The sequence below is a fragment of the Pseudochelatococcus sp. genome (assembly GCF_050946405.1).
Lineage (GTDB): Bacteria > Pseudomonadota > Alphaproteobacteria > Rhizobiales > Beijerinckiaceae > Pseudochelatococcus.
In genome coordinates, this window is record NZ_JBMNUS010000001.1 from 57053 (window position 1) to 287738 (window position 230686).

At 67.4% G+C, this 230686-nt stretch carries 184 protein-coding genes, 3 tRNA genes and 1 riboswitch (2 of these 188 cut by a window edge); of the genes, 87 read left to right on the plus strand and 100 right to left on the minus strand.

Annotation, left to right across the window (positions count from 1 at the left end; translation table 11 throughout):
- Positions 1-66: the 3' end of a histidinol-phosphatase gene (gene hisN / locus ACOYJQ_RS00265; protein WP_433455373.1), read on the plus strand. It extends 744 nt beyond the left edge of the window; 66 of the gene's 810 nt are visible here — the last part of the coding sequence; its start codon lies off the left edge, out of view; the stop codon is at positions 64-66.
- Here hisN and ACOYJQ_RS00270 read toward each other — a convergent pair.
- Complete coding sequence (locus tag ACOYJQ_RS00270) at positions 33-1094, minus strand: alpha/beta fold hydrolase (RefSeq protein ID WP_433455375.1); 1062 nt, start codon at positions 1092-1094, stop codon at positions 33-35. The genes hisN and ACOYJQ_RS00270 overlap by 34 nt on opposite strands.
- A gap of 200 nt (positions 1095-1294) precedes the next feature.
- On the opposite strand from ACOYJQ_RS00270, the gene ACOYJQ_RS00275 reads away from it, so the two are divergent.
- The 15 genes from ACOYJQ_RS00275 (at position 1295) to sctU (ending at position 18802) form a co-directional block, all read left to right on the plus strand.
- A complete protein-coding gene (locus tag ACOYJQ_RS00275; RefSeq protein WP_433455377.1) occupies positions 1295-1816 on the plus strand; it encodes an Hsp20 family protein in 522 nt (173 codons plus the stop codon).
- A 718-nt stretch (positions 1817-2534) separates the two neighbouring features.
- A complete protein-coding gene (gene gltB / locus ACOYJQ_RS00280) occupies positions 2535-7301 on the plus strand; it encodes a glutamate synthase large subunit (RefSeq protein ID WP_433455379.1) in 4767 nt (1588 codons plus the stop codon).
- Between the two features lie 11 nt (positions 7302-7312).
- Positions 7313-8740 (plus strand): glutamate synthase subunit beta, encoded by a 1428-nt coding sequence (locus ACOYJQ_RS00285; protein ID WP_433455381.1) that lies wholly within the window; start codon positions 7313-7315, stop codon positions 8738-8740.
- Between the two features lie 386 nt (positions 8741-9126).
- The gene (locus ACOYJQ_RS00290; RefSeq protein ID WP_433455383.1) at positions 9127-9567 is read left to right on the plus strand and encodes an EscI/YscI/HrpB family type III secretion system inner rod protein; all 441 of its coding nucleotides are present in this window, start codon (positions 9127-9129) and stop codon (positions 9565-9567) included.
- A 42-nt stretch (positions 9568-9609) separates the two neighbouring features.
- Positions 9610-10431 (plus strand): type III secretion system inner membrane ring lipoprotein SctJ, encoded by an 822-nt coding sequence (gene sctJ, locus ACOYJQ_RS00295; RefSeq protein ID WP_433455385.1) that lies wholly within the window; start codon positions 9610-9612, stop codon positions 10429-10431.
- Complete coding sequence (locus ACOYJQ_RS00300; RefSeq protein WP_433455387.1) at positions 10428-11306, plus strand: hypothetical protein; 879 nt, start codon at positions 10428-10430, stop codon at positions 11304-11306. Before sctJ ends, ACOYJQ_RS00300 begins: the two co-directional genes overlap by 4 nt.
- Positions 11285-11977, plus strand: a complete 693-nt coding sequence (gene sctL, locus ACOYJQ_RS00305; RefSeq protein ID WP_433455389.1) for a type III secretion system stator protein SctL — start codon at positions 11285-11287, stop codon at positions 11975-11977. The genes ACOYJQ_RS00300 and sctL overlap by 22 nt, the downstream gene beginning before the upstream one ends.
- Entirely contained in the window at positions 11967-13367 is a 1401-nt protein-coding gene (gene sctN / locus ACOYJQ_RS00310) for a type III secretion system ATPase SctN (RefSeq protein ID WP_433455391.1), read from the plus strand. Before sctL ends, sctN begins: the two co-directional genes overlap by 11 nt.
- Positions 13364-13843, plus strand: coding sequence for a type III secretion system stalk subunit SctO (gene sctO, locus ACOYJQ_RS00315; RefSeq protein WP_433455393.1), 480 nt, complete (start codon positions 13364-13366; stop codon positions 13841-13843). Before sctN ends, sctO begins: the two co-directional genes overlap by 4 nt.
- On the plus strand, positions 13840-14634 hold the full coding sequence (locus ACOYJQ_RS00320) for a hypothetical protein (protein WP_433455394.1): 795 nt from the start codon (positions 13840-13842) through the stop codon (positions 14632-14634). The genes sctO and ACOYJQ_RS00320 overlap by 4 nt, the downstream gene beginning before the upstream one ends.
- Positions 14631-15734, plus strand: a complete 1104-nt coding sequence (locus ACOYJQ_RS00325; protein ID WP_433455396.1) for a FliM/FliN family flagellar motor switch protein — start codon at positions 14631-14633, stop codon at positions 15732-15734. Before ACOYJQ_RS00320 ends, ACOYJQ_RS00325 begins: the two co-directional genes overlap by 4 nt.
- Positions 15735-15780: 46 nt before the next feature.
- Positions 15781-16428 carry a type III secretion system export apparatus subunit SctR gene (gene sctR / locus ACOYJQ_RS00330; RefSeq protein ID WP_433455398.1) on the plus strand — a complete coding sequence of 216 codons (648 nt, stop codon included), beginning with the start codon at positions 15781-15783 and terminating at the stop codon, positions 16426-16428.
- 78 nt (positions 16429-16506) lie between these two features.
- Positions 16507-16773, plus strand: a complete 267-nt coding sequence (gene sctS / locus ACOYJQ_RS00335; RefSeq protein ID WP_433455400.1) for a type III secretion system export apparatus subunit SctS — start codon at positions 16507-16509, stop codon at positions 16771-16773.
- Positions 16770-17603, plus strand: coding sequence for a type III secretion system export apparatus subunit SctT (gene sctT / locus ACOYJQ_RS00340; RefSeq protein WP_433455402.1), 834 nt, complete (start codon positions 16770-16772; stop codon positions 17601-17603). The genes sctS and sctT overlap by 4 nt, the downstream gene beginning before the upstream one ends.
- Positions 17604-17620: 17 nt before the next feature.
- Positions 17621-18802 (plus strand): type III secretion system export apparatus subunit SctU, encoded by a 1182-nt coding sequence (gene sctU, locus ACOYJQ_RS00345; RefSeq protein WP_433455404.1) that lies wholly within the window; start codon positions 17621-17623, stop codon positions 18800-18802.
- On the opposite strand, the gene ACOYJQ_RS00350 is transcribed toward sctU, so the two are convergent.
- Entirely contained in the window at positions 18769-21906 is a 3138-nt protein-coding gene (locus tag ACOYJQ_RS00350) for an FHA domain-containing protein (protein ID WP_433455406.1), read from the minus strand. The genes sctU and ACOYJQ_RS00350 overlap by 34 nt on opposite strands.
- 289 nt (positions 21907-22195) lie before the next feature.
- Here ACOYJQ_RS00350 and ACOYJQ_RS00355 point away from each other — a divergent pair, with 289 nt between their 5' ends.
- From ACOYJQ_RS00355 to ACOYJQ_RS00375, 5 genes are read left to right on the plus strand one after another with little or no spacing between them, the layout of a single operon-like run.
- On the plus strand, positions 22196-23023 hold the full coding sequence (locus tag ACOYJQ_RS00355) for a Crp/Fnr family transcriptional regulator (protein WP_433455408.1): 828 nt from the start codon (positions 22196-22198) through the stop codon (positions 23021-23023).
- The gene (locus ACOYJQ_RS00360; RefSeq protein ID WP_433455410.1) at positions 23023-23298 is read left to right on the plus strand and encodes a hypothetical protein; all 276 of its coding nucleotides are present in this window, start codon (positions 23023-23025) and stop codon (positions 23296-23298) included. The genes ACOYJQ_RS00355 and ACOYJQ_RS00360 overlap by 1 nt, the downstream gene beginning before the upstream one ends.
- Positions 23299-23317: 19 nt before the next feature.
- Positions 23318-23644: an EscF/YscF/HrpA family type III secretion system needle major subunit gene (locus ACOYJQ_RS00365; protein ID WP_433455412.1), complete on the plus strand. Its 327-nt coding sequence runs from the start codon at positions 23318-23320 to the stop codon at positions 23642-23644.
- Between the two features lie 46 nt (positions 23645-23690).
- Positions 23691-25217 (plus strand): hypothetical protein, encoded by a 1527-nt coding sequence (locus tag ACOYJQ_RS00370; RefSeq protein ID WP_433455414.1) that lies wholly within the window; start codon positions 23691-23693, stop codon positions 25215-25217.
- Positions 25214-25597 (plus strand): hypothetical protein, encoded by a 384-nt coding sequence (locus ACOYJQ_RS00375; protein ID WP_433455416.1) that lies wholly within the window; start codon positions 25214-25216, stop codon positions 25595-25597. Before ACOYJQ_RS00370 ends, ACOYJQ_RS00375 begins: the two co-directional genes overlap by 4 nt.
- A gap of 102 nt (positions 25598-25699) precedes the next feature.
- Here the strand turns inward: ACOYJQ_RS00375 and ACOYJQ_RS00380 are convergent, their stop codons facing one another.
- Together ACOYJQ_RS00380 and ACOYJQ_RS00385 are read right to left on the minus strand one after the other, a co-directional pair.
- Complete coding sequence (locus tag ACOYJQ_RS00380; RefSeq protein WP_433455418.1) at positions 25700-26086, minus strand: hypothetical protein; 387 nt, start codon at positions 26084-26086, stop codon at positions 25700-25702.
- A 45-nt stretch (positions 26087-26131) separates the two neighbouring features.
- A complete protein-coding gene (locus tag ACOYJQ_RS00385; RefSeq protein ID WP_433455420.1) occupies positions 26132-26842 on the minus strand; it encodes a hypothetical protein in 711 nt (236 codons plus the stop codon).
- A 535-nt stretch (positions 26843-27377) separates the two neighbouring features.
- Here ACOYJQ_RS00385 and gspD point away from each other — a divergent pair.
- Entirely contained in the window at positions 27378-29678 is a 2301-nt protein-coding gene (gene gspD, locus ACOYJQ_RS00390; RefSeq protein ID WP_433455422.1) for a type II secretion system secretin GspD, read from the plus strand.
- A gap of 244 nt (positions 29679-29922) precedes the next feature.
- On the opposite strand, the gene ACOYJQ_RS00395 is transcribed toward gspD, so the two are convergent.
- Complete coding sequence (locus ACOYJQ_RS00395) at positions 29923-31992, minus strand: hypothetical protein (protein ID WP_433455424.1); 2070 nt, start codon at positions 31990-31992, stop codon at positions 29923-29925.
- Between the two features lie 91 nt (positions 31993-32083).
- Positions 32084-32716 (minus strand): hypothetical protein, encoded by a 633-nt coding sequence (locus ACOYJQ_RS00400; RefSeq protein WP_433455426.1) that lies wholly within the window; start codon positions 32714-32716, stop codon positions 32084-32086.
- Positions 32717-32845: 129 nt separating this feature from the next.
- Here ACOYJQ_RS00400 and sctV point away from each other — a divergent pair, with 129 nt between their 5' ends.
- Genes sctV through ACOYJQ_RS00420 form a run of 4 tightly spaced genes read left to right on the plus strand, consistent with a single transcriptional unit; the run spans position 32846 to position 37350 of the window.
- The gene (sctV, locus tag ACOYJQ_RS00405; RefSeq protein ID WP_433455427.1) at positions 32846-34978 is read left to right on the plus strand and encodes a type III secretion system export apparatus subunit SctV; all 2133 of its coding nucleotides are present in this window, start codon (positions 32846-32848) and stop codon (positions 34976-34978) included.
- Entirely contained in the window at positions 34975-36096 is a 1122-nt protein-coding gene (locus ACOYJQ_RS00410; RefSeq protein WP_433455429.1) for a MotA/TolQ/ExbB proton channel family protein, read from the plus strand. Before sctV ends, ACOYJQ_RS00410 begins: the two co-directional genes overlap by 4 nt.
- Entirely contained in the window at positions 36089-36538 is a 450-nt protein-coding gene (locus ACOYJQ_RS00415) for a hypothetical protein (RefSeq protein ID WP_433455431.1), read from the plus strand. Before ACOYJQ_RS00410 ends, ACOYJQ_RS00415 begins: the two co-directional genes overlap by 8 nt.
- Positions 36535-37350, plus strand: coding sequence for a hypothetical protein (locus tag ACOYJQ_RS00420; RefSeq protein WP_433455433.1), 816 nt, complete (start codon positions 36535-36537; stop codon positions 37348-37350). Before ACOYJQ_RS00415 ends, ACOYJQ_RS00420 begins: the two co-directional genes overlap by 4 nt.
- Here the strand turns inward: ACOYJQ_RS00420 and ACOYJQ_RS00425 are convergent.
- Positions 37341-37892, minus strand: a complete 552-nt coding sequence (locus tag ACOYJQ_RS00425) for a flavin reductase family protein (RefSeq protein ID WP_433455435.1) — start codon at positions 37890-37892, stop codon at positions 37341-37343. The two genes, ACOYJQ_RS00420 and ACOYJQ_RS00425, sit on opposite strands and share 10 nt — an antisense overlap.
- A gap of 514 nt (positions 37893-38406) precedes the next feature.
- On the opposite strand from ACOYJQ_RS00425, the gene ACOYJQ_RS00430 reads away from it, so the two are divergent.
- On the plus strand, positions 38407-40155 hold the full coding sequence (locus tag ACOYJQ_RS00430; protein WP_433455437.1) for a methyl-accepting chemotaxis protein: 1749 nt from the start codon (positions 38407-38409) through the stop codon (positions 40153-40155).
- A gap of 25 nt (positions 40156-40180) precedes the next feature.
- On the opposite strand, the gene ACOYJQ_RS00435 is transcribed toward ACOYJQ_RS00430, so the two are convergent.
- Genes ACOYJQ_RS00435 through ACOYJQ_RS00445 form a run of 3 tightly spaced genes read right to left on the minus strand, consistent with a single transcriptional unit; the run spans position 40181 to position 45136 of the window.
- Positions 40181-43291 (minus strand): efflux RND transporter permease subunit, encoded by a 3111-nt coding sequence (locus ACOYJQ_RS00435; protein ID WP_433455439.1) that lies wholly within the window; start codon positions 43289-43291, stop codon positions 40181-40183.
- Positions 43292-43295: 4 nt separating this feature from the next.
- On the minus strand, positions 43296-44375 hold the full coding sequence (locus tag ACOYJQ_RS00440) for an efflux RND transporter periplasmic adaptor subunit (protein WP_433455441.1): 1080 nt from the start codon (positions 44373-44375) through the stop codon (positions 43296-43298).
- Positions 44372-45136, minus strand: coding sequence for a TetR/AcrR family transcriptional regulator (locus ACOYJQ_RS00445; protein WP_433455443.1), 765 nt, complete (start codon positions 45134-45136; stop codon positions 44372-44374). Before ACOYJQ_RS00445 ends, ACOYJQ_RS00440 begins: the two co-directional genes overlap by 4 nt.
- A gap of 296 nt (positions 45137-45432) precedes the next feature.
- Here ACOYJQ_RS00445 and ACOYJQ_RS00450 point away from each other — a divergent pair, with 296 nt between their 5' ends.
- From ACOYJQ_RS00450 to ACOYJQ_RS00480, 7 genes are read left to right on the plus strand one after another with little or no spacing between them, the layout of a single operon-like run.
- Positions 45433-45918 (plus strand): Na+/H+ antiporter subunit E, encoded by a 486-nt coding sequence (locus ACOYJQ_RS00450; RefSeq protein ID WP_433455445.1) that lies wholly within the window; start codon positions 45433-45435, stop codon positions 45916-45918.
- Positions 45911-46171, plus strand: coding sequence for a monovalent cation/H+ antiporter complex subunit F (locus ACOYJQ_RS00455; RefSeq protein WP_433455447.1), 261 nt, complete (start codon positions 45911-45913; stop codon positions 46169-46171). Before ACOYJQ_RS00450 ends, ACOYJQ_RS00455 begins: the two co-directional genes overlap by 8 nt.
- A 1-nt stretch (position 46172) precedes the next feature.
- Positions 46173-46415 (plus strand): hydrogenase subunit MbhD domain-containing protein, encoded by a 243-nt coding sequence (locus ACOYJQ_RS00460; RefSeq protein ID WP_433455449.1) that lies wholly within the window; start codon positions 46173-46175, stop codon positions 46413-46415.
- 3 nt (positions 46416-46418) lie between these two features.
- On the plus strand, positions 46419-46751 hold the full coding sequence (gene mnhG, locus ACOYJQ_RS00465; protein ID WP_433455451.1) for a monovalent cation/H(+) antiporter subunit G: 333 nt from the start codon (positions 46419-46421) through the stop codon (positions 46749-46751).
- Between the two features lie 16 nt (positions 46752-46767).
- A complete protein-coding gene (locus ACOYJQ_RS00470) occupies positions 46768-47454 on the plus strand; it encodes an MnhB domain-containing protein (RefSeq protein ID WP_433455453.1) in 687 nt (228 codons plus the stop codon).
- A 12-nt stretch (positions 47455-47466) separates the two neighbouring features.
- Complete coding sequence (locus ACOYJQ_RS00475) at positions 47467-47835, plus strand: cation:proton antiporter subunit C (protein WP_433455455.1); 369 nt, start codon at positions 47467-47469, stop codon at positions 47833-47835.
- Entirely contained in the window at positions 47832-50885 is a 3054-nt protein-coding gene (locus ACOYJQ_RS00480) for a proton-conducting transporter transmembrane domain-containing protein (protein WP_433455457.1), read from the plus strand. The genes ACOYJQ_RS00475 and ACOYJQ_RS00480 overlap by 4 nt, the downstream gene beginning before the upstream one ends.
- Positions 50886-50949: 64 nt before the next feature.
- Here ACOYJQ_RS00480 and ACOYJQ_RS00485 read toward each other — a convergent pair whose 3' ends face one another.
- The 6 genes from ACOYJQ_RS00485 to def form a co-directional block, all read right to left on the minus strand.
- Positions 50950-51666 (minus strand): endonuclease V, encoded by a 717-nt coding sequence (locus tag ACOYJQ_RS00485; RefSeq protein ID WP_433455459.1) that lies wholly within the window; start codon positions 51664-51666, stop codon positions 50950-50952.
- Positions 51667-51682: 16 nt separating this feature from the next.
- Complete coding sequence (ychF, locus tag ACOYJQ_RS00490) at positions 51683-52780, minus strand: redox-regulated ATPase YchF (RefSeq protein ID WP_433455461.1); 1098 nt, start codon at positions 52778-52780, stop codon at positions 51683-51685.
- Positions 52781-52912: 132 nt separating this feature from the next.
- Positions 52913-53527 carry an aminoacyl-tRNA hydrolase gene (gene pth / locus ACOYJQ_RS00495; protein WP_433455463.1) on the minus strand — a complete coding sequence of 205 codons (615 nt, stop codon included), beginning with the start codon at positions 53525-53527 and terminating at the stop codon, positions 52913-52915.
- A 186-nt stretch (positions 53528-53713) separates the two neighbouring features.
- Complete coding sequence (locus tag ACOYJQ_RS00500) at positions 53714-54328, minus strand: 50S ribosomal protein L25/general stress protein Ctc (RefSeq protein ID WP_433455465.1); 615 nt, start codon at positions 54326-54328, stop codon at positions 53714-53716.
- A 173-nt stretch (positions 54329-54501) separates the two neighbouring features.
- Positions 54502-55068, minus strand: a complete 567-nt coding sequence (locus ACOYJQ_RS00505) for a GNAT family N-acetyltransferase (RefSeq protein ID WP_433455467.1) — start codon at positions 55066-55068, stop codon at positions 54502-54504.
- Positions 55069-55126: 58 nt separating this feature from the next.
- On the minus strand, positions 55127-55657 hold the full coding sequence (gene def / locus ACOYJQ_RS00510) for a peptide deformylase (RefSeq protein WP_433455469.1): 531 nt from the start codon (positions 55655-55657) through the stop codon (positions 55127-55129).
- Positions 55658-55759: 102 nt separating this feature from the next.
- On the opposite strand from def, the gene ACOYJQ_RS00515 reads away from it, so the two are divergent.
- Positions 55760-56911 (plus strand): DNA recombination protein RmuC, encoded by a 1152-nt coding sequence (locus ACOYJQ_RS00515; protein WP_433455471.1) that lies wholly within the window; start codon positions 55760-55762, stop codon positions 56909-56911.
- Here the strand turns inward: ACOYJQ_RS00515 and ACOYJQ_RS00520 are convergent.
- Positions 56896-58296: a short-chain fatty acyl-CoA regulator family protein gene (locus ACOYJQ_RS00520; protein WP_433456383.1), complete on the minus strand. Its 1401-nt coding sequence runs from the start codon at positions 58294-58296 to the stop codon at positions 56896-56898. The genes ACOYJQ_RS00515 and ACOYJQ_RS00520 overlap by 16 nt on opposite strands.
- 400 nt (positions 58297-58696) lie before the next feature.
- Here ACOYJQ_RS00520 and ACOYJQ_RS00525 point away from each other — a divergent pair, with 400 nt between their 5' ends.
- From ACOYJQ_RS00525 to prpB, 3 genes are all read left to right on the plus strand, one after another.
- Complete coding sequence (locus tag ACOYJQ_RS00525; protein WP_433455473.1) at positions 58697-60217, plus strand: MmgE/PrpD family protein; 1521 nt, start codon at positions 58697-58699, stop codon at positions 60215-60217.
- A gap of 3 nt (positions 60218-60220) precedes the next feature.
- Positions 60221-61402, plus strand: coding sequence for a bifunctional 2-methylcitrate synthase/citrate synthase (gene prpC, locus ACOYJQ_RS00530; protein WP_433455475.1), 1182 nt, complete (start codon positions 60221-60223; stop codon positions 61400-61402).
- A 65-nt stretch (positions 61403-61467) separates the two neighbouring features.
- Positions 61468-62385, plus strand: a complete 918-nt coding sequence (gene prpB, locus ACOYJQ_RS00535; RefSeq protein ID WP_433455477.1) for a methylisocitrate lyase — start codon at positions 61468-61470, stop codon at positions 62383-62385.
- A gap of 5 nt (positions 62386-62390) precedes the next feature.
- On the opposite strand, the gene ACOYJQ_RS00540 is transcribed toward prpB, so the two are convergent.
- Positions 62391-63488 (minus strand): AbrB family transcriptional regulator, encoded by a 1098-nt coding sequence (locus ACOYJQ_RS00540; protein WP_433455479.1) that lies wholly within the window; start codon positions 63486-63488, stop codon positions 62391-62393.
- A gap of 263 nt (positions 63489-63751) precedes the next feature.
- On the opposite strand from ACOYJQ_RS00540, the gene trxA reads away from it, so the two are divergent.
- Positions 63752-64069, plus strand: coding sequence for a thioredoxin (gene trxA, locus ACOYJQ_RS00545; protein ID WP_433455481.1), 318 nt, complete (start codon positions 63752-63754; stop codon positions 64067-64069).
- Between the two features lie 120 nt (positions 64070-64189).
- Here the strand turns inward: trxA and ACOYJQ_RS00550 are convergent, their stop codons facing one another.
- From ACOYJQ_RS00550 to ACOYJQ_RS00610, 13 genes are all read right to left on the minus strand, one after another.
- Positions 64190-65509 carry a bifunctional folylpolyglutamate synthase/dihydrofolate synthase gene (locus ACOYJQ_RS00550; protein WP_433455483.1) on the minus strand — a complete coding sequence of 440 codons (1320 nt, stop codon included), beginning with the start codon at positions 65507-65509 and terminating at the stop codon, positions 64190-64192.
- A 67-nt stretch (positions 65510-65576) separates the two neighbouring features.
- Positions 65577-66524, minus strand: coding sequence for an acetyl-CoA carboxylase, carboxyltransferase subunit beta (accD, locus tag ACOYJQ_RS00555; protein WP_433455485.1), 948 nt, complete (start codon positions 66522-66524; stop codon positions 65577-65579).
- 35 nt (positions 66525-66559) lie between these two features.
- A complete protein-coding gene (gene trpA / locus ACOYJQ_RS00560; RefSeq protein ID WP_433455487.1) occupies positions 66560-67393 on the minus strand; it encodes a tryptophan synthase subunit alpha in 834 nt (277 codons plus the stop codon).
- Positions 67390-68643, minus strand: a complete 1254-nt coding sequence (trpB, locus tag ACOYJQ_RS00565) for a tryptophan synthase subunit beta (protein ID WP_433455489.1) — start codon at positions 68641-68643, stop codon at positions 67390-67392. Before trpB ends, trpA begins: the two co-directional genes overlap by 4 nt.
- 85 nt (positions 68644-68728) lie before the next feature.
- On the minus strand, positions 68729-69514 hold the full coding sequence (locus ACOYJQ_RS00570; RefSeq protein ID WP_433455491.1) for a phosphoribosylanthranilate isomerase: 786 nt from the start codon (positions 69512-69514) through the stop codon (positions 68729-68731).
- The gene (locus ACOYJQ_RS00575; protein WP_433455493.1) at positions 69504-69863 is read right to left on the minus strand and encodes a lipopolysaccharide assembly protein LapA domain-containing protein; all 360 of its coding nucleotides are present in this window, start codon (positions 69861-69863) and stop codon (positions 69504-69506) included. Before ACOYJQ_RS00575 ends, ACOYJQ_RS00570 begins: the two co-directional genes overlap by 11 nt.
- 78 nt (positions 69864-69941) lie before the next feature.
- The gene (gene ihfB, locus ACOYJQ_RS00580) at positions 69942-70295 is read right to left on the minus strand and encodes an integration host factor subunit beta (protein ID WP_433455495.1); all 354 of its coding nucleotides are present in this window, start codon (positions 70293-70295) and stop codon (positions 69942-69944) included.
- A gap of 57 nt (positions 70296-70352) precedes the next feature.
- Complete coding sequence (gene sppA, locus ACOYJQ_RS00585) at positions 70353-71318, minus strand: signal peptide peptidase SppA (protein WP_433455497.1); 966 nt, start codon at positions 71316-71318, stop codon at positions 70353-70355.
- 321 nt (positions 71319-71639) lie between these two features.
- Positions 71640-73343: a 30S ribosomal protein S1 gene (gene rpsA, locus ACOYJQ_RS00590; RefSeq protein WP_433455499.1), complete on the minus strand. Its 1704-nt coding sequence runs from the start codon at positions 73341-73343 to the stop codon at positions 71640-71642.
- Positions 73344-73689: 346 nt separating this feature from the next.
- On the minus strand, positions 73690-74100 hold the full coding sequence (locus ACOYJQ_RS00595) for a DUF4332 domain-containing protein (protein WP_433455501.1): 411 nt from the start codon (positions 74098-74100) through the stop codon (positions 73690-73692).
- A gap of 293 nt (positions 74101-74393) precedes the next feature.
- A tRNA-Met gene (locus ACOYJQ_RS00600) sits at positions 74394-74470 on the minus strand.
- Between the two features lie 152 nt (positions 74471-74622).
- Positions 74623-75804 (minus strand): PQQ-dependent sugar dehydrogenase, encoded by a 1182-nt coding sequence (locus tag ACOYJQ_RS00605; protein ID WP_433455503.1) that lies wholly within the window; start codon positions 75802-75804, stop codon positions 74623-74625.
- A gap of 97 nt (positions 75805-75901) precedes the next feature.
- Entirely contained in the window at positions 75902-76114 is a 213-nt protein-coding gene (locus tag ACOYJQ_RS00610; RefSeq protein WP_433455505.1) for a hypothetical protein, read from the minus strand.
- Between the two features lie 282 nt (positions 76115-76396).
- Here ACOYJQ_RS00610 and ACOYJQ_RS00615 point away from each other — a divergent pair, with 282 nt between their 5' ends.
- A complete protein-coding gene (locus ACOYJQ_RS00615; RefSeq protein WP_433456385.1) occupies positions 76397-77599 on the plus strand; it encodes a pyridoxal phosphate-dependent aminotransferase in 1203 nt (400 codons plus the stop codon).
- 121 nt (positions 77600-77720) lie between these two features.
- On the opposite strand, the gene ACOYJQ_RS00620 is transcribed toward ACOYJQ_RS00615, so the two are convergent.
- Positions 77721-78536 (minus strand): MBL fold metallo-hydrolase, encoded by an 816-nt coding sequence (locus tag ACOYJQ_RS00620; protein WP_433455507.1) that lies wholly within the window; start codon positions 78534-78536, stop codon positions 77721-77723.
- Between the two features lie 473 nt (positions 78537-79009).
- Complete coding sequence (locus ACOYJQ_RS00625) at positions 79010-79795, minus strand: pyrimidine 5'-nucleotidase (protein WP_433455509.1); 786 nt, start codon at positions 79793-79795, stop codon at positions 79010-79012.
- A 571-nt stretch (positions 79796-80366) separates the two neighbouring features.
- Between ACOYJQ_RS00625 and fabA the strand changes: the two genes are divergently transcribed.
- From fabA to ACOYJQ_RS00645, 4 genes are all read left to right on the plus strand, one after another.
- Positions 80367-80891 (plus strand): 3-hydroxyacyl-[acyl-carrier-protein] dehydratase FabA, encoded by a 525-nt coding sequence (gene fabA / locus ACOYJQ_RS00630; protein WP_433455511.1) that lies wholly within the window; start codon positions 80367-80369, stop codon positions 80889-80891.
- A gap of 141 nt (positions 80892-81032) precedes the next feature.
- A complete protein-coding gene (gene fabB, locus ACOYJQ_RS00635) occupies positions 81033-82256 on the plus strand; it encodes a beta-ketoacyl-ACP synthase I (RefSeq protein WP_433455513.1) in 1224 nt (407 codons plus the stop codon).
- Positions 82257-82285: 29 nt separating this feature from the next.
- Positions 82286-83110: an enoyl-ACP reductase FabI gene (gene fabI, locus ACOYJQ_RS00640; RefSeq protein ID WP_433456387.1), complete on the plus strand. Its 825-nt coding sequence runs from the start codon at positions 82286-82288 to the stop codon at positions 83108-83110.
- Positions 83111-83293: 183 nt separating this feature from the next.
- Positions 83294-84247, plus strand: a complete 954-nt coding sequence (locus tag ACOYJQ_RS00645) for a YihY/virulence factor BrkB family protein (RefSeq protein WP_433455515.1) — start codon at positions 83294-83296, stop codon at positions 84245-84247.
- On the opposite strand, the gene ubiG is transcribed toward ACOYJQ_RS00645, so the two are convergent.
- A complete protein-coding gene (gene ubiG, locus ACOYJQ_RS00650; RefSeq protein ID WP_433455517.1) occupies positions 84220-85008 on the minus strand; it encodes a bifunctional 2-polyprenyl-6-hydroxyphenol methylase/3-demethylubiquinol 3-O-methyltransferase UbiG in 789 nt (262 codons plus the stop codon). The genes ACOYJQ_RS00645 and ubiG overlap by 28 nt on opposite strands.
- Before the next feature lie 363 nt (positions 85009-85371).
- On the opposite strand from ubiG, the gene ACOYJQ_RS00655 reads away from it, so the two are divergent.
- From ACOYJQ_RS00655 to dapE, 8 genes are all read left to right on the plus strand, one after another.
- Positions 85372-86637, plus strand: coding sequence for an aspartate kinase (locus ACOYJQ_RS00655; protein ID WP_433455519.1), 1266 nt, complete (start codon positions 85372-85374; stop codon positions 86635-86637).
- Between the two features lie 353 nt (positions 86638-86990).
- On the plus strand, positions 86991-89258 hold the full coding sequence (ptsP, locus tag ACOYJQ_RS00660) for a phosphoenolpyruvate--protein phosphotransferase (RefSeq protein WP_433455521.1): 2268 nt from the start codon (positions 86991-86993) through the stop codon (positions 89256-89258).
- Positions 89259-89321: 63 nt separating this feature from the next.
- On the plus strand, positions 89322-90410 hold the full coding sequence (gene prfA, locus ACOYJQ_RS00665; RefSeq protein WP_433455522.1) for a peptide chain release factor 1: 1089 nt from the start codon (positions 89322-89324) through the stop codon (positions 90408-90410).
- Positions 90407-91300 carry a peptide chain release factor N(5)-glutamine methyltransferase gene (gene prmC / locus ACOYJQ_RS00670; RefSeq protein WP_433455524.1) on the plus strand — a complete coding sequence of 298 codons (894 nt, stop codon included), beginning with the start codon at positions 90407-90409 and terminating at the stop codon, positions 91298-91300. Before prfA ends, prmC begins: the two co-directional genes overlap by 4 nt.
- Positions 91301-92132: 832 nt before the next feature.
- Positions 92133-93152: a DUF4167 domain-containing protein gene (locus ACOYJQ_RS00675; RefSeq protein ID WP_433455526.1), complete on the plus strand. Its 1020-nt coding sequence runs from the start codon at positions 92133-92135 to the stop codon at positions 93150-93152.
- A 170-nt stretch (positions 93153-93322) separates the two neighbouring features.
- Positions 93323-93462, plus strand: a riboswitch (TPP riboswitch).
- 186 nt (positions 93463-93648) lie between these two features.
- Positions 93649-95421 carry a phosphomethylpyrimidine synthase ThiC gene (thiC, locus tag ACOYJQ_RS00680; RefSeq protein WP_433456389.1) on the plus strand — a complete coding sequence of 591 codons (1773 nt, stop codon included), beginning with the start codon at positions 93649-93651 and terminating at the stop codon, positions 95419-95421.
- Positions 95422-95575: 154 nt separating this feature from the next.
- Positions 95576-96418 carry a 2,3,4,5-tetrahydropyridine-2,6-dicarboxylate N-succinyltransferase gene (gene dapD, locus ACOYJQ_RS00685; RefSeq protein WP_433455528.1) on the plus strand — a complete coding sequence of 281 codons (843 nt, stop codon included), beginning with the start codon at positions 95576-95578 and terminating at the stop codon, positions 96416-96418.
- A 10-nt stretch (positions 96419-96428) separates the two neighbouring features.
- On the plus strand, positions 96429-97583 hold the full coding sequence (gene dapE, locus ACOYJQ_RS00690) for a succinyl-diaminopimelate desuccinylase (protein ID WP_433455529.1): 1155 nt from the start codon (positions 96429-96431) through the stop codon (positions 97581-97583).
- Positions 97584-97788: 205 nt separating this feature from the next.
- Here the strand turns inward: dapE and truA are convergent, their stop codons facing one another.
- Both truA and fmt read right to left on the minus strand, forming a co-directional pair.
- A complete protein-coding gene (gene truA, locus ACOYJQ_RS00695; RefSeq protein ID WP_433455531.1) occupies positions 97789-98544 on the minus strand; it encodes a tRNA pseudouridine(38-40) synthase TruA in 756 nt (251 codons plus the stop codon).
- Positions 98545-99516 carry a methionyl-tRNA formyltransferase gene (fmt, locus tag ACOYJQ_RS00700; protein ID WP_433456391.1) on the minus strand — a complete coding sequence of 324 codons (972 nt, stop codon included), beginning with the start codon at positions 99514-99516 and terminating at the stop codon, positions 98545-98547.
- A gap of 256 nt (positions 99517-99772) precedes the next feature.
- Here fmt and ACOYJQ_RS00705 point away from each other — a divergent pair, with 256 nt between their 5' ends.
- Positions 99773-102526: an HAD-IC family P-type ATPase gene (locus ACOYJQ_RS00705; protein WP_433455533.1), complete on the plus strand. Its 2754-nt coding sequence runs from the start codon at positions 99773-99775 to the stop codon at positions 102524-102526.
- A gap of 219 nt (positions 102527-102745) precedes the next feature.
- Here ACOYJQ_RS00705 and ACOYJQ_RS00710 read toward each other — a convergent pair whose 3' ends face one another.
- On the minus strand, positions 102746-103924 hold the full coding sequence (locus tag ACOYJQ_RS00710; RefSeq protein WP_433455535.1) for a helix-turn-helix transcriptional regulator: 1179 nt from the start codon (positions 103922-103924) through the stop codon (positions 102746-102748).
- Between the two features lie 537 nt (positions 103925-104461).
- Here ACOYJQ_RS00710 and ACOYJQ_RS00715 point away from each other — a divergent pair.
- Positions 104462-105364, plus strand: a complete 903-nt coding sequence (locus ACOYJQ_RS00715) for an MBL fold metallo-hydrolase (RefSeq protein ID WP_433455537.1) — start codon at positions 104462-104464, stop codon at positions 105362-105364.
- Positions 105365-105385: 21 nt separating this feature from the next.
- Here the strand turns inward: ACOYJQ_RS00715 and ACOYJQ_RS00720 are convergent, their stop codons facing one another.
- Positions 105386-106216, minus strand: a complete 831-nt coding sequence (locus ACOYJQ_RS00720; RefSeq protein WP_433455539.1) for a DUF1499 domain-containing protein — start codon at positions 106214-106216, stop codon at positions 105386-105388.
- 240 nt (positions 106217-106456) lie between these two features.
- Between ACOYJQ_RS00720 and ACOYJQ_RS00725 the strand changes: the two genes are divergently transcribed.
- Positions 106457-106684, plus strand: a complete 228-nt coding sequence (locus ACOYJQ_RS00725; RefSeq protein ID WP_433455541.1) for a hypothetical protein — start codon at positions 106457-106459, stop codon at positions 106682-106684.
- A 115-nt stretch (positions 106685-106799) separates the two neighbouring features.
- Here ACOYJQ_RS00725 and ACOYJQ_RS00730 read toward each other — a convergent pair whose 3' ends face one another.
- Positions 106800-107378: a L,D-transpeptidase gene (locus ACOYJQ_RS00730; protein WP_433455543.1), complete on the minus strand. Its 579-nt coding sequence runs from the start codon at positions 107376-107378 to the stop codon at positions 106800-106802.
- 357 nt (positions 107379-107735) lie between these two features.
- Between ACOYJQ_RS00730 and ACOYJQ_RS00735 the strand changes: the two genes are divergently transcribed.
- Positions 107736-108665 (plus strand): histone deacetylase family protein, encoded by a 930-nt coding sequence (locus tag ACOYJQ_RS00735; RefSeq protein WP_433455545.1) that lies wholly within the window; start codon positions 107736-107738, stop codon positions 108663-108665.
- Positions 108666-108692: 27 nt separating this feature from the next.
- Here the strand turns inward: ACOYJQ_RS00735 and ribB are convergent, their stop codons facing one another.
- From ribB to acpS, 3 genes are all read right to left on the minus strand, one after another.
- On the minus strand, positions 108693-109979 hold the full coding sequence (gene ribB, locus ACOYJQ_RS00740) for a 3,4-dihydroxy-2-butanone-4-phosphate synthase (protein ID WP_433455547.1): 1287 nt from the start codon (positions 109977-109979) through the stop codon (positions 108693-108695).
- Positions 109980-110058: 79 nt separating this feature from the next.
- Positions 110059-111177 (minus strand): chorismate synthase, encoded by a 1119-nt coding sequence (gene aroC, locus ACOYJQ_RS00745; protein ID WP_433455549.1) that lies wholly within the window; start codon positions 111175-111177, stop codon positions 110059-110061.
- A gap of 478 nt (positions 111178-111655) precedes the next feature.
- Positions 111656-112054: a holo-ACP synthase gene (acpS, locus tag ACOYJQ_RS00750; protein WP_433455551.1), complete on the minus strand. Its 399-nt coding sequence runs from the start codon at positions 112052-112054 to the stop codon at positions 111656-111658.
- Between the two features lie 315 nt (positions 112055-112369).
- Between acpS and rpsF the strand changes: the two genes are divergently transcribed.
- The 11 genes from rpsF to guaA all read left to right on the plus strand — a co-directional run bounded on the left by rpsF (position 112370) and on the right by guaA (position 124327).
- On the plus strand, positions 112370-112840 hold the full coding sequence (gene rpsF, locus ACOYJQ_RS00755) for a 30S ribosomal protein S6 (protein ID WP_433455553.1): 471 nt from the start codon (positions 112370-112372) through the stop codon (positions 112838-112840).
- Between the two features lie 2 nt (positions 112841-112842).
- Positions 112843-113085: a 30S ribosomal protein S18 gene (gene rpsR, locus ACOYJQ_RS00760; RefSeq protein WP_166954542.1), complete on the plus strand. Its 243-nt coding sequence runs from the start codon at positions 112843-112845 to the stop codon at positions 113083-113085.
- 201 nt (positions 113086-113286) lie between these two features.
- Positions 113287-114234, plus strand: a complete 948-nt coding sequence (locus ACOYJQ_RS00765; RefSeq protein WP_433455555.1) for a DUF2232 domain-containing protein — start codon at positions 113287-113289, stop codon at positions 114232-114234.
- 57 nt (positions 114235-114291) lie between these two features.
- Complete coding sequence (gene rplI / locus ACOYJQ_RS00770) at positions 114292-114861, plus strand: 50S ribosomal protein L9 (protein ID WP_433455557.1); 570 nt, start codon at positions 114292-114294, stop codon at positions 114859-114861.
- A 254-nt stretch (positions 114862-115115) separates the two neighbouring features.
- Positions 115116-116423 carry a class I SAM-dependent methyltransferase gene (locus ACOYJQ_RS00775; protein WP_433455559.1) on the plus strand — a complete coding sequence of 436 codons (1308 nt, stop codon included), beginning with the start codon at positions 115116-115118 and terminating at the stop codon, positions 116421-116423.
- 242 nt (positions 116424-116665) lie between these two features.
- On the plus strand, positions 116666-118156 hold the full coding sequence (locus ACOYJQ_RS00780; protein WP_433455561.1) for a replicative DNA helicase: 1491 nt from the start codon (positions 116666-116668) through the stop codon (positions 118154-118156).
- A gap of 31 nt (positions 118157-118187) precedes the next feature.
- On the plus strand, positions 118188-119603 hold the full coding sequence (gene radA, locus ACOYJQ_RS00785; protein WP_433455563.1) for a DNA repair protein RadA: 1416 nt from the start codon (positions 118188-118190) through the stop codon (positions 119601-119603).
- A 108-nt stretch (positions 119604-119711) separates the two neighbouring features.
- Positions 119712-120314 carry a CvpA family protein gene (locus ACOYJQ_RS00790; protein WP_433455565.1) on the plus strand — a complete coding sequence of 201 codons (603 nt, stop codon included), beginning with the start codon at positions 119712-119714 and terminating at the stop codon, positions 120312-120314.
- 144 nt (positions 120315-120458) lie between these two features.
- Positions 120459-121940, plus strand: coding sequence for an amidophosphoribosyltransferase (gene purF / locus ACOYJQ_RS00795; protein WP_433455567.1), 1482 nt, complete (start codon positions 120459-120461; stop codon positions 121938-121940).
- A 5-nt stretch (positions 121941-121945) separates the two neighbouring features.
- Positions 121946-122728 carry an SDR family NAD(P)-dependent oxidoreductase gene (locus tag ACOYJQ_RS00800; protein WP_433455569.1) on the plus strand — a complete coding sequence of 261 codons (783 nt, stop codon included), beginning with the start codon at positions 121946-121948 and terminating at the stop codon, positions 122726-122728.
- A gap of 24 nt (positions 122729-122752) precedes the next feature.
- Positions 122753-124327 carry a glutamine-hydrolyzing GMP synthase gene (gene guaA, locus ACOYJQ_RS00805; protein ID WP_433455571.1) on the plus strand — a complete coding sequence of 525 codons (1575 nt, stop codon included), beginning with the start codon at positions 122753-122755 and terminating at the stop codon, positions 124325-124327.
- 44 nt (positions 124328-124371) lie between these two features.
- Here the strand turns inward: guaA and ACOYJQ_RS00810 are convergent, their stop codons facing one another.
- Positions 124372-125220: a sulfite exporter TauE/SafE family protein gene (locus ACOYJQ_RS00810; RefSeq protein ID WP_433455573.1), complete on the minus strand. Its 849-nt coding sequence runs from the start codon at positions 125218-125220 to the stop codon at positions 124372-124374.
- A gap of 390 nt (positions 125221-125610) precedes the next feature.
- Positions 125611-127572 carry a sigma-54-dependent Fis family transcriptional regulator gene (locus ACOYJQ_RS00815; protein WP_433455575.1) on the minus strand — a complete coding sequence of 654 codons (1962 nt, stop codon included), beginning with the start codon at positions 127570-127572 and terminating at the stop codon, positions 125611-125613.
- A gap of 553 nt (positions 127573-128125) precedes the next feature.
- On the opposite strand from ACOYJQ_RS00815, the gene ACOYJQ_RS00820 reads away from it, so the two are divergent.
- The 3 genes from ACOYJQ_RS00820 (at position 128126) to ACOYJQ_RS00830 (ending at position 133227) form a co-directional block, all read left to right on the plus strand.
- Positions 128126-130285 (plus strand): hydantoinase/oxoprolinase family protein, encoded by a 2160-nt coding sequence (locus ACOYJQ_RS00820; protein ID WP_433455577.1) that lies wholly within the window; start codon positions 128126-128128, stop codon positions 130283-130285.
- Positions 130286-130322: 37 nt separating this feature from the next.
- A complete protein-coding gene (locus ACOYJQ_RS00825; RefSeq protein WP_433455579.1) occupies positions 130323-132650 on the plus strand; it encodes a hydantoinase B/oxoprolinase family protein in 2328 nt (775 codons plus the stop codon).
- 67 nt (positions 132651-132717) lie between these two features.
- Positions 132718-133227, plus strand: coding sequence for an acetone carboxylase subunit gamma (locus ACOYJQ_RS00830; protein ID WP_433455581.1), 510 nt, complete (start codon positions 132718-132720; stop codon positions 133225-133227).
- Between the two features lie 142 nt (positions 133228-133369).
- Here the strand turns inward: ACOYJQ_RS00830 and ACOYJQ_RS00835 are convergent, their stop codons facing one another.
- The 12 genes from ACOYJQ_RS00835 to ACOYJQ_RS00890 form a co-directional block, all read right to left on the minus strand.
- A complete protein-coding gene (locus tag ACOYJQ_RS00835) occupies positions 133370-133936 on the minus strand; it encodes an NADPH-dependent FMN reductase (protein ID WP_433455583.1) in 567 nt (188 codons plus the stop codon).
- 48 nt (positions 133937-133984) lie between these two features.
- Entirely contained in the window at positions 133985-137524 is a 3540-nt protein-coding gene (gene addA, locus ACOYJQ_RS00840; RefSeq protein ID WP_433455585.1) for a double-strand break repair helicase AddA, read from the minus strand.
- Positions 137521-140700 carry a double-strand break repair protein AddB gene (addB, locus tag ACOYJQ_RS00845; RefSeq protein WP_433455587.1) on the minus strand — a complete coding sequence of 1060 codons (3180 nt, stop codon included), beginning with the start codon at positions 140698-140700 and terminating at the stop codon, positions 137521-137523. Before addB ends, addA begins: the two co-directional genes overlap by 4 nt.
- Positions 140697-141431 (minus strand): nucleotidyltransferase family protein, encoded by a 735-nt coding sequence (locus ACOYJQ_RS00850; RefSeq protein ID WP_433455589.1) that lies wholly within the window; start codon positions 141429-141431, stop codon positions 140697-140699. Before ACOYJQ_RS00850 ends, addB begins: the two co-directional genes overlap by 4 nt.
- A gap of 178 nt (positions 141432-141609) precedes the next feature.
- Positions 141610-143175 carry a tRNA (adenosine(37)-N6)-threonylcarbamoyltransferase complex ATPase subunit type 1 TsaE gene (tsaE, locus tag ACOYJQ_RS00855; RefSeq protein ID WP_433455591.1) on the minus strand — a complete coding sequence of 522 codons (1566 nt, stop codon included), beginning with the start codon at positions 143173-143175 and terminating at the stop codon, positions 141610-141612.
- A complete protein-coding gene (locus tag ACOYJQ_RS00860; protein ID WP_433455593.1) occupies positions 143172-145661 on the minus strand; it encodes a PAS-domain containing protein in 2490 nt (829 codons plus the stop codon). Before ACOYJQ_RS00860 ends, tsaE begins: the two co-directional genes overlap by 4 nt.
- Positions 145662-145887: 226 nt before the next feature.
- Complete coding sequence (ahcY, locus tag ACOYJQ_RS00865; protein ID WP_433455595.1) at positions 145888-147285, minus strand: adenosylhomocysteinase; 1398 nt, start codon at positions 147283-147285, stop codon at positions 145888-145890.
- A gap of 285 nt (positions 147286-147570) precedes the next feature.
- Positions 147571-147885 carry an HPr family phosphocarrier protein gene (locus ACOYJQ_RS00870; protein WP_433455597.1) on the minus strand — a complete coding sequence of 105 codons (315 nt, stop codon included), beginning with the start codon at positions 147883-147885 and terminating at the stop codon, positions 147571-147573.
- Between the two features lie 165 nt (positions 147886-148050).
- Complete coding sequence (locus ACOYJQ_RS00875; RefSeq protein WP_433455599.1) at positions 148051-148452, minus strand: PTS sugar transporter subunit IIA; 402 nt, start codon at positions 148450-148452, stop codon at positions 148051-148053.
- A gap of 110 nt (positions 148453-148562) precedes the next feature.
- Positions 148563-149021 carry an HPr kinase/phosphorylase gene (locus ACOYJQ_RS00880; RefSeq protein WP_433455601.1) on the minus strand — a complete coding sequence of 153 codons (459 nt, stop codon included), beginning with the start codon at positions 149019-149021 and terminating at the stop codon, positions 148563-148565.
- 5 nt (positions 149022-149026) lie between these two features.
- A complete protein-coding gene (locus ACOYJQ_RS00885; protein WP_433455602.1) occupies positions 149027-150832 on the minus strand; it encodes a stimulus-sensing domain-containing protein in 1806 nt (601 codons plus the stop codon).
- Positions 150833-150864: 32 nt separating this feature from the next.
- The gene (locus tag ACOYJQ_RS00890; RefSeq protein ID WP_433455604.1) at positions 150865-151566 is read right to left on the minus strand and encodes a response regulator; all 702 of its coding nucleotides are present in this window, start codon (positions 151564-151566) and stop codon (positions 150865-150867) included.
- A gap of 240 nt (positions 151567-151806) precedes the next feature.
- On the opposite strand from ACOYJQ_RS00890, the gene ACOYJQ_RS00895 reads away from it, so the two are divergent.
- Positions 151807-153411 carry a phosphoenolpyruvate carboxykinase gene (locus tag ACOYJQ_RS00895; RefSeq protein ID WP_433455606.1) on the plus strand — a complete coding sequence of 535 codons (1605 nt, stop codon included), beginning with the start codon at positions 151807-151809 and terminating at the stop codon, positions 153409-153411.
- A gap of 10 nt (positions 153412-153421) precedes the next feature.
- On the opposite strand, the gene ACOYJQ_RS00900 is transcribed toward ACOYJQ_RS00895, so the two are convergent.
- Complete coding sequence (locus ACOYJQ_RS00900; protein WP_433455608.1) at positions 153422-154657, minus strand: FAD-dependent monooxygenase; 1236 nt, start codon at positions 154655-154657, stop codon at positions 153422-153424.
- Between the two features lie 342 nt (positions 154658-154999).
- On the opposite strand from ACOYJQ_RS00900, the gene tesB reads away from it, so the two are divergent.
- The 3 genes from tesB (at position 155000) to ACOYJQ_RS00915 (ending at position 157983) form a co-directional block, all read left to right on the plus strand.
- Entirely contained in the window at positions 155000-155896 is an 897-nt protein-coding gene (gene tesB, locus ACOYJQ_RS00905) for an acyl-CoA thioesterase II (RefSeq protein ID WP_433455610.1), read from the plus strand.
- Between the two features lie 231 nt (positions 155897-156127).
- The gene (locus tag ACOYJQ_RS00910; protein WP_433455612.1) at positions 156128-156466 is read left to right on the plus strand and encodes a P-II family nitrogen regulator; all 339 of its coding nucleotides are present in this window, start codon (positions 156128-156130) and stop codon (positions 156464-156466) included.
- Between the two features lie 17 nt (positions 156467-156483).
- Complete coding sequence (locus tag ACOYJQ_RS00915; protein WP_433455614.1) at positions 156484-157983, plus strand: ammonium transporter; 1500 nt, start codon at positions 156484-156486, stop codon at positions 157981-157983.
- Positions 157984-158027: 44 nt separating this feature from the next.
- Here ACOYJQ_RS00915 and ACOYJQ_RS00920 read toward each other — a convergent pair whose 3' ends face one another.
- Both ACOYJQ_RS00920 and ACOYJQ_RS00925 read right to left on the minus strand, forming a co-directional pair.
- On the minus strand, positions 158028-158525 hold the full coding sequence (locus ACOYJQ_RS00920) for a cyclic nucleotide-binding domain-containing protein (protein WP_433455615.1): 498 nt from the start codon (positions 158523-158525) through the stop codon (positions 158028-158030).
- A 39-nt stretch (positions 158526-158564) separates the two neighbouring features.
- A complete protein-coding gene (locus ACOYJQ_RS00925) occupies positions 158565-159251 on the minus strand; it encodes a response regulator transcription factor (protein WP_433455617.1) in 687 nt (228 codons plus the stop codon).
- Between the two features lie 213 nt (positions 159252-159464).
- Between ACOYJQ_RS00925 and ACOYJQ_RS00930 the strand changes: the two genes are divergently transcribed.
- A complete protein-coding gene (locus ACOYJQ_RS00930; RefSeq protein ID WP_433455619.1) occupies positions 159465-159968 on the plus strand; it encodes a L,D-transpeptidase family protein in 504 nt (167 codons plus the stop codon).
- Here the strand turns inward: ACOYJQ_RS00930 and ACOYJQ_RS00935 are convergent.
- Genes ACOYJQ_RS00935 through ACOYJQ_RS00950 form a run of 4 tightly spaced genes read right to left on the minus strand, consistent with a single transcriptional unit; the run spans position 159946 to position 164867 of the window.
- Positions 159946-161553 carry a dipeptide ABC transporter ATP-binding protein gene (locus ACOYJQ_RS00935; RefSeq protein WP_433455621.1) on the minus strand — a complete coding sequence of 536 codons (1608 nt, stop codon included), beginning with the start codon at positions 161551-161553 and terminating at the stop codon, positions 159946-159948. The two genes, ACOYJQ_RS00930 and ACOYJQ_RS00935, sit on opposite strands and share 23 nt — an antisense overlap.
- Entirely contained in the window at positions 161550-162365 is an 816-nt protein-coding gene (locus ACOYJQ_RS00940) for an ABC transporter permease (protein WP_433455623.1), read from the minus strand. Before ACOYJQ_RS00940 ends, ACOYJQ_RS00935 begins: the two co-directional genes overlap by 4 nt.
- A complete protein-coding gene (locus ACOYJQ_RS00945; protein WP_433455625.1) occupies positions 162362-163309 on the minus strand; it encodes an ABC transporter permease in 948 nt (315 codons plus the stop codon). Before ACOYJQ_RS00945 ends, ACOYJQ_RS00940 begins: the two co-directional genes overlap by 4 nt.
- Positions 163310-163337: 28 nt before the next feature.
- The gene (locus tag ACOYJQ_RS00950) at positions 163338-164867 is read right to left on the minus strand and encodes an ABC transporter substrate-binding protein (RefSeq protein WP_433455627.1); all 1530 of its coding nucleotides are present in this window, start codon (positions 164865-164867) and stop codon (positions 163338-163340) included.
- A 176-nt stretch (positions 164868-165043) separates the two neighbouring features.
- Between ACOYJQ_RS00950 and ACOYJQ_RS00955 the strand changes: the two genes are divergently transcribed.
- A complete protein-coding gene (locus ACOYJQ_RS00955; protein ID WP_433455629.1) occupies positions 165044-166510 on the plus strand; it encodes a mannose-1-phosphate guanylyltransferase/mannose-6-phosphate isomerase in 1467 nt (488 codons plus the stop codon).
- A gap of 280 nt (positions 166511-166790) precedes the next feature.
- Here the strand turns inward: ACOYJQ_RS00955 and ACOYJQ_RS00960 are convergent, their stop codons facing one another.
- Together ACOYJQ_RS00960 and ACOYJQ_RS00965 are read right to left on the minus strand one after the other, a co-directional pair.
- The gene (locus tag ACOYJQ_RS00960) at positions 166791-167582 is read right to left on the minus strand and encodes an ABC transporter ATP-binding protein (protein WP_433455631.1); all 792 of its coding nucleotides are present in this window, start codon (positions 167580-167582) and stop codon (positions 166791-166793) included.
- 6 nt (positions 167583-167588) lie between these two features.
- Entirely contained in the window at positions 167589-168401 is an 813-nt protein-coding gene (locus tag ACOYJQ_RS00965; protein WP_433455633.1) for an ABC transporter permease, read from the minus strand.
- 313 nt (positions 168402-168714) lie between these two features.
- On the opposite strand from ACOYJQ_RS00965, the gene ACOYJQ_RS00970 reads away from it, so the two are divergent.
- The gene (locus ACOYJQ_RS00970; protein ID WP_433455635.1) at positions 168715-169641 is read left to right on the plus strand and encodes a rhamnosyl transferase; all 927 of its coding nucleotides are present in this window, start codon (positions 168715-168717) and stop codon (positions 169639-169641) included.
- Between the two features lie 175 nt (positions 169642-169816).
- Positions 169817-171250: an NAD-dependent succinate-semialdehyde dehydrogenase gene (locus tag ACOYJQ_RS00975; RefSeq protein ID WP_433455637.1), complete on the plus strand. Its 1434-nt coding sequence runs from the start codon at positions 169817-169819 to the stop codon at positions 171248-171250.
- A gap of 193 nt (positions 171251-171443) precedes the next feature.
- On the opposite strand, the gene ACOYJQ_RS00980 is transcribed toward ACOYJQ_RS00975, so the two are convergent.
- Positions 171444-171575 carry a hypothetical protein gene (locus tag ACOYJQ_RS00980; protein WP_433455639.1) on the minus strand — a complete coding sequence of 44 codons (132 nt, stop codon included), beginning with the start codon at positions 171573-171575 and terminating at the stop codon, positions 171444-171446.
- A gap of 399 nt (positions 171576-171974) precedes the next feature.
- On the opposite strand from ACOYJQ_RS00980, the gene ACOYJQ_RS00985 reads away from it, so the two are divergent.
- The gene (locus ACOYJQ_RS00985) at positions 171975-173465 is read left to right on the plus strand and encodes an acetyl-CoA hydrolase/transferase family protein (RefSeq protein WP_433455641.1); all 1491 of its coding nucleotides are present in this window, start codon (positions 171975-171977) and stop codon (positions 173463-173465) included.
- A gap of 22 nt (positions 173466-173487) precedes the next feature.
- Here the strand turns inward: ACOYJQ_RS00985 and ACOYJQ_RS00990 are convergent, their stop codons facing one another.
- The 9 genes from ACOYJQ_RS00990 to ACOYJQ_RS01030 form a co-directional block, all read right to left on the minus strand.
- On the minus strand, positions 173488-174009 hold the full coding sequence (locus ACOYJQ_RS00990; RefSeq protein ID WP_433455643.1) for an acyl-CoA thioesterase: 522 nt from the start codon (positions 174007-174009) through the stop codon (positions 173488-173490).
- 102 nt (positions 174010-174111) lie between these two features.
- Positions 174112-175092: a DUF808 domain-containing protein gene (locus tag ACOYJQ_RS00995; RefSeq protein ID WP_433455645.1), complete on the minus strand. Its 981-nt coding sequence runs from the start codon at positions 175090-175092 to the stop codon at positions 174112-174114.
- Positions 175093-175280: 188 nt separating this feature from the next.
- Positions 175281-177008: a Na/Pi cotransporter family protein gene (locus ACOYJQ_RS01000; RefSeq protein WP_433455647.1), complete on the minus strand. Its 1728-nt coding sequence runs from the start codon at positions 177006-177008 to the stop codon at positions 175281-175283.
- A 28-nt stretch (positions 177009-177036) separates the two neighbouring features.
- Entirely contained in the window at positions 177037-178128 is a 1092-nt protein-coding gene (gene pstS / locus ACOYJQ_RS01005) for a phosphate ABC transporter substrate-binding protein PstS (RefSeq protein ID WP_433455649.1), read from the minus strand.
- Positions 178129-178379: 251 nt separating this feature from the next.
- Positions 178380-180665: an FAD-dependent oxidoreductase gene (locus ACOYJQ_RS01010; RefSeq protein WP_433455651.1), complete on the minus strand. Its 2286-nt coding sequence runs from the start codon at positions 180663-180665 to the stop codon at positions 178380-178382.
- Positions 180666-180775: 110 nt separating this feature from the next.
- The gene (locus ACOYJQ_RS01015) at positions 180776-181048 is read right to left on the minus strand and encodes a DUF6522 family protein (protein ID WP_433455653.1); all 273 of its coding nucleotides are present in this window, start codon (positions 181046-181048) and stop codon (positions 180776-180778) included.
- 2 nt (positions 181049-181050) lie between these two features.
- Complete coding sequence (locus tag ACOYJQ_RS01020) at positions 181051-182307, minus strand: aminopeptidase (RefSeq protein WP_433455655.1); 1257 nt, start codon at positions 182305-182307, stop codon at positions 181051-181053.
- Between the two features lie 121 nt (positions 182308-182428).
- On the minus strand, positions 182429-183913 hold the full coding sequence (locus ACOYJQ_RS01025; protein WP_433455657.1) for an MFS transporter: 1485 nt from the start codon (positions 183911-183913) through the stop codon (positions 182429-182431).
- Entirely contained in the window at positions 183910-184365 is a 456-nt protein-coding gene (locus ACOYJQ_RS01030; RefSeq protein WP_433455659.1) for a MarR family winged helix-turn-helix transcriptional regulator, read from the minus strand. Before ACOYJQ_RS01030 ends, ACOYJQ_RS01025 begins: the two co-directional genes overlap by 4 nt.
- Positions 184366-184585: 220 nt before the next feature.
- Between ACOYJQ_RS01030 and lepB the strand changes: the two genes are divergently transcribed.
- Positions 184586-185377, plus strand: a complete 792-nt coding sequence (gene lepB / locus ACOYJQ_RS01035; RefSeq protein WP_433455661.1) for a signal peptidase I — start codon at positions 184586-184588, stop codon at positions 185375-185377.
- A gap of 25 nt (positions 185378-185402) precedes the next feature.
- Here the strand turns inward: lepB and ACOYJQ_RS01040 are convergent, their stop codons facing one another.
- The 13 genes from ACOYJQ_RS01040 to ACOYJQ_RS01100 all read right to left on the minus strand — a co-directional run bounded on the left by ACOYJQ_RS01040 (position 185403) and on the right by ACOYJQ_RS01100 (position 203489).
- Positions 185403-186176 carry an alpha/beta fold hydrolase gene (locus ACOYJQ_RS01040; protein WP_433455663.1) on the minus strand — a complete coding sequence of 258 codons (774 nt, stop codon included), beginning with the start codon at positions 186174-186176 and terminating at the stop codon, positions 185403-185405.
- A 119-nt stretch (positions 186177-186295) separates the two neighbouring features.
- A complete protein-coding gene (locus ACOYJQ_RS01045) occupies positions 186296-188602 on the minus strand; it encodes a hypothetical protein (RefSeq protein ID WP_433455665.1) in 2307 nt (768 codons plus the stop codon).
- Positions 188593-189726: a glycosyl hydrolase family 8 gene (locus ACOYJQ_RS01050; RefSeq protein ID WP_433455667.1), complete on the minus strand. Its 1134-nt coding sequence runs from the start codon at positions 189724-189726 to the stop codon at positions 188593-188595. Before ACOYJQ_RS01050 ends, ACOYJQ_RS01045 begins: the two co-directional genes overlap by 10 nt.
- 53 nt (positions 189727-189779) lie before the next feature.
- Complete coding sequence (locus tag ACOYJQ_RS01055; protein ID WP_433455669.1) at positions 189780-192215, minus strand: cellulose biosynthesis cyclic di-GMP-binding regulatory protein BcsB; 2436 nt, start codon at positions 192213-192215, stop codon at positions 189780-189782.
- The gene (bcsA, locus tag ACOYJQ_RS01060) at positions 192212-194389 is read right to left on the minus strand and encodes a UDP-forming cellulose synthase catalytic subunit (RefSeq protein WP_433455671.1); all 2178 of its coding nucleotides are present in this window, start codon (positions 194387-194389) and stop codon (positions 192212-192214) included. The genes ACOYJQ_RS01055 and bcsA overlap by 4 nt, the downstream gene beginning before the upstream one ends.
- Positions 194390-194431: 42 nt before the next feature.
- Positions 194432-195340 carry a cellulose biosynthesis protein BcsN gene (bcsN, locus tag ACOYJQ_RS01065; RefSeq protein WP_433455673.1) on the minus strand — a complete coding sequence of 303 codons (909 nt, stop codon included), beginning with the start codon at positions 195338-195340 and terminating at the stop codon, positions 194432-194434.
- 460 nt (positions 195341-195800) lie between these two features.
- Positions 195801-195877 (minus strand) — tRNA-Val (locus ACOYJQ_RS01070).
- A gap of 321 nt (positions 195878-196198) precedes the next feature.
- On the minus strand, positions 196199-196477 hold the full coding sequence (locus ACOYJQ_RS01075) for an HU family DNA-binding protein (protein ID WP_433455675.1): 279 nt from the start codon (positions 196475-196477) through the stop codon (positions 196199-196201).
- Positions 196478-196678: 201 nt separating this feature from the next.
- A complete protein-coding gene (lon, locus tag ACOYJQ_RS01080; RefSeq protein WP_433455677.1) occupies positions 196679-199108 on the minus strand; it encodes an endopeptidase La in 2430 nt (809 codons plus the stop codon).
- A gap of 297 nt (positions 199109-199405) precedes the next feature.
- On the minus strand, positions 199406-200674 hold the full coding sequence (clpX, locus tag ACOYJQ_RS01085) for an ATP-dependent Clp protease ATP-binding subunit ClpX (protein ID WP_433455679.1): 1269 nt from the start codon (positions 200672-200674) through the stop codon (positions 199406-199408).
- 294 nt (positions 200675-200968) lie between these two features.
- Positions 200969-201592 (minus strand): ATP-dependent Clp protease proteolytic subunit, encoded by a 624-nt coding sequence (locus tag ACOYJQ_RS01090; protein WP_433455681.1) that lies wholly within the window; start codon positions 201590-201592, stop codon positions 200969-200971.
- 384 nt (positions 201593-201976) lie between these two features.
- Positions 201977-203356 carry a trigger factor gene (gene tig / locus ACOYJQ_RS01095; RefSeq protein WP_433455683.1) on the minus strand — a complete coding sequence of 460 codons (1380 nt, stop codon included), beginning with the start codon at positions 203354-203356 and terminating at the stop codon, positions 201977-201979.
- A 48-nt stretch (positions 203357-203404) separates the two neighbouring features.
- Positions 203405-203489: transfer RNA gene (locus ACOYJQ_RS01100), tRNA-Leu, on the minus strand.
- Positions 203490-203627: 138 nt separating this feature from the next.
- On the opposite strand from ACOYJQ_RS01100, the gene ACOYJQ_RS01105 reads away from it, so the two are divergent.
- A complete protein-coding gene (locus tag ACOYJQ_RS01105) occupies positions 203628-205100 on the plus strand; it encodes a multicopper oxidase family protein (RefSeq protein ID WP_433455685.1) in 1473 nt (490 codons plus the stop codon).
- 33 nt (positions 205101-205133) lie between these two features.
- Here ACOYJQ_RS01105 and ACOYJQ_RS01110 read toward each other — a convergent pair whose 3' ends face one another.
- Entirely contained in the window at positions 205134-206660 is a 1527-nt protein-coding gene (locus tag ACOYJQ_RS01110) for an NAD(P)H-hydrate dehydratase (RefSeq protein WP_433455687.1), read from the minus strand.
- Positions 206661-206998: 338 nt separating this feature from the next.
- Here ACOYJQ_RS01110 and ACOYJQ_RS01115 point away from each other — a divergent pair, with 338 nt between their 5' ends.
- A complete protein-coding gene (locus tag ACOYJQ_RS01115; protein ID WP_433455689.1) occupies positions 206999-207337 on the plus strand; it encodes a P-II family nitrogen regulator in 339 nt (112 codons plus the stop codon).
- A gap of 86 nt (positions 207338-207423) precedes the next feature.
- Positions 207424-208833, plus strand: coding sequence for a type I glutamate--ammonia ligase (glnA, locus tag ACOYJQ_RS01120; RefSeq protein WP_433455691.1), 1410 nt, complete (start codon positions 207424-207426; stop codon positions 208831-208833).
- A 187-nt stretch (positions 208834-209020) separates the two neighbouring features.
- Here the strand turns inward: glnA and rpsI are convergent, their stop codons facing one another.
- From rpsI to ACOYJQ_RS01135, 3 genes are all read right to left on the minus strand, one after another.
- Positions 209021-209506: a 30S ribosomal protein S9 gene (gene rpsI, locus ACOYJQ_RS01125; RefSeq protein WP_433455693.1), complete on the minus strand. Its 486-nt coding sequence runs from the start codon at positions 209504-209506 to the stop codon at positions 209021-209023.
- Between the two features lie 2 nt (positions 209507-209508).
- Positions 209509-209988, minus strand: a complete 480-nt coding sequence (gene rplM / locus ACOYJQ_RS01130; RefSeq protein WP_433455695.1) for a 50S ribosomal protein L13 — start codon at positions 209986-209988, stop codon at positions 209509-209511.
- Positions 209989-210252: 264 nt separating this feature from the next.
- Positions 210253-212007: a chloride channel protein gene (locus ACOYJQ_RS01135; RefSeq protein WP_433455697.1), complete on the minus strand. Its 1755-nt coding sequence runs from the start codon at positions 212005-212007 to the stop codon at positions 210253-210255.
- A 173-nt stretch (positions 212008-212180) separates the two neighbouring features.
- Between ACOYJQ_RS01135 and ACOYJQ_RS01140 the strand changes: the two genes are divergently transcribed.
- On the plus strand, positions 212181-213464 hold the full coding sequence (locus ACOYJQ_RS01140) for an O-acetylhomoserine aminocarboxypropyltransferase/cysteine synthase family protein (RefSeq protein ID WP_433455699.1): 1284 nt from the start codon (positions 212181-212183) through the stop codon (positions 213462-213464).
- Here the strand turns inward: ACOYJQ_RS01140 and ACOYJQ_RS01145 are convergent.
- Positions 213446-214537, minus strand: coding sequence for a COX15/CtaA family protein (locus tag ACOYJQ_RS01145; protein WP_433455701.1), 1092 nt, complete (start codon positions 214535-214537; stop codon positions 213446-213448). The two genes, ACOYJQ_RS01140 and ACOYJQ_RS01145, sit on opposite strands and share 19 nt — an antisense overlap.
- 142 nt (positions 214538-214679) lie before the next feature.
- Here ACOYJQ_RS01145 and ACOYJQ_RS01150 point away from each other — a divergent pair, with 142 nt between their 5' ends.
- Positions 214680-214895, plus strand: a complete 216-nt coding sequence (locus tag ACOYJQ_RS01150; RefSeq protein WP_433455703.1) for a DUF2842 domain-containing protein — start codon at positions 214680-214682, stop codon at positions 214893-214895.
- 69 nt (positions 214896-214964) lie between these two features.
- Here the strand turns inward: ACOYJQ_RS01150 and ACOYJQ_RS01155 are convergent, their stop codons facing one another.
- From ACOYJQ_RS01155 to ACOYJQ_RS01180, 6 genes are all read right to left on the minus strand, one after another.
- A complete protein-coding gene (locus tag ACOYJQ_RS01155) occupies positions 214965-217046 on the minus strand; it encodes a hypothetical protein (protein WP_433455705.1) in 2082 nt (693 codons plus the stop codon).
- A gap of 291 nt (positions 217047-217337) precedes the next feature.
- Positions 217338-218681 (minus strand): porin, encoded by a 1344-nt coding sequence (locus tag ACOYJQ_RS01160; RefSeq protein WP_433455707.1) that lies wholly within the window; start codon positions 218679-218681, stop codon positions 217338-217340.
- Positions 218682-219474: 793 nt separating this feature from the next.
- Positions 219475-220122, minus strand: coding sequence for a cold-shock protein (locus tag ACOYJQ_RS01165; RefSeq protein WP_433455709.1), 648 nt, complete (start codon positions 220120-220122; stop codon positions 219475-219477).
- Positions 220123-220300: 178 nt separating this feature from the next.
- On the minus strand, positions 220301-223774 hold the full coding sequence (gene pyc, locus ACOYJQ_RS01170; RefSeq protein ID WP_433455711.1) for a pyruvate carboxylase: 3474 nt from the start codon (positions 223772-223774) through the stop codon (positions 220301-220303).
- Positions 223775-223961: 187 nt separating this feature from the next.
- Entirely contained in the window at positions 223962-225008 is a 1047-nt protein-coding gene (pyrC, locus tag ACOYJQ_RS01175; protein WP_433455713.1) for a dihydroorotase, read from the minus strand.
- A 125-nt stretch (positions 225009-225133) separates the two neighbouring features.
- A complete protein-coding gene (locus tag ACOYJQ_RS01180) occupies positions 225134-225553 on the minus strand; it encodes a hypothetical protein (RefSeq protein ID WP_433455715.1) in 420 nt (139 codons plus the stop codon).
- A gap of 487 nt (positions 225554-226040) precedes the next feature.
- Here ACOYJQ_RS01180 and ACOYJQ_RS01185 point away from each other — a divergent pair, with 487 nt between their 5' ends.
- On the plus strand, positions 226041-227966 hold the full coding sequence (locus tag ACOYJQ_RS01185; RefSeq protein WP_433455717.1) for a hypothetical protein: 1926 nt from the start codon (positions 226041-226043) through the stop codon (positions 227964-227966).
- Positions 227967-228128: 162 nt separating this feature from the next.
- Here ACOYJQ_RS01185 and ACOYJQ_RS01190 read toward each other — a convergent pair whose 3' ends face one another.
- The gene (locus ACOYJQ_RS01190) at positions 228129-230432 is read right to left on the minus strand and encodes an NADP-dependent malic enzyme (protein WP_433455718.1); all 2304 of its coding nucleotides are present in this window, start codon (positions 230430-230432) and stop codon (positions 228129-228131) included.
- 124 nt (positions 230433-230556) lie between these two features.
- On the opposite strand from ACOYJQ_RS01190, the gene ACOYJQ_RS01195 reads away from it, so the two are divergent.
- Positions 230557-230686 carry the beginning of a CatB-related O-acetyltransferase gene (locus tag ACOYJQ_RS01195; RefSeq protein WP_433455720.1) on the plus strand. The gene runs 503 nt beyond the window's last position, so only the first 130 of its 633 coding nucleotides appear in the window; its start codon is at positions 230557-230559; its stop codon lies beyond the right edge, outside the window.

The window sequence follows — 230686 nt, forward strand, 5'->3', positions numbered from 1 at the left end:
GGCACGGTCGTGGCGGCCGGCGACCCGCGCGTTCACGAGGCGGCGTTGGCACTGCTCAACGGCTGATCCGCCGCGCCGTTTCCTTCCTCCAAGAGTCCCTGGCCCTCCATGAGTCCCTGGCCGGGAATGAAGGCGTCGAAGGCCGCCCAGAAGAACGCGCGCACATCGTCGGTTTCCATCAGGATTTCGTGCCGGGCATAGGGAATGACGATGGCGTTGCCGGCCTTCAACCGCGCGCCGAAGCGCTCCGTGGCCGGTGTCGAGACGATCCGGTCCGCGCCGGCGGCAATCACGAGCACCGGCGTCGCCACCGACAGCGCGAAACGCGGCGCGGCAAGCCGCTCCATCGCCCTGAACGCCGCGGCAAGCCAGCCGAAGGTCGGATCGGCAAGCGCGAGCGAGGGCGAGCGCTCGATGATGCCGCGGATACGGCTGAAGCGCGCGGCGTCGCGTGTCAGCCGATTGCCGTCGAAAGGACGCAGCGGCGTCGCCACGCGCCTCCCGCCGGGGGCCATCACGCGCGACAGCCCGAAGCACAGCCCGAGCCGGGCCAGCGCCGCTGCAAAGGGAGGCGCGAGCGCCGGGGAGAGCGCGATCATGGGTGCAGTCATGACGATGCGGGCGAAATCCCCGCCGCGGCCCGGCGAAGCGGCGCGCAGCAGGGCGAGCGTGCCGCCCATGGAATGGCAGAGGGCGAAGCGCGGCAGGGCAGGCAATGTCGCGCCGACATGGGCCAGCACGGCATCGAGATCACGCTGATAGGCGGCGAAATCGTGGACATGCCCGGCCTGAACGGGCTTGTTGCGCCGCCGGCGCAGCAGGCGCTGGGAATCGCCCTGCCCGCGCCAGTCGAAGGCTACGACGTGAAATCCGCGCGCGCGCAATTCGCCGACCGTCTCGAAATATTTTTCGATGAACTCGCCCCGGCCTTGCAGAACGATCACGATGCCGCGCGCCGCCTCCGGCGGTCCCTCGGGCAGCCAGCGCGCGACACGCAGGCGAACGCCGTCCGCGGCCGTCACCTGCTCCGACGCCGCCGTGGGCGGGATCGGGTTGTCCGGCGTCGCGACAAGTTCGGGCGCTGAGCTGCTCATCCGTCAATCCTGCGGTCTACGGCATTTCCATGTTTCATCGAAACGGAGAAACTCCCTCCTCTTGAAATCGGCATCCGCCCGCCTACTTCCATGGGTGTGCAGGCCAACGCGGCTGCACACGTGCATGCGGCGAATCTTCAGCCCGGCCATCGGCGGGCGCAGCGCCGGTGCCCATCATCGCTTCAACAGGAGGATGTGTCATGCGTCATTTCGATCTTGCGCCACTTTACCGTTCCACCGTCGGCTTCGACCGGCTGTTCTCCCTGCTCGATCAGGTGGCGGGCGGAGAGGCGGGCTCAAGCTATCCGCCCTATAACATCGAACGCACCGGCGAGACCAGCTACCGCATCTCGGTGGCCGTCGCCGGCTTCACCGAAGACAGCCTCGCCATCGAGGTGCGCGACAACGCGCTGACCGTGCGCGGCGAGAAGAACGCGCAACCGGACGACAAACCCGTCGACGTTCTCTATCAGGGCATCGCCTCGCGCGCCTTCGAACGCCGGTTCCAGCTCGCCGATCATGTTCATGTCACCGGCGCGCGGCTTGAGAACGGGCTGCTGCACATCGATCTCGTGCGCGAGCTGCCCGAGGCCAACAAGCCCCGCCTGATCCCGATCCGCAGCGACAAGCCCGCCGTCTCCATCGAAAGCGCCGGGCAGACCGCGCCCGCCGCGGACGAAACGGCGACGAGTGCCGGAAGCACAGGCCGCCAGGCGGCGTGACGCCGCCGGCCGGCTACGGCGAGGCCCGCGCGATTGCGACAGGAAGGGCGCCCGAAAGGGCGCCCTTTTTTATCGGCCCCTTCCCGCGATACGACGACCCGGCGCAATTTAATTTCTCTTCGCCACCGGCCAGTAGGCCATAAATTTCGCCATTTTCCGCGAATCCCGGTCTTTCGTGCAAAAAAACCGCCGATCGCCGCTTGTAACGGTTCAAGAAATCTGGCATTGTCCGCTCAAGATTAGGACAGTCAGACTGTCCCATTCTGATTTGACGGCTTTTTCGGACGATGGGGGAACCCCGCGCTTTCGGGAAAGTTTTTCATGCAGGGCGTTGCGGCGGTCAGGCGACCGGCGGACGCCGCGAGGCTCGTTGGTTATTATGGCACGCATTTCGGTCGTTCCGTTCGCTGTCGCCCCATTCGAGACCGAACCCGCCATCCGCAAAGCGGATACGCGAGCGGGCGGATAAGCACGGCCGAAAGCCGTGCCCCTGCCCGGTGCGCATGACGCAAACGGGTGGGCGCGGTGCAGGCGCGTCCGCCCGCGGTAATCAGGACCTGCCAACAGACAAACTGATCGGCCCGGATTGAACGGCCCAGCCATCGGACTCTCCGGTGCTTGCCGCATCAGGCCCGAATCCGGCGCGCATGCAGCGCGCCGGGCGCTTTCCCGACCCCGGTTCCAAGGAGGCCTTTCCGGCCGCGCACAGGAAGAAAAAATGAACAATTTCAATGAGAAGCTGCATCGTGGATGGCAACAGCCGCGCCCGCTCGAGGGCCGCGCCCGCGATATCGTTGCCGCAACCTCCATCGACAAGACAGCTTCCATTGAAAAAACGGCCGCCGATCGTCCGCGCGCCGCCGGTCTTCCGCGCGCGCAAGGACTTTACGATCCGCGCAACGAGCACGACGCCTGCGGCGTGGGCTTCGCCGCCAACATGCACAACGTGCCCTCGCACGAGATCGTGCAATACGGCCTCACCATCCTGAAGAATCTCGACCATCGCGGCGCCGTCGGCGCGGACCCGAAGGCGGGCGACGGCTGCGGCATGCTGGTGCAGATCCCGCACGCGTTCTTCGCGGAGGAAGCGGAAAAGCTCGGCTTCACCCTGCCCGCGCCCGGCGAATACGCCGTGGGCCACCTGTTCATGCCGCGCGACGGCGAGGGCTTTCGTCTCGTCACCGACATCGTGGAGAAGGTGATCGCCGACGAGGGGCTGACGCTGCTCGGCTGGCGCAACGTGCCGGTCGACCCGTCCGGCCTTGGCGAATCCGTGCGTCCGACCGAGCCGCAGCACCGCCAGATCATCGTCGGGCGCGGCCCCGGCATCGCCACGCGCGAGGAATTCGAGCGCCGGCTGTTCATCGCCCGCAAGGTGGTGTCGAACACCGTCTACAACATGAACGACCCGCGCACCGACGGTTATTACCCCGTCAGCCTGTCGTCGCGCACGCTGGTCTACAAGGGCATGCTGCTCGCCACCGGCCTCGGCGACTATTACCTCGATCTCAACGATCCGCGCTTCACCAGCGCCATCTCGCTCGTGCACCAGCGCTTCGCCACCAACACGTTTCCCACCTGGTCGCTGGCGCATCCCTACCGGATGATGGCGCACAACGGCGAGATCAACACGCTGCGCGGCAACGTCAACTGGATGGCGGCGCGACAGGCGTCCGTCGATTCCGAACTGTTCGGCAACGACATCGCCAAGCTGTGGCCCATTTCCTACGAGGGGCAGTCCGACACCGCCTGCCTCGACAACGCGCTCGAATTCCTCGTGCGCGGCGGCTATCCGCTGGCGCACGCCATGATGATGCTGGTGCCGGAAGCGTGGGCCGGCAACCCGCTGATGGACGAGGAACGGCGCGCCTTCTATGAATATCACGCCGCGCTGATGGAGCCCTGGGACGGCCCGGCCGCGCTCATCTTCACCGACGGCCGCCAGATCGGCGCGACGCTCGACCGCAACGGCCTGCGCCCCACCCGCTATGTCGTGACCGACGACGGCCTCGTGGTCGGCGCCTCCGAAATGGGCGTGCTCGACATTCCGCAGGAGAAGATCGTCGAGAAGTGGCGGCTGCAACCGGGCAAGATGCTGCTGATCGATCTCGAACAGGGCCGCATCGTGCCCGACGAGGAGGTCAAGCGCCTCTATACCGGCGCCCATCCTTACCGCGAATGGCTCGACCGCACGCAACTGGTGCTGGAGGAACTGCCGCCGGTGCAGGCGCGCGAGTCGCGCACCGACGTGAGCCTGCTCGATCGCCAGCAGGCATTCGGCTACACGCAGGAAGACCTCAAGCTCGTACTGCCGCCGATGGCCGTGACCGGGCAGGAAGCCGTGGGTTCGATGGGGAATGACGCGCCGATCTCGGTGCTGTCGCGGCAATCGAAGCCGCTCTATTCCTACTTCAAGCAGAATTTCGCGCAGGTGACGAATCCGCCGATCGACCCGATCCGCGAGGAACTCGTCATGAGCCTCGTGTCGTTCATCGGCCCGCGGCCCAACATCCTCGACCTCGAGGGCACCTCGCGGAAGAAGCGCCTTGAAGTGCGCCAGCCGATCCTCACCAATGCGGATCTCGAAAAGATCCGCTGCATCGGCCATTACGAGGACCGTTTCGACACCAAGACGCTCGACATCACCTACCCCGCCCTGCAAGGCGCGGCCGGCATGGAGGGCGCGCTGGAGCGCCTGTGCGAGCGCGCCGAGGCGGCCGTGCACGGCGGCTACAACATCATCATCCTGTCCGACCGGCAGGTGGGGCCGGACCGCATCGCCATTCCGGCGCTGCTGGCCACCGCCGCCGTGCATCATCATCTGATCCGCAAGGGCTTGCGCACGTCCGTCGGCCTCGTGGTGGAATCGGGCGAGCCGCGTGAAATCCATCACTTCGCCTGCCTTGCGGGCTACGGCGCGGAAGCCATCAATCCCTGGCTCGCGTTCGATACGCTGCTGTCCATGCACGAGGCGCTCGACTTCCCGGAAGAGGTTTCCGAGGACGAGATCGTGCACCGCTACATCAAGGCGGTGGACAAGGGGCTGCTGAAGGTGATGTCCAAGATGGGCATCTCGACCTACCAGTCCTATTGCGGCGCGCAGATTTTCGACGCCATCGGGCTGAACGGCGCTTTCGTGGACCGCTATTTCTTCGGCACCGCGACCGGCATCGAGGGCATCGGGCTGGCCGAGATCGCCGAGGAGACGGTGCGCCGCCACCGGGCCGCGTTCGCGGACGTGCCGGTGCTGCGCCATGCGCTCGATGTCGGCGGCGACTACGGCTATCGCATCCGCGGCGAGGATCACGTCTGGACGCCGGACGCGGTGGCGGAGTTGCAGCACGCCGTGCGCCTCAACGCGCAGGACAAGTACCGCGCGTTTGCCGCGCGCATCAACGAGCAGGACAACCGCCTCGCCACCATCCGCGGCCTGTTTCGCCTGAGAAGCGCCGTCGCGCAGGGCCGCAAGCCCGTGCTGCCGGAGCTGGTCGAGCCGGCGGCCGAGATCGTCAGGCGCTTCTCGACCGGGGCGATGTCGTTCGGCTCCATCTCGCGCGAGGCGCACGAGACGCTGGCGATCGCGCTCAACGCCATCGGCGGCAAGTCGAACACCGGCGAGGGCGGCGAGGAGGCGGAACGCTTCGTGCCCGACGCGAACGGCCGCTCGCGCCGCTCCTCCATCAAGCAGGTGGCCTCGGGGCGCTTCGGCGTCACGGCGGAATATCTCGTCAACGCCGACATGATGCAGATCAAGGTGGCGCAGGGGGCCAAGCCCGGCGAGGGCGGGCAGTTGCCCGGCCACAAGGTCAACGCCGTCATCGCCCGCGTGCGCCATTCCACGCCCGGCGTCGGCCTCATCTCGCCGCCGCCGCACCACGACATCTACTCCATCGAGGATCTGGCGCAGCTCATCTTCGACCTCAAGAACGTCAATCCGGCCGCCGACGTGTCGGTGAAGCTGGTGTCGGAGGCGGGCGTCGGCACGGTGGCTGCGGGCGTCGCCAAGGCGCGCGCCGATCACATCACGATTTCCGGCTACGAGGGCGGCACGGGCGCGAGCCCCCTCACCTCGCTCAAGCACGCCGGTTCGCCGTGGGAGCCGGGGCTGGCTGAAACGCAGCAGACGCTGGTGCTCAACGGCCTGCGCGGGCGCGTGGTGTTGCAGGTCGACGGCGGCCTGCGCACGGGGCGCGACGTCGTCATCGGCGCGCTGATGGGCGCCGACGAATTCGGCTTCTCCACCGCGCCGCTGATCGCGGCCGGCTGCATCATGATGCGCAAGTGCCACCTCAACACCTGTCCGGTGGGCGTCGCCACGCAGGACCCGGTGCTGCGCAAGCGCTTCAAGGGCCTGCCGGAGCATGTGATCAACTACTTCTTCTTCGTGGCGGAGGAAGTGCGCGAGCTGATGGCCGAAATGGGCTTCACCCGCTTCGAGGAACTGATCGGGCGCGCCGATCTCATCGACCAGCGCGAGGCGCTGGCGCACTGGAAGGCGAAGGGGCTCGACTTCTCACGCCTGCTGCACGTGCCGGAAACGGACGGCCCGCTGCATCACGCCGAGCGCCAGCATCATCCCATCGATAACGTGCTCGACCGCGGCCTGATCGCGGAGGCGCGCGAGGCTATCGAGAACCGCACGCCGGTGGTGCTGGAGCGCGCCATCCGCAGCGTGGATCGCACCACGGGCGCGATGCTCTCGGGCGAGGTCGCCCGGCGCTACGGCATGGAGGGGCTGCCCGACGACACCATCGCCGTGAGGCTCACCGGCACGGCCGGCCAGAGCTTCGGCGCGTTCCTCGCGGCCGGCGTGACGCTCGACCTCGAAGGCGAGGCCAACGATTATGTCGGCAAGGGCCTTTCGGGCGGCCGCATCATCGTGCGCCCCTCCCCCGGCATGCAGGCGCTGCCCGAGCGTTCGATCATCGCCGGCAACACCGTGCTTTACGGGGCGATCGCCGGCGAATGCTACCTGCGCGGCGTGGCGGGCGAACGCTTCGCCGTGCGCAACTCGGGCGCCATCGCGGTCGTCGAGGGCACCGGCGATCACGGCTGCGAATACATGACCGGCGGCGTCGTGGTGGTGCTGGGCGAGACGGGGCGCAACTTCGCGGCCGGCATGTCGGGCGGCATCGCCTATGTGCTGGACGAGGACGGCACCTTCGCCAGGCGCTGCAACCTGTCGATGGTCGATCTCGAACCGGTGGAGGAAGAAGAAGACCTGATGGAACGCCTGCATCACCATGGCGGCGATCTCGAAACCAAGGGCCGCATCGACATTCTGGCCGACATGTCCCGCCATGACGAGGAGCGGCTGATGCAGCTCATCGCCAACCACGTCCGCCACACGGGCTCCGCCCGCGGACGCGCCATTCTCGACGACTGGCAGGGATATCGCACGAAATTCGTGAAGGTGATGCCGGTCGAATACCGGCGGGCCATCCGCGAGATGGAGCGTGCGCGCGTGTTGCAGGCTGCGGAATAAGGGAGGCGGCAATGGGCAAGGTAACAGGATTTCTCGAATACGACCGCCAGGAAGGCAAGTACGAGCCGGCCGGCGACCGCGTGCGCCATTTCCGCGAGTTCACGCTCCCTCTCGAAGACAGGGACGTGGAGCGGCAGGCCGCGCGCTGCATGGACTGCGGCATCCCGTTCTGCCACGGCGACACGGGCTGCCCGGTGCATAACCAGATCCCGGACTGGAACGATCTCGTCTACCATCAGGACTGGAGACAGGCGGCGCTCAACCTGCATTCCACCAACAACTTCCCCGAGTTCACCGGCCGCATCTGCCCCGCCCCCTGCGAGGAAGCCTGCACGCTGAACCTCGAGAACATGCCGGTGACGATCAAGAGCATCGAGCAGACCATCGCCGACAAGGCGTGGGCGGAAGGCTGGATCGTGCCGGAGATCGCGCCGCAGCAAACCGGCAGGCGGGTGGCCGTCATCGGCTCCGGTCCGGCCGGGCTCGCGGCGGCACAGCAACTGGCGCGCGCGGGGCATGAGGTGCATGTGTTCGAGCGCGAGCAGAGGGCCGGCGGCCTGCTGCGCTACGGCATCCCCGACTTCAAGATGGAGAAGCACCACATCGACCGGCGCATCGCGCAGATGGAGCAGGAGGGCGTGCGCTTCCACTACGGCGTCAACGTGGGCGTGACGCATCCCTTCGACGAGATCGTCGACGGCTTCGACGCCGTGCTGCTGACGGGCGGCTCGGAAAAGCCGCGCGATCCGCAATTGCCGGGCACGAACCTCAAGGGCGTCTACTATGCCATGCCCTACCTCATCCAGCAGAACAAGCTGAACGGCGGCGAGGAACCGTCCGCGCACGAGGAGCCGATCCTCGCCACCGGCAAGCATGTCGTGGTGGTCGGCGGCGGCGACACGGCCTCCGACTGCGTCGGCACCGCCTTCCGGCAGGGGGCGCTGTCGGTGACGCAGCTCGACATCCGCCCGATGGCGCCGTTGCTGGAGGACAAGCTCACCATCTGGCCCTATTGGCCGACGAAGTTCCGCACCTCATCGAGCCAGGCGGAAGGCGCGGAACGCGAGTTCCAGGCGGCGACGCTCGGGCTCGAGGGCAAGAACGGCCTCGTCACCGGCGTGCGCTGCGCGCGCGTGGACGAGCGGCGCAAGCCCATTCCGGGCACGGAGTTCATCCGCAAGGCCGATCTGGTGTTCATCGCCATCGGCTTCGCGAGCGCCATCCATGAAGGCATGCTGGAACAGGCGGGCGTGGCGCTCGACAGGCGCGGCAACGTCGCCGCCGACACGCTGGCCTATCGCACCTCGCGCGAAAAGGTGTTCGCTGCCGGCGACATGCGGCGCGGCCAGTCGCTGGTGGTATGGGCCATCCGCGAGGGCCGGCAGGCGGCGCACGCCATCGACGCCTTCCTGATGGGCGAAAGCCTGCTGCCCCGCTGAGCGCAGTCCGTTCAGACGGAATCGTCCGAACGATCGGAACTCGCCCGGAACGAGGGATCTGGAACGTGTCCTGTTTCATTCCGAACGGGACACGTTGCAAGCGGCCGGACTTCCTGTCCGGGTGCGGCGATCCGCGCCCGGACAAACGGATACATATTATTTACTTGTCACAAGAAGTAAAAATACACATTCCGCAATTTCAAAGCGATCATCATCGGATAAATTGGACTATACTTTCAATTAAAAAAGATAAAAATTATTTATAAACAGTTAAATTAAAGCTTATATCAAGAAAAAGCCGCTTGCCGCATACTGTTGCGCGCCGTCGCATATTGTCGTATTATATTGAAGCATGGAGGTATGCTATGTCTGATCCGGGATTGCTGATGAGTGGCCTTGGTGTCGTGCCGATCGTCCCCGTCGACGGCGGGACGCGCGATGCGGGTCAGGCAAGTGTGGATGCCTTCCGAAAAGCGCTGGATAACAACGGGGCGGGCCAGCCGCCGAAAGCCGATTCCGATCCGGCCGCCGTCTCCCCGACGGAAGCGGCGAGCGAGCAGGAGCGTGCGCGCAGAGCCCTGTCTCTCGATGCGCCCTCGCCATCCACCACGGGCGATTCCATTCTGGGCGGGCTGCAAAAGATGCGTGGCATCTTCGACGTGCAGCAGGAGCGGATTTCCGCGCTGGCGAATGAAAAGGTCGTGGACGCCAATACGCTGCTCGGCATGCAGGTGGAAGTCGTCAAGTACACGATGCTGCTCGACATGTCGTCCAAGTTGACCGGCAAGACCACGCAGGCGGTCGATCAGTTGATGAAGGGTCAGTAAGTGGGCGCCGCGCCGTCCATCGGATGCAGGCAGGCGGAATACATGCAGGGTGGGTGGCGTCGCATAGCGTTGTGGTTTGCGGTCGGCCTGTCGTTGTTGCTCGCCGGTTGCAGCAAAAGCGAACTTTACACGGGCCTTGCCGAGACCGAGGCGAACAAGATGCTTGCCGAACTGCTGACGAGCGGCATCGCCGCCGAAAAGGTCGCGGTCGGCAAGGAGGGCTTCGCGATCAGGGTCGGCAGTCAGGACGTGCTGAGATCGCTGGCGTTGCTCAGCAGCAAGGGGTTGCCTTCGGTTTCCCACGCCTCCATCAACGAGGTGTTCCAGAAATCCGGCATCATGTCCTCGCCCTTCGAGGAAAAGGTGCGCTACGTCAGCACGCTGGGCGACGAGGTTGCGCGCACGCTCAGCTTCATCGACGGCGTCGTGACGGCGCGCGTCCATATCGTTCAGCCCGATCCGCCGCAAATGGGCAAGCAGCCGACGCCCGCCTCCGCCGCCGTCTTCATCAAGCATCAGGCCGGCGTGGATCTGGATTTCTTCGTGCCGCAGATCAGGCGTCTGGTCAGCAGTTCCATCGAGGGGCTCGATTACGCGAGCGTCACCGTCATCCTGTCGGAGGCGGTGCCGATAAAGCCGGAGACGTCCACCCGTCTCGAGGCCACGGTCGAACTGTTGCCCGGCATCGCCGTGCGTGAAACCGACGCCGACCGTTTCCGGCTCATTTTCTACGCCCTGATCGGCGTCGTCATCCTTCTGGCGGCCGCCGTGGCGGCGGGGGCCTATCTTTATCTGCGCGGGAGAACCGGCAAGACGGCGGATGCCGTCGACGCGGCCCCCTCCTCCCCCCTTGAGCCGACATGACCCGGCAAGGCGGCCTGGCGGGCGCGGACGAGGGCGCGCGGCGCATCGTCTCCTCTCCGCCGCTCACGCGGCAAGGGATGCCGGATGCGCCGGAAACGCACGCGGCCGGCGCGCCGGCGCATGAGGGAAGCGCCGGCGGGGAAAGCGGCAACCGGCCGGCGGTGAAGCTTTCGGTCGCGGTTCAGCTTGCCGCCGCGATCGCCCGCCCGCTCGGCGCCGCCGTCAACACACCCGCCGACACGGCGCCCCTCGCCGCGGCCGATATTCTCGCGATCGCCCGCCACCCCGATTTCGCGGCCCCCCTCAACCGGGCGATCGCGCGGATGTCGGCGCTGGAGACCATCGATATCGACGCCATGCAGTTGCGCCGGCTCGGGCGCAGCGCCGCCAGCAATCTGGCGCTGATGCTCGCGACGGGCGACGCCGCGATCATCGGGCAGGCATCGCTGCTCATCGGCGCCATGATATTGCACCGGCATTTCCTCTCGCAGCCGCTGAAAAGCGGGCGGGAGGCGCTGCGCGGCATTCTGGGCGACGACATCTACCAGATGGCGACGCGCGAGGCGCCTGTGCTCCATGCATCCCTCGCCGGACTCGACGGCGGCTCGTTCGCTCTCGATGCGGGCGTGGCGGGGAGCGAGGAGGAGGCCCGGGACATCGGCCGACGCATCGCGGCCACGGGCGGCATGGCGCTGCGCCTGCTGGTGGACCGGACGGAGCCGTTCCTCGTGCCGCTGTTCGCCATCCGCAATCCCGTCCCGCCCGACGACGGCCACGAAACCCGCCTCGCGCTGCCGCTCACCGATCAGCATGCCGCCCATATCGTCAAACTGCTTCACCGGAGATTTCCGCCGTGGTCGCGTATCGTGAGCTGAGCGAGCACTATCGGCTGGAGGATCTCGGATTCCGCGTTCCCGAGGGCCTGCATGTCGTGCCGCCGGAGGCATTCGCGCCCGTCGGCGAGGCCGACCGCCTGCTCGCGGAAGCGCGGGAGCGGGCGGCGGCGATCGTGAGGGACGCGGAAGCCGTGCGCGAGGCGGAGCGCCGCAAGGGCTTTCAGGAAGGGCTGTCGCGCGGGCAGTTGCAGGCGGCGGAGCAGATGCTGCGTCAGGATGCGGACCTCGACGCCCGGCTGCGCGGGCTTGAGCGCGACATCGTGAACCTCGTCGCGGCGTGCGTGCGCAAGCTCATCGACGGTTTCGACGTCGACGCCCGCGCGATGGCGGCGGTACGGGGCGGGCTGAAGCAGATGCGCCGGGAAAGGAAGGCGGAACTGCGCGTCTCTCCTGAACAGGCGGCTTTCTTTCAGGCGAGCGTCAGCGCCATTGTGGCCGATTTCCCGAGTTTCGAGCTGATCGAGATTGTGGAGGACCCGGCGCTGTCGCCGCCGCAGGTGGTGATCGAGACGGCCATCGGCCGTGTCGAGGGCGATCTCGGCGCGCGCGTCGCGGAGTTCGAGGGCATCCTGCGCGAGCTGGCCGCCGGTGCGTTTTCTGCGGCGGAAGGCGACGGCGAGCGGGCGGGAGGCGGCGACGATGACCGCTAACCCCCATGCGCCGGGCCGCGCCGCGCCGGATCTGGCGAGCCTTTTCGCGCAGCGGGAAAAGCGGCTCGCCGGCTGGCCCGAGAGCTTCGTCGCGCGGCTCGCGGGCGGTGCGGGCGCGTTCGCGCCCTATACGGCGACGGGCAAGGTGCGCAAGGTGGTGGGCACGATCATCCACGCCTCGGTGCCCGAGATCCAGGTCGGCGAGATCGTGGAGCTGTTCACCCGCTCCAACGGCATGCGGCTGCTGGCGGAATGCGTCGGCTTCCTGAACGACGAGGCGCTGCTGTCGCCGATCGGGGAAACGCAGGGCGTTTCGCCGCGGACCGAGGTGCGCCGCACCGGGCGCGTGCAATCCGTGCCCGTCGGCGCCGGCCTGATGGGCCGCGTGCTCGACGGCCTGGGCCGCTTCATCGACGGCAAGGACATTCCGTTCACGCCCGACACATATTATCCGATCTATCAGGACCCGCCCGATCCCATGCGGCGGCGCATCATCGACACGCCGCTCTCGCTCGGCCTGCGCGTGCTCGACGGGCTGCTGACCTGCGGCGAGGGCCAGCGCATGGGCGTGTTCGCGGCGGCGGGCGGCGGCAAATCCACGCTGCTGTCGATGCTGGTAAAGGGCGCGGATGTCGACGTGACGGTGCTGGCGCTGATCGGCGAGCGCGGGCGCGAGGTGCGCGAGTTCATCGAGCACGATCTGGGACCGGAGGGCCTCGCGAAATCCGTTCTCGTGTGCGCGACGTCCGACCGCAGCTCGATGGAGCGCGCCAAGGCCGCCTTCGCGGCGACGGCGATCGCCGAATATTTTCGCGATCAGGGCAAGCGCGTGCTGTTCCTGATGGATTCGGTGACGCGTTTCGCCCGCGCCCAGCGCGAGATCGGCCTCGCCGCCGGCGAGCCGCCCACCCGGCGCGGCTTCCCGCCCTCCGTCTTCGCCATGCTGCCGCGGCTGATGGAGCGCGTCGGCATGAACGAGACGGGCTCGATCACGGCGCTTTACACGGTGCTCGTCGAGGGCGACGACATGAACGAGCCGGTCGCGGACGAGACGCGTTCGATCCTCGACGGCCACATCATTCTCTCGCGCAAGCTGGGGGCCGCCAATCATTACCCCGCCGTCGACGTGCTCGCCTCGAAAAGCCGCGTGATGAACGCGGTGACGACGCCCGAGCACCGCAAGATGGCGGGGCAGATCAACCGCTGGCTCGCCACCTACGCCGATGTCGAGCTGCTGATCAGGGTCGGCGAATACAAGCCCGGCAACGACGCGGAAACCGATGTCGCGGTCTCGAAGAACAAGGCCGTCAACGCCTTCCTGCGCCAGCGCACCGACGAGTTCGAGACCTTCGAGGGCACGCTGGGCAAGCTCGCGGAGCTTTGCCGATGATCGGGCAGATGAAGGCGCTGTTGCGGATCAAGGAGCTCAAGCAGGAGCAGGCGCTGAAAGCCATGCGCGCCGCGAAGGCCGAGCTCGAACGGGCGCGCGAGGCGACACAGCGCGCCTTCGAGGCCGCCGAGGCCTTCCGGGTGACGATTCCGGCGCGCGAGCAGGCCGCCTATGACAAGGTGTTGCGGCGCATCGTCAATCTCGACGGGCTGGATGACGTGCGGGCGGAAATCGTCGGCATCGAGAAGGAGCACACGGCGCTGCGCGACGAGTGGGACCGCGCGCGCCAGATCGAGGCGCGGCGCCAGGAAGAACGCGACGCGGCCGGCGCGGCCTACCGCGCGGCGGTCAGGAACCGCGACAAGTACATCACCATCACGGAGACGATGCAGACCGAGGCCGAGGAAGAGGCGGCGCTGCGCGAGGAGACCGAGATCGAAGACCTCTTCGCCCGGCCCGCACGGAGGATCGCATGAGCACCATCGGACCTTATCATCCCCTTCCCTCCGATGCGGGCTTCGGCAAGGACGACCGGCCGCAGCGCGACGGGGAGCGGCGCGACACGGCCGGCGGACGGGACGCCTTCCCCGGCTTCCATGGCCAGCAGATGCCGGACGGGCAGACGGGCGGCGCGCCGGGCGGCGACAGGAACCCGGACGACCGGCGCAACAACCTCTCGGCCCGCGCCGGCGATTTCCTGAACCGTCTGGAGGAAACTATCAAACGGCAGGACGACGACGCCTTTCCCGCCCCCGCGGCGAGCCCGCCCGACGCCGACGAGGCGCAGGCCCCGGTGGAAGACCGGCTGGAGGATCTGCAATTGCTCGCTCTCGGGGCACACGCTCTCTCGACGCTGCCGCTGCTCACCGACATCCGGCAGGCAGGACCGCCGGAGCGGGAGTCGCCCGCCGCCTCCCGGTTGCAGGAAGTGTTCGACACCATCGCCACGCGCATCGAGCAGACGCTTCGCGCCGAACTCGGCGTCGCACCGGGCGGCGTGCGAAGCATCAGCATCGATCTGGGCGAACTGGCCGCCGGCCTCGGCACCGTGAAGCTGCTCATGTCCGCCAACGGACTCGACGTCGTGCTCTCCGGCCAGGCCACGAAATTCGCGGAGGAGATGACCCACGCCACACAGGCGCTGGCGGATCGGCTTTCGCGGCGTTTCGGCAACCGCACGGTGCGCGTGCTCGCCAGGACGGCGGGTGCGGAGGGCGAGGGTGGCGGCGCGACCGGCGGCGCCGTGCGCATGGATCGCTCATCGTGACGGCCCCGTTGTGGCAGCCGCCGGAGATGCCCGGCATCGGGCGCTCCGAAGCCCTGTGGAACGCGATCCTCAGCCATGCCGGAGCGCCGCTGCCGCTCGCCGGCGGCGCGCATCTCGTCTTCACGCCCGCGGCGGCGCCCGACGCGCAATCACCGTGCACGACGCTTCGCTTCGGCGGCGGCGGCAGCGCCCATGTCGTCTGGCGCGCGTTTCCGTTCGCCGGGCTGTTCGGCGCCCCGCTCGCCATCGCCGATTTCCCGGTGCTGCCGCCGGCGCTGCGCGAGGCGCTGATCGAGGGCATGGTCGATTTCGTCCATCGCGCCCTGCCGGCGGGGATCATGGACGATGCCGTCGTCGCGGGATCGGGAACGGTGCGGGAGCCGCCCGGCGGCGATGTCGTCTGGTTCGACCTGCAATTCTCGGGGCTCGCGCCGGACCCGGTGGCGCTCACGCTCGGATGCGCGCGGGCGCGGCTGCTCGCCCTGGCGGCGGGGCACGTCATCCCGGCGGTGGTGCAGGCGCAGGCGAGCGCCGCCATCACGGTTCCGGCCGCGTTCACGCTCGGCGCAAGCGAACTGCCGATGCGGGAACTGGCCCGCCTGAGAACGGGAACCGTGATCCTGCTGCCGGCGACGCCGCCCGACAGGCTGCTGCTGCGCATCGAAAAGACCTTGTGGGAATTTCGTTCCGCCGGGGAGGAATGGGTCCTCGCGGGACGCAGGGAGCGGCCGCCGGAAAGGGCGCGCCGCCGGTTGAGGGAGACCGTGATGACGGAAGAGACCGCGCCGGCCGATCGGGCCGCGGACGACGGCGACGGGGGGCGCGGCGACGGCGGCGCGGCGGACGCGCTCGTCGCCGAGGGCGTGCGGCTGTCCGACCTTGCGATCGCCATCGATTTCGACATCGGCGAACGGGATTTCACCCTCGCGGAGATCGAGACGTGGCAGCCGGGCGCGGTGGTGGCGCTCGACCCGCCCGCGCTCGCGGGCCGTGTCGGCGTGACGCTGCGGGCCAACGGGCGCGCCGTGGCGACGGGCGACCTCATATCCATCGACGACCGACTGGCCGTGAGATTGTCGACGGTTCTGCTGCGGCCCTGAACGCCCGCGAGGACGGCGCGGGGCGAGCGCCGGACAGGAGTTTGACATGATCGATCCGTTGAATCTCATCCTCGTGCTGCTGGCGGCGGCGCTGGTGCCGTTCATGGCCGTCGTCGCGACGTCGTTCGTGAAGATTTCCGTCGTCTTCCAGCTCGTGCGCAACGCCATCGGCGTGCAGCAGATTCCGCCCAACATGGCGCTCAACGCGCTGGCGATCATTCTTTCCGGCTACATCATGTTTCCCGTCGTCGTGGAAACCTACGAGATCCTGCAAACCGGCAACCACACGCTGCGCACGGCGGAGGGCATCCAGGCGGCATTCGAGGCCGGCAAGGGGCCGCTCGTGCGGTTTCTCGACACCCATGCCGACGAACGGGAGAAGGCGTTCTTTCTGGAGGCGGCCCACAGCCTGTGGCCGGAAAACCTCGCCAACCAGCTCAGCGTGGACAGCATCGCCGTCGTGCTGCCGGCCTTCACCGTGAGCCAGTTGCGCGAGGCGTTCGAAATCGGCTTCCTCCTCTACCTGCCGTTCATCGCCATCGATCTCATCGTGTCCAACATCCTGCTCGCGATGGGCATGATGATGGTCAGCCCGCTGACGATCTCGCTGCCGTTCAAGCTGTTTCTGTTCGTCATGATCGACGGATGGTCGCGGCTCATCCTCGGCCTCGTGAAAACCTACGTGCCGTCCTGACGCATCCCCACGGGAGCGCCGTGGATCGATTTGAACGCGAGCCGCCCCGGAGCGCGAAACGCATGAGGAGACGAAACCATGCCGCCTGAAGTCGCCCTGCGCCAGATTACGGAATCCATGATGCTCGTCATGCTGCTGTCGATGCCGCCGATCGTGGTGGCGTCGCTGGTCGGCATCCTGATCAGCCTCTTGCAGGCGCTGACGCAGGTTCAGGAGCAGACGCTGTCCTTCGCCATCAAGCTGATCGCGGTCGCGGTGACGATCGCATCGATGGCGGGCTTTCTCGGCAGCGAAATCCTGAACTACACGTTACGGCTGTACAATGATTTTCCGAGCATGACATGACCGAGCTGAAGGAGATCTATCTCTTCTTCGCACGCCTGTTCCATGTCGAACTGGTGGCGCTGCTGTTATCGCTGCCGCGTCTTTACGCCTTCATCAATACTTCCCAGCTTCTCAGCACGAGCGCGGTGCCGCAACTGCCGCGCACCGCATGCATTCTGTCGCTGTCCGTCATCAGCGTGCCGATCAACATGCCGCACGCGGCGCAGTTCGACGGTTCCTTCGTCACCTTCGCCCTGCTCTTCGCGAAGGAATACGCGCTCGGCTTCGTCATGGGCTATCTCGTCGGCTGGATCTTCTGGTCCGTGCAGGCGGCCGGCGCGCTGATCGACAACCAGCGCGGCGCGGCCATCGCCTCGAGCATCGATCCGATGCAGGGGCACGAGGCGTCGCCGCTCGGCATCATGTTCTCGCACGTCTTCATCACCTACGTCTTCGTTACCGGCGCGATGCTGCCCATTTTCGGCCTGCTCTATCAATCGTTCGTGCTGTGGCCCGTCACGCGCTTCATCCCCGTCATCTCGCCGGATTTCCCCGTCTTCATGCTGGCCGTGATGGATCATGCGACGCGCTTCGTGGTCATCCTGGCCGGCCCCGTCGTCGCCATCATGTTCCTGGCCGAATTCGCCCTGGCGATGGTCAGCCGCTTCGCGCCGCAGGTGCAGGTGTTCGTGCTGGCCATGCCCATCAAGAGCCTGCTGGCGCTGTTCATGCTCATATTTTACTTTGCGACACTCATCAGATACTCTGAATCGAATATTCACATCATGCATCGATATGCCGATTATTTCTACAATATGATCCCGCCGGCGGCGCCGGGGCCGGAGCGGTAAAGGGATAGCGAAGCGCCATGAGCGAAAAGTCATCCGGCGAGAAAACCGAACAGCCGACGCCCAAACGATTGCGCGACGCCCGCAAGAAGGGGCAGGTGGCGCGCAGCACGGAAGTCGTCACCACCATGTCGCTGTTTTCCGTGATCGCGTTCATCTGGGTGACGTGGGAGGGCACGATGGAAAGCCTGCTCGCCATGTTCGACAAGGTGGCGCTGCTTGCCGAGGGCAATTTCCGGGTCAACGCGATCAAGGCCGTCGATCTCATCGGACGCGACGTCGCGGGTGTGCTGCTGCCCCTGCTCGGCGTCGTCCTGCTGGCGGGCATCGTCGCCAACTGCTTCCAGACCGGCATTCTGTTCTCGACGGAATCGCTGAAGCCCAATCTCGACAAGGTGAGCCCCGCCAAGGGCTTCAAACGCATCTTCTCGATGAAGCAGGTTGTCGAGACGATCAAGTCGATCCTCAAGATCGTGATTCTGTCGATCCTGCTTTACTTCGTCGTCTACGAAGCCATCGGCGCCTATATATCGGCTATTTCCTGCGGCATGCCCTGTCTGGCCGGCGTGACATCGCATTTCATGTTCCAGACCTTCGTCTATTCCGGCCTCACCTTCATCGTCGTCGCGCTCGCGGACATCGTTTATCAGCGCCACAGCTACATCAAGGGCCTGATGATGACGAAGGACGAAATCAAGCGCGAGTACAAGGAGAGCGAAGGCGACCCGCACATCAAGGGCAAGCGCCGGCAACTCGCGCAGGAACTGGTGATGGGCGGCGGCAGCGCGGCGGCGCGAAAGGGCAGCGCCGTGGTGGTGAACCCGACGCATATCGCCGTGGTGCTCCTGTATGTTCCCGACGAAACGCCGCTGCCCATCGTGACCGCGAAGGGGCGCAACCGGAACGCCCATTTCCTGCGCACGCAGGCGGAGGAGGCGGGCGTGCCCGTCTTCAGAAACGTCGAGCTGGCGCGCGCGCTCTACGCGGAGGCGGAAGTGGACACTTACGTGCCGACGGAGCTGTTCGACGCCGTCGCGGAGGTGCTGGCGTGGGTCGCGCGCAACAAGGATGCGCTGTACAACGGGCCTCTCGGCCACGGCGTGCTCGACATGGAAGCCGGCGACCACAAGGCGGACATCGCGAAGCAAAACGCCGACGCGCCGCCGCCCTACTCCAGCAACCAGGCGAGTTCCTGGCCGTAGATCATCACGGCGAGGCCGCTCGCGACTTCCATCATCACGCCCAGCTCGCCGACCGCGAGCAGACGGCTTGCCGCGTCCGGCGCGGCGCCCTCGTTGATTTTCCGGCCGTCGCGAGTCTGGATGAAGCGCACGGGCGCACCCGGCCCGGCGCCCGACACATCGAGCGCATAGGGCGGAATATCCCGCAGGATGAAGCGGATGAAGCCGGGATTGCGCTCGATCTCGCGCAGGAAGACCGAGCGTCCGGCGGTCGCGGCCCCGTTACGGACGCGGTTCGCGCACAGCGCCGTGCGGCGCGGGCTGAGCGCCGCCTCCATGATGAGGCGCCGGGCGCCCAGCTCGAAACTCGACAGCGAAAGCGTCTGCCCCACGCTCAGGATATCGAGCCAGAAAAGCGCCGTCAGCGCGTTGTCCGGCATCAGCGCCGCGCCCGGCCAGCAAGCATCCGCGCCGTCGACACCGGCGGCGGCGGGCAGATATTGATCGTGCAGCCGCTGGCGCGCCAGCCTCGTCGGCGGTCCGGCGGTTCCGGGGGGCTGCTGCATCGCGGTCAGACGCTCCATCGCGCCCAGCAACGCCCCCATGCCGCCGGCATGCTGAAGACGGCCGTCCCGCCATTGCTCGAGCAGCAGTCGCGTGCTGTTCTCCAGCGAGGGCGCGGCGGACGCCACTGCCGGAGGCGGAGCGGGCGGCGGTGCGACAGCGGCCCCCGAAGCGCCGACGGCCGCGTTTTCCGGCGGCGGCACGACAAGCCCGTCGATGCCCGGCCAGAAAAGATCGTCGGCAGGAGGTTGGACGACGGCCGTGGCGACCGCCGGACGCGCCGCTCCCTCATCGGCCGGCTCGACGCGCAGGGCGCGCAGCCCCGCGCGTGACGGAGAAGCGGAAGCGGCGGCGGCAAGCCCGCCCGCATCCGCTATGGACTGTGGCGCCAGCGCGGGCAGCGCGCGCATGCCCATGGCGGCCGCGGCGGCAGCGCCGGCGGCAGCAGATGCGGTGCGCGGGAGCATCGTTACCGGCGGGGCATCCGCGCCGCCTCCGGCCGGCGGCACGGCAAGCGCGCCCAAGCCAGCGGACGCAGCGGCAGCGCCGGCGGCAGCAGATGCGGTGCGCGGGAGCATCGTTACCGGCGGGGCATCCGCGCCGGCGGCGGACGCGGTTTGCCCCCCGGCGGCCGATGCCCCGATCGCAGCGGGCTTGGCCGACGTCGGTCCGGCGGCCCCCTCCGCGTCGGCCGGAACGGATGCGACGGCAGGCGGACGGAAAGTCGCCGGATCGCCCCCTTCGGAAAGAGCTGCCCCCGCCACGCTGCCGACAGGAGAGAGAACGGCGGAAGTCGACGAAGCGGCTTCCGCCGCGCCGGCCTCTTGCGGCGCGGGCGGGACGGACAGGCGAATGGCCGCCGGCACCGCCGCTGCGGACGCCGCGAGCGGCCCCGCAACCGGAGCGCCCCCGGAATCGAAGAACGGCGCGGCAAGGCCGATGCCGTCCGAGACCGGGAAACCGTGACCCGCGATCATCGTTCCGCCGCCATCGGGAAACAGGGCCGGCACGGCCGACGGAGAGGCCATGCGCGGCGCGGGATCGGCGGCCGGAGCGAGGCGCAAATTCTCTATGGCGCTCAGGATCGCCTGCAAATCGCCGGCCGGAGCGCCGCTCGCCATGCCCAAGCCCGCGCCCGAGCCCGCACGGGAACCGGAGCCCGAACCGGAACCGGCGACGCCCTGCGCCGGAGCGGACGCGATGCCGCCAGGCGCGCGGCCGGTATCGCGCGCGGCCTGCGCGGCGCCCGGCCCGCCCGGCCCCTGTGCCGGGCTGTCGGCATGGACCAGCACGTCGCCGGGAGCGAAATCGCCGCGCTGAAGGCGATCGACATCGAGCACGACATCACCGGCGGCGGGAGAAGAGCCGCCGATCATGATGGCGTTGGCGGGCGCGGGTGCGGCCGATACCGGCCGATCCGGCGACAGGACAGTCATGTCCTGCAACTGCACGAACGAGCGCAACCCGATATCGGCCGCGAACCGGCGTGCGTAGACTTGCAGGAAGCCCGACCAGGCGTCGATCTTCTCGACCGGCACGGCTCCCGTGGCCTCGATCAGGCCGCCGTCGAGGCGCAGCAACACCCACGGGCGAATCTGCGAACTGTCGGCGAGCGCGTTGGCCTGTTCGAGCAGCGACGATGGCGTCCGAAGACGCGTCTCGACGGCGGTAACGCCCGGCACTCCCTCGCGCATCGTCGCGACGAAACTCCGGGCTTCCTCGTCGTCGGGAATGCGGCCGTCGAGCGTGACCGCGCCCACCCGCGACACCTCGAAGGTGACATCGTAGCCCTTCGCCGCGATCAGACCGCCGATCTCCTGCCTGATCGCCTCCAGCACCCAGATGCGCGGATACGCGCCCGCCCGCGTGGCGTCGAGCGCGGCGACCACGGCGCGCCTCTCCGCCTGCGTGTCGACATGGCCGCTGACGTAAATGACGCCGTCGACCTCCCGCGTCACGGCGATTTCATGCGCGAACGGCAGCGCGGAAACGGCGGCGCGCACGCGCTCCAGACCGGCGGCCGCCTCCGCCGCGCCGGGGCTGGCGCTGCTGCCGGCGGCAAGGTACCACACGGCGAGCGCGAGCAGCACGGCCAGCGCCAGCAACGGCGGCGCCAGCGTGCGCAACGGCAGGGCGCGGAAAAAGGCGGCAAGCTCCCGCCAGCGCGGCGTTTCTTCCACCACGGGCGCCGGCGCCGGCTTCTCGCCGACGTCGGCATCCGCGATCGATGTCCAGAGCGCGGAGGCCGGCCCGAGCGCCAGCCGCGTCGTGCCCGCCGTCAGAACGTCGAGCGGCTCGATCTCGTGCCAGTCGCTGCCGGCGTCGAGCGCGACGCCGTTGCCGCTGCGCAGGGAACCGGCCGCGGCGCGGACCTGGATGCCGGCGGGGCCGATGCGCAGTTCCAGATGGCCGTGCGCAAGGCTGACGTCGATGATCTGGATATCGTCGTCCGGCCCCGAGCCCAGCAGATAGACGCCCGGCGGCAGGGAAACCTCGACGCCGGATTGCACGCCGCTGAGGATCTTGAGGATCGCGCCGCCGACATGTTCCGTGTCCGCCATGCAACTCCCCCGCCGCTCCGAGATTTCCACACGGCTCTACCCGCCCGGCGCGGTGTGGCCGCAGGAGCGCGCCATGACATATGTTTCGCCGCCAGCGATATACACGCCAAAACTGCGTGACTCACCCCCCTATATATGGCATTTAACTGCGCGTATTTATGTCAAATCCTATTTCTGCCGGCATTGTCTCCGGCGCCGATTTTCAGGAGGGTATGTTGCAACGTGCAGATGACATGTCTCTCCGCGCGCCGCACCGCCATCCACTTTCCGTTGCCAGGATGCGCGCCGCATGAGCAGCCTTGCCGCTCCTTCGTTGCCCATGGAATCCGCCCCGCCCGCGGTGGTTCGCGACTGGCGCGCGCTTCCCGTGCGGCATGAGGAGCGGGAGCCGCCGCCCGGCGGCATGACGCTCGCCGATGGCGGAAGCCTTTTTTCCGTCGCCACGGAGTTTCGCGCGCTGGGAGCGGAGGCGGTGGCGGCGCTGGCGGCCTCGTTCACGCTGCGCAGCTTCGCGCCGCAGGACATCATCTATCTGCAAGACGACGACGCGGAGTGCCTCTACTTCATCCGCTCCGGCTATGTCCGGCTCTCGTACCTGATGGAGGACGGCTCCGCCGTGCTGTGCGGGGTGCTGCCGCCGGGCGAAAGCTTCGGCGAGCTGGGCGTTTTCGAGGGCGGCACGCATTGCGACATGGCAAGCGCGATCGGCGGCGTCACGGTCGCGGCCGTGCCGCTGCACCAGTATCGCATCCTGCGGGAGCGCTTCCCGGAGATCGCCACGGCGGTGGCGCGCGTCGTGGCGCGCCGCTATCGCAGCTATGTCGAGCTAACGCGCATGCTCAGCCTCAGGACGCTGGCGGCGCGGCTCGCGCAGGCGCTGCTGCGGCTCGCCGACGGGCTCGGCACGCGCATCAAGGTGGGCGAGCGCATCTGCCCCTGCGTCGGCCCGGCGGTGACGCAAACCGATCTCGGCCTGATGGCGCGCGGCGCGCGCAGCAACGTCAACCGCACGCTGAAGGGGTGGGAGCGCGAACGCTGGATCGCCATCCGCGACCGCTCCATCATCATCCTCAACCGGCCGCGGCTCGAGTCGCTGGCCTTGCAGGAGGAGTTCTGATGAGCACGCTTCCGACCGGCGACGAAAGGCGGCCCGCCGTTGCGGCCGGCGGCGACAACGCGCCTTTCCCGCTCACCGAGCTGGAGGAACTGCTCGCGTCCGACAACCGCGAGGCGGCGGCGCGGCAGATCCTGGATCGTCTGGACCACATGGGGCGGCAACTCGCCGGCCTGCGGGACAGCGGCCTGAACGCCGGCGATTTCAGCCGGTGCAATCTCATGCTCGGCGCCGTTCAGGCGGCGCGCAGCTTCATATCACGCCTGTGCAACGGATAATGGAACAAGGAGATTCAACATGGCAGCAACCGGCGCAACCAACGGTACAACGGTTTTTTACGGCACCTCCGGCCTCGCGATCCCCAGCCCCGTCATCAACGTCGACCCGTACGAGCATCGCGACGGCTTCGACCTCATCTGGCGGCAAAACTACCTTCAGAAGCAGATGGAGGAGATGGAAACGCAGATCGCGGCCATCGAGCAGAACGCCAACCTGTCCGATACGGAACGCATGTTCGCCATGCAGATGGCGATGAACTCCTGGTCGGCGATCAGCAACCTGCGCACCAACATGCTCAAGACGGTATCCGACACGCTCAAGGCCGTTGTCCGCAACGTCGCGTGATATCCCTGTGGGGATATTCCGCGCCGTTTCATGATGGCGGAGCTCGATGAGCAATATCAACCAGTTTGCGAGAACCTCGCTGCCGCCCGATACGATCGAGGCGCAGCAGGGTCGCAACCTGAACACGGCCTTTTCGGAGCCGAACGCCGTCAACCACGCGGCGGTGGAAGTCGGCGCACGCAAGGGCGAGACCGTGACGCAGATGGCCGGCCAGTCGGCGGCCGGCCTTCTCGACACCGACAATCTCGAAGAAGCGGGAGCGCTGCTCACCGGCCACGTCAAGGGCCTCGGCGACAAGCTCGGCGAGAGGAAACGCAACATCGAGCGGCGCGCCGTCACCGGCAAGGGCGGCGCGGGCGAATCGGGCGACACGGGCTCGGCGACCGCCGATACCGATGAGCCCGGCGATCAGGTGCGGCGTCTGCTCGCCTTCCGCGATTTCACCGGCGGCAGGGATGGCCGCGGCGGCGGTGGCGGCGCCGGTCAGCAGCAGCAACAGCGTCAGTACGCCCGGCTCCAGGCGCAGACGGGCGAGAAAATCCGCAAGGCTTCCGGCGATTTGCTCAAAAGCCTTTCCGCCATCCGCAACACCCTCGGCGGGCGGGCGCGGACAGGCGCCGTGGGCGAACAGGCGCAGCAGCGCGAGGTGAGAAACCGGATCTGGGACGCGCTGCGCACATATGACGCCGACGCCGTGCAGCAACTGGCGGCGCTGGAGATCGTATCGAGCCAGTTCACGGGCGACGACCCCGCCGACAGCGCGCTGCTCGCGGCGCTGAACGCCGTGCGGAGCGAGTTCGACGAAGCGACGGTCGGGCGCGCCGTGCGCGAAACGATGTCGGCCATCGGCCGCCTCACGGTCGCCGAGGCGACGCATGAAAGCAGCCCGTCGCTGTTCCGCGAGCAGCAGCGGCAGCTCATGCGCGAAAGCCGCAACTTCAGCGACATTTTCGAGGCGCTGAAGAACTTCGATCCCACGCGCAAGCTCGGCGATATCGTGAGCGACTTCATGGCCGGCGCCGGCAGCAATCTTGCGGACGGCACCGGCCCGGCGCTGGACGACGATTTCCGCCATCATCTGCTGACCGAAATCGCCGTGCTGAAGAAGCTCAATTCCGTATTCGACCACACCGCGCAAAAGGTGGTGACCCCGATGAGCCGGCTTCTCGGCAGGGGGCAGATCGATACCGTCGCCGTCACCCGCGCCATTCTCGGTTTCGTCTCCGACGACAATGTCGACCGCAGCGCGGCCAGACAGCTCGAAACCGTGCTGCCGGGCCAGGCAGCGCCGTCGGACCGCGTCATGTACTCGACCTGCGTGCTCGAGCTGCACCGGGAGCTGCCGGACGATCTGTTTCCCGAAGGGGAAATCAACGGCGATGCGGTGCATCGCAATGCGCAAGGCGCCGTTCTGCTCTCGTGGTGCGAGGAACTCGCGGCCGAGGAGGAGGAGGACGAGGAGCGCCGCGGCGGGGGCGGGCAGGACGCGGAAAGCGGCGGCGACCGGCAGGACGAGGAGGATCGCGCCGAAGGCGGTAACGGCATCATGAAACCTGCGCGAGCCCACCGATGACGACACAGCTTTCCGGCAATGCCCTGCACGCGATCAACGATTTTGCGGCGCGCGCCGGCATATCGGCGACGCCGGCGCAGGACGGCACCTTCGTTTTCCGCTTCGAGCGCTCGGGCGACCTGACATTCATGCCCGCGCTCGACGGCAAGCGGCTCATCGTCAGCCTGTTGCGGACGCCGGCTTACGAGGACCCCGCGCGGGAACTCAAGGCCCTGCGGGCGGCCGGAGCCGATCTCGCCACCGGCCTCTTCCTCCACGCGGCGCTGACCACGCATGGCGCCATCGTGTTTTCGTTCGCGTTGGAGGAAAACGAGATCGATCCGCCCCGCATCGAACGCTGCGTCGACCGCCTCATCGACGTGCACAACCGGCTGGGATAGCGCATGACCTTGTTCCAGAAGCGCTATCCGCATCATGGGATCGCGCGCCGTCTTCCGGTTTCGACGCGGTCGATGCCGGGAGACGGCGCGGCTTGTCCCGCCTCAGATGAGCCGCGGCGGCGGCGGGGGTTCGCGCTCGATCGCCTCCAGCATCTGCCGGGCCAGAACGCCGCCTTCGCCCTCCGGCGCCAGCGCCATGGCATCGTTGAGGATTCGGACCGCGGTTTCCCGGTCGCCGTTCCTGAAAAAGGCGAGCCCCTGAAAGGCGAGCGCGATATCGTTGGCGCCGAAGGGTTTCAACAGGTCGATGGCGCGGTCGCTCTCACCGTTCTTGAGGTGCAGCATGGCAAGCCCGATCGCGCCCGCCTCCTGCTCCGGCCGCGCGGCGCGCACGCCCTCGAAAATGGCGCGGGCATGGGCGTCCCCGTCGCGCATGAGCGCGCTGAAACCCAGCGACGCCAGCAATCTCACGTCTTCCGCATCCAACATGGACCGATGTGCTCCCGTATCGTTTTCTTCACCGGCCGAACGGCCCTACCCACCGAAATTGAGCATGATCAGCAGCCGCTGCGCGGCGCGCAACTCGTCCCGGAAACGGAGATCGCCGCGCGCGGCGCGCGCCGCCGCCGCGAGATGACTTTGCGCCGCCTTGCGATCACGCAACTGCATCCGGCACAGGCCGGCGACGCAATGGGCGCGCGGATGCCGGCCGCCGCGTTTCAGATAATCGAGCGCGAACACCAGCGCCGCATCGTGCCGGTCGAGCCGCAAGGCGCAGATCGCAAGCCCCAGCAACGCGTCGTTGCATGCCTCCGGCCAGTCGAGCAGCGCGCACAGCACGGTGACGGCGCCGGCGACATCCCCGGCGGCGGCGAGAGCAGCCGCCTGCGCTTGCAGACCGGCAATGCATTGTGCGTCGCCTCCCGGCCCCTCGGGCGCCGGGTCTTTCGCCGCGGGGTAGCGCCGCAACGTGCCCGCAACCTCGGCGGCCACCAGCGGCAGCATGGCGTCGGCCGCCTCGCCCTGAAGAGCGAAAGCCGCCCGGAGCACCTCGTCGCCGGCATGCGCCTGCTCACGCGCGCGGGCGTGCGCCTGCGTCAGCCTTTCGCGCACCTCGGCCGAATCGAAGAACCCGGCCGGATCGGAGAAAGCAGCCGAATCGAATCGCGCGCCCCCCACCTCCGGCAGCATCAGAAGCGTGTCATCCAGAGCGGGCGACCGCAACGCGGTAGAATGCAACGCCATCAACAACTCCAACCCGGCCGGAACCCACGCATCGTTGCCGACGATCTCGCCCCCGGCAAGGGGAAGCCTCTTTGGCCGGCCGACGGATTCCGGCAGAGAGCCTATCGCGGTTCCGCAACCACAGGTGTGTCGAACGTCACAGAAGCCCGTTATCCACGAAACCACACAGATCGGGCCGATATGCAATAAATCGACAAAAACTTATATGAAATCGCAACATACTATTAAATACATTTTCCCGCTATACCAACCTTGTCAGTCTATATATATTAACATATTGCCTGTAATTTATTGAATAAGGTTATATATTTATAATATATATTGACACATTGTATGGCTTCTATACGGAAATGCGTGCGATTTTCGTCATTTATGCTATAATGCAGCCGTTGTTCGGCTCCCGAACGAACTGGTAAAGGTTATGCGTAATCATCGAGCAGCCCGACAACGCCCCGGAAAGAGCGGAGACCATGGATATAGCGGAATCCTGACACGTCTTCTCACCAACGCCCGCCATATCGTCTTCGGAATCCTGGTGAGCACCGTTCTCGTATCGTGCGAGGCGATGCAGGGCGATTCCTGCACCGTTCCCCCTGAAGGGGCGCCGAAGGGCGCCGTGAACGACAACTGCAAGAGCGGGTTCTTCTCGGCAGGCCGGCAACGCGCCGTTCTCTACAGCGGCAACGATACGTCTCTGCTCTATACGGGCGAGGCGGAGCCGACGGGAGGCGTGCTGGACACCGCGCGGCTCAACGGCCCGCCGCCGGGCGTGGTGCCTTTCGTCGGCTATGTCGACAGCGTGCGCGTGAACTTCTCGCCGCCGCCCGCGGCGGTCCGGCAGGATCTCGCCGGCCTGAAAAGCGCCGGCGCGCCGGCGCTCGACCCCGAAGCACGGGTCAACATCGATTTCAACAAGGCCACCATCACCTTCATGCTCAGACAGTTGCTGGGCGGGGCGCTCGGCGTCAACTACATCGCGCCCGACGACCTCGGCGGCTCCATCACCTTCCGCACAGAAGAGCCCCTGCCGAAAAGCCAGGTGCTCTACGTCGTGCGCGATATCCTCGCGCGCAACGGCCTCGCCATGCGGCAGATCAACAACGTCTATCACATCGGCTCGCCGGAGATGATCGCCTCCCTGGAGGCGAACGCCCGCCAGACGCAGGCGTCGGAACTCACCACACGCGTGGTCAGGCTCGACAGGAACAACGCCTCCAACGTCATCGACATCGCCAGGCAACTGCTGCCCGCCGGCATCACGTTGACGCAGAGCAACGGCCGCAACACCGTCATCGTCCGCGCCCCGATGAGCGACATCGCCGAGGTGGAGCGCACGCTGCAATCCATCTCGCGCGACGGCATCGCCGACGAGAACGTCGCCGTCGTGCCGGTCCATCAGGGTTCGCCGGAGAAGGTGGCGGCGAAACTGCTGGCGTTCTATCAGGCGCGCGTCCCCGCCGGCGGCGACATGCCCACCATCGTGCCGCTGGAGCGCCAGCGCGCGCTGCTCGTGGCGGCGCGCGACGTGCAGATCATGCACGGCGTCCGGCAACTGGCGAAGCTGATGGACCGGGAAACGGCGGACGAGCCGACGCTGCGCATCATCGAGCTGCGCCATCTCTCCGCCGAGGAAATCGCCAAGCCGCTGACGGAAATCTTCGGCGGATCGGCCGGCAGCGGCGCGAAGAGCGAGACGGCCGGCGACGCCCGCGCCGGCGCCGGCGCGGCCCAGGGGGCGGGCAACCAGTCCGGGGAACCCCGGCCGCGGTTGACGCCGACCATTCCGCAGCAGACGCCGCTTGCCGATTCCGACCTGGGATCGGAATCGGCGCCCCGGTTCGCCATGCGGGGGTTAGGCAATTCCGGCGCCTCCTCCGGCGGCGGCTCCCCGCAGGGACGCGGCGCGGCGCAGTCGGCAGGCGTGCTGGCCGAGGCCGGCAACGCCGGGCAGGTGCGCATCGTGCCCGATACGCGCACCAATACGCTGATGGTTCACTCCTCCTATGCCGATTTCCAGCGCATCCGGGATGTGCTCAACACGATGGACGTGCCGCAGTCGCAACTCGCCATCGAGGCCATGATCGTCGAGGTGGAACTCAACGACCAGCTCGACCACGGCGTGCAGATGTACCTGCAAGGGCCGTGGGGCGCCGCCCGCTCGGCCGGCGCGTCCCTGCCCTCGGGCAGCGATACGGGCTTCATCACCAATGTGAGCGACAACAGCGCGTTCGTCGCGCTCGGCGGAAACATCGGCGACTACCGCATGGAAGCCATCCTGACCGCATTGCAGGCCGTGACCAGGGTGAAGGTGATCTCGTCGCCCTATCTGACGGTTCTCGACGGCAAGACGGCGCGCCTCGTCGTCGGCGACCAGATTCCCTACGCCACCAGTTCGCAGACGTCGCAAAGCTCCGGCAACGTCACCGTCACCCAGCAGATCGAAATCAAGGATACCGGCGTCATTCTCGATGTGACGCCGCGCATCTACGCCAGCAATTCCGTCGCGCTGCGCATCAACCAGTCCGTGAGCACGCCCTCTTCCACCTTGCAGAACGGCAACCCCGTCATCGCGACGCGCACCGTGGAATCCAACGTGCTCGGCCAGTCGGGGCGCACCATCGTGCTCGGCGGCCTGATCCAGGACCGTTACGAAGCGACGGAAACCGGCGTGCCGGTGCTGAAATCGACGCCCGTCATCGGGAACCTGTTCAAGTCGAAAACCGACCGCGTGCGGCGGGTCGAGCTTCTGATCATGCTCACGCCGCGCGTCATCCGCAAATCCTCGCAGCTCGAAGACATCACGAAACTGCTGCGCAGCCAGTTGCACACGCGCTAGAGCGGGATGCGATCAGGTTGAATCGCCATCCCGCTCTAGCGCGTTTTCAAGCAAAGCGGTATCCGCTTTGCTTGAAAACGCGTCAAATCAATGAGATAGAGCATTTCGGCGTTTCAACGAAACGCCGAAATGCTCTAAATTCCATATTTTACCACAACTTGTGTTCAAGTCGATGGATCGACTTGAACACAAACTGCTCTAAGGCCGGCACGACGACATCGAACGGGGCCGAAGCCGCCGCGCGTCACCCGCGCGTGCGGCGCATCCGGTCGCCCGCGTCGGCGTCGATGTCATCCTCATCGGTCTCGATGCCGTCGAGTTCGCGCAGCACGACATGCAGGGTGAACACCACCTGCGTCACCAGCACCGCGAGGCCGAACATGATGGCGAGCTTTCGCCGCATGGGGCGCAAGGCCGCGCGGATCCTGTCCAGCAGCGAGCGCCTGAGGCCCATGTTGGCGAGATAAGCCTGTATCGCCGCCTCGTCGCGGGCCGTGCCGGAGCCGGCCGCCTGCGCGGCGGATATCGCCGGACTGCCCCGGCCTTTCGCCTCCCTCTCCGCCGTCAGGATGCCGCGCGGCATTTCGAACGGCCGGGGCGCGGGCCAGCCGGGAATCATCGCCGCATTGAGGATGGCCACGCCCATGGCCTGAGACGGCAGCGCGACGGCGCTCGCGACCGTGCCGGGCGTCACTTCCGCGCCGCCGCCCGGCGTCGTAGCGTTCAGAACGGAAGCCACCGCACGCAGATCGAGAGAGCCGGACGCCGCCTTGCCGCCTGCGGCGAGCCCCGGCACATAGGTGCTCGCCCGCAACTCCGGGGCCGTTTCGCCGGTGGCGTCGGGAGACGGCCGGGCAGACTCATCGGCCGAAACGGGCGGCGCATCCGCGCGGGGCGTCGCCTCGGCACGGCTGGCCTCCGGTTGCCGCGGCCGGGCGCCGCGCGGCACGGATGCCTGCAACGATGCCGAAAGCGGAAACGATGGCGCATCGTCCGCGCCTGCGCCTGCATCGCTTCCGCCTTCGCCCTGCGCCGGTGAGAGCGTCGGACCTTCCTGCCGCTGCGGCCGCGCCTCGCTCCCGGCAGCGGCAGAAGCATCGCTCGCATTTCCGGCCTCGCGCGCGGGAAAAGGCGCGGCGGGCGACGGCGCATCCGTGTCGGACGCCGTCCGGGGATCAGCGACGACGCGCGGTTCGGCATCGGCCGAAACGGGAGCACTGTCGGGCCGGGCCGCAAAAACGGGGCTTCCGGCAGGCTGCGCGCCGGTTTCGGGCCGGTTCTGCGCCGGAGCAGGAGAAAGCGACGCGCCCTCGCGCCGCTGCGGCCGCGCCTCCCCGCCCGTCGCGACGGCGGCATCTTTCGCGCTCCCCGCACCGCCATCATCCGCGGCGGGAAACGGCGCGACGGGCGCCGGTGTGTCCGGGCGGGCCGCCGTGCGGGGACCGGCGTCGATTCCCGCCTCGAAAACATGAACGGCGGAGGATGCGCCGCCGGTGTCGGGCCGCATCGGGGCCGGGTTTTCCGGCGACGATGGCCGCGCTTCTCCGCCAGTCGCCGCACCCGCGCTTTTCGGTTCCCCGGCCCTATCGCCCACCGGCACCGGCGTGGCGGGAGATGGAGCGGCAGGTGTCGGCGCATCGGTGTCAGACAGCGCTTGCCTGTCGGATACGGCTTGCCTTTCCGATGCCGCTTGAAACCCGGCGATGACACGCGCCCCCGCTTCCGTCAGGACACGATCGGCGCCGGTTGCCGACGAAACCCGGGTCGCCGGCGCGCCGCCACCTGCCGCGCGGGCCGTGGCCAGGCCGGCGGATATCGAGGGCGCGACCCGGCCATCGGGATTCGCGGGGCGAGAGGGGGCAGATGCACGAGACGCGGCTGGCGCGGAAGACGCCTGCTCCGGCGATGCGGGCGCCGCAGATCCGGGCGCGGCCGCCGCCGGAACGTCGCGGGGCGACATCTCCGAGAAATAGGCGGATATCATCTGCGACAACGGCACGGTCCCGGCAAGCACCACCGGCGGCCGCAAACCGGCGAGGGTGCGGGACAGGGGCGCCTGCGCATGGTGCGCTTCCGTATCCGGCAATACCGGGCCGGCATCCGAAACGTGGCTCGCGGCCGAGATGCCGGAACTGACGGCGATGCCGACATTCCGCGATGCGGCCGGGCTCCGCGCGCCGTCCGAAGCGCCTTCCCGCGTGGCCGGAACCTCCGCGGTCGTCGCTCCGCCCGGCGCGGTGTTGCGCGCGATGACCAGATCGACGAGGCTCTGGGCCATCGCGAAATAGGATCGGATTATCTCGCTGCCATTCATCGGAAGCCATCGTCCGAAACGCCGTCAGGGTGTCGCCGGCCCGCCTCCGTCCGCCGACGGGACCGGCAAGTCCGTGAAAACGACATCGGCGTCAGCGGCGCGGCCATATCGACCCGCCCGCATGCGCCGCCATATCGAGCGCGGCGCGCAGCCGCGCCGCCTCCTCCGGAATCGCAGGCGAAACATCGTCGCCGGCCCGCGAGTCGCATGCGGCGAGAAATGATGCCGCCCGCTCCCGCTGGTGCTGATGGATCGCCAGTTCGGCCAGATGAAGATACGGCACGGCCCATGCCGGACGCAGCCGCGCCGCCGACAGGAAGGCGCCTTCCGCCTGCGCGAGATGGCCGCCGGCGCGCAGGCACACGCCGAGCCCCGCCTGGTAATCCGCCGTTTCGTCGTCCAGCAGGCATAATGCACGAAACAACTGCTCCGCCCGATCGATCCGGCCAACGGCGAACCAGCGGTGGGCGCGTGCATAGATCAATTCACAGACATGCGCGGGCATCGCCAGCGCCTGCCCGATGCCCTGCCCCGCCGCCAGACGACCGAACACGGCGGCGCCGTCGAGGCCGAGCGAGCCGGCAAGCTCGCCGAAAAGCAACCCGAGCTGCGCCACCTCCGCATCGTCGAGACCGATGGCGCGGCCGAGCGCGCCCGATGAATGCGAGCCGGCGGATGCACCCGCCGGAGCGGATGCGGAACTGTCGCCGGCCGCTGCGTCCATCGCATCCTCCGCAATGCAGCGCCACGGCCGTGGCGACGCCCGCCCTCGCGGCGGCATTGACATTGTTGTCAGATTATACGACATATACGCCGTTGCCAAGGGATCGTGCCGGCGGAGAATGCGTTTTTCATGACCCGTCTTCTGCAGCTCATGTCCCAGCGCAACGATCTCGTGCTGGCGTTCCTGCTCGTGGCGGTCATCTTCATGATGATCCTGCCTCTGCCGACGGACCTGATCGACTTTCTCATCGGCGTCAATCTGACGCTGGCGGCCATCCTGCTGATGGCGTCGATGTACGTCAAGGATGTCGTCCAGCTTTCGGCATTTCCGTCGATCCTGCTCATCACCACGCTGTTTCGCCTCGCGTTGTCGATCAGCACCACGCGGCTCATCCTGGTGCAGGGTGACGCGGGGCATCTCGTCTCGGCTTTCGGCGAGTTCGTCGTGGGCGGCAATCTCGTCGTCGGCCTGGTGGTGTTCCTCATCCTGACCATCGTCAACTTCATGGTCATCACCAAGGGCTCGGAGCGCGTGGCGGAAGTCTCGGCGCGCTTCTCGCTCGATTCGATGCCCGGCAAGCAGATGTCCATCGACTCCGACATGCGCGCCGGCATGATCGAGCTCGACGAGGCCAAGCGCCGGCGCGGCAAGCTGGAAAAGGAGAGCCAGCTCTACGGCGCGATGGACGGCGCCATGAAGTTCGTCAAGGGCGACGCCATGGCGGGCCTGATCATCACCGCCATCAACCTCATCGGCGGCATCGCCATCGGCACGATGCAGCAGGGCCTGCCGATGAACGAGGCGATGAACCATTACTCGCTGCTGACCATCGGCGACGGTCTCGTCACGCAGATCCCCGCGCTCTTCATCTCCATTACAGCGGGCTTCATCGTCACCCGCGTGTCGTCGGACGACAACGCCGACCTCGGCAGCGACATCGTGAAGCAGATCAGCGGGGAACCGCGCGCGCTGCTCATCACGGGCGGCATCCTGCTCATCTTCGCCGTCGTGCCCGGCTTTCCGACGGTGGTCTTCCTCGGCCTCGCCGCCGCGACAGGCGGAGCGGGCTTCCTGCTGACCCGCAAGGCGCGGAAGGCCGGAGCGGCGCAAGGCGCCCACGACATGCCCGCGCTGGCGCCGGCGCTGGCGCAGGCCGGGCAGCAGATGCCGGCCTTCCCGGCTGATGACGAGAACGAGCCCGACACCCCGATCGAGGTCGTGAGCTTCGCGCTCACGGTGCCGCTGATCGTCGATATCGCCTCGTCCGTGCGCCATTCCATCCGCCCCGCCAAGCTCGACCGCGAGGTGGCGAAGGTGCGCCGCGCGCTCTATTTCGATCTCGGCGTGCCGTTTCCCGGCATCAACCTGCGTCTCAATGACAACCTGAGCGACGGCGAATACCGCATTCTGGTCAACGAGGTGCCCGTCGCCGCCGGCGCGGCGCGCCCCGGCTACGTCATGGTTCGCGAGAGCGAGGAAAACCTGCGGATGTTCGACATCCCGGTGGAGCGCGGGCAGGATTTCCTGCCCCGCACGCCGAGCCTGTGGGTGCCCAACAGGTACCTGCCGCTGCTGGAGCGCGCGAACATCCAGGCCATGACGCTCTCGACCATGATGACCTATCATCTGGCCCATGTGCTGAAAACGCACGCCTCGGAGTTCGTCGGCATTCAGGAAACCATGTTCCTGATGAACCAGATGCAGAAGAACTTCAACGAGCTGACGCGCGAGGCCACCCGCCTGCTGCCTATCATCACCATCACCGACGTCATGCAGCGCCTCGTCAGCGAGGAGATTTCCATCCGCGACATGCGCACCATTCTGGAGGCGCTGGTGACATGGGGGCAGCGGGAGAAGGACCCGATCATCCTCACCGAGCACGTGCGCGGCGCGCTGAGCCGCTACATCACCCACAAGTTCTCCGCCGGGCAGAACATCATTCCCGCCTATCTGATCTCGAAGGATGTCGAGGACGTCGTGCGCGGGGCCGTGCGGCAGACGAGCGGCGCATCGTATCTCGCCCTGTCGCCCGACGTGCACCGGCAGCTCATGGGCACGATGAAGCGCGTGATCGGCGACATGAACCGGCATATCGCGCCGCCCGTCATGATGGCGCCCATGGATATCCGGCGCTTCATGCGCAAGATCATCGAACGCGACTTTCCCGATCTGCCGGTGCTCTCATATCAGGAACTGACGGCAAGCGCCAACGTTCAGCCGCTCGACAGGATCAAGCTGCAAGAGCAGCTTGGCGCGGCATGATGGCGCGGGCGGCCGATCACGGCAAGCTCGTCATCTACATCGTATGCCTTGCGGTGTCGTTCTGCCTGTTCCTGCTCGCGGGCGGGCAGGAGCGTCATCCGTTGTTCTGGGCGCTCGCGGGACTGACCGTCGCGGGGCTCGCGGCGGGGCCGCTGCTGCCCGTCATCGGCAGCGCCGCCGCATGGCGCGCGCCGCAGGTCGCGGCGACGCTGGCCGCGGCGCTGGCTCTCGCCGATGCGGCGGGCGGCGGCGCGGGCTGGCCGGCGGCGCTCGTGCTGCTTTTCGCCAGCAGGGTACTGAGCGAACTGGCCGACCAGCGCCTCGCCCTCGCCTGGCGCGCGCCGCTGCAACGGCGGCTCCCCGCCGCGCAGCCTGTCGGGGCGGCGCTCGCCCTCGGTGGCTTCTTCGCATTGTCGGTAGCGCAGCTTCTCGCCCTGCCGGCCGGCGAGGCCGCTCCCCCGGCGGGCGACAACGACGTGATGGCGATGGCCATCATCAGCGACGCGCTTCACGGCGATACCGCCATTCACCATGCGCTGATCCTTCTGTTCTGCATCGTCATGGCCTTCATCGCGGATGCCTGGCGGCTCCACTGCCGCGACGTGGCGGCGCTGGGGGCGCTGGCGCGCCGGCTCAACGCCGGCGAGAGCGTCGGAACCGCGTTGCCGGCGGCGCTGGACGAGCGGCCCGGGGCGCGCACGCTGCTGCGATGCCTCAGCCTCGTGGCGCAAGGATCGGAGCCGGACAGGGCAACCGGGCCGAGCGCCTTCCGCGCCCGCGCGGAACTCGACCGGGCCTCGCGACAATTCCTGCGCGGGCTGGTGCCGCTGCTGCCGCTTCTCGGCTTTCTGGGCACGGTCATCGGCCTGTCGGTCACGCTGGCGCAACTGCCGATGGACAGCGCCGACGCCGGCCGCGCCGCCATCGACATCAGCGCGAGCCTCGGCGGGCTGGCGATCAAGTTCCAGACGACGCTGCTGGGCCTTGCGGGGGGCATGATCGCCTCCGTCGCCGTCGCGCTGCTGGAAAAGGCGGAGACGGAACTGGGCGCCGAATGCGTCCTGCTGATGTCCGCCGCCCCTGTCGGAACGCCCGGCCCGGAGGAAGGGCATGCTTGACGGCGCGGGCGAAGAGGACGGCAGGGCAAACGACGAAACGGACGCGATCCGGAATCCGGGCGCGTTCGATCCGCTCGCCGATCTCCTGCTCGGCCTTATCGCCATCGTGGTCCCGCTCGTCGGCCTGTTGCTGGCGAGCGGCGCGGGCTCCGGGAAAACCGGCGCGGGAACACCGGAGCCGGGCAAAATGCTCGTCATCGCCGCCGCGGCGGATGGGCTGCATCTGCCGTCCGACGGTTCGCATGTCCCGCGCGACCGCATTCTGGACGACGCGGCGCTGGCGGCGCGGCTGCTGCGCTCCCGCGACGGCGGACCGCCGATCCTGCTGCGCATCGAGACCGACGGGCTGGAAAGCGCCTTCCTGTTCGATGCCGTCGCCGCGCGGCACGGGCCGCCGACGATCCGTCAGCAACGGATTTCGCCAAGCGGGGCGCGACCATGATCGGATGGCGTTTCGAGCCCGGCGCGCTGTCCGACCTCTCCGCCACCATCTTTTCCGTCTTTCTGCTGCTGCTGGTGGCGCTGCTCGACGCCATGCCAACGCCGGATGCGCAGCCCGCCACCATCGAGCGCCGGCCCGCGGGCGCGGCGGAAATGGCCGATCTGCTCCACCGGCGGCGGCCGGATGCGCCGGGAACCGGCATCGACGTGCTCGCCGCCCGCTACGTCATCAGCGCGGCACCCGCCTTGCCCCTCCATGCGGATACGGCCGCCGCTATCGCGGAAACGCCCGTCTCTCTCGCCGATGTGGCGAACGCGCTGCGCGCGGGCCGATTGCCGGAGCCGATACGTCTCTATGTCTTCGCCCATGACGGCTACGACAACCTGACCGCCCTGCTGCAAGCTCACGGGCGAGGCTGGACGGAAATGAACGTTCCCGACGCGCTGAAGGAAAAAACGGCGGACAGGCCACCGCACTGGTCGCCGGCGTTCCGGCAGATTCTCGCCCGCGCCGCCACGCGCGAGCAGTTCCTGCGCGAGCTTGCGCGCCTGCTCTCCGGCCACGGCGCACGCAGGGGGCAGGCGGACAGGCTGTCGGAAACATTGCCCGCGCCCGCGATGGCCTCCCGCTCCTCCACCATGCGTCTGCAAGACAGTGCGTGGCGCGGGGAGTGGATCGAGGCGATCGCAGGGCTGCTCGCCATCGCTGCGGGCATGGCCGTGGTCGTCGCAGTGGAGCACCGGACGCGATCGGGAAGCGCCGCGCACGCGCACGGCATGCGGGCCGAGGCGGAAGACGCGGATTATCGCTGATCCGACGGTCCCGTCCGATAGGCGCCGTCCCAGAACAGCAGCGGATCGATCGGGCCTTCACGCAGGCGCGCATGCACGACGCGGCCGAAGAACACGGTATGGCTCGCCGCGCGCGCTTCCTGTGCGACAAGGCAATCGAAGGCGACGAGAGCGCTGTCGAGAACCGGCGCCCCCGTCTCCAGGGTCGACCAGTCGCCGAAGCTGAAACGGCGGGCGCGCAACTCGGGGCGAGAGAAGTTTTCGGCAATGCCGCGGTCGTCGGCATGCAGCACGTTGACGCTGAAGCGGCCGGAACGGCTGATGAAATCATGCGCGGAGGCGGACTGGGACACACAGACCAGCAGCGTCGGCGGATCGGCGGAAACGGAGTTCACCGCCGTGGCGACGAGGCCGTGGCGACCGCCCTCGAATACCGTCGCGATAATGGAAACGCCCGCGGCGAGGCGGCGCATGCCGAGCTTGAAAAGCCCGGCATCGACCGAAGCCTCCGCCTCCTCTCCCTTGGCCTGGGGGGCGCGCCTCGCGGCGGGATATGAAAGCACATTCGCATTTTCTGACACTTGACAATCTCCGCAACATGTCGCGCCAGTCGCGCCCGGCGTGCATTCTACCATATGGTGCCGATCGGACGACGACGCACACGGAATCCCGTCCGACCGGACGCGCGAGGAACCTTACGGCCGGGCAGGCAGGCAGACCCAATGTAAACTCATTCTATAGAATAAATTACGTCACAGGCCAAGGCAAGCCCCTTGCCGCTCCCGCCAACCGAAAGCGGCAAGCGGCAAGCGGCAAGCGGAACGCATCGAGCCCCGGCCAAGACGTCATAGCACCGACATGGAATGCAATTAATCATTCTATTTATTACTTATTTAAATTAACAATGCCTTATGCATTTTGTATTATATAATAATATTAAAATCTAAATACATATATCTTTTTACTTAATATAGGCATGTATTAAATTTTACAAATTCATTGATATATATCATTAATGTTTCACATGGGAATGGTAGACGGCTTTAATTTGACACATGCTGAACGGATCAGGTAGCCATGGGAAAAATATTCTTTTTTAAAAGATTCTGGGATATTTTCTACTTTAGCTGCTACAGCATACCATATCGAATATACCTTACATTTTTCCTCAACCTGCTTATTGCCGCATCCATTACGTTATTGTCCATCATCGAAGTCGAGCATCTGAACGCGAACATAAAGACCATCAACGACGTCAATTCTGTCAAGCTGGGTCTGGCCGTCGACATGCGCGGCAGCGTGCATGATCGCGCCATCGCCATCCGCGACGTGGTGCTGCTCGAGGACGCCGGCAAGCGGCGGGAAGCTGTCGCCCTCATCGAAAAGCTGCAACAGGACTATGCACGCAGCAGGTCCCGGCTTGCGGAGATCATGGCCGATCCCGCGAAGGCAAACGATGAAGAGCGAAAGCTCATCGCCGATACTGCCGCCGTCCGGGAGGCAGCGGAGGCCGAGATCGCCCGCATCATCGCGTTGACCGAATCCGACGATATGACGCGTTTCGCCGAGGCCAGAAAGCTGGTCGCCGGCACTGCCTCGCAAGGGTTCGTCCGGTGGCTCGCCGCCGTCAACGCCTTCATCGCGTATCAGGACCGGCTCAACCAGGCCATCGGCGCACAAGTGAGCGCTTCGGCGGACGGCTTCCTCAGAATGGCCCTCACCGCGCAGCTTGCGGGCGCCCTGCTCGGTCTCGTCATCGTCTTCCGCATCGGCCAGTCCATCATCGGCCCCATCAACAAGCTCGTGCGTACCATGGAGCAACTGGCGAGCGGCAACAACGACGTCGACATTCCCTGCATCGACCAGCCCGACGAGGCCGGCACGATGGCGCGCGCCGTGGGCGTGTTCCGCGACAACGCGCTGGAGCGCGCGCGCCTTACCGCGGAACAGGCCAGAACGGCGCAGCACGACAAGGAGCGCGGAGAGCAGATCGGCGAACTGATCTCCGCATTCGAAAAACGTGCCGACAGCGCGATCGGGCAGGTTCACGGCGCGGCGCGCGATCTCAACGCCGCCTCCGCCAACCTTTCCGAGCAATCGCGGCTGGTGACGAGCGAGGCGAGGCGCGCAGCGACGGCCACCGGCAACGCCTCGCAAAGCGTCGTCGTCGCGGCCGGCGCGGCGGAGGAACTCGCAGCCTCCATTCAGGAAGTGGCGTCGCAGGCCAGCCGCTCGCACGAGGTGGCCGGTCGCGCCGTCGAGGAGGCCGACCGCACGTTCGCCACCATGGAAAGCCTGGCGGCGAACGCCACCCATATCGGCGAGGTCGTCAACCTGATCCAGACCATTTCGGAGCAGACCAACCTGCTGGCGCTCAACGCCACCATCGAGGCGGCGCGCGCGGGCGACGCCGGCAGGGGCTTCTCGGTGGTGGCCAACGAGGTCAAGGGCCTCGCCAACCGCACGGCGCAGGCCACGCAGGAAATCGCCGGGCAGATCACCGCCATCCAGGCGGCATCGAGCCAGGCGGTGAGCGCGATCCAGCATATCAACGCCACCATCGGCGACATGTCGTCCATCGCGCTCGCCGTGGCGACGGCGGTGGAGGAGCAGTCGAGCGCCGTGCAGTCCATCGCCGCGAGCGTCGCCCACGCATCCAACGAATCGCAGGTGGGCGCGGAGGCGATGAGCCGCGTCGGGGCGGCCGTCGAAGGCGCGAGCGCCGTCTCCGAAAGCGTCGCCCGCTACGCCGCCAACCTCACCACCGACGCCGACGCGCTCGACGAGGCGATCGGCGCCTTCCTCGAAGGCGTCAAGTCGGCGTGATCGGCTTTACGGCGCGGCGGCCATATCAGGCCCGCCGCGCCTCTCGCGCCTGTAGCCGCGCCGTTCGCCGGGCGGCGCGCCACGCGGCGATGTTGGCGATCCCCATCAGGGCCGCCGGCGTCACCACCAGCGTCAGGATCGTGGCGAAGCCCAGACCGAACACGATGGCGGTGGCGAGATGCGTCCACCACTGCGTCGATGGCGCGCCGATGTCGACCGTGCGGGCCACGAAATCGAGGTTGATGCCGAAGGCGATCGCCAGCACGCCGAGCAGCGCCGTCACCGCCGTCAGCACCACGGGCCGGGCGCGCTCGCGGCATGTCTCCAGAATGGCGTCATAGGCCGCCACCCCCTCGCGCCGCAGCCGGTCGTAGGTGTCGATGAGCACGATGTTGTTGTTCACGATCACCCCGGCGTTGGCGATGATGCCGATGCCGGTCATCACGACGCCGAACGCCTGCCCCATCACCATCAGGCCGATGAGCACGCCGATCGTCGACAGCACGACGGCGGTGAGCACCAGAAACACGCTGGTGAAGCTGTTGAACTGCGCCAGCAACACGGCGAAGATCAGGAACATCGCTGCGCCGAAGGCGCTGACCAGAAAGGCGCCGGCCTTCTCGCGCTCCTCGTCCTCGCCCTTCAGGCGAAAGGTGATGCCCGGCGGCAGGTCCATCGCCGCCATCTCTTCCATGACGGCCTGCTGCACCAGCGCCGTCTGCACGCCTTCGGCGACATTGGCGGTGACGTTGACGATGCGCCGGCCGTCGACGCGGTTGATCAGCCCGACGCGCCGCTCCGGGGTGCGCTCGACGAAGTTGCCGGCCGGCACCGCGCCCTGCGCCGTGTTGATGCGCAGGTTGTCCAGCTCGTCGAGGTTGCGGCGGCTTTCGGGAAACCGCACAAGAATGTCGACCGACTTGTCGGTGTCCGCCGGCCGGTATTCGGACAGCTTGACGCCGTTCGTCACCAACTGCACAGCCGTGCCGACGATGAGCGGATTGACGCCGTATTTCGCCGCCTCGGCCTTGTTGACGGCCAGTTTCCAGTCGATGCCCGGCAGCGGCAGGCCGTCGTCGACGTCGCGGGTATCGGCGCGGGCGCGCAGCAGCCCGGCGGCCTTGCGCGCCGTCTCGAAAATCCGGTCGGGATCGGTGCCCGATATTTCCAGCGTGATCGGCTTGCCGGTGGGCGGCCCGGCGCGCGGCTCCGTCACCTCGATGATCACGCCGGGAATATCGCCGGTGCGTTCGCGGATCTCCGCCAGAATGACGTGCGCCTTGCGGCGCAGGCGCCAGTCCACGAACTCGAACTGCACGGTGCCGACCGTATCCTCGGTCACTTCGTCCGAGCCGCGCTGCCCCTCGCCGGCGCGGGCGTAGATGGTCTCCAGCTCCGGCATGCCGGCGAGGCGCGCCTCGACCTCGCGCACGAGCCCGTCCTTCTCGGTGATCGAGAGATTGCCGCGCGCCCGCACCTGCACCAGCCCGTATTCGGGCTCGACGGCGGGAAAGAACTCGACGCCGTTGCCGTATTTGCCATAGGCGTCGATGACGCCGACGAGCAGCGCCACGGCAAGGGCGAGTGTGACGCCGGGATGATGCAGCGCCAGCCGCACGACGCGCATGTAGAGACCGCGGTCCTCCATGCGCTCGTCCTGGATATGGGTGGGCGCGCCGAGCATGGCGCCGAGCGTCGGCGTGAAGAACAGCGCCACCACGAGCGAGGCCGACAGCGTGGCGATGAGCGTGAGCGGCAGATATTTCATGAACTCGCCGACGACGCCCGGCCAGAACATCAGCGGCGAGAAGGCGGCAATGCGGGTCAGCGTCGCCGCGATCACCGGCCCGGCCATGCGCCTTGCCGCCAGCGAATAGGCGGCCTTCGGCGGCATGCCCTCCACCATGCGCCGCTCGGCGAATTCCGACACGATGATCGCGTCGTCGACCAGCATGCCCACCGCGAGGATGAGCGAGAACAGCACCACGATGTTGACCGTGAGCCCGGCCAGATGCAGCCCGAGGATGCCGGCGAGGAACGACGCCGGAATGGCGATGCCGATGAAGACGGAAGCCCGCCCGCCGAGCGCCAGCAGCATGATGATGATGACGAGCAGCACCGCCGTGATCACGCTGTTCTGCAACTCGTGCAGCATCGACCGGATTTCGGTGGACTTGTCCTGCGTGAACGCCACCTGCACGGTGTCCGGCCAGGTCTTTTGCAGCGTCGAGACGACCTCCTTCACCGCATCCACGGTCTCGATCAGGTTCGCGCCGGTGCGCTTGACCACCTCGATCGCGATGGCGGAGCTGCCGTTGATGCGCGTGATGGATGTCGGGTCCTTGAAGGTGGGGCGCACTTCGGCGATATCGCCCAGCGTCACCGACGCGGAGCGCGAGGCCGCGACCGGAAAGCTGAAGATATCCTCCGGCCGCTCGATGAGCGAGGGCACCTTGACGGCGAAGCGCCCCGCCGCGCCCTCCAGCGCGCCGGCGGCGACGAGGCTGTTGCCGGCGGCGAAGGATTGCGTGAGATCGTTGAGGGAGATGCCGTAGCTGCGCATCAGCATCGGCTCGGCGATGATTTCCACCGCCTCGTCCCGCGCCCCGCGCAGATCCGCCGAGAGCACGCCGGGAATCTGCTCGACGGCGGTCTGCGTGTCGCGCGCCAGCCGCAGCAGCGTGCGCTCCGGCACGTCGCCGCCCAGCGTCACCACGATCACCGGAAACAGCGACAGGTTGACCTCGTGCACCTGCGGCTCGTCGGCGTCGCGCGGCAGGTCGCTGCGCGCGGTGTCGACCTTGGCGCGCACATCGGCCATCGCCACGTCGGAATCGAAGCCGGCCTCGAACTCAGCCAGCACGAAGCCGCCGCCCTCGAAGGCGGACGAGCGCATCTCCTTGAGGTTGTTGACCGTCTTGATCTGGGTTTCCAGCGGCCGCAGGATGAGGCGTTCCGAATCTTCCGGGCTGATGCCGCGCTGCGTCACGCTGACATAGACGATCGGCACCTTCACGTCCGGTTCCGCCTCCTTGGGAATGGAGATGTAGGACATCGCGCCCGCGATCAGCAGGAACACGAGGACCGCGAGCGTCAGGCGCGCGTGGGAGATGGCGTAGTCGACAGGGCCGGCCATGATCTCAGCTCCCGCGCGAAACGTGCGTGACAGGCTCGACCTTCTGGCCTTCCGCGACGAAATCCTGCCCCTGCACGATCACGCTGACGGACGAGGCGAGGCCCGTCACCCAGACGCGCTCCATCCCGTCCTCCGCGAGCCTCACCGGCGCGAAACCGACGATGCCGTCGCCGTCGACGATCCGCAAACCCAGCTCGCCGCGCGCCGAGAAAACGAGCGCCGAACGCGGCACGGAGGCCGCCTGGACACGCGCGAGCGTCAGCGTCACCTCGCAGGTGATGCCGTCGGGGATCGGCGCGCCGTCCGCCTCGAGCTCCACGTCGACGCGATAGGTGCGCGTCTGCGGGCTGGCGACGGCGGAGACGAAACGCACCCGCCCCCGCGCCGCGCCGCCGTTCGCCAGCGCCACGTCGGCCGCATCGCCCACACGCACGCCGCCGAGTTCGCGCTCGGCGATCTCCACCACCGCCAGCATCGGCTCCAGCGCCACGACTTCCGCGATGGGAGAGCCTACCTGCAATGCCTGCCCCTCGCGCACATGCAGCACGTTGACGACGCCGTCGAAGGGCGCGCGGATGACGTTGCGGTCGCGCTCGGCCTCGGCCTGCGCATAAGCCGCCTCGGCGGCGCTCAGCTCCGCCTCCAGCACCGGCTTTTGCAGGGCCGGCAGATTGCCGGTCTCGATCAGCCGCAGCCGCGCCTTCAGCTCCGCGCGCCGCTGCTCCAGCCGCGCCTTCGCCTGCCCGACCAGCGCCTCGCGCGCCTCGTCGGAGAGCACCGCCATCTCCTCGCCCTGCCGCACCACCGAGCCGCGGCGAACGGGCAAATTCTCGATGATGCCGTTGGTGCGGGCGACGACATCCACCCGCCGGTCGGCCTCGGTGCGGCCCGACAGCACCACCCGCCGCGCGTGATCTTCGTTCGCGACCATCTGGACCGCGACGCGAAACGGCGGTCGCGCCGCCGCCGCCGCCGGCGCATCGGGCGCACCTGCCGCGGGCTCGTCGCTTCCGATCACGCCCGAACCGATCCACGCCGCGGCGCCGATGACGATGAGGCCGGCGACAAGCTGGCTTGGCTTCATGATGATGGCTCCCGTGAGGAATCGAAACTGCCTGAAACGGCGTCACCGCCCGCGCCCGGCTCCCCCAGGCGCAGGACGGGCCTGCCGCACAGAAGGCCGCAGACGGCCTGCATGGCGTGGGCGAACTCGGCGTGGGCGAACTCGGCGTGACCGAACTGATCCGCGCCATCCCCGCCGCGCCGCAGGGCGGAGCGAACGTACAACCCGCTGGTGATGACCATGATGATCTGCGCCGCCGCCACGCAATCGACGTCGGCGGCGATTTCGCCGCGGGCGCGCGCGTTCTCCAGCAGGGCGGCGAGCGCATCGGCGATCTCCTGCTCGATGGGCCGGTTGATGGCGTCGATCTCGGGATTGCGCGCCGCCTCCGCCCAGATCTCGACGCACAACGCCGCCTTGGAATGGGCGTCGCCGAGGAAATATTCCTCGCCGAGCCGCGCGAACTGATCCCAGAATGGCAGATCGGGATCGATGCGCGCGAAGCGCCGCCTCGCCTCGTCGCGGTCGCGTTCCACAAGCCCCTCGACGATGGCGTTCTTCGACGGAAAATAACGATAGAGATTGCCGGGGCTCATGCCGGCCTCCCGTGCGACGAGCTGCATCGTCGTGCGGTGGAAACCGAAGCTGACGAAGCACCTTTCCGCCGCATGCAGAATGAGGTCGCGCCGCTCCGTGCGTTGGGCGTCGGCCGCCGGCCTGGCCGCGGATAAGACGGAAGGCGATGAAACGGGGGCCGGCGATCCGGCGGCGGAATCGGTCATCCGGGAAAGAGCCGCCCTGAGTGAGAATGAACGTTCGTTCTCATCCTCATGCGCTACTTCGCGACGTCAGTCAATGTGATTTGCGCCGACGCGATTTGCGTGGATGTGATTTGCCCCCGCACCCGAGATGCCGGCCCGATTTTGAATATTCGATGACAGAAACGTATTCATATGGAGCGGGGATTGATTCCAGACCCGATTAAAGTTAGCTTTTCATACGCATTGACGGGGCATGGCCCATGAACAACAATATGAAATCGGCATCGAAATCTGTCATGTCAATTGGCGCACCGGCCTTGTTTATATTTCTTCTTATCTTGTGGGCAGCGCTCAATTCTTCCGCCGGGCCGGTTCTGCTGGCGGCGGGCGGAGCGGCGGCGCTGGCGATCGCGCGGCCGATGTCCGATCCCGCGTGCTTCCGGTCCGCCCGCGCCTGGCGCGCCGTGCCGGTCGCGCCGGTGGCGCTGCTGCATGTTCTTGCCTGCCTGGGGCTTTCGCTCATGGAGCTGGTGTGGGCCAACATCGGCCTGCTCCGCCACATCTACGCGCGCCGCATCGACATTCGCCCCGACCTCGTCCGTGTCGATATCCGCCTGACGTCGCCGCCCGGCCGGCTCGCGCTCGCCAATGCCGTCACTCTCGCACCGGGTGCGCTGGTCCTCGGGCTCGACGGCGAGGCGCTTCACGTTCACCGGCTCGATGCGCATGCAGATGCGGACGGAGAAGCGATGCGGCGACGCATACGCCGCTTCGAGAAACGTCTGGAGGCGGCTTTTGGCTGACATCCCGTCCACACTCTCCGGTCTGCTGATCTTTTCCGGCGCGGTGCTTGCCCTCGCCCGGCTCGTGATCGGCCGCACGATCATCGACCGCGCCGCCGCCGTGGCCGTGCTGACCGCGACGGCGATCGCGGCCATCGCATTTTACGCGCATCTCTCCGGCCGCTTCGTCTATCTCGACGTCGCGCTCGTCTGCGGTCTGTTCGGGTTTCTGCTTGTGCCCGCGATCGCGCGCCATCTGGAGCGGGGAATGTAACGTGCTTGACCTGCTCGCTTTTCTCGCGGCGATCGGCGTCGTGACGAGCGCCATCCTGGCGGTGGCGCTGCGCAACGTGACGGCTGCGGCGGTCTGCGCGGGCGTCTGCGGGCTCGCCGCCTCGATCATGTATCTGCTGCTGGCCGCGCCCGACGCCGCAATGGCGGAAGCGGCGATCGGCGCGGGGCTGACGACAGTCGTCCTGCTGTACGCCATCCACAAGACCGGCGCGGGAAGGACCTGAGCCATGCATCAGGAGGCGGTGACGGGCTTTCTGGGCGACCTTGCCGTTCTTGCCGGCGCGTTCCTCCTGTTTTCCGCCGGGCTCGGCGTGCTGCGCATGCCCGATCCCTTCACCCGCATCCAGGCGGGCGCCAAGACAGCGACGCTCGGCAGCCTGCTGGTGATGGCGGGGATCGGCCTCCATCATCCTGCCTGGGCGTTGAAGCTTGCGGTCGTCGCGGGGCTGGTGTTCACGGCGTTTCCCTTGTCGGCGCATGTCATCGCCCGCGCCGCCCATCGCATCGGCACGCCGATGAAGCGCGCCGGCGGGGCGGACGAAACCGGCCGCGACGCCTGACCATGGAAGGCCGGACATGAGACGCCATATCTTCAACGCCCTCGCCGTCGCAGCGCTCGGCCTGATCTTCGCCGCCGTCGTGGCGGACTACGGCGAACGCCGGTTCCTGCGTCCGCTGGCGGAATTCTACGTGACGCGAACGTCCGTCGAACTCGGATCGCCGAACGTGGTGAGCGGCATTCTCGCCGTCTGGCGCGGCATCGACACGCTCGCCGCCGCCGCAGGGCTCTTCACCGTCATCCTGCTTATGGCCGCGAACGGCGCGGAACCGCCGCCGCGCGCGGCGTCCGCTTCTCCCGAGCCGCCGGCGGGCGAGATCGCGGAAACCGGCGCGGCGCTGCTGTTGCCGCCGCTCCTGCTCTTCGCGGCCTATGTGGCGTCGAGCGGCCACCTGTCCGCGGGCGGCGGCTTTCAGGCCGGAGCCATCGCCGCCGCCGGCATCGCGCTGCTCGTGCCGGCACGTCCGCAAGCCGCGCTGCCCGCCGGCGCGCTCGCGATCGCGGCCTCGCTCGCCGGTGCAGCCTGCGTCGTGTCGGGATTGTCCGGCGTGCTTTTCGCCGGCGGAATTCTCGATGCCCGGCTATCGTCGAAGAGCGGGCTCGGGGCGTTCCTGAGCGCCGGCGCGATTCCGGTCTTCTCCATTCTGCTCGCCGTCGGGACGGGCGCGGCGCTGTCAGCCGTCATCGACCGCTTCCGCACCTGAGGAGATTTCGCGATGAGCCCGCCGGTTTCACAACTCGCCCTCACGACCGGGCTTGCACTCGCGCTCATCGGCCTGTGGGGGCTGCTGTCGCACCGGCATATCCTGCGCATGATCATCGGCTTCTCGCTGCTGGGCACCGGCATCCGCCTCGCGCTCGTCGCCACCGGCTACGTCACCGGCGCGACCGCTCCCATTCTCGACGAGGCGCTGGGGCCGGGCGAGGCGGCGGTCGACGCGGTCGACGCGCTGCCTTCCGCGCTGGCGATAACGGCCGCCGTTCTCGGCTTCTCCGTCACCGCCGTCATGCTCGCCTTCGCCATCAGGCTGTATCGGGCGCGGGGTACGCTCTCCATCGACGCCTTCACGGAGTCGAAGTGGTGAGCATTCTTTTCCACCCGCTGAACATCTATGTTCTGGGGCTCGGCGGCGGCTTCCTTCTTCCGCTGGCGGGCAGGCTGGCGAAGCCGCGCACGGAGCCGGCGCTCCTTGCGGCGCTGTCGGGCCTCGTCGTCATCAGCGGCGCGTGCCTCATGCGCGTCGTGCGGGACGGCCACGCCATCGAGGCGCTCGTCGCGGGCGCGTCGCCGCCCGTGACGATCGGCCTGCGCCTCGGCCTCGCGGAAGGCGTCGTCGCGCTATGCGTCAACATCCTGGCGCTGCTCGGCGCCATTCACATGAGGCGGCATCTGCGCGAGCACGGCGGGGCGGCGGCGCTCTGGCTGATCGGCGTGACGGGCGTCAACGGCATGGTGATGACGGGCGATCTGTTCAGCCTGTTCGTATTCATGCAGATGACCTTCATCGCCGTCTACGGCCTGTCGGGCCTCGCCGACGCGGCGAGATCGCTCGCGGCGGTCTTCAAGTACGTCATCGCGACCGCCCTCGCCGCGTCCTTCTTCCTGCTGGCGACCGCCCTGCTCTATCATGCGGCGGGCACCTTGCGCATCGACACGCTCGCGAGCCTGCCGCAGCCGGCGGACAGGATCGGCGCGACAGCGCTCCTGCTGCTGCTTTCCGCGCTGCTCGTGATGCTGAAACCGTTTCCCGCCAACGGCTGGGCCATCGACATCGACGAAACGGCGACCGGCGGAACCGCCGCCTTCATCCTCGCGGGCGGAGCGGGAGTGCTTTTCACCTTCTGGAAGCTGCTGCCGCTGTTCGCGCCGTGGCATGCGCTGATCGCCTTCTCCGGCGGCCTCACTTTCATCGCCTCCGGCCTGCTCGCCCTGCGACAGGTGCGGGTGCGGCGGATGCTCGGCTATTCCTCCGCCGGCCAGGCGGGCCTTGCGCTGCTGGCGCTCGCGCTGCTGGAGAAGGCCGGCGCCGGGGAAGCGGCGCCGCTCGTCGCGGGCGGGCTCGCCTTCAACCATCTGCTGGCGAAAACGGGCCTGTTCTGGCTGTGCGACCTCGTGGGGCGTCAGTCCACGGCGGGGTGGTCGCCCGTCGCGCGCCGGCGGGTGCTGATGGCGTCCTTCGCGGCGCTGGTGGCGGCGCTCGCCGGCCTGCCGCCGTTTCCCGGCTTCTGGGCGAAATGGGAACTGACGATGCGGCTCTCCGCCGCCGGTTACGGCTGGGCGCTGGCGGCGATTCTCGCCGGCTCCTTGCTGGAGGCGGCCTGCCTGTTCCGCTGGCTGGGGCGCTCGCTGCACATGCATGGCGACGAGACGTTGCCCGTCACCGGGCCGCTCAGCGTCGCGCCGGTGGTTTGCGTCGTGGCCCTGCTGCTCGCGGGCGGCGTCCTCGCCGCCGCCCTCGTCGCCCCCGCTGCGCTGTGGGTGTTCCTGCCGCCGGCCACGGGCGTGGCGCTGGCCGCCGTCGAGCGCCGGCTCGGGGCGAGGCTGCCGGGCCGGGCGCGGGCGGCGCTCGCGCTGGCCGCGCTCATCCTTGTCGGGCCGTTCCTGTTGCCGGCAGCGGACGGCCTCGGCCGGCTGTTCGGCATCCTCTTCATCGCAGGCGGTTTCGTCATCGGCATCGGCGCGCTTCATCGCGCCGATCCGCGACCGTTCTACCATCCGCTGGCGGCCGCCATGCTCCTGTCGCTGACGGCGCTGGCCGGCGCGCGGACGGGGCTTGAATTCCTCGCCTGCTGGCAATTTGCGACGCTGGCGTCCTACTTCCTCATCGCGCACGGCCGCTGGGCGGGATCGCAGACGCTGCGCTATCTGCTGTTCTCGCTCGGCGGGGCTTTCCTCCTGCTCGCGGGCTTCGGGCAGCTCCACGCCCTCACCGGCACGACCGCCCTCGGCGCTCCGGTCCTCACCGGGCCGGAAGCGGGCCCCGCCTTCCTCCTGCTCGCCGCCGGCTGTCTCGTTCAGGCAGGGATCGTCGGCGTGCATGTCTGGGCGCCCGGCGTCTACGCGCTCGCCGACGACGATCTGTCGGCGCTGCTGTCGGCCGTGACGGGCAAGGCGGCGATATTCGGGCTGCTGAGCATCACCGTCCCGGCGGCCGGCGCGGCCGCGATGCCCGAGGCCGGCCATCTCCTGGCGTGGCTCGGTTTCGCCACCGCGCTCGTTTGCGGCGGGCTTGCGCTTCTTCAGGACAGCATCAAGCGGATGCTGGCCTATGCGAGCCTGAGCCAGACCGGCTACATCGTCGCCGCCATCGGGCTGATGAGCCCCGCCGGCCGGGTGACGGCGCTATGCCTCGCCATCACTCACCTGCTGACGCAAGGCATCCTGTTTCTGGCCGCCGCCGGCATCCTGCTGCGCACGGGCGTGGGCACGTTCAGCAGCCTCGGCGGGCTTGCCGGCCGCATGCCGTGGACATTCGCCACAGCCCTCGTCTCGCTGGTCGCGACGGCCGGCCTGCCGCCGCTGGCCGGCGCCGGCGCGCCGTGGCTGCTGATCGGCGAGACGATCGGCAGGGAGTGGTACGCGCTCGCCGCCATGGGCTTTCTCGCGACCTTCGTCGGCTTCCTGTACATGCTGCGCATGGCCTGGGGCATCTTCCTGCGCGATCGGGGCGACGCCTTCGCCCATGTGGCCGAAGCGCCGCCGGCGCTCCTTGCGCCGCAGATCGTGCTGGCCGCAGGCATCGCCGCGCTGTCCCTCCATCCGGCGGCGCTGACGGCGGCCGTCGATCCGCTCTTCGCCGCCTCGCCCGCATTGCCGAATCCGCTGCCGGTGATGAGCGCGGCGATGATCGTGTCGCTGACGCTGTGCGGCGCCGCGATGCTGATCCATCGCCGCTGCGCCACGCCCTCCGCTCCCGGCGGGCGGGCAGCGGTCCGCGAGTTCCTGTTCCTTCTGCGGAGAGCGGTGCGGCAGATCGATATCCCTTCCGCCGGCGCGCTGTGGGACCGCGCCGCCGGGCTGGCGCCGAAACTGGCCGGAAATCTGCGCGCCTTGTACGACGGCAACGGCCAGACCTACCTGCTCCAGGTGCTCGTCTACATCATCGCGCTTTTCAGCGGCTCGCGCTGGATCTGAGCATCGAAGCCGGCGGAAAACGCAAAAACATGCCGGCCGCTTCGTCCCGCAAGCCGGCGCGGCCTCATGTTTCCGGCAGGGCCGCCGTTTTGTGCGCCAGCCGGATCGGCTCCGGCAGGCGATAGCGCGTCGTGCAGCGCAGCGTCATCGCCACCGCCGTCGGAATATCGGCGCGATGGCCGGGCGAGATGAACATCGGCGAGACACCGGCGCGCGTGCGCACCACCGCGCCGATGGCCTCGACGGGGCGCTCCCCGCCCGCCCGGCGGCGCGGCGATGCGGCGGGATCGCGCACATGGTCATAAAGCCACGTCCATGCGCCCTTGCCGGCATCCGGCTCGTCGTGAAAGCCGCACAGCCGCGTCTTGCCGCAGCCGATGCCGGGCCGGTCGAGCAGCAGCCCCATATGGGCGGCGATGCCGATGCGGCGCGGATGGGCGATGCCGATGCCGTCGAACAGGAAGACATCGGGCTCCGCCCGCAACCGTGCGAAAGCCTCCACCAGCGCCGGCCCCTCGCGGAAGGTCAGCAACCCCGGCACATAGGGAAACGGCGTCGGCACGGTGGCGCGCGCCACCTCCACGACGGAAAAGTCCGGCAGGGCGCAGACCACGACGGCGGCGCGCGACAGGCCGTCCTTCACGCTGACGTCGACGCCCGCCACGAGCCGGACCGCCGCGACATCGAGCGGCGTCTCGACGAGTTGCGCGCGCAATTCCTTTTGCAGCGCGATCGCCTCGCGCGGCGTCAGGTTCCACGCATGCAGGCGGCGAACGTCCATCGCGCAAAAAACCGCGTCAGGTGTTGAAACGGAAGTGCAGCACATCGCCGTCGGCGACGACGTAATCCTTGCCTTCAAGACGGAACTTGCCGGCCTCGCGCGCGCCGGCCTCACCCTTGAACGCAACGTAGTCGTCATAGGCGACGGTCTCGGCGCGGATGAAGCCCTTCTCGAAATCCGTATGGATGACGCCCGCCGCCTGCGGGGCGCGCGTGCCGGCGGTGATCGTCCAGGCGCGGGCCTCCTTGGGGCCGATGGTGAAATAGGTGAGGAGCCCCAGAAGATCGTAGCCGGCGCGGATCACGCGGTTGAGACCGGGCTCGGTGAGGCCGATGGCTTCGAGATATTCCTTCTGCTCTTCGGGCGGCAGCACGGCGATCTCGCTCTCGATCCGCGCGGAAACGACCACCGCGACCGCACCCTCCTCCTTCGCGCGCGCGAACACGCGGGCGGAAAAGTCGTTGCCGGATTCGGCGGCGCCCTCGTCCACGTTGCATACGTAAAGCACCGGCTTGGCGGTGAGCAGGCCGAGCTGGGAGAAGATGCGCTCCTCCTCCGGCTTGCGCTCCACGAGGCGGGCGGGCTTGCCGTCGCGCAGCAGGGGCAGCGTGCGGCTGACGATATCAAGCGTTTCCTTCGCCTCCTTGTCCTGCCCGCGCGCCCGCTTCTCCAGCGCCGTCACCCGCTTTTCAAGGCTGTCGAGATCGGCGAGCATCAGTTCCGTCTCGATGGTCTCGATGTCGTTGACGGGATCGATGCGGCCCTCGACATGGGTGATGTCGCCGTCCTCGAAGCAGCGCACGACATGGGCGATGGCGTCGACCTCGCGGATATTGGCGAGGAACTGGTTGCCGAGCCCCTCCCCGCGCGAGGCGCCGCGCACGAGGCCGGCGATGTCCACGAAGGTGAGGCGCGTCGGGATGATCTGTCCCGAACCCGCGATCTGCGCCAGCACGTCAAGACGCGGATCGGGTACCGCCACGTCGCCGACATTGGGCTCGATGGTGCAGAAGGGATAGTTCGCCGCCTGCGCCGCCGCCGTCTGCGTCAGCGCGTTGAAAAGCGTGGACTTGCCGACATTGGGCAGCCCGACGATGCCGCATTTGAAACCCATGATCCTCGCCAGCGACGCCTTGAGGCGGCCGCCCCTTTCCTGCCAAACGATGTACTTTCCGTGGAGTGCCTGACGGCGCGCCGCCAGTCAATTGCCGATCGCAGCCTGCACCGATCGCGGCCCGCGCCGCTCTCAGCCCTGCGAGCGCTCGCCGACGCCCTTGACGTCCTTCCAGCCCCGCGCCTCCATCGCCAGATGCACGCGGTTCTGGAAGCTGGCGTCCTCGCCCTTCGCCAACAATTCCGCGCTGTCGGCGATCGCGCGGCACAGGTCGTCCACCCACTCGAACTCGCCCTTGCCGAAATCGCCGAGCACGTAGCCGTGTACGCGCGCCTTGTCGCCCGGATGGCCGATGCCGAGGCGCACGCGCCGGTAGTCGTTGCCGATATGGGCCGAGATCGAACGCAGGCCGTTGTGGCCCGCGTTGCCGCCGCCCGTCTTGACGCGCAGCTTCGCCGGCGCGAGATCGAGCTCGTCATGCAGCACGGCGATGTCCGAAAGCGGTATCTTGTAGAACTGCGCCGCCTCCGCCACCGCGACGCCCGATTCGTTCATGAAGGTCTGCGGCAGCAGCAGGAGCGCGCGCCGCGTGCCGATCACGGCTTCCGCCGTCAGCCCATGAAAGCGCTTGCGCCATGGGGCGGCGTTGTGGGCGCGGGCGACGGCCTCCACCGCCATGAAACCGATGTTGTGGCGGTTGCGCGCATAACGGTCGCCGGGATTGCCCAGTCCGACAATGAGCTGCATCACGCCCTCCCGATCACGAACCGCGATGGCGCCGGCGCGCCGCTGTTTCCATAGTCCCGCGGCTTGCATGCGGCCCGATGTTCACGCCGGACGCAAGCCGCTTCAGGGCGGGCTTACGCTGAAAGCCCGCGCGGCGCTTGAGAGACGATCATGCGGCCCCGGTCGTCGACCGGGGCCGCGACGGTCTTACGCGCCGGCCGCTTCCGTCGTCTCGCCTTCAACGGCGACGGGCGGGACCACGGTCGCGATCGTCGCGTCGCGCTCGATCGCGCCAAGCTCGATGCCGGCCGGCAGCTTCAGCGTCTCGATATGCAGCGCGTCGCCGATTTCAAGCGCGCCCACGTCCACCTCCACATGGTCGGGGATGGCGTCCGCCGCCACGATCAGCGGCAGCTTGTGGTGAACGATGTTCAGCGTGCCGCCGTTCTTGACGCCGGGCGCGGTTTCCTCGTTGACGAAATGCAGCGGCACCTCGACCTCGATCTTCGCGCCGCGCGCCACGCGCAGGAAGTCGACATGGATCGGGAAATCCTTCACCTTGTCGAGCTGGTAGTCGCGCGGAATGACGGTGGTCTTGCGGCCTTCGACCTCGATCTCGAACAGCGTGGACAGGAAACCGCCGGCGTAGATGAGATGCTTGGTTTCGTTGAAGTCGAGCGAGATCGGCTGGGCGGGCGCGCCGAGGCCGTAGATGACGGCGGGAACCTGGCCGTTGCGGCGGATTGCACGGGCAGCCCCCTTGCCGACCCCTGCGCGCGCCGTGGCCTTGAGCGGCTTTGCCGTCGTAGTGGCAGCGGACATGATATTCATCCTCAAAAAGCGAAAAGCAAACGAATGCCGCAAATGCAAACGGCCGCGCAAACGCACGGCCCCAGAACTTCCGGCTCACGAAAGCGCCCGTGCCTCCAAGGGTGTCACGCGGGCGCAGGCGTCTTATAAAGATTTTTTCGCGGATTACAAACCCGAATCGCCGCTCAGTCGCGCGAAACCGCGCCGAGCTGCCGGATCATGAAGCGCGCGTCCGCGTCGTAGCTGCGCAGCGAGGCGGCGAGCCGCGCATCGTCGACGACGGCGAACGCCTGCCGTTCCCAGAACGGCACGGAGGCGTTCACCGCCACGAGCGACAGGTCGGCGAGGCCGATCGCGGCCGCATGATCCACGAGATGCGCGACCGCCCGCCCGCCCGCGCCGCTGCCGCGCGCCGCCGGCAGCAGGGCGAGATCGTGGATGTAGAACGTCGCCGGGAAAGTCGGCATGGCCACCACGAGGCTGTCGAGCCGGGGCGGCATCATCGGATGCCAGGGATGGCTGACGACGTAGCCGGCCATCTCCTCTTCCCGCTCCAGCACGAGGCAGCCGGCCGGATAAAGCCGCAGCCGCTCGGCGAACACCTCGATACGCTCGGGATAGCCGGGATGCACCCGCTCGCCGATGGCGTGCACGTCACCGAGATCGTCAGGCTCCATCGCGCGCCAGACGAACGGCGGGCCAGCCTCGCGCCCGGCTCCGCCCACATCCGATACGCTCCCGATCATCGTCATGTCGCCCCGCATGCCTCCTTCGTTTCTCCGCCGCCGCCGGCAAGACCGGCAAGGTTCTTCAGGCTTCGCCGCCGCGGCCGACGGCCCTGGCCGCCTTGACGAACTTGCGGTTCACCCGTTCCCGCTTCAGCCGCGACAGATGATCGATGAACAGGACGCCGTTCAGATGATCGATCTCGTGCTGCAAGCAGGTCGCGAGCAGGCCGTCGGCCTCGATTTCCCGCGTCTCGCCCTCAAGATCCATGTAGCGCAGGCGGATGCGCGCCGGGCGCTCCACCTCCTCATAATACTCCGGGATGGAGAGGCAGCCCTCCTGATGGACGCGGAACGCGTCGTCCGACGCCCACACGATTTCCGGGTTGATGACGGTGAGCGGGTCGCGCCCCTCCTCGCGGCTGCCGACATCCACCACGAGCACCCGCTTCGCCACGCCGACCTGGATGGCGGCGAGTCCGATGCCGGGCGCATCATACATGGTTTCGAACATATCCGCGACAAGCGTGCGGATCTCGTCGGTCACAGTCGCCACCGGCTCGGAAATCAGCCGCAGCCGCGGGTCGGGAAGTACAAGAATGGGAAGGATGGTCATCGTGTCTCTGCCTCAATGCAAGCGAGATAAGCGCTCTTGCGCCGAAGGTCAACATGTTCCTTATTCGTTCGGATTTTGCCGCGAATCGGCTATATCTGCGCCATGAATGCCTTGAATGACGCGCTGGTCCTGTTCGGTCATCCGCTGCCGCTGCCTTACGCCCTGGCGGGGGCGGGCGCGGCGGTTTTCGTGCTGCTCGGCATCATCGCGGCGCAACTCGCCGGGCTGTCGCGCGCGCGCCGGGCGGAGGCGGCGGCGGCGTTCGAGCGGGCGCGGGCGCTGGAGGAACGGCTCGCCGAGATGCGCGGCCTGCAAGCGCAGTTGACCGGGCGCATGCAGACGGTGGCGGAGGTCTTCGGCACGCGGCAGAACGATCTCGCCCGTTTCGTCTCCGAGCGGATCGAGGGGTTGCAGCATCGGATGGGGCAAAATCTCGACGCCTCCACCCGCCATACCGCCGCCCATCTCGCGACCCTCAACGAGCGGCTGGCGCTGATCGACGCCGCGCAGAAAAGCCTGACGGAACTGTCCGGCCACGTCGTCGGGCTGAAGGACGTGCTCGCCAACAAGCAGGCGCGCGGGGCCTTCGGGCAGGGGCGGATGGAGGCCATCATCCGCGACGGGCTGCCGGCGAACGGCTATCGCTTCCAGCCGACGCTTGCCAACGGCAAGCGGCCCGACTGCCTCATCGACCTGCCGGGCGATCTGCCGCTGGCGATAGACGCCAAGTTTCCGCTGGAGGGGATCACCGCCTTTCGCGAGGCGGCGGATACCGAGGCGCGGCGGCGCGCCGTCCAGCGCGTGCGCAACGATGTCGGCTACCACATCCGCGATGTGGGCGAAAAATATCTGGTGCCCGGCGAGACGCAGGACACGGCGCTGCTGTTCGTGCCCTCCGAGTCGGTCTACGCCGACCTGCACGAGCATTTCGACGATCTGGTGCAGCGTGCGCACCGCGCGCGGGTCATCTTCGTCTCGCCCTCCCTGCTGACCATGGCGATCCAGCTCGTGCAGTCGCTGGTGCGCGACACGCGCATGCGCGCGGAGGCGCGGACGATCCAGACGGAAGTCGGCCGCCTGCTCGACGATGTCGGCCGCCTGCGCGAGCGGGTCGAGAAGCTCGATCTGCATTTCCGGCAGGCGCAGGAGGATGTCGGCCAGATCCGCCTTTCCGCCGACAAGGTGACGCGGCGCGGGGCGGCGGTCGCTGCGCTGGAGTTCGAGGAGCATCCCGCTCCTCACGCCCCCGAATAGGGCGAGAAGCGCCGGCGCGTCTCGTCCACGGTCAGCGCGCGGCCGATGGGCGGAAAGGCGCGCTGCGGGCAGGCGGGGCGCTCGCACACCTTGCAGCCGACGCCGATCGGCGTGGCGGCGGCCGGATTGTTGAGATCGAGCCCGTCGGAATAGACGAGCCGGCCCGCATGGCGCAGGTCGCAGCCGAGCGCCACCGCGAAGGTCTTGCTGGGCGCGCGATAACCGCCGTGGTCGCGCGACACCGTGCGCGCCACCCACAGATAGGCGCGCCCGTCCGGCATCCGCGCGAGCTGCGTCAGCACGCGCCCCGGATGCGCGAAGGCTTCATAGACGTTCCACAGCGGGCAGGTGCCGCCGATGCGCGAGAAGTGGAAATCCGTCGCCGACTGGCGCTTCGAGATGTTGCCGGCCCTATCCACGCGAATGAAGAAAAACGGCACGCCGCGCGCCTCCGGCCGCTGCAAGGTGCTCAGACGATGGCAGATGGTCTCGAAGCCGACGCCGAAATTGTGGCTCAGCAGGTCGATGTCGTAGCGCCGGTCCTCCGCCGCCCGCAGGAAGGAGCCGTAGGGCAGGATGAGCGCGCCGGCGAAATAATTGGCGAGGCCGATGCGCGCGAGCTTGCGCGCCTCCGGGCTGGTGAAACGCCCTTTCGCGATGAGCGCCCCGATGGCGTCGTCGTGCTCCAGCAGCGCGAGCTGCGTCGCGATCTGGAATGCCTGCTGGCCGGCGCGCAGCCGCGAGGAAAGGCGCAACACGCGCGTGTGCGGATCGTAGCTGCGCTGCACATCCCGCTCCGGCCCCTCGCCGGCGACGATGATCTCGACACGGACGCCGTGGCGGCGGGCGATGAGCGCCGCGAACTCGCCGGCCAGGTTTCCCGGCCGCAGATCGGCGGCGAGCGCGAGGTTTTCCGCCGCCACGTCGAGTTCCGCGATGTGGTTGTGGCGCTCGTACATGAACTCGCGCACTTCCTCGAACGGCGCGAAAGGCGAGGCGGCATCGGTGCGCTCGTCCCCGAGACGCGCCGCGAGCGCGGCCGATTGCTCCGTCATCTGGCGGCAGCGGGTGTGGAGCGCGATGAAGGCGCGCGCCACCGCCGGCATGGATGCCGCGAGTTCGTGCAACTCCGCCCGCGAGATGGTTTCGCCGAACATCGGATCGGCGGCGGCGTCGGCGAGATCGGCCACGAGACGCGCCTCGTCGTCGTGGGAGAGCAACTGCACCTGCCCGCCGAACGCCGCGTCGAGCCGCAGCAGCACCTTGGTGGTGACGGGCCGCTGGTTGTTCTCAAGCTGGTTGAGGTAGCTCGGCGACAGGCCGATCGCATGCGCCAGCGCCTGCTGGGTCATCTGCCGCTCCTCGCGCAGCCGCCGCAGGCGCACGCCGATGAAGTTGCGCTTCGCCTCCCGCCGCGCGGGGCGGCGCCCGCCCGGCCCCGCGCCCTCGCCTGCCGGCGCGGCCGGCCGGCCGGCGCCTGAAGTCCTTATGGCCACAAGGCTTATTCCTTTACCCGATCGGTTGATTTGCAATATTCGCAAAATAGCACGAATGTAGCTGGAAAACTATGCACGGCCGGCATCTTGCCGACCCTGAAAATTGCAGATATTGCAAAATGCGATGCGTGTGATGCCGTCCTGCACATGCTTCCGCCGTCGCCCGTCCGCGTGCGGCCTGTCCCTGGCGATCCTTCCTGCGAGCCGCCGGGACGACCGTTTTGCGAACCTGCGAGCATCGCGCGGCGCCGACGCCACCCGGCCCAACCAACGCCCGAGGAGCACCCAAATGGTTACGCAGCATAAGGTCCGCACCTACAAGTCTTCCGAGAATCTGCCGCGCGAAAATCAGCTCGCCTGGAAGATCGCCGAAGTTGCCGCCGATCCGGTCGCCGTCGAGCCCGCCGTCATCGAGGAAATCGGCAACCGCATCATCGACAACGCTTCCGTCGCCGCCGCCTCCGTCAACCGCCGCCCGGTGGCGAGCGCCCGCGGCCAGGCCGTCGCCCACCCCTACAAGCCCGGCGCGACCGTTTTCGGCCTGCCCCAGGACCAGCGCGTGTCGCCTGAATGGGCGGCCTGGGCGAACGGCGCCGCCGTGCGCGAGCTCGACTACCACGACACGTTCCTCGCCGCCGACTACTCGCACCCCGGCGACAACATCCCCGGCATTCTGGCGGTCGCCCAGCACACGGGCCAGAACGGCGCCGACCTGATCCGCGGCATCGCCACGGGCTACGAGATCCAGGTCGATCTCGTGAAGGGCATTTCGCTGCACGAGTTCAAGATCGACCACATCGCCCATCTCGGCCCGTCCGTCGCCGCCGGCATCGGCGCGCTGCTGAAGCTGCCGACCGAGATCATCTATCAGGCCGTCCAGCAGGCGCTGCACACCACCACGACCACGCGCCAGTCGCGCAAGGGCGAGATTTCGAGCTGGAAGGCGTATGCGCCCGGCTTCGCCGGCAAGCTGGCCGTCGAGGCCGTCGACCGCGTGCTGCGCGGCGAAGGCGCTCCGTCGCCGGCGTGGGAAGGCGAGGACGGCTTCATCGCGTGGCTCCTCGGCGGCCCCGAGCGTGAATACACCGTGCCGCTGCCCGAGAAGGGCGAGCCCAAGCGCGCCATTCTCGACACCTACACCAAGGAGCACTCGGCCGAGTACCAGAGCCAGGCGCTCATCGACCTCGCCCGCTCGCTGGGACCGAAGATCGGCGACCTGTCGAAGGTCAAGAGCATCGTCATCCACACCAGCCACCACACGCACTACGTGATCGGCTCGGGCGCGAACGACCCGCAGAAGTTCGATCCCAAGGCGAGCCGCGAGACGCTCGACCACTCGATCCCCTACATCTTCGCGGTGGCGCTGGAAGACGGCGGCTGGCATCATGAGAAGAGCTACGCGCCCGAGCGCGCCGGCCGGCCCGAGACGGTCAAGCTGTGGCACGCGATCTCCACGGTCGAGGATCCCGAGTGGACCCGCCGCTATCACTCCGTCGATCCGCAGGAAAAGGCGTTCGGCGGCCGCGTGGTCGTGACGCTGGAAGACGGCACGGTGATCGAGGACGAGCTGGCGGTGGCCGATGCGCATCCGCTGGGCGCGCGTCCCTTCAAGCGTCCCGACTACATCAGGAAGTTCCGCACGCTGACCGACGGCGTGCTGGAGAGCGCCGAGCAGGACCGCTTCCTCGCCCTCGTGGAGCGCCTGCCGGAACTGACCGCCGAAGAGCTCGGCGGCCTGACCTTCACCTTGCCCGCTGGCAAGCTGATCACGCCCGCTACCGGCATCTTCGACTGGAAGGGAAACAAGTAAGCAATGAGCACGACAGAAGAAATCAAAAAACCTGCGCCGAAGAAATCGGTCGCGCTGTCGGGCGTCGTCGCCGGTAACACCGCGCTCTGCACCGTGGGGCGCACCGGCAACGATCTGCACTATCGCGGCTACGACATTCTTGATCTGGCCAAGGATAGCGAGTTCGAGGAAATCGCCCACCTGCTGATCCACGGCCATCTGCCGACCCAGCAGGAACTCGACGCCTACAAGGCGAAGCTGCACGGCCTGCGCGGCCTGCCCGCGACGCTGCGCGCGGTGCTGGAGACGCTCCCCGCCTCCGCGCACCCCATGGACGTGCAGCGCACGGCGGTCTCCGTTCTCGGCAGCGTGCTGCCGGAAGCGGCGGACCACAATCATCCGGGGGCGCGCGACATCGCCGACCGGCTCGTCGCCTCGCTCGGCTCGGCGCTGCTCTACTGGTATCACTTCAGCCACAACGGCCGGCGCATCGAGGTGGAAACGGACGACGATTCCGTCGGCGGCCATTTCCTCCACCTGCTGCACGGCAAGGCGCCGACCGAGGCGCAGGTGAAGGCGATGCACGTCTCGCTCATCCTCTACGCGGAGCATGAGTTCAACGCCTCGACCTTCACCGCGCGCACCATCGCCGGCACGGGAGCGGACTTCTACTCCGCCATCGCGGGGGCCATCGGCGCGCTGCGCGGCCCCAAGCACGGCGGCGCGAACGAAGTGGCGTTCGAGATCCAGAAGCGCTACAGCGCCCCGGACCACGCGGAGGAGGATATCCGCCGCCGCGTCGACGCGAAGGAAGTGATCATCGGTTTCGGCCACCCCGTCTACACGGTGTCCGATCCGCGCAACGTGGTGATCAAGGAAGTGGCGCGTCAGTTGTCGGAAGAGGCCGGTTCGACGGCGCTCTTCGACATCGCCGCCCGGATCGAGTCGGTGATGTGGGATATCAAGAAGATGTTCCCGAACCTCGACTGGTTCAGCGCCGTTTCCTACCACCTGCTCGGCGTGCCGACCGCGATGTTCACGCCTCTCTTCGTGATCTCGCGCACCACCGGCTGGGCGGCCCACGTCATCGAGCAGCGCACGGACAACAAGATCATCCGTCCCTCCGCGAACTACGTCGGACCGGAAGATCTCGAATTCGTGCCGATCAAGAAACGCGGCCAGGGGAAAAGCGGGACGGCTTCCTGACAGACGATTTCCGGCGGGCTTGTCCCGCCGGTTTTCATTGCAGTGATCATTTCGAGGATTGAACCATGCCCTATCTTGTTGCTTCCGATCTCCCCCAGGAGCCCGCCGGCGCGCGCTTCCGCGCGCTGGTCGAGCGTCCCGGCATCCTCCGGATTCCGGGCGCGCACAACGGCCAGGCCTCCATTCAGGCGCGCAACGCCGGCTTCGAGGCGGTCTACCTGTCGGGCGCTGCGATGACAGCCTCGATGGGCCTGCCGGACCTCGGCATCATCACCGTTGACGAAGTGGCGTTCTTCATCCGCCAGGTGGCGCGCGCATCGGGCCTGCCCGTGCTCGTCGACGGCGACACCGGCTACGGCGAGGCGCTCAACGTGATGCACGCCGTGCGCACGTTCGAGGACGCCGGCGCGGCCGCCATCCATCTCGAGGACCAGCTTCTGCCCAAGAAGTGCGGCCACCTCAACGACAAGAAGCTCGCCGACGCCCACGACATGGCCGCCAAGGTCGCCGCCGCCGTGAAGGCACGCCGCCACCTCTACGTCATCGCCCGCACGGACGCCGCCGCCAGCGAGGGCATCGAGGGGGCCGTCGCCCGCGCCAAGCTCTACGTGGAAGCCGGCGCCGACGCCATCTTCCCCGAAGCGCTGAACGACGAGGAACTGTTCCGCGAATTCGCCAGGCGCCTGCCCGGCGTGCCGCTGCTGGGCAACATGACCGAATTCGGCCGCACGCCCTATTACACGGCGAAGGAATTCGAGGATTTCGGCTACAAGCTGATCATCTGGCCGGTATCGTCGCTGCGCGTCGCCAACAAGGCGCAGGCGAAGCTTTACGCGACATTGGCGCGCGACGGTTCGGTCAAGGCCATCCTCGACGACATGCAAACCCGCGCCGAGCTTTACGACACCATCGGCCTTGCCGATTACGAGGCGCTCGATTCCTCCATCGTCGCGACGATCGTCCCGCCGACGAAGCTCGATTGACGGATTTACCGGCCGGGCGGTGACGTCCGGCCGGCCGTCGGATCGCTGGCCCGCGCCGCGAGCCGCGCCAGCGGCGGCCCGGCCAGCACCACGATGACGAAACGCACCGTCTGCAAGGCCATCACGAACGCCAGATCGACATTGCTTGCCGCCGCGATGATGGCGACCGCATCCAGTCCGCCGGGGCTCGTGGCGAGATAGGCCGTCAGCGGATCGATGCCGAGCGCGTAGACGAGCACCGCCGCAAGCCCGCCGCAGAAGACGATCAGCGCGGCGATCGAGGCGAGGATCCACGGCAGCGCCCGCAGCGCCACAGCGAGCACCTGCCGCGTGAAGCCGAGCCCGATGCTCCAGCCCAGCGCCACATAACCGCAGGCCAGCAGCCAGGGCGGCAGCGCGATGCTGATGAGACCGAGGCTGTTGAGCAGGCCGCCGAGCAGCATCGGCGTGAGAAAAGCCATCGAGGGAAAGCGCACCAGCCGCTGCGAGACGAGCGCCGCCGCCAGCAGCGCGGCCGTCGTCGCCCACTCCCCGGCGGCATGGGCGGGAAACCACACCCTGCCGGCCTCCACGCCGGCGGTCTGCGTCCACAGGCCGGCGACGAGCGAGGCGGCCAGCGTCACGCAGATGACCCGCAGATATTGCATGAAGGCGACGAGCCGCGCATCCGCGCCGAAGGCGGAAGCCATCAGCACCATGGCGGAGGCCGCGCCGGGCGACGATCCCCAGATGCCGGTCGTGCCGGGCAGGATATGCATCCGGCTGATCTGCCAGCCGAGCAGGCTGCTCGCCAGGATGGTCGCCAGCACCACGCCGAGAAACAGCGGCCAGTCCCGCAGGAAGGACGTCACGATGGCGGGCGTGATATCGGCGGCGATGAGACAGCCGATCAGCGCCTGCGCCAGACTGAACGGAAGAGCCGGCACATGCAGCCTGCCGTTCATGACGCCGACGAGAATGCCCGCCAGCATCGCACCGAGCAGCAGCGCCGCCGGCGCGCCGGCCAGTTCGAGGACGACGGCGAGCAGCGCCGTGGCGACAGCCAGCGCCCCCCACCGGCCGCGCGCAGGCAGCGCGGCGAACGCTTCGACAGACAGGCGCATCGGACATCCGGCTCCGGGAACGTGACAGGGCGAGAACGGCATCGCGACATGCAGCCCACGCGTCCGCATAGCATTCGCCGCGGGCCACCGTCCATACGGGACCCGGCCGAAAAATGCCCCCCGTCCGGCCCGATGCGATAAGGTGTGCAAACACACGCCCTTCCGGCCGCCGGATCGGCGCGCTGCTTGACCGCCCAGGGGCCTACGCCTACGTTGACATCAACAGCGCCGCAGGCGCACAACCCCGATCGAGGATGACCGTCATGACGGAAAAGGTGACTGATGCAAGCTTCGAGGCCGACGTTCTGAAGGCGGCCGAGCCCGTCGTCGTGGATTTCTGGGCGGAGTGGTGCGGCCCCTGCCGGGCGATCGCGCCCGCGCTGGAGGAAATCTCCACCGAGCTCGCCGGCAAGGTGAAGATCGTCAAGCTCAATGTCGACGAGAATCCCGATACGGCGGCCCAGTTCGGCATCCGCTCGATCCCGACGCTGCTGCTCTTCAAACAGGGCAAGCTCGCGGCGCAGAAGGTGGGCGCGTCGCACAAAAGCGACCTTTCCAACTGGATCAACACGAACGCCTGAGCATTGCGCGACGTGGCCGGTTTCCCGTCCTCGCCGCGCTCGAACGCCGTCATTCAGGGCACTTCCATGTTTCGTTGAAACGCGCATGTTTCATTGAAACGAGGAAGTGCTCTTCGTTCTTCAGGTCGGCGGCGTGCCGTTGGCCGCCAGTACGTCGCCGGCCAGATACAGCGAACCGGCGATCAACACCCGCGGCGGACGCTCCCATACCGTATCGTGGGTGGAGGTGAGCGCCGCTTCCAGGCTGTCGAAGGTCGAAGCGCGCAGGCCCGCGCGCCGGGCGATGTCGGCCACTGCTTCCGGCCGGCGCGCGGCAACCTGCGAGGGAACCGGCACGGCCAGAACCTCCCGCGCGAGCCCCTTGAAGGGGTGCAGGAAGCCCTCCGAATCCTTCGTGCCGAGCATGCCGCACACGAGCACCAGCGGCGCGGGATGCTTTTCCTCCAGCTCCGCCATCGCCGCCGCGAGCACCCGCCCGCCGTCGGGATTATGGCCGCCGTCCAGCCACAGATCCGCGCCCTCGGGCAGCAGGCCGATGAGGCGCCCGCGCGTCAGGCGTTGCAGGCGCGCCGGCCAGTCCACGCGCAGCATGCCCGCCTCGAAAGCCTCGATCGGCAGGTTGCCGAAACCGGCGGCCCGCAGCGCCGCAATCGCCGTGCCCGCGTTCACATGCTGATGGCGCCCCGGCAGACGCGGCGTCGGCAGATCGATGAGGCCCTGCTCGTCCTGATAGATCAGCCGGCCGTTTTCCTCGTGAACGGTAAAGTCCTGCCCGCCGATGAAGGGCCGCGCGCCGACGCGCTCCGCCGTCGCCTCCAGCACGGCGGCGGGTTCGGGATCCTGCGGCGCGATAACGGCCGGCGCGCCCTTCTTGAAGATGCCCGCCTTTTCGGCGGCGATCAACGTCACCCGGTCGCCGAGAAAATCCGCGTGGTCGAGCGACACCGGCGTCACCACGGCGGCGGCCGGATCGCTGACGACATTGGTGGTGTCGAAACGCCCGCCGAGCCCCACCTCCAGCAGCAACACATCGGCGGGATGACGGGAAAAAAGCACGAGCGCGGCGGCCGTCGTCATTTCGAAGAACGTTATCGGCTCGCCTGCGTTCACCTCCTCGCAATGGCGGAACGCCTCCACGAGCGCGCGCTCGCCGACGAACCGCCCCCCTCCCCGCGCGCCCAGCCGGATGCGCTCGTGAAAGCGCACCAGATGCGGCGAGGTATAAACATGCACCACGAGCCCCGCCGCCTCCAGGATGGCGCGCATGAAGGCGATGGTCGATCCCTTGCCGTTCGTGCCGGCGACATGGATGACCGGCGGCAGGCGCCGCTCGGGATGGCCGAGTTTCTCCAGCAGGCGCTCGATGCGCTCAAGCGAAAGATCGATGGCCTTGGGATGCAGCGCGAGAAACCGCGCCAGCAAAACCTCGGATGACTCCATTTGAATCATACTCCCGGCGGCACGCGCCCGGATCGTGAGGCGCGGACCGCCGCAGGCAAAACGGCTGTCAGGAAGCCCGGCTGTCGACCGTGGCGGAAACGGCCGGAACGTCGATGGTCTCGGCGGGCGCCTCTGCCTCTTCGGGCGGCGGTTCCACGACCGGCGGCTTGGGCTGGCGGGTGAGAAAGCGGCACAGGCGCGCGATGGTGGCCTTCAGTTCGTGACGATGCACGACCATGTCGACCATGCCGTGCTCGTAAAGATATTCCGACCGCTGAAACCCTTCCGGCAGCTTTTCGCGGATGGTCTGCTCGATGACGCGCGGCCCGGCAAAGCCGATCAACGCGCCGGGCTCCGCGATCTGCACGTCGCCCAGCATGGCGTAGGACGCCGTGACGCCGCCCGTGGTCGGATTGGTCAGCACGACGATATAGGGCAGCCGCGCTTCGCGCAGGCGATCGACGAGAATGGTGGTGCGCGGCATCTGCATCAGCGACAGGATGCCCTCCTGCATGCGCGCGCCGCCCGAGGCGGTGAAGATCACGAACGGCGTGGCGCGCTCGATCGCGGTCCGCGCGCCCTGGATGAACGCCTCCGCCGCGGCCATGCCGAGCGAGCCGCCGATGAAGTTGATGTCTTGCACCGCCACCGTCACCGGCGACCCTTCGATGGCGCCGACGCCGACCCTGATCGCATCCGCCAGCCCGGTTTTCGAGCGCGCATCGCGTATGCGGTCGGTATATCGCTTCTCGTCGCGGAACTTCAGCGGGTCCTGCGCCGCTTCCGGCAGCGGAATGTCTTCCCACAGCCCGTCATCGAAGGTGATTTTCAGGCGCTCCGCCGCGCCGAGGCGCATATGATAGTTCGAGCCCGGAATAACGTTGAGATTGGCCTCGACATCCTTGTGGAACACCATCTGCCCCGTTTCAGGGCACTTGATCCACAGGTTTTCGGGCACCTCGCGCCGGAACAGCGTCTTGATCTTCGGCCGAACGACGTCAGAAATCCAGTTCATCGAACATTCTCCCGGAAGCGCTTCCGCGCCGCCGCTCAGGCGTCCTGCTTCACGACGGAGCGCACGCCCTCCGCCAGTTCCTCCACCAGCGCCCGCACCGTCGGCACCGTGCGCGCCGTCGCCCGCCCGTCCTCGTCGAGCGAGCCGGCCAGCGCGCCGACGATGGCGGAGCCCACCACGACGCCGTCCGCGCCGCGGGCGATGGCCGCCGCATGCGCGCCCGAGCGCACCCCGAAGCCCACGGCCACCGGCAAATCCGTGTGGCGCTTGATCCGCGCCACCTGCGCCGCGACGGCATCGAAATCCGGCACCGCCGTTCCCGTCACGCCGGTGATGGAAACGTAATAGACGAATCCGCTCGTGTTGGCGAGCACCGCCGGCAGGCGCGCGTCATCGGTCGTCGGCGTCGCCAGCCGCACGAAGGCGAGCCCCGCCCGCAGCGCCGGCAGGCAGAACTCCCCGTCCTCCTCCGGCGGCAGGTCCACCACGATGAAACCGTCGACGCCCGCCGCCTTCGCGTCGCCCAGGAACCGCTCGACGCCATAGATATAGATCGGGTTGTAATAGCCCATCAGGATGATCGGCGTTTCCTGATCGCCCTCGCGAAAGGCCCGCACCAGATCGAGCGTGCGGCTGAGCGTCTGCCCGCCCTTGAGGGCGCGCTGGGCGGCGAGCTGGATCGCCGGGCCGTCGGCCATCGGATCCGTGAACGGCATGCCGAGTTCGATGAGATCGGCGCCGGCTTCCGGCAACGCCCGGATCGCCGCGAGAGACGTATCGAAATCCGGGTCGCCGGCGGTGATGAAGGTGACGAGCGCGGCGCGGCCCTGCGCGCGCAAGGCTGCGAAACGGCGGTCGATGCGGCTCATGCGGCCCCTCCTTCATGCTGCGAGGCGCCGAGCCTGCCGGCGATCATGTCGAGATCCTTGTCGCCGCGCCCGGACAGATTGACCGCCATCACGTGATCGCGCGGCCGTTGCGCGGCGAGATCCACCGCCCGCGCCAGCGCATGCGAGGATTCGAGCGCCGGAATGATGCCCTCCAGCAGCGAAAGCTGGCGGAAGGCCGCAACGGCCTCGTCGTCGGTGGCCGACAGATAGGTGACGCGCCCGGTCTCGTGCAGCCAGGAATGTTCCGGCCCGATACCGGGATAATCGAGACCGGCCGAGATCGAATGCGCCTCGGTGATCTGGCCGTCATCATCCATCAGCAGATAGGTGCGATTGCCGTGCAGCACGCCAGGACGGCCGCCGGCGATCGACGCCGCGTGCTCGCCCGAATCAAGGCCGCGGCCCGCCGCCTCCACGCCGAAAATCTCGACGGACGGCTCATCCAGGAAAGGATGGAACAGCCCCATCGCGTTGGAGCCGCCGCCGATGCAGGCGACGAGCGAATCCGGCAGCCGCCCCTCCTGCGCCAGCGCCTGCTCGCGCACCTCCGCGCCGATGACGGACTGGAAATCGCGCACCATCGCGGGATAGGGGTGCGGCCCCGCCACGGTGCCGATGCAGTAGAACGTGTCGGCGACATTCGTCACCCAGTCGCGCAGCGCCTCGTTCATGGCGTCCTTCAGCGTGCGCGCGCCGGACTGCACCGGCCGCACCTCCGCGCCCAGCATTTCCATTCGGAACACGTTGGGGCGCTGGCGCGCGGCATCCACCGCGCCCATGTAGACGACGCACCGGAGGCCGAAGCGGGCGCACAGCGTCGCCGTCGCCACGCCGTGCTGGCCCGCGCCGGTCTCCGCGATGATGCGCGACTTGCCCATGCGCAGCGCCAGCAGGATCTGGCCGAGCACGTTGTTGACCTTGTGCGAGCCCGTATGGTTGAGGTCTTCCCGCTTCAGGAAGATTTTCGCGCCCTGCCCGGCCGGCGCCTTTGCCCGCACCGCCTCCGTCAGCCGTTCCGCGTAATACAGCGGGCTCGGGCGGCCGACATAATGCGCGCGGTACGACGCCATTTCACGCGCGAAACCGGGGTCGGCACGCGCCTCGCCATAGGCCTTTTCCAGCGAGAGGATCAGCGGCATCAGCGTTTCGGCCACGAACCGGCCGCCGAAGATGCCAAAGTGACCATGCTCGTCCGGCCCCGACGTATACGAATTCGGCTTGGTGCTCACGCTGTCGTGTCCTCGCGGATTGCTTTATCGGGAGGCAGCCTCCCGGCCGGTTCCTCAACGGCCTCCAGGGCCGCTCATACTGTCATTATCCGTTCATGTCCAATGCTTCACGCGCCGCCCGGACAAAGGCGCCGATCCTGGCCGCGTCCTTGACGCCGGGCGCGGACTCGACACCCGAGGAGACGTCGACGCCCTGCGGGTGCACCAGCCTGACGGCGGCGGCGACATTGCTCGCGTCAAGCCCGCCGGAAAGCATGAACGGAATCCCGAACTCCCGCCCCGCGATCAGACGGTGATCGAAAACGAGGCCGTTGCCCCCGGGCAGGGCCATTCCCGCAGCCGGCTTCGCATCCAGCAGGAGCATATCCGCCGTGGGCGCAAAGCGCTGCGCCAGCGCGACATCGCTCTCACCGGCAATGCCGATCGCCTTCATGACGCGGATGCGAGAACCGGGCAGGTTCAGGCCGCGCGGCGCGCCGGCATGCGCCGCGTCCGGCCGATCGGGCGTCTCCGTGTGAGATGCGCCGAAACGTCCGCGCAGCATCGCCACCCGCTCGGGCGTCTCCTTGCCGTGCAATTGCAACCAGTCGGGTTCGATCGATTCGACGATGGCGGCGAGTTCGTCGTCCGATGCATCCACCGTCAGCGCGACGATTCCGACATCCGCCGCGCCGCGCCGCGCCTGGGCGACGAGTTCGGCGGCCTCACGAAATCCGAGATGGCGCGGGCTTTTCGGAAAGAAGACCAATCCCAACATGTCCGCCCCCGCCTCAACGGCGGCGGCGACGGACTCACGTGAGTTCAACCCGCAGATCTTGATCAGCCGGCCGGAAAAATCCTGCGTCCGCCGACCCCGCCGGTCAGCGGACATTGCCGGAGGAAGTGAGCGCCAGCGCGCCGCCGGGCACGGCCGGCCCCGATGCGGCGCCTCCCTGCCTTCTCGCGGCATCGGCCTTCACGCGGTCCAGTTCCCGCGCACGCTGGCGGGCGGCGCGGCGATACCGCCCCTGCGACCACCAGACCGCGAGGCCGCCCAGCACCACCCCGACCACGGCCGTCGCCAGAACGATGACGAACAGCGGCGCAGTAAAGGCAACGAGCGGCGCCGCGCCGGAAAACGGATCGAGCGACACCAGCACCGGCGTGCGGTTCGCAACCGACAGCAGAATAATCACCACCGTCAGCGGCAAAATGATCAGAACTCTGATGAGCGTCTTCACGGCGCGTATCCCGCTGTTTCTTGTATTCCATCACGCATCCGGCGACTTGCAACCCAAATGCCGGTTGCAGCCGAACTGCTACTTGCCGGCCGAACGGCGGACACCTTCAGCATCCGCGTCATCCCCGTCGTGGCCGGCGGCGAGCGCCTCCCGCCCTTCGTTCAGGCGCAGGCGCATTTCCTTGCCGGTCTTGAACACCGGAATCATCTTGGCGTCAACCGCGACCGTCTCGCCGGTGCGCGGATTGCGGCCCACCCGCGCCTCCCTCTTCTTCACCGAAAACGCTCCGAACCCGCGCAACTCCACGCGATCGCCGCGGGCCAGCGCACGGGTAATCTCTTCCAGAATGGCATTGACGATGTTCTCGACGTCACGCTGGTAGAGATGGGGATTTTGCTCCGCAATCCGCAGAACGAGTTCGGATTTGATCATCAACCCCACTCTTGATCTGTTTAAATGCCTGTCTAACGATATATAATTGAAAAGATACTATTTTTCAGCCTCAGGGTGCCAGAGCGCAAGCAGACCGTCAAGCCGCTGCGCGGGGATGCCCGCCCCCAGACGGCTGAAAAACGCAGCGGCGCTTTCAAGGCCGATGGCCTGCGCCCCGAGCGCCACGCCTTCCAGCACGCCGAGGCGCTGCCGCGACCGCTTCCATGCCCGAAGCGGCAGCCCTTCCGCAACCCCACGTTCGCGGGATAGCCATGCGATGGCCTCCCGCTCGCCGCCCAGCTCATCGACGAGCCCGACATCGACGCCCTGCCGGCCGGTGAACACCCGCCCGTCCGCCACGCGCGCGAGCGCCGCCTCGTCATAGCCGCGTCGCTCCTGCACAAGGCGCCGGAACCAGCCGAAACTGTCCGCCACCAGGCTTTCGAGCGCGGCGCGCGCTTCCGGTGAAGTGGGCGAGAACCCGTTGGGCGCCGCCTTGAGCGGGCTCGACTTGACCTCCTCGACGCTCACGCCGACCTTGTCGAGCAACCCCGAGACATTCGGATACTGGAACAGCACGCCGATCGAACCGACCAGCGACGTTTCCCGCGCGACGATCCTGTCGGCGCCGAGCGCCGCGATGTAGCCGCCGGATGCCGCCAGCGTGTCGACGACGGCGACCACGGGCTTTTCCTGCGCCAGACGGCGCAAGGCGTCATGCAGCGCCTCCGACCCCGCCGTGGTGCCGCCGGGGCTGTCGATGCGCACCACGACGGCCCGCGCGGCGCTGCTCTTGCGCACGTCGCCGATGAGATCGAGCGTGCGCTGGTCGCCGGTGATCAGCCCGTCGATGGTGATCCGTGCGACATGAGGCCGCGAGGCCGGAACCGCGCTCCCTCCCGCCAGTGCAAACCCCACGATGACGGCGAGCGCGATCAGCGTCACGAACGCCAGCGTCCGCCAGAGTGCAACGCGGCCGCGCAGGCGGCGGCGATCGACAAGAAGGTCGGCTTCGTAACCCATGTCTTTCCCGAAACGGCGGGCCAATACTCTGGCCGTGGAACTGGTGTCACACTAGAGCAATTCACCCGTGAAGGGAAATCCTATTTTTGATAAGTGATTGATATGAACGGCCTTCATAAAGCTTTCACATGTGCCGTCATTGATTCCCGATAGTCGGCCGGCAAATAAAAAGCCTGCGTGTCGCCACGCAGGCCCTGGCGGCGCGATAGCGCCCCGACGGGAACGGGGCGCGGCCGGAGAAAACCGGACCGCGCCCCGCAATTCCGAAGCGACTTTCCGCCGATCGGACCAAAAGTCCGACCGGCGTGTTCATCGCCAGGCTTACTTCTTTTCCGTCGCCTTCTTCAGGGCGGCGCCGAGGATATCGCCGAGCGATGCGCCCGAATCGGCGGAGCCGTACTGTGCGATGGCTTCCTTCTCCTCGGCCTTCTCCAGCGCCTTGATGGAAAGCTGGATGCGGCGCGCCTTGCGGTCGAACTGAACCACGCGGGCATCGACCTTCTCGCCGGGCGAGAAGCGCTCGGACCGCTGGTCGTTGCGGTCGCCCGCGAGTTCGGCGCGGCGGATGAAGGACGTCAGATCGGTGTCGACGATCTTCACCTCGATACCGGCGTCCTTGACCTCCAGCACCTCGGTGGTGACGGTCGCGCCCTTGCGGATGTCGGAGGCATCGGCGAAGGGGTCGCCCTCGAGCTGCTTGATGCCGAGCGAGATGCGTTCCTTCTCGACATCCACGTCGAGAACGACGGCGCGCACCACGTCGCCCTTCTTGAACTCCTCGATGACCTGCTCGCCGGGACGGTTCCAGTCGAGGTCGGTGAGGTGGACCATGCCGTCGACATCGCCGTCGAGGCCGATGAACAGACCAAATTCGGTCTTGTTCTTGACCTCGCCCTCGACCTCGGTGCCGATCGGATTCTTCTCGGCGAAGGCTTCCCACGGGTTCTGAAGCGTCTGCTTGAGGCCCAGCGAGATGCGGCGCTTGACGGGATCGACCTCGAGGATCTGCACTTCCACTTCCTGCGAGGTGGAAACGATCTTGCCGGGGTGAACGTTCTTCTTCGTCCACGACATTTCGGAAACGTGGATCAGGCCCTCGATACCCGGCTCCAGCTCCACGAACGCGCCGTAATCGGTGATGTTCGTCACGCGGCCGGTGAAGCGGCTCTCGACCGGATAACGCTCGGCGATGCCCTCCCACGGATCGGCCAGCAACTGCTTGATGCCGAGCGAGATGCGGTGCGTCTCGTGGTTGATCTTGACGATCTTGACCTTGACCGACTGGCCGATGGTGACGACGTCGGTCGGGTGATTGACGCGGCGCCACGCCATGTCGGTGACATGCAGCAGGCCGTCGATGCCGCCAAGGTCGACGAATGCGCCGTATTCGGTGATGTTCTTGACGACGCCCTCGATGACCTGACCTTCCTCGAGGTTGGCCACCAGTTCCGAACGGGCCTCGGCGCGCGTCTCCTCCAGCACCGTGCGGCGCGAGACGACGATGTTGCCGCGGCGGCGGTCCATCTTGAGAATCTGGAACGGCTGCGGCACGTTCAGCAGCGGCGTGACGTCCCGCACCGGGCGGATATCGACCTGCGAGCGCGGCAGGAACGCCACGGCGCCGTCGAGATCGACCGTATAGCCGCCCTTGACCTGATTGAAGATGACGCCCGTCACCTTCTCGTTGTTCTCGAACGCCTTCTCGAGCTTGACCCAGCTTTCCTCGCGGCGGGCCTTGTCGCGCGAGATGACGGCCTCGCCGAGCGCGTTCTCCACACGCTCCAGATAAACCTCGACCTCGTCGCCGACTTCGAGGGACTGATCGCGGCCGGGGCCGACGAACTCCTTCAGCGGAACGCGGCCTTCGGTCTTGAGGCCGATGTCGATGACGGCGACGTCTTTCTCGATCGCGACGACGATACCCTTGACGACGCTTCCCTCCTGGGATTCGTTGCCGCCAAAGGATTCTTCGAGAAGAGCGGCGAAATCCTCGCGGGTCGGGGCATGGCTAGCGGTTACGGACATGAAAACTCCTGACCAACGGCGCCGGCGGCTCGAAAAACGGGCCGCCCCATGCCGTCGGCGCCGCGCGGTCTGGTTTGCCGCACGACCTTCCGCCGATAACGGCGGGCCGGCGCCTCATGGCCGACAGCAGGGAACGTGTCCGGCAGCGCGCACAGGCAACGGCATCCGCCGCTTCATACGCAACAACGCCAAAGCACGCGTGAGCGCCAAAAGAGCGCCATCACGCGCCCTCGTGCCACCCGCACGCAGCAATTTTCGGACTTTGGATAGATATATCGACCGCGCCCGCTTAACAACCCCCCAATACGCCGACCGCCGCATGAAAATGAGCGATCGGACCTTATCGTCAGTAGGTCACGATCGGCGGCAGTTCCTTCGCCTGCTCGATCCATTTCGCCACCACCTTCTCGGTGGGCAGCGCGCGCACATACTCGCCCTTCTCGTTCGCCTCGGCGAGGGCCTTCGTCAGGTTGGCCGGGTTGCGGTGCTTGAGTTCCTTCACCGTGTCCACGCCCGCGGCCTCCAGAAGATCGGAGTATTCCTTGCCGACACCGTGAATGCGCAGCAGATCCGCGATGTTCACCCATCTCAGGATCTGCGCTTCGGCGATGCCCGCCTCCTCCGCCAAGGCCCTGCGGCCTTTGGGGTCGCTTCCGCGCTCAAGCAGAGTCTGCGCGGTCGCGACGCCCGCGGCCCTGAGCGCCTCGGCCTGGCTTTCCTCGATGCCTTCGATCCCGGCAATTGCATATGATGCCACGATATGCCCCTTCCCGCTCGCCCGTCGGAGCCGCTCATGCGAAGCGGAACGCGCCGGCGCGAATACGACACCGACTTCGCGAAACCGCTGGCCGAACCCGCCCGCACGAAAGTAACGGTAAGTCATCCCGCAAAAGGACGCAACAGCTATTGCTGTCGCGGTTCTTGACACAAATACAATACATTATCGTTCTATCATCGGCTTTTTTCACCCGCGCCGCACAAGCGCGCAGGCGGCCGCGCGGCGAAACGGCGGATCGGATGACGATGACGGCCAATGAGTAAGGAATGGACTGGTAGCAGTGGGCAGACTTGAACTGCCGACCTCCGGGTTATGAATCCGGCGCTCTTACCAACTGAGCTACACTGCCCCTCGCGTCATGCGACGCAGCATGCATCCCGCGCCGAAAAGACGGCGGCAACCCTGCACGCATCACGCGATATAGAAAGCGCGGACCACCTTTGTCAAGCGGCATGACGCACCCTGCATCGACCGGCCTGTGTGCAACGGGCCGGCGGCCTGCTATTTCGCCGGATCGATTCGCAGGATACGGCCGGCGGCATTGTCGGTCAGCAGGTAGAGATGGCCGTCGGGCCCGGCGCGCACGTCGCGGATGCGCTCGTCGAGGCCCGTCAGCATCCGTTCCTCATGCGTGACGTTCTCGTCCGATATGTCGAGGCGCACCAGCGCCCGCCCCGCGAGCGCACCGGTGAACAGGCTGTCGCGCCACGGCGCGATCACGCCTCCCCGGTAGAACGCGAGCCCGGAAGGAGCGATCGACGGCACCCAGTAATAAACGGGCTGCTCCAGCCCCTCCCGCGCCGTACCGATGCCGACCGGCGCGCCGGAATAGTCGACGCCGTAGGTGATGATCGGCCAGCCGTAGTTCAGCCCCTTGCGGTTGACGTTGATCTCGTCGCCGCCGCGCGCACCGTGCTCCGACGTCCACAGATCGCCGGTTCCGGGGTGCAGCGCCGCTCCCTGCGCGTTGCGGTGCCCCAGCGACCAGATTTCAGGCAGGGCGTCATCCTGCCCGACGAAAGGATTGTCGATCGGAATGGTGCCGTCGGTGTTGATTCGCAGCACCTTGCCGAGATGGCTGGCCGGGTCCTGCGCCTTGTCGCGGGTCGAGAACCTGTCGCCGATGGTGACGAACAACGTGCCGTCCTCGGCCGGCACCAGCCGCACGCCGAAGTTCGCGGTGCCGGAAGCCGTATCCTTCTGCCGGAAGATCACCTCGACGCCATCCAGCGCATTCCTCTCCCGATCGAAAGCGCCGCGGATGACCGCAATCCCGGAGCCGCCGTCGCGCGGCTCGACATAGGCAAGATAAACAAACCCGTTCCCGGGGAAATCGGGGTCGAGCGCGATATCGAGCAAGCCGCCTTGCCCGCGCGCCGCCACGGCCGGCACGCCGGCGACCGGCGCGGAAAGCGTGCCGTCGCGGCCGACGCGGCGCAGACGCCCCGCCCGCTCGGTGACGAGAAACTCGCCCCGGGGCAGAAAGGCGAGCCCCCAGGGATGTTCGAGACCGGAGGCGACGGTTTCGACGACGATCTCGGCCTTCTCCGTCTTTTCCCGCGACACGGGCGCGGCATGAGCGGCATCGGGGAGAACGGAAGTCGCCGCAAGCCACGCGCACGCCGCAACGGCAGCCCGCACCGGCAACTGCCTCGACAATTTCATCGAAAACGACAATTTCATCGACGATCCCTTTGGAAAACGCACCTCTCGCACGCTTTCCAATGTAGCCCGTTTACGGCGCCCGTGTCATCACGGTAGCGTGCGGCGCCGGCGCCGTTCAGGAAACGCGCGCCGCTGCGGCGGGCGCGGGCGTCTGCGCCGTGCGCGAGGGTGCGAGCAGCGCGCCCGCGGCGACGATCAGCGATGCCGCGATCATCACGATGGCGAGAACGGCCGACACCCTGAACTGCCTTGCCGCCTCGCCGGGCGCGATGGCGAAACGGCGACGCCTGCGGAAATCCGACATGCGGATCGGTTCGTGCATTGTCATCTCCGGCTCCTGTCGTTCCGGGACATTCTGTCACATGGTCGGCGAGGGACTTTCAGTTCAGCCTGACAGAATTCCCTCGATGCGGTCATGACATCTTAACGGGGCGGTTAACGAAAGGTTCCCGGCTTCCAACGCGGATGGCCCGTTTTGAGGCTTGTCAGCGCGCGGAAGGCGGACTACCTTTCCACGCTTTTCGGAAAGCGGGGCTCCGCGAAGCCGGGGCGCGCAGGCGCCCGATACATGCCCCGGCAATCCCTTCAGATTCCCAAGGAGCTTACGATCATGGCCTTTCTCGCCGATGCCCTGTCGCGCATCAAGCCGTCCGCAACCATCGCGCTGACGCAGAAAGCCCGCGATCTGAAAGCCCAGGGCCGGGACGTGATTTCCCTTTCCGTCGGCGAGCCGGATTTCGATACGCCCGACAACATCAAGAACGCCGCCATCGAGGCGATTCGCCGGGGTGAGACGAAGTACACGCCCGTCGCCGGCATTCCGCAGCTTCGCGAAGCCGTCGCGCGCAAGTTCAAGCGCGAGAACGAACTCGATTACAAGCCTTCCCAGACGATTGTCGGCACCGGCGGCAAGCACGTCATCTACAACGCGTTCCTCGCCACGCTGAACCCCGGCGACGAGGTGGTGATCCCGGCCCCCTACTGGGTGAGCTATCCCGAGATCGTGGCGCTGTGCGGCGGCACGCCGGTCATCGTCGATACCCACATCGACAAGGGCTTCAAGTTGCAGGCGGAAGACCTCGATCGCGCCATCACGCCCCGGACGAAGTGGGTGCTGCTGAACTCGCCGTCGAACCCCTCCGGCGCCGCCTACAGCCACGACGAACTGAAGGCCGTCACCGACGTGCTGGTGCGCCATCCCCATGTCTGGGTGATGACCGACGACATATACGAGCATCTGGTCTACGGCGATTTCACGTTCGTCACGCCGGCGCAGGTCGAGCCCAACCTGTATGAGCGCACGCTGACCATCAACGGCGTTTCCAAGGCCTATGCCATGACCGGCTGGCGTATCGGCTACGCCGGCGGGCCGGAGGCGCTGATCAAGGCGATGGATACCGTGCAGGGCCAGCAGACGTCGGGCACCTCCTCCATCTCGCAATGGGCGGCGGTCGAGGCGCTCGACGGCCCGCAGGATCATCTGGCCGTGTTCAGGAAGGCTTTTCACGGACGGCGCGACCTGATCGTCTCGATCCTCAATCAGACGTCCGGCATCACCTGCCCGACGCCGGAAGGCGCGTTCTACGTCTATCCGTCGATCGTCCCGCTGATCGGCAAGACCGCGCCGTCCGGCAAGAAGATCGAGACGGACGAGGATTTCGTGCTTGAGCTGCTCGCCACGGAAGGCGTCGCCACGGTGCACGGTTCGTCGTTCGGCTCCGGCCCCAATTTCCGCGTCAGCTATGCGACGTCGAACGACAAGCTGGAAGAGGCCGGCAACCGCATCCAGCGCTTCGTCAACAGCCTGCGCTGAGGCGGAAGCCGTTTCCGGGCATCGTCCGACCCTTTGATCGGGCGATGCTCCGGAGCAGTTTGCGTTCAAGGCGATCTGTCGATTTGAACGTAAGTTGTTGTAAAATATAGAATTTAAAGCGTCAGGCGTTCGGGAGAACGGGAAACGACACCGCGAGCCCGTCGCGGGCGACGAAAGACCCCGGCAGCGCAGCGCGCAGGCGGGCATCATAGGCCAGCAGGCGCGTGTCGTCGTGGCAGGGATGCAGGTGAAAGGCCGCCATCGCCTTCACCCCGCCGGCGGCGCACAGCGCAAGGCCGGCCTCGCAGGTGGAATGCCCCCAGCCCTTGCAGCGCGTATATTCCTCCGCCGCATACATGGCGTCGAAAATCATCAGGTCGGCGTTCGATACGAAACCGGTGAGATCCGCCGGAGGCCAGTCCGGCCCATGCTCCACATCGCTGACGTAGCAGACGCGCCGCCCGCCGAAATCGAACCGGAAGGCGCACGCGCCGCCGGGATGAAGCAGCGGACAGGTGGCGACCGACAGGCCGTCGGCGAAACCCAGTCTCTCGCCGGCGCGAAAGCCGACATGCTCGAAGCGCGCCGGCATCTCGTCGAGCGTCAGGGGAAACAGCGGCGGCGAGAAAAGCCGCCCGAGGGCTTCGGCGCCGCTCGCGCCGCCGAGAATGCCGACGTGAACGCGGATCGTGTTGCCGCGCACCAGCGCGGGCCGGAAAAACGGCAGGCCGATCACGTGGTCGAGGTGCAGATGGCTCAGGAGAACGTCGATCGCCTGCCCGCCGGCAGCGGTGCAAACATGCTCGCCGACGAGATGCTCGCCGAGCGGCCGGATGCCCGAACCCGCATCGACGACGAAAAGCCGCTCGCCGCAACGCACTTCCACGCAACAGGAATTGCCCCCGAACGCCACATATTCGGCGCCCGAGACAGGCATGGAGCCTCGCACTCCCCAGAACCGCACCGACAAGGCGTCCGCGGCAAGGGGGCGAGGAACGACGATGGAGGGCGTGGTGGCGCACATAAGAAGAGTGTACCGTCAATCGGGCTGGCGGACAGTGCGCCAATACACTTTCATCGCCATCATCGCAACCGCGGCGAAAGCAGCATGACCGGCGGAGGGGGCAGTGTCGGCAAGCGCGAAAGGCCGCCCGGCAACCGGATGAAAGGGAGGGGGCACCGCAAGAACGGTCCTTTCACGCCGGCTGCCGGGCGAGGCGCCCGCGCGCCTCTGGCATGCGGGCGACAAGGGATCGCCGGAAGGCTCGGCTTACAATCCTCCGGCCGCGTGAGATTTTTCCTATCACCGTTTCCGCCCCGCGACCGTGCGTTGCCACACGTCATGGAGCGGGTGAAAGTCGGATAACGATAACGCGGCCGGGCCAATGGGCTCCCGCATCCCGGCGGCTCTCAGGGAGGTGACGGGCGTCCGGCGGGAATCGTGCGGTCGAGGAAGGCGGCAAGATCGGTCGTCTGATGGCCGACATGCGCCGCGGTCGAGCCGTTCTGCTCGTGAAGCTCGCGGTGCGGATCATGCGTCGCAGGCAGCACGAGCACCGTCTGCATGCCGAGCCGGTGCGGCTCGGCGAGATTGGCGGCGATATCCTCGAACATCGCGGCGCGCGCCGGATCGACGCCGTGCCGCTCGATGAAGCGCGCGTAGGTGTCCGCTTCGGGCTTGGGGATGAAATCGGCGTCGACGATATCGAACAGATCCTCGAACAGATCGGCGATGCCGAGCCGCTCGATGACGGCTCCCGCGTGAGCGCGCGAGCCGTTGGTGAACACGAACCGGCGTCCCGGCAGCGCCGCCACCGCGCGCCTCAGGCGCTCGTTGCGCCCGAGGGCGGAATAGTCGATGTCGTGCGCGAAGGCGAGAAACGCATGCGGATCGACGTGCTGCTCCGCCATCAGGCCGCGCAGGGTCGTGCCGTAACGGTGGTAGTAGTACTTCTGCAAGGCGCGCGCGGACAGCGCGTCCAGACCGAACAGCTCGCAGACATAAAAGGTGATCTGCGCATCGACCTGCGGCCAGAGACCCGCATCATGCGAATAGAGCGTATTGTCGAGATCGAATATCCACGTCTCGACATGAGCGAAAGCATCGTGGGTGAAAACATCGGCGAGCCCTGCCGCGAAAGACGTGCGAACAGGGTCGGGAAGGGCGCCGTGCGCCCCGTTTTCTTCATATGCCATGGCGCGCTTGAACCTCTTGCTGAACCTCTTCGACGCCGCCGCGGCGACAACCCGAAAAAAGCCGATCGCGAAATATCATTCTCCGGCAATACTGCAATCCATAAAAGCCGGAAACGCCGGAAGCCACAAGAGCCCTGAGTCGCAACAGCCATGCCCGAAGCGTGCGGCGCCGGCCGTCTCCGGCGGTTTCCCGGGCGGCACTTCGACCGTGTTCCCGCGAAATCAAGCCTGTAGGGCGATATAAAGTCCCGGACGCGGCTTTCGGGCCGGCAGCCGTTATGTTAGGAAGCGCGCGACGGGGTTGCATCCAGGGGTCGGGAATCGATTTGCGAAGGTGGCTTTTACCTGTAACGAACGCCGGACACGATGGCCCGTTCCGCGCATGCGCCGATGGCGACGTCGAGGTTCCCGCCCGCTGTCGGGCAGGATTTGGCCGGAGGGCATGAAAGCGGTTTCCCATCGGAAACCGCTCGACGGAAAGAATCGCTGGGTGTTTACCGATTTCGTGAAATCGATAGACATTCTAGCGCCGTGAACGATGACGAAACGATGAAAGGAACGACCGGGGGACATGGAGCGCCAGTCGAGTTTTGATTATGAACAGCTCCTCGCCTGTGGGCGAGGCGAACTGTTCGGTGCCGGAAACGCGCAGTTGCCCCTGCCGCCGATGCTGATGTTCGACCGCATTACCTCCATCACCGAGGACGGCGGCGAATTCGGCAAGGGCGGCGTGCGTGCGGAGCTCGACGTGCGGCCGGACCTTTGGTTCTTCGCCTGCCACTTCAAGGGCGATCCGGTGATGCCGGGGTGCCTCGGGGTCGATGCGCTCTGGCAGCTCGTCGGCTTCTTCCTCGGCTGGCTCGGCGCGCCGGGGCGCGGAAGGGCGCTTGGCGTGGGCGAGGTCAAGTTCGCCGATCAGGTGCTGCCCACCATCCGCAACGTGGTCTACGGCGTCGACCTCAAGCGCGTGTTCCGCTCCAAGCTGGTGCTCGGCATCGCCGACGGCTGGCTGGAGGCGGACGGCAAGCGCATCTATACTGCGAAGGACTTGCGCGTCGGCCTGTTCACGGCGGATGCGAACGCGGCCGGCGCCTGACACGGCGCTTGCTCCGGCGATCGTCCCGCCGTCTCGGGAGGGCGGCTGGACAACGCGGCCCGCGCGCTCCATATGCTGCGCAGGCGCGGCCGCGCGCCGATGACTGACTTAAACGGAATTGGGAAAGAGGGAACGTTTGCGATGAGACGTGTCGTGGTGACGGGGATGGGCATCGTCTCATCCATCGGCAACAACGCGCAGGAAGTACTGGCTTCGCTGCGCGAAGCGCGTTCCGGCATCGTCTTCGCGCAGGACTATGCCGATCTCGGCTTCCGCAGCCGGGTGCACGGTGCGCCCACCATCGTGCCCGAGGAACACGTCGACCGGCGCGCCATGCGCTTCCACGGCGGCGGCACGGGCTGGAACCATATCGCGATGGATCAGGCCATCGCCGATTCGGGGCTCGAAGCGTCGGACGTCAGCAACGAGCGCACCGGTATCATCATGGGCTCGGGCGGTCCTTCCGCGCGCACGCTCGTCGAGGCGGCGGACATCACCCGCACGAAGGGCCCCAAGCGCGTCGGCCCCTTCGCGGTACCGAAGGCGATGTCTTCCACCGCTTCCGCGACGCTTGCCACCTGGTTCAAGATCAAGGGCGTCAACTACTCGATTTCCTCGGCCTGCTCCACCTCCGCGCATTGCATCGGCAATGCGTGCGAGATGATCCAGTACGGCAAGCAGGACGTGATGTTCGCCGGCGGCTGCGAGGAGCTGCACTGGACGCTTTCCGTGCTGTTCGACGCGATGGGCGCGATGTCGTCGAAGTACAACGACACGCCGGCGACCGCCTCGCGCGCCTACGACCTCAACCGCGACGGCTTCGTCATCGCCGGCGGGGCGGGCGTGCTGGTGCTGGAGGAGCTGGAGCACGCGCGGGCGCGCGGTGCGAGGATCTATGCCGAGATCGTCGGCTACGGAGCGACGTCCGACGGCTATGACATGGTCGCCCCCTCCGGCGAGGGCGCGGAGCGGTGCATGCGGCAGGCGCTGGCGACCGTGAAGGTGCCGGTCGATTACATCAATCCGCATGCCACCTCGACGCCCGCCGGCGACGGGCCGGAGATCGACGCCATCCGGCGCGTTTTCGGCGCGGGCGAGGCGTGCCCGCCCGTTTCCGCCACCAAGTCGCTCACCGGCCATTCGCTGGGCGCGGCCGGCGTGCAGGAGGCGATCTACTCCCTGCTGATGCTCAACAACAACTTCATCGCCAAGAGCGCCAACATCGAGGAACTCGATCCGGCTTTCGCCGACATGCCGATCGTCCGTGAGCGCATCGACGACGTGTCGCTCAATTGCGTGATGTCCAATTCGTTCGGCTTCGGCGGCACCAACGCCACCCTTGTCCTCAAGCGGCTGGAAGCCTGAGGGGAGACGACAGGGTGACACAAGGTTTGATGCAGGGAAAGCGCGGCCTCGTCATGGGCGTCGCGAACGATCATTCCATCGCCTGGGGCATCGCGCGGACGCTGCACCGGCAGGGCGCGGAACTGGCCTTCACCTATCAGGGCGAGGCGTTGCGCAAGCGCGTGGCGCCGCTGGCGGAATCGGTCGGTTCCGACGTGCTGCTGCCGTGCGACGTCGAGGATCTCGCCTCCGTCGACGCCGTTTTCGACGCGCTCAAGGCGCGTTGGGGCGGCATCGACTTTCTCGTGCACGCGATCGCCTTTTCCGACAAGAACGAGCTGAAGGGCCTCTACGCCGACACCACACGCGAGAATTTCGGCCGCACGATGCTGATCTCGTGCTTCTCCTTCACCGAAGTGACGAAGCGCGCGGCGGCGATCATGCCGAACGGCGGCTCCATCGTGACGCTGACCTATGGCGGTTCCACCCGCGTCATGCCGAACTACAACGTCATGGGCGTGGCGAAGGCGGCGCTGGAGGCCAGTGTGCGCTACCTCGCCAACGACTACGGCGCCGACTCCATCCGCGTCAACGCCATCTCGGCCGGCCCCGTGCGCACGCTGGCGGGCGCGGGCATTGCCGATGCGCGGCTGATGTTCGCCTACCAGAAAGCCAACTCGCCCCTGCGGCGCACCGTCACCACCGACGAGGTCGGCGGCGCGGCGGCCTATCTGCTGTCGGACCTGTCTTCCGGCGTCACGGGCGAAATTCATTACGTGGATTCAGGCTACAACATCATCTCCATGCCGCGCACCGAAGCGTTGAAGATCCACGATGCGGCGGAAGCCGCGACGGCAACCGAAGCCGCGAAATAAGGCACGCTCCCGGAACGCGGCATCCGCTTGCCGGGAATATGATTCTCGAACAGGGGAGCCGGTGACGGCTCCTTTTTTGACGTTTCCCGCCATACGCCCCGTTGCCGGATGTGTTATGCATGAACACAGGCGGCGACGCCCGCTTCACGACACGTTCCGGCATCGGGAGTGAAAGGGGTTGGCTTGGATATCGTCACCCGTCTCGCAAAGCTGATCTGGCTGTCCTTCCGTCGCTTCGATGCGCATGACGGCTGGGCCATCGCGAGCCATATCGCGCTCTCGGCGCTGATGTCGCTGTTTCCGTTCGTCATCCTCGTCGCGGCGGTCGCCAGTACGTTCGAAGCGGAGGGGCTGGCCGATTCCGTCACCGATCTGATGCTGGAAGCATGGCCGAAAGAGGTGGCGGAACCGATCGGCCGGGAAATCCATCAGGTATTGACCATCCAGCGCGGCGACCTGCTGACGGCGGGCGCGCTGCTGGCGCTCTACTTCTCGTCGAACGGCGTCGAGGCGCTGCGCATCGGCCTCAACCGCGCCTACGAGGTGACCGAAACGCGCCCGTGGTGGCTGACGCGGCTGGAAGCGTTCGGCTATGTGATCGGCGGCGCGGCGGTGCTGAGCGTGTTCTCGTTTCTCGTCGTGCTGGGGCCGCTGCTGTGGCGCGCGCTGGTGGACTACGTGCCGGCGCTGCAACCGCTGCACGGCATCGTGTTCGCGACGCGCTTCGCGGTGGCGACGCTGGTCATCGTCATCGCGCTTTTCGTCGGGCATCTGTGGCTGCCGAGCGAGCGGGCGCGCCGCAAGAAGGATCGCCTGACGAAAGAGCGGCGCACGACTCTGTCCGTGTTGCCGGGCGTGGTCGTCACGCTGATCCTGTGGCTGGTCGGCGGCACGGCCTTCGGCCTCTATCTCGACAGCTTCGCGCGCAACTACGTGTCGACCTACGCGGGGCTGGCCTCGGGCATGATCGTGCTGGTGTTCCTCTACATGCTGGCCGCCATCTTCATCTACGGCGCGGAACTCAACGCCGCCATCGCCGCGCTGCGGCGCAAGGCGCGCGAGGAAGCGCAGGAACGGGAGCAGACGCAGACGCCGGCACGGCAATCCGCTCAGGCGCGCGTGGCGGCGATCATATAGTTCACGGACAGATCGGGCGACGTGCGCCATTCGTCGGTCAGCGGGCGGTAGACCACGCCGATGCGCTCGGTCACGGCGAACCCCTGGCGGGAAACGGCGGCGGCAAGTTCCTCGGGCGTGACGAACTTGTGCCAGTCGTGGGTGCCGCGCGGCAGCCACCGCAACACGTATTCCGCGCCGACGATGGCGAGCGCGAAGGATTTCGCGGTGCGGTTGAGCGTCGCCATGACGAGCAGGCCGCCCGGCCGCGCCGCGGCGCAGGTGGCGGCGACGAAGGTCTCGACATCCGCGACATGCTCCACCACCTCCATCGCGAGCACGATGTCGAAGCGCTCGCCGCTCGCGGCGACGCTTTCGACGGTCTGCGCGCGGTAGTCGATGGAAAGCCCCTCCCCGGCGGCGTGGGCGCGTGCGACGGCGAGGTTCTTCTCCGCCGGATCGAGCCCGGTGACGGAAGCGCCGAGACGCGCCAGCGGCTCCGACAGCACGCCGCCGCCGCAGCCGATGTCCAGCACGGACAATCCGGCGAGCGGCGCATCCGCGCGGATGTCGCGCCCGAAGCGATTCGCCGCCAGATCGCGAATGTAGCGCACGCGCACCGGATTGAAGCGGTGCAGCGGCCGCATCGGCCCGTGCGGATCCCACCAGGTTTCGGCGAGACGCTCGAAACGGGCCACCTCGCCCGGATCGACCGTGCCGGCGGTGGCCGCGCCCGGAGCCGCTTCCGCCCCGGCCTGTCCTGTGGTGCCCGTCACCGCCATCCTCCCGTCCGCTCGCCACGGCGCGATAAAAGCATTGTCCTCAATGCGGAGCGGCATCCGCCGTGCATTGAGGACAATGCGTCAAATCAAAAAGACGCGCCGTTTCCGCATCTCGATGGAAACGCGGAAACGATGTCGTCCACCGGCCCGGCCTCGCACGCGAAAACGCTGTCGGCCGGCAGTTTACCCGCCGCCCGGCCGGCATGCAAACCGTTGGTGCGCGGACCATTGACATAAGGGCGCGGCGACGGCATTTATACACGCCTTTCATGCCGTTATCGGCGGCTGAATGCCAGTTTCATCCCGGCTGCCGTCGCCGCCCGCGACGGTGGCTCGCCAACGGAAAGCGAACCTGATCCCATCATGGCCCGTCTGGTGTTGAAGTTCGGCGGTACGTCCGTCGCCACGATCGACCGCATCCGCAATGTGGCTCTTCATGTGAAACGCGAGGTCGATGCGGGCCATCAGGTTGCGGTCGTCGTTTCCGCCATGTCCGGCAAGACCAACGAGCTGGTAGCCTGGTGCCGCGAGGCTTCCCCGCTGCACGACGCGCGCGAATACGACGCGGTGGTCGCATCGGGCGAGCAGGTGACAGCCGGACTGCTCGCGATCACGCTGCAATCGATGGGGCTCGACGCGCGCTCGTGGCTCGGCTGGCAGATCCCCATCCTGACCGACGGCGCCCACGGCGCGGCGCGCATCACGGGCGTCGACGGCACGGCGCTCATCGAGGCGTTCGAGAAGCAGGGGCAGGTCGCGGTCATCGCCGGCTTCCAGGGCATCCACAAGGCGACCGGGCGCATCGCGACGCTGGGACGCGGCGGCTCGGACACGAGCGCCGTCGCGGTCGCCGCCGCGATCAAGGCCGACCGGTGCGATATCTATACGGATGTCGACGGCGTCTACACCACCGATCCGCGCGTCGTGCCCAACGCAAGCCGCCTCGACCGCGTGTCCTTCGAGGAGATGCTGGAAATGGCGTCGCTCGGGGCGAAGGTGCTTCAGGTGCGCTCGGTGGAACTGGCGATGACACACAACGTGCGCACTTTCGTGCGCTCCAGCTTCGACGACCCGGCCGCGCCGCGGCCCGGCACGCTGATTTGCGATGAGGAGGATATCTTGGAACAACAGGTCGTGACGGGCATCGCCTTCTCGCGCGACGAAGCGCAGATCACGCTGCGGCGCGTCGCCGACCATCCCGGCATCGCGGCATCCATTTTCGGCCCGCTCGCGGATGCCAACATCAACGTCGACATGATCATCCAGGTCGTCTCCGACGACACGACGACGACCGACATCACCTTCACCGTCCCCTCTTCCAGCTACGAGCGGGCGCGCCAGATCCTCGAGGACCTGCGCGAGACCATTCAATTCTCGACGCTCCAGGGCGCCACCGACGTGGTGAAGATCTCGGCCATCGGCATCGGCATGCGCAGCCACGCCGGCGTCGCCGCGCGCGCTTTCCGGGCACTGGCGGACAAGGGCATCAACATCCGCGCGATCACCACGTCCGAAATCAAGTTTTCGGTGCTGATCGACGCCGAGTACACCGAACTCGCGGTGCGCACGCTGCATTCCCTCTACGGCCTGGACAAGAAGCCGGCGGCGGAAGCGAAGGCCGCGAGCTGAGGGTAAAAGTACAGGCAAATCGTGCCGCCGTCTTTGCGCATGCATGAATACATGCGACAAGTTGCATGCTCGCGATCATGCGGCTCATGCTCATATGGTTTTCGTCCATGTGCTGCCTGACCGCATGTCGCTTGTCCATGCGCGCCGTCCGGACAGGCCGCCTGAAAAAGAGGCGCATGTTGCATTGCACAAGTGCAACCGGCTTTCTTCTTCCCATTTCAGGTGCTTGCGCAGTTGCATGAGACCCGATTATACCCCCAACAGGGGATGTCGGGGGAATCATGCGGTGAGTCGCTGTCCCGGCGGGAGAGGCGCCGTCCGGCGGCAACGGACGGCCTGATGGGAACGGGCTGATGCGGGGAGCGTTGGGGAGCCCACGATTGTTGTTGCGTCGTCTGCGCGAGGTCATGGTGGAACCGGTCAGCGCGCAGGAGCGGCTGGACCGGATCGTGACGGTTATCGCCTCCAACATGGTGGCGGAGGTTTGCTCGGTCTACGTGCTGCGGGTCGACGGCACGCTGGAGCTTTACGCCACGGAGGGCCTCAATCCGGGGGCCGTTCATCTGACGACCATGCGCCTCGGCGAAGGCATCGTCGGCACCATCGCGCGCGATGCGGAGCCGCTGGCGCTGGCGGACGCGCAGCGTCATCCGGCCTATTCCTACAAGCCCGAGACGGGCGAGGAGATCTACAACAGCTTCCTCGGCGTGCCGGTGCTGCGCGCGGGCAACACGCTGGGCGTGCTCGTGGTGCAGAACCGGGCGCGGCGCAATTATACGGAAGAGGAAATCGAGGCGCTGCAAACCACGGCGATGGTGCTCGCGGAGATGATCGCCTCCGGCGAGTTGCAGGCGCTGGCGAAGCCCGGCGCCGATATCGCCGTGCGCCGGTCGCTGCATCTGCACGGCACCTCGCTGGCCGACGGGGTGGGGCTGGGCCACGCGGTGCTGCACGAACCCCGCGTCGTGGTGAAGAACCTGCTCGCGGACGACCCCACGCTGGAGCAGGCGCGCATCGACAAGGGCATCGCCACCGTGCGCGAGACCATCGACAGGCTGGTGGAGCGCGGCGACGTGGCGCATCACGGCGAGCATCGCGACGTGCTGGAGACGGTGCGCATGTTCGCCAACGACCAGGGCTGGATCCGGCGCGTGCGCGAGGCGGTGGCGACGGGCCTCACCGCCGAGGCCGCCGTCGAGCGGGTGCAGTCGGACGTGCGCGCGCGCATGCTGCGCCAGACCGACCCCTATCTGCGCGACCGGCTGCACGATCTCGACGAATTGTCCGACCGCCTGCTGCATGCGCTGGCGGGCGAGCATTTCGGCGCCTCGCGCGAGGATCTGCCGGAAAACGCCGTTCTGGTCGCCCGCTCCATGGGGCCGGCGGCGCTGCTCGATTACGACCGCTCGCGTCTGCGCGGCCTCGTGCTGGAGGAAGGCGGCCCGGCGAGCCACATCGCCATCGTGGCGCGCGCGCTGGGCATTCCCGCCGTGAGCGAGATCGCCGGCATCACCGGCCTGCTGGAGCCGGGCGACGCCATCATCGTCGACGGCGCGGCCGGCGACGTGCAGGTGCGCCCCCAGCCCGACGTCCAGTCCGCCTATGCCGAGAAGGCGCGCCTGCGCGCCCGGCGGCAGGAGCAGTACCGCAGCCTGCGGGACTTGCCCTCCGTCACGCCCGACGGCGAGCGGATATCGCTCAACGTCAACGCCGGCCTGCTCGTCGATCTGCCGCATGTGGCGGAGACCAACGCCGACGGCATCGGCCTGTTCCGCACCGAGCTTCAGTTCATGATCGCGGAGCGCATGCCTTCCACCAGCGATCAGGAGGCGCTTTATCGCCAGGTGCTGGACGAGCTGAACGGCGCGCCCGTCACCTTCCGCACGCTCGATATCGGCGGCGACAAGGTGCTGCCCTACATGCAGGCGGTGGAGGAGGAGAATCCCGCGCTCGGCTGGCGCGCCATCCGCATCGGGCTCGACCGGCCCGGCCTGCTGCGGGCGCAGGTGCGCGCGCTGCTGAAGGCCTGCGGCGGGCGGGCGCTGAAGGTGATGTTCCCGATGGTGGCCACCGTCGAGGAATTCAACCGCGCGAAAGCCATCGTGGCGCGCGAGCTGACCTATCTGCGCAAGCACGGCCATGTCGAGCCCGCCTCCATCGCCATCGGCGTGATGGTGGAAGTGCCCTCGCTCGTGTTCCAGATCGAGGAACTGGTGCAGGTGGCCGACTTCCTGTCCGTCGGCTCCAACGACCTGATGCAGTTCCTGTTCGCGGCGGACCGGGAAAACCGGCAGGTGGCGGAGCGCTTCGACCCGCTCAGCGCGCCGCTGCTGCGCGCCCTGAAGACGATCCAGGACACCGCCGATGCGCACGATACGCCGGTGACGCTTTGCGGCGAGATCGGCGGCAGGCCGCTGGAGGCGATGGCGCTCATCGGGCTCGGCTATCGCTCGTTCTCCATGTCGCCGGCGTCCATCGGCCCGGTCAAGGCGATGCTGCTGTCGCTCGACGCCGGCGCCATCACCGCGGAGATGCGGCGCCTGCTGGCCACGGCGGGCGACCGGGGCACGCTGCGTCAGGCGCTGGCGGGCTTCGCGGCCGCGCGGGGCGTGCCGGTGTAGCGACGCTTTCCGGCTCCTCCCGCACGTTCCACCCGCCGCCCTCACCTTCCGGTTTCGCTCTCCATGACCGACATCATCACCCCGCCCCCCGAGCGCCTCGCCGCCATCATCGACCGCCACGCCGTGCTCACGGCGACGCTGGCGGCGGGGGCGGATTCCGATACGTTCGTCGCGCTGTCGCGGGAACTCTCGGAACTCGATCCCGTCGTGGAGACGATCCGCGCCTTCCGGGCGGCGGAAAGCAACCTCGCCGAGATCGACGCGCTCGTCGCCGATCCGCAGACGGACCGGGACATGCGCGCCTTCGCGGCGGAGGAGCGCCCCGCCGCCGCCGCGCAACTGGCGGAGGCGGCGCGGGCGCTGACCATCATGCTGCTGCCCAGGGACAGCGCCGACGAGAAGAGCGCCATCCTCGAAATCCGCGCCGGCACCGGCGGCGACGAGGCGGCGCTGTTCGCGGGCGACCTGTTGCGCATGTACACGCGCTATGCCGCGACAAGGGGCTGGTCGGTCGAGATTCTCTCCGAGAGCCCCGGCACGGCCGGCGGCTACAAGGAAATCATCGCGGAAGTGGCGGGCCGGGGCGTGTTCGCGCGTCTCAAGTTCGAATCCGGCACGCACCGCGTGCAGCGCGTTCCCGAGACGGAAGCGTCCGGGCGCATCCATACCTCCGCCGCGACGGTTGCGGTGCTGCCGGAGGCGCAGGATGTCGACATCGCCATCGACGAATCGGACCTGCGCGTCGAGACCATGCGCTCCAGCGGCGCCGGCGGGCAGCACGTCAACAAGACCGAATCGGCCATCCGCATCACCCACATCCCGACGAACACCGTGGTGATGGTGCAGGAGGAGCGCTCCCAGCACCGCAACCGCGCCAAGGCGATGGCCATGCTGCGCGCCCGCCTCTACGACGCCGAACGCAGCCGCACGGAAGCGGCGCGCGCGCAGGACCGCAAGTTGCAGGTGGGCTCGGGCGACCGCTCGGAACGCATCCGCACCTACAACTTTCCGCAGGGGCGCGTCACCGACCACCGCATCAACCTCACCCTCTACAAGCTGGAAGAGGTGATGATGGGCACAGCGCTCGACCAGTTGCTCGATGCGCTCATCGCCGAGCATCAGGCCGAATTGCTCGCGGCGCAAGCCACGTGAGCGGCGCCCCCCCTTCCCGCGCGGAGGCGTTGACGCGGCTGACCGCCGATCTGCGGGCAGCGGGCATCGACACCGCCGCCCTCGACGCGCGCCTGCTGCTGGCCGCGGCCGCGCGCCTGTCGACGATCGATCTTTATACCTGGCCCGATGTCCCGCTCGATGCGGCGTCCCACGCGCGTCTTGCGGCGATGGCCGCCCGCCGCCTCGCCCGCGAGCCGGTGGCGCGCATTCTCGGGCAGCGGGAGTTCTGGGGGCTGCCGTTTCATCTTTCCCCGGCCACGCTCGTGCCGCGCCCGGAGACGGAACATGTCGTCGAGGCGGCCATCGCCGAACATGCGCGCATCGTTGCGGGGCGCGACAAATCCGCGCAGACGGGCGCGCCCTTCACGATTGCCGATCTCGGCACGGGCTCGGGCTGCATCGCCGTGGCGGCGGCGCACGAACTGGCGGACGCACGCGCGATCGCAGTCGATCTCGCGCCCGACGCCGCCATTGCGGCGCGCGGCAACGCGGTGCGCAACGGCGTCGGGGATCGTGTATCGGTGATCGTGGGATCGTGGGCCTCGGCGCTCGCCGACCGTTGCGCCGATCTCGTGCTTTCCAACCCGCCCTACATCGAAACTCTTGACCTGGAGGGTCTCGATACCGATGTAAAGGACTACGATCCGCGTCTTGCCCTTGATGGCGGCGCCGACGGGCTGCATGCCTACAGACAGATCTTCGCCGATGCGCGGCGCATCCTGCGTCCCGACGGGGCGGTCGTCGTGGAGTTCGGCCGCGGACAGGCGGCCGCGATCGCGGATATCGCACGGGCGAACGGCCTGCTTCCGCGCCCTGCGATCCTCGATCTCGCCGGAACAGAGCGCGTCATTGTTGCCACATTGTTGTGAAAGATGAGGCTGTTCGACGCTTTCCGACCAAAAAAGTGCTTGGCGCGATAATGGGAAGCCGGTAGTGTCAGGTTGTGAATCAAGCTTGGCCGTCAATCAGGTTATCCGGTTCGCTCTTCGGCATGTAGGTCGGGGCGGCCGCCAGCTCGTCTGTTGAACTGATCGCATCTATCAAATGGATGATTCCAGCAGATCGGATTTCATGTGATCCATCAGCGTGTCGCTTTTTCGTTGATCGCGGTCCGGAGCCTCCCCGCCGCAGGCCGGCGCGGCGGGTTTGCCTGCTGTTCGTGTCGTTGAAGCGTGCATGGCGTTGCGAATCGCTGCCCGTCGGATGCGCCGCGATCCGGGAAGGTTCGTTTCCGCGCGGGTTCACTCGGCCACGATGAGGCTCTGGAAAGCGGTATCGAGGTTTTTTAAGAGAACACTGACGCAACAACGGCTGTTTGTCGCCCTTTCGCGAGGGGGCAAACAAGTATCCTTGCCGCCACGGACAGCACGCAGGGATTTTGGAGCGCTTTCCGGTTAGATGGAATCATTTAATCGACAAGAACTCGCTCAAAATCAAAGCCTTGAGGATTTTTGCGTTTCGACGGGACGCAAAAATCCTCCAGGAAGCATGATCCCGGAAAGCGGATGCCGCCTTTTGGAAAAAGATGATGCTCGAACAAGAAGATAGAGAATTCCTGCGTTTCGACGAAAGGCAGGGATGCTCTTGACGACCGGCACCGGAACCGGCAACCGATCCTGCCAGACGATCGGCGCACCCGGAGCGGGCCGGATGACAGCAGGGACGCGACGTCCCCATTTTCAGCTCCCAATGAGATAGTCGATGAGACCAGGTCAAAACAGGCGCATGCGCAACCGCAACCGGAAAGCTCCCAACCCGCTGACGAAGACGTTCGAGTCGAACGGGCCGGACGTCAAGGTGCGCGGCACGGCCCAGCATATCGCCGAGAAATACACGCAGCTCTCGCGCGACGCCCATGTCGCCGGAGATCCCGTGGCGGCGGAAAACTATCTCCAGCATGCGGAGCATTACCTGCGCATCATTCTCGCCGCGCAGGCGCAATACCAGCAGAATTTCGGATTTCCGCGATCCATGGACGAGGATCAGGAGGACGGCGCCGACGACGGCGCTTTCGGCTACGGCTACGGCGTGCAGGACTACGGCGCTCCCCAGCCCGACACGCGTCAGCACGAGCCGCGCCAGCATGAACCGCGCACCGTCGGCCAGCGCCAGCCCGAATCGCGCTTCGCCCCCGCGTTCGACGACGAAGGGCAGCCGCCCCAGCGCGACCGGCCCGAGAGGAACGCGCGCGGCCAGGACAGGCAGCAGGAGCGTCAGCCGCAAGAGCGGTCCGAGCGCCCCGAGCGGCAGGATCGCCGCGAGCGCTTCCGCCGCCGGCGCGAGGATAACGTGAACGGCTTCGCACAGGCCCCCGAGGATGCCGGCGCCGCCCGCCAGCTCGCCCTGCCCGCGTTCCTCACCACCCCGGTTCGCCCGGCTGCGGAAGCGGACGAGCAGCCCGCCATCGCGCGCGAAGTCACCGCCGACCCCATGCATGCGGAACCTGCGCACGCCGAACCCGTGCGCGCCGCGCCCGAACAGCCTGCCGAGGCGGTCGTTGCGGCGCCGGTGGTCGAGGCGGAAGTCACTCCGACCGCCGCTCCCGTCGAGCCGCCGCCGGCGCCCGCCGCGGAAGCCGAGACGCCCGCGCCCCGCACCCGCCGCCGCCGTGCCGCCGCGAGCGAGGAGACGGCCGGCGAGGAAGTCGAGCCCGTCCGCAAGCTGCGCGCCACACGCACCCGCAAGAAGACCGTGGACAGCGACCTGCCGGTCGCCGAGTAAGGCGTCTTGCATGACCGGCGCATCGAAGCCGCCATGCAAAACGCCTTCATCCCTGTCTTTTGATTTCCGAACCTGCGTTCAATCCGGCACGCGGGGCCGAGTGCAACCCGCCTGCGGCGGGGGGCCGGTATTCTTGCGGTTGACAAAGCCGCCTGTTGCGTCAAAGGTAAGGCTATTCCGAGGGGGGTCCCGCGAGGGGGCTGAGATTCCGTCATGCCGTTCAGGGCCTTGAGGCCACGCAAACGGCGCCGCGGTGACCCTTGAACCTGATCCGGGTCATACCGGCGGAGGGACGGGACAATGCCGACGCAAAAGCGCCTCGTTGCGTTACAAAAATCGTTGCATCTGAAATCTTGTCAGCCGCTTCACGCCCGGATTCTCACTTTCCGGGAGGTTGATAGCCGTGACGACGACAGTTGCAGAAACCAGCACGACGACTGAAAAACGCCCGCGCACCAAGGTCGCCGCGGCGCCGGCAGCCGTCACCACCGGGCCGATTCACGGCTCGCGCAAGATCTACGCCTCGCCCGAGGGCCGACCGGACATCCGCGTGCCGTTTCGCGAGATCGCGCTCGATCCCGCCTGCGGCGAGGATCCGGTGCGCGTGCAGGATACCTCCGGCCCCTATACGGACCCGGATGCGGCGATCGACCTCGAACAGGGGCTCGCGCCGCTGCGCGCTCCGTGGCTTGTCGCGCGCGGCCTCGACGAGATCGCGGCGCGCGCCGTGAAGCCGGAGGACAACGGATTCGTCTCGCCCGAGCGCCTCGTGCCGGCCTGTCCCGCCGCGCGGCCGGTGCTCGCCGGGCGCGACGGCCAACCCGTGACGCAGCTCGAATTCGCCCGCGCCGGCATCGTCACCGACGAGATGATCTATGTCGCGCATCGCGAAAACCTCGGCCGCGCAGCCATGCTGGCCGGCGCGCAGGCGCGCCGGGCGGACGGCGAGGATTTCGGCGCCGCGATTCCGGCCTTCATCACACCGGAATTCGTGCGCGAGGAAGTGGCGCGCGGGCGCGCCGTCATTCCCGCCAACATCAACCATCCCGAGCTGGAGCCCACCATCATCGGCCGCAATTTTCTGGTGAAGGTCAACGCCAACATCGGCAATTCCGCCGTCACCTCCTCGGCGGCGGAGGAAGTCGAGAAACTGGTGTGGGCCACGCGCTGGGGCGCGGATACGGTGATGGACCTCTCGACGGGGCGCAACATCCACAATATCCGCGGCTGGATCATGCGCAACTCGCCGGTGCCCATCGGCACGGTGCCGATCTATCAGGCGCTGGAGAAAGTCGACGGCGAGCCGGAAAAGCTGACGTGGGAGCTGTTCCGCGACACGCTCATCGAGCAGGCCGAACAGGGCGTCGACTACTTCACCATCCACGCGGGCGTGCGCCTCGCCTATGTGCCGCTCACGGCGAGCCGCGTCACCGGCATCGTCTCGCGCGGCGGCTCCATCATGGCGCGCTGGTGCCTCTCCCACCACCGCGAGAGCTTCCTGTACGAGCGTTTCGACGAGATCTGCGACATCATGCGCAAGTATGACGTGTCGTTCTCGCTCGGCGACGGCCTGCGCCCCGGCTCCATCGCCGACGCCAACGACGCGGCCCAGTTCGCCGAACTCGACACGCTGGGCGAACTCACCAAGATCGCCTGGGACAAGGGCTGCCAGGTGATGATCGAGGGTCCCGGCCATGTGCCGATGCACAAGATCAAGGCCAACATGGACAAGCAGCTCGCCACCTGCGGCGAGGCGCCCTTCTACACGCTCGGGCCGCTGACGACCGACATCGCGCCGGGCTACGACCACATCACCTCGGCCATAGGTGCTGCGATGATCGGCTGGTTCGGCACGGCGATGCTCTGCTACGTCACGCCGAAGGAACACCTTGGACTGCCCAACCGCGACGACGTGAAGACCGGCGTCATCACCTACCGCATCGCCGCGCACGCGGCCGATCTCGCCAAGGGCCACCCGGCGGCGAAGCTGCGCGACGACGCCCTGTCGCGCGCGCGCTTCGACTTCCGCTGGAACGACCAGTTCAACCTGTCGCTCGACCCCGACACGGCGCGCGCCTTCCACGACGAGACCATGCCGAAGGACGCGCACAAGGTGGCGCATTTCTGCTCGATGTGCGGGCCGAAGTTCTGTTCCATGCGCATCACGCAGGATCTGCGCGCCGAAGCGGAGCGGCTGTCCGGCCTCACCGACAAGGCGGCGCAGTTCCGCGAGCAGGGCGCGCAGATCTACGTGCCGGCCGCGGAATAGAGCGGAACGGAATCGCGTATTCGCGATGGTCGGGCAGGCTCCGCGCGCGTTCTGTCCAAGCCGAGTTCCGGCCCGGCCATTGACACGCGCGCGCGGGCAGGCAAATTTTGCCTTTCGGCAATGCAAGCGCCTGCCCAACCAAACACGGACAACCATGACACACGACGCCATCGCCTCCATCATCGACAACGCCTGGGAAAAGCGGGCCGACGTTTCCTTCGACACCACGGGCGAGGTTCGCGACGGCGTGGAGGAAGCGCTGCGCCTGCTCGATGGCGGATTCGCGCGTGTCGCGGAAAAGATCGATGGCGAATGGCACATCAACCAGTGGCTCAAGAAAGCCGTGCTGCTCTCTTTCCGCCTCAACGACATGAGCATCATCGAAGGCGGCCCCGGCGGCGCGGTGTGGTGGGACAAGGTGCCCTCCAAATTCGCGGGCTGGGATGCGCTCGCCTTCCGCGAGGCGGGCTTCCGCGCGGTGCCAGGCACGATCGTGCGGCGCGGCGCCCATATCGCGCCGGGCGTCGTGCTGATGCCCTCCTTCGTCAATCTCGGCGCCCATGTGGGCGAGGGCACGATGGTCGATACATGGGCGACCGTCGGCTCCTGCGCGCAGATCGGCAAGAATGTGCACCTTTCCGGCGGCGTCGGCATCGGCGGCGTGCTGGAGCCGTTGCAGGCGAATCCCGTCATCATCGAGGACGATTGCTTCATCGGCGCCCGTTCCGAAGTGGTGGAGGGCGTGATCGTGCGCGAGGGTTCCGTGCTCTCCATGGGCGTGTTCATCGGCGCCTCCACCAAGATCGTCGACCGCGAGACGGGCGAGGTGTTCCAGGGCGAGGTGCCGCCCTATTCGGTCGTGGTGCCCGGCAGCCTGCCCGGCAAGCCGCTGCCCGACGGCACGCCCGGCCCCTCGCTCTACGCCGCGGTCATCGTCAAGCGCGTCGATGCGCAGACGCGCGCCAAGACCAGCATCAACGACCTGCTGCGCGATTGAGTTTCCGATCATGACCGATGTCGTCTCGCTCGCACAGGCGCTGATTCGCTGTCCCTCCGTCACGCCGGCGGAGGGCGGGGCGCTGGCGCTCGCGGGGGAATACCTCTCGGCGGCGGGTTTCGCCGTCGAGCGGGTGACTTTTTCCGCGCCCGGCACGCCGGATGTCGACAACCTCTACGCCCGCTACGGCAGCGGCGCGCCCTGCCTCATGTTCGCCGGGCACACGGACGTCGTGCCGCCGGGCGACGTTTCGCGCTGGCGGCACGATCCCTTCGCGGGCCGCATCGTTGACGGCAGGCTCTACGGGCGCGGCGCTTGCGACATGAAGGGCGGCGTCGCGGCGATGGTGACGGCGGCGGTCGATTTCGTCGCCGCCCGCCCGGCGTTCGCCGGCTCCATCGCCTTCCTGCTGACGGGCGACGAGGAAGGCCCCGCCGTCAACGGCACGGTGAAGCTGCTGGAATGGGCGAAGGCGCGCGGCGAGGTCCTCTCGCATTGCATCCTCGGCGAGCCGACCAACCCCGACCGGCTCGGCGACATGATCAAGATCGGCCGGCGCGGCTCGCTCACCGGCCGGCTCACCGTCACCGGGAAGCAGGGCCACGTCGGCTATCCGCATCTGGCCCGCAACCCGGTGCCCACCCTTCTGCGGGCGCTCTCGGCCCTCATCGCCTCCCCGCTCGACGGCGGCACGGCGCATTTCGATCCGTCCAACCTCGAAGTGACGACGATCGACATCGGCAACCCGGCGACGAACGTCATTCCCGCCGCCGCGACGGCGGTCTTCAACATCCGTTTCAACGACCTGTGGACGCTGGACAGCCTGAAGGCGGAGATTGCGGACCGTCTCGCCCGCGCGCGGCGGGAGGGCGACGCCGAGGTCGCGCTCGCCTTCGATCCGAGCAACGCCGTCGCCTTCCTGACCGATCCGGGCCCGTTCGTCACGCTCGTGAGCGAGGCCGTCGAAGCGCAGACCGGCCGGCGGCCGGCGCTTTCCACCACCGGCGGCACCTCGGACGCGCGCTTCATCCAGGCGTATTGCCCCGTGGTGGAATTCGGCCCCGTCGGCGGCACCATGCATCAGGTGGACGAGTTCGTGGCGGTCGACGATCTCGTGGCGCTCACGGCGATCTACCGCGCGGCGCTGGAGCGCTATTTCGGATAGAGCAGTTTGCGTTCAAATCGATCCATCGAATTGAACGCAAGTTGCGGTAAAATATAGAATTTAGAGCGGCGTGACGATTCCACTTGAACGCACGACGCTCTGGAGCATTTCGGCGTTTCGTTGAAACGCAGAAATGCTCTATCTTATTGACTTGACGCGTTTTCTTCACGCAAAGCGGTATCCGCTTTGCTTGAAAACGCTCTAGTCAGGGCTGTTCGGGATAATCCACACCCACGAGATAAAGCCCGCAGGCCGGTGCCATCGTGCCGCAGCGGGCGCGGTCGCGTGCGGCAAGGGCGTCGCCCACGTCCTCCGGCGTCCATTTGCCCGCGCCGACGAGTCCGAGCGTGCCCGCCATCGACCGCACCTGATGGTGCAGGAAGGAACGCGCCGAGGCGAAGATGCGGATCTCGTCGCCGATGCGCTCCACATCCAGCCTGTCCAGGGTGCGGACCGGGCTCGCGGCCTGACAGTCCGCGGCGCGAAAGGTCGTGAAATCGTGGTTGCCGAGCAGGTATTGCGCTCCCGCCTGCATGGCCCCCGCATCGAGGCGGCGGGGAACGTGCCAGACGCGATCGCGCTCCAGCGCCGGCTGCGGGCGCCGGTTCAGGATGCGATAGAGATAATGCCGCCCGATGGCGGAATGGCGCGCCTCGAACGTCTCGTCCACCGCCTGCGCGTCGACCAGCGCCGCCGCATCACCCTGCAATTTCAGATGCGCGTTGACCGCATCGCGCAGCCGGTCGGGACGCCACACGCGCGCAAGATCGACATGCGCCACCTGATGCGTGGCATGCACGCCCGCATCGGTGCGGCCCGCGCATTGCACACGCGCCGGCCCGTTGCCGCTGGCCGCGATCGCCTCCTCCACCGCCTGCTGCACCGAGCGGCCGTTGTCCTGCCATTGCCAGCCGACATACGGCGTGCCGTCATATTCGACGATCAGTTTGTAACGCGGCATTCAGGCGGTTTCCCCGCTATCCGCCGCCGCCAGAAGCATGCCCTTGCGCAGATGCGTGCCGTTGAGGAAATCCGCCGCCGGCACGACGCCCTTGCCCGCCCGCTGCACCTGCAACAGCCGCACGGCGCCCTCGCCGCAGGCCACCGTCAGGTGATCGTCGAGCAGCGTGCCGGGCGCTCCCGCCCCCTCCGCGAGCGCGGTGCGCAGGATCTTCAGCCGCTCCGGCCCCTTCCGCTCCGGCCCCTTGCCGAGATCGGCGAGCACGAAAGCGCCGGGAAAGGGCGAGAGACCGCGCACATGGTCGTGCACCTGCCGCGCCGGCCAGGCCCAATCGATACGCGCTTCCTCGTTGGTGATCTTGCGCGCGTAGGCGACGCCTTCCTCCGCCTGCGGCACGAAACCCAGCGCCCCGCGCGACAGGGCGGCGAGCGCGCGCGCCATCAGATCCGCGCCCAGACGCGACAGGCGGTCGTGCAGTTCGCCGGAGGTCTCGTCCGGGCCGATGGCCACCCGCTCCAGCATGGCGACGGGGCCGGTGTCGAGGCCCGCCTCCATCTTCATCACGGCGACGCCGGTCTCCCTGTCGCCCGCCATCACCGCCCGCTGGATGGGCGCGGCCCCGCGCCAGCGCGGCAGCAGCGACGCATGCAGGTTGAGACACCCCAGCGCCGGGGCATCGAGCACCTCCTGCGGCAGGATCATGCCGTAGGCCACGACCACCGCCGCATCCGCCCCGAGCGAGCGAAAGGTCTCGATGGCCTGCGGGTCGCGCAGCGTCGCGGGCGTGAACACGGGAAAGCCGAATCTCTCCGCCATCGCCTGCACGGGCGAGGGCTGTTCGGCAAGGCCCCGGCCGCGCTTCGCCGGCGCGCGCGTGTAGACGGCGACGACCTCATGCCCCTGCCCGACGATCTCGGCGAGCGTGGGAACCGCGAAATCGGGCGTGCCCATGAAAACGATGCGTAGCGACATATTGTCCCGGCCCGAACCCTGACCCTGCCCGCGCCGAACGCGGGCGGAAACTTGCGATCCGTCGCTCATAGAATATTCCGGTGGCCGGGGGCAACCGTCAACATCACGCCGATTTTCCCGGCACCGTCATCGATCCTTCATCCGCCGATGGCCAGTCTGCTGTAGTCGTCTCTCCCATGGCCGTCCGGGCAGGCGCCGCGCCGGTGCGGCAGGGCCGCGTTCCATCGCCATTGCCGATCGACACCGACGAGGTTTCATGAACGTCCACCCGCCCGCCGCCGCGTCCGCCTCTCCTTCCGGCGATCCGCCGTCATGGCATGCGCTGCCGGTCGAGGCGGTCCGCCGGCGGTTGCAGGCGGGCGAGGACGGGCTCGATCAGGCGCAGGTGCGGGAAAGGCTGGCCGCCCACGGCCCCAACCGCCTGCCCGAGCCGCCGCGCCGCAACCCGATCATGCGTTTTCTGGCGCAGTTCGACAATGTTCTCATCTATGTGCTGCTCGCCGGCGCGGCGGCGGCCTGCGTGCTCGGCCATCTGGTCGACGCGGCCGTGATTCTGGCGGTGGTGACGGTCAACGCCATCGTCGGCTTCGTGCAGGAAGGCAAGGCCGAAGCGGCGCTGGGCGCCATCCGCGACATGATTTCGCCGCGCGCCAACGTCATCCGCGAGGGTGCGCGCGCCAGCATCCCGGCGGGCGACATCGTGCCGGGCGACGTCGTGCTGCTCGAGGCGGGCGACCGCGTGCCCGCCGACCTGCGCCTGACGCGCGCGCGCAGCCTGCTGATAGACGAGGCGATCCTGACCGGCGAATCGGTCGCCGCCGAAAAGGCCGACGCGCCCGCAGCGCCCGATGCGCCGCTCGGCGACCGCCGGAGCATGGCCTTTTCCGGCACCATGGTGGCGGCGGGACAGGGAGCGGGCATCGTCGTGGCGACCGGCACGGCCACCGAGATCGGCCACATATCGACGCTGCTCGCCACCGTCGAACCGATGTCGACGCCGCTGCTGCGCCAGATCAACGCCTTCGCGCGCCGCTTCACGCTGCTGGCGCTCGGCTTCGCGGTGCTGCTGTTCATCTTCGCCGTCTCGTTTCGCGGTTTCGGCTGGGCGGAGGCGCTCATCGCCGTGGTGGCGCTCGCGGTGGGCGTCGTGCCGGAGGGGCTGCCGGCGGTGATGACCATCACGCTCGCCATCGGCGTGCGGCGCATGGCCGCGCGCAACGCCGTGATCCGCCGCCTGCCGGCCGTGGAGACGCTCGGGGCGACATCGGTGATCTGCTCCGACAAGACCGGCACGCTGACGCGCAATGAAATGACGGTGCGGCGCATCGTGACCGCGACCGATGTCCTGCAAGTTTCCGGCGCGGGCTACGCGCCGGAGGGCGCCGTCACCGCATCGGACGGGCGGACGGTCGATCTGACGCAAGCCGTTCCCGTTCAGGCCGATCCGGCGGCGCTGATCCTGCGCGCGGGCGCGCTCTGCAACGACGCCGTGCTGCATCGGCGCGACGGACGCTGGATTGTCGAAGGCGACCCGATGGAGGGCGCGCTGCTGACGCTCGCCCACAAGGCGGGGCTCGATCCCGCGCCGGAGCGCGAGGCATGGACGCGCCTCGATGAAATTCCGTTCGACGCGGCCCATCGTTTCATGGCCACCCTGCACCGCGCACCGGACGGCGGCGCCGTCATCCTCGTCAAGGGCGCGCCCGAGCGGCTGCTGGAAGCCTGCCGTCGCCAGCTTTCGCGCGAGGGGCATGCGGACATCGACACCGCTTACTGGCACGGCGAAATCGCGCGGGCGGCGGAACAGGGCGAGCGCCTGCTGGGCTACGCCGTCCGCAGGCTGCCCGCGCCGCCCGCGCGCCTGAGTTTCGACGACCTGCGCGAGGGGCTCGTGTTCCTCGGTCTCACGGGCTTCATCGATCCCCCGCGCGACGAGGCGATCGCGGCGATCGGCGAATGCCACGCCGCCGGCATCGCCGTGAAGATGATCACGGGCGATCATGCCGCCACCGCCGCCGCCATCGCCCGCCAGCTCGGCCTTGCGCCGAATCCGGCGGTCGCCACGGGCGCGGATGTCGACCGGGTTGCGGACGCGGAACTGCCGGCACTCGCCGCGCGCACCGATGTCTTCGCCCGCACCAGCCCGCAGCACAAGCTGCGCATCGTCAAGGCGCTGCAAACGACGGGCGCGATCGTGGCCATGACCGGCGACGGCGTCAACGATGCTCCCTCGCTGCGGCAGGCCGATGTCGGGATCGCCATGGGCCGGAAGGGCACGGAGGCGGCGAAGGAAGCGGCGCAGGTCGTGCTGCTCGACGACAATTTCGCCTCCATCGTCGCCGCGGTTTCGGAGGGGCGAACGGTCTACGACAACATCCGCAAGATGATCGCCTGGACGCTGCCGACCAACGGCGGCGAGCTTCTCGCCGTCGTGTTCGCCATCGCGGCCGGTTTCGCCATGCCGCTGACGCCGACGCAAATCCTGTGGCTCAACCTCATCACCACCATCACGCTGGGGCTTGTGCTGGCGTTCGAGCCGGGGGAGCCCGGCGTGATGGCGCGCAAACCCCGCGACGCCACCGCCGCGCTGCTCTCCCCGCTCATGCTGTGGCGGGTGGTTTTCGTCTCCCTGCTGTTCTTCGCCGCGCTGCTGGCGGTGTTTTTCCACAGCCTGTCGCGCGGCGACGAACTGGCGCTGGCGCGCACGCTGTGCGTCAACGCCCTTGTCGTGCTCGAAGCCTTCTATCTTTTCAACGTGCGCTATCTCAACTCCACCTCGTTCACCTGGCGGGGGGCGCTCGGCACGCCGGCCGTCATCGCGGCCATCGCGGCGGTGACGGCCGGGCAGTTCATGTTCACCTACATGCCGTTCATGCAGGCCACTTTCGATACCCGGCCCGTTGCGTGGCAAGACGGCGCGGCGCTCGTCGGGCTGGGCGTCGCCATGATGATCGTGCTGGAGATCGAGAAATGGCTGCTGCGACGCTTCAAACTCTTCGGCATGCAATAAAGGCGGGTATGCCGATCGCCCGGATGATTCATCCGGGCGAAAAGTGCGCACCCTTTCCGGCTCGCCGCCTTACAGGCTCCTTATCGATCAAATGATTCCGTTTGATCGGAAAGCGCTCCGGAGCGGGATGCGATCAGGCTGAACGCCATCCCGCTCTCAATTCTATATTTTACCGCGACTTGCGTTCAAATCGATCAATCGACCTGAACGCAAACTGCGCTAGGGACTGAAGCGATGCCTGCCCGGCGGCAGCGACGGGAGACCGGGGCGCAGATGGCTCCGGTGCCTGAAAAGCGTTTCACGGGGCAACGGCACCGCTTCACCGTCGCCCTCACGCCGCCCGCCCCCCTTGCCGGCCGGCGGCGGCATGCCCCGGAAAGACGTATCGCGAACCTGCGTCGGGTCCCGCTGTCCCGCGACAAGGCTCTCCCCGACAAGCGCGACATCGCCGCCGTCCGATGCGCCGCCCGCCGCCCCGCGGGGCGAATAGCCGAACTCCCGGCGAAAATTGCGGTAGAAGGTCGAGACGTCCCGAAAACCGGCGTCGAAGGCGATGGCCGTGACCTTCTTCGTCTCGCCGCCCGCGAGCTGGCGGCGCGCCTCCTCCAGCCGATAGCTGAGCACGACGGCGTGAAGCGACAGATCCACCCTGGCGAACGCGTTGTAGAGCTTGCGCACGGACACCGCGCAATGGCGCGCGAGATGGGCGGGCGTCACGTCCGCCTTGTGCGCATGCTGGCGCAGATAGCGCTGCACCGCCGCCACGATATCGCGGCCGCCGGCCTGCGGACAGGAACCGCCGATATCCGGCCGTTCGATCCTCGCTTCGTTTTCCAGCAGGTCGTGGATCCGACCGGTCAGACGCCCCGCCAGAAGCGCGACGTCGGCGGCCGATCGCAACCCTCCGGCCGCCATTCCCGACAGGATGCTCTCGCCGAGCGCCCGCAACGTCTCGCCGCAGCCTTTCACCGATCCGTCGGCGGACGCGCAGGGCGCGACGATCGGCCACACCATGCGCGCCGCAAGATCCGGCGCATCCGTCAGCGCGATCCAGCCGACCGAACAGGCGCGCCCCCTCTCGGCAGCGCGGATGGTGAAATCCGTATCGGAACCGACGATGGCGACGTCGAGTGGCAATACCGTGCCGTCGATGCGCAGCAGCGCCCCGCCCGCACGCCTGAAGAGCATGAACGTGTCGGAGCGGCCCGCATCCCGCGGCCCCGCGACGTGACTGATATGATCGCCGAACGTCGCTGAAATGGAGAACAGCCGGGGCGACACGCCGATATCGGCCGTGAACAGACGATCGGCCGGCCTCGCCGTCGCAGATACGGGCGATCCGCATACTCTGTTGAAATCAGCAGAATTGTCGACACGCACGAACGGCAGACTTGACATCGTGAGCTGCGAACTGTCATCGGCAACAACGTTCCTTTCGCCTTTTTCGTGAGCGCATTTCCAATTGATAGCCGGATTCATTTTCACCATTTTTCACTACTTCCAATTGAGACCACTTTCAGCGCCATTTACGCCAGCCATCTGCTGATCGACGCTCAATCAGTTGAGATCGATACAAATATTGACGGCAATAACTATTGGCGGTAAAAAAGCGCATAAATTGCGTCAGAATACGAAAAAGCGACTGGATGCGTCATTTCGATCGCCACAAGGATACACGGAAGCGACATGAATGCAACATAAAGTTGTATTATAAGCACCCTGCGGTTGTAATCCCGACATATATGCCGCATTCACCGTCAGTCCGCTCGCGCCCTTTCCACCGGATGCACACTCTCGGGTGATATAACGTCTTGCGGAACGACCGCCGGCCGGGGCAAGCTTGCACGCATCCCAAATCCGGCCGCCGCGCGCAGAGGCGTTCATTCCGAGACGAGTTCATTCCGAGACGAGTTCATTCCGAGGCGAGTTCATCCCATGTCGGACATACCTTTCGAGCGAGACGACGGCGCGATCGCGGGACCGGCCGTTTCGCTGGAGTCGCTCGTGCGCCGTGTGATCGCGCCGAACGCCAGCGCCTACACCTTTACCGGCACCTGCACCTACATCGTCGGTCAGGGCGAGGTGGCGATCATCGATCCGGGACCGGACGATCCCGCCCACCTCGCCGTCCTGCTCGACGCCGTGCGAAATGAGCGGGTGACGCAGATCGTCGTCACGCACACCCATCTCGACCATACGGCCGGCCTCGCGGCGCTGCGCGCGGCGACAGGGGCGGAGGTGGTCGGCTGCGCGCCGCATTTCTCCGCCCGCGCCCCCGCCGGCGACGAGAAGGTGGAGGCCGCGGCCGATGTGGCTTATGCGCCCGACCGGGTGCTCACGGATGGCGAGCGGCTGTCGGGCGATGGCTGGACGCTCACCGCCCTCGCCACGCCCGGCCACACGGCAAACCATCTGGCCTTCGCACTTGAGGAGACGGGCGCGCTGTTTACGGGCGATCATGTGATGGCGTGGTCGACGACGCTGGTTGCGCCGCCGGACGGCTCAATGGCGGCCTACATGGCCTCTCTGGATCTTCTGCGGGAACGCGACGACCGCATTTACTGGCCCGGCCACGGCGGGCCCGTGCGCGAGCCGCGCCGATTCGTGCGCGCCCTCCATCACCACCGCCGCCAGCGCGAGGCCGCCGTGCTGGCGCGCATCGAGGCCGGCGATACGCGCATCGAGGACATCGTCGACAAGCTCTACACCGGGCTCGCGCCCGCGCTGCGCGGCGGCGCCGCCCTTTCGGTGTTCGCGCATCTCGAAAGCCTGATCGCGGCAGGAGCGATCGTCGCGGACGGGCCGGCTCATATCGGCGGGCGCTTCTTGCGGCGATAAGCCACGGCGCGCCCCGCGCCGTCACCCTCGGGGAACGCCCTCTTCGGGAGCCACGCCCTCCAGAAAGCGCTGGATGGATCGCGGGCCAGTTCCCGCGTCGAACAGCGGATAACGGGGAACGGAGCGCACGTCGATGGTGGTGCCTTCCGCATGGATGCGCAGCCGCACGGTCATGTCGACCGGCAGTTTCAGGATGCCGGTCGTCCGCACCACATCGAGATGCCCCATGCCGAAGCGGCCGCCCGGCGGGCTGGAGTCGACGATGCGCCAGCCTTCCGCTTGTGCGATTTCCAGGCTCCGCGCGAAAATCACGTCAGCGGACAGGTCGGTGCGGCGGGAAACGAGGTCGGGGAGCCGGCGGCGCTGGGCCTGCCGCAGCGCCGCCCCGTCGGGAAACAGCCGCACGGGAACCTCGAACGCCACGACCCGGAAATCGGGCGCCTCCGGCATCCGGCCGCCGCGCGCATCCATGGCGGCCGCGCTGCGCGAGAAGGCGGGCGGGCGCGTCAGATCCGTCGACAGATCGGCATAGTAGGGCGCGAACACGAGACGGGCGGCGAGAAAACCCGGATAGGCCAGCACCGCCGCCGCAACCAGCAGCGCGCGGATGGCCTGCCCCAGCCCCCGCCGGCCCTCCCGCCAGATCCGGGAAAGCGCCGCCACCGCCAGCGCCGCCGCGGCCGATGCCAGCACGCACGCCGCACCCGCCACCGCCAGCCCCGCCCCGAACTCCGCCGACCCGGACCGCACCAGTACGATACCGGCGAGAAAGACCGGCAGGCTGAACAATCCGATACGCCAGCCCGCAACTGCGGCGCGGCTGACAGGTTCCTCGATGACGAGACGCCGCATGATCCACCAATACTCTGTGAAGACGCCGGGCCGCACGCGCAGGATGGGGTGAACGGCTTAACGATCCATTAGCGACACCATCGAAAATACCGGCTCAAAATGCGGGATGCCACGAGTTCGCCATTCAGGGGACAACACTCCGACGCTATCGTCGGACATTGTAGGCATGTCAGCGACGCTCGTCGGCATTCGGCGTCAGCGCGCGGCAAAACCGTTCAGTTCCAGCATCTTGTGGATATCATGACCGTCCAGCAGCATCAAACCCACACGACCGCCACCGACGACCACGCCGCCGTTGCGGCGCCGCGCACGGCCACCGCGCCGGACGAGAAGCGCGTGCTGCCCTCTTTCCGGGCGCTCGGCATCCCGGCCCTCGCCGCCGCGACGCGGCGCGCGCCGGCCACCCGCGAAAAGGCGCAGGCGCCTCGCGATCTGCCCGCCTTCCTGCGTCAGCCCCACTATAGCTGACGCGGCCGGCCGGGCGCACGACACGCCATGCCGCGCCGCCATGAAGGCGGCGCAGGCGCGGCGCAAGGTTCTGCCCGGGAGGTCCCGACCGGGAGTTTCCGACCGGGAATCGGAGTCAGCGCACGATCACGCGCGCGCCGGGCTCCACACGGTTGTAAAGATCGATCACGTCGATATTGCGCATGCGGATGCAACCCGAAGACACCGCGCGGCCGATCTTCTCGGGTTCGTTGGTGCCGTGAATCCGGTACAGGGTATCGCGGCCTTCCGCATCGTAAAGATAGAGCGCCCGCGCGCCCATCGGGTTGAGAGGCCCGCCCTGAACCGGGCGCACATGCGGCCAGCGCTTGACCATTTCGGCAGGCGGGTTCCAGTTCGGCCACTCGGCCTTGCGGCGCATTGTCGCCTCGCCCGTCCAGCCGTAAGCCTCGTCCCCCACCGCGACGCCGTAGCGGATCGCCTTGCGGTCCGGCAGCACATAGAAGAGCAGCTTCTTCTTCTGGTCGACGACGATGGTGCCGGGAGCCTCGCCCGTCGGATCGTCGATCAGATACCGCTCGAACTCCAGCCCGACATCAGCCTGCGGCATCTGCGCCATCCATTCGGCGTCCCTGGCCGAGACGGCGGGATCAGGTACGCTCCTGTATGTGCAGCCCGCCAGCACCAGACCGATGCCGAAGACAAGCATCCGCATGCTTCTCAGTCTCACAACCCCGAATTTCACCATTTCCCGTCCTTCCGAAACCCGGAACGCCGCGACGCGACAGATATTCGGTCAAGCAGTACCTGCCAGATTCGCCAAGCGCATTTTCCATCTTAACCACATAGGAAATGGTTAACGGGCGGCTGATGCCACGGCGGGCGCCGCAAGGCAATCCTTCCCGCGCCGTCTTTTGCCGATGCCGCCGGGCGGCTCTCCCTGCTGGCTAAAAAAAGCGTGCCGGCGACGGGAAAACGGCTATGCTTGAAAAAAAAGATGATGCGTTCGGGAATCAGCGCCTCGCCCGCCGTCGCGCTTCAGGCCCGGATGCCGGTTGGCAGGAAACGTCTATTGAACACGCTGTATCTCTCTCATCCCGATTGCCTCGATCATCAAACGCAACTGGGACATCCCGAGCGGGCCGACAGGCTCCTCGTCGTGGAACGGGCGCTGGAGCAGGAAATCTTCTCCGGCCTGCTGCGCGAGAGCGCGCCGCGCGGCGACGAAACCCTGGCGCTGCTCGCCCACCCCGAGGATTACGTGCGCGATATCTACGAGGCGTTGCCCCGTGAGGATATCATCAACGTCGCCGACGACACGGTGCTGTCGCCGGGTTCCTGGAACGCGGCCATGCGGGCGCTGGGCGCTTGCAGCTATGCGGTCGACGAGGTGGTGACGCGCAAGGTCGACAACGCCTTCTGCGCCATCCGCCCGCCCGGTCATCATGCCGAGCGCGACCGGCCGATGGGGTTCTGCCTGTTCAACAACGCCGCCATCGCCGCGCGCCACGCGCAGAAGGAGCACGGCGTCGACCGGGTGGCGATCTTCGATTGGGACGTGCATCACGGCAACGGCACGCAGGACATCTTCTGGGCGGACAAGAGCGTGCTCTACGCCTCGACGCACGAGATGCCGCTTTTCCCCGGCACCGGCGCGGCGAGCGAGCGGGGTGAGCACGACACCATCGTCAACGCGCCGCTGCACGCGGGCGACGGCAGCCCGGCCTTCCGGGAGGCGCTGGAGAGCGTGATTCTGCCGCGCATCGAGGCGTTCTCGCCCGATCTCATCATCATATCGGCCGGGTTCGATGCCCACTGGCGCGACCCGCTCGCGAACATCAACCTGACGGAAGCGGATTTCGCCCTCGCGACGCGGGCGATCCTCAACCTCGCCGACCGCCGCTGCGGCGGCCGGGTCGTCTCGATCCTCGAAGGCGGCTACGATCTCGTCGGCCTTTCGCGCTCGGTCGCCGCACACGTCACTACCCTGATGCGGGGGTGACGCGGCAGAAGACCGGCCGCGCCGGCGTTACTTGTCCAGCGCGGTCGTGCGGTCGATGGTGATGCCGAAACCCGACAGGCCGACATAACCGCGCGGCGTCGTGGCCACGTTGTCGATGGAGTTGACGCCGAGATCGCGCAGGATCTGCGCGCCGAGACCCACCTCATGCCATTGGCGGGCGCGCTCGGCTTCCGTGCCCTCCAGCACGCCCGGCCGCTTGACGGGAACGCCGGCGGTGCCGTCTCGCAGATAGACGAGAACGCCCCTGCCCTGCTCGCCGAAATAGGCGAGCGCGCGATGAAGCTGGTTGCCGCCGAAAATATCGCCGATGACGTCCGCCCGGTGCAGCCGCGCCGGCACGCCGCGCCCGTCGCCGATGCTCCCGTAGACGAAAGCGAAATGCTGCACGTCGTCAAAGGGCGTGACATAGGCATGGCCGGTCAGTTCGCCGATGTCCGTCTGCACGGGGAATGTGGCGACACGCTCCACCAGCTTCTCCCGCGCCTGCCGGTAGGCGATAAGGTCGGCCACCGAAATGCGCTTCAGACCGTGCTCCTTCGCGAAGGCGGCGATCTGCTCGCCCTTCATCACGGTGCCGTCGTCGTTGGCGAGTTCGCAAATGGTCCCGACCGGCGGCAGGCCGGCGAGGCGGCACAGATCGACCGCCGCCTCCGTATGGCCGGAACGCATCAGCACGCCGCCGTCGCGCGCGATCAGCGGAAAGACATGGCCGGGCCGGACGAAATCGTGCGGCCCCATGTTGTTGTTGGCGAGGGCGCGCACCGTGTTGGAGCGCTGCTCGGCGGAAATGCCGGTGGTGAGCCCGTGGCGCACGTCGACGGTAACGGTGAAGGCGGTGCCGAGCGGGGCGTCGTTGGAGGCCACCATCGGCTCCAGCCGCAGGCGGCGCGCCTCCTCCAGCGACACCGGGGCACAGACGATGCCGCAGGTGTGGCGGATGATGAAAGCCATCTTCTCCGGCGTGCACAGGGAAGCGGCGCAGATGAGATCGCCTTCGTTCTCGCGGTCGTCGTCGTCGGTGACGACGACGATCTCGCCACGCGCAAACGCCTCGATGGCTTCAGTAACCGACTGGGACATCATATTCTCCTCGACACCGCGCGCGCCGCCGAGAAAGTCGTTGGGCGTCACGGCCCCGCGCGTCTCGCGCAGGATGAGCTCGGCCGTCTCGCGCGAGAGCCAGCCGGCCGGGTTGTTGCAAAGCTGCGTCACCGCGCCCGGCGTCACGCCGATGCGCCGCGCGAATGCCACGCGCGAAACGCCGTTCCTGTCGAGCCAGTCCGCAAGCTTCATGAGCCGATGCTAAACCGCGATCCATTTTAGTTCAACTAAAATGGATGCGTCCGTGACAACCTGTGCGATTGAGCACAACTCAATTCCGCCCGAAGGGCCACGCCGGCGCCTCGCCCACCTGCCCCCGGTGACGCAGGAAATGGTCGGCGACGGCGCAGGCCACCATCGCCTCGCCCACCGGCACGGCGCGGATGCCGACGCAAGGATCGTGCCGGCCCTTCGTCATCACCTCGACCTCCGCGCCGGCGCGGTCGACGCTGCGGCGCGGCGTGAGGATCGACGAGGTCGGCTTGACGGCGAAGCGGGCGACGACGGGCTGGCCGGTGGAAACGCCCCCCAGGATGCCGCCGGCGTGGTTGGAGAGAAAAGTCGGCCCGCCGGCGTTGCCGGCGCGCATCTCGTCGGCGTTTTCCTCGCCCGTCAGCGCGGCGGCCGCAAAACCCTCGCCGATCTCGACGCCCTTGACGGCATTGATGCTCATCAGCAGCGCGGCGATATCGGCGTCGAGCTTGCCGTAGAGCGGCGCGCCGAGACCGGCGGGCACGCCCTCCGCCACGATCTCGATGACGGCTCCCACCGACGAGCCGCTCTTGCGGATGCCGTCGAGATAATTGCCGAACACTTCCGCGGCCGTCGCATCCGGCGTGAAGAACGGGTTGCGCGACACCTCGTCCCAGTCCCAGCGCCGGCGGTCGATGGCGTGAGGGCCGATCTGCACCAGCGCGCCGCGCACCACGAGCCCTGGCACGACCTTGCGCGCGATGGCCCCCGCCGCCACCCGCATCGCGGTTTCCCGCGCCGACGAGCGCCCGCCGCCGCGGTAGTCGCGGATGCCGTACTTGGCGTCATAGACGTAATCCGCATGGCCGGGCCGGTAGGTGCTGGCGATGTCGCCGTAGTCTTTCGACCGCTGGTCTACGTTGTCGATGATGAGGCCGATCGGCGTGCCGGTCGTCACCTGCTCGCCCGTGCGCGGATCGGCGAAGACGCCCGAGACGATGCGCACCGTATCCGGTTCCTGCCGCTGGGTGGTGTAGCGCGATTGGCCGGGGCGGCGGCGGTCGAGTTCGGCCTGGATATCGGCCTCAAGGAGCGGAATGCGCGGCGGCACGCCGTCGACCACGGCGCCGATCAGCGGTCCATGGCTCTCGCCGAAGGTAGTGACCCGGAAAAGGTGGCCGAAAGTATTATGCGACATGATCGTTCATCCACAGCGTCGAGGGGCTTGCGCTTTTCCTGATAAACGAAGCCGCGGCCCGTTGATAGAGCGCGCAGGGCGCCGGGAGACGCCGGCGGCGGCGCGGCGCACCCGGCCCGCGCGCTTCGCTATCTGGCGGCTGCACAACATCCGGCATGCCTCTGGCGCATAATACAGCAATTCTACCCGCAGTGCCGCAAAATCGCGCAAATGCGAGAATGGTGCAATTCTGGCATGAAAAAGGCGAAAATCGTTCATGCTTCGCTTTCGCCGTCCTGCTTACGCAAATGAGATATTCCTCAAACGCATGGACAACCTCTTGCTATATTTTCCGATCCGGGTATTGTTGCGTTGCGGTATGGCTCTGCCTGCCGCTGCCCTTCTTGGGCGTTTCCTCCCTAGACTTGGGCCGCATGTTCTGCATGTGGCCCTTTTTTCTTGCTCTCTCCCCTCTTCCCGCCCGTTCCCCGCCGCCGCTTCAATCCGGCACGGCCTCGATGATCACGAAGGCTTGCGCCAGCGGCGGGTCGTCGGTGAGGGAAACGTGAACGACGGCCCGGTGCCCGGCCGGCATCAGGGCGGCGAGCCGCGCCGCCGCGCCGCCGGTGAGGCGCATGGTCGGTTTGCCGCCGGGCAGGTTCACCACTTCCATGTCCCGCCAGAACACGCCGCGCGCCATGCCGGTGCCCAGCGCCTTGGCGCAGGCTTCCTTGGCGGCGAAGCGGCGCGCGTAGGAGGGCGCCCGCGCGGCGCGGCGCTCGGAGCGGGCGCGCTCCCCCTCCGTGAAGATGCGGTGCGTGAAGCGCTCGCCGAAGCGCTCCAGCGTGCGGGTGATACGGTTGATGTCGCACAGATCGGAACCGATGCCGATGATCATATCGTGCCCCCTGCGGCCTCACCATGATATACTTATCGTTATATACATGATCGTCGTCCACGGGCGCCATCGCCGCAATCCGCACGAAAAAGCGCGAATCGGCGGAAGATTCCTTGCATCCGGCGCGCCTGTCGTGTAAGAGGCGCGCTTTACGTTGTCTCCGGCCGGGGGCTGAACGGACGGTGCCTTCTGGCATGGGGGTTTCCCCGTCGTCCCGTGTCTCCGCCTTCGACGCAACTCCACTCGGGCCTTGGTGACGAGGCTCGAAGGGCTTGGCGCCGGAGCAACGGTTGCATAAGGAACGAAAGGCCGCAAATGTCTCTTTACGAGCATATCTTTCTGGCGCGTCCCGACGTGACCCAGCAGCAGGTCGAGGCTCTTGTCGAACAGTACAAGGGCATCATCGAGACCGGCGGCGGCAAGGTCACGAAGATCGAGCCGTGGGGCATCAAGTCCCTCGCATACCGCATTCGCAAGAACCGCAAGGCGCATTTCACGCTGCTGAACATCGACGCCCCGCCGGCCGCTCTGGCCGAGGTGGAGCGCCTTCAGCGCATCAACGAAGACGTGCTGCGCTCGCTGACCATCCGCGTCGAGGAACTCGAGGAAGGTCAGTCCGTCATGTTGCAGAAGCGTGACCGCGACGACCGCCGCGATCGTGACGGCGGCGGCTTCGAGCGCGGCGGCCGGTTCGACCGCGGCGATCGGGGAGACCGTGGCGATCGCGGACCGCGCCGGGATCGCCCGCGCGACGACATCGAAACCGAGGCTTCGGAGGAGAACTGATCATGACAACCGCAGCAGCTCCCCGCCGCCCCTTCTTCCGCCGGCGCAAGACCTGCCCGTTCTCGGGCGCCAATGCGCCGAAGATCGACTACAAGGACACGCGCCTGCTGTCGCGCTACATCTCCGAGCGCGGCAAGATCGTTCCCTCGCGGATCACCGCCGTGTCCGCCAAGAAGCAGCGCGAGCTCGCGCAGGCGATCAAGCGCGCCCGCTTCCTCGGCCTGCTGCCTTACGTCATCGCGTAAGCGCCGCAGCTTTTTGATCCGACGCGTTTTTCACGCAAAGCGCCATCCGCTTTTCCTGAAGACGCCATGGACGACAACCGGGCGGCGGATGCTTCGCCGCCCGCATCGAACGAACGGGTCGCTCTCCGTCGCGCAGCGCCGGAGGGATTGTTGGGGCGGTGGACGCTTCTAACCCTGCAACGGCAGCGGGACAGCAGGACGATGGCAACGATTCTTCTCATCGGCACGGGCGCGGGCCTGGTATCCGCGTTGTTGTTCGGCGTGGTGGCGACGATGTCGCCGCTCGGCCTGCTGCTCTCCTATGTCGCTCCCCTTCCCGTCCTGATCGCCGCTCTCGGCTGGAACCATCGCACGGGCCTCGTCGCCTCCGCGGCGGGAGCGGCCGTCTGCGCCGTTTTTCTCGCCCCCTCGGCAGGGGCGGTGTTCGCGGTGGCCGTGGCGCTGCCGGCATGGTGGCTGGCGTATCTCGCGCTGCTCGGACGCGCGGACGACGCCGGGCGGATCGAATGGTATCCGCTTGGACGCCTCCTGATATGGATGGCCGGGACGGCCGCGCTCATCACGCTGATCGGCGCCATCGCTCTCGGCCCGTCATACGGGGAATACCGGGGCAATCTCGAAGCGCTGATCCGCGCCGTCATCGGCGCCGAACTCACGCCCGCCATGCCCGTCGACGCCGACGTGGAGCAGTTCGTGGGCCTCGTCACGGCGGTGGTGCCGGCGATCGCCGCCATGACCTTCGTCTTCATGCTGACGATCAACCTGTGGCTCGCCGCCGTCACGGTGCGGGTGTCGGGACGCCTGCCGCGTCCGTGGCCCTCGCTGCCCGACATGCTGATGCCGCGCTCGTCGCTGCTGGCGGCCGCGGCGGCCACCGTCGGCGCGGTCGTCCTGCCGGATTACGCGGGCCTGACGGCGACCTCCATTCTCGGCGCTCTCTCGGCGGCCTTCGCCTTGCAGGGGCTGGCGGCGGCTCACGCCGCGACGCGCGGCAACCGCGCCCGCCCCGCGCTGCTGGCGCTGCTCTACCTGTCTCTGCTGCTGCTGTCGGTATGGGTTCTCGTCATTCTGGCGGGAGCGGGAGCCGCCACAGTGGCGTGGAAATCCCGGCCCGCCGGCAAGACCGGCCCGCCCGAAAGCGGGCCGTGATGCCGCGCCGGATGCAAATCACTCGAAAAACATGTTTGAATACTAAGGAGAAGAACAATGGAAGTCATTCTGCTTGAACGCGTCAACCGTCTCGGCCAGATCGGCGACACCGTGCGCGTGAAGGACGGCTACGCTCGCAATTTCCTGCTGCCGCGCGGCAAGGCGCTGCGCGCGACGGATGTCAACAAGAAGCGTTTCGAGAGCCAGCGCGTCCAGCTCGAGGCCCGCAACCTCGAACTGCGTCAGGAAGCCGAGGCCGTGGGCGAGAAGCTCGACGGGCAGGTTTTCGTGCTGATCCGTCAGGCCGGCGAATCCGGCGTGCTGTACGGCTCGGTCGCGGCCCGTGACGTCGCCGACACGCTGACCGCCGGCGGCTTCAGCATCAATCGCCAGCAGATCGTGCTGCACACGCCGATCAAGACGCTCGGCCTGCATGCGGTGCCGGTTGCGCTGCATCCCGAGGTCGAGGTGTCGATCACGCTCAACGTGGCCCGCAGCCCCGAGGAGGCCGAACGCCAGGGCCGTGGCGAGGAAGTCGTCGCCCGCGAGGAGATCGACCTCGACGAGCTGGGCCTCGAAGTCGGCGCAGCGCTGGCCGACGCGGCCGGCGACGACGAGGAAGCCTGATCGCGCGGCGGAAAAGTCATCTGTCGATCGTGCGGCGGGGAGCGTGAAGACGCTCCCCGTTGTTTTTTGCCCAAACGGGATTACCTTGAAGGCAGAGGGGATCCCGGCCCTGCGCCGGACTGACGGGGGAAAGCTGTCGGAACGCGCTCCGGCCGGGTGAGATCGTTTATCGATCGGAACGCGCTCGAAATCGAAGGCTTGTATCATGTCGGCGTTTCAGTGAAGCGCTGACGTGACTCAGGACGGAGGTGGGCATGGAACGATTGCTGCGCTTCGCACTCACGCGTCTGATACGGTCGGGATCGCTGACCGTCTCGGTGGGTTCAGGTCATCCGTTTACCGTCGGCGACGGTTCCGGTCCGCCCGTCGCCGTGCATTTCACCACCGCGCGCGCCGCACGCAACCTGCTGCTCAACCCGGATCTGCGGCTGGGCGAACTCTACATGAACGGCGATCTCGAAATCCGGCAAGGCGAGATCGGCGACCTGCTGGCGCTCGCGATGCGCAACTACAACGCGGGCGGCGCGCCGCCCTCCATGCGCGTCATGCGATGGCTGCGGCAGCTTTTCCGCTTCTTCGCGCAATTCAACGTCATGAGCCGCGCGCGTCGCAACGTCGCCCGTCACTACGATCTCGACGGCCGTCTCTATGCGCTGTTTCTCGATCGCGATCTCCAGTATTCCTGCGCCTATTTCGAGAATCCGGGCGCGCTGCGGGCGGCCTCCGGCGCGGACGACCCGGACGGGCTTGAAGCCGCGCAACTCGCCAAGAAGCGCCATATCGCGGCCAAGCTGCTGGTGCGACCCGGCGACAGGGTGCTGGACATCGGCAGCGGCTGGGGCGGCATGGCGCTCTACCTGGCGCGGCTGTGCGGCGCCTCCGTCACCGGCGTCACGCTGTCGCGCGAGCAGCTCGACGTGTCGCGCGCCCGCGCGCGGGAACTCGGCATCGACGACCGGGTCCGCTTCGATCTGGCGGATTACCGCACGCTTCAGCCCGTCTGGGACAGGATCGTGTCCGTCGGCATGTTCGAGCATGTCGGGGTGCCGTGGTATCGCGCCTTTTTCGACAAGGCGTCGAAACTGCTCGCCGACAACGGCGTGATGCTGCTGCACGCCATCGGCCGGATGGACGGGCCGGGCAGCACGAACCCGTGGATTGCCCGCTACATCTTTCCGGGCGGCTACATTCCGGCCTTGTCGGAGGTTCTGCCCGCGATCGAGCGGGCGGGCCTCGTCGTGACCGATATCGAGATCCTGCGGCTGCACTACGCGGATACGCTCAGGGCCTGGCGGCGGCGTTTCCATGCGCGGCGCGAGGAGGTGCTGGCGCTGTTCGACGAGCGCTTCTTTCGCATGTTCGACTTCTACCTCGCCGGTTCCGAAATGGCCTTCCGGCACGACGGCATGATGGTGTTTCAGGTTCAGCTCGCGAAACGGCAGGACGCGGTTCCCCTCACGCGCGACTACATCGCGCGGCAGGAGGCGCTGCTGCGCGCGCGCGAAACCGGGCTCTACGCACCCGCTGGCCACGAAGAGGGACTGCGGCAGGCGGGCGAATAGCGCATCGTGAGACTAGAGCATTTCGGCGTTTCGTTGAAACGCAGAAATGCTCTATCTTATTGACTTGACGCGTTTTCTTCACGCAAAGCGGTATCCGCTTTGCTTGAAAACGCTTTAGGCGGCGTCCCGCGCGGCGGAAAACCATGATGCCCGCCTGCGGGCAGTACACGCGAGCGTGGATTTTCTCTATCATGAGCGGTGAGTCGCGGAAGCATCCGATCCGGGCCGTCGATGGGACAGGTATGAGCATCGTCAATTCACTCGTGGCAAGGCTGGACAACGGCGAGGCGCAGCAATACCGGCTGATGCCGCACAACATCGACGCCGAACAGGCGCTGCTGGGCGCGGTGCTCGTCAACAACGACGCCTTCTTCCGCGTGTCGGATTTTCTGGAGCCGGCGCATTTTCAGGAGGAAATCCACCGGCGCATCTTCGAGGTCGCCGCCTCGCTGATCAAGGCGGGCAAGGTCGCGACGCCGATCACGCTCAAGACCTTTCTCGGCGAGCATGATCTGGGCGGCATCACCATCCCGCAATATCTGGCGCGCCTCGCCGCCGAGGCCACCACCGTCATCAACGCCGAGGATTACGGGCGCACCATCCACGATCTCGCCGTGCGGCGCGAACTGATCGCCATCGGCGAGGACGTGGTCAACGCCGCCTATGACGCGCCCGTCGATTCGAGCCCGCGCGAGCAGATCGAGACGGCCGAGCAGCGCCTCTACAAGCTCGCGGAAACGGGCCGCTACGACGGCGGCTTCATGCGTTTCTCGGACGCCCTGACCAGCGCCATCAACATCGCCGCCGCCGCCTACAAGCGCGACGGCAACCTCTCCGGCATCGCCACCGGCCTCACCGATGTCGACCGCAGCATGGGCGGGCTGCAATCGTCGGACCTGATCATCCTCGCCGGACGCCCCGGCATGGGCAAGACGGCGCTCGCCACCAACATCGCCTTCAACGTCGCCCGCGCCTGGCGCGGCGAGAAGCAGCCGGACGGCGCGATGAAGACGGTCAACGGCGGCATCGTCGGCTTCTTCTCGCTGGAAATGTCGGCGGAGCAGCTCGCCACCCGCATCATCGCCGAGCAGTCGGGCGTGCCCTCCTACAAGATCCGCCGCGGCGACATCGCCGAGGAAGAGTTCTACAAGGTGTCGGACGTGGCGCGCGAGATGCAGATGCTGCCGTTCTACATCGACCAGACCGGCGGCATCTCCATCGCGCAGCTCGCCTCGCGCGCGCGCCGCCTCAAGCGCCAGCGCGGCCTCGATTTCCTGGTGGTCGACTACCTGCAACTGCTCTCGGGCTCATCGAAGCGCGGCGAGAACCGCGTGCAGGAGCTGACGGAGATCACGACCGGGCTCAAGGCGCTGGCCAAGGAACTCGCGGTGCCGATCATGGCGCTGTCGCAGCTCTCCCGCCAGGTCGAGGCGCGCGACGACAAACGCCCGCAACTGTCGGACCTGCGCGAATCGGGCTCCATCGAGCAGGACGCCGACGTCGTGCTGTTCGTGTTCCGCGAGGAATATTACCTCAAGAACAAGGAGCCCAAGATGGGCAGCGAGGACTATTTCAAGTGGCAGGCCGAGATGGACCGGGCGCACGGCACGGCCGAACTCATCATCGGCAAGCAGCGCCACGGCCCCACCGGCACCGTGCGCCTCTCGTTCCAGGCCGATGTCACGCGCTTCGGCAACCTCGCGAGCGACGACCACCTGCCGGACCAGTTCTGAACGCGACGGCATACTTACACCGGAATTACCTTTGGCCCGATCCCCTTCCTTCATCTGCCAGAGCTGCGGCGCCATCTATTCGCGCTGGCAGGGCAAGTGCGACGCCTGCGGCGGCTGGAACACGCTGGCGCAGGAGGCCGCCAGCGCGCCTGTAGCAGGCGCGCGGGGGGGCGGGCGCGGCAGCGGGACCGGCAAGGGCCGCGTGTTCGCGCTGGAGGGACTGAAGGGGGCGAGCGAGGAAGCGCCGCGCGTCGCCTCCGGCATCGCGGAGCTGGACCGCGTGACGGGCGGCGGCTTCGTGCCGGGCTCGGTGATCCTGATCGGCGGCGACCCCGGCATCGGCAAGTCGACGCTGCTCACGCAGGCCTGCGCGGCGCTGGCGCGGCGCGGCGCGCGCGTCGCCTACATCTCGGGCGAGGAGGCGGTGGCACAGGTGCGCCTGCGCGCCGAACGTCTCGGCCTCGCCGATGCGCAGGTGGGGCTCGCGGCCGAAACCAATGTCGAGGACATCGTGGCGACGCTGACGGACGGCGCGCCGCCGCATCTCGCCGTGATCGATTCCATCCAGACCATGTGGAGCAGCGCCGTCGAGGCGGCGCCGGGCACGGTGACGCAGGTGCGCGGCAGCGCGCAATCGCTGATTCGCTTTGCCAAGACCACCGGCACCACGGTCATTCTCGTCGGCCACGTCACCAAGGACGGGCAGATCGCCGGCCCCCGCGTCGTGGAGCACATGGTCGACGCCGTGGTGTCGTTCGAAGGCGACAGCGGCCATCATTTCCGCATCCTGCGCGCGGTGAAAAACCGCTTCGGCCCCACCGACGAGATCGGCGTGTTCGAGATGACGGGGCGCGGCCTGTCGGAGGTGGCGAACCCTTCGGCGCTGTTCCTCGCCGGGCGCGATCTCTCCGCGCCGGGCACGGCCGTTTTCGCGGGCATGGAAGGCACGCGCCCGCTGCTCGTGGAAATCCAGGCGCTGGTCGCCCCTTCCTCGCTGGGAACGCCGCGCCGCGCGGTGGTGGGCTGGGACCCCGCGCGCCTGTCGATGGTGCTCGCCGTGCTGGAGGCGCGCGGCGGGCTGAAACTCGGCAGCCACGACGTCTATCTCAACGTCGCGGGCGGCCTGCGCATCAGCGAGCCGGCGGCGGATCTCGCGGCCGCGGCCGCGCTCGTCTCCTCGCTCGCCGGCGCGCCGCTGTCGCCGGAAACGGTGTATTTCGGCGAGGTCGGGCTCTCCGGGGCGATCCGCCCCGTGGCGCAGGCGCCCGCGCGGCTGAAGGAAGCCGGCAAGCTCGGCTTCGCCCGCGCCGTGGCGCCCGCGAGCCTCAAGGACGCGCCCGATACCCCGCCCGTGGCGCTGGAGGGCCTCGGCCATATCGCCGATCTCGTCGCGACCGTCGCGGCCCGCCGCCCGCCCGCGCGTGACGGCGCGAGCGCGAACAGGTGACGCGGCGCAATTCTGCCGCTATACACACGGGCGATCTTCCCGGTTCGGGCGCGTATGTGGTCATGCGCGTCTGTCCATCCGTCCCGCTCGCCACCAAGGTGCCGGTCCATGCCCATCGCTTTGCTTGATCTGATCGTTATCGGCGTCGTGCTGATCTCGTCGCTGCTCGCCTCCGTGCGCGGATTCACGCGCGAGGTGCTTGCGATCGTTTCGTGGATAGCGGCCGCCGTCGCGGCGCTCTATCTGCACCCCTTCGTCCTGCCGCATCTCGAACCCTACATCTCGAATCCGACGGTGGCGCAGGTGGCGGCCATCGCGGCGGTGTTCATCGTCACGCTGGTGCTGGTGTCGTTCGTGACGGTGCAGATTTCCGACCTCATCCTCGATTCGCGCATCGGCGCGGTCGACAGGTCGCTCGGCTTCGTGTTCGGTGCCGCGCGCGGCATCCTGATCTGCGCCATCGCCTTCCTGTTCTTCAACTGGCTGGTGAAGCCCGAGGCCCAGCCCGAATGGGCGCGGGACGCGAAGTCGCGACCGCTGCTGCAAAGCACCGGCGACCAGCTTCTCGCCCTGTTGCCGGCCGATTTCGGCAATGCCGTCCTGCAAAAGGTCAAGCCGCAGCAGGGCGCCGACGACGCCGCCCCCGCCGACGCCGATCCCGGCGCCGACCAGATCCAGCAGCTTCTCGGCGGCCAGACGCGGACGCAGTAATGCAGCGCGCGCAACCGGGGATCGCGAATATTTGGTTCGCCCTTCCCGGTGCGGATGCTGTATGACAATCGCGTGAAAGGGGCGGTCGCTCTGCCGGCCGACGATTCCGCAAGGCGAGCCCGACAAGCGATCGGAGGATGTTCGATGGACAACGGTCGGTCCACAGACCCGCAAGGCGACCGGGATTTCGATCCCGACGACGATACGCTGCACGAGGAATGCGGCGTGTTCGGCATCCACGGACATCCCGAGGCGGCCACCATCACGGCGCTCGGCCTGCATGCCCTGCAACATCGCGGGCAGGAGGCCACGGGCATCGTCTCCTTCGACGGCACGCGCTTCCATTCCGAGCGCCAGCTCGGCCTCGTCGGCGATACCTTTTCGGATCATGACGTGATCCGGCAACTCGCCGGCGATTCCGCCATCGGCCATGTCCGCTACGCCACCACGGGCGAAACCATGCTGCGCAATGTGCAGCCGCTGTTCGCGGAGCTGGCCGGGGGCGGTTTCGCGGTGGCGCACAACGGCAACCTCACCAACGGGCTCACGCTGCGCAGCCGGCTCGTGCGCGAGGGCGCCATCTGCCAGTCGACGAGCGATACCGAAGTCATCCTGCATCTCGTCGCGCGCAGCCGCCACAACCGTTTCGTCGATCGTTTCATCGATGCGCTCACGCAGCTCGAGGGCGCGTATTCGCTCGTGGGCCTCACCAACAAGAAGCTCGTCGGCGCGCGCGATCCGCTCGGCATCCGCCCGCTCGTGCTCGGGCGGCTCGACGGCCATTACATCCTCGCCTCCGAGACCTGCGCGCTCGACATCATCGGCGCGCAGTTCATCCGCGACGTGGAGAACGGCGAGGTCGTCGTCATCGACGAGGACGGCATCGAGTCCATCAAGCCCTTCGCGCCGCAGCCGATGCGCCCCTGCATCTTCGAGTACATCTATTTCGCCCGTCCCGATTCGATCGTGCACGGCCGCAGCGTGTACGACGTGCGCAAGAAGATGGGCGCGCAGCTCGCGCTGGAAGCCCCGGCGACGGCGGATGTCGTGGTGCCGGTGCCCGATTCCGGCGTGCCGGCGGCGATCGGCTATGCCCGCGCCTGCGACATTCCCTATGAGCTGGGCATCATCCGCAATCACTATGTCGGGCGCACCTTCATCCAGCCGACGCAGTCGGTGCGCGAGCTCGGCGTGCGCATGAAGCATTCCGCCAACCGGGGCGCGGTGGCGGGCAAGCGCATCGTGCTCGTGGACGATTCCATCGTGCGGGGCACGACCTCGATGAAGATCGTGCAGATGATGCGCGAGGCCGGCGCGCGCGAGGTGCATTTCCGCATCGCGAGCCCGCCGATCACGCATCCCGATTACTACGGCATCGATACGCCGGAGCGCGACAAGCTGCTGGCCGCCACGCACAGCGTGGAGGAGATGCGGCGCATGATCGGCGCCGATTCGCTCGCCTTCCTCTCGGTGGACGGCATCTACCGCGCCTGCGGCTATCAGGGGCGCGATTCTCTGCGGCCGCAGTTCGCCGACCATTGCTTCACCGGCGATTATCCGACGCCGCTGACCGACATCGCGGGCGAGGCGCCGCGCCACGCGGCGCTGCTGGCGGAAGCGGGCTGAGCGCCATGACAGCATCGACTTCGGTATCGGCTCCCTCCCCCGACACGCCGCTCGCCGGGCGCGTGGCGCTCGTCACCGGCGCCTCGCGCGGCATCGGCCGGGCGGCGGCGCTGGCGCTGGCGGCGGCGGGCGCGCATGTCGTCGCGCTGGCGCGCACGGTGGGCGGGCTGGAGGAACTCGACGACGCCATCCGGGCGCTCGGCGGCTCGGCCACGCTGGTGCCGGTCGACGTGAAGGATTTCGACGCGCTCGACCGGCTGGGCCGCTCCATCTTCGACCGTTGGGGGCGGCTCGACGCCCTGCTGGCGAACGCCGGCGTGCTCGGCACGATGACGCCGCTCGCCCATCTCGACCAGAAGCGCTGGGACGAGGTGATCGCCGTCAACGTCACGGCCAACTGGCGGCTCGTCCGCTCGCTCGATCCGCTGCTGCGCGCCTCCGATGCCGGGCGGGCGGTGTTCGTGACATCCGGGGCGGCGCACCGGTTCCGCGCCTTCTGGGGCTCTTATGCGGTGTCGAAGGCGGCGCTGGAGGCGCTGGCGCTGACCTATGCCGCCGAGACGCAGACGACGGCGGTGAAGGTGTCGCTCGTCAACCCCGGCCCGCTGCGCACGCGCATGCGCGCCATGGCCATGCCGGGCGAGGACCCGCTGACGCTGCGCACGCCGGAAGAACTCGCGCCGCATCTCGTGCGGCTGCTGTCGCCGGCATGGGAGCACACCGGCGCGATCTATGATTTTCCGCAGGACAAGGTATTGTGGCCGCAGCCGCCCGCGCCCGCCGCATGACCTTCACGACAGCAGATTGAGCCCATGACCGAAGCAACGCACGACAAGATCCTCATCATCGATTTCGGCAGCCAGGTGACGCAGCTCATCGCCAGGCGGGTGCGCGAGGAGCGTGTCTATTCGGAAGTGGTCCCCTACACCCGCGCGGCGGAGGCGTTCCGGGCGCTGAGGCCGAAGGGGGTGATCCTGTCGGGCGGGCCGTCTTCCGTGACGGAGGATGTCAGCCCCCGCGCGCCGCAGGAGATTTTCGAGGCCGGCGTGCCGGTGCTCGGCATCTGCTATGGCCAGCAGACCATGGTGGCGCAACTCGGCGGCGCGGTCGAGAGCGGCCATCACCGCGAGTTCGGCCGGGCGGAAGTCGATGTCGCGGCCGACAGCGCGCTGTTCGATGACGTATGGCGGGTGGGCGAGGCTTATCCGGTGTGGATGAGCCACGGCGACCGCGTGACCGGGCTGCCGGAGGGCTTTTCGGTGGTCGCGACCTCCGAGAACGCGCCCTTCGCGGTCATCGCGAACGAGGGGCTGCGCTTCTACGGCGTCCAGTTTCATCCCGAGGTGGTGCATACGCCCCACGGCGCGGGCCTCATCCGCAACTTCGTTCGCCGCATCGCCGGCTGCACGGGCGACTGGACGATGGCCACGTTCCGCACGGAGGCGGCGGCGCGCATCCGCGAGCAGGTGGGCACGGGCAAGGTGATCTGCGCGCTTTCCGGGGGCGTCGATTCGGCGGTGGCGGCGGTGCTGATCCACGAGGCGATCGGCAGCCAGCTCACCTGCGTGTTCGTCGACCACGGCCTGCTGCGGCTCGGCGAGGCGGAGCGCGTGGTGCAACTGTTCCGCGACAGCTACAATATTCCCCTCGTTCACGTGAATGCGCGCGACCGGTTCCTCGGCGCGCTGGCGGGCGTGACCGACCCGGAAGTGAAGCGCAAGACGATCGGCGGGCTGTTCATCGACGTTTTCGAGGAGGAAGCGAAGACGCTTGCCGCGAAGGATGGCCAGCCGGTCGAGTATCTGGCGCAGGGCACGCTCTATCCCGACGTCATCGAAAGCGTGAGCTTCACCGGCGGCCCTTCCGTCACCATCAAGAGCCATCACAATGTCGGCGGGCTGCCGGCACGCATGAACATGAAGCTCGTCGAGCCGCTGCGCGAGCTGTTCAAGGACGAGGTGCGGGCGCTCGGCCGCGAGCTCGGTCTGCCGGAAGTATTCGTCGGCCGCCACCCCTTCCCCGGCCCCGGCCTCGCGATCCGTTGCCCCGGCGAGATCACGGCGGAAAAGCTCGACATCCTGCGCCACGCCGACGCGGTGTATCTGGAGGAGATTCGCCGCGCAGGTCTTTACGACGACATCTGGCAGGCGTTCGCAGTGCTGCTGCCGGTGCGCTCGGTCGGCGTGATGGGCGACGGGCGCACCTACGAGCACGTGCTGGCGCTGCGCGCCGTTACCTCGGTGGACGGCATGACGGCCGATTTCTACCCCTTCGACATGGGCTTCCTCGGCCGCGTGGCAACGCGCATCATCAACGAGGTCAAGGGCATCAACCGCGTCACCTACGACATCACGTCAAAGCCGCCCGGCACAATCGAGTGGGAGTGATTTCCCGCTCCCCGGCATAAGCCCGGACGGCTTCGTGCCGGGCTTCAGATCACGATACTGGCCAGGAAGCGCAGGCTGATGGCGAGAAGGAAGGCGCCGAAGGCGATTTCCAGCCGCCGTTTTGACAGGCTGTGCGCCAGTTTCACTCCGAACGGCGCGGCCAGAATGCTGGTGGGGATGAAGAGAATGAAGCCGAGCAGCGAGACATAACCGAGCGCCAGCGGCGGCTGGAGGGCCGCCACGCCGGGATATGCCGCCGCGTTCGGCCAGCCGGCGTAGATGTAGCCGAGCGCGCCGGGAATCGAAATCAGGATGCCCAGCGCCGACGACGTCGCCACCGCCTGATGGATGGGCCGGCTGTAGAGCGTCATGAACAGGTTGGAAAGCTGGCCGCCGCCGATACCCATCAGGGACGACAGAACGCCGATCGCCAGCCCCACCGCACGGATGACGGCACGCCCCGGCAGGATATCGCCCAGCCGCCAGCTATCCTTGCCGAACAGCAGGCGGATGCCCGTCAGCCCGGCGACGACGACGAACACGGCCTTGAACACCTCGGCCGGCGCATGGCGGGCGATGAGGCTGCCGGCGAGGACGCCGATCACCACCGGCACCGCCCACAGCCGCACCAGGTTCATATCCACCGCGCCGCGCGCATAATGCGCCCGGAAGGAGCGGATCGAGGTCGGCACGATGATGGCGAGCGAGGTGCCGACGCACAACGGCATGCGCACCTCCTCCGGCACCTCCATGTAACGGAACAGCTCATAGAGAATCGGCACGCTCACCGTGCCGCCGCCGACACCGAACAATCCTGCCAGAAGCCCCGTCACACCGCCCGCGATCAGGAGGCCGAGGCCCAGCCAAAGCATTTCCTGCAATTCGATACCCATTCCGAAAAGTCATCCTTGCAGCATCAACCGGAAAGCACGCGCCTCTTCGGTCAAACCTGACGCGCCGACGAAAGCGGCGCCAGACGCCGCACTTTCCCGGCATCACGCTTGAAATATCTTGCGTCTGAGGCAGAAGGAAACGGCCGGGTCGTCACGATTCGGCAACACGAAAGGAGGTGAGACGATTGAAATTCCGGCTTACGCTGACAATCAGGATCAGGACTTGGCGGTTCACCCTGACGGTCAGTCAACAAGAAAGCGGGGGTCGGGCGAAAGCCCGGCTCCCACCGGAAGAAAGGTCGTCTCACCTCCCCTGAAAGTCATGTTTATCACGGCGGCAGGGAAACTCAAAGCCCGGTGCGGCGGGCCGCACGATGCGCCGTCGCGCCCTCAAGACATCTCGCCGTCGCGCCGGAAGCCATATTTTTCCAGCTTGGCATAGAGCGTCGAGCGCGCGATGCCGAGACGCCGGGCCGTCTGGGAGATATTGCCGCCGTTGCGCGCAAACTCACGTTCGATCACCGCGCGCTCGGCCGCATTCCAGGGCAGCGCTCCATCGTCGGCCGGCGGAAGCGCCTCTCCGCCCGTCGACGCGGGATCGCTGCGGCTGGTGACGGCGCGGACGATTTCGTCCGGCACCTCGCGCATGGTCAGATGCGCGTTGCCGAGCACCACCATGTTTTCCACCACGTTGCGCAGTTCGCGCACATTGCCCGGCCACGGATAGCGCAGGAAGGCTTCGCGCACCTCGTTGTCGAGCGTCGGCGCCGGCACGTTCATGGCGCGCGCGCTTCTGCGCAGCAGGTGGTCCGCGATCAGCAGCACATCGTCGCCGCGCTCACGCAGGGGCGGGATCGTGAGACGCAGCGTCGCGATGCGATAGTAGAGATCACGCCGGAAGTTGCCGCGGTCCACCTCGGCCAGCATATCCCGGTTCGTCATCGAAATGAGGCGCACATTCACGCAACGCCCGACATTGGCGCCCACACGGTAGACGACGCCATCCTCCAGCACCCGCAACAGATAAGGTTGCAGGCTCATCGGCATTTCGCCGACCTCGTCCAGACAGAGCGTGCCGCCGTCCGCCGCCTCCATGCGGCCCGCGCGCCCCTGATCGACCGCACCGGTGAAAGCGCCCTTCTCGTAACCGAAAATCTCGCTGGCGATGAGATCGCGCGAGATGCCGCCGCAGTTCACGGGAACGAAGGGCGCGCCCTCCGCCGCGCCGAGCGTGTGCAGGGCGCGGGCGAAAAGCTCCTTGCCCACGCCCGTCTCGCCCTCGATCAACACGGGCGCGCGGCTCGCCGCCATGCGCCGCACGCGCGCGAAGGCCTCGCGCATCGCCGCGCTCTCGCCCAGAATCTCATCGAGCGCGATCCGCTCGCCGCCCGCCGGCTTCGGCGCGACCGCGCGGCTCCTGCGCCGGCCGGGAAACGCGAGCACGGCGCCGATCTGCCCCTCTCCCGCCTCATCCCGATGCACGGCATCGATGATCTCCACCTCGGAGCCGGGCAGGCTGCCCTGCATGAGCGACGGCCACAGGCTGAGCGGCACCCCGCGCAACGTCGCGATCGACCGGCCGGCAACGATGTCGGGATGGTCGCGGGCGAGCACGGCAAGTGCCGCGTCCGTCGCGTGGATGATCGCGCCGCGGTTGTCGAGCACGACGATGTCATCGTTCTGCCAGCGGAACCGGCGCGACAGGAACACCCGCAGCAGTTGCTCGCGCGTATCCTGCACGCTGCGCAACACCAGCGCCTCGATCTGCTGGCTGACGGAAACGGCGAGCGCCAGGCTTTGCGGATTGAACGCCCTTGCCGGCCCGGAGATATCGACGACGCCGAGCATCTCGCCGTCGACGGGATGGCGCACCGGACTTGCGGCGCAGGTCCAGCGCTGCACGTCCTCGCAATAATGCTCCGCCGCGTGAATCTGGACCGGGCCGTTCATGGCGATGGCGGTGCCGATGGCGTTGGTGCCGATGTCGTTCTCCATCCAGCGCCCGCCCCGCTCCAGATGGACATCCCGACCCAGATCGATGACGCGCGGATCGCCCTGCGTATCGATGATGAGGCCGGCGGGGTCCGTGAGCACGATCATCGAACTCGCCTCGGCCAGAAAATCCGCCGTGCTCGCCAGTGCGGCGCGGGCCGTGTTCAGCAGGAGGCGGTTCTCATGCCTGCGGCGGAAAAATTCCGGCTCTGGCAGCTTGGGCGCGTTGCGCCGGCGCGCGATCCCCGTCGTGGCGCGAGAACGAACCCATGATGCCGCAACCTCCTGCCGGAAATCCGATGGCAAATGGCCCTCGGAAACGAACGACTCCCACGCCTGCCGAATATCGCGTTCGTTCACAGCGGTTCCCTTCCCGTCGTGCCGCTCCGCCCGGCGGCGCCGCTTCCGCCGGCCGCCGCGTGGAAGGTGACACCCTGCAACGGGAGAAAGGTGCGGACGGGCACCCACCGCGCGTATTTTGCCGCGCAACCCTCGCGGCCGCCGCAAGGCGCGCCGCTGTCCGCCAACCGCCCGACATTTCCCCCTGCCCGTCGCGCTTCTTCATGACCGGCGCAACTGGGCTACGCACCATAACCGTGTTTGACGGCGATTGCCAACATATCTTCCGACGAAGATTATAATATCAATGTATTTATTCACTATGGCCGAAAATCGGACAATGAATTGTCCGATACCTGTCCGACACGACACCACGCCGACAGTACGGCAACGCGGCATGAAATTATAAATCTTTTTATTTCAAAGGTTTGAATTAAATCTACAGAGCTGGCACGCCCATTGCTCCGTTACGGGCAAGCCGATCGGCATGCCGGTGGCGACAGGCGCAAGCGCCGCCGGACATCGCATCCGCCGGTCGGCTTCACACAACGACGGACAAAGGGGAGGTTATTTCATGAACGTCCACAACAAGGACTTGCCGGCCCGAAACGTGCAGGTTCTCGGCATCGACGCCGGCGGCACGATGACGGACACGTTCTTCGTCGACGCGGACGGCGACTTCGTCGTCGGCAAGGCGCAGAGCACGCCGCAGAACGAAGCGATCGGCCTCATCAACTCCAGCGTCGACGGCCTCGCGGCCTGGGGCATCTCCCTCGACGACGCGCTGAAGCAGTTGCAGACGGGCGTCTATTCCGGCACCGCCATGCTCAACCGCGTGGTGCAGCGCAAGGGCCTGAAATGCGGCCTCATCGTCAACCAGGGCCTTGAGGATTTCCACCGCATGGGCCGCGCCATTCAGGCCTATCTCGGCTATGCCTACGAGGACCGCATCCACCTCAACACGCACCGCTACGACCCGCCGCTGGTGCCGCGTCATCTCACGCGCGGCGTGGTGGAGCGCGTCGACATGTTCGGCACCGTCGTCATTCCGCTGCGTGAGGAGAGCGCGCTGAAAGCCGCGCAGGAGCTGATCGATCAGGATGTCGAGGGCATCGTCATCAGCCTGCTGCACAGCTACCGCAATCCCGCCCACGAGCGGCGCGTGCGCGACATCGTGCAGGAGGCCGTGGCGAAAAGCGGCAAGAACATCCCGGTATTCGCCTCCGCCGACTACTATCCCGTGCGCAAGGAGACGCACCGCACCAACACCACCATTCTGGAAGGCTACGCCGCCGAGCCTTCGCGCCAAACCCTGAAGAAAATCTCCGACAGCTTCAAGGAGCACGGCACGAAGTTCGACTTCCGCGTGATGGCGACCCACGGCGGCACCATCTCGTGGAAGGCGAAGGAGCTGGCGCGCACCATCGTCTCCGGCCCCATCGGCGGCGTGATCGGCGCGAAATATCTCGGCGAGGTGCTGGGCTACAAGAACATCGCCTGTTCGGACATCGGCGGCACCTCCTTCGACGTGGCGCTGATCACGCAGGGCGAACTCACCATCAAGAACGACCCGGACATGGCGCGCCTCGTGCTCTCCCTGCCGCTCGTGGCGATGGACTCGGTGGGCGCGGGCGCGGGCAGCTTCATCCGCCTCGATCCCTACACGAAGGCGATCAAGCTCGGTCCCGACTCCGCCGGCTACCGGGTGGGCGTGTGCTGGGCCGACAGCGGCATCGAGACGGTCTCCATCTCGGACTGCCACGTCGTTCTCGGCTATCTCAACCCGGACAACTTCCTGGGGGGCGCGATCAAGCTCGACCGCGACCGCGCGGTGGCCGCCATCAAGGCGCAGATCGCCGACCCGCTGGGGCTCTCGGTCGAGGACGCGGCGGCGGGCGTGATCGAACTGCTCGATTCCGACCTGCGCGACTATCTGCGCTCGATGATCTCGGGCAAGGGCTACAGCCCGTCGAGCTTCGTGTGCTTCTCCTACGGCGGCGCCGGGCCGGTGCATACCTACGGCTACACGGAGGGCCTCGGCTTCGAGGACGTGATCGTGCCGGCATGGGCGGCGGGTTTCTCGGCCTTCGGCTGCGCGGCGGCCGATTTCGAATACCGCTACGACAAGAGCCTCGACATCAACCTCGCCCCCGATGCGCCCGACGACCAGCGTGAGGCGGCGTCGAAGACGCTACAGGCCGCGTGGGAGGAGCTGCGCGAGAACGTGCTGGAGGAATTCAGGCTGAACGGCTATTCGGCGGATCAGGTCACGCTGACGCCCGGATACCGCATGCAGTATCGCGGACAGCTCAACGACCTTGAAATCGAATCGCCGCTCCCCGCGGTCGCCACGACCGAGGACTGGAACCGGCTCGTCGATGCCTTCAACGACACCTACGGGCGCGTCTACGCGGCTTCCGCCCGCTCGCCGGAGCTGGGCTATTCGGTGACGGGCGCGATCATGCGCGGTTCGGTGCCGATTCCGAAGCCCAAGATCCCGAAGGAAGCCGAACACGGCCCGACGCCGCCCGAAGAAGCGTTCCTCGGCACGCGCAAATTCTACCGCAAGAAGCGCTGGGTCGACGCGCAGCTCTATCGCATGGAGACTCTGCTGCCGGGCAACCGCATCACCGGCCCCGCGATCATCGAATCGGACGCCACGACCTTCGTCGTGCCGGACGGGTTCGAGACGTGGCTCGACGGCCACCGCCTGTTCCACCTCAAGGAAGTGTGAGCTGTCACAACAAGATATTCGGAGAGGAAACGTCATCATGAACGTCAATGTTCACAAGGATTCCCTCGCGGGGGCGGCGCGCGGCGTCGTGCGCGGCGGCGAGACGCTGAAGCAGCATCGCGACCGGCTGATGGATGCGACGAAGGCCAGCGGCCATTACGCCGGCCTCGAAAACCTGGAGCTGCGGGACAGCCAGCCCATTCTCTACAACAAGTTGTTCTCGCGCCTGCGCGCCGGCGTCGTGGACGCGCGCGAAACCGCCAAGAAGATCGCCGCCTCCCCCATCGTGGAGCAGGAAGGCGAGCTGTGCTTCACGCTCTACAACGCGGCCGGCGATTCCATCCTCACCTCGACGGGCATCATCATCCACGTCGGCACCATGGGCGCGGCGATCAAGTACATGATCGAGAACGGCTGGGAACAAAACCCCGGTATCAAGGACAAAGACATCTTCTGTAACAACGATGCGCTCATCGGCAACGTGCATCCGTGCGACATCCACACCATCGTGCCGATCTTCTGGGAAGGCGAGCTGATCGGCTGGGTCGGCGGCGTCACCCACGTCATCGACACGGGCTCCGTCGGTCCGGGCTCGATGTCGACGGGGCAGGTGCAGCGCTTCGGCGACGGCTATTCCATCACCTGCCGCAAGGTCGGCGCCGACGACACGCTGTTCCGCGACTGGCTGCACGAGAGCCAGCGCATGGTGCGCACCACCCGCTACTGGGTGCTCGACGAGCGCACCCGCGTCGCTGGCTGCCATATGATCCGCAAGCTGGTCGAGGAAGTGATCGCCGAGGAGGGCATCGAGAACTACTGGAAGTTCGCCTACGAGGCAGTGGAACACGGCCGTCAGGGCCTGCAAAACCGCATCAAGGCGATGACCATCCCCGGCAAGTACCGGCAGGTCGGTTTCGTCGACGTGCCCTACGACCACCCGGACGTGCGCGTGCCTTCCGACTTCGCGAAGGTCAACACCATCATGCACACGCCTTCCGAAATCACCATCCGGGGCGACGGCACCTGGCGGCTCGATTTCGACGGCTCCTCGCGCTGGGGCTGGCACACGTACAACGCCCATGCGGTGAGTTTCACCTCCGGCATCTGGGTGATGATGACGCAAACGCTGATCCCCTCGGAGATGATCAACGACGGCGCGGCCTACGGCACCGAATTCCGGCTGCCGAAAGGCACCTGGATGAACCCGGACGACCGGCGCGTCGCCTTCTCCTACGCCTGGCACTTCCTCGTCTCGTCGTGGACGTCGCTGTGGCGCGGCCTCAGCCGCTCGTACTTCGGGCGCGGCTATCTGGAGGAAGTGAATTCCGGCAACGCCAACACGTCGAACTGGCTGCAAGGCGGCGGCTTCAACCAGTATGACGAGATCCACGCCGTCAACTCCTTCGAGTCCGCCGCCGAAGGCACCGGCGCCAGCGCCGTGAAGGACGGCCTCGACCACGCCGCCGCCATCTGGAACCCGGAAGGCGACATGGGCGACATGGAGATCTGGGAACTGGCCGAGCCGCTCGTCTATCTGGGGCGCAAGATCAAGACGAACTCCGCCGGCTACGGCAAGTATCGCGGCGGCTGCGGCTTCGAGAGCCTGCGCATGGTCTGGAACGCCAAGGACTGGACCATGTTCTTCATGGGCAACGGCCACATCACCTCCGACTGGGGGCTGATGGGCGGCTATCCCGCCGCCTCCGGCTATCGCTTCGCCGCGCACAAGACCAACATCAAGGCGCTCATCGAGGAAGGCAAGCCGCTGCCGCTGGGCGGCGACACCGACCCGGAAAACCCCGAATGGGACAGCCTGCTGCCCGCCGCGCAGATCAAGCGCGACAAGCAGGCGATCACCACCGAGGAAATGTTCGCCGACTACGATCTCTACCTCAACTACCTGCGCGGCGGCCCCGGCTTCGGCGATCCGCTCGACCGCGAGACGCGGCGCATCCAGGAAGACCTCGACGGCGGCTATCTGCTGCCCCGCTTCGCCGAGCGCGTCTACGGCGCGGTGCTGAAGGACGAGAACGGCCGCAAGGTCATCGACGAAGCGGCGACGCTGGCGCGGCGCGAGGAAATCCGCAAGGAGCGCATCGCCAGGTCCGAGCCCGTCTCCGACTGGCTGGCGCGGGAACGCGAGAAGATCGTCGCCAAACAGGCGGAAACGCAGGTGCAGCAGATGTTCGCCGCCTCCTTCAAGCTCAGCCCCCGCTTCCTCGCCGACTTCAAGGCGTTCTGGAAGTTGCCGGCGGATTGGGAACTGAAGGAGGAAGACCTCGATATCCCGAGCTACGGCGCGAACTACTCGATGGACGTCTCCGAACTGCCGGACGTCACCACGGTGAAGTTCGTCGACGAATGACGTCATCAGGGGCGGCATGCGCCGCCCCGCTCACGCGAGAGTTCAAGAAAATCCGGAGGAAATGACAATGGCTTCATACACCCGCACCAAGATCGCGGACCTCGTCGACGGCACCATCGACCACGACACCCTGCACCAGATGCTGTCGACGCCGAAGGACCCCGACCGCTTCGTCACCTACATCGACATCCTGCAGGAGCGCGTGAAGTGGGACGACCGCATCCTGCTGCCGCTGGGGCCGAAGCTCTACATCGTCCAGCGCAAGGATACGAAGCAATGGGTGGTGCGCTGCGAGTGCGGCCACGACTTCTGCGACGCCAGCGAGAACTGGAAGCTGCACGCGCGCGTGCGCGTGCGCGATACGCAGGCCGATATCGAGGAAATCTACCCGAAGCTCATGGCCCCGACAGCAACGTGGCAGGTGCTGCGCGAATATTACTGCCCGGATTGCGGCACCCTGCTCGACGTGGAGGCGCCGACGCCGTGGTATCCGGTCATTCACGATTTCGAACCGGATATCGACACCTTCTATCGCGACTGGCTGAACCTGCCGGTGCCCGAGCGCGCCCGGGTGTAACGCGCGCGGCATGCGTCTGAAACAATGGACTGTCAGGTTTGAACCGATCCGGCAGGACCGGTTCATCCTCCAGCCTCATCGTGCCCAACTGGGGAAGGCATCTCTGACGGCCTTCCCCGTTTTTCTTCAGGCTGTATCCGCCTCAGCCCTTGCGGTTCGCCGCGATCCAGGCGGCGAAATCGGAGACGAACCCGGCAAGGAAGTTCCGCGTGCCCTCGTTGGTCAGCCGCCCCTCGTCGTCCAGCAGCTTGCCGATGCCGCCGACATAGGCTTCCGGCTGTTGCAAGGTCGGCACGTTGAGGAACACCAGCGACTGCCGCAGGTGATGGTTGGCGCCGAAGCCGCCGATCGCGCCGGGCGATACGCTGACCACCGCGCCGGGCTTGCCGCTCCACACGCTCTGCCCGTAGGGGCGGGAGCCGACATCGAGCGCGTTCTTCAGCACCGCCGGCACCGAACGGTTATACTCGGGCGTCACGAACAGCACGGCGTCGAAGGCTTTCACCTTCTCGCGAAAGGCGGTCCACGCCACCGGCGGCGTGCCCTCGTCATCGAGATCCTGATTGTAGAGGGGAAGGTCGCCGATCTCGACGATTTCCAGATTCAGGCTGTCGCCGGCGAGCCCGGCGAGAATATGGGCGACCTTGCGGTTGAAGGATGCCTTGCGCAAGCTGCCGACGAACACGGCAACGGAAGCGGGATTGCTCATGAAGGATGCCTTTCCGGGATCAGGGGGCCGATACGGCCGGGCGCCATCCTATACCGGATCGCCATCCGCCGCCATATCCCGGCCCCCGGCGAGCCCCGGCCGACGCAGCGCCTGATCCAGCCGCGCCTGCGGCACTTCCAGCACCGCCGGCCCCGCTGTGTGGATGAGGAAGGCGCGCACCTCGCGCGCCGGCATGATCTGCCGCAGCAGCGCGCCGTAAAGCGCGAGCTGCGCGACATGCGAGGGCCGGATGCCGCCCGGCGGCGGCGCGCCGGTCTTGAAATCCGCGATGTGCACTTCACCCTCCGCGAGCGCGAGCCGGTCGATGCGGCCGGAAACGGGCAGCACGCGGCCGTCCGGCAGCTCAACGTTGCCGGCAAGCGCCACCTCCGCCCGGCTCTCCGGCCCGAACAGCGCGGCCAGTGCCGGCGCGGCCAGCACGTCGAGCGCCGCCGTCACGATCCGGGCGCGTTCCGCCTCCGGCATCCGCGCGGCGCGGGCCTTCACGAACCCCTCCGCGGCACCGGTCCGCGCCGCCGCCGGCAGGCCCGGCAGCCGTTCGATCAGCGCATGCACGAGCCGGCCGTGCAGACGGGCGGCGGCGGCCGGCGTTTCCGCGGCGCGGTCCGGCCGGTCGGCGGCGGCGAGCGCGCTGGAAGGGCGCAGGGGCGGCGCGGGCTCGGCCTCGGGGCGGACGGGCGCGGCGAGCCAGTCCGGCGCGGCATGCGGCGAGGCCTCCCAAACCGCTTGCGGCGGACGGGCGGGAAGCGGCTTGTCGGGCGTCAGCCACCGCAGCACCTCGCCGCCCTCCTCGCGCGCCACGCGCACGAGACGCGCCGCGCCCGCCGCCTCCGGCGCGCGTTCGAGCCCGTTGAGGACCATGCCGGTCCAGCTTTCGGCAGGCGGGCGGGGGGCGCCCTCGCCGCCCTCGTCCGGCGGCGCGCGGTTGATGGCGGAGGCGACGATGAGGCGGTTCCTCGCGCGCGTCAGCGCCACGTAAAGCAGGCGGTTGTTTTCCTCCGCCGCCTTGCGGCGCAGCACCGCGCGCGCCTCGGCGACAGGCGCGGGATCGTGCTTCTCGCCCGGCGACCAGACGGGCACGGCGACCGTCTCGCCGTCCACGACGACCTCGACCTCGATCAGTTTCGGATCGTGGCGGCCGTCCGGTTTCTCGCCGCCGTCGGCGAGGAAGACGACCGGCGCTTCCAGCCCCTTCGCGCCGTGCACCGTCATCACGCGCACCTCGTCGCGCGTGTCGTCCATGTCGCGCTTGATGTCGCCGGTCGCGCCCTCGAAGGCATTCAGAAAACCCGTGAGCGAGGGCGGAAAGCGCCGCTCGTGATCGAGCGCCTGCGCCAGAAAGGCGTCGATGGCGTCGCCCGCTTCCGCGCCCAGCCGCGAAACGAGCGCCCGGCGCGCCCCGCAAGGCCCGAGCAGGGTGGCGTAGAAGCCGAACGGCCCGGCGGGCGATCCCTTTCGCACCACGAGATCGCGCCACTGCGTCAGCGCCGCGAGCCCGCGCAGCGCCGCCGCATCGCCCGCCGCCGCCGACAGCCGCAGCGCGTCGACCAGCGGCGTTCCCGCCTCCCGCGTCGCGGCGATGCGCACGAGATCCTCGTCGTCCCAGCCGACGAGCGGCGATTTCAGCGCGGCCGCCAGCGTCAGGTCGTCGCGGGGCAGCAGCGCCGCGCGGCCCGCCGCCACGAGATCGCGCACGCCGATATGCTCCGCCACCGTCAGCCGGTCGGCGCCCGCCACCGGCACGCCGGCGTCCTTCAGCGCGCGGATGACGGCCTCGAAAAACGCGCCGCGCTTGCGCACCAGCACCAGCACGTCGCCGGGCGCGACGGGCCGGCCGGTTTCGTCGCCCCGCTCCATCCAGCGGCGGATGGCGGCGGCGATGCGGCGCGCGAGCCGCACCGGCGGGGCGGACCCTTCCGGCTCATCCAGCGGCAGCGCCCAGGCGTCGGCGTCCGGGGCGGCGGCCTTCCACTCGGTTTCCCACACCTCCACGATTCCCGGCGCGGAAGGGCGGGCGCTTTCATGAACGGGCGCGCCGGCATCGTCCGCGAACGACAGGCCCCGACGGTGCTCCGGCACCTCGAACACGGCGTCGACCGCCGACAGCACCTCCGGCGCGGAGCGAAACGACACCGTGAGTTCCACTTCCTCGAAGCGCATCCCGGCGGCCTGCGCGCGCGTGCGAAAATACCGCCCGCTCGCCTCGAAGGCATGCGGGGCCGCGCCCTGAAAACCGTAGATCGACTGCTTGGGGTCGCCCACCGCGAACAGCGTGCGCCGGCGCACCGCCGCGCCCTCGCCCGCCGTGAACTCCTCCGCCAGCGTCCGCAGGATCGTCCATTGATCGGGCGAGGTATCCTGCGCCTCGTCGATCAGCACATGGTCGATGCCGGCGTCGAGCTTGTAGAGAATCCACGCAGCATCGGCGCGGCGCAGCAGCGCCACGGTGCGGGCGATGAGGTCGTCGAAATCGAGCGCGCCGCGCGCGTTCTTCAGCGCCTCCACGCGGCCGAACACGGCGTCCGCCAGCGTGAACAGCGCCCCCGTGCGCGCCACCGCCTCCGCCGCCTTCAGCCCGCCCAGCAGCGCGAACACGCGGTCCCGCTCCGCCTCCAGCCGCTCCTTCAGCGCGGGGTCGACGGCCTTCGTCGCCAGGCGCTTGGCCGGCTCGCCCGCCTGCGTGAGAAAAAGCCCGCAATAGAGCGCGAAACGCTCCGCAAGATCGGCCGCCGCATGGGCGCGGCGAAAGCCCTCTGCGCGGTCCTTGTCCGTCTTGCCGCCCTGCGCCAGCGCGGCCGCGATCGCCGGCCACGTCTGCGGCGCGAGCCCGTCCTCCACGATCCTGCGGCGCAACTGCTCCGGCGTCTCGCCGGGCGACAGCCCGCACAGCGCGCCGAGCGCATCGAGTACGCGCGCGAGCACGTCGCCGCGCGCGTGCTCGCGCAGGAACGTCTTGCAGCGCAGCGCCGCACGCAGCGCGACGCCCACCGCCTCGTCGCCCGCCTCGTGCGATATCAGCGCCAGCGCCTGCGTCAGCGCCGGATCGCCGGCGCGCGCCGCCGCGATCAGCGCCTCGCGCGTCGCCTGTTCGAGCAGCTCCTGCGACATCGCCTCGTCCAGCACCTCGAAGCGCGCCGGCACGTTGGCCTCGAACGGAAAAAGATGCAGCAGCCGTTCGCAGAAGGCGTGAATCGTCTCGATCTTCAGCCCGCCGGGCGTCTCCACCGCGCGCGCGAACAGCCGGCGCGCCTGCGCCAACCGGCCGGAAGCCGGCGTCTCGCCGGCAAGCGCCGCGAGCCTTCCCGACAGCGCCGCATCGTCCAGCGCCACCCACGCGCCGAGTTCATCGAACACGCGGTTGGCCATGTTCGCCGCCGCGGCCTTGGTGAAGGTGAGGCACAGGATGCGCGCCGGATCGACGCCCGCCAGCAGCAACCGCAACACGCGGTCCGCCAGCACCTTCGTCTTGCCCGATCCCGCATTGGCGGAAACCCACGCCGAGGCGGCGGGATCGGCCGCGCGGCGCTGGTCGTAGCCGGTCTTGGCCGGCACCACGAAGTCGCTCATGCGTCTTCCCCTTCCGCCATCACGGACCATTCGCGCACCCGCGCGAGGTGGTCGTATGGCCCCTCCCGCCGCGCGTACTCGGCGAAGGGGCGCGAGACGAAACCCGCCTTGCCGGCAAAATAGCGCGCCAGCATGGCTTTCAAGCCGGCGAAATGTTCTTCAACGATCGCGCCGACGGTGCGTTCCTCGCCCGGCGGCTGCTTGACGGCCCGTTCAAGCAGCGGCTCGCGCCCGCCGGTGGCGTGCATGTAAAGCAGCGCAAGCGTTTCCGCCGGCGCGATGCCCTGGAAAGCGCCGCGCTTCAGCATCGCCGCCTCCAGCGTGAGCTGCGGTGAGAAGCCGGCAAATATCTGCTTCGACGACGGCACCCGCCCGGTCTTGAAATCGACGATCACCGCGCCGGCGTCCGTTTCCTCGATGCGGTCGGCGCGGGCGGTGAGGGCGAAGCTGCCGCCGTCCGGCAACGGCAGGTCGAGCCGGCCGGCGATCTCCGCGTGCACCTTGCGGATGGCGGCGCGGCGCGCCTGTTCCCAGCCCGCGTAGGCCAGCGCGAGCCGCTCGAAGCGCGGCCACCACAGCACGGCGATGTCGGGATAGACGGCGAGCGGCGCGAAGGCGGCGCGTCCCGCCGCCAGCACCTCGGCAAGCGGATCGTCGGGCAGCGCCTGCGGCCAGCGCATGGCGAAATCCCCGAGCGCGGCATGCACGAGCGTGCCCCTGTCCGCCGCGCCGGGCGGCACGGCGATGCCCTCCAGCGGATCGAGCCCGAGGATGTGGCGCGCGTAGACCGCATAGGGATCGCGCACCAGCGTCTCGATGGCGGTGACGCTGAGGCGGCGCGGCAGCAGCGCCACCGGCGGGCGCGGCGCGGGCCGGCGGATCGGCTTGACCGGGAGCGGCGCGTCGAGCGCCTGCGCCAGCGCGATGTAGCGGTCGCCCGCATCCGTCACCGCCCGCCACGCCGGCGCGCCCGCGAGCGCCTTCATGCGCTGGAGGAAGCGGGACGCCACGGTCGGCGCGCCGCCGCGCTTCAGCGCGCGGGTGATGACGACCTCGGGCGCGCCGAGCGCATCGGTGAAATCGTGCGCGGTCTGGCCGATGCGCCGCTCCGGCGGGGACAGCCCGAGCATGCCGCGCATGGGGCGGTTGAGGAAGGCGTCGGTGCGGGCGGCGGGCGGCCAGACGCCTTCGTCGAGGCCGCCGAGCACCACGCGGTCCGCATGCAGCAGCCGCGCTTCCAGCAGGCCCCAGATTTTCACGCGCGGATGGACATCCGCCTCCCGGCGGCGGACGACGCGCATCTGCGCCAATCCGTCGAACAGCCCCGGATAATCGGCGAAGCGCCCGCGCACGCCAAGGCTTTCGGAAAACGCCAGTTCGTCGAACAGCGCCGCCAGCTCGTCGCCGCCCTCGTCCGCCGGCAGCATGTCGATGCCGTCGCGGGCGGCGATCTTCGCCAGCGCCGCCGCATGGCGGGGCGCCAGCGCCACGAGATCGAGATCGGCGGGGTTCTCGCCCTCCCCCGGCAGGAAACCGGCGAAGGCGTCCCGCAAAAGATCGAGCATGCGCTCCGCGAGCGCCCAGTCATCGACGGTGAGCGCCGCGAGCGGCCGCGCGGCGTGGTTCTCCCGCGCCGCCGCCCGGCGCAGCGGCAGGATCGTCCGCAGGCCGGCAAGCCCCGCCGGCGGCGCGGGGCCACGCAACAGGCCGATCTCGATGGCGGCGGCCGCGCGCTCCACATCGACGCGCGCCAGGCCGAACGTCGCCGCGGGATGCGCCAGCAGCGCCAGCAGCGGCTCCGGCGCAAAATTCGACACGGCCGCGTGCGCCGCAAGCCGCGCCAGCGTGCCGGCGGAGCTGCGCGACAAGGAACGGCCCGCCGAATCCTCGGCCGCAATGCCCCAACGCGCCAGCTCCGCGCTCACCCGCTCGGCCAGCGCGCGGTCGGGCGTGATCAGCGCCACTGTGCGCCCTTCGTCCTCCAGCGCCTCGCGCAGCGCCACCGCCGCAGCCAGCGCTTCCACGCGCTCGTCCGCCGCCTCGATCACCGCGACGCCCGCCAGCGCATCCGGCGCGAGATCGGCACGGCCGGCTTGCCAGCGGTCGGTCGTCTCGGCCGGGCGCAGCGCCTCGCTCACGAAGCGCCGCCGCGCCTCCAGCCCCGAGGGCGGCTTGCCGATCATGACGACGTCGCCGCGCGTAACACCGATGGTCGCCAGCAGCCGGTGCATGATCGCTTGAGGATGGGTGGCTTGAGGGTTGGTCGCTTGCGGATGCGCGCCATCACGCCGATCGCCGCCGAGCAGGTTCCAGGCCGCGTCATCGAGGCGATCGTCGAGCCCCGGCAACACGACGGCGCCCATCGGCAGGTGGGCAATGGCTGCGATCAGCCGCGCCGTCGCGGGCTGCGAGCCCGTGGAACCCGCCACGATCATCGGATCGGCGGGCGGCGTGCGCCGCAAGCGGTCGGCCTGGGCCAGAATCAGCCGATGGTTGCGCGCCACCGGATCGCTCGCCGCCCGCTCCGCCAGAATCTGCGGCCATTGCTCGGCGGCGATCTTCAGAAAAGCCAGGGTGATGGCGAAGTAGCGCGAATGGCGCTCCTCGACGAGTTCGGAGAGCGCGCTCCACGGCACATCCTCGGCGGTGAGCGCGTCCATGAGCCGGGCGAGATCGCCCGCCAGCGCCAGCGCGTCGGCGGGCGACGCGGGCACCAGCAGCGGCTCGCGGTCGTCCAGACGCAGCAGCGCCCTGTCTACCGCCCGCGCCCATGAAAGCACGAGCCGCGTCAGGATCAGCAGGCGCTCGGTGTCCCCCAGCGCCGGCGCGAAGGAAGCGGCAAGCGCGGGATCGGCCAGAGCCGGGCCGGCCAATGCGTCGATCTCGCCTCCGTCCGCCGCGAGCGACAGCTCCGCGTCATCGACATCGCCGAGCGGCACGAGTCGCGGCAGCAGCACGGGCGACGGGGCGAAGCGCGCGGCGAGCAGGGCGGCGAACGCCCGCGCGGCGCGGCGGGTGGGCAGGAAGATCGTCGCCCGCGCGAGCGAGAGCGGATCGGCGGGATCAGGAAATCCGGGCAGGATGCGCCCGTCGAGCAGCGCGTCGGCGAGCGTCGCCAGAAACGGCGCGCCGGCGGGGATGGCGTGGACGCGCGCCGCCCCGCCCGCCCGTGTCATCTGGCGCTGGCGGCCACGTATTCCTCCGCCTCGGTTATCGCGTGCGGCGTGCCCACATGCAGCCATTCCCCATCGAGGCGAAGGCCGAACAGCCGCCCGGCGGCGATGGCGCGGTCGAACAACAGGTTGAGGGAGAACGCCCCGTCGGGCGTGTCTGCGAAAAGCTCCGGCTTGATCAGCCCGACGCCGGCATAGATGAACGGCGCGATCTGCCGCTCGGGACGGCGGGCGAGACGGCCGGCGGGGTCCATGAGGAAATCGCCCTCGCCCTCATGGCCGATGCTGGTGGACGCCGAGGCGAGCAGCAGCAGCATATCCATCTCGTCGGGGTTCCAGCGCCGGATCAGCCGGGCGAGATTGGGCGTCGGCCCTTCCAGCCACATGGCGTCGGTGTTGACGACGAAGAAGGGATCGGCCCCCAGCAGGCCGAGCGCCTTCTTGGTGCCGCCGCCCGTCTCCAGCAGCTTGTCGCGCTCGTCGGAGATGACGATGTCGAGCCCGTTGAAATGCTTCAGATGCTGCTCGACGAGATCGGGCAGGTAATGCACGTTGACCACCGCGCGGCGCACGCCGGCGCCGGCGAGCCTGTCCAGCGCGCGGTCGAGCAGCGAACGCCCCGCTATGCGCACCAGCGGCTTGGGCAGGGTGGCGGTGACGGGGCGCATGCGCTTGCCAAGCCCTGCGGCAAGCACCATGGCGGAAGTGGGCGTAAACGACGGGCGTTCGGACATGATTGACGCTGCTGATATGGCTCTTGCAAGGATTACGGCAAACCGGGACAGGTGGCATCACCTCTCCCGTGCGGGTCGCATGTGCGCCCTTTTTAGAACCTGCGCACGATAAGGCAACCGCCAAGCGGCGGAAAACACATCCGCCATGCGCCATTCGCCGCCGTCGGCGCGCGGGAAATCAGGCTTCCGTCGCCAGTTGCGGCAGGTGGGTGGCGAACCAGTCCCGCAATTCGTGCAGGGCGGGGTGGGCGAGATTGCGGCGCAGATACTCGGCGATGCGCGGCAGATGCGCCAGATATGCGGGCTTGCCGTCGCGCCGGTCGAGTCGCACGAAAAGGCCGAACAGTTTCGTCGCCCGCTGCGCACCGAGCAGGGCATAGGCGCGGATCAGCTCCTGCGTGTCGAAGCCGGGATCGCGCGCGCGCCGCTCCTGCGCGTAAAGCGCCAGCAGCTTCAGTTCGAGCGCCGGCGATACGGTGACGCGGGCGTCCTGCAACAGCGAGGCGAGATCGTAGGCGGGATGGCTCATCACCGCGTCCTGAAAATCGATCAGCCCGACTCGCGCCACGCCCTGCCGCGTCTTCAGCCAGATCAGGTTGGGCGAGTGGAAATCGCGCAGCGCCCAGGTGCGCGGCCCGGCAAGCACTTCGTTCAGCAGCCCGGTCCAGATGCGCTCGAACGCCGCGCGGCCCGCATGCGGCACGAAGCGCCCGGCGCGGTAGGGCAGATACCACTCCAGCAGCAGCCGCGCCTCGATCATCAGCGCGTCGATGTCGTAGGGCGGCACCACATGCTCCACCCCGTCCACCACCGGCAGCACATCCGGCACCTGCGAGGTATGCAGGCGCGCGAGAAGGCGCACCGCCTCGGCATAGCGCTCGGGAATCGGACCGGCGGCGTCCGTCACGCCCTCGCTGCCGAGATCCTCCACCACCAGCAGGCCGGCGTCGAGATCCTGCCCGTAGATGACCGGCGCGCTGAAGCCGAGCGCCCGCAAGCCCCGGTCGACGGCGACGAAGGCATGCACGGAATCCGACAGCCGCGCGACGACGTGATAGGGCTTCTCGCGGCCGAAGGACGGCGCTTTCGGGCGCGGCGGCGAGAACATGAGAATCGCCGTCTCGCCAGACGGCTTCGTCAGCCGCTCGTAAAGCCGGATGGAGGCATCGCCGTAGATGGGAACGCGCGCGGCGTTGCCCCAGCCCGAACGCTCCAGCACGGTGCGCAGCGCCTTCATCTCCGCAAGGCGCGCGGCCCGTGCGCCCGAGGCCGTCAGCACCGCGATTCGCTCGCCCTCCAGCCCCGGCACCAGCCGCAGGTTCACGTCCAGCCGATCGCCCGTCAGGTATTCTCCCGCCCGGTCGGGCCATTCCACCAGCACGATCGCGCCGTCCGCCGCCTCGTCCCAGCCCAGATGGTCCAGCTCCAGCGGATCGCCGATGCGGTAGAGATCGGCATGCACCACCGGGCCGCGCGCCGTCTCGTAGACCTGCATCAGCGTGAAAGTCGGACTCGGCACCTCGAGCTGCGGATCGCCCGCGACGGCGCGCACGAAAGCCCGCGCGAAGGTCGTCTTTCCCGCGCCCAGATCGCCGCAGAGCGTGATGAGATCGCCCGGCCGCGCCTCGTCCGCCAGCACGCGGGCAAGGCCCGCCGTGGCCGCCTCGTCGGAAAGCCGGACCGCCCAGGTCGTCGTCGCGGCCGCCGCTCCGGTCGCGGTCATGTTCGTCTCGCCATCGCTCATGCCGCCGCTTCCCCGGCTTGCCCGGCTTCTTGCCCCGCCTTGGCGCGCGCCAACGGAAAGACGCACACGATCCGCGTGCCGCCGCCGTCGGCCGTCTCCACCTCCACGCGGCCGCCGTGAAGCTCCACGAACGACCCCACCAGCGACAGGCCGACGCTCGCCGAAAGTCCCATGTCCGCCGTCCGCGCGCGGGAAAACAGATGCGCCGCCTGCTCCGGCGGCAGACCGGGACCATCGTCCGCGACCGCGATGCGGATGTCGCTGTGGCCGCGCGCCGCCCCGACGACGATCGTGCCGCCGGACGGCGAGGCGTTGACGGCGTTCGACAGCAGATTGTAGAGCACCTGCCGCACGCGGCGCGCATCGCCGATGAACACGCCGATGTCGACCGGCACGTCGACCCGCAGTTTCACCGCCTTCTCGGCGAGCCGGTCCTCGATGCCGCGAATGGCGCCGGCGACGGCTTCCGCCACGTCGACATCGCCCATGCTCATCTCCACACCGCCGTTGTCGATGCTGGCGAGATCGAGAATATCGTTGATCAGCGCCAGCAGGCTTTCGGACGAGCGGGTGATGTGGTCGGCGTATTCGCGCTGCTTGGCGTTCAGCGGCCCCACCGTTTCCTCCGCCAGCAGTTGCGCGAAGCCGATGGTGCTGGTGAGCGGCGAGCGCAGCTCGTAGGAGACATGATGCACGAAATCGTCACGGATGCGGGACGCCCTTTCGAGCGCCTCGTTGCGCTCGGTCAGCGCCCGCTCGACATTGACGCTCGCCGTCACGTCGGTAACGGTCAGCAGCGTGGAACCGTCCGGCAGCGGGGCGGTGGCGCAATCGAGCGTCGCGCCGTCCGCGCGCACGACGCGGAACGTATGCGGCGTGCGCGTGTCGTGCAGACCGGCGATCGCCATGCGAATGCCGTCCCACACCGCCGCATTCACCGAGCGCGCGGCGCAATGGCCGGCGATGGCGTCGACATGCGGGCGCGAGGCGATCAGCGCGTCGTCGAGATCCCAGAGTTCCGAAAAGGCCGGGTTGGACAGTTTCAGCCCGCCGTCCGAGCTGAACACCGCAACGCCCTCGCGCAGCGAGTCGAGCGTCTCGCCCTGCATTCGCATCAGCGCGTTGTAGCGCGATTCCAGCGAGAACCGCTCCGTCGCGTCGTCGAAAACATAGGTGACGCCGCCCTGCGGATTGGGCGTGACCACGACGTGCAGCGTGCGCCCGTCCGGCAGATACCACCAGTGCTTTTGCGCCGCCGAGGCGCCGTAGGCCGCGAACAGCTCGCGCTTCCACGCGCGGAAATCGGCCTGCTCCGGCAGCTTGCGCTCGCTGCGCAGCCGCTCCAGAACATCGCCGTCATCCGGCGCCGTCTCCAGAAACGCGGCGTCGAGCGCCCACAGCCGGCGATAGGCGGCATTGTGAAACACGAGCCGCCGGTTCGCGTCGAAAACGGCCACGGCGGTGGGCAGCTTGTCCAACGTACGGGTATGCGCTTCCTTCAGACGGTCGCGCTCGGCGCGGGCTTCCTCAAGCGCCGTCACGTCGCTCGCCATGCCGGCGGTGCCGCCGCCGCCGGGGCTTTCCACGATCTCCAGCGCCAGCCGCGCCTGCCCCGCAACGGTGGAGACGCGCCCGGCATAGACGGCGCCGGCCGCGATCTTCGCCCGCACCGCGTTGCGCGCCGCCTCGTCGAGCAACTCCATCTGGCGGGCCACCACCTCCGCGCCGTCCGCCGCGCCGACCGCCGCCGCATAGGCGACATTGGCCCAGATGAGAGCGCCGTCCCGGTCGCGCAGCCAGATCGGCTGCGCCATCGCGTCGAGCATGGTGCGCAGCGCCGCGAGGTCGCCGCGCGCCGCCGCCAGCGCGTCGCGGGCGCGGGCGAGTTCCTGCCGGTCGGCGGTCATCTCGCGCAGGCGAAACACCGCCTGCCCGCCGATCGCCCTTCCGTCCGCCTCGAAATAACGCCCGTCGAGCGCGCGCACGCCGAGATGGAAGCGTTCGCCGCCGTTCTTCAGCGCATCGAGCGCCGCATCGAGCGCCTGCGCGTGCGAGGGCGCGAGCCAGGCGCCGAAGGCCAGCACCCGCCGCGCCGGCTGCCCCGGCACCGCGATGGCGGCATCGCCCTCGATGACGGGCTCGCCGTCGCGGGCCGGCCAACTGACGATGATCTGGGGATCGCTGGCGATCAGCGTGGCATGACGGTCGTGGCGGGTGCGCAGATCGTTCAGCTCCCGCAGCAGCGCCGCCGCGCTGCGCTGCCCCCGCGCACGCTCGCGCAGCAGCGCCATGGCCACGACCGCGAAAACCGCCGCGAGCCCCGCGAAAACCGTGACGATCGCGGCGGCATGCGGCGTCAACCGCAACGCGCCCGCCTCGCCCCCGGCCGCCTGCGCCGTCGCCGGGGCGGCCAGCGCGCAGGAGAACAGGGCCGCGCGCCACGCAGCCCTGAACCAACGCCGATGCGCGCGCGCCATCCCCGTCATCACCCCCGCCCGCAGAGCCTTGCGACAACACCGCGCCCGGCACCCCGCCGAACCGCGAATCACTCGTACATTAACGTTTCGCGCAGCTCATCAGAAAGTGGTTAACGGTGAGGAAACGCCGCGTGCCCCCAGCTATCTGGGGCTTGCCGCCGAAAAAAATCGTGAGCCGATTCAATATGTCGCGGCCGGACCTTCATAATCTTCCGGCCGCGAACGGATGAGGGGCTCAATAACGGTAATGATCCGCCTTGAACGGCCCGGCCGCCGAGACGCCGATATAGGCCGCCTGCTCGTCCGTGAGCTTCGTCAGCGTCACGCCGATCTTGGCGAGATGCAGCGCGGCCACCTTTTCATCGAGATGCTTGGGCAACGTGTAGACCTTGCGCGCATATTCGCCCTGCTTCGTATGCAGCTCGATCTGCGCCAGCGTCTGGTTGGTGAAGGAGGCCGACATCACGAAGGAGGGATGGCCGGTCGCGTTGCCGAGGTTCACGAGCCGCCCCTCGGACAGCAGAATGATGCGCTTGCCGTCGGGGAAGGTGATCTCGTCGACCTGCGGCTTGATGTTGTTCCACTGGTAGTTGCGCAGCGCCCCGACCTGGATCTCGTTGTCGAAATGGCCGATGTTGCAGACGATGGCGCGGTCCTTCATCACACGCATGTGCTCGATGGTGATGATGTCCTTGTTGCCGGTCGCCGTGACGAAGATGTCGGCGCGCGGCGCCGCCTGTTCCATCGTCACCACCTCATAGCCTTCCATCGCCGCCTGCAAGGCGCAGATGGGATCGACTTCCGACACCAGCACGCGGCAGCCGGCGTTGCGCAGCGAGGCGGCGGAGCCCTTGCCCACGTCGCCGAAGCCGGCCACCATGGCCACCTTGCCGGCCATCATCACGTCCGTGCCGCGGCGGATGCCGTCGACGAGCGACTCGCGGCAGCCGTAGAGGTTGTCGAACTTCGATTTCGTGACCGAATCGTTGACGTTGATGGCCGGGAAAAGCAGGCCGCCTTCCTTCTCCATGATGTAGAGGCGGTGGACGCCGGTCGTCGTCTCCTCCGACACGCCGCGGATGTTGGCGGCGAGCTGCGCGAACCAGCCGGGCTTTTCGGAGAGCGTGCGCCGGATCAGCGCGAAAAGCACCTCCTCCTCTTCCGAGGCGGGCTTGTCGAGGAAGGCGGCGTCGCCCTGCTCCGCCCTGAGGCCGAGATGCACGAGAAGCGTCGCGTCGCCGCCGTCGTCAAGGATGAGGTTCGGCGTGCCGCCGTCGTCCCATTCCAGAATCCGGCGGGTATAGTTCCAGTATTCCTCCAGCGTCTCGCCCTTCACGGCGAACACCGGCACGCCGCTCGCCGCGATGGCCGCCGCCGCGTGGTCCTGCGTGGAATAGATGTTGCACGACGCCCAGCGTACCTGAGCGCCCAGCGCCGTCAGCGTCTCGATCAGCACCGCCGTCTGGATCGTCATGTGCAGGGAGCCGGCGATACGCGCACCCTTGAGCGGCTGCGACGGACCGAACTCCTCCCGCACCGCGATCAGCCCCGGCATCTCCGTTTCGGCGATGGAGATTTCCTTGCGGCCCCAATCGGCCAGCGACAGATCCTTGACGACATAATCCTGCGACATGAAGCGTCCCATCCTGATAAAGACGTATCGAGGGCGCGACGACGCCCCGTCCGCTGCGCTCTATAGCAGCGCCGACGCAAAACGGCAACCGGCATATAAAGAGATCTTTATATATGGATCGGCCCATGAGACCGCTCCGGCCCATGAAACCCGGCGCTTTTCTCGTCCTGAGCGAAGCGAAAAGCTGAAAAACCCCAAGCCCACGCGGCATTCGAGCGAAGGAAAAAGAAAAGCCTTTTCAGCCACAAGCAAAAGCGGAGCGGGAGTCGTCTTTCGGGTTACGCCCTACTCATCCTCGCCGAAGCGGCCGGCGAGCAGGGCCTCGATGGCGTCCAGCGCCTCGCCCGCCTGCGGGCCGGAGGCCGCGACGGTGATCGTGGTGCCCTTGGCGGCGGCGAGCGTCAGCAGCCCCATGATAGAGCGCCCGCCGACGGTTTCCCCGCTGCGGGTCACCGTGACCTCGGCGTCGAACCGGTCGACGGTCTGGACGAACTTGGCGGAAGCGCGCGCGTGCAACCCCTTGCGGTTGACGATCGGCAGTTCGCGCGGCGGCGGATTATCGGCGGACAGGTGCGAAGCGCTGTCGATGGAATCGGTCAAGATCGGCCACTCTTCAAAACTGCGCCGCAGTCAGGAACGCTGACCCCGCGCGAAACGGTGATGCCCTTGCCGGCCCGCCGTCGCGGCGGCGCCCGCACACCACCATTCAGGTAGCGCCTTCCTCTGCCCTGTCAATAGCGGGCCGTCGACCGCCCGCGCGAAGCCTCACCGGCCGGTGAGGACGTGACTGGCGACGTTGATGTACTTGCGGCCCGCTTCCTGGGCCTCGATCACCGCCTCGTCGAGCGGCCGATCTTCCCTCACCGACGCCAGCTTGATCAGCAGCGGCAAGTTGATGCCCGCGATAACCTCCACCTTGCTGCCGTTCATGCAGGAAATCGCAAGATTCGAGGGCGTCCCGCCGAACATGTCGGTCAGTACGACCACCCCGTCTCCCGCATCAGCCCTGCATACGGCCGACAGTATATCTTGCCGACAGCCGTCCATATCGTCTTCGGGACCGATAGCGACGGTCTCCAGCTGTGTCTGCGGACCGACGACGTGCTCCAGCGCGGCGCGAAACTCCGTCGCCAGAGAGCCATGAGTCACCAATACGAGACCGATCATTCAGAACCCTGTGCCACCGTCATAATTCATGACAGGAGCAATCATTTTGTGCATTGCAGGGAAAAGTGCAAGGGTTCTAAGAACATTTCGTCATCGTTCGGCCACAAATATCATGCCCCGTCACTTTTCCCTTGCACAACAAGGCGGTTGATGACTTCGGCGGCGTCGGCGAGCCCGCCGGCGGCGATACGCGGCAAATCAATTTCCAGAACTGTTGTCATTTTGTCGCAGTCGGAAGGCAGGCGTTCCGGCGGCATTTCCATATCCACCACCAGTCCGACCACGGCCGCCGGCTCGTGGGGAACGGCGATGATTCCCACGCCCCGCACTTCCAGCAGGCCGGCGATGGCGGCGACGCTCTCAGCCACGAGCCGGCCGTGAACGGCCGTCAGCCGCACGCGATCGTCACTGACGAGGCGGGCGAAGCGGCCGCCGCAGGCGGCGCGGGCGATCAGTCGTCGGGCGAGGGTCGACTTGCCGCTTCCCGAGCGGCCGCGGATGAGCACGCCGGTCTCGCCGATGACGACCGCCGTGGCGTGAACGGTTTCCTGACGCGGCGGATACTCCATCGCGCTCAGCCGCCCTGCTCGACGGCGGCGGGCAGTCGCACGACGAACCGGGCGCCGCGGCCGCCTGACGCGCCCGGCGCGGGCGCGCGATTGCCGGCCTCGATGCATCCGCGGTGCGCCTCGACGATCTGGCGCGAAATGGACAGGCCGAGCCCCGAGTTCTGGCCGAATTTCTGCTCCGGGCGATCCGTGTAGAAACGCTCGAACACGCGCTCCAGCGCATGTTCCGGGATGCCGGGACCGTCATCCTCGACCGAGAGCACGACCTCGTTGCGCTCGCGCGCCAGCCCGATGCGGATCTCGCCGCCGGGCGGCGAGAACGACAGCCCGTTGTCGACGAGGTTGTTGAGCACCTGCCCGAGCCGGCCGTCATGGCCCAGCACGAGAAAATCCCGGCCCGGATCGTCGGCCCCGGTAACGGTGACGGTGACGGGATGATCGTGAACGGAACGCGCGACGGCCGCCACCGCTTCCGCCAGTTGCAGCATGTCGACGGGCTCGGCCTCGATGCGGGCGAGTTCCGCGTCGAGACGCGAGGCGTCGGAGATGTCGCTGATCAGCCGGTCGAGCCGCCTCACGTCCTGCTGGATCACGGCCATGAGCCGGGCGCGCGATTCGTCATTGCGCGCCAGCGGCAGCGTCTCCACCGCGCTGCGCAGGGAGGTGAGCGGGTTCTTCAGCTCATGCGCCACATCGGCCGCGAAGCTCTCGATGGCCTCGATGCGCCGGTAAAGCGCCTGCGTCATGTCCCGCAGCGCGCCGGAGAGGTGGCCGATCTCGTCCGACCGGTCGGTGAAATCGGGAATCTCCTGCCGCGACTTGATGCCCCGGCGCACGCGCTCGGCCGCCTCGGCGAGGCGGCGCACCGGGCCGGCGATGGTGCCGGCGAGCAGCACCGACAGCACGGTCATCACCGCCGCCGCGACGGCGAACACCCGCAGCAAGGCCCAGCGCTCACCGGCGATGATGGCGTCGATATCGCCGCCCTGCGTCGAGAGCAGCAGCGCGCCGCGCACCGTGCGCAGCCGCTGCACCGGCACGGCCACGTAAACGATCGTCTCGCCCTGCGAATTGACGCGGGCGGCGCTCGCGGCGGTGCCCGCCAGCGCCTGCTTCACCTCGGGCAGATTGCGGCCGTTGGCCGTATTGATCTCGTCCGTGATGCCGGAGGCGCCGCCGCCGAACAGATGCTCGACCGGCGCGAGCCAGCCGCGCAGGGTGCCGAGCGGCCCCGCCTTCTGGCCGATCGGCGGCAGATCGTAGCGCAGGATGTCGCCGCGCGAATAGAACTGGCGGGAATCGAGCAGCAGCATTCCCTCCCGGTCGTAGATGCGGGCTCGGGTGCGCGTCGGCGTCACGAGGCGGCGCAGGACGGGCGCCACCTGCTCGGGATTGATGGAAAAATCGAGCGGCGACAGATCGTCGCCGAGCCCCAGGCTCTCGCCCGCCTGAAGCTGCATCAGGCGGTCCGGGTCGAGCGTGATCGTATCGGTTTCCACGGTGGCGGAGGCGGCCACCGCGCCGGCGATGATCTCGCCCTGGATAAGCAGGCTCTGCGTGCGCGCCTCGATGAGGCCGGCGCGGAACTGGTTGAGGTAGAGGAAACCGAGCAGCAGCGCGACAAGCCCGGCGAGATTGAGCAGCACGATGCGGCGCGTCAGGCTGGAAAGGCCGCGTTGCAGCACCCGACGCAGCACCAGCCGGATGCGCGTGCGCCGCCGCCGCGCCGCGCGCGCCGAAGCGGCGGGAGCGCTTCCGGAAGCCCTCTCCGAAGCCCCCGCCGGACCGATGTCGGGATATTCGATCGTCATCGACAGTCAGCGTTATCGTGAGCGCGAGGCGTTCATGCCTCCTTGAAGCGATAGCCGACGCCGTAGAGCGTCTCGATCATGTCGAACTCGTCGTCGACCGCCTTGAACTTCTTGCGCAGCCGCTTGATGTGGCTGTCGATGGTGCGGTCGTCGACATATACCTGATCGTCATAGGCGGCGTCCATCAGCGCATTGCGGCTCTTCACCACGCCGGGGCGCTGGGCCAGCGCCTGAAGAATCAGGAACTCCGTCACCGTCAGCGTCACGGGCTGGTTGCGCCAGGTGCTGGTGTGGCGCTCGGGATCCATCTTGAGCAGGCCGCGCTCCAGCACCCGCGCGGCGTCGACCTCGCGCGGGGCGCTCTGGTCGCGGGGGGCGGCGCGGCGCAGCACCGCGCGCACACGCTCCACCAGCAGGCGCTGCGAGAAGGGTTTGCGGATGAAATCGTCCGCGCCCATCTTCAGGCCGAACAGCTCGTCGATCTCGTCGTCCTTGGAAGTGAGGAAGATCACCGGCAGATCGGTCCGCTGCCGCAAGCGGCGCAGCAGTTCCATGCCGTCCATGCGCGGCATCTTGATGTCGAAGATGGCCATGTCGGGCGGATCGGCCGCAAGGCCGTCGAGCGCGGTCGCGCCGTCGGTATAGGTCTGGATGCGATAGCCCTCCGCCTCCAGCGCGATGGATACCGACGTCAGGATATTGCGGTCGTCATCTACAAGGGCGATGGTTGGCATGCGGTGTCGCTCTCCTCGGCGGTGGCTCCCCCGTGGAACCCGGTTTCTTTCTGAAACGGGCGAGCGGGGCCAAATTGTGGCGCGCCGGCAACCGGACCCGATTTTCGAGGTTACACCCTCGCCGCCCACGACACAATCCGCTCGCGCACCCGTTGCATTGTTCGGGCACATCGGCATCTACTGTATGCAGGCGGCGGACAACGGAAAATGCCGTTCGGATCGACAGCGGGAGGGGACCTCATGGAGAATATCGGCGTATTCAGCGAAGCGGCAGGCGCGGCGGACCTGCGCAACGTCGCGCGCATCTACTGGAACTTCGAGGCGCCCTTTCTTACCGAGGAAGCCATCCGGCGCGGCGAGGCGACGCTCGCGGCGGGCGGCGCCCTTCTCGCGGAGACGGGCGTGCACACCGGCCGCAGCCCCAGGGACAAGTTCATCGTCCGCGACGCCCAGACCGACGGCGCGGTATGGTGGGAGAACAACGGCGCGCTCGCGCCCGAATCATTCGACACGCTGCTCGCGGATTTCCTCGCCCACGCGGCCGGCAAAGAATTATTCGCGCAGGATCTTCACGCCGGCGCGGACCCGGACTACCGCGTGAAGACGCGGGTGTTCACCGAGTATGCCTGGCATTCCCAGTTCATCCGCAACCTGCTGATCCGCCCCGACAGGAGCGAGCTTCCCGGTTTCGTCCCGGACCTGACGATCATCGACCTGCCCTCCTTCCAGGCCGATCCCGCGCGCCACGGCGTTCGCTCCTCCACGGTGATCGCCTGCGACTTCTCGCGCCGCATCATCCTCATCGGCGGCACCTCCTACGCGGGTGAGATCAAGAAATCCGTCTTCACCTATCTTAACTTCGTGCTGCCGGACCGGGGCGTCATGCCGATGCATTGCTCGGCCAACACCGGCGACGCGGACGACGCGGCGGTGTTCTTCGGCCTTTCCGGCACCGGCAAGACGACGCTTTCCGCCGACGCCTCCCGCACGCTCGTCGGCGATGACGAACACGGCTGGTCGGCGAACGGCATCTTCAACTTCGAAGGCGGCTGCTACGCCAAGACGGTGCGCCTCTCGGCGGAGGCCGAGCCCGAGATTTTCGCCACGACCGGCCGCTTCGGCACCGTGCTCGAAAACATCGTCGTCGATCCGCTGACGCGCATGCCCGATTTCGACGACATATCGAAGACCGAGAACACGCGCTGCGCCTACCCGCTCCACTTCATCCCCAACGCGAGCGCCACGGGGCGGGCGGGCATCCCGAAGAACGTGGTCATGCTTACCTGCGACGCCTTCGGCGTGCTGCCGCCGATCGCGAAGCTCACGCCGGCGCAGGCCATGTATCACTTCCTGTCCGGCTACACGGCCAAGGTCGCCGGCACGGAAAAGGGCGTGACCGAGCCGGAGGCGACCTTCTCCACCTGCTTCGGCGCGCCCTTCATGCCGCGCCATCCGTCCGTCTACGGCAATCTGCTGCGCGATCTCATCGCCCGCCACGGCGTCGACTGCTGGCTGGTGAACACCGGCTGGACGGGCGGCAAATACGGCACCGGGCGACGCATGCCGATCCGCGTGACGCGCCGGCTGCTCGCGGCGGCGCTCGACGGCTCCCTCAACGAGGCGAGCTTCCGCACCGATCCCTATTTCGGCTTCACCGTGCCGACCTCCGTGCCGGGCATCGAGCCGCACATCCTCTATCCGGTGAAGACGTGGGCCGACAAGGCGGCGTTCGCGCAAACCGCCGCGCGCCTCGTCACCATGTTCCGGGAGAATTTTTCGGCCTTCGCGCCGCATGTCGACGCGGAGGTCCACGCCGCCGCGCCGCATGCCTCCATCGCGGCCTGAAAGAAGAACTCTACAATGCCTCACCGCGCAACAGCCGCGGCGGGGCGCCCGTGAGGCCGCCGGCCTCGCGCGCCAGCAGCCGCTTGAGGCCCGGCAGCCTGTCCACGACGCCGAGGCCGAGGTCGCGCGCGAGCCGCAGCGGCAGGATATCGTTGGAGAAAAGCCGGTTCATGCCGTCCATCGCGAGGCCGGTGCTCACCACGTCGAACCGGCGCGCGCGCGCATAGGCTTCCAGCGTATCCGGCAAGCCCGGATCGAGCCCCAGCCGCACGCTGTCGGCGACCGCCTCCGCCAGCGCCGCCACGTCGCGCAGGCCGATGTTGAGGCCAAGGCCCGCCAGCGGATGCACCACATGCGCCGCATCGCCCACCAGCGCCAGCCGCTCGCCGGTGAAGCGGCGCGCGATGCCGGCGGCCAACGGAAACGCGCGCGGCCGGTCCAGCAACTCCAGCCGGCCGAGGGACGCGCCGAAACGACGCTCGACCTCGCGGATCACGTCCTCGCCATCGAGATCGGCGTAAAGGCGTGCATCCTCCTCCCGCTCCACCCAGACGATGGACGAGCGGTTGCCGGTGAGCGGCAGCATGGCGAAGGTGCCCGCCGGCAGGAAATGCTGCACCGCCGCGCCCGCATGCGGGCGCTCGTGGCCGATGGTGGCGACGATACCGGCCTGCCCGTAGGGCCGCCCGATCCACGAAATGCCCGCCGCCCGGCGCAAGGGGGAGTTCTTGCCGTCCGCCGCCACGACGAGCGTCGCCTCGCGCGTTTCGCCGTCGTCCAGCGTCAGCCGGGCCAGCCCCCCGGATGCGGACGCCGCCTTCACCGCCGCCGGCTCCAGGGCGATTCCCGCCGCCACGGCCGTCTGCCGCAGCGCCGCGAGCAATACGTCGCCCTCGACGATCCATGCCAGCGGCCCGTCCGCTTCGCCGGCGTCGCCGAATGTCAGGATCGGCAGGCGAACCGCGTCGCCGGGACGGCTGTCGGTGATGCGCATGGCGGCGACCGGCTGCGCGTCGGCCGCGATTCGCTCCCACACGCCCAACGCCGCAAGCATCCGCTGCGAACCGCCGGCGAGCGCGTAGGCGCGGCCCTTCTCGTGCGCGGGCTCACGCGCCAGCGCCGGATCGAACGCCACGACCGGATACCGCCCGCCGACCGCCTGACGCAGCGCCAGCGCCGCACCGAGACCCGCCGCGCCGCCGCCCGCCACCGCGATGGCCCGCCCCTTGTAAGCCGCATCCGTCATCTGCCGCACTCCCCGGCGCGGCGTCCGCGCCCTGTCATCGAGACTTTCCCAAAACATCCTATAGCAGCCTGCATGCCATCCGGGCATCGAATCGGATGCAAGCTGCGGCAAAACGCGGAAACCGGAGTGGATTGCGCAAGGCCCCGATTCAGCGACGATGAAAATCGCTCCAATATACACTTGACGCGCCGCAGGGGAACATGCCCCATAACCGCAGGCCGGTGAGCCGGCCGCTGCCTCATCATATGTCAGGACAATAAAACAAGCGTTTGTTCTGCTACCGGAAAGGGAAGCCGCCGGTGCGCTCGACGAAACGCCCCTCAGCGATACGGGATTGCGCCCATGAGCACTGACGAGAATACCGCCGTGAACCCCGCCGTCGCCGGCCTGCTTTCCATTCTCGATCTGGAGGCGCTGGAGGACGATCTTTTCCGCGGCAACAGCCCGCAAGAGGGTTGGCAGCGCGTTTTCGGCGGGCAGGTCATCGGGCAGGCGCTGGTCGCGGCCACGCGCACGGTGGCCCCCGAGCGCAATGTGCATTCGCTGCATTGCTACTTCGTGCTGCCGGGCGATCCGACGACGCCGATCATCTACGCCGTCAAGCGCATCCGCGACGGCGGCAGCTTCACCACGCGCCATGTCGAGGCCGTGCAGCACGGCCGCGTGATCTTCACGCTCATCGCCTCGTTCCACAAGGAAGAACCCGGCCTGCGCCATCAGCCGCCGATGCCCGTCGCGCCGCCGCCCGAGGAAACCGTCGCCGAGGAGGTGAAAAGCGCCTTCCTGCAAAGGATACCGCCCCATATCCGCGCCTATTTCGAGCGGGAACGGCCCATCGAGCTGCGGCCCGTGGATTACAACCGCTTCAACCCCGGCGTCGAGGGCACGCGCAAGCCGGCCTTCTCCATGTGGATTCGCGCCACCGGGCCGCTGCCCGACGACGAGGCGATTCATCGCTGCGTGCTGGCCTATGCCTCCGACATGACGCTGCTCGACACGAGCCTCGCCGTTCACGGACGCTCCGTCTTCGACGGCGACATCCAGGGCGCCAGCCTTGATCATGCCATGTGGTTCCACCGGCCGTTCCGGGCGGACGAGTGGCTGCTGTACTCGCAGGAAAGCCCCTTCTCCGGCGGCGGGCGCGGCTTGTCGCGCGGGCTCATCTTCACCCGTGACGGCCTGCATGTCGCGACCGTCGCCCAGGAAGGGCTCATCCGCCCCGTTCGCGATTCCGCCTGATTTCCGACCATATTTTGATCATTGCCTAATTTTTAGGCTCTCTCGCGCCCGGATTTTTCCGGGCGCCCGCTTTTTCTCGCGCCATTTGCAGCATTTTTTGCGCCTGTACGCCTTTTCGGCCATCGCCCACCATGTTTTTTTCGCATACCGCGCCGATCTGGCACGAAGCTTGATTGTTCTTCCGCATCGGCCGCGATGGTGCGCGCCGAATCCGCAGCGGGAGACAACGCCATGAAACTCGTCGTGGCCGTTATCAAGCCCTTCAAGCTCGAGGAAGTTCGCGATGCTCTGACTGCGCTCGGCATCCACGGGCTGACAGTGAGCGAAGTGAAGGGCTACGGCCGTCAAAAGGGGCATACGGAAATCTATCGCGGCGCCGAATACGCCGTCAGTTTCCTGCCCAAGCTCAAGATCGAGGTCGCCGTCGAGGCGTCTCTCGTCGATGCCGTCGTGACGGCGATCAAGACCGCCGCCTACACCGGCCATATCGGTGACGGCAAGATTTTCGTTTCACCCATAGAACAGACGATCCGCATCCGCACCGGCGAAACCGGCCGCGACGCCCTGTGACGGGAGGAATCCATTCGATGAAGCTTCTTTGTTCAAAGTTCCCCTCCCCGTCGCGGAGGCCGCGCGCCGGGCACGCCCTGCCGCTCGCGCTCGCCGCCGCCTTTCTGGCAACGCCCGCGCTGGCGCAGGACGCGCCGGTCGCCGACAAGGGCGACACCGCCTTCGTGCTGATCTGCGCGGCGCTGGTGCTGTTCATGTCGTTGCCGGGTCTCGCCCTGTTCTACGGCGGTCTCGTGCGCTCCAAGAACATGCTTTCGGTGCTCTCGCAGGTGCTGGCGGTGGTGTCGCTGTCGGCGATCATGTGGGTCGTCTTCGGTTACTCGCTGGCCTTCACCGGCGGCGGCGGGCTCAACAGCTTCGTCGGCGGTTTCGACAAGCTGTTCCTCTCCGGCGTCGACGCATCCACCACGGCGGCGACCTTCTCCAACGGCGTCGTCATCCCTGAATACGCCTATATCGCCTTCCAGGCCGCATTCGCCTGCATCACGCCGGCGCTGATCGTGGGCGCCTTCGCGGAGCGCACGCGCTTCTCGGCCGTGCTGCTGTTCACCGCCCTGTGGCTGACCTTCGTCTACTATCCGATCGCGCACATGGTCTGGTACTGGGCCGGGCCGGACGCGCTGGCCGACGCGGCGCGCGCCGTCGCCACCGCCACGGACGACGCCGCCCGCACCGCGGCGACCGCCGCCCTGGAGGCCGTGCAGGCCGATGCGGGCCTGATCTACAAGTGGGGCGCGCTGGACTTCGCCGGCGGCACCGTCATTCACATCAACGCGGGCGTGGCGGGCCTCGTCGGCGCCATCATCATCGGCAAGCGCATCGGCTACGGCAAGGAGGCCATGCCGCCCCACTCGCTGACCATGACGCTCATCGGCGCCTCGATCCTGTGGATCGGCTGGTTCGGGTTCAACGCCGGCTCCAACCTCGAAGCCACCGGCGGCGCGGCGCTCGCCTTCGTCAACACCCTGTTCGCCACCGCCGGCGGCGTGCTCGGCTGGCTGTTCGCCGAATGGGGCGCGAAGGGCAAGCCCTCGCTGCTCGGCATGGTGTCGGGCGCGATTTCGGGCCTTGTCGCGGTGACGCCCGCCGCCGGCTTCGTCGGCCCCGTGGGCGCGACCATCCTGGGCGTCATCGCCGCGGTCGTCTGCTTCTACTTCTGCACCGCGGTGAAGAAGGCCTTCGGTTACGACGACTCGCTCGACGTCTTCGGCATTCACGGCGTGGGCGGCATCGTGGGCGCCATCGGCACCGGCATCCTCGTGCTGCCGTCGCTGGGCGGCGCGGGACTGGTCGACTACGTCGAGAGCCCCGGCGAAGCGGTGGGCGTGGCCGTCTCGGTCGGCTCGCAGGTGATGGCGCAGATCAAGGGCGTGCTGCTTACCGTGGTCTGGACCGGCGTCGGCTCGGCCATCCTGTTCAAGGTCGTCGATGTCCTCGTGGGGCTGCGCGTCAGCGCCGAGGTGGAACGCGAGGGCCTCGATCTCGCGGAGCACGGCGAGCGCGCCTACAACACCTGACCGTCACAAAAACAAGGGGAACGGTTGGAGAAGCGGGGGCGGCCTCAACGGGCCGCCCCCGAAGCGTCTTTCGCCGCTTTCGGCGCCACCTGATCGAGGGCCAGCAGCGAGCCGCGCACCCGTTCCAGATCGCTGGACAGCGCCGCGAGCCGCTCCGCGAGCACGGCGCGGAACGTGGCGGCGGAGGCGGGAAATTCTCCCAGAATCCGCCGCATCAAGGCCCGCGATACGCGCATGACCACGGCCGGACTATCCGCCACCGCCGTATGCGGCCATTCCGTTTCCACCAGCAGCGCGATCTCGCCCAGCATGTCGCCCGCCCGCGCCACGGCGACCGCGCCGCCTGCCGTGTCGAGCAACGCGATATCGCCGGACATCACCACATAAGCGCCCTCCGCCGCATCGCCGCGGCGGAAAAGCTCTTCTCCGGCGCGCATGATGCGCGTCTGCGCCGAGAGCGCGACACGGCGCAGCGCGCCCTGCTCGAACCCGCCCAGCGCGGGCAGCGCTGACAATATCGCGATTTCGTCATTCAGGGCCACGACAGACACTCCGTTGCGTATCGGCAAACCCGCCGCGCCTCACGGCACCAGCTTGTAGCCGCCCGGCTCGGTCACGAGAATACGGGCGTTCGACGGATCTTCCTCGATTTTCTGGCGCAGGCGATAGATGTGCGTCTCCAGCGTGTGCGTGGTGACGCTGGCATTGTAGCCCCACACCTCCGCCAGCAGCGTCTCGCGCGCGACCACCTGATCCTCCGCCCGGTAGAGAAAGCGCAGGATCGCGGTTTCCTTCTCGGTGAGCTTGAGGCGCGCGCCCTTGGCATCCACGAGCAGCTTCGCGCCGGGGCGGAAGGTGTATTGCCCCACCGTCAGCACCGCGTCCTCGCTCGCCTCGTGCTGGCGCAACTGGGCGCGGATGCGCGCCAGCAGCACCGCGAAGCGGAACGGCTTGACGATGTAATCGTTGGCGCCGGCTTCGAGCCCCTGAATGGTGTCGGCGTCCTCGGCGTGCCCGGTCAACATCAGGATAGGCGCGCGAAAGCCGCCGCGCCGCATGTCCCGCACCGCCTGGCGGCCGTCGGCGTCCGGCAGGCCGACATCCATCACGACGATATCGAAACGCTCGCCGCGCACCGCCTCGATGGCGCGCGCGGCCGTGTCGACGGCCGAAACGCGGAAATCGCCGGTCAGTTCGAGCTGCTCGGACAGGGTGTCCCGCAGGTCCGCCTCATCGTCGACGATCAGCAGTTGGTAAGCGCCCGGCATCCGTTCATGGTCTCCAGAATGTGGAGGGCATCGCCGCCCGGAACTGTTAAGGCCGATTCAACCATCACCGGCTATCCTCCATAAACCGATCACCCCTTCCTGGGCAACGGCGGCAAAGGCCGACTGGCGACGATGAAATCCCGCACCCTTTCACGGATTCGTGTATTTTCCCGCATCGACGATCCCAAACGCGGCCATATCGCGGCCGGCAGCATGACGATCCCCTGCGCGCTCGGCAAGGGCGCCATCGCGGGCAAGCGGCGCGAGGGCGACGGCGTGACGCCGGCGGGCGTCCACCATGCCGTGCGCGGCTGGTATCGCGCCGACAGGCTGCGCCGGCCCGCGAGCCTCGTGCCGCTGCGCCCCTCGCGCCCGGATGACGGCTGGTGCGACGCACCCGGCCACCGCCTCTACAACCGCCCCGTGCGGCTGCCCTTCGCGGCCGGCTTCGAGACGATGCAGCGCGACGACCATCTCTACGACATCGTACTCGATCTCGGCTGGAACGCGCGCCCGCGCATCCAGGGCCGCGGCAGCGCCATTTTCCTGCATCTCGCGCGCGACAACCTCGGCCCCACCGAAGGCTGCATCGCCGTGCCCCGGCACCGGGCCGCCCGCCTGCTCGCCGTGCTCGGGCCGCGCACGGCCATCGTCGTCGGCCCGCGCATGCAGCCGGTCAAACGGGCGCGGCCCATCAGGCGCAGGCAAGCGTACTGACATCGGGCGCACAGGCGAGCAGCGCGCGCGTATGGGGATGGCGGGGCGCGCGCAGCACGGCGGCGGCCGCGCCTTCCTCCACGATGCGGCCGTCATGCATCACCGCGATCCGCTGCGCGACGGACTCCGCCACCCGCAGGTCGTGGGTGATGAAAAGATAGGCAAGCCCGTGCCGCTCGCGCAGGTCGGCCAGCAGGTCGAGGATCTGCGCCCGGATCGAGACATCGAGCGCGGACACCGCCTCGTCCAGCACGATGAGGCGCGGACGGGTGATCAGCGCCCGCGCCAGCGCGATCCGCTGCCGCTGGCCGCCGGAAAAGGCGTGCGGATACTTTTCCGCGTCGTCCGGCGACAATCCGACTTCCGCGAGCGCCGCCGCGACGCGCTCGCGCGCGTCGCCATCCATCAAGCCACCCGCCGCCCGCCAGCCATGCAGCGGCTCGGCGACGATCCAGCCCGCCCGGCGGCGCGGATCGAGCGAATCGAACGGGTCCTGAAACACCGCCTGCACATCCCGCCGCATGGTGCGCAGCGTCGCGGCATCGGCGCGGGCGATATCCGCGCCGCGATAGGCCACCGTGCCGCCGTCCGGCCGGTCGAGCCCCAGCAGCAGCCGCGCCAGCGTGGATTTGCCCGAGCCCGATTCGCCGATCAGCGCCACGCTCTCGCCCGCATGGACGGCAAGGCTCACATCGTCGAGCGCCAGCCGGTAAGGCCGCCGGGCGAAAGGGTGCGGCCGCGCCAGCGGGTAGCGGCGCGTGAGCGCCTTTCCGGCAAGAAGCGGCGGGCCATCCTCCCGCGCCGGCGCCGCCGGCCGGCGCAGGTAGGCGGCGGCCGCGCACAGCGCTTTCGTGCGCGGATGCGCGGCGCGCCCGAAGAAGCCCCGCGCCCGGCCCGTTTCCACGATCTCGCCGTCATGCATCACGGCGATGCGGTCGGCCATCGTGCCGATCATGGCGAGATCGTGCGATATGAGCAGCAGGCCGGGGCCGTCATCGCGCACGATATCCTTCAGCAGCGCCAGAATCTGCGCCTGCACGGTGACGTCGAGCGCCGTGGTCGGCTCGTCGGCGACGATGACATCCGGCCGCAGGGCGATCGCCGCGGCGATCACGACGCGCTGGCGCTGACCGCCGGACAGCTCATGCGGAAAGCGCTCCGGCCCCACCTTGCCGGGATCGAGCCCGACGCGCGCCAGCGCCTCGCCCGCCAGCGCGCGCGCCTCGCGCCGGCCGAGCCGCCGATGCGCGCGCAGGCCCTCCGCCACCTGATCGCCGATGCTCATTAGCGGATCGAGCGCCGTCATCGGCTCCTGAAACACCATGCCGATACGCGCGCCGCGCACCGCGCACATGACCCGCTCATCGAGCGCCAGCAGGTTTTCGCCGGCGAGCTTCACCGCCCCGCTCACCTGCGCACCGTCGGGCGGCAACCCCACCAGCGCCAGCGCCGTCATGGACTTGCCCGACCCGGATTCGCCCACGAGCCCGAGCGTTTCCCCGCGCGCGAGGGAAAAGCTCACGTTCCGCAGGATCGGGCGGCCGGCGATGCGCACACCGAGATTCTCGACCGACAGCAGCGTCATCGGCGCTCCTCCCGGCGCGGATCGAGCGCATGGCGCAGCCCCTCGCCGGTGAGGTTGAGCCCCAGCACGGTGAGGGCGATGGCGAGCCCCGGCGCGATGGCGAGCCCTGGCGCCAGCGCCATGAAGGTCTGCGCCTCGAACAGCATGCGCCCCCAGCTCGGTTGCGGCGGCTGCACGCCGAGCCCCACATAGGACAGCGACGCCTCCGCCAGCACCCCGAGCGACAACTGGATGGTCGCCTGCACGATGAGCGTGTTGGCGATGTTGGGCAGCACGTGCGCGCCGGCGATCCACGCCTCGCCCCGGCCGGCGACCCGCGCCGCCAGCACATAGCCGCTGCCCCACACGCCCAGCGCCGCCCCGTAGGCAACGCGCGCGAACACGGGCACGTTGAAGAGACCGATGGCGACGGCCGCGTTGGTGATGCCGGGGCCGAAGGTCTCGCGCAGCAGGATGGCGATGATGACGGCGGGAAAGGCGAACAGGAAATCGCTCACGCGCATGACGGCATGGCCCGCGAGCCCCTGCCGGCCGGCCGCCAGCACGCCGAGCGGCACGCCCACGGCGAGGCCGAGCGTCACCGCCGCCAGCGAAACGGCGACGGAGGCGAGCGCGCCGCGCATGACGAGCGACAGCACGTCGCGCCCGAGTTGATCGGTGCCGAGCCAGTGGACGGCATCGGGCGGCGCGAGCTTGCCGGCGACATCGAGCGCCAGCGGATCGTGCGGCGTCCAGACGAGCGACAGCAGCGCACCGAGCGCCACGAGCGCGACGAGGGCGAGCCCGGCCGCGAGTTGTCCGCGCGCGCTCACGCCCGCCTCCGCAGGCGCGGATCGACCAGCGCATAGGCGATGCCGACCAGGAAATTCACCACGATCACGCTCGCCACCAGCAACATGACGACGCTCTGCACGACCGGCAGATCGCGCTGGTTGATCGCCTGGAACACGAGCCGCCCGAGACCGGGCAGGAAAAACACGTTCTCGATGACGACGGTGCCGGCGAGCAGGAAGGAGAACTGCAAGCCGACGATGGTGAGCACGGGAATGAGCGCGTTGCGCAGGGCGTGCCGGCGCAGCGCCTCGCCGCGCGTCAGCCCCCTGGCGCGGGCGGCGCGGATGAAATCGCGATCGAGCGTATCGAGCAGTGCCGAGCGCATCACCTGCGTGAGAATAGCCCCCTGCGGCAACGCCAGCGCCACGGCCGGCAGGATGAGCGCCGCAAGCGCCGGCGCCGCGCCCGCCCCCCAGCCGGGAAAGCCGCCCGGCGGCAGCCAGCGCCAGGTGACGGCGAACAGCAGCACCAGCAGCATGGCGAACCAGAAGTTCGGCATGGCGATGCCGAACCGGGTGAGAAACAGCACCGCGCGGTCCGCCAGCCGCCCGCGCCGGGCCGCCGCCAGCATGCCGAGCGGCAGCGCGATGGCGACGGTAAGCGCCAGCGCGATGAGCGCCAGCGGCAGGCTCACCGCCAGCCGCTCCCGCACCAGCTCCGCCACCGGCACGGCATAGGTGTAGCTCATGCCCAGATCGCCGGTGAGAAAACCGCCGGCCCAGGCGAGATAGCGGGCGGCGAGCGGCCGGTCGAGCCCCATGTCAGCGCGCAGCGCCGCCAGCGTGTCGGGCTGCGCGTTGACGCCGAGCATCACCTCGGCGGGATCGCCGGGCAGAACCTGCAAGGCGGCGAACACCAGCACCGAGGCGCAGGCCAGCGTGACGACGAGCGACGACAGCGCCGACAGCAGCGCCCGGATCATGGCGGCCGCTCCCGGAGCAAGGCAAGAGTCACTCCCGCCACGAGACGCCGGTGAGGTCGATGGCGGGGATCGGCGCATTCTCCCACAGGCCGGTGAGCTTTGCGTCCCGGATGCCGATCTTCGGCAGCAGGAACAGGAAGCCGTTGACGGAATCCTCGGCCAGCCGCTCCTGAATTTTCTTCAGGATGTCGAGCCGCAGCGCCTCGTCCGTCGCCGCCACGAGAGCCGCATAAAGCGCCCGATAATCGGGGCTGTCGTAGTTGAAGTAGTAGTCCTCGCGCGCGTAGATATCGAGGTCGTTGGGCTCCACATGCGCGACGATGGAAAGGTCGTAGCGCTTGTCGCGGAACACCTCGGAAAGCCAGCGCGCCCATTCCACCGGCACGATCTCCGTCTCGATGCCCACCGCCCGCAGTTGCGCCGCGACGATCTCGCCGCCCCGCCGCGCGTAGGAGGGCGGCGGCAGCACGAGGCGCAGGCGCAGGCCGGATACGCCCGCCTCCGTCAGCAGTTCCCGCGCCCTGGCGGGATCGTGCGGATAGCGGCCGGTGAGGTCCACATAGCCCCGGTTCTGCGGCGCGTAATGCGAGCCGATCGGCTGCGCCCGCCCGTCCAGCGCGCCGTCGATCAGCGCCTTGCGGTCGATGGCATGGGCGATGGCGCGGCGCACGCGGATGTCGTCGAGCGGCTTTTTCGCGTTGTTGATGGCGAGCACCGTCTTGCCCTCGGTGTTGCCGATGACGACGGTAAAACGCGGGTCCGCCTCGAACTGGGGCACGTTCTCGGGCGCGGGAAAGTTGGTGTAGGCGTCGATATTGCCGGCGAGCAGCGCGGCATAGGCCGCGGACGCATCGTCGATGACGCGGAAGGTCGCGCGCGTCAGCGCCGGCTTCTCGCCCCAGTAGTGCTCGTTGCGCACGAGGTCGATCCGGTCGCCCTTCACCCAGCGGGAGAGACGGAAAGGGCCGGTGCCGTTGGGATTGGTGCGGTTGGTGTCGGCGGTTTCCGACGCCACGATCACCATGGCGGGCAGGCCGAGCGTGAACGCGAATTGCGAGGTGGGGCGCTTCAGCGTCATCCGCACCGTGCGTTCGTCCGCGACCTCGACCGCCTCAAGAGGCTCCAGCAGCGATTTTTGCGGATTGACGCTGTCGGGCGCGAGCGCCCGATCGAAGGTGAAGCGCACGTCCTCCGCATTGAAGGCGCTGCCGTCATGGAAACGCACGTTTTCCCGCAGCCGGAACGTATAGGTCCGCCCGTCGGCGGAGATCTCCCAGCTTTCGGCGAGCCCCGGCGTCACCTCGCCCCTGGCGTCGATTCGCGTCAGGCCCTCGAACAGGTTGGCGTAGGTGACCTCCCCGATCGCGGCGGCGGCGCCTGCGGTCGGGTCGAGATGCGGCGGCTCCAGGCGGATGCCGACGGCGATGTCGCCACGCGCGGCGAACGCCGCTCCCGGAAGGCAGAACAGGGCGAACAGGACCATCCCGAGCAAGGCGGCCGGCAGCCGCAACCCGCGCGCGTTCCAACGCCGCACGCCCATTCCGCGCCGCATGTCCATCCCGCATCTCCCTGCCATCGCGCCGACGCCTCGCCCGCGCCCACGGTTCGCCGTTCCGGTTATCCGGGGAAAGGCCGCCGGACGCAAGCAACTTTATGTTGAGGACAGGATTGCCCGCAAGCAACGAAGCTGTGCTAAACAACACGGTACCGTTGGCAGAAAATCCCGAGCGAGACATGAGCGAAACACAGCAACGCAATCCCTCGAAGCGTATTACGCCCGTCATTCTTTCCGGCGGCACCGGTACACGCCTGTGGCCCCTCTCGCGCGAGACGTTTCCCAAGCAGTTGCTGGCGCTCGCCGGCGAGCGCTCCATGCTTCAGGAAACCGCGCTGCGGGTGGCGGACCGCGAACGCTTCAACGCGCCCATCGTCATCGCCAATGCGGAGCACCGTTTCGTCATCGCGGAGCAATTGCGCGCGCTCGGCATCCACGACGCAACCATCGTGCTGGAGCCTGTCGGCCGCAACACCACGGCCGCCGCCGCCATCGCGGCGCTGGTCGAGACGGGCCGCGATCCCGAAGGGCTCATCCTGATTCTGGCCGCCGACCATGTGGTGCGGGACCCGCCCGCGTTGCTCGCGGCCGTCTTCAACAGCCTCCCGGCCGCGCTCGCCGGCCGCTTCGTGCTTTTCGGCGTGCAGCCCACGCATCCCGCCACCGGCTACGGCTATATCCAGCGCGGCACGGTGGAAACCGATGTCGCGAATGTCTATCCCGTGCAGCGCTTCGTCGAGAAGCCGGACGCCGAAACCGCGCAGAGCTATCTCGCCTCCGGCGATTATCTGTGGAACAGCGCCCTCTTCCTGCTTCCCGCCGCCGTGTTCCTGAAGGAGATCGAGCGGCTCGCGCCCGAAGTGCTCGCGGCGAGCCGCGCGGCGCTCGAAGCCGCGCGCACCGATCTCGACTTCATCCGCCTCGACGAGGCCGCGTTCTCGCAAAGCCCTTCCATCGCGGTCGACTACGCCGTGCTGGAGAAAACCGACCTGTCCGTCGTCACGCCCACCGATTGCGGCTGGACGGACGTGGGAAGCTGGTCCGCGCTGTGGGCGATCGGCGACCGGGACGGCGGCGACAACGTTCTCATCGGCGACGTGGTGGCGGAGGACGTGCGCGGCAGCTACCTGCGCGGCGAACACCAGCTCATCGCCGCGCTCGGCGTGGACGATCTCGTCGTCGTGGCGACGCCCGACGTGGTCCTGGTCGCGCACAAGGAGCGCGACCAGGACGTGAAGAAGCTCGTCGAACGCCTGCGCCGCAACGGCCACGCCGCCGCGACCCAGACCGTGCAGGTGCATCGCCCGTGGGGCTATTACCAGTCGATCCACACCGGCGAGCGTTTTCAGGTGAAGCGCATCACCGTCAATCCGGGCGCGAAGCTGTCGCTCCAGAAGCACTTCCACCGCGCGGAGCATTGGGTGGTCGTGAACGGCACGGCGCTGGTGACGCGCGATTCCGAGCAGGTGCTGCTGCGCGAGAACGAATCCATCTTCCTGCCGCTCGGCTGCGTGCACCGGCTGGAGAACCCCGGCAAGCTGCCCCTCAACCTGATCGAGGTGCAGTCCGGCCCCTATCTGGGCGAGGACGATATCGTGCGCATCGAGGATATCTACGCCCGCACGGACGAAGCGCCGGCGAAGTAAGAGCGCAGCGCCGCTTCCCGATAGTCGCGATCATCGAGGAGCGGCCGCACCCGCGCGCCGCTCCTCGATTCCTTTGTTTTGAGCGAGTTCTGATCGATTAGAGCGGCGTGCATTCAAGCGGAATCGTCACGCCGCTCCAGATTCTATATTTTACCGCAACTTGCGTTCAAATCGATCAATCGACTTGAACGCAAACTGCTCTATCTTATTGACTTGACGCGTTTTCTTCACGCAAAGCGGTATCCGCTTTGCTTGAAAACGCTTTAGAACGGAACGCGCTCTACAGCGTGGCGTCCTCGTCGGCCTCCACGCCGTAGGCCCGCAGCACGTCCTCGACGGTGCCATCGGCCACGATGCGCCCTTCGGAGAGCATCACGGCGCGGTTGCAGTATTTACGCAACGTCTTGGGATCGTGCGAGGCGAGCACGAGGATGCGGGCGCGGTCCATCATGGCCTCGATGCGTTCGCGCGCCTTGTGGGCGAAAGCGCTGTCGCCGACGCTGATGAGTTCGTCCAGCAGCAGGATGTCCGGCGTGCTGGCGGTCGAGATGGCGAAGGCTAGTCGCAGCGTCATGCCGCTCGAATAGGTGCGCATCGGCAGATTGACGTAATCGCCCAGCTCCGAAAACGCCGCCACGTCCGGGATGAAGCGGCGGGCCTCCTCGATGGTCATGCCGCCGAACACGCCGCGCAGGATGATGTTTTCCGCGCCGGTGAGCTCCGGGTCCATGCCCATGGTGATATCGAGCAGCGAGGCCACCTTGCCGACGATCTCGGCGCTGCCGCCGGAGGGCTCGTAAGCGCCCGAGAACACCCGCAGCAGCGTGGACTTGCCGGCGCCGTTATGGCCGACGAGCGCCAGCCTGTCGCCGCTGCGCAGCGACAGCGTGACGTCGCGCAGGGCGTTCACCGTCACGCCGTCCGCCTCGGTGCTCACCGCTCCGCCCACCCGTTGCAGCAGGGCGGAGCGGATCGAGCGCCCGCGCGCGTTGTAGATGGGGAAATCGACGCTCGCGTTGACGAGATCGATGGACGGCAGAACGTTGCTTTTCGCCAGTTTTTTTCTCGCCATGATGTTTCAAAGCCAGTAGACGATGCGGGCGCGGAAGCGGGCGAAAATCGGCCAGGTGACGGCCACCAGCCCCGCGATGATCGTCAGCGCCGCGAGGTAGTCGTAAAGCTCCGGCACCTTGCCGTGCACCGGATCGGCGACGATGCGCAGGAATATCGCGAACGGGTTGAGATGCGTGACGAACCATCCGCGGCCCTGAAGCTGATCGACACGCCACATGATCGGCGTGATGAAGAAGGCGAGTTGCAACAGGTTGGCGATGATCTGCGGCAGATCGCGGAACCGCGTGCACAATATGCCGCACAGAAGCGTGACCAGGAACGTCGCCACCAGCAGCAGCGCGAAGCCGGGAATCATCAGCAGCAACACGCGCCAGTCCGGCGAGACGCCGAACAGCAGGAAAACCGGCGGCACGATGACGATGTTATGAGCCAGCGCGATCAGGTTGCGCACCATCACGCGCATCACGAAAACCGTCTTGGGCAGGTTCTCCTGCCGCAGAAACACCGTGCCCTGCACGAAGGCGGCGGTGCTGTCCGACACCACGCCGGACATGAAGGTCCAGACGATGTAATTGACGGCGAGATAAGGCACGTACTCGGAAACCGACTGCTTGAACAGCAGCGAGAACACGACGCCGATACCGGCAACGAACACCGCCATCGACAGCGTAATCCAGAACTGGCCGAATCGGGAACGCTTGTAACGCTGCCTGATATCGCTGACGCCCATCAGCGTCCAGACCTGCCACGACGTCATGCCGCGCAGGAAATCGTTGGCGGCGAGCCGCCAGTCTCTGGAAGAGGGTTGAAGGGACATGCAGATGATCACTCGACAACTGGTTGCTGCGACTGGCTGGCCCCGAACCGCCCGGAGAACCGGACCTGCCTCGGATGGCGGGCGATGTCCTGCGCTGGCGCGGCAGGGCGTGGCCCGCCGCACGACCCAAGCAGCGTTGAAAGTACGCCATGTCATTATCGGAGACGCTACTTCGGGTCAACGGCCGCGCGGCCGCCATATCGTCCGCGGCGCGGTGGACCCCGCCGGCCTTCGCTGGTAAACGGTTGCGGCGGCGCGGATACCGGCGGGCCCGGCCCTCGACGGTTCTCCCGGTGAAGGCGGACAGGAAATCATGGAACGGATCATCGCCGGCATCGTCACCTTCAACCCCGATTCCGCCCTGCTGCTCCGGCTCGTCGGCGCGGTCGCGGCGGAGGTCGCGGAGATCGTCGTCGTCACCAACTCGCCCATGCCCGCCGACGAACGCGCCCGCGTGCGGGAGGCGGCCGGAACGACGCCGACGCATATCGACGATCCGGGCGGCAACGTCGGGCTGGGAGAAGCCTACGCACGGATCGCGGCGCGGGCGGAAGCCGCCGGCATCGGGCGCGTCATCCTGTTCGACCAGGATTCGAGCCCGCCGCCGGGCATGGTGACGGCGCTCTCCGCGCGGCTGTCGGCGCTGGCGGACGCGGGAGAACGCCCGGCGCTGGTCGGCCCCAGGCCGGTTTCCGCCGCAGGTGCGCCGTCCGGGTCCGCCGGCGTTTCTCCCGGCGACCACAAGCCGCCGACCCTCCATCTTCATCCTCGGGGCCGCGGCGAGGCGGGGGCGCTGGCGGTCTGGTTCGCCATTTCCTCGGGCAGCCTCGTCGATCTCGCGGCGCTTCGCGCCATCGGTCCCTTCCGGGGCGATTTCTTCATCGACGCGATCGACGTCGAATGGGGCTTTCGCGCCTGGGCGAAAGGGTTTTCCTGCTGGGTGGCGGAGGATATCCCGATGCCGCACCGCCTGGGCGGCGGGCAGGTGAAGGTGCCGGTCATCGGCTGGGAATTGCCGGTGCAATCGCCCCTGCGCCTCTATACCTATGCGCGGAATCAGGCGGCGATGCTCGGCCTCCGCCATGTACCCACGCGCTGGAAGGCGCGCATCTGCGCCTATATCGGCGCGCAGGCACTGGCCTACTGGCTGGCCGATCGGGGCGCGAGCGCCCGCCCGCGCGCGCTGGCGCAGGGGTTTGCGGCGGGCCTTGCCGGCCGGCTGGGCCCGCCTGTGCGCTGACGCACGCGGCAACCGTTTTCTTTCGGTTCAATGGGCGCATAATCGCGCGACGGCGACGACAGAGCGACGGCGCGATTCCGCTTGAATCACGCTGTTCTATCCTTTTGTCGACACATCAGGTTTTTCCGCAAAGCGCACGTACTTTTCGGCTTGATGCCATAGGGGAACACAATCCATGTATGCCGATGTCCAGCTCTTCATCAACGGTTCGTGGCGCGACAGCCTGTCCGGCAAGACCATTCCGGTGATCAATCCGGCGACGGAGGAAGTCATCGGCCATGTCGCCCATGCCGGGATTCCCGATCTCGATCTCGCGCTTGCGGCAGCCGCGGAGGGATTCGCGACATGGCGCAGGACCTCCGCTTTCGCCCGCTCGAAGCTCCTGCGCAAGGCCGCCGATCTCCTGCGCGAGCGCGCCGAGCGGATCGCGCTCATCCTGACGCTCGAGCAGGGCAAGCCGCTGGCGGAAGCGCGCTCCGAAGTGCTCGCCGCGGCCGACACCATCGACTGGTTCGCGGAGGAGGCGCGCCGCGCCTACGGCCGCGTCGTTCCCGCGCGCGCCGAGGGCATCCATCAGCTCGTCATCAAGGAGCCGGTCGGCCCCGTCGCCGCCTTCACGCCGTGGAACTTTCCCGTCAACCAGGTGGTGCGCAAGCTCTCGGCGGCGCTCGCGGCCGGCTGCTCGATCATCGTCAAGGCGGCCGAGGAAACGCCCGGCTCGCCGGCGGAGCTCATCCGCGCCTTCGTCGACGCCGGCGTGCCGGATGGCGTCATCGGTCTCGTTTACGGCGTTCCGGCCGAGATTTCGGAACATCTCATCCCCCATCCCGTCATCCGCAAGATTTCGTTCACCGGCTCCACCGCCATCGGCAAGCAGCTTGCGGCGCTCGCGGGCCTGCACATGAAGCGCGTCACCATGGAACTGGGCGGGCATGCGCCGGCCATCGTGTTCGACGACGCCGATCTCGACGTGGCGGCGAAGATCCTCGCCACCGCCAAGTTCCGCAACGCGGGGCAGATATGCGTGGCGCCCACGCGCTTCCTCGTGCAGGAAAAAGTCTACGAGGCTTTCGTCGACAAGCTCGCCGCTCATGCGAAAGACCTCAAGGTGGGCGACGGCGCGGCCGAGGGCACCACCATGGGCCCGCTCGCCAACGAGCGGCGCATTCCCGCCCTCGAAGGTCTCATTCAGGATGCGGTCCAGCAGGGCGCGGAGATCGTCGCCGGCGGCGGCCGCATCGGCAACAAGGGCTATTTCTTCGAGCCGACGGTGCTCGCCAACGTGCCCACGACCGCCCGCGCCATGAACGAGGAACCCTTCGGCCCGCTGGCGCTGGTATTGCCATTCCGTGATTTCGACGACGCCGTGGCGGAAGCCAACCGCCTGCCCTACGGCCTCGCCTCCTACGCCGTCACCCGCTCGGCCAAAACCGCGACCGCGCTGGCGCAGGAAGTCGAAAGCGGCATGCTGACCATCAACCACCTCGGTCTCGCGCTCCCCGAAGTGCCTTTCGGCGGCATCAAGGATTCAGGCTATGGCTCCGAAGGCGGGCTAGAGGCCATCGAGGCCTATCTCAACACGAAATTCGTCTCCCAGGGCAGCCTGTGACGGCGGCGACATGAAACGATTCCCGCGATAGCGGAAGGCCCCGACACAAAAACCCGGCAGGCGCGCACCGCCTGCCGGCCTTCGAATTGCGGGCGCCCGCCCAAACAGCCGGAACTTCCGGCCGGAAAGCGTCCGGGCGACTCACAGACACGGGGCCATTTCCGTTGCCCTGAAGCGCAGGAAGGCCCCGTCTTTATCCCACGTTCACGATGGCGACGACGACGATCAGCACGAGCGCGATCGTCACCCCGCCTACGAACAGGCTGGCCGGCACCTCGGTGCCGACATTCGCCGCCTGCGCACCCTGCGTATCGTTATCCGACATGGACGCCTCCTGCTGTGTCCGGGGCATCCTGTCGACGCCCGCGCGCCGCATCCCCGTTTCTATCGTTTACATGCCGCCGCGCCCGCTGACAAGATCGCCCGCCGCGCCGGAGCGGGCACGAGCGATGGACTCGGCCCGCCATTTATAGTAAGGTGTTGCTATTTATAGCCTGTCATACAACCAATTGCTATATTCCAAACTGCGGCTGCGCCATTGATGGTCCTTGATATTGCCACAGGGATCGGCTGGTGAGTCGCGCGCATGCGCGCGGTTTTCCACGCGATCCCGGCAGAACGGCCCCTTAACCCGACGCCACGGGCGGCGCCGTTTCAAGACATTCATTCTGGTCCCGTGGACAGGCCGGCGCCTGAACCACGCGCAATCGCCGAGGATACGCTTATGCATCGCGAGAGAATCCGCCATCCTGGTTTGCAGTCCAAGGTCACGACCGCGCTGGAGGCGTCGCGCCACATTCGCGATGGCATGACGGTGGGCATGAGCGGCTTCACCCGCGCCGGAGAGGCGAAGGCGGTGCCGCTGGCGCTCGCCGCCCGCGCGAAGGAAGAGCCGCTCAAGATCACGCTGATCACCGGCGCCTCGCTCGGCAACGATCTCGACAAGACGCTGGCGGAGGCGCACGTGCTGGCGCGGCGCTTGCCGTTCCAGTCCGATCCGGCGCTGCGCAAGCTCATCAACGAGGGCGAGGTGATGTTCGTCGATCAGCACCTCTCCGAGACGGTGGAGCTGCTGCGCACGCGCCAGATCGGCCCCGTCGACGTCGCCGTGGTGGAAGCCGTCGCGATCACGGAGAACGGCGGCATCGTGCCCACGACCTCCGTCGGCAATTCCGCCTCCTTCGCCATTCTCGCCGACAAGGTGATCGTCGAAATCAACCTCCAGCAGCCCGACGCGCTGGAGGGGCTGCACGACATCTACATTCCCAAGCGCCGCCCCTACCGCGAGCCGATCCCGGTGGTGACGCCCGAAAGCCGCGTCGGCATTCCCTACATCGACATTCCACCCGAGAAGATCGTCGCCATCGTGGTGACGGAAAAGCTCGACAGTTCGTCCACCATCCTGCCGCCGGACGACGAGACGCGCGCCATCGCCAGCCACCTGTCGGACTTTCTGCTGAACGAGGTGAAGCAGGGCCGTCTCACCAACACTCTCCAGCCGTTGCAGGCGGGTATCGGCTCCATCGCCAACGCCGTGCTGCACGGCTTCATCGAGACGCCGTTTCACGACCTCACCATGTATTCCGAGGTGCTTCAGGACAGCACCTTCGATCTGTTCGACGCCGGCAAGCTCAACTTCGCCTCCGGGTCCTCGATCACGCTGTCGAAGGAATGCTACCATCGCGTCCTGCCGCGCCTCAACGACTACAAATCCCGGCTCATCCTGCGGCCGCAGGAAGTCAGCAATCATCCCGAGATCATTCGCCGGCTCGGTATCATCGCCATCAACACCGCGCTCGAGGTCGACATCTACGGCAACATCAACTCGACCCACGTCAGCGGCACGCACATGATGAACGGCATCGGCGGATCGGGCGACTTCGCCCGCAACGCCTATCTGTCGGTGTTCGTCACCAAGTCGATCGCCAAGAACGGCGTGATTTCAAGCGTGGTGCCTTTCGCAAGCCATGTCGACCATACCGAGCACGATGTCGACATCATCGTCACCGAAACCGGCCTTGCCGATCTGCGCGGCCTTGCCCCGCGCGAACGGGCGCGCGTGATCATCGACAACTGCGCTCATGCCAGCTACCGCGACGCGCTCAACGATTATTACGACCGCGCCGCCAGGCGCGGCGGGCAGACGCCGCACGTCATCGAGGAAGCGCTGTCCTGGCATGCCCGGCTGCGCGAAAAGGGCTCCATGCTGCCCTGATCCGGCCGCCCGGCCGGCGCATTCACGCAGGGGCAGGTCCGTCCGATACCGACTGACCCGCCGCCTCCCTGATGCGCCGGTGGCGGTGCTCCATCTCCTCCCGCAGCGCGCGCCGCTGGATCGCCGCCTCGAAGCGCTGACGCTCCTCCGGGCCTTCCGGCACGCGCGGCGGCACGGGAACGGCCTTGCCGTTACCGTCGACGGCCACCATCGTGAAATAGCAACTGTTGGTGTGGCGAATCCGCTGTGCGCGCATATCTTCCGTCACCACCTTGATGCCGACCTCCATCGAGGTGCGGCCGGTATAGTTGACGGCGGCGTAGAACGTCACCAGTTCACCCACGTGAATCGGCTGACGGAAGATCACCTGATCCACCGAGAGCGTCACGACATAGGCGCCCGCGTACCGGCTGGCACAGGCGAACGCCACCTGATCGAGATATTTCAGGATATGACCGCCATGAACATTGCCGGCAAAATTTGCCATGTCGGGCGTCATCAGGATGCTCATCGAGAGCTTGTGGCGGGCCTCTTCCAACTTCAACTCCCGGCAGGTTGAACGAAACAGGGCGGTTGTAGACGGCTGCCGCCGCCCTGTCCATCACGGCCCGCGGGTTCGGGAACCGATGCGCCCCCGGATAGCGGCTCAGGCGCCCTTCAGTTGCAGCTTCGCCTGCCGCCAGGCGGGCGATACCACATGGCTCATGGCCGGGATCATGAGCCCGCCGAGAATGAGCCCGGCGACGCCCGAACCCGCCGCGCCGGCGAGCCAGCCGACCGCGGATCCGGCCGCCTGCTCCGCCGCCGCGGACAGGTCGTGCACGAAATGCGCGGGCCAGCCGAAGCCGAAATGCTCGAGCCCATGCAGGACAATGCCGCCGCCGACCCAGATCATGGCGGCGGTGCCGACGATGCCGAGCGCCTTGAGGAACCACGGCATGCCGAGCACGATGCCCCGGCCGATCGCCCGCACGATCTTGCCGGGCGTCGACGGAGACGCGAAGCGCGTCAGCATCAGCCCGAAATCGTCCGCCTTGACGATCAGCGCCACCGCGCCATAAACGCCGATGGTGATGCCTACGCCGACGACGGCGAGAACGATGGCCTGCATGCCGATCGAGGCGTCCGGCACCGCGCCGAGCGTGATGGCCATGATTTCGGCGGAAAGAATGAAATCCGTCTTGATGGCGCTCGCGACCTTCTGGTCCTCGAAGCTCCTGGCGTCGAGGGCCACGGTTTCGAGTTCCGATTCGTGGCTGTGGGCCGCGTGAGGCAGCGCCATCTCCAGAACCTTCTCCGCGCCTTCGTAGCAGAGATAGAGGCCGCCCACCATCAGCAGAGGCGTGATGGCCTGCGGCAGCAGCAGGCTCAGGATGAGCGCGGCCGGCAGCAGGATCAGCAGCTTGTTGCGCAGCGAGCCCATCGCGATGCGCCCGACGATGGGCACCTCGCGCGCAGCCGCAAAGCCCACCACATAGCGCGGCGTCACCGCCGCGTCGTCGATGACGACGCCCGCCGCCTTGGCGCCGGCCTTCGCCGCCTGACCCGCGACATCATCGAGAGAGGCGGCGGCCACCTTGGCCAGAGCCGCAATATCATCGAGAAGAGCTACCAGACCGACACTCATGAAAGCCTCGCGCCGTTGTTCGTCATCACAAAAGCCCGTGCGAACCTTTTCCGCCGGAACGGTCTCGCCCCGGCGGCAATTGTCGTTACAGATCAGGCTGCCCGCATCGGCCATCGGCCCCGGTCCTCGACCGGAGCCGAACGGGCCTGATGGAAAGCCGATGAGACAAGCTCACCGGCCCCTTGGCATCATTCGGCGGGAACGGGGGCCAGGCCGCCCTCGTCCGCGCGGGGCGCGACCGGCTTCTGCCGCACGGCATGCGCCAGCACGCTCTGGCGGTTGACGGACTTGCGCTCGGCATCGATGCGGCGGATGAGCAGTTCCGCGCGTTCGATGGAGCCGAGCAGCGCCAGGATCGTGCCCCGCTCGCCCGCGCCCGCGTTCGGCCCGAGCGACAGCGTGCGCGCGCGCAGTTCCTCAAGCTCGGGGAAGGTGACATGCCCGGCCGGCATCTGGGGATCGGCGATGCCGTAGTCGGGCAGGATCTGGCGCAACGCGTTGTCGAGCCTGTCGAGCGCCACATCGACGATCGCCTGCGCCTTGTCGGAGAACTTCTCCCGCTTCACGCGGCGCGCCACCTGGTGCATGGACTCGGTGAGCGCGGCGGTGAAATCGGCCTCCTCGATCAGGCTGGCGATGAGATCGAGCCGATCGTAAGGCAGATCCTCCTTCATCAGCGCGGCCGTGTAGGTACGGATGTCGCGGCTGAGGATATCGGTCGCGAGATAATGCTCGCCGGGATCGGCCGGCGCATTCTTCTTGTCGCGCGCGATGTCGAGGAACAGCGCGCCGGCTTGCAGATGCCGGGCAGTCTCCTGTTCCACCGCCGGAACCGCGCGGGCGAAATCGTCCGCCAGCGCCCGATTGAGGAACTTGGGCGTGGAATAATCCTCCACGTCCTCGTCGTCCGTATGACCGACGCGCGAGAGCACGCGCTCGAACACGCCCACGAAGGGGAACAGCAGCAGCGTGTTGAAGATGTTGAACACCGTCGAGTAAACACCGACCGCAACCGGCACCAGCGGGAAGGTCTCCTTGCCGTCGATCAGCACCGGCACGGCCGGGTCGCCGCCGAACCACTGCATGCCCCAGCGCAGAACCTCGATGGAGATGAAGAAGAGCGGCACGGTAATACACACGCCGATCAGGTTGAACGATATATGCGCGTAAGCGGCGCGCTTGGCATTCTTCGACAGGTTGAGCGACGCCATCCACGAGGTGATCGTGGTGCCGAGGTCAGCGCCGAGCGAGAAGGCGACGGCCGTCTTCCAGTCCAGAATGCCGGCGGCGCCGAGGCCCATCACGATGCCGATGGTCGCCGAGGAGGAGTGGATCAGCGCGGTGATACCGGCCGCGATGAGCACGCACTTGATGAGGTTGAGATAGGAATCGGCCTGCAACGTGGACAGCAGCGCCATCACTTCCGGCATGTTGCGCAGCGGGCGCAGACCGCCGGTCATCAGGTTGAGACCGTAGAAGATCAGCGCGAAGCCCATGGCCGAAAGCGCGATGTTGCGCACCTTCTCGTTCTTCGAGAAGCAGTACACCAGCGCGAAGAAGCCGGAGAAGATGAGGCCCAGCGGCCCGAGCGGCAGGGCGATGAGGCCGTTGCCGAGCGTGGTGCCGATGTTGGCGCCCATGATCACGCTGATGGCGGGGCGCAACGCGACGACGCCGGCGTTGACGAGACCCACCACCATCACCGTCATCGCGGTAGACGACTGGATGACGCCCGTGATCAGCGTGCCCGCCATCACGCCCTTGATGGGCGTGCCGGCCGCCTTGGCGAGAAACTCGCGCATCTTGTTGACGGAAAGGGCCTGAATGCCGTTGGACATGAATTCCAGGCCGAGCATGAACAGACCCAGGCCGCCGATGACCGGGACCAGTATGTCCTTGAAGATATCGATATTCATGATTTAGCTATCCCTAGAGGTACTGCGATCAGCCTCGCGTATTCTGTTCCTCGGTCCAGTATTGCTTGATACGCTCCACGAGCGACGCCGGAAGCGGCACATAGCCCAGCGCGCGCGCATCCCGCCCGCCCTGATCGAAGGCAAGACGGAAAAAGTCGTGTACGCGGTCGATACGCGCCCGCGAGCGCCGGCTCGGCACGATCGCGAACGTCGCCGCGGTGATCGGATAGGCGGCCTCTCCCGGACGGTTCGCCAGCGTCGCATGGAAATCCCGTGTCTGCGACCAGTCGACGGAGTCGATCGCCGCCTGAAAGCCTTCAGGCCCCGGCGCGACGAAGCGGCCGGACGCGTTTTCGAGCGCGACGAACGGCATGCTGGTGCGCGCCACTTGCCCGAACTCCGCATAGGCGATGGCGCCCTTGGTCGCCTGCACGGCCCGGATGAGGTCCTGCGTGCCTTCGGCGCCGGTTCCGACGGGCCAGGCGATCAGCGTCGCCGCGCCGAGCCGCTCACGCCATTCGGGGCTTGCCGCCGACAGATATTCGGTCAGGGCGAAGGTCGAGCCCGACCCGTCCTTGCGATACACCGGCGCGATCGGCAGATCCGGCAGGGTGAGCCCCGGATTGGCCGCCGTCAGGGCGGGATCGTTCCATTTCGTCACGCGGCCCAGATAGATGTCTGCCAGCGCCGCCCCCGGCAGGCGCAGCTCGCCCACCTTCACGCCGTCGAGGTTGACGACGACGGCGATACCGCCCAGCACGAACGGAAACTGCCGATGACCGCGCCGCTCCAGTTCCTCCGGCGTGACGGGCACGTCGCTGGCGGCAAAGTCGAGCTCGGGCTGCTCGAGGCGCATCAGGCCGGCGAGGGAGCCGACCAGTTCATAATCCACCGTCCAGTCGGGAGAAACGAAATCGCCGCCGTCGGCGCGCACCTGCCCGTAAAGATGGGCCCAGCGGGCGATGACCGGCGCGGCGAAAGTCGACCCCGCTCCGCGTATGGGTTCAGCCCGAACCTCGTCAGTGGCCAGAACCGTCATGGCGGAAAACATGGAAAGAAACATCGCCGCCAGGAGCCCCAACGCTCTGGCGGCGACAATGGAATTGGCACGTCCAGCCATGATCAATCTCGTAATGGTGCGGCGCGCGCCGCGAGGCGCGCCCATGATCGACATCCGGCAACAAAGATGCGCGCCCTTACGAGCCCAACCTGTCGTTGTTATCAATGAGCCTGCATCAGCACCGAACGGAGACTTAATCTCGGCCATTCTCTTAAAGCGGCGACTTGACAATCTTATGTCACATCAAATGACCGTGAACATGAAATTCCCGCACGTCAAATTCCCGCACGTCGACCCGCCGCCGGCGGATTTCACACCGGAGAGCCGCCTTCTTCTTCCTGCTGGCGCAGTTCTTCCAGCGTCTTCACGGTAAGCGCGTAGCCTTCCTCCTGATTGGCGCGGATGCCCATTTCGGAGAAATCGTAATCGCGGGAAGCGGATTCGCCCGGCTTGCCGACGCGCAGGAAGCGGGTGATCTTCATGGGCGCGCCGTCGCCCATCAACTGGATGTAATAAGGGCGCTGGCGAATGCGCGCGGCCGTGTCGTCCTCCACATGGCTGAGGACATGCTCGATCAGCCCCCGATAGGCGCTCACCACCTCGCGGATGCGGATGTCGTTGCGCACCCGTTCCGAATAGATGATCTCGCTGAGGCGCGAGCGCACCTCCATCATGTTTTGCGGCAAGGGCTTGCTGGAGGCGAACAGATCCACCGCGTAGACGCGCTTGCCGTCCGGGCCGCAGCGGTCGAGCACGATGTCGAGAGGCGAGTTGCTGATGATGCCGCCGTCCCAGTAGGATTTGCCGTCGATCTCCGTCCAGGGAAAGCTCGGCGGCAAGCTGCCGCTGGCGAGGATATGATCGGGCGTCATGTTGTCGACGTAGCTGTCGAAGATCTCCAGCTCCGCCGTGTTGACGTTGACGGCGCTGACAAGAAGCCGCACCGGGCTGTCCTTGAGGCGCGCGAAATCCACATACTTGCGCAGCAGGGATTTCATCGGCGTCGTATCGTAATAGCTCGTCCAGTTGAAGGGCAGTTGCGTGGGATCGAACGCCGGCGGGAACCAGCGCGGCCGGAAGAAGCTCGGCACGCCGAACGCCAGGATCTGCATGGAAACCGCGGTGCGCTTCGCGTCGTCCGGCAGCAGGTGGTGCGGCGCGGTGACGGTCAGTTCCTTCCAGAAGGCTTCAAGCGCGCGGGTGGGATCGCGCGGGTTGCCGGCGATGACCGCGCCGTTGATCGCGCCGATGGAGACGCCGGCCACGATGTCGGGATAGATGCCGTGTTCCTCGAGCCCGCGGACCACGCCGGTCTCGAACGCGCCGAGCGCACCGCCCCCCTGAAGCACGAACACGTTCTGCGTGGGAATGTCGTCGAGAGCGATCGACAGATCGGCGATGCGCTCCTTGCGGTCCGACACGTTGACGCGATAGCGGATCAGGCCCTCGGCCGTGCGCGTCTCGCTGGCGGGCCGCCCCATCGAGAAATAGCCCTGCACCACGCCGTCGCGCAGATAGAACATCGAATAGGAGTGATCCTCGAGGCTGCCGCGCTCGATCCACTCGTCCGCTTCTTCCGAGACGCCGAGCGCGCTGAAGCTCAGTTCGCCGACCTCGCAGAAGAAATACGACACCTGTTCGTAGCGCTGGCGCTTGCCCAGCATGTTGCGCGCCGCGATGCGCCCCTGCCGCATGGCGTTGTCGGCGTGCTCGATGTGGCGCTTGCGGCGAAAGATCGGGTCGTAGAACGTCGTCACGTCGCCCGCGGCATAGATGCCGGGCACGCTCGTGGCCATGAACTCGTCCACCAGCACGCGCCCGTGCTCCAGCTCGATGTCCGTGCCGCGCAGGAAGGCCGTCGCCGGATCGACGCCGACGCTGGACACGAGCATGTCGGTGAAGATGGTGCGGCCCTCGCGCGTGACGATCGACTGAACGCGCTCGTCGCCGTCGATGCTGACCACCTCGTCGTGAAAGTGGATGGTCAGCCCCCTCTCCTGCGCGAAGGCCTGGAAGTAGTTCGACAGCCGTTCGGATTCGAGATGGGTCAGCACCCGGTCGCCGCGCTCGACGATCGTCACCTCGAGGCCGAGATGATGCAGCGACATGGCGATTTCCATGCCCAGGAAGCTGCCGCCCATGACGACCGCCTTCCGCGCCCCGGCGGCCGCGCGGCGGATCGCCTCGCCCTCGCTGCGCCGGCGCAGGGAAAACACGCCCGCGCGCTCGAAACCGGGAATGGACGGCCGCTTCGGTTTCGCGCCGGTGGCGATCAGCAGCTTGTCATAGCCGATGACCTGCCCCTTGTTGGTCACGAGCAGCTTGCCCGGCGCGTTCAGCGTCACCGCCGTCGTGTTCAGGGCGAGCAGGATGTCCTGATCGGCGTAGAAGGTTTCGGGAAAGATCTGGAGTTTCGACGGATCCTGTTCCTGAACGAGATATTCCTTGGAGAGGAACGGCCTGTAATAAGGCGAGATGCTCTCCTCGGAGAGGATGAGGATCTTCCCCTTGGCGCCCTCGTGCCGCAAGGTCTCCGCCGCCGTCGCGCTCGCGAGGCCGCCTCCCAGCAGGAGATATTCCACATGCGTTATCGCCATCTTTCACGCCGCCCTGTCCCGAATGCGTCCGCTCACTCTATAACACCTTCCATGTGAAGGAATTATTAGGGTTTCACCAGCATTCGGGCACGGGAGACGCATCGTCCCGTTCAGCACCGGGGGCTAGCGAAACCGAGCGACTCTTCGGAGACCGTGCCCGAGGCGTCGACGACCGCCCGCCAGACGCGATTGCCGAAACGCACCGTCAGGCGATACCGGCCCTCGTCCTCGTCCCGCCCGGCCTCGACCATGCTCGTGATGCGGCCCTGCGCCATGTTCCTGCGGAAATCGGCCAGAGACATGCGGAAGCGCGCTGCGAGCGCTTCCGTGTCGAGAATGAAGTCGCCGTTGCCGTCCCTTTCGATCAGCAGATCGTCCGCCACGGTCAGGCCCACTCGCCCTTGCGGAACACCGGCGTGCGGCTGCCGTCCGCATGCACGCCGTCGATGTCGACGGTGCCGGAACCGATCATCCAGTCGATATGGATCAGGCTCCTGTTGCCGCCCCGCGCCGCGATTTCCTCCGGCGACAGCCGCGCGCCGTCGACGAAGCATTTCGCGTAGCACTGGCCCAGCGCGATATGGCAGGAAGCGTTCTCGTCGAACAGCGTGTTGAAATACAGAATGCCGCTTTTCGAGATGGGCGAGGAGTGCGGCACCAGCGCCACCTCCCCCAGCCGGCGCGCGCCCTCGTCGGTGTCCAGCACCTTGTTGAGAACCTCCTCGCCGCGCGACGCCTTCGCCTCGACGATCCGCCCCGCCTCGAAGCGCACGCGGATGTCGTCGATCAGCGTGCCCTGATGCGACAGGGGCTTGGTGCTCGATACATGGCCCTCCACGCGCGCGGCATGCGGCGTCGTGAACACCTCTTCCGTGGGGATGTTGGCGTTGCAGGTGACGCCGTTCTTCGCCGTGGCCGCGCCGCCCTGCCATTCGTGGCCGTCCGCGAGGCCCACGCGCAGATCCGTGCCCGGCCCGGTGAAATGCAGCGCCGCGAACCTCTGCCCGTTCAGCCACGCGGCCCGCCGGTGCAGCGCCGCGTTGTGATCGGCCCACGCCGCGACCGGATCGTCGCCGTCGACGCGCGAGGCGGCGAAGATCGCGTCGGCCAGCTTGCGCACCGCGACCTCTTCGGCATCATCCGCGAAAACCCGGCGCGCCCACGACGCGCCGGGATAGGCGACGATGTTCCAGTTGATGTCGAAGCCGGCGATCTTCTCCAGCGCCGGCTGATAGGCGACCGAAACGGCCTTGTTGGCGCGCGCCACCTTCGCCGGGTCCTGCCCGGCGAGCAGCATCGGGTCGTCGCCGACGATGGCGAGCCGCGCCGTGTTGGCGGTGAACGCCTTCGCCATGCCCTCGTAGAGCCACCCCGCCGCCCGGTCGAAACCATGATCGGCCGCGTGGCGATAGCGGGCGAGGGTCAGCGCCTCGTCGCTGAAAAACGGCGTCACGAGCCCCGCGCCCGCCGAATAAGCGTGAACGGCGATGCGGCGCACCAGCGGCAGCGCCGTCACCGGAGCGGTGATCAGCAGATCCTGCCCGGCCTGCAATCGCAGGCCGACGCGGATGGCCACTTCCGCCAGCCTGTCGAGCTTCGCCGGGTCGATCGGTGAGGAATGATTCTGCTGCGGTGCGGTCATGTGATCTGCCGTCCTGGGTCCCTGCCTGAAATGCGCGGCTCCCGGCCTGCCGGCCGGGATCGGTCGAGGGATCAGGAAAGGCCGCGCGCGGGCGCGTGTCAACCCGCCCGCGCCGGCAAAGTCACGTCTGGCCGTCGGACACCGGCACGTCGATCGGCGCGGCGCGTCCGCGGCTCACCTCGCTGCCCGCGCGGGGCGACAGGCGCATGAACAGCAGCGCCGAAGACGCCGCCAGCAACGCCAGCACGGCGAAGGCGACCGTGATGTCCTCGATGGCCATCGTCGTCCCGCCACGCGCGGCGATGCTCGCCCCCAGCGCAAGCGCCGCGATGCCGACGCCCACGCTGAAGGCGAGCTGCTGCATCATGCTGGCGAAGGTGGTGGCGTTGCTCATCCGCTCCGGCGGGATGTCGGCGAAGGCCAGCGCGTTCACGCCCGTGAGCTGGAGCGAGCGGAACACGCCGCCGATGAACAGCACCAGCATGATGACGAGCGGCGGCGTCAGGGGCGTCACCGCCCCACAGGCGGCGATCGTCAGCGCCACGATCAGCGCGTTGACGGTCAGCACCCGCCGGAAGCCGAAGCGGCGGAACACCGGCCCGATCATGAACTTGGCGATGATGGCGCCCGTGGCGCCGGCGATGGTGATCATGCCCGCCGCGAACGGCGTCATGCCCAGCACCACCTGCAACAGCAGCGCCATCAGGAACGGCGCCGCCCCCACGGTGAAGCGGCCGAGATTGCCGGCGATCACCGAGGCGTGAAACGTCGGGATGCGCAGCAGGTCGAGATCGATGATCGGGAAGGGCGTATGAGCGGCGTGGCGCACGTAGAGCGCGACGCAAACCGCCCCGACGAGCAGGATGAGCGCGCTCACCTGCCACGGCGCCGCGCCGTGTCCGAGGGTCTCGAAGCCGAGCACCAGGCAAGCCAGGGCGATCGCCGTCAGCAGGAAGCCGCGCCAGTCCAGCGGCGGCACGTCGCGCTCGCGCGTGTCCCTGATGAAGATCAACGCCAGCACGATGCCGATGATGCCCACCGGCACGTTCATGAGAAAGATCCAGCGCCAGGAACTGACGGTCGTGATCAGTCCGCCGATGGGCGGGCCGAGCGCCGGCCCCAGCAGGGCGGGCACGGTGAGGTAGGTCGTGGCCCGCATCAGGTCGGCCTTACTGATGGAGCGCAGCATGACGATGCGCCCCACCGGCACCATCATCGCCCCGGCCACGCCCTGCGCCAGCCGCGCGGCGACAAGCTCGCCCAGCGAGTTGGCGAGGCCGCAGAAGATGGAGCTGACCGTGAACAGCGCGATGGCCGCCACGAAGACGTTGCGCGCGCCGAACCTGTCCGCCACCCAGCCGCTGACGGGAATGAACACGGATACGCTCAGCAGATAGGCGGTGATGGCGATGTTGAGCCGCACCGGATCGACATCCATCGACCGCGCCATCGCCGGCACCGCCATCGCGATGACCGTGGAGTCGAGCATTTGCAGGAACAGCGCGCAGCCGACGATGAGCGGCACGATGAAGGGCGAGCGCGCCATGCGGGCCACCGGACCGGATTCGAGGAGCGAGCTGCCGGGAAATTTAGCCGGGAAAGTCATGATGCTGGCGTCTCGCTCAGTTTGATCAGCGGCTCCACGGCGTCGAGAACCCGCTTGCGCTCAGCCTCCGTCAGCCGGGAGATGCGGGTGGCGAGCCATTCCGTGCGCAAGCGCTTGACCTCGACGAGCACGCGCCGGCCCTCTTCCGTGATTTCAAGCCCCACTCTCCGGCGGTCGTCGTGGGCGCCTTCGAGGCGGCGCAGCAGCCCCGCCGCCGCGAGTTGCTTGACATGCGCGCTCATGCTGGGCGGCGTGATGCGCTCACGCGCCGCCAGTTCGTTGACGCCGATGCCCTGCTCGTTGGCCAGGGTGCCGAGGATCAGGGTCTGGAACGGCGACAGGCCCACCGCGCTGCGCGTTTCACGGCGCAGGTCGCGGTTGAGCCGCAGGATGGCCGGGCGCAGCAGGTCGGCGATCGCCGCTGCTTCGTCGGCAAAGCGTTCATGAGGCATGATCGACAGATACGTTTCCGTCAGTTGTGGGAGGGCGAACGGATAAGACCGGCCACCCTATGGTTAGTTAGGCTAACAATATAAATGGGGCGCACTTCCGTCAACCCGCGCCCGGCGCAGGGCTGCCCCGCATGCATGCGGCGCCGACAGGGCGCTTGCAGGCGCGGAGCCTCTTCATTAACTCAGGGCATTCACTCGAGCGCGCTCCAGGGAGCCCAGCATGACCGCCTCTCACGATGACCGGCCGACGCCGCGGGATGACCGCCAAAGCCCCGAGCCCCCGAATGAGGGCATCGGCGACATGATCCGCGTCGTCGTGCAGGCGGTGTTGATCGCGCTCGTGATCCGCACGTTCCTGTTCCAGCCGTTCAGCATTCCCTCCGGCTCGCTGGTGCCGACGCTGCTGGTGGGGGACTATCTGTTCGTGTCGAAATATGCCTACGGCTATTCGCGCCATTCCTTCCCGTGGGGCATCGTTCCCTTCGACGGGCGCATTCTGGGCGCGACGCCGCAGCGCGGCGACATCGCCGTGTTCTCGTCACCGAAAAACGACGGCCTCGATTACATCAAGAGGGTGATCGGGCTTCCCGGCGACACCATCCGGATGGTCGACAACGTGCTGGTCATCAACGGCCAGCCTGTCGGGCGCGAGCGCATCGGCACCTACCCGGACATCGACCAGTGGGGGCAGCCGCAACAGGCGCCGCTCTATCGGGAGACCCTGCCCGGCGGCGCCAGCCACATCATCATGGAGCGCGAGGGCGCGGGCAGCTACTGGGCCAACACCTTCGTCTACAAGGTGCCGGAGGGCCATTACTTCATGATGGGCGACAACCGCGACAACTCCAGCGATTCCCGCGATCTTTCGTCGATGGGCTACGTGCCGCTCGACAACTTCATCGGCCGCGCGGAATTCACGTTCTTCTCGCTGGATGAGCAGACGCCCGCGTGGCAAATCTGGAAATGGCCGGCGGCGATCCGTTGGAACCGGCTGTTCACGCGCATCGGATGAACCGGCCCGCCGGCGGGGGGCGCCGTCAGGCCGCCGGATAGACGTCGTTGAAAAACGCCAGCACGCCCTGCTTGTGAACCCTGTCGCCCACGGCCAGATTGTGATCGCGGCCGGGAATGTCGAGAAAACGGCCGTTGGGCAGCAGCGCCGCGAGCGCCTCGCCGGACCCGGCGATGGCGTCGCGCGATCCGACGGCGACGAGAACCGGCAGCGTGATCGCCGCGACCTCGGCGCGCGTCAGCGCCCCGCGCGAGCCGCGAATGCAGGCCGCGAGCGCGCGCAGATCGCTGCCGGTCTGCTCGGCGAAGGCGCGGAACATGCGCTGGTCGGGATCGGTCAGGTCGTCGAGGGAAGCCGCCTCCATCGCCTCCGCGATGCGCGGGGGCAGGCCGGCGCCTTCCACGAGATGAATGCCGAGCCCCCCGAGCACGGCCGCCGCCACCCTGTCGGGATGCAGCGCGGCGAGGCGGGCGGTGTTGCGCGCGCCCATCGAATAGCCGATCACGGCGGCCTTTTCGATGTCGAGATGGTCGAGCAGGCGGCGCGCATCCTCCGCCATCTCGGTGGTGGTGTAGGCGGCGGGCTCGTGGAGCTTCTCGCTCTGCCCATGCCCGCGGTTGTCGAGCGCGATGACCCGATAGCCGGCGCGGCCGAGCGTCGTCGTCCACATCGTGTTGACCCAGTTCACGGTGTGATTCGACGCGAAACCATGAATGAGCAGCACCGGCCGCCCGTCGCCGTGCGGGGCGGGAACGTCGATGAAGTCGATACGAACGCCATCGGACGAGAATGACCGCATGCCGCAACTCTCCCTTGCAGGCCCGCCTCCGTCGCAGGCCGGATCGCCGCCCGCTGCGGCGGCGGGGGCCATTGTTACACGAGATATCCGCCGCCGTTCAACACGCATGGGGGCGGCCGTCAGTAGCGGATGCGGTTGAGCCGTTCGGCGATGGCCGTGAGCCCCTGCGTGGCGGCGGTCGAGACGCCGGTTTTCTGCAGGAGTCTGAACACCCGCTCCGCTTCGTCGAAACGCCCGAGGTGAAAATTGCTCCAGCCCCGCAGCAGCATGAGATCGGTCTGCTCGGGGGCCTGCCTCTGCCGGGCGTCGAGGGCGAACAGGGTCTCGGTGTAGCGCTCCGCGTCATAGGCGGCGATGGCCTGCTGGGTCAGCAGCGCCACGCTCAGGTCCCGCTGCCTCCCAGGACCGATGCGCGCTTCCGAGGCGGCAAGGGCCGCCTTGTTCGTCAGGCCGACGCGCAGATAGGCAAGGCTCTTGCCATAGGCCGCCTCCTTCCGCTGGCCGGCGTCGCCGCTTTTCGCCTGCACGGCCTCGAATGCCCGGACCGCCTCCATGGGCCGGTCGAGTTCCATCAGGCACCAGCCCAGCGACAACGCGGAAGCGGCCGGCAGGCCCGACACGCCATGCAGCGATGCCGACGAGGCGCATCGGCGGGCATTGGCGCGGCTCGCGGTTTGCGGCCCGGCGCGCGCCGGCGCGGAAGTCCGCTCGCCGGCGCTGTCGCCGCTCCGATTGGACCGGCCGTGGTTCTGCGATTCTCTGTTTTGCGCGACTTCCCGATCAGATGCTTCCATCCGGTCGAACGCTCCGGCCGCGGCGCTTTCGGCGCGCGGGGATGCCCGCGCGGGGGCGACAGGCGCGGCCGAGGGCGAAGCGCCGAAAAGCAGCGCGTCGATATCGCTCCCGGCAGCCGGCGACGCTCCGGGCTCCGGCTGCCGGGCGGCGGCGGAGGCGGAAGGACGCCGGCCCGGCCGATCCACGAGGTCGGCGATGCGGGGCGAGCGATCCCGCCAGGCGTTGACGACCGCCAGCAGCCCCTTCCGGTTCCCCAGCCGCTGACGCGCGACGGCGAGGCCGTGGGCGGCGGGCTCGTATGCGCGGTCCCATTTCAGCGCTTCGATGAACCATCGTTCCGCCGTTCGGACCTGCCCCGTGTTATAGGCATACCAGCCGAGCGCATGGCCGGCGGCGGGCAGGCGCCCTTCCACCGCCACGGCGACGAGCCGGGCGATGGCGGCTTCGTCGATGCGGGGCGGCGGCTCGCGCAGCAGCAGCGCGACCATGCCGTCGAGATAGATTTCCATGTTTTCGGGCGATGCGCCGCGCCATTCGTGGGCCAGAGGCTCGACTTCCGCAAATCGCCCCTGCGCGCTCATGGCGAGCACGTAGCCCTCCGCCGCCTTCGCCCCGCCGCCACGGTCGAGCGCAAGCTTGAAAAGCTGCGCCGCCCGCTCCGGCTCGCGGTGGCTATGGAGATAGAAGGCCAGCGCCATAGCGTCGTCCGGCGTCGTCGTGACGGCGGCGACGAGTTGCTCCATCCGCGCGATGTCGGCCACGCTCGCGGTTTCCGCCTTGCCCTGCGCCGCCTCGCCCACACGGCGGCGCACCAGCGTGTCCAGCGCGTTCGCGGGCGCGGCGTCCTTGTCGCGCGCGAGCAGCTTCTCCGCCTCCGCCAGCGGCAGCAGGGCCGAAGCCTTGTCGAGCGTGGCGGCGCGCTCCGCCTTGTCGTCGCAATTGTCCAGAATATAGTTGTAGACATCCACGCCGCGGGACGGCTTGTCCGTCGCGACGAACGCCTCGGCGACGGACCACAGCACCTCCATGTTGGGGCAGACGAGCAGGCCGGCATGGTCGGTGGCCACGCTCAGCACCGTCTCCCATTGCCGCGCGCCGGCGGCGTTCAGCAGCCGCTGGCGCGCCTCGGCCTCACCCAGTTTCTCCACCAGGTCGGCGGGAGGCTGCCATTGCGGATCGCGCTGCTGATGCGTGGCGATGGCGTCGCGCAACGCGGGATAGCGGCCTTCGGAGAACAACGACCACAGCTTCCGCGTCTCCTCGTCGACGACGCCGGCGGGCCCCGCTTCGGGATTGGCCGGCGGCGTCCAGTGCGGATAGAGCGCCTTCAGGCGGTTGATCTCCGCGCGCATGCGCTCCCAGTCACCTTGCGACGCGTAGTAGTAAATGGCGCTCTCGTCGACATGCTGCTCCTCGCCGGCGGCGGGAGTGAAAGGCTGCCGAAAGTTCTTCTGCGAATCGGGCGCGGCATCGGCGACGAGCATGAAGCGCGGCATCGCCGCCGCCGCGACGGAAGCGGCCGCCGGCTGACCCGGCGGAGAAAGGGCGGGCAGCCCGACATCGCCGCCGAAGATGAGCGCGCCGCCGGCCGCCGCCATCACCAGATAGGGCGAAAGCATCTTCACAGACATTGCGGATACCTCTGCCTCACCAGCGCCAGCCCGAGCAGGTGCAGGGTCGAGGGGTAATACAATGTCGGCCGGAAATCCCGCAGCGCGTCGGGCACGGGGGCGCGGTCGAGCGCGCAGTCGAGGGCCGCGACGATCATCGCATAGCCGGGATCGCTCAGACGGTAGGTGACTTCGCCGGTATCAGCCCGGATGATGGCCGGAGCGGGTCTGCCGTTCCCGCTCCACAGACGCCGGAACCGTTCGAGCCGCTCCGGCGCGTCGATGCCGGCGCGCAACAGATAGAGCGGAATGCGCAGCGCATTGTAGCCGTATTCGTTGGGGAACCGCTCGGCGGGCCGCGGCCGCTCGCCGTCGCGCAGCGACACCCATTCCACCGGCACCCCGGCGGGACCGAAGCGCGAGCGGTCGATCAGGTCGAGGCCGCTTTTCGTCAGGCCCCCCCAGGGCTGCGCGCCGGCCTTCAGCGTCCCGAATCGCGCGAGCGCCTCGAATATCCAGTAGGACGGATTGACCACCGGGCCATCGGTGCGCTCGCGCGGCCCGAAGCCCGCCACACCGGGCATCAGCAGCATCCGCCCGCCGCTCTTCATGACGGCATGTTTCGACAGCGCGGCGACGATTTGCTGCGCGTCGCGGGCGAAGCCGGCGTCGCCCCACGCATCCGCCGCGAGCAGGAGGGCGTAGGCGATCAGGATATCGCCGTCGCTCGCGTTGTTGATGTCCGTGACATGGGGGCGCGTGGCGGGATTCCAGCGCCAGGCCGCCAGCCCGTCGTCGCGGATCAGCAGCTCCGTGCGCACGAAGCTCCACAGCGCGGCGAAGGTCGCGCGGTCGCCGGCCATGACCGACAGCATCATGGCGTAGCCCTGCCCTTCGCTGTGGCTGATGTTGCCGTTGCCGTCGTCGACGACGCGCCCGGCCGTGATGAAGCGGTCACGGTATCGCCGCCATTCTTCCGGCGCGATCAACCCCGCCGGCATGGGCGCCGGGGAGCCGGGCGCGGTGGAAACCGCCTGCGCCGACGCCTTCGGGGAAGAGAAAAGCGCCGCCGTGAAGGTGCCGGCCTCCATCACCGAAAAAAGGGCGGCGGCAACGAGGGCGAAGGCGACGGCAAGCGCCCGCATCCGCGAGGCACGCCCCCGAAAGCCGTTTCTGAAACCGTTTTGCAGACGCCGCATCATCGCCTCCCCAGTTGGGAAAGAAGCGCATGAGTGCCGACGCCGAGCAGGACGCACGCCATGAACAGCGCCAGCGCATAGACCATAAAGTTGCGCGACAGCCAGTTGGCTCCCACCATCCGCAGATTGAACAGATCGAGCGGCTGCGTGGGCACCAGGATGACGCGCTCCGGCGCCAGCGTCCGCACCTCCGGCGGAGACCGGCGGAACGCGGTGATGGCGCCGCCCACCCGCGGCCAGAGATCGGGGCGCGTGAGGTCGCCGACGGCGCTTTCCAGCGCCGGCGCGGATGCTGCCGTCATCACCGTCCACAGGCCCGCGCCCTCGGGGCTCGCGCCCTGCGCCAGCACGAGAGAGGCGTCGTCGGGCGGCGAATAGGGCACACTGGCGCGGAAAGGCAGAAGCGCGTCGAACGTCAGATCGAACGTGTCCGCCAGCCAGCGGCCGATTCCGCTCTCCGGCAGTTCGGCGGCAGCATCCGGCCCGGCGGCATCCAGCCCTCGGCCCATGCCGGCGGCGTCGGCATCCTGACGGTTCCGGCGCTGGCGAAAGCTCTCCGTCACGGCGTCATAGCCGAGGGTGCCCGAATCGTTCGCTTCCGCTTTCTCCGCGACTTCCGGGCGGAGCGTCGGCAATCCCGCCGCCAGCCCCGTCTGCGTGAAAGCCGCCGCCGGCAGCTTGCCGACCGCCCCGATCAGCAGCGCATCCCGGTCGCGAACGGCGTCGGCGTGCGGCACGATCTCGACGGACTGCACCCGCTGCGCGCCGGCGGCCAGCCGCGCGAGCAGGGTGGAGGCGGCGGCAATCGTGGCGCGCTCCCCGTCCGCGAGCAGGACGCGCAACGCATCCGGCTTCTGCCAGTAGGGGAAGCCGCGCGCGCCGAACGCCGAGAGGCGGGGCAAGGCGCCGATACGGGCAAAACGGGGAATGATCAGCCGGCTCGTTTCGAACAGGACGAAACGCGGCTGATTCGACATGACCGTTTCCGGCGTGCAGGCGGCGTCGGCGGCGATGACGAAAGTGCCTTCCAGCGTGATGACATTCACGCCGGAACGGAAATGGCGCATGGGGATGCGGATGGGCAGTTGCCGCAGGCGCTCGCCGGTCCGTGTCTCCAGCGGCAGCACGGAAGCCACATGGCCGTTGACGCTCACCGTGAAGCGGCTGTCGGCGAGCAACGCCGGCGAGATGCCCGCATCGATGAGGAGGCGCGCCTCCCCGTAGGCCTGTGCATAAAAATCCGCCGGCAGGCCAACCGTCACCGAAGTCTCGAAGCGCCGCCCGGAGAACGACTGGTTCTCGACGCCGAGCTGCGCGAACGTCAATTCCGCGCCCTCCGTGACGAACGGCGCCGGCGGGTGGATGAAGGATGCCGTATCGATGCCCGCCGCATGGGCTCCGCTTCCCCCGGCGGTCGCGGCGATACCCGCGACGGCCTGGTCGATATCCTTCGCCGCCGCGCCGGTGATCAGCAAGGCGGAACTGCCGTCGCGCAACATCGTGAAACCGACGGAACGGCCGGCCGACATGGCGCCGGCCGACATGGCGCCGGCAGCGGAGGCAAGCGCCGGCGGCAGCCTGGCCGCAGGGGCCATCACCACCACGAGTTCGCCGGGGCGAGAACCCTCCGGCACGCTCTGCGGCAAGGCGACGACAGGATGGCTGAAGCGCCCGCGCAACGCCAGCGCCTGCGAAAGACGCAGCAAGGGCTGCTCCATGCCCGCATCGACCCCGCCCGGCACGACCACCGACAGCGTGGTGCGGCCGTTCCGGTCGAAACCCGCCGCCGGAAGATCGTCGAGCGATTGCAGACGGAGGGCCGGAGCGTCGTTTCCGAACGTCAGCACCGTGCGGGCTGCGTCGATATCGGTCCAGAGCTCGTAGGTGCCGTCCACCGAGCATGCGACACGGTGGCGTTGCTCGGCTTCGATGCGGATGCTGTTCGCACCCGCCCGCATCATACCCTCGGCCAGCGGCGCCTCGAGGAGTTGCACGCCGTCGGGCGAGGCGATGGCCGTCTTCAGCACAGGCTGGCCGTTGATGAAGACTTGCAGCCGGGAGACCTCCGGCATCACGGCGATGGCATTGATGTAAGCCAGCTTCAGGCTTTTCGCCGCCTCCGCCTGCCCCGCCGTCAGGAAGATGCTCCAGGCGCGCGAGGCACGCTCGCCCGCAAATCGCAAATCCCCCATCGGCAGCAGATGCCGGACGATGTCGGGCGCGCGCACCGGCACGGACGCCGCCGGAAGTGCCGGCAACGGGGGAACCTCGGCCTGCGGGCGGGCGCGTTCTCTCTCGCCCGCGCTCTCGTGCTGCATGTCGAACGGCACTATGTGCCGCGCCTGCGCCAGATCGGTAAACCTGTCGAGGGACGGCGCGGCCGAGGGCACGGCGACTGCGCCGAGGATCAGGAAAACGGCGGCCGATCGTTTCATGATCCCGCCCCCGCGACTTTCGCGCCCGAACGACCGCGCGCGAACAGGAAGCGGAGCCCGCGCGCGGTCTGGCGAAGCGCCGTTCGCAGGAACCACAGCGACCCGCGCAAGATGCCGACATTGGCGCGCCGCGACTTCTGGAACTTTTCCCACTGGTCGGCGCTGGCGAAGGCGAGATCGGCGATCAGGATGTGGTGGATCGCCCTGGTGGCGGCGAACTGGCATCCGATGCGCACCACGCCGTTCGCGGTCGTCTTGCGGACTATCACGGGCAGGGGCGCGCCGATCTCCCCCGACGAGGTTCGGAAGGTGATGGAGGCGTGGGAATCCCTCGGCAGCGATTCGGCGCGGGCGTTGACCAGCCGGATGCCCGCGCCGCCGATGGAGACGTCCTCGATCGTGCCGGCGAAGGTTTCGCCCCCGGCGGTGGTCAGGTCGCAGCGCCGCATGATGTCGACGCGGTGGGTGCTCCGCCTGTTGCGGCGCTCCGACACCACGCCCAGCGCGCAGCCGGCGATGATCAGGTTGACGACGTTCCAGCCCCCGATGAGCACCATCAGCCCCGCCGTGCCGGGCCACAGGACGATCCGCACGATCGTCACCGCCAGCGCAACCGCGAGGATACCGAAGATGAAGAAGAGCGGCAGGCCGATGTCCGAAATCCGCGACTCCGCCCGCACCTCGTTCTTGGCGGTGACGCGGAAGGACGGCTTGCGCGGATTGATCAGCGCGGAGATCACCGCCGGCAGCAGGTAGACCGACTGAAGGTATTCGTAAAGCTCCGATATCCACGGCCAGCGGCAGAAGCCGTAAAGGTAGTTCTGCATCAGCAGGTTCACGGTCATATATGTCACCACATAGGCGAGAAACTCGCTTTCGGAGATGACGAAGATCTTGAGCGAAAAGAAGATATACAGGAGCGGCGCCAGGAGGAAGACGAGCCGCGACAGCGGAAAGAACCAGTGCAGCGCGCTGGACAGGTAGCAAAGACGCTGCGGAAACGTGAGGCCCCGCTTCAACGGCGGGCAATCGAACAGCATGATCTGCGTCATGCCCTGCGCCCAGCGCGACCGCTGGCCGATGAAGTTCGCATAGGTTTCCGGCTGCAATCCGGCGATCAGCGGCTTGTCGACATACGCGCTGGACCAGCCGCGCGCATGCAGGCTGAGCGCCGTTTCGCAATCCTCGGTGATGCTCCTGTGGCGGAAGCCGCCGATCTCGTCGAGCGCCGCGCGCCGCAGGACGGCGGCGGAACCGCAGAAAAACACCGCGTTCCACTTGTCGAGCGAGCGCATGACGATGCCGTTGAACATTTCGTTCTCGGACGGCATCTTCTCGAACGTGTCGAGATTGTATTCGATCGGATCGGGATTGATGAAGAAGTGCGGCGTCTGCACCAGGAAGAGCCTGCTGTCGTCCTTGAAGAACCCGACCGTCTCCGACAGAAAGGTGCGCGCCGGCGCGTGGTCGGCGTCGAACACGGCGATCAGCTCGCCCGAGGCATGCGCCAGCGCGTTGTTCAGATTGCCCGCCTTGGCGTGTTCATTGGCGGCCCGCGCGAGGTAGCGGACGCCGAGATCCTCGCATAGCTGGCTCAGCTCCGCCCGCCTTTGCTGGGCCGCGAGGGCGATGACGGCATCCTCCGCATTGCACTTCTCGTCGGTGCCACCGTCGTCGAGCAGCCAGACCGTCAGCCTGTCGGCCGGATAGTCCATGCTTTTCGCCGCGGCGAGCGTGGTGGCGAGCATCGCCGCATCTTCATTGTAGGAAGGCACGAAGACATCGACCGTCGGCAGGTCGTCGCGCGCGAACCGCGGGCTGGTGCGCGGCCGGGGCGGCGCCGCGACCACGAACAGGCTGAGCCCGAGCATGACGATGCCGTACATTTCCGCGCCGTAAAGCAGAATGGCGGGAATGAAGTTCTCGATTTCGCTCGTCGGCGGCAGCGTGCTCGTGGTGCGCCAGTAGGCGTAGCGCAGGATGACGCAGGAGCCGAGCGCCAGCATCACCTGCCGCCACGCGCCTTGCACGCGCGCAAGCTTCAGCAGCGCCATCGCCACGATCACCGCGCACGAGAACATCAGATGCGCCTGAAGGCTGACGGGCAGCGACAGCAGGCCGATGACGACCAGCGACAGCAAGCCCCAGAACATCCCCGCTCCGATTTTTTTCATGTCGTATTCCTTCGGAACATCGGCTCGATCCGTGCAAAGGCGTTACGGAGGCAGGGGAACGGTGGGATAGCCGCCGGAACCGGCCGGCGCGGAACGCGGAGGAAGCAGCGGCGAAGCAAGGTCGTCGGCGAAGGCGTTTCCGTCCTCCTCCGCATCGGCCGCCGCCCTGCGCGGCGCCCGCCGCACTTGCGGCGCCGGCGTGGGCACGGGATTGGCCGGCAGCAGGTTGGCGGGCCGCACTTCCGTTCCGGGCTGGCCGAATTCAGCCGGCAGGACGGGCGCCTCCTCGTAAGGCTGCCAGTGCCAACGCGACAGGTAGGCGTTGACGGTGAAGCCGAACATGACGCCCAGCAGATCGGCCTCGCTGGCATCCGCGTCGCAAAACGCCAGCCGGATGTCGATCTTGCCGCCCTGGCCGTCGATCAGCGACACGTACCGGTTGCGGCTGACGGTTTGCCAGGCGTAGAGACAGACGTCGCCCGTCGATGCGCGGCCGGTCGCGAAGCCGAAGGGACCGTAGCGATTCTGCACGAAATAGGACGACGTGCGCATCGCGACATCGGGAAACTGCTCCGACAGCTCGCGCTGGATGAGTTCGGGCGACAGCGGCTCCAGCGTCAGTTCGCGGCTTCCCTGCCCGCCGCTGTCGCCCGGCAGCATGAACGTGACCCGGAAGCGGTTCTGTCCCGGTCTTTTCGCATGCGTTTCAAGCAGCAGTTCCTGCACGTAGGCGTTCGCGTAACGGCTTTCCAGAACGTTGAGAATCGACGCGCTGCCCGGCGCGGGCACCACCATCGCGCGACCGCGCGAGACCTCGCTGACATCGCTGATCGTTTCGAGATCGCGGGGATCGAAGCGCGGCGTGCAGGCCGCGAGGCACAACAGCGCCAACATCGCCGGAAGCGCAACGCGACGGACTTCCCTGCCGGACGGGAAAGGTGCGAACGACACGCGGCCGGCTTCGTCAAACCTTGCTTGCGGGCCATCGGGCTTCAAACTGTATGATCCACCGGCAAATTTCATTCGTCCATGCCTTCCGGCGTAAAATCATGCGATCGGCAATCGTCCGAACAGCGATATGAAAACCTGATGGCGTCGCGCCATGCGCCTTATCTTGCGCATTTGCCGACAGTATGATGCCTTTCGCCTCCCCTATCGCGAACGAACGACATAAACGTCTCATTGTCAGACGCTAATGTCGCCTCAAATGGTTAATAGAGATTTACGCTGTTTGCGAAAACACGTCGCCGTGAGCGTGGCGTTTACCAACGGTTAGCAGACGGTCGTTCTCGCCATGGCGGCAAACGTGCGGGCGCACCCCGGCCGAGGCAAAAAAACTGCGGCGGCGCGAAGCCCGCCACGGGCTGCGCCGATCGGCAGCTTCAGGAAAAGAGGTCGGATTCGAAGAGATTGGTGGGCGGTGAGGGATTCGAACCCCCGACATCCACGGTGTAAACGTGGCGCTCTAACCAGCTGAGCTAACCGCCCGACCGCGCCGCGCGCGATCCTGTTCCCGACAGGATGCGGTTTCCGGCTGTCGATCATTGTGGCCGCCGGAGCGGCACCTTATCGTCTACGGCAACCCGCCAGACGTTTCAAGATGCAAATCGCCCTCCGCCGGCCTGCCGCGCGATATCCGCCACGGCGGGCACAACGCTCGGGGAGCATAGACCCTGATGCGCCCGCGATGCGCCGGCGCAAGATGCATAGACCCGAATCGGAATTTTTCTCCGTTCACGCCCCTGCATCAGATCCGCCGGAAACGGCTTCCTTCGCCGATCAGATGCAGTAACGGCAAACGGAAAGGCTTCACTTGCCGTTGACGGCATCCTTGAGGCCGGCGCCGGCCTTGAACTTGGGCGTGCGGGAGGCGGCGACCTCGATGATCTCGCCGGTGCGAGGGTTGCGCGCCGTGCCGGCGGGACGGTCCGCGACCACGAAGGTGCCGAAGCCGATCAGCTTCACTTCGTCGCCGCCGGCCAGCGCCGAGGTGATCACTTCGATGGCGGCGTCCAGCGCGTCGCCTGCCTGGGCTTTGGTCAGCCCCGCCTTGTCAGCAACGGCTGAAACGAGATCACCCTTATTCATTTGGTCCTCCTGAACGCGTCACCCGATTTGTGACTTCCATGCCTGCCGTCTGCGACATCCGTCCAATCAAATGGCAGGTGCCACCGGATGCCGCAAATTATAAGCGAACGCAATGCCTTCACAGCGACTTTCGACAAAAAAGGCCTCCCGGATCTGCTCCGGGAGGCCGTTTTCAACAATTATTCCGCACTATCAGCCGGTTCAGTGGGCCACCGCCGTCTTGCCGTCGCCGTCTTCGGCGGGGCGGGGCAGGGTTGCCGCCTCGCCGGCCGGCTGCCGGTCAAGCGCCGCGGGCAGACGCACCAGCGCGTGCTGGAGCACCTGATCCATGCGCGAGACGGGCACGATCTCCAGCCCGTTCTTCACGCTGTCCGGCAGTTCCGCCAGATCCTTGGCGTTCTCTTCCGGGATGAGCACCTTCTTCAGCCCGCCGCGCAACGCCGCGAGCAGCTTCTCCTTCAGTCCGCCGATCGGCAGCACGCGGCCGCGCAGCGTCACCTCGCCCGTCATCGCGATATCGCGGCGCACCGGAATGCCCGTCACGGTCGAGACGATGGCCGTCGCCATGCCGATACCCGCCGAGGGGCCGTCCTTGGGCGTCGCGCCTTCGGGAACGTGAACGTGAATGTCGTGCGCGTCGAAGAACGCCGGATCGATGCCGAAATCGGGCGCGCGCGAGCGGACATAGGAGGCCGCCGCCGAAATCGATTCCTTCATCACGTCCTTCAGGTTGCCCGTCACCGTCATCTTGCCCTTGCCGGGCATGGTGATGCCTTCGATGGTCAGCAGCTCGCCGCCCACCTCGGTCCACGCCAGCCCGGTGACGGCGCCCACCTGATCCTCCGTCTCGACCTCGCCGAAGCGGTACTTCGGCGCGCCGAGATAGTCGGCCAGATTCTCTTCCGTCACCCGCACGCTGTCCGACTTCTTGAGCACGATCTCCTTCACCGCCTTGCGAATCAGGTTGGAGATCTCGCGCTCCAGATTGCGCACGCCGGCCTCGCGCGTGTAACGGCGGATCAGCAGCAGCAGCCCCGCGTCGTCGATCGCCCACTCGCCTTCCTTGAGTCCGTGCTTGCGCACGGCTTCCGGGATGAGGTGCTTGCGGCTGATCTCCAGCTTCTCCTCTTCCGTATAGCCGGCGATGCGGATCACCTCCATACGGTCGAGCAGCGGCGAGGGGATGTTCAGCGTGTTAGCCGTCGTCACGAACATCACGTTCGAGAGATCGTAATCGACCTCAAGATAATGGTCGTTGAACGTGCCGTTCTGCTCCGGGTCCAGCACCTCCAGCAGGGCCGCCGACGGATCGCCGCGGAAGTCCATGCCCATCTTGTCGATCTCGTCGAGCAGGATGAGCGGATTGGACGTCTTGGCCTTGCGCATCGACTGGATGATCTTGCCGGGCATCGAGCCGATGTAGGTGCGCCGGTGGCCGCGAATCTCGGCCTCGTCCCGCACGCCGCCGAGCGAAAGGCGCACGAACTCGCGCCCCGTGGCCTTGGCGAGCGACTTGCCGAGCGAGGTCTTGCCGACGCCGGGCGGTCCGACGAGGCACAGGATCGGGCCCGTGAGCTTGTTGGCGCGCTGCTGCACCGCGAGATATTCGACGATGCGCTCCTTCACCTTGTCGAGGCCGTAATGATCGGCGTCCAGAACCTTCTGCGCCAGATCGAGATCCTTCTTGATCTTCGAGCGCTTCGACCACGGAATGCCGAGAATCCAGTCGAGATAGTTGCGCACCACCGTCGCCTCGGCGGACATGGGCGACATCTGGCGCAGCTTCTTCAGCTCGCCCAGCGCCTTCTCGCGCGCCTCCTTGGTCAGGCGCGTCTTCTCGATCCGCTCCTCGATCTCGGTCAGTTCATCGCGGCCGTCCTCGTCGCCCAGTTCCTTCTGGATGGCCTTCATCTGCTCGTTCAGGTAGTATTCGCGCTGCGTCTTCTCCATCTGCCGCTTGACGCGCGTGCGAATGCGCTTTTCCACCTGAAGGACGGAAATCTCGCTCTCCATCAGCCCGAGCGCCTTCTCAAGCCGCTCCGAAACCGACGAGGCTTCGAGAATGGCCTGCTTGTCGGCGATCTTCACCGCCAGATGCGACGCCACCGTATCGGCGAGCTTCGACGGCTCATCGATCTGCGTGACGGCGGAAACGACCTCGGGCGAGATCTTCTTGTTCAGCTTGACGTAGTTTTCGAACTCGGCCACCACCGAGCGCGCCAGCGCCTCGACCTCGACATCGCCGCCGCTCGACTCGGGCAGCGCCTCCGCCTCGGCCTCGTAGAAGCCGTCGCTGCGCGTATAGGTGCGCACGCGCGCACGCGCAGCCCCCTCAACCAGCACCTTGACGGTGCCGTCGGGCAGCTTCAGCAGTTGCAGCACGTTGGCGAGGGTGCCGACCTGATAGATCGCGTCGGTTGCCGGATCGTCGTCGGATGCGTTGATCTGCGTGGCGAGCAGAATATGACGGTCGCTCTTGACGACCTCCTCCAGCGCGCGGATCGACTTGTCGCGCCCTACGAAAAGCGGCACGACCATATGCGGGAAAACAACGATGTCGCGGAGCGGGAGAACGGGATAAATCCCGACCGTTCCGGCAGTCACCACCTGGCGGGGCTTCGTTGTCGTCATGGCCCGTATCCTTTCTTTTGCGCCCGCGCCCCCGGTTCCGGCAGGCTCTCGGACGGATTGCCGAAAGCGCTCATCGCGGCGGGCGACTGCTTCCGGTGCGCCGCCTCCATCACCCGGCTGGCATGATGGATCGGCCGGCGGCTTCCTTAAGTTGGAGAGACTTGCGCCGGCTTTCAAGTTCGCCGACACCAAGAAGTGTGCACAAGCACCGCAAACGCTGCACTTGATGCACGAAGGGCGCCGTCATGAAAAACGGCGCCCGTCAAAACGGCTCCTCGCTGTCCGCCCGCCGGCGGATCAGGCGCTGGCCGAAGCGCTCGCGTCCGCGCGGTCGGCGTAGATATAGAGCGGGTTCGCCTTGCCCTCGACGACTTCCGGGCCGACCACGATCTGCTCCACGCCCTCGAGGCCAGGCAGATCGTACATGGTGTCGAGCAGGATGCCCTCCATGATGGACCGCAGCCCGCGCGCGCCGGTCTTGCGCTCGATGGCCTTGCGGGCGATCAGCGAGAGCGCCTCGTCGTTGAAGCTCAGTTCGACGTCTTCCATGTCGAACAACCGCTGATATTGCTTGACCAGCGCGTTCTTCGGCTCCTGAAGGATGCGCTTGAGCGCCGCCTCGTCGAGATCCTCCAGCGTCGCGATCACCGGCAAGCGGCCGACGAACTCGGGGATGAGACCGAACTTGAGCAGATCCTCCGGCTCGACTTCGCGGAACACCTCGCCGGTGCGCCGGTCGTCCGGCGCCTGCACGGTCGCGCCGAAGCCGATCGACGTGCCCTTGCCGCGCCCCATGATGATGCGCTCCAGCCCCGCGAAGGCGCCGCCGCAGATGAACAGGATGTTGGTCGTGTCCACTTGCAGGAATTCCTGCTGCGGATGCTTGCGCCCGCCTTGCGGCGGAACGCTGGCGACCGTGCCTTCCATGATCTTCAGCAGCGCCTGCTGCACGCCCTCGCCCGATACGTCGCGCGTGATCGAGGGATTGTCCGACTTGCGCGAGATCTTGTCGATCTCGTCGATGTAGACGATGCCGCGCTGCGCGCGCTCCACATTGTAGTCGGACGCCTGCAGGAGCTTGAGGATGATGTTTTCCACATCCTCGCCCACGTAGCCCGCCTCGGTCAGCGTCGTCGCGTCGGCCATGGTGAAGGGCACGTCGAGGATGCGCGCCAGCGTCTGCGCCAGCAGCGTCTTGCCCGAGCCCGTGGGGCCGACGAGCAGGATGTTCGACTTCGCCAGCTCGACGTCGTTGTGCTTCGTCGCGTGCGCCAGGCGCTTGTAGTGGTTGTGCACCGCTACCGACAGCACCTTCTTGGCATGTGACTGGCCGATGACGTAGTCATCGAGCACCTTGCTGATTTCCTTCGGCGTCGGCACGCCCTCGCGCGACTTCACCAGCGAGGATTTCGATTCCTCGCGGATGATGTCCATGCACAGTTCCACGCACTCATCGCATATGAACACTGTCGGCCCGGCGATGAGCTTACGGACCTCATGCTGGCTCTTGCCACAGAATGAGCAGTAGAGCGTGCTCTTCGAGTCGCCGCCGCCTGTCTTGCTCATGGTCCGTCTCCACTCGGTCACTGCTCCGGCCAGAACCGCCGGAACGTCATCTTGTGTTCATATAGGCCCGGATCAAACAAAAAGTAAGCGCGCACTTGCGCCATTCTTCTCGCCTTCGAACCTGCTCCGCAAGGACGGCCATGTCGCCGCCCCGCCCCGCCTGCCGCCCGTGGGCGGCAATGCGGATTTTCCGTGCGATCGCGGCAATCCGCCGCGATCAATGGCGCCAGCAAACCATATGCCGCATGGCACCGTCAAGCCGTTGATATGCTTGAACCTTCTTCGTACCCGCCCTCAACCCTCGACCTCGGTGCGCTTCACCTGCACCTGGTCGATGAGGCCGAATTCCTTCGCCGCATCGGCCGTCATGAAATTATCACGTTCGAGCGCCGCTTCAATCTCCGCGATGTCACGGCCGGTATGCTTCACGTAAATCTCGTTCAGGCGGCGCTTCAGCGCCTCGATCTCGCGCGCGTGGATGAGGATGTCGGTCGCCTGCCCCTGGAAACCGCCGGAAGGCTGATGAACCATGATTCGGGCGTTGGGCAGCGCGAATCGCTGTCCCGGCTCGCCGGCGGCGAGCAGGAGCGAGCCCATCGACGCGGCCTGTCCGAGACAAAGGGTCGTCACCGGACTGCGGATGAACTGCATCGTGTCGTAGATCGACAGGCCGGAAGTGACCACGCCGCCCGGCGAGTTGATGTAGAAATTGATTTCCTTCTTCGGATTTTCCGCTTCCAGAAACAGGAGCTGCGCCACCACGAGCGAAGCCGAATAATCCTCGACCGGCCCGGTCAGGAAGATGATCCGCTCGCGCAGCAGCCGCGAGTAGATATCGAAGGCGCGCTCGCCGCGATTGGATTGCTCCACCACCATCGGCACGAGCGTGCTGTTGTAAACCTCGAACGGATCTCTCATCGCTGACCAAGCCCTGATTGTATTGCGAGCCACGACGGCGCGCGGCGTTGTGTGACGGGACACCTTGCGGACCTATGGCGCAGGGGGAGAATAATCAAGCCCCTCAACGATCCTGTCGCGCCACACGCCGCCGGGCTGGCCGCCACGGGCATCCCCTCATCACGCGAACCATCGCATCGACCCGTTGAACGAGCGCCGCCCGTTCGCCGAATTCGATGCAAAAACAACCTCAAAAACAACCCCTTGGAGCGAAGTTTCGATTCATGCTCAACACATTTCACTCCAAACGACAGAAGCGCGATTCGCCAATCCTGCGGCGAGTCGCGCTCCTTCATAGCATTATCGCCGGCGGCAGCGACAGCCGGCATACGCTCGTCCGGCGTGTCAGGACGCCGCCTCGTTCACGCTCGCTCCCGCGACAGCCTCGTCTTCCTCGTCCGCGAACAGTTCCTCGCGCGTCACCGTGCGGTCCGTCACCGTCACCTGCGCGAGAAGGTGATCGATCACCTTCTCCTCGAAGATCGGCGCGCGGATCTCCGCCAGCGCTTGCGGGTTCTTGTTGTAGAAGTCCCAGACGGCCTTTTCCTGGCCGGGGAACTGACGCGCGCGCTCGACGACGCCGCGCGTCACCTCGTCGTCGGTGACGTTCACGCCCGCCCGGTCGCCCACCTCGGCGAGCACCAGGCCCAGGCGCACGCGGCGCTCGGCGATCTTGCGATAGTCCGCCTTCGACGCCTCTTCCGTCGAACCCTCGTCCTCGAAGGTGCGGCCGGCCTGCTTCAGATCGGCGACGACCTGCTGCCAGACGCCGGCGAATTCCTGCTCCACGAGGCTCGGCGGCAGATCGAAATCGTACTGGCCGTCGAGCGCGTCGAGCAGCTTCTTCTTCACCTTGCGGCGCGTCTGGGCCTCGAAGTCGCGCTCAAGCGAGCCGCGAATCACGTTCTTCAGCGCGTCGAGCGAATCGAAGCCGACGCCCTTGGCGAACTCGTCGTCCACGACCGTCTCGCCCGGCGTCTCGACGCCCTTCACCGTCACGGCGAAGCTGGCTTCCTTGCCGGCGAGATGAGCGGCCTGATAATTTTCAGGGAAGGTCGTGACGATGGTGCGTTCCTCGCCCTTCGTCGCGCCGATCAACTGGTCCTCGAAGCCGGGGATGAAGCTGTTCGAGCCGATCTCGACGCGGACATCCTGGCTGGTGCCGCCCTCGAAAGGCGTGCCGTCGATGGAGCCGACGAAATCGATCAGCACGCGGTCGCCCGATTCCGCCGCGCCGTCCTTTTCGCTGAACGGGCGGCTTTCGCGCGCGATGCGGGCGATGGCCTCGTCAACCTCGGTTTCCGGGATTTCGGCGACTTCGCGCTCCAGCGCCACGCCTTCCAGCGGCTTGATTTCGAACGTCGGCAGGATCTCGACCGCGACGCTGAAGGCAAGATCGCGCTTGGCCGCGATGACGGCGTCGATCTCGTCCTTGTCTTCCGGCAGCGACACCTTGGGCTCGCCGGCCAGACGCAGGGAATTGTCCTCGACGATCTTGCGATTGGCTTCGTTGATCGCGTTCTGCACCACGTCCGCCATCACGGACTGGCCGTAGAGGCGGCGCAGATGCGCCGCCGGCACCTTGCCGGGACGGAAACCGTTGATGCGCACGCGGTCCTTCAGGCCCGCGAGTTCACTCGACAGCCTGCTCTCCAGCTCGGTGGCGGGCACCACCACCTTGAACTCGCGTTTCAAACCCTCTGAAAGAGTCTCGGTTGCCTGCATGGTACGGTTTCTCAATCCATTTCGCGTTCAGAACAGTCATGCGGGGCATGGTGCGGGCGGAGGGGCTCGAACCCCCACGACTTGCGTCACAGGAACCTAAATCCTGCGCGTCTACCAGTTCCGCCACGCCCGCATCGAGGGCCCGCTGCCACGCGCGCCCTTCCGTGGGTCGCGGCTCTATATCATGGCCGGGGGCCATTGCAGCAAAAAAATGACAGCGAAGCCACTTCTTTGCACCTCATCTTAATCCCTTTTCGCAGATAAAAACAGCATGCCGCCATCCGCCGGTCCGGCGGCCGGGCCGGCCGCCGGCAGCGAGCGGGAGAACAAGAGCTTGCGATATAACGGAAATCCTCTCCGCTTCAACCGCCGCGCGTTGCTGGCGTCGCTCATCCTCGCCCCGGCCGCCGGCGCGCGGGCCGATACCGGCGCCGGCGACACGCACATGCCCCCGCCCGGCCCGCTCACGCTGACGGCGGGCGAATCGGCGCATGCGTTCGACGACGCGCAACCGTCCGTAAAATTATGGACGTACAACGCCCGCTTTCCCGGCCCCCTGCTGCGCGTGCGCCGGGGGGAGGCGCTGGCGCTGCGGCTGCACAATACGCTGGCGCAGCCGACATCCCTGCACTGGTACGGCGCGCGGCTCGCCAACGCCGCCGACGGCGTGGCCGGGCTCACCGGCCCGGCGCTTGCGCCGGGCGAGAGCGCGGATATCGGTTTCACGGCGCGCGACGCCGGCACGTTCTTCTACCGCCCGCTGGTGCCGGCGCACGCGGCGGAGCAGGCCGAACGCGGGCTCACGGGCGTTCTCGTCGTCGATGAGGAAACGCCGCCCTACGCCGACGACATCACGCTGGTGCTCGACGATATCGCCCTCGACGAGAGCGGACAGATCCGCGACAGCTTCGCCTCTCCCGCCGAAACCGGGCTGGCGGGGCGGCTGGGCAACCGCCTGCTGATCAACGGCCGCGCCACGCCGGAGCGGCTCACCCGCCCGCCCGGCCGCCGGCTGCGGCTGCGGGTCGTCAACGTCGCCAACGCGCGGCCGATCACGCTGCGCTTCGACAGTCTCGTCACCCACATCATCGCGGCCGACGGCCAGCCGGTCGACGCGCCCTTCCCGCCCTCGCGCGACAGCGTGGCGCTTGCGCCCGGCGGGCGCGTCGACGCCGTGCTCGATACGCCGGCGGACGGCCTTTCCGGCCGCGTCGTCGCGGCGCTGGGCAAGGACGGCCTGCCGCTTCTCGTGCTCTCGGGCGAGGGGGCGGCGGAGGCGGACGCCGGCGCGCCCGTGACCGGGCTGCCGCCGGGCGACCTGCCCGAATCGCTCGACCTGGCCGCGGCAAGGCGATTCGACGTCGCCATCGAGGGCGGGCTCGATCCCGCCGCTCCCGCCGCGCGCGCGGCCGACCCGGCCCGCATCTGGCGGCTCGGCGGCCGCGCATGGCCGGATACGGCGGAGCGGCCCTTGTTCCGGGTAGCGGCGGGCACGCCGGTCGTGCTCGCGCTGGAAAACCGCACCGCTTTCCTTCAGGTGCTCCATCTGCACGGCCATCACGCGCGGCGGCTGCATGCGCTCGATGACGGCTGGGAACCCTTCTGGCTCGACACGATCGCCGTGCCGCCGGGGCAGACGGCGCGCATCGCCTTCCTCGCCGACAATCCCGGCCGGTGGATGCTGGGCTCCGCCGTCCTCGACCGGTTGGGGGCGGGACTGGCCGGCTGGTTCGAGGTCGGATAGCGCATCAGGCCGAAACCCCGGCGCGCCGGCGAATCACCCCGCCAGTTGTGAAGGACGCCCGGACAACACCTGTCGCAGCACTTGCGGCAGCAACTCGGGCAGATCCTCGGCGATGAGGCCCGGCCCTCCCCGCTGCCCGGCCGCCCCGTGCAGCCAGACGCCGGCGCACGCGGCCTCGAAGGCGGGCGCGCCCTGCGCCAGCGCGCCCGCGATCATGCCGGCGAGCACATCGCCCGATCCCGCCGTCGCGAGCCACGGCGAGCCGTTGTCGTTGATCGCGGCGCGTCCGTCCGGCGCGGCGATCACCGTATCCGGGCCCTTGAGCACGACGACGGCCCCCGTGCGGCGCGCCGCCTCCCGCGCCCGTGCGAGCTTGGACGGCGCGGCGGCGATCGCTTCCTCCCGCGCGAAAAGGCGCGCGAACTCGCCCTCGTGCGGCGTCAGCACGACCCCCTGCACGGATGAAGCGGCTATGGCCGCCCGAAGGCCGTCGACGTCGCCCGCGAAACTCGTCAGCGCGTCCGCATCCAGCACCAGCGCCCGGCTTGCCGCCCCTGCCGCGCCGACAAGGGCGCGCGTCGGCGCGCCCACGCCCGCCGCCGGGCCGATGACGAGCGCGTTCAGCCGCCCGTCCGCCAGCGTCTCCGCAAGCGCATCGGCATCGTCGACCCGGCGCAGCATGATGGCGGTCAGGTGGGCGGCGTTCTCGGCCAGCGCCTCCTCGGGAGATGCGACGGTCACGAGCCCGGCCCCCATCCGCAGCGCCGCGCGCGCCGCGAGCCGCGCCGCGCCCGTGTGCGTCCGTCCGCCGGACAGGACGAGCGCATGGCCGCGCCCGTACTTGTGGCCGGTCTCAGAAGGCGCCCGCAACGCTACGAGGCAATGCGCCGGCCCGTTGACCGTCAGACCTTCCGCCAGCGCATCGGCCAGCGCGTCGTCGATGCCGATGTCCGCGACATGCAGGACGCCGCGACAGGAGCGGCCCGGATAAAGATAATGGCCCGGCCGCGCGCGGGCGAAAGTCACGGTGGCGGCCGCCCGCACCGCGGCGCCGCGCACGGCGCCGCTGTCGCCGTCGATGCCGGTGGGCACGTCGACCGCCACGACCGACGCGGGGCTTGCGTTGATGCGGGCCACGAGCGCCTGCAACGCCGGCGTCAGGTCGCGGTCGAGCCCCGCGCCGAGCAGCGCGTCGACAATCACGTCGGCGTCGTTCAGCGTCACGTCGTCGATGGAAAGCACCTCGCCCCTTGCCTCGCCTTGCCAGTCCGATGCCGCCGCGGCGGCGTCGCCCCGCAGCGCGGCGACCTCACCGGCGAGCGCCAGCCGCACCGCGAAACCCCGCGCCGCCAGCAGGCGCGCCGCCACGAAGCCGTCGCCACCGTTGTTGCCCGGCCCGCACAGCACGACGATGGTGCGGGAGGGAGCGCCGGCAAGTTGCGCGGCCTGCTCCGCCACCGCGCCCCCGGCGCGCTGCATCAGCGTGTAGCCGGCCGTGCCGGCCGCGATCGTGCGGGAATCCGCCTCCCGCGTCGCACGGGTCGTCAGCAGGGTCGTCATCGCCGTTCCTCCATCGTCGCCACATCCGCGTTTCCGCCGATGCGATACATCCGTATGATGGTGGCGCGCCGGCAGCGGCGGAGCAAGGGCGGCCGGCATGAAAAACCGGCGCGGAAAATCATTCCACGCCCGCCATTCCGCCGCAAGCCGGCGCGGCATTTGCCCAACTTATCGCCAGCGATTGCCTATGAATTAGGCACTTTGGCCGGTGCGCCAGGATTTTGGGCATGTCGGGCCTGCCGCAATGATGGTAATTATCATTTCCGTGAACGGCGCGCGGCGTCCGTGTCGATCCGGCGGACTGTTGCCGGCTGACAGACCATGGGAGGGCTTCCGACGTGAAAAAGATCGAGGCGATCATCAAACCCTTCAAGCTCGACGAGGTGAAGGAAGCGCTGCAGGAAGTCGGCCTGCAAGGCATCACCGTGATCGAGGCCAAGGGCTTCGGCCGCCAGAAAGGCCATACGGAGCTTTATCGCGGCGCCGAATACGTCGTCGATTTCCTTCCCAAGGTGAAGCTGGAGATCGTGCTGCCGGACGAGCTCGTCGACCGCGCCATCGAGGCCATCCGCAAGGCCGCCGCCACCGGCCGCATCGGCGACGGCAAGATCTTCGTTTCCCCTGTCGAAGAGGTGATCCGCATCCGCACCGGCGAGACCGGCCCGGACGCGATCTGAGCCTTCCGAATTTCTGCCGCCGGTCTGCGGCCCCGCATCGCGGACGGTCCGGCTTCGTCAACGAAAGCTACAAGGAACACCATAACATGACGACCGCTCAGGATGTCCTCAAGCTGATCAAGGACAACGACATCCGTTACGTCGACCTGCGCTTCACCGATCCGCGCGGCAAGTGGCAGCACGTCACCTTCGACGTGTCCTTCGTCGATGAGGACCTGTTCACGGACGGGACGATGTTCGACGGCTCGTCCATCGCCGGCTGGAAGGCCATCAACGAATCCGACATGGTGCTGTTGCCCGATCCCGCGACCGCCCAGCTCGACCCGTTCTTTTCCGCTTCCACGCTCTCCATCGTCTGCGACGTGCTGGAGCCCACGACCGGCGAGCCTTACGAGCGCGACCCGCGCGGCATCGCGAAGAAGACGGAAGCCTATCTGAAGTCCACCGGCATCGGCGACACGCTCTATGTCGGCCCGGAGGCCGAGTTCTTCCTGTTCGACGACGTGCGCTTCACGGCGACCCCCTACAACAGCGGTTTCAAGCTGGATGCCGCCGAGCTGCCCACCAACGGCGACACTGAATACGAGGGCGGCAACCTCGGCCACCGCATCCCGACGAAGGGCGGCTATTTCCCCGTTCCCCCGCTCGACGCCAGCCAGGACATCCGCAGCGAGATGCTCGCCGCTATCGCCGCGATGGGCGTGACGGTCGAAAAGCACCACCACGAGGTGGCCTCCGCCCAGCACGAACTCGGCATCAAGTTCGCGACGCTGGTGGAGACGGCCGACGCGATGCAGATCTACAAGTACTGCATCCACAACGTCGCCGGCAGCTACGGCAAGAGCGCCACTTTCATGCCGAAGCCCGTCTACGGCGACAACGGCTCGGGCATGCACGTTCACCAGTCCATCTGGAAGGACGGCAAGCCGCTCTTCGCCGGCAACAAGTATGCCGATCTCAGCCAGGAATGCCTGTGGTACATCGGCGGCATCATCAAGCACGCCAAGGCGCTGAACGCCTTCACCAACCCGTCGACCAACTCTTACAAGCGGCTCGTGCCCGGCTTCGAGGCGCCGGTGCTGCTCGCCTATTCGTCGCGCAACCGCTCGGCCTCCTGCCGTATTCCGTGGACGACGAACCCGAAGGCCAAGCGGCTCGAGGTGCGCTTCCCCGACCCGACGGCGAACCCCTATCTCGCCTTCTCGGCGCTGGCGCTGGCGGGCATCGACGGCATCCTGAACAAGATCGATCCCGGCGAGGCCATGGACAAGGACCTCTACGACCTGCCGCCGCGCGAGCTGAAGCAGATCCCCACCGTTTCGGCGAGCCTGCGCGAGGCGCTGGCCGAGCTTGACAAGGACCGCACCTTCCTCAAGGCCGGCGGCGTGTTCTCCGACACGTTCATCGATTCCTACATCGAGCTGAAGATGCAGGAAGTCATCCGCTTCGAACACGCGCCGCATCCGGTCGAGTTCGAGATGTACTATTCCGTCTGACGACGGCCCACGCATAACGAGGGGAGCAACTCCGGCGGTCTCCGACCGCCGGTTTTTTTTGGCGAACGGCTTCTCCGGCAAACCGCCGGCGCGGCTGCGCAAACGAAAAGGGCGGCCTCGCGGCCGCCCCATCGTTTTTGCACAGGCTCCCGTTTGCAGGGGCGCCGGTTGCGCAGCCGGTGAAAAATCAGCGCTTCGAGAACTGGAAGGAACGGCGGGCCTTGGCGCGGCCGTACTTCTTGCGCTCGACGGTGCGGCTGTCGCGGGTGAGAAAGCCTTCCTTCTTCAGCGGGGCGCGCAGTTCCGGCTCGTAGTGGGTCAGCGCCTTGGACAGGCCGTGACGCACCGCGCCCGCCTGGCCCGACAGACCGCCGCCGGTGACGGTGACGGTGACGTCGTACTGGCCGTCGCGGTTCACGAGAACGAGCGGCTGACGCAGGATCATGCGCAGCACGGGGCGGGCGAAGTAGGTCTCGACCGAGCGGCCGTTGATCACGATCTTGCCCGCGCCGGGCTTGATCCACACGCGCGCGATGGCGTCCTTGCGCTTGCCGGTGGCATAGGCGCGGCCCTGGGCGTCGAGCTTCTGCTCGTAGCGGGGCGCTTCCGGCGTATCGGCGGCGATACCGGCGATCTGGCCGAGATCGGCGAGGCTCTGGAGGGTATCGGACATGATCAGGCGCTCCTCACGTTCTTGCGGTTGAGGGCGGCGACATCGAGCACCTCAGGCTGCTGCGCTTCATGCGGGTGTTCGGCGCCGCCGTACACCCGCAGGTTGCCGAGCTGGCGGCGGCCGAGCGGGCCGCGCGGGAGCATGCGCTCGACGGCCTTCTCGACGACGCGCTCGGGGAAGCGGCCTTCCAGAATGGACTTGGCGGTGCGCTCCTTGATGCCGCCCGGATAGCCGGTGTGGTGGTAGTAGCGCTTGTCGGTGTACTTGTGGCCCGTGAAGGCAACGTCGCGCGCGTTGATGACGATCACGTTGTCGCCGTCATCGACGTGGGGGGTGTAGGTGGGCTTGTGCTTGCCGCGCAGCCGGAGAGCGATGATCGAGGCGAGACGGCCGACCACGAGGCCGGACGCATCGATGATCACCCACTTCTTCTCGACGTCGGCGGGCTTGGACGAATGCGTCCGGGCCGAATGGATCGTCATGCTGGATCTTCTTCGCGTTCAGGGCTCCCGAACCGGAACGGCCGCGAGGCGGCCCCGAGCGAGAGCGGAAAAACAAACGGGCCGCCGGCCGCACACACCGTCCCACCCTTGGGGCGGACGATCGCATGCACGGCAAGCGGCGCCGATCGGCGGATGACTAAGGCACTGATATCGCTCTGTCAAGAGGACGTCATTTCCATGACGGTCGAGAAGTGTCATATATTTCAGCGTATTACCGAAATGGGTATTATAGTACCGCCATTTTCAGCGCTCTCCGCTCAATTCGCGCCGCCGCCGGTCGAGTTCCTGCGCATAGCGCTTCAGCGCGTGGGCTTCCGTCACGTAGCCCAGCACCGAGCGGCATTGCGGATCGTCCACGACGGCGAGCGTCTCCGTCTGCGCCTGCTCGAAAGCCGCGAGAATCGCGTTGATGTCCTGGCGCGGCAGCAGGAAGGAGCCCGGCGCGTGGCGCAGGGCGCGCACCGGCGTGGCCTCCGCCGTGCCGTCGTGGACGCTGGCATGCACTTCCGCCGTCAGCACGAAGCCGGCATAGCCGCCCTCTCCGTCCAGCAGAAAGACCCGCTCCGTCGAGCCGATGGGAAAGCGCCTGCGGAAGGCGTCGACGGTCATCTCCTCGCCGGCCGTGCGCGCTTCCCGGCGCATCAGCTTCACCACCGTCAGATCCCTGACGAAGCTGATGTCGAAGGCCGAGCGGATGGACTCGCCGCGCACGTGGAACCGCCATGTCGCGAACGAATAGCCGAACAGCCGCCGCACGATCAGCGAGGCGACGACCGCGCCGATCATCACGCCGTTGGCGATGGCGATGTTGCCCGTCTGCTCGAACACGAGGAAGATCATGGTGATCGGCGCGCCGATGATCGCCGCCGCCATCGACGCCATGCCGACGAGGGCATAGACGATCCGGTCCACCGGCAAGGCCGGAAACAACGACATGATGCCGAGCCCGACCACGTCGCCGAGCAGGATGCCGACGAACAGCGAGGTATGGAACAGGCCGCCGCGAAAGCCGGCGCCCACGGAAAGCGCGGCCGCCAGCACCTTGGCGGCCAGCAGCCCGAGCAGCGCCGCGAAACCGTGGGCATGCAGCAGATAATATTGCGTCGCCCCGTGCCCCGCGCCCAGCACCGCCGGCGAGTAGAGCCCGAGCAGCGCGACACCCAAACCGCCGAGCGCGGGGCGAACGAGCGGCGGTATCCGCAGACGGCGGAGCACGATCTCGCCCGCGGTCGCGATCTTCATGATGCCGATGCCGATCACGCCCGCGACGACGCCGATGCCGACGAAGACGGCGATGTCGTAATGCGAGAAATAAAGGTCGATGTTCAGCAGCGGGCTTTTCAGCTCCGAAGTGAGCAGCGCCGCGACCTCGGGCGCGATCAGCGCCGCGAGCATGACGGGCGCCAGCGTCACCACCGCATAGGCCCCGAGCACCAGTTCGAACGCGTAGAACGCGCCGGCCATCGGCGCATCGAAGGCTGCGGCGATCCCGGCCGCAGCGCCGCACGCCACGAGCGTGCGCAGATCCGCGCGGCGCAGGTTGAATTTCTGCCCCAGCCACGACGCCGCGCCGGCGCCGAACTGGGTATAGCCGGCCTCCATGCCGACAGCCGCGCCGCAGCCGCTGGAAAGCACCGTGCCGCCGGTCAGCAACATGCTGTCCGCCAGCGACATGCGGCCGCCGTAAAGCGCGTTCGCCTCGATCGGATCGACGGCATCGAGCTTGCGCAGCCGGTGCACCGCCCAGGTATAGAAGCCTACCACCAGCCCGCCGACGATCAGCGACGTGAAGACCCGCACGGGATCGAGCACCTGCGCGGCGCTGAGATGCGCGCCGCGCTCAAGGCCGAACAGCACCTCGTGCAGCCATTGCGCGGCGCTGTGAGCCGCCGCCACGCCGACGCCCGTCACCGTGCCGATCAGCACGCCGAAAACGGAAAGCGACAATTCCTCGGCCCGCGCGAAGGCCTTGATCCGCCACCACGCCGCTTCAAACATGACCGGAACGCCCCATCATGGCGGATCATCCCCCGAACGCGTCCGACCGGTCGTAACCAAAGCCTTGCGGCCGGTCAACGCCCCCGAAGATTGTTGACCGGATGATGCGTTCGTTATATCGAACGTATTAGCCCGCTTTCACGGATCGAGCCTTTCGGCGGAGAACCACAGCCATGTCATCCGAGTGTAGAAACCATTTCGCGACGCTCGCCGTCCACGCCGGCGCCAGCCCCGACCCCGTTACCGGCGCACGCGTGACGCCGCTTTACCTCAGCAACGGCTTCGCGTTCGAGACACCGGAAGCCGCCGCGGACATTTTTTCGCTGCGCAAGAGCGGCTACTCCTATGCGCGCGGCGGCAATCCCACCGGCGCCGTGCTGGAGAAGCGCATCGCGACGCTGGAAGGCGGCACCAACGCCGTCGCCATCGCCTCCGGGCAATCGGCGCTGCTCGTCATCCTGCTGACGCTGCTGAAGTCCGGCGACGAATACGTCTCCGCCAACCGTCTTTTCGGCGGCTCGCTCGGCCTGATGCGCCGCCTCGAGGAACGCCACGACCTCAAGGTGGTGTTCGCCAACCCGCTCGACCTCGACGCCTTCACCGCCGCCGTCACGGAGCGCACGCGCGCGATCGTCATCGAGTCCATCGTGAACCCCTCGGGCGATGTGGTCGACATCGCCGCCGTGGCGGACATCGCGAAGAAGCACAACATTCCCCTCGTCGTCGACAACACGCTGGCGACGCCTTACCTGATCCGCCCGATCGAATACGGCGCGGACATCGTTTTCCACTCGCTGTCGAAGTTCATCGGCGGGCATGGACAGGTCATCGGCGGCATCATCGTGGATGCGGGCCGCTTCAACTGGACGGGCGACGCACGCTATCCGCTGCTGTCCGAGCCGTGGGAGGATTACGGCGGCGTCGTGCTGGCCGAGAAATTCCCGCAGACCGCCTTCGGCGTGGCGTCGCGCGTCTACGGCATGCGCGATCTGGGGCCGGGCCTGTCGCCCTTCAACGCCTTCCTCGCGCTCACCGGCACGGAAACCCTGCATCTGCGCATGCCCCGCCACGTCTCCAACGCGCAGGCGGTGGCGCGCCATCTCGCCGCCCATCCGGCCATCGCCGAAGTGAGCTATCCGGGCCTTGAGGACCACCCCAACCACCCGCTCGTGCAACGCTACACGCCCGAGGGGCCGGGCGCCGTGTTCACGGCCCGCGTCAAGGGCGGCGAGGCGGCGGCGAAGCACCTCATCAGCTCGCTGAAGATCTTTTCGCACCTCGCCAACATCGGCGAGACCCGCTCCCTGATCATTCACCCGGCGACCACGACGCACAAGAACATGCCGCCGCAGGAGCGCATCGCCGCCGGCCTGGGGCCGGACGTGGTGCGCCTGTCCATCGGGCTGGAGGACGCCGCCGATCTCATCGCCGATCTCGATCAGGCGCTGGCGGGCTGAACCGGAAACACGCGCGCCGGCGACATCATGCGCCGGTGCGCCACCGCATGGCCGAGCAGCAGCACCCCCATCGTCTGATGCAGCAGGGCCGCCCATAGCGGCACGACCAGCAGCAGCGCCGCGATGCCGATGGCCGCCTGCGCCAGCACGAGGCCCGCCAGCACGCGCGCCATCCGCGCCGTCTTCGAGCCCGGCAGGAGCCTGCGCGCATCGAAAGCGTGCCAGAGCACGAGCGCCAGCAGCAGGTATGCGCCGATGCGATGGTTGAACTGCACGAGCGCGATCGATTCCACGATATTGCGCCACCATGGCGACAGCGGCAGCAGCGTGAAGCTCTCGGGCACGAGCCGTCCGTCCATCAGCGGCCAGGTGTTGAACGACATGCCCGCGTTGCGGCCCGCGACCAGCGCGCCGAGCGCGATCTGCGCCAGAATGGCCGCGATGATGACGGAGCCCGCCACACGCAGCCGCAACGGCGATTCCACCCGCGCATGCCGGTCGCGCAGGCCGGCCGCAAGCCAGGCCACCGCGATGAACAATCCGCAGGCCGCCACGAGATGCAGCATCAGCTTGACCGGCGCAACCGCCGTCATGCCCGGTTCGAGACCGGAGGCCACCATGATCCAGCCGATGCCGCCCTGCGCGCCGCCGAGCAGGCCGATGGCGAGCAGCAGCGCGAGAAAGCGCCCGCGCACCACGCCCCGCGCCGCGAACCACAGCAGCGGCAGCACATAGGCGAGCCCGATCAGCCGGCCGAGCTGCCGGTGGCCCCATTCCCACAGGTAGATGAACCGGAACTCGCCGAGCGTCATGCCCTGATTGAGCAGCCGATATTGCGGCGTGTCGCGATACTTGTCGAACTCCGCCATCCACGCGGCGTCGGAGAGCGGCAGGAGCATGCCCGTCACGGGCCGCCATTCGGTGATCGACAGGCCGGAGCCGGTGAGCCGCGTCGCGCCGCCCACGGCCACCATCGCGACGATGAGCGCGGCGACCACCGCAAGCCACGTCCGCACGGCCCCGCGGTCGGCGGCGCCCGCACCGGCGGCGGAAGGGAAGGTACTGCTGGTCATGAGTTCCGGCTTGACGCTGACACGATTACGGGTATCGATCCCTACACATAGACCGCCCGCCCGCGCGGCACAACGCACCGGGATGCGACGGTTTTTCACATGGCGAACGGTTTTTCACTTGGCGAGCGGCAGACGGGATCCCATGAGGCGGCGCACGCGAAAATTCATCGGCACGATCGCCATCATCGCATTCTGCATTTTCTATGCGCTGCTGATCATGGCCTTCGCCCATTCGCGTGTCCCGGAATGGCCGCGCGTGGCGCAACTCCTCTTTTACATCGTGTTCGGCATGGGCTGGATCCTGCCCATCCTGCCGCTCATCCGCTGGATGGAAAAACGCGGCGCGGACGAGACATAAAGCGTTTTGCGGCGAAGCGGGCATCGCCTTGCAGGCGGAACGCGCTCCCCATCAGGGAAGCGCCGGGGCTCAGCCGCCGGTCAGCGCCACCACGATGTTGTCGATTCCCCGCTCGCGCAACGCCTCGTAGGCCGCGAAAACCTCCATGTCGACGGCATCGCCCGGCGCCGCGAGCACCACGCCGTCGGCGCGCCGGATGAGCCGGTCCGCGAGATCGCCGGTGTCATCCGCCGGCGCGGCGGCCACGATCCAGTCATAGGTCTGGTCGAGCGCGGCAAGCGCCAGTTCCGCCGCGTCGCCTGCCGGCAATCCGGCGGCGGCGGCCTGTCCGCGCTCCATCCGGTGAAGCCGCGAGCCGGGATCGCGGGCGATGATTTCCGCGAACGACGCGCGCCCCTCGACAAGATCGGCGAAGCCCGGCCTTCCGGCCTCCCGCTCTTCCGCACCGACGAGATCGAGCAGAATCACCCGCTCCTGCAACGCAAGCCTGCGGGCCAGCGCATTCGCCGCCGCTTCGGGTGCGCCCCCCGCCGCGAGCACCAGCAAGCGCCGTCCCCGATCGGCGCGGGGCGCGACGGCGAGGCGCGCCAGCACCGCATCCAGCGCATCGCCCGCGCCACCGGCCACCCGCACCGCGGCAAAGGGCGAGCCCGGCAAGACTTCCGGCGGGGCCGACGCGGCGACAGGCGGCCCGCCGGGCGAGGTTTCGGCCTCCGGCGGATGCGATACATCCGGGCGGGCGGCCTGCTCCGCCGGCCGAACCTCGTCCGCCGCGGAAGAGACAGCGCCGCTCCCCGGCGGCGCGGACGAGCGAACAGGGGTGCGCGGACGCGCGCCCAGCAGCGACGCCGCCGACAGCGCCGCCAGCAACGCGGCGGCGAGGCCGACACCGACAGGCGCCGCGCGGTCCGGCGTGTCGGGCGCCTGCGCCATGGTCAGCACACGGGCGGCGCGCGCCTCTTCCCGCACGCGGTCGGTCTCGTCCCGCAATTTTTCACGGTCGAGCGCCAGTTGCAAGCGGGCGCGCTCCACCTCTCGGTCGAGCGCCTCCTGCCGGCGGCTGTTGTCGTCGGCCGCGGCGATGATGGCCTGCCGCAGGCGAATGCCGGCTTCAAGCTCTCCGATCCGGGCATCGAAATGGTCGCGCTCGCTCGCGAGCCGGTCAAGCGCCGATCCCCGCGCCTGCACGATCTGGTCGTCAAGATCGGCGGCACGCGCAGCGAGCAACCGCACCCGCCAATGGCGCGCCGCGCGAATCCGGCGCTCGGCGGCGAGTTCCGCCCGGAGCGTCAGGCGTTGCTCGACGAGATGGCCGAGCAGGTCCGCGCCCCCGGAGGGCAGACGGAACAGATCGTCCGAAGCGTTCATCACCTCGACGGAGGCGAGGCGACGCGTGACGGCGGCGCGCTCCGACGTCAGCGCCGCGCGTTCCGCGATCAGCAGGTCGAGGTCTCCGGCCGCGGCACGTGCCCGCCGCGCCGTTTCATCTCCCGCCGGATCGGCCCGGAACGCGGTGGCGGCGTCAAGACCCGCCTGCAACGCCTGCTGTGCCGCGGCGAGACGCAAGGTGGCGGCATGCAGCCCGCTGTCTCGTTCCGCGACCGCCGCCTGACGCCGCTCGATGTAAACCCGCACGGCCGCATTCGCCGCCCGCGCGGCGGCTTCCGCCTCGTCGGCCCGAACGGTGACGGCGAGACGGCCCGCCTCGTCCGCCGGATCGGCGGCGAACGCACGCAGAAATGCGGCCACGCGATCCGCTTCCGAATCCGCCGCGTTCCGCGTCACGCTTCCTGGCAGCCACCGCCGGGCGAAGGCCAGCGCATCATGGGCCGCGTCGCCACGCAGCCGCCCGGTCGTCTCGGCGCCGAGGCGCGCCACCACCTCGCGCGCGAAATCGGGAGAAGCCATGATCGCCGCCGCGACCGACGGCGTATCTCCGACCCGGGCCGCGCCGCGCCCTTCGGCCAGCAGAAGCGTGGCCCCGGCGGTGAAACGCGGCGGCATCAGCATGGACGCCGATATGCCGGCGACGCAGGCGATCAGCGCGACGGCAAGCACGGCCGGAAAGCGCCGCAGCAAGGCGCGCCCGCGCCCGTCCGCGCAGGCGGAGATCACTGGCGCGGTGCAAACGGCACCTGATAGCTGCGACATCGGCTACTCACCCGGACTGCTCATCCGCCTGCTCGCGAATGACCGACCGCGCCCGGCCGGATCAGTCGACAAGAAAAGCGGTTCAAGGTTGAGGTCCGGTTAACGGCGCGCGATATGGAGCGGTTTGCGTTCAAGTCGACCCATCGAATTGAACGCAAGTTACGGCAGAATATAAAATTTAGAACGGCGAACGTTCAAACGCTTCCGTTTGAACGTTCGCAATTCGCTCAGAACGAAAAACCCCGGCGCGGAGCGCCGGGGTCCTGATCCCGATAGAACGGAGAGGCCGGATCAGAAGTCGCGCTGCAGACGCAGGCGGGTCTGGATCTGGTCTTCGTTGCGGCTGCGATCGAAGACGAACTGCTTCGTAGCCGTGTTGTAGTAGCTGAAGCTGTCACGCTCGACGCGGCCGTACAGAACCTCGACACCGATGTCGAACTTGCTGACCGGCGACCAGATGAGGGCCGAACCGACCTGCCACACGCTGAAGTCGCGCAGGTTGCGGGTGCCGTAGGTCTGGGTCGCAACGCCGGTGTTGTACTCGACGTCGGTGTAGGAGCCCCAGAGGGTCGAACGGATGGACGGGGTCCAGTAGTGGACGCCGGCGGCCGTCAGGTTCCAGCCCGAAGCGGTCTTCAGGTCGGCGTTGACGACGTTGCCGTTGGCGTCGGTGACGTTGTACACGTAACCGTCGGCCACGGAGTTGGCGACGCGGCCGATCGTGACGTTGTTGCCAAGGCCGATGTAGCTCAGCGCGCCGTCAGCATAGGCGGCCTGCAGCCACAGGACGTCGCCCTTGCCGAGCTGCGGAACCTTGAGCTTCACACCACCCTGAACGGCCCAGCCGTAGGTCGTGTCGACGCGCGAACCCCATTCACCGCCCCACGGGCTGTAGATGGTGCCGGAGTTGAGCTGGTGCAGGGCACCGGAGAGCTGGGCGGAGCCCCAGTCCTGATCGACGCGGATGTTGGCGACGACATCGGGAACGCGCTGGCCGGCCACGTCGTAGAACGACGGGTTGACCTGGCGGTTGTTGCGGTCTTCGAGCGAGATCGTCGCCGAGAAGCCCGAGCCGAACGTGGCGGTGTAAGCCAACAGATTGTTGGTCAAGTCCGAGCCGGGGGTGACGATGGCGCCCCAGTTCAGATCGGAAGCGTAGAAGTCGAAGAACGAGGTCGCGTAACCGGCGGTGATGCCGGCCCACTGGATGTAGGCCTTGTCGACCAGCGCGCCGTTGCCCGTGCCGTCAGCGCCCGAGCGCTTGTCGATCTGGAAGCGCAAGTAAGCGCGCAGCGTGCCGTATTCGGTCGGCGTGCGGACGTCGACGTTCAGACGGGCGCGGGCGCGCCAGCCGATCGTGTCCTGGTAACGGCCGGACTTGGCGGCGGCGTTCGTGTCGCCGAAGTTGAACGACTGACGCGGCTGCGCGTAGTAGTAGTCGGCGCGGACACGACCGCTGAGCTGGATGCAGCTATCCGTGCCGGGAACATAGAAGAAGCCGGCGCCGTGCGTGGAGCAGACGCGGACGTATTCGACGGGAGCAGCCTTCGTGACGGGAAGATCTGCAGCCTGAGCTCCGGCAACCGCGGTGAGAGCAGCGGCGGTTCCGAGGAGAAGGCTCTTCACGAGCTTCATTGTGTGACCTCCAGAGAGATATCGAGACCCTTACGAGAGCAGGCCGTCCCCTATAAGCCGCCTTTTCAAGAGACCGGCAGATGAAGCGCCTTTTTCTTCCGAAAACCAGTCTTGTTCCGCACCCCCCGCCGATAGACAGGTTCGTTGCGACTCATCCGATTGTCCGGTTGCCCCCGACAAGATGACCATGACCGACCGACATCGCTCATTCAATAATTATGGAACGATTATGATGCGTTTTGATACCTGTGTTGCGAAAACGCCACGCGATTACGCGATTGGAATCATATATATACCGATGTACAAATCAGCGACCCATCGATACAAAATAATATTATAAAAACAATCGGCACAGATTATTCCAAAATATCTTATTAAAAATAATTAAAATGTTATTAAACGCCCATATGCATATAATATAATCGGAAATATTTCATGGCGCATATTTGCGCCAAAATGCTCCATACATGTTGCATTTTATTGTACAATTCCGCCTGGATGTTTGATGTCGAAATCTCCTTTATCGACGGGATCGGAAGCACATCGACACCCGCAAACCGGACATCGGATGCTCCTGAAGCGATCCTCCCGGGCGAAAAAAGAAAAAGCAGCAGGTCCGGGCGGACATGCTGCCAGAATAGATGCCACCTGCATCGCTGTTTCGAATCATAACGATGCGTATCTGTTCGAGGCGGCGGCCCTGGAGGCTTGGGCAACGCTACCTGCTCCCGGCCCGTGATACCGGCGGGCCGGACATTTCCGTAGGACAGAAAATCAGGCGCGGACCCGACCTTCAGCCAAGAGCGATATTCGCCGCCTCACGACCCTTGGCACCCGCCACGACACCCATCTGCACCCGCTGGCCTTCCGCGAGATCCGTCAGCCCCGCGCGCTGCAACGTGGAAGCATGAACGAAAACGTCCCTGCCGCCGTCGTCGGGCTGGACGAAGCCGAAACCCTTGTCGCGGTTGTACCACTTCACGGTGCCGTTGATGTCCTCGGAAGGACCTTCGATGCGCGGGGGATAGCCGCCGCCGAAACCGCCGGCGCGCGGCGGGCGGGCGGGGCGCGCCTGCGGCGGCAAGTCCTCAAGCTCGATGACCTCGGCCACCTGGGGACCCTTCGGGCCATCGCGCAGGCGAACGATCGCACGGGCGCCCGCCTCGGCGCCGTTGTGGCCGGCTGCCTCGAGGGTGCGGAGCGAAAGGAAGGCGTCGCCCGAGCCGTCCGACGCAGCCACGAAGCCGAAGCCCTTGCTCGGATTGAACCATTTTACGGTGGCTTCAATGGCAGGCCCCGCAAATCCGCCGGTCGACTGGGCATAGTAACCGGTGTCGCTGTCGTCACGGCTCGAATGGCCATACCCGCCATCGCGCGGCTCGAAACCGTCTCTACGGGCGCCCCGCCGGCGCGCGTCACGGGAATCGTCATATCGGTTCATACAGAAAGATCCAACTACAGGTGGTCAATGTTAACAGGACAGGCGCCCCCGAACGAACCATTCGCGTGGCTGGCCCCTCTCCATCGCAGTTTACCGGCGACGGGGCATCATACCCTTGTTTTCGATCTCGCGCGAGAACGTTAATGCGAGAAAATCGAGTAAACGGGCCTATAATGCTCTATTCGAGCACCACCAGCAGGTCTTTCGCATCCACCGAGCTGCCTGCGCTCACGAGCACCTCGCGCACCAGCCCGTCCCGCGCCGCACGCAGGGCCGTTTCCATCTTCATGGCCTCGATCGTGACCAGCACATCGCCGGCCTTCACGCTCTGCCCGGCCTGAACGGCGAGCGTGGCGATCAGCCCCGGCATCGGCGCCGCGACATGCGCGTCGTTCCCATCCTCCGCCTTGCGCCGGGCCGGCAACTGCGCCACCGCGGCGCGGTTCGGAACCTTGACGATACGCGGCTGGCCGTTGAGCTCGAAGAAGACGCGCACCAGCCCGTCCTCGCTGGTCTCACCGATGGCCTGAAGCTGGACGACGAGGGATTTTCCCTGCTCGATCTCGACCGAAATCTCGTCGCCGACCTGCATGCCGTAGAAGAAGTTCGGCGTGGGCAGCGCCGATACCGGGCCGTACTTCCAGCTCGTCAGCGCGAATTCGGTGAAGACCTTCGGATACATCAGATAGGACGCCAGCTCCGCGTCACTGACCGGACGGTCGATCTTGCCCTCGACCGCCTGCCGCTCGGCAGCCAGGTCGGCCGGCGCGATGAGCGAGCCCGGACGGACGGTCGAAGGCGTCTCATCCTTCAGCACCTTCTTCTGCAACGCCTCCGGCCAGCCGCCGGGCGGCTGGCCGAGATCGCCGCGCAGCATTTCCACGACGGAAGCGGGAAAGGCGATCTCGCGCGCGGGATCGAGCACGTCGGCGGGCGTCAGCTCCTGCGCCACCATCATCAGCGCCATGTCGCCGACCACCTTCGAGGACGGCGTGACCTTGACGATATCGCCGAACAGATCGTTGGCGTCACGATAGGCGCGCGCCACCTCGTGCCAGCGCGTATCCAGCCCGAGCGCCCGCGCCTGCTCCTTGAGGTTGGTGAACTGGCCGCCCGGCATCTCGTGCAGGTAGACCTCCGACGCCCCCGCCCGCAGGTCGCTTTCGAACGCGGCATATTGCGCCCGCACCGCCTCCCAGTAGAAGCTGATGCGGCGGATGGCGTCGGAGTCGAGCCCCGTCGCGCGCGCGTCGTTGTGCAGCGCCTCCACCAGCGAGCCGAGGCACGGCTGCGAGGTGAGACCGGACATGGCGTCCATGGCCGCATCCACCGCATCCACGCCGGCGGCGACCGCCGCGAGCACGCTCGCCGCCGAGATCCCCGACGTGTCGTGCGTATGCAGATGGATCGGCAGGCCGACTTCCTCCTTCAGCGTCTTCACGAGCTTCGCCGCGGCGGCGGGCCTGAGCAGGCCGGCCATGTCCTTGATGCCGAGGATATGGCAGCCGGCGGCTTCCAGTTCCTTCGCCAGGCCGACATAATACTTCAGCGTATACTTCGGCCGCGCCGGATCATCGAGATCGCCCGTATAGCAGAGCGCCCCCTCGACCAGCCGGCCGGTCTCGCCGGCCGCGTCGATGGCGACGCGCATGTTCTCGACCCAGTTCAGGCAGTCGAACACGCGGAAGACATCCATGCCCGCATCGGCCGCCTGCCGCACGAAGTATCGCACCACGTTGTCGGGATAGTTCGTGTAACCGACGCCGTTCGCCCCGCGCAGCAGCATCTGCAACAGGATGTTGGGCGCCCGTTCGCGCAGCAGCGCGAGCCGCTCCCACGGATCTTCCGACAGGAAGCGCATGGCGACGTCGAAGGTGGCGCCGCCCCAGCATTCGAGCGAGAACAGCTCCGGCAGGCCCTGCGTGTAGGCATCCGCCGCCGACACGATGTCGAAGGTGCGCATGCGCGTCGCCAGCAACGACTGGTGCGCGTCGCGCATGGTGGTGTCCGTGACGAGCACCCGCGTTTCGGCCTTCATCCAGTCGGCGAAGCCCCTGGCGCCGAGGCGGTCGAATATCTGCCGCGACCCCTCCGGCAGCGCCGCCGGCTGCGCACCGTGCCGGAAGGCGGGCGGCACGGGCTTGCGCGCTTCCGCCGGCGGCCGGGCGCGCCCGCGCGTCTCGGGGTGGCCGTTGACGGTGACATCGGCCAGATAGCCGAGCAGCTTGGTCGCCCGGTCGCGCTTGCGGGCGAAGGTGAACAGCTCCGGCGTCTCGTCGATGAACCGCGTGGTGTAGTCGCCCGAGAGAAAGCGCGGATGATCGAGCAGCGCCTCGAGGAAGCTCAGGTTCGTGGCGACGCCGCGGATGCGGTATTCGCGCAGGGCGCGCACCATGCGCGCGACCGCCTCGTCCGGCGACGGCGCCCAGGCCGTGACCTTTTCCAGCATGGGGTCGTAAAAGCGCGTGACCACCGCGCCCGAATAGGCCGTGCCGCCGTCGACACGGATACCGAAACCGAAAGCGCCGCGATAGGCCGTGATGCGCCCGTAATCGGGAATGAAGTTGTTTTCCGGGTTTTCCGTGGTGATGCGGCACTGGAGCGCATGGCCGTTGAGACGGATCTCCGCCTGGGGCGGAATGCCGGTCTCGGCGACATCGCCGACGTGGCCGCCTTCCGCGATGCGGATCTGCGCCTTCACGATGTCGAGCCCGGTCACGGTTTCGGTGACGGTGTGCTCGACCTGGATGCGCGGATTGACCTCGATGAAGTAGAACGCCCCCGTATCGGCGTCCATGAGGAACTCGACCGTGCCGGCGCCGACATAGCCCGTCGCCCGGCCGATGCGCAGCGCCGCCTCGCACAGCGCGGTGCGCGTCTTGTCGTCGAGATAGGGCGCGGGCGCGCGCTCCACCACCTTCTGATGGCGGCGCTGGATGGTGCAGTCGCGCTCGAAGAGATGCACCAGCCCGCCGTGCGTGTCGCCGAGCAACTGCACCTCGACATGCCGGGCGCGACGCACCAGCTTCTCGAAATACACCTCATCCTTGCCGAAGGCGGCCTTCGCCTCCCGGCGCGCCGTCGCCACCACGCCGGCAAGCCCCTCGGAACCTTCGATAGGGCGCATGCCGCGCCCGCCGCCGCCCCAGCTCGCCTTGAGCATGACGGGATAGCCGATTTCCGCCGCGATGGCCTCCACCGCCTGCGGATCGTCGGGCAGCGGATCGGAGGCCGGCATCACCGGCACGCCGACGGAAATGGCGAGATTGCGCGCCGACACCTTGTTGCCGAGCGTGCGCATGGTCTCGGGGCGCGGACCGATGAAGAGGATGCCGTTCGCCGCGCAAGCATCCGCAAACTCGGGGCTTTCCGACAGGAAGCCGTAACCGGGATGAATGGCGTCGACCTTCGCCTCACGCGCGACGCGAATCACCTCGTCGATGGACAGATACGCCTCCAGCGGGCCGAGTTGCCGACGATCGTCCTGGGCCTTGCCGACCTGATAGGCCTCGTCCGCCTTGAAACGATGCAGGGAAAGCTTGTCTTCCTCGGCATAGACGGCGACCGTCTCGATGCCCAGCTCCGCCGCCGCCCTGAAAACCCGAATGGCAATTTCCGACCGATTGGCCACAAGCAGACGGCGTATCTTCATCCGTTTCCTCATTTATCGTTCACGCGCGCCTTCCGCGCTCTCCGCGCGCGGCGCCGCTACCGCATCCGGGCAGGCGGCCTTTCGCGCCGCACCCGTCAAACGGTTTTGTTGCCAAACAGGGTGCATTGCAAGCACCCTTTTCATTCTTGCCGGTCATCCTCGCCGGCGGGCAGCGCCCTGGAGACCGTCAGAGACCGTCAATGACCGTCCAGCCCACGCTTTCGCCGCCGCGATAGACATGAACCCTCTCGCCGCCGGCGACATCGATATCTTCCGCCACGAAGCGGGGGGCGCGGCGAAGCGTGATCCGCCGCTCGTTGACCGGCAGGCCGTAGTGGCGCGGGCCGTTGAGGCTTGCGAAAGCCTCGAAATGCGCCAGCGCGTTTTCCTCGTCGAACACCTGGGCATAGGTCGCGAGCGCGACGGGCGCGACGAACAGGCCGGCGCAGCCGCACGCGGCCTCCTTGGCGGCGCGCGTATGGGGCGCGGTGTCGGTGCCGAGGAAGAAGCGCGGATTGCCCGAAGTGACCGCCCGGCGCAGCGCAAGGCGATGATGCTCGCGCTTGGCGATGGGCAGGCAGTAATAATGCGGGCGTATGCCGCCCTGGAAAATGGCGTTGCGGTTGAACATGAGATGATGCGGCGTCACCGTGGCGCCGACGCCCTCGCGCGCGCCTGTCACGTAATCGACACCTTCCTGCGTCGTAACGTGCTCCAGCGTCACGGTGAGGCCGGGAAACCGGCGCACCAGCGGATCGAGCACCCGCTCCAGAAACACGGCCTCGCGGTCGAAGATATCCACGGCGCCGTCCGTGACCTCGCCATGCACCAGCAGCGGCACGCCGGCCTTTTCCATGCGCTCCAGCACCGGATGGATGCGCGCGACGTCGCTGATGCCGAAGCTGGAATTGGTCGTCGCATGCTGCGGATAGAGCTTCACGGCCGCGACCGTTCCCTCGGCATGCCCGGCGACGACGTCGTCGGCCTGCGTGTCGTCGGACAGGTAGAGCGTCATCAGCGGCGCGAAGGCGCTGCCGGGCGGCAGGGCCGCCACGATCCGGTCGCGATAGGCGCGCGCCTGCGCGCTCGTGACGACGGGCGGCACCAGATTGGGCATGATGATGGCCCGGCCGAAATGGGCCGCCGTGGCGGGCAGCACCGCCGCGAGCATGTCGCCATCCCGCAAATGGACATGCCAGTCGTCCGGCTGGCGAATCGTCAGGCTGTCAGTCATTCCGCCATCCCCGCTTCGTGCATCGAATCTTTCCGGGCGGCGTTGTAGCAGCCGCCGCCGTCCGCGCCTATCGCGTTATGGCCGGCAGCCCACGCCCTGGAACGCGCACGGCGCGGGAGGACCCGTCAGATGACCGGAGAAGGCTCTCCGCCGGCGGGGACGGTCAGCTTCACCAGCGCCTCGCCGCATTTCGCCGTCGATTGATCGTCCAGTTGCAGCGTCAGGCTGATGCCGCCGGGCAGCACGACGGTGACGATCGGCTGGTTGTTGCGGTTCGACCGCGCCGCGATCCAGCGCAACACCGGAAACTGGCAATCCTCGACAGCCGTGCCGGACGGCGGACGGGAAAGGCCGGCATGGGTGGCGACGGAAGCCGTGAGCAGCGCGCGCCCGAGATGGGCGGCCTGCGCGCCGGTCAGCGGCAAGGCCGTTTCGCCATGAGGCGAACGGGCCTTCAGCAGCACCTGATCGCCCTCGCCGACTTCGGCAAAGAACGTCAGGGCCGGCACCTCCTGCTGCGGGCTCTGCGAAGCGGCGTCACTCATGTCGCAATCTCCATTGCTTGATTCGGCCGTTACTTTACACGAACGATCCGCACATCCGAAACGCCGCGCGGAACAGCCGCCATCCAAAGCCGGCAAAACGCAGTGGCCGCACCGACGGGCACCCGAAACTCCGGTGTATTAACCTCCGAAACCGCGAGAAAAATTCACCAACAAACAACTCTGATCAATCACCGGCACCACGGTGAAATAAAAAATAAAATAATCAAGCGGCATAATATATTATTAATTATAATATATATCGTCATGACATGCCCATTTTCCGGTCATTACATGAGGCTCCCGCGCGCATTGCGATGGAGGAAATTGACATCGGGCGGAAGTACGTGTTATGTTCCGCTCGTTTCCGTCGATCCTGCCCCTCCTTGGCCGGAAAGGCCAGCGGCATTTTCGGCGGAAGGCGATACGGGGAAGACGAGGCGCCTTTTCGCGGTTCGACGAAACGCAAGGGCAGGATTTGGGAGATCGTATGTCTTACGCGTCTGGCGTTATCGCGGCACTGACCGGCGTTTTCATCCTCGGGGCATCGCCCTATGGCGGCGAGGCGGAGGGGCCGTCGCTGTTTTCCCTTCTGGTTCCGTCCGCCGCTCATGCGGCTTCGGACGTCGAGCTCAAATCCATCGCAATCGCGGCTGAAGGACTGGAAGTGGCGATCCCCGCCGCCACCGTCACGGGATCGAATCTGCCGGAAGCGGCGCTGCGCGGATTGTTCGACCTGCCGGCGGCGGGTTCTCGGGCGGGCGCCTCCTGGGCGGAGCGGCTTGGGGCGCTTTCCGCAACCTCCATCGTGATTCCGCAGTTGAGCGTCACGCAGAACGGGGGCGGCGCACGGCAGATCACCACCTATTTCGATGTCGAGCTGCGTGACATCGTGAACGGCGTCATCGGCTCGGCCCGGTCGGGACGCAGCACGATCACCTTCAAGCCGGACGAGAGCGCGGGCGATGCGGCGGCCTTCGCCGGCACCACGGGCGCGGTGTCGGTGGAAAAAATCGACACGACGCTGATCGCGCGGCTTTTCAGCGGCGACGGCAAACCGGCGGGCGACGCGGAGCCGGCCCACCTTCTGCATGGCGTTTTCTCGATCGCGGATTACCGCCTTACCGGTGCGCCGGACGGCGGCGAAGGCGGCTTCTCGCTCGCGATCGACAGCATCGCCGGCGACGGCATGTCCGTGCGGCCGGGCAGCGTTCCGATAGCGGATATCTTCCAACTCGCGAACAAGGGCAGCGATATCGAGACCCTGTCCGCCGACGAGAAGCGGAAGCTGCTGGCGGGTGTGGCCGGCATCCTGTCCGGCATCGATCTCGGCACGACGACCGCCTCCGGTCTGGTTGTCTCGTCCACCGACACCGGAACGCAGGATGACGGATATGCGCTGCGCATCGCCACGCTCAAGACCCGATTCGCCGACCAGGTGCTGGAGATCGGGCTTGACGGGATCGCGTTCGAGAGCGGCGACGGCACGGTCTCCGTGGCGGCAGCCTCGCTTGAAAATCTGTCGTTCCGGTCCGCGGTGAGCGCGCTGGCGGAAGCCGCCCGGTCGACGTCCGAGGATCCCGAGGCCGTCCTTGCCGACGCGCGCATCGCGCCGAGCGGCGGCCGCTTCAGAATCGAGAATGTCGCCGTCGATCTCGCCATCGACGACGACACGGAAGTCGATCAGGACGCAAATGCGGGGCAGGCGGCCGGCGGTTCCGCCGATGCGGGCGCGCCCGAGCGGATCAGGTTCTCGATCGCATCCTTCGCCACCGCGACGGATCTGGGAACGGGCGGCGGCGATGCGCAGTTCGACACCGTTCTCACGGGGCTGCGGGCCTCCCTGCCCCAGAGCGACGAAGACGGCATCCGGCAATTGCGCGAGCTGGGATATGACGAGGTTACGCTCTCCGCGGCGCTGCTCGGCCGCTGGACGGCGGATACGAAAGAGCTCTCGCTCGAAACCCTGTCGCTTTCCGGGGAGGAAATCGGCGCCCTTGCCTTGCAGGCGCGCCTTGGCCGCGTCGATGGCGAGTTCTTCTCGGGCGATCCCGACAAGGCGTTACAGGCCCTTTCGGGCTCCGCCCTGCATAGTTTCTCCCTCACGCTCGAGAACAAGGGCGTTTTCGAGCGGATCGTGAAACTGCAAGCCGGCGCGGGGGGCGTCAGCGCGGACGACGTCCGGCAACAGTTCGCCGCGCTTGCCCTCATCGGTCTCCCGGCCATCATCGGCGACTCGGCTGCGGCGAAAAAGATCGCCGCCGCCGTATCCCGCTTCGCCACGTCGCCGCGCAAGCTCGTGTTGAAGGCCACGGCCAAGGACCCCGCCGGCGTCGGTATCGAGACGATCGATCCTGCGACGATGGGACCCGGCGCCGTTCTCGAACGTTTCGACGTCATAACGGCGAACGAATAAAGTATCCGCCGCCCGGCTTTTCGCGGCCGGGTCGGAATAAAGATCCAAGAACGGGCCGGAAGTCATGCTTCCGGCCCGTTCTTGGATGGAGATCTAAAGCGGGATGCGATCAGGTTGAATCGCCATCCCGCTCTCAGTTCCATATGTTACCGCAACTTGCGATCAGGCTTCGGCAGTGACCGCCTCGCTCTGGGCCTGAGCCTCGACAACCGCCACCGCCGTCATGTTGACGATGCCGCGCGCCGTGACCGACGGCGTGAGAATGTGGGCGGGCAGCGCCGATCCAAGCAGAATCGGGCCGACAGGCAGCGCATCCGCCAGCACGCGCGCGAACTGGAAGGCGATGTTCGCGGCGTCCAGCGTCGGCAGGATCAGCACGTTGGCCGCCCCCTTGAGATGCGAGGACGGCAGCACGCGATCCCGCACGATCTGCGACAGCGCGGCATCCGCCTGCATCTCGCCGTCCGCCTCGATCTCGGGCGCCCGCTCGCGCAGCAATGCCAGCGCCGCGCGCATCTTGCGGGCCGAAGCCGTATCCGCGGAGCCGAAATTGGAATGCGACAACAGCGCGATACGCGGCTCGATACCGAACCGGCGCACGTGCACGGCGCATGAAACGGCCATCTCCGCGATCTCGTGCGCCGTCGGATCGGGACGAATATGCGTATCGGCCAGGAAGTAATGTCCCTTCGAGGTGATGACGAGGCTCATCGCGGCGAAATCATCGACGCCCGGCGCGAGGCCGATGATGTTGCGGATATGGCGCAAATGCGAATCGAAGCGGCCTTCGACGCCGCAGATCATCGCATCCGCATCGCCGCGCAGCAGGGTAACGGCCGCGATGACCGTGGGGTTGGTACGCATCAGCGTGCGCGCGGCATCCGGCGTGATGCCCTTGCGGCCTGCCGCCTCCAGATAGGTGGCGACGTACTCGCGGTAACGCGGATCGTCTTCAGGGTTGATGAGATCGAAATCCCGGCCGGCCACCAGCGACAGCCCGAAACGGCTGAGACGGGTCTCGACCACGGCGGGGCGGCCGATCAGGATGGGGCGGGCGATGCCGTCCTCCACCACTGCCTGCGCGGCCCGCAGCACGCGTTCGTCCTCGCCTTCGGCGTAAATGACGCGCCTGGGCTCCGAGCGCGCCTGGCTGAACACCGGCTTCATGATGAAGCCGGACCGGAACACGAAGCCGTTCAGCGAATCGGCATAGGCATCGAAATCGACGATGGGCTTGCGCGCGACGCCGGACTCCATCGCCGCCTTCGCGACGGCGGGGGCGATGCGCAGGATCAGGCGCGGATCGAACGGGTTGGGGATGAGCGACTCGGGGCCGAAATTGGGCGTCTCGCCGCCATAGGCGCGGGCCACCACCTCGGACGGCGCCTCGCGCGCCAGCTCGGCGATCGCCTTGACGGCGGCGACCTTCATCGCCTCATTGATGGTGGAGGCGGCGACGTCGAGCGCCCCGCGGAAAATATACGGAAAACACAGGACGTTGTTGACCTGGTTCGGATAGTCGGAGCGCCCGGTGCAGATCATGGCGTCGGAGCGCGCTTCGCGCGCGACCTCCGGCAAAATCTCGGGATAAGGATTGGCCAACGCGAGGATGAGCGGATGATCGCCCATCTTCTTCACCATTTCGGGCTTCAGCACATTTGCCGCCGACAGACCGAGGAAGATGTCCGCGCCCTCGATCACCTCGCCGAGCGTGCGCTTGTCCGTCTTCTGGGCGTAGATCGCCTTCCAGCGATCCATCAATACGGTGCGCCCCTCGTAGACGACGCCCTCGATGTCCGTCACCCAGATGTTCTCACGTCTGGCGCCGAGCGAAACCAGCAGGTTGAGGCAGGCGAGCGCGGCGGCACCCGCGCCGGAGGCGACGATCCTGACCTTGTCGATCTTCTTGCCCGACAACTGCAATGCATTGGTGACGGCGGCGGCGACGATGATGGCGGTGCCATGCTGATCGTCATGGAACACCGGAATATTCATCCGCAGCTTCAGCCGCTCCTCGACCTCGAAGCACTCGGGCGCCTTGATATCCTCAAGGTTGATGCCGCCGAAGGTCGGCTCCAGCGCGGCCACGACATCCACGAGGCGCTCGACGTCGTTCTCCGCCACCTCAATGTCGAACACGTCGATGCCGGCGAACTTCTTGAACAGAACGGCCTTGCCCTCCATCACCGGCTTCGAGGCCAGCGGGCCGATGTTGCCAAGGCCGAGCACCGCCGTGCCGTTCGACACCACCGCGACCAGATTCTGGCGGGTGGTGAGGCTGTCGGCCTCGGCGGGATCCTCGACGATGGCCTCGCAGGCGACGGCGACGCCGGGCGAATAGGCCAGCGCCAGGTCGCGCTGGTTGCCGAGCGGCTTCGTCGGCTTGATCTCGAGCTTCCCCGGCCGGGGATTGCGGTGATAGAAGAGGGCTCCCGATTTGAGATCCTGCGAGATGTTGCCGGTCATTGCTGCTCTGCCCCCTGTTCGTGACGAATGGCGTGATTCCGTTATCGTGCCGTCCGTTGTCGCGTGTCGACGCCACTTCGTCAACGCTCTCTCCGGCTACCGGATTGCATTCAGGACATAGCTGATGTCATTTTTCAGGCGCCTGAAGCGCTGGCGCAATCCGCACAACGAAACGCGCGTGTTTCTGGCGCGCGCCTGCCGTCGTTTCGGCTTTTCCATCGGCGCGCACACCTATGGCCACCCCAAGGTGCGCT

Excerpts from the sequence above, each read along its gene's own strand:
- ACOYJQ_RS00800 (WP_433455569.1), top strand. The coding sequence starts at position 121,946 with ATGACAGCATCGACTTCGGTATCGGCTCCCTCCCCCGACACGCCGCTC.
- ACOYJQ_RS01000 (WP_433455647.1), bottom strand. The coding sequence starts at position 177,008 with ATGAATATCGATATCTTCAAGGACATACTGGTCCCGGTCATCGGCGGC.
- ACOYJQ_RS00285 (WP_433455381.1), top strand. The coding sequence starts at position 7,313 with ATGGGCAAGGTAACAGGATTTCTCGAATACGACCGCCAGGAAGGCAAG.
- ptsP (WP_433455521.1), top strand. The coding sequence starts at position 86,991 with ATGCGGGGAGCGTTGGGGAGCCCACGATTGTTGTTGCGTCGTCTGCGC.
- ACOYJQ_RS01020 (WP_433455655.1), bottom strand. The coding sequence starts at position 182,307 with ATGACCGCACCGCAGCAGAATCATTCCTCACCGATCGACCCGGCGAAG.
- sctR (WP_433455398.1), top strand. The coding sequence starts at position 15,781 with ATGATCGATCCGTTGAATCTCATCCTCGTGCTGCTGGCGGCGGCGCTG.
- clpX (WP_433455679.1), bottom strand. The coding sequence starts at position 200,674 with ATGAGCAAGACAGGCGGCGGCGACTCGAAGAGCACGCTCTACTGCTCA.
- ACOYJQ_RS00290 (WP_433455383.1), top strand. The coding sequence starts at position 9,127 with ATGAGTGGCCTTGGTGTCGTGCCGATCGTCCCCGTCGACGGCGGGACG.
- ACOYJQ_RS00615 (WP_433456385.1), top strand. The coding sequence starts at position 76,397 with ATGGCCTTTCTCGCCGATGCCCTGTCGCGCATCAAGCCGTCCGCAACC.
- addA (WP_433455585.1), bottom strand. The coding sequence starts at position 137,524 with ATGAGCGACTTCGTGGTGCCGGCCAAGACCGGCTACGACCAGCGCCGC.
- ACOYJQ_RS00915 (WP_433455614.1), top strand. The coding sequence starts at position 156,484 with ATGAAGCTTCTTTGTTCAAAGTTCCCCTCCCCGTCGCGGAGGCCGCGC.
- purF (WP_433455567.1), top strand. The coding sequence starts at position 120,459 with ATGGACAACGGTCGGTCCACAGACCCGCAAGGCGACCGGGATTTCGAT.
- fabB (WP_433455513.1), top strand. The coding sequence starts at position 81,033 with ATGAGACGTGTCGTGGTGACGGGGATGGGCATCGTCTCATCCATCGGC.
- lon (WP_433455677.1), bottom strand. The coding sequence starts at position 199,108 with ATGACGACAACGAAGCCCCGCCAGGTGGTGACTGCCGGAACGGTCGGG.
- ACOYJQ_RS00675 (WP_433455526.1), top strand. The coding sequence starts at position 92,133 with ATGAGACCAGGTCAAAACAGGCGCATGCGCAACCGCAACCGGAAAGCT.
- ACOYJQ_RS00765 (WP_433455555.1), top strand. The coding sequence starts at position 113,287 with ATGGCAACGATTCTTCTCATCGGCACGGGCGCGGGCCTGGTATCCGCG.
- ACOYJQ_RS01180 (WP_433455715.1), bottom strand. The coding sequence starts at position 225,553 with ATGAGTGACGCCGCTTCGCAGAGCCCGCAGCAGGAGGTGCCGGCCCTG.
- pth (WP_433455463.1), bottom strand. The coding sequence starts at position 53,527 with ATGCAGCTCATTGTCGGACTGGGCAATCCCGGCGACCGTTATGCGCGC.
- bcsA (WP_433455671.1), bottom strand. The coding sequence starts at position 194,389 with ATGAAAAAAATCGGAGCGGGGATGTTCTGGGGCTTGCTGTCGCTGGTC.
- ACOYJQ_RS00430 (WP_433455437.1), top strand. The coding sequence starts at position 38,407 with ATGGGAAAAATATTCTTTTTTAAAAGATTCTGGGATATTTTCTACTTT.
- ACOYJQ_RS01155 (WP_433455705.1), bottom strand. The coding sequence starts at position 217,046 with ATGTCGCAGCTATCAGGTGCCGTTTGCACCGCGCCAGTGATCTCCGCC.
- lepB (WP_433455661.1), top strand. The coding sequence starts at position 184,586 with ATGACCGCCTCTCACGATGACCGGCCGACGCCGCGGGATGACCGCCAA.
- ACOYJQ_RS00895 (WP_433455606.1), top strand. The coding sequence starts at position 151,807 with ATGGAGAATATCGGCGTATTCAGCGAAGCGGCAGGCGCGGCGGACCTG.
- rplM (WP_433455695.1), bottom strand. The coding sequence starts at position 209,988 with ATGACGATCCATTCGGCCCGGACGCATTCGTCCAAGCCCGCCGACGTC.
- ACOYJQ_RS01135 (WP_433455697.1), bottom strand. The coding sequence starts at position 212,007 with ATGTTTGAAGCGGCGTGGTGGCGGATCAAGGCCTTCGCGCGGGCCGAG.
- ACOYJQ_RS01160 (WP_433455707.1), bottom strand. The coding sequence starts at position 218,681 with ATGAAGCTCGTGAAGAGCCTTCTCCTCGGAACCGCCGCTGCTCTCACC.
- ACOYJQ_RS00910 (WP_433455612.1), top strand. The coding sequence starts at position 156,128 with ATGAAACTCGTCGTGGCCGTTATCAAGCCCTTCAAGCTCGAGGAAGTT.
- prfA (WP_433455522.1), top strand. The coding sequence starts at position 89,322 with ATGACCGACATCATCACCCCGCCCCCCGAGCGCCTCGCCGCCATCATC.
- ACOYJQ_RS00850 (WP_433455589.1), bottom strand. The coding sequence starts at position 141,431 with ATGTCCGAACGCCCGTCGTTTACGCCCACTTCCGCCATGGTGCTTGCC.
- ACOYJQ_RS00980 (WP_433455639.1), bottom strand. The coding sequence starts at position 171,575 with ATGTCGGATAACGATACGCAGGGTGCGCAGGCGGCGAATGTCGGCACC.
- acpS (WP_433455551.1), bottom strand. The coding sequence starts at position 112,054 with ATGATCATCGGCATCGGTTCCGATCTGTGCGACATCAACCGTATCACC.
- ACOYJQ_RS01145 (WP_433455701.1), bottom strand. The coding sequence starts at position 214,537 with ATGACCAGCAGTACCTTCCCTTCCGCCGCCGGTGCGGGCGCCGCCGAC.
- ychF (WP_433455461.1), bottom strand. The coding sequence starts at position 52,780 with ATGGGTTTCAAATGCGGCATCGTCGGGCTGCCCAATGTCGGCAAGTCC.
- ACOYJQ_RS01185 (WP_433455717.1), top strand. The coding sequence starts at position 226,041 with ATGTCTTACGCGTCTGGCGTTATCGCGGCACTGACCGGCGTTTTCATC.
- ACOYJQ_RS00410 (WP_433455429.1), top strand. The coding sequence starts at position 34,975 with ATGATGGCGCGGGCGGCCGATCACGGCAAGCTCGTCATCTACATCGTA.
- sctN (WP_433455391.1), top strand. The coding sequence starts at position 11,967 with ATGACCGCTAACCCCCATGCGCCGGGCCGCGCCGCGCCGGATCTGGCG.
- ACOYJQ_RS00725 (WP_433455541.1), top strand. The coding sequence starts at position 106,457 with ATGACCGTCCAGCAGCATCAAACCCACACGACCGCCACCGACGACCAC.
- ACOYJQ_RS01140 (WP_433455699.1), top strand. The coding sequence starts at position 212,181 with ATGTCATCCGAGTGTAGAAACCATTTCGCGACGCTCGCCGTCCACGCC.
- aroC (WP_433455549.1), bottom strand. The coding sequence starts at position 111,177 with ATGTCGCATAATACTTTCGGCCACCTTTTCCGGGTCACTACCTTCGGC.
- ahcY (WP_433455595.1), bottom strand. The coding sequence starts at position 147,285 with ATGTCGCAGGATTATGTCGTCAAGGATCTGTCGCTGGCCGATTGGGGC.
- sppA (WP_433455497.1), bottom strand. The coding sequence starts at position 71,318 with ATGGGTTACGAAGCCGACCTTCTTGTCGATCGCCGCCGCCTGCGCGGC.
- ACOYJQ_RS00880 (WP_433455601.1), bottom strand. The coding sequence starts at position 149,021 with ATGGAGTATCCGCCGCGTCAGGAAACCGTTCACGCCACGGCGGTCGTC.
- pyrC (WP_433455713.1), bottom strand. The coding sequence starts at position 225,008 with ATGACTGACAGCCTGACGATTCGCCAGCCGGACGACTGGCATGTCCAT.
- sctS (WP_433455400.1), top strand. The coding sequence starts at position 16,507 with ATGCCGCCTGAAGTCGCCCTGCGCCAGATTACGGAATCCATGATGCTC.
- glnA (WP_433455691.1), top strand. The coding sequence starts at position 207,424 with ATGACGACCGCTCAGGATGTCCTCAAGCTGATCAAGGACAACGACATC.
- ACOYJQ_RS00790 (WP_433455565.1), top strand. The coding sequence starts at position 119,712 with ATGCCCATCGCTTTGCTTGATCTGATCGTTATCGGCGTCGTGCTGATC.
- dapD (WP_433455528.1), top strand. The coding sequence starts at position 95,576 with ATGACACACGACGCCATCGCCTCCATCATCGACAACGCCTGGGAAAAG.
- ACOYJQ_RS01105 (WP_433455685.1), top strand. The coding sequence starts at position 203,628 with ATGCCGCCATCCGCCGGTCCGGCGGCCGGGCCGGCCGCCGGCAGCGAG.
- ACOYJQ_RS00525 (WP_433455473.1), top strand. The coding sequence starts at position 58,697 with ATGGTTACGCAGCATAAGGTCCGCACCTACAAGTCTTCCGAGAATCTG.
- ACOYJQ_RS00965 (WP_433455633.1), bottom strand. The coding sequence starts at position 168,401 with ATGTCCCTTCAACCCTCTTCCAGAGACTGGCGGCTCGCCGCCAACGAT.
- ACOYJQ_RS00440 (WP_433455441.1), bottom strand. The coding sequence starts at position 44,375 with ATGAAGCCAAGCCAGCTTGTCGCCGGCCTCATCGTCATCGGCGCCGCG.
- ACOYJQ_RS00385 (WP_433455420.1), bottom strand. The coding sequence starts at position 26,842 with ATGGCGTTGCATTCTACCGCGTTGCGGTCGCCCGCTCTGGATGACACG.
- sctU (WP_433455404.1), top strand. The coding sequence starts at position 17,621 with ATGAGCGAAAAGTCATCCGGCGAGAAAACCGAACAGCCGACGCCCAAA.
- trxA (WP_433455481.1), top strand. The coding sequence starts at position 63,752 with ATGACGGAAAAGGTGACTGATGCAAGCTTCGAGGCCGACGTTCTGAAG.
- ACOYJQ_RS00620 (WP_433455507.1), bottom strand. The coding sequence starts at position 78,536 with ATGCCTGTCTCGGGCGCCGAATATGTGGCGTTCGGGGGCAATTCCTGT.
- sctO (WP_433455393.1), top strand. The coding sequence starts at position 13,364 with ATGATCGGGCAGATGAAGGCGCTGTTGCGGATCAAGGAGCTCAAGCAG.
- ubiG (WP_433455517.1), bottom strand. The coding sequence starts at position 85,008 with ATGGCGGTGACGGGCACCACAGGACAGGCCGGGGCGGAAGCGGCTCCG.
- tesB (WP_433455610.1), top strand. The coding sequence starts at position 155,000 with ATGAGCACTGACGAGAATACCGCCGTGAACCCCGCCGTCGCCGGCCTG.
- ACOYJQ_RS00435 (WP_433455439.1), bottom strand. The coding sequence starts at position 43,291 with ATGGCCGGCCCTGTCGACTACGCCATCTCCCACGCGCGCCTGACGCTC.
- ACOYJQ_RS00505 (WP_433455467.1), bottom strand. The coding sequence starts at position 55,068 with ATGACGATGATCGGGAGCGTATCGGATGTGGGCGGAGCCGGGCGCGAG.
- fabI (WP_433456387.1), top strand. The coding sequence starts at position 82,286 with ATGCAGGGAAAGCGCGGCCTCGTCATGGGCGTCGCGAACGATCATTCC.
- ACOYJQ_RS00540 (WP_433455479.1), bottom strand. The coding sequence starts at position 63,488 with ATGCGCCTGTCTGTCGAAGCGTTCGCCGCGCTGCCTGCGCGCGGCCGG.
- ribB (WP_433455547.1), bottom strand. The coding sequence starts at position 109,979 with ATGAAGCTTGCGGACTGGCTCGACAGGAACGGCGTTTCGCGCGTGGCA.
- ACOYJQ_RS01010 (WP_433455651.1), bottom strand. The coding sequence starts at position 180,665 with ATGGCGATAACGCATGTGGAATATCTCCTGCTGGGAGGCGGCCTCGCG.
- gltB (WP_433455379.1), top strand. The coding sequence starts at position 2,535 with ATGAACAATTTCAATGAGAAGCTGCATCGTGGATGGCAACAGCCGCGC.
- accD (WP_433455485.1), bottom strand. The coding sequence starts at position 66,524 with ATGAACTGGATTTCTGACGTCGTTCGGCCGAAGATCAAGACGCTGTTC.
- addB (WP_433455587.1), bottom strand. The coding sequence starts at position 140,700 with ATGACACGGGCGGGCGGGGCGGCGCGCGTCCACGCCATCCCCGCCGGC.
- ACOYJQ_RS00445 (WP_433455443.1), bottom strand. The coding sequence starts at position 45,136 with ATGACCGATTCCGCCGCCGGATCGCCGGCCCCCGTTTCATCGCCTTCC.
- ACOYJQ_RS01150 (WP_433455703.1), top strand. The coding sequence starts at position 214,680 with ATGAGGCGGCGCACGCGAAAATTCATCGGCACGATCGCCATCATCGCA.
- ACOYJQ_RS00500 (WP_433455465.1), bottom strand. The coding sequence starts at position 54,328 with ATGTCCGCTGCCACTACGACGGCAAAGCCGCTCAAGGCCACGGCGCGC.
- pstS (WP_433455649.1), bottom strand. The coding sequence starts at position 178,128 with ATGGCTGGACGTGCCAATTCCATTGTCGCCGCCAGAGCGTTGGGGCTC.
- ACOYJQ_RS00470 (WP_433455453.1), top strand. The coding sequence starts at position 46,768 with ATGAGACGCCATATCTTCAACGCCCTCGCCGTCGCAGCGCTCGGCCTG.
- ACOYJQ_RS00945 (WP_433455625.1), bottom strand. The coding sequence starts at position 163,309 with ATGATCCGGGCGCTGCTGTCGGCGCTGTCGTCGCTCGTCGTCACGCTG.
- ACOYJQ_RS00720 (WP_433455539.1), bottom strand. The coding sequence starts at position 106,216 with ATGCGGCGTCTCGTCATCGAGGAACCTGTCAGCCGCGCCGCAGTTGCG.
- ACOYJQ_RS00570 (WP_433455491.1), bottom strand. The coding sequence starts at position 69,514 with ATGTCCGCTGACCGGCGGGGTCGGCGGACGCAGGATTTTTCCGGCCGG.
- pyc (WP_433455711.1), bottom strand. The coding sequence starts at position 223,774 with ATGAAGATACGCCGTCTGCTTGTGGCCAATCGGTCGGAAATTGCCATT.
- ACOYJQ_RS00370 (WP_433455414.1), top strand. The coding sequence starts at position 23,691 with ATGAGCAATATCAACCAGTTTGCGAGAACCTCGCTGCCGCCCGATACG.
- ACOYJQ_RS01075 (WP_433455675.1), bottom strand. The coding sequence starts at position 196,477 with ATGAATAAGGGTGATCTCGTTTCAGCCGTTGCTGACAAGGCGGGGCTG.
- sctT (WP_433455402.1), top strand. The coding sequence starts at position 16,770 with ATGACCGAGCTGAAGGAGATCTATCTCTTCTTCGCACGCCTGTTCCAT.
- ACOYJQ_RS00820 (WP_433455577.1), top strand. The coding sequence starts at position 128,126 with ATGAACGTCCACAACAAGGACTTGCCGGCCCGAAACGTGCAGGTTCTC.
- ACOYJQ_RS00605 (WP_433455503.1), bottom strand. The coding sequence starts at position 75,804 with ATGAAATTGTCGTTTTCGATGAAATTGTCGAGGCAGTTGCCGGTGCGG.
- ACOYJQ_RS00995 (WP_433455645.1), bottom strand. The coding sequence starts at position 175,092 with ATGAGTGTCGGTCTGGTAGCTCTTCTCGATGATATTGCGGCTCTGGCC.
- ACOYJQ_RS00610 (WP_433455505.1), bottom strand. The coding sequence starts at position 76,114 with ATGACAATGCACGAACCGATCCGCATGTCGGATTTCCGCAGGCGTCGC.
- ACOYJQ_RS00780 (WP_433455561.1), top strand. The coding sequence starts at position 116,666 with ATGAGCATCGTCAATTCACTCGTGGCAAGGCTGGACAACGGCGAGGCG.
- ACOYJQ_RS00350 (WP_433455406.1), bottom strand. The coding sequence starts at position 21,906 with ATGGCGGACACGGAACATGTCGGCGGCGCGATCCTCAAGATCCTCAGC.
- ACOYJQ_RS00395 (WP_433455424.1), bottom strand. The coding sequence starts at position 31,992 with ATGAATGGCAGCGAGATAATCCGATCCTATTTCGCGATGGCCCAGAGC.
- guaA (WP_433455571.1), top strand. The coding sequence starts at position 122,753 with ATGACCGAAGCAACGCACGACAAGATCCTCATCATCGATTTCGGCAGC.
- prpB (WP_433455477.1), top strand. The coding sequence starts at position 61,468 with ATGCCCTATCTTGTTGCTTCCGATCTCCCCCAGGAGCCCGCCGGCGCG.
- ACOYJQ_RS00375 (WP_433455416.1), top strand. The coding sequence starts at position 25,214 with ATGACGACACAGCTTTCCGGCAATGCCCTGCACGCGATCAACGATTTT.
- ACOYJQ_RS00485 (WP_433455459.1), bottom strand. The coding sequence starts at position 51,666 with ATGGACGTTCGCCGCCTGCATGCGTGGAACCTGACGCCGCGCGAGGCG.
- ACOYJQ_RS00810 (WP_433455573.1), bottom strand. The coding sequence starts at position 125,220 with ATGGGTATCGAATTGCAGGAAATGCTTTGGCTGGGCCTCGGCCTCCTG.
- ACOYJQ_RS00955 (WP_433455629.1), top strand. The coding sequence starts at position 165,044 with ATGAGCGAAACACAGCAACGCAATCCCTCGAAGCGTATTACGCCCGTC.
- ACOYJQ_RS00860 (WP_433455593.1), bottom strand. The coding sequence starts at position 145,661 with ATGACGGGGATGGCGCGCGCGCATCGGCGTTGGTTCAGGGCTGCGTGG.
- sctV (WP_433455427.1), top strand. The coding sequence starts at position 32,846 with ATGACCCGTCTTCTGCAGCTCATGTCCCAGCGCAACGATCTCGTGCTG.
- prpC (WP_433455475.1), top strand. The coding sequence starts at position 60,221 with ATGAGCACGACAGAAGAAATCAAAAAACCTGCGCCGAAGAAATCGGTC.
- ACOYJQ_RS00775 (WP_433455559.1), top strand. The coding sequence starts at position 115,116 with ATGGAACGATTGCTGCGCTTCGCACTCACGCGTCTGATACGGTCGGGA.
- ACOYJQ_RS00275 (WP_433455377.1), top strand. The coding sequence starts at position 1,295 with ATGCGTCATTTCGATCTTGCGCCACTTTACCGTTCCACCGTCGGCTTC.
- dapE (WP_433455529.1), top strand. The coding sequence starts at position 96,429 with ATGACCGATGTCGTCTCGCTCGCACAGGCGCTGATTCGCTGTCCCTCC.
- ACOYJQ_RS00835 (WP_433455583.1), bottom strand. The coding sequence starts at position 133,936 with ATGAGCAATCCCGCTTCCGTTGCCGTGTTCGTCGGCAGCTTGCGCAAG.
- rpsI (WP_433455693.1), bottom strand. The coding sequence starts at position 209,506 with ATGTCCGATACCCTCCAGAGCCTCGCCGATCTCGGCCAGATCGCCGGT.
- ACOYJQ_RS01030 (WP_433455659.1), bottom strand. The coding sequence starts at position 184,365 with ATGCCTCATGAACGCTTTGCCGACGAAGCAGCGGCGATCGCCGACCTG.
- ACOYJQ_RS00270 (WP_433455375.1), bottom strand. The coding sequence starts at position 1,094 with ATGAGCAGCTCAGCGCCCGAACTTGTCGCGACGCCGGACAACCCGATC.
- ACOYJQ_RS00890 (WP_433455604.1), bottom strand. The coding sequence starts at position 151,566 with ATGCCAACCATCGCCCTTGTAGATGACGACCGCAATATCCTGACGTCG.
- ACOYJQ_RS01090 (WP_433455681.1), bottom strand. The coding sequence starts at position 201,592 with ATGAGAGATCCGTTCGAGGTTTACAACAGCACGCTCGTGCCGATGGTG.
- ACOYJQ_RS00975 (WP_433455637.1), top strand. The coding sequence starts at position 169,817 with ATGTATGCCGATGTCCAGCTCTTCATCAACGGTTCGTGGCGCGACAGC.
- ACOYJQ_RS00970 (WP_433455635.1), top strand. The coding sequence starts at position 168,715 with ATGGAACGGATCATCGCCGGCATCGTCACCTTCAACCCCGATTCCGCC.
- ACOYJQ_RS00320 (WP_433455394.1), top strand. The coding sequence starts at position 13,840 with ATGAGCACCATCGGACCTTATCATCCCCTTCCCTCCGATGCGGGCTTC.
- ACOYJQ_RS01040 (WP_433455663.1), bottom strand. The coding sequence starts at position 186,176 with ATGCGGTCATTCTCGTCCGATGGCGTTCGTATCGACTTCATCGACGTT.
- ACOYJQ_RS01110 (WP_433455687.1), bottom strand. The coding sequence starts at position 206,660 with ATGACGACCCTGCTGACGACCCGTGCGACGCGGGAGGCGGATTCCCGC.
- ACOYJQ_RS01190 (WP_433455718.1), bottom strand. The coding sequence starts at position 230,432 with ATGACCGGCAACATCTCGCAGGATCTCAAATCGGGAGCCCTCTTCTAT.
- ACOYJQ_RS00950 (WP_433455627.1), bottom strand. The coding sequence starts at position 164,867 with ATGGACATGCGGCGCGGAATGGGCGTGCGGCGTTGGAACGCGCGCGGG.
- ACOYJQ_RS00380 (WP_433455418.1), bottom strand. The coding sequence starts at position 26,086 with ATGTTGGATGCGGAAGACGTGAGATTGCTGGCGTCGCTGGGTTTCAGC.
- ACOYJQ_RS00830 (WP_433455581.1), top strand. The coding sequence starts at position 132,718 with ATGGCTTCATACACCCGCACCAAGATCGCGGACCTCGTCGACGGCACC.
- sctJ (WP_433455385.1), top strand. The coding sequence starts at position 9,610 with ATGCAGGGTGGGTGGCGTCGCATAGCGTTGTGGTTTGCGGTCGGCCTG.
- ACOYJQ_RS00985 (WP_433455641.1), top strand. The coding sequence starts at position 171,975 with ATGCATCGCGAGAGAATCCGCCATCCTGGTTTGCAGTCCAAGGTCACG.
- ihfB (WP_433455495.1), bottom strand. The coding sequence starts at position 70,295 with ATGATCAAATCCGAACTCGTTCTGCGGATTGCGGAGCAAAATCCCCAT.
- ACOYJQ_RS00420 (WP_433455433.1), top strand. The coding sequence starts at position 36,535 with ATGATCGGATGGCGTTTCGAGCCCGGCGCGCTGTCCGACCTCTCCGCC.
- ACOYJQ_RS01055 (WP_433455669.1), bottom strand. The coding sequence starts at position 192,215 with ATGAAACGATCGGCCGCCGTTTTCCTGATCCTCGGCGCAGTCGCCGTG.
- fabA (WP_433455511.1), top strand. The coding sequence starts at position 80,367 with ATGGAGCGCCAGTCGAGTTTTGATTATGAACAGCTCCTCGCCTGTGGG.
- ACOYJQ_RS00355 (WP_433455408.1), top strand. The coding sequence starts at position 22,196 with ATGAGCAGCCTTGCCGCTCCTTCGTTGCCCATGGAATCCGCCCCGCCC.
- ACOYJQ_RS00885 (WP_433455602.1), bottom strand. The coding sequence starts at position 150,832 with ATGACGATCGAATATCCCGACATCGGTCCGGCGGGGGCTTCGGAGAGG.
- ACOYJQ_RS00400 (WP_433455426.1), bottom strand. The coding sequence starts at position 32,716 with ATGGACGCAGCGGCCGGCGACAGTTCCGCATCCGCTCCGGCGGGTGCA.
- mnhG (WP_433455451.1), top strand. The coding sequence starts at position 46,419 with ATGCATCAGGAGGCGGTGACGGGCTTTCTGGGCGACCTTGCCGTTCTT.
- ACOYJQ_RS00730 (WP_433455543.1), bottom strand. The coding sequence starts at position 107,378 with ATGCGGATGCTTGTCTTCGGCATCGGTCTGGTGCTGGCGGGCTGCACA.
- ACOYJQ_RS00825 (WP_433455579.1), top strand. The coding sequence starts at position 130,323 with ATGAACGTCAATGTTCACAAGGATTCCCTCGCGGGGGCGGCGCGCGGC.
- rpsA (WP_433455499.1), bottom strand. The coding sequence starts at position 73,343 with ATGTCCGTAACCGCTAGCCATGCCCCGACCCGCGAGGATTTCGCCGCT.
- ACOYJQ_RS00710 (WP_433455535.1), bottom strand. The coding sequence starts at position 103,924 with ATGTCAAGTCTGCCGTTCGTGCGTGTCGACAATTCTGCTGATTTCAAC.
- tig (WP_433455683.1), bottom strand. The coding sequence starts at position 203,356 with ATGCAGGCAACCGAGACTCTTTCAGAGGGTTTGAAACGCGAGTTCAAG.
- ACOYJQ_RS01045 (WP_433455665.1), bottom strand. The coding sequence starts at position 188,602 with ATGTCTGTGAAGATGCTTTCGCCCTATCTGGTGATGGCGGCGGCCGGC.
- ACOYJQ_RS01050 (WP_433455667.1), bottom strand. The coding sequence starts at position 189,726 with ATGCGGGCGCTTGCCGTCGCCTTCGCCCTCGTTGCCGCCGCCCTTTTT.
- ACOYJQ_RS00935 (WP_433455621.1), bottom strand. The coding sequence starts at position 161,553 with ATGACGCTGCTGTCGGTCGAGAATCTCGGTGTGCGCATCGCCGGCCGC.
- ACOYJQ_RS00475 (WP_433455455.1), top strand. The coding sequence starts at position 47,467 with ATGAGCCCGCCGGTTTCACAACTCGCCCTCACGACCGGGCTTGCACTC.
- truA (WP_433455531.1), bottom strand. The coding sequence starts at position 98,544 with ATGCCGCGTTACAAACTGATCGTCGAATATGACGGCACGCCGTATGTC.
- ACOYJQ_RS00900 (WP_433455608.1), bottom strand. The coding sequence starts at position 154,657 with ATGACGGATGCGGCTTACAAGGGGCGGGCCATCGCGGTGGCGGGCGGC.
- def (WP_433455469.1), bottom strand. The coding sequence starts at position 55,657 with ATGACCATCCTTCCCATTCTTGTACTTCCCGACCCGCGGCTGCGGCTG.
- ACOYJQ_RS00300 (WP_433455387.1), top strand. The coding sequence starts at position 10,428 with ATGACCCGGCAAGGCGGCCTGGCGGGCGCGGACGAGGGCGCGCGGCGC.
- ACOYJQ_RS00550 (WP_433455483.1), bottom strand. The coding sequence starts at position 65,509 with ATGGAGTCATCCGAGGTTTTGCTGGCGCGGTTTCTCGCGCTGCATCCC.
- ACOYJQ_RS00960 (WP_433455631.1), bottom strand. The coding sequence starts at position 167,582 with ATGGCGAGAAAAAAACTGGCGAAAAGCAACGTTCTGCCGTCCATCGAT.
- ACOYJQ_RS00715 (WP_433455537.1), top strand. The coding sequence starts at position 104,462 with ATGTCGGACATACCTTTCGAGCGAGACGACGGCGCGATCGCGGGACCG.
- ACOYJQ_RS00360 (WP_433455410.1), top strand. The coding sequence starts at position 23,023 with ATGAGCACGCTTCCGACCGGCGACGAAAGGCGGCCCGCCGTTGCGGCC.
- ACOYJQ_RS00515 (WP_433455471.1), top strand. The coding sequence starts at position 55,760 with ATGAATGCCTTGAATGACGCGCTGGTCCTGTTCGGTCATCCGCTGCCG.
- fmt (WP_433456391.1), bottom strand. The coding sequence starts at position 99,516 with ATGTCGCTACGCATCGTTTTCATGGGCACGCCCGATTTCGCGGTTCCC.
- ACOYJQ_RS00365 (WP_433455412.1), top strand. The coding sequence starts at position 23,318 with ATGGCAGCAACCGGCGCAACCAACGGTACAACGGTTTTTTACGGCACC.
- ACOYJQ_RS00655 (WP_433455519.1), top strand. The coding sequence starts at position 85,372 with ATGGCCCGTCTGGTGTTGAAGTTCGGCGGTACGTCCGTCGCCACGATC.
- rpsF (WP_433455553.1), top strand. The coding sequence starts at position 112,370 with ATGTCTCTTTACGAGCATATCTTTCTGGCGCGTCCCGACGTGACCCAG.
- trpA (WP_433455487.1), bottom strand. The coding sequence starts at position 67,393 with ATGAGCCGCATCGACCGCCGTTTCGCAGCCTTGCGCGCGCAGGGCCGC.
- rpsR (WP_166954542.1), top strand. The coding sequence starts at position 112,843 with ATGACAACCGCAGCAGCTCCCCGCCGCCCCTTCTTCCGCCGGCGCAAG.
- ACOYJQ_RS00930 (WP_433455619.1), top strand. The coding sequence starts at position 159,465 with ATGACGATCCCCTGCGCGCTCGGCAAGGGCGCCATCGCGGGCAAGCGG.
- ACOYJQ_RS01165 (WP_433455709.1), bottom strand. The coding sequence starts at position 220,122 with ATGAACCGATATGACGATTCCCGTGACGCGCGCCGGCGGGGCGCCCGT.
- rplI (WP_433455557.1), top strand. The coding sequence starts at position 114,292 with ATGGAAGTCATTCTGCTTGAACGCGTCAACCGTCTCGGCCAGATCGGC.
- ACOYJQ_RS00415 (WP_433455431.1), top strand. The coding sequence starts at position 36,089 with ATGCTTGACGGCGCGGGCGAAGAGGACGGCAGGGCAAACGACGAAACG.
- tsaE (WP_433455591.1), bottom strand. The coding sequence starts at position 143,175 with ATGAGCGATGGCGAGACGAACATGACCGCGACCGGAGCGGCGGCCGCG.
- ACOYJQ_RS00705 (WP_433455533.1), top strand. The coding sequence starts at position 99,773 with ATGAACGTCCACCCGCCCGCCGCCGCGTCCGCCTCTCCTTCCGGCGAT.
- ACOYJQ_RS00875 (WP_433455599.1), bottom strand. The coding sequence starts at position 148,452 with ATGATCGGTCTCGTATTGGTGACTCATGGCTCTCTGGCGACGGAGTTT.
- ACOYJQ_RS00925 (WP_433455617.1), bottom strand. The coding sequence starts at position 159,251 with ATGCCGGGCGCTTACCAACTGCTGATCGTCGACGATGAGGCGGACCTG.
- ACOYJQ_RS01025 (WP_433455657.1), bottom strand. The coding sequence starts at position 183,913 with ATGACTTTCCCGGCTAAATTTCCCGGCAGCTCGCTCCTCGAATCCGGT.
- ACOYJQ_RS00625 (WP_433455509.1), bottom strand. The coding sequence starts at position 79,795 with ATGGCATATGAAGAAAACGGGGCGCACGGCGCCCTTCCCGACCCTGTT.